The following is a 229,833-nucleotide window of genomic DNA, read 5'->3' on the forward strand; positions in this document are numbered from 1 at the left end:
TTGGTGCGCCGGGCACCCCGGACACCGGACGAGGTCCGCTGGGACCCCGGGCGCAAGTACGTCGACACGGCCGGCCTCGCCGGGTGCGACGCCGTGGTCAACCTGGCCGGGGCGGGCGTGGGTTCGCGGCGCTGGACGGATGCCTACAAGGCCACGATCCGGGACAGCCGGGTGCTGGGCACGGCGGCCCTCGCCGAGGCGGTGGCCGCTCTGGACACGCCGCCGCGGGTCTTCGTGAACGGCAGCGCGATGGGCTACTACGGCGAGACCGGCGACCGGCCCGTCGACGAGGACGCGCCGCCCGGGGAGGGCTTCCTGCCCGAACTGTGCGTGGAGTGGGAGGGCGCCGCGGCACCGGCCCAGGAGGCGGGCGTCCGCACGGTGTTCCCCCGGACGGGCCTGGTCGTGGCCAAGGAGGGCGGGGCCTGGGGGCGGCTGTTCCCGCTCTTCAAGGCGGGCCTGGGCGGGCGGATGGGTGACGGGCGGCAGTACTGGTCGTTCGTCGCGCTGCACGACGAGGTGGCCGCGATCCGGCATCTCATCGACACCGACGGCCTGTCGGGGCCGTTCAACATCACCGCCCCGCGGCCGCTGACGAACGGTGAGATCACCGCCGCGATGGGGCGTGTGCTGCACCGGCCGACGCTGTTCACGGTGCCCGCGCCGGTGCTGCGGGCGGCGCTCGGCGAGATGGCCGGGGATGTGCTGGGCAGCCAGCGGGTGTTGCCGATGCGGCTGCTGGAGTCGGGGTTCACGTTCGCGTTCCCGGAGATCGAGGAGGCGATCCGGGCGGCTCTGTGACGCCTGCGGTCGTATGCGACCGTCGTGCGACCGTGCCCTGTCGATGCGCGACTGTCCCGGACCGGTCACGGCCCTACCCTCGACCCGCACTCGGGTATTCCCGGAGCCAGTTGGAGGCAGGACGTCTCCTCCGGCCGCGCAACCTCGAGGAGGGGCACGTGCTTGAGCCCGCGAACCAGGCGGACGTCGTGATCGTGGGAGCCGGGGTCGCCGGGCTCTTCGCGGCGCATCGGCTGACCAGCGCAGGAGTGACGACCGCGGTACTGGAGGCGGCCCCGTGTGCGGGCGGCCGTATGTCGACCGAGAAGGTCGACGGCTTCCGGCTCGACCGCATCGGGCAGCTGCTGTCCACGGCGTATCCCGAGCTACGGCCGGCACCCGGGCTGGACGCCCTGGTGCTGCGGCCCTTCGCCCCGGGTGTGCTGCTGCACAGCGACGGACGCCATCACCGCGCGGGCGTCCTCACCGGTACGGGGGGCGCACGGGGCGCACTGGGCGCACGGGGGGCACTCCACGCGGTGCGCGCCCTGGCGAGCGCTCCCAGGTCTGCCGCCGCGCCGAAGGGCCGGGGAGCGCCGCGGCAGACCGGCGCGTCCGGCTCGTCCGGCGACTGGGGTGATCCGGAGCCGGCCTCCGAACCGAGGAGCCGGGCCCTTCCCTGGCCGAGCGCGGGGGCAAGGGGCGTTCCGCGGCCGGGGGCGGGGGCGGGGGCAAGGAGCGTTCTCCGACCGGGCGCCGGGGCGAAGGGCCGGAATGTTCCCGGGGCGAAGGGCCGGCGTGGCGCCTGGCCGGCCCCCGTGCCCGGGGCCGCCCGCGGCGCGCTCCGCGCGACAGCGCCGCTCGGCACCGCCGTCGACCAGGCCCGGCTCGGGGCCGCGCTGTCCCGGATCGCGCACACGCCCGTGGAACGTCTCCTGGCCCGCCTCGAACTGCCCGCCGGCCAGGCCCTCGCAGCCCGTGGTCTGCCCGCCCGGACGATCGACGGCTTCCTGCGCCCGTTGCTCGCCGCCCTGCTGTGCGACCCGGAGCTGACCACGTCCAGCCGGGCCGCGGACCTCGCGCTGCGTGCCTTCGCCCGGGGGCGGCTGTGCGTGCCGGAGGGCGGGGCCGAGGCCCTGCCGGAACTGCTCGCGCGGACGCTGCCGCCGGGGACCGTGCGCACCGGCGTGCGGGTCACCTCGGTCTCCACGACGTCGGTGACCACCGCCGAGCACGGCGAGATCCGCTGCCGGGCGGTGCTCCTCGCGACCGACGCCCGCGCCGCCGCCGAGCTGCTGCCCGGCCTGCGGGTGCCGGACTTCCACCCGGTGACGGTCGTCCACCACACCACGGACGAACCCCCCGCGACGGGCGCCTCCCTGCTGCTCGACGCGGACCGGGGCGGCCCGGTCTCCCACACGGCGGTGATCAGCCGGGTCGATCCGTCCCGCGCCCCCGCCGGCCGCACGCTCGTCTCCTCGACGGTCCTGGGCGATCCCCCGGCCGACCTCGACACCGCCGTACGCACGCACCTGGCACGCCTGTACGGCACCTCGACCCGGCGCTGGGAGACCCTCGCCGTCCACCACACCCCCGAGGCGGTACCCGCCATGCGCCCACCGCACGACCTGCGCCGCCCGGTCCGCCTGCTGGCGGGCCTGTACGTCTGCGGCGACCACCGCGACACCAGCACCGTCCAGGGCGCCCTGCACTCGGCCCGCCGGGCGTCGACGGCGATCCTGGCGGACCTGGGGATGGCGGGGTCGATGCACAGGGCGGACCCGCTCCCGACGGCACGGGCTGCCTGAAGCGCCCCAAAGGGGCGCGGGGCTGTGACACATGCGGCTCCGCCGCGTGGGCGCGACCAGCCACGACGGCGCAGGACCCCGCCACACGACGCCCGCCGCCACGGCGAGTGGGCGCCCGACTAGCTGTACTGCCCAGGCAGGTTGGTCAACCTGGTGATGGGCAGTACAACTAGCCCAGCGCGGCGACCTTGTCGCGATACCCCCGCACCGGTGCCGCGTCCTTGTACGGCTCCAGCCGGCGCTCGAAGTCGCGTACGTACTCGATCGCCCGCACCGACCGCATCTCGGCCGCCGCGCCGGCCGCCTCGGCACCCAGCGCGCAGGCCTGGTCGAGTTCACCGAGGCCCAAGCGGGCGGAGGCCAGGACGACACGGCAGAACAGGCGGCTGCGCGCGTAGGCGGGGGCGCGCAGTTGCAGGGAGCGTTCCGCGTGCTGGGCGGCCGCGCGGAACTGCTGGAGGTCGCGGTGGCAGTGCCCGAACTCGTCGGCGAGCTGCGCCTCGTCGAAGAACCGCGCCCAGTGCGGGACATCGTCGCCGGGCCGGGCCACCTCCAGCGCACGCTCGGCCCGCACGAGTGAGGCGGTGCAGGCACGTACCTCGCCCAGCACCCCGTGCCCGCGCGCCTCGACCGCGTGCAGCAGCGCCTGCACGACCGGCGGGGCGCTGGTCCCGACTCCCTGCTGGGCGACCCGGGCCAGTTGCACGGCCTCCCGGCCGTGCCCGAGGTAGACGGCCTGGCGGCTCATCGTGACCAGCACGTACGAGCCGTACGCCCGGTCCCCGGCCGCCTGCGACAGCCGCAGCGCCTGCACGAAGTACCGCTGGGCGAGACCGTGCGCGGCGATGTCGTACGACGTCCAGCCCGCGAGCCTGGTCAGGTCGGCGGCGGCGGCGAACAGGCGGCGGCCGGTCTGTTCGCCGTAGGTGCCGCGCAGCATGGGCTCGCACTCGTGCTCCAGGTAGCGCACGAGGGCCTGGCGGGCGTGGCCGCCGCCGTACTGGTCGTCGAGGGAGCGGAACAGCTCGCCGACCGAGCGGAGGGCGGCGATGTCGCCGCCGGTGACCTTCTGGCCGGGGCCGCGCTCGACGTGGCCGCGTTGCCGGGGTACCCCCGGGCGGCCCTGCGCGGGCACCCGGGCGGGCGGTTCGCCGCGGGCCACCTTGTCGTCGGGGCGGCCGATCAGCCAGTCCCGGCTCGGGACCACCAGGCCCGCCGGGGTGAACGCGATCTTGCGGAGCTCGGCGTGGCTGCCGGAGTCCTTGCGCCACAGCCCGCTGACGATGTCGACGGCCTCCTCGGGGGTGGCGGCGAATTCCAGGCCCGCGTACACCGGCGCGCAGGCGTCGAGCCCGAGGTCCTGGGCGGTGAGCCGGCGGCCGAGGCGGCGGGTGAAGACCTCGGCGATCAGGGCGGGGGTGGTGCCGCGGGGCTGCTGCCCGCGCAGCCACCGGGTCACGGATGTCTTGTCGTATCTGAGGTCCAGCCCGTGTTCGAGACCGAGCTGGTCCACTCGACGGGCCAGACCCGCGTTGGAGAACCCCGCTTCTGCGATGAGCGCGGCGAGCTGTCGGTTGGGAGTGCGCTGCGCGGGTCGTTCCGTCATCTGCGGTGCGGTCTCCTGCCTTTCGGGCCCCACTGAGGCCTGCGCGGCCGCCGAGGTGCCCGGATGCCTGTGAGCAGCCCTTATGGCCTCTGTGAACGGCGCGAATGTAGCGGAGAGTGAGCAGCTGATCGCACTCTTCGACGTTCGTTCATCCGATCGTGTGAGGATTGGCCGCAGGGCTGACGCGTGACAGCCGGACGTACAGTGGCGTGGGCACGTTTTGTGCCTTACGACCGTCGGGGCTTCATCGGGGCCAAGGGAGGCGCTTGCCGTGAGTGAGTTGCGGTTCGTCCGTATGGGATTCGGTACGGACGCCGTCGAGTACCAGGAGGCGTGGGACGAGCAGCGCCGGGTGCACGCGGCGCGGTTCGCCGACGAGATCCCCGACACCGTGCTGCTCCTGGAGCACCCGCCGGTCTACACGGCCGGCCGGCGTACGGCGGACAACGAGCGCCCCCTCGACGGCACCCCCGTGATCGACGTGGACCGCGGCGGCAAGATCACCTGGCACGGCCCGGGCCAGCTGGTGGGCTACCCGATCCAGAAGCTCCCGCGTCCGGTGGACGTCGTCGCCCATGTACGGCGCCTGGAGGAGGCCCTGATCCGCACCTGCGCGGAGTTCGGCCTGGAGACCACCCGGGTCGAGGGCCGCAGCGGGGTCTGGGTGCTCGGCGAACCCCGGCAAGCGGCGGCGGAGCGTCCGTCGCTCGGCGGCCTCTCCCTGGACTTCGACCCCCGCCTTCAGGACGAGGAGTTCGACCCGCGCCTCAACGGGCCCGAGTACGCCCCTTCCAACGCGGGGCAGCGCCGCGAGGATCGCAAGATCGCCGCGATCGGCATCCGCGTCGCCAAGGGCGTCACGATGCACGGCTTCGCGCTGAACGTGAACCCGGACAACAAGTGGTTCGACAAGATCATCCCCTGCGGCATCCGGGACGCGGGAGTGGCGTCCCTGGCCTACGAACTCGGCCGGGACGTGACGATCGACGAGGTGCTGCCCGTGGTCGAGCGGCATCTGCGGGATGTGCTGGAGAACGCGGAACCGGCGCCGCGCGTGGTGGAGCGGGCGTCCGCGTAGCGCCGCGGCCCGACTCGGTGGGCCGGGAGGGAGACGCGCCGCCACGGCGAGGGCCCGGGCGCGGGACCGGCGGACGCCCGCAGCCACGCCGGCCGCGGGGAATGCCCCGCAGTTCCGCAAGGTTGCCCACCCCGGGGAGCGAAAACGCACGGGCGTACCCTGGTGTACGCCGAAGAATCGAAGCTACAGGGAGCCGATGTGTCCGCAGTCGCACCCGACGGACGCAAGATGCTGCGCCTGGAGGTCCGCAACAGCCAGACCCCCATCGAGCGCAAGCCCGAGTGGATCAAGACCCGGGCGAAAATGGGTCCCGAGTACACGAAGATGCAGAACCTCGTCAAAAGCGAGGGGTTGCACACCGTCTGCCAGGAAGCCGGCTGTCCCAACATCTACGAGTGCTGGGAGGACCGCGAGGCGACCTTCCTCATCGGCGGCGACCAGTGCACCCGGCGCTGCGACTTCTGCCAGATCGACACCGGCAAGCCCGAGGCCCTCGACCGTGACGAGCCGCGCCGCGTGGGCGAGTCCGTGGTCACCATGGACCTGAACTACGCCACCATCACCGGCGTCGCCCGCGACGACCTGGAGGACGGCGGCGCCTGGCTGTACGCCGAGACGGTCCGGCAGATCCACGAGCAGACCGCCGGCCGTGAGGGCGGGCACACCAAGGTCGAACTCCTCGCCCCGGACTTCAACGCCGTACCGGAACTGCTGGAGGAGGTCTTCGCCTCCCGCCCCGAGGTCTTCGCGCACAACGTCGAGACGGTCCCCCGGATCTTCAAGCGCATCCGCCCGGGCTTCCGCTACGAGCGCTCCCTGAAGGTCATCACCGAGGCCCGCGACTACGGCCTGGTCACCAAGTCGAACCTGATCCTCGGCATGGGTGAGACCCGCGAGGAGGTCAGCGAGGCACTCCGGCAGCTGCACGACGCCGGCTGCGAGCTGGTCACCATCACGCAGTACCTGCGCCCGAGCGTGCGCCACCACCCGGTGGAGCGCTGGGTCAAGCCGCACGAGTTCGTGGAGCTGCAGCAGGAGGCCGAGCAGATCGGCTTCTCCGGTGTGATGTCGGGTCCGCTGGTCCGGTCCTCGTACCGCGCCGGGCGGCTGTACCGGATGGCCGTCGAGCAGCGTGAATCAGCTGCCCCGCGGCTGGCTGACGGCTTCGTGGCCTCGCAGGCCGTGTGACCTGCCCGACAAACCGTCACGGCCCTTGCCCGGCGCGCAGCGAGGCAAGCGTGTGAATTCCCGCACAAGGAGCTACTCACCGGTAGCGATCGATTCGACGCGGTCCTGACCGTCCTCGCAGCTGAGGCCACCCGTCAGGACCGCGTCGGCGTGCGGAGCCCCCGCATCAAGGCTTCATTGGTGTTTGACCGGTCGGTCATGCCCTGGTAACACCAATCAGTGACGCTGGACTTACACCACGTGCACCCGTACCCGAAGCGGTATCAAGGGGGAACCTCCATCATGCAGGCCGCGCCCGTTCGCGCCACAGCGATCCCTTCGTTCACCAACGCACTCCGTGCCGTCGAATCCCTGCTCCTGAGCAGCGGCCAGCGCACCGCTCGCCGCAACGCCTGGACCTCCGTCCTGGAGGACCGCCGCCGCGCCAAGGACCGGGTCGAGGCGCAGCGCGTCCTGGACCAGACCTACATCGTCCGCCCCTGAAACCTCTCTCGCCCCTCCTTGTGGGCACTGCCGTCGTCCGCGCTCCCGGGGCCACGTAGACTTCACCGCATGGCGAGGAAGGACACGGCAGCGGACGCTGCGAACCCCGGGCGACTCAAGCAGATCGCTCTGACCTACAAGATGACCCGCAAGGCCGACAAGAAGATCGGTCTTGTACTCGCGGCTGTCGGAATCGTCACCTTCGGTGTCTTCCTCGCGATCGGTTTCCTGATCGGTCACCCCGTTTATCTCGGCATCCTGGGCGCTTTCCTCGCCCTCATGGCGGCGGCGATCGTCTTCGGGCGCCGGGCCGAGCGGGCCGCCTTCGGGCAGATGGAGGGACAGCCGGGCGCGGCCGCGGCCGTACTGGACAACGTCGGCCGGGGCTGGACGACCACCCCCGCGGTGGCGATGAACCGCAGCCAGGACGTCGTGCACCGGGCGGTCGGCAAGGCCGGCATCGTGCTGGTCGCCGAGGGCAACCCGAACCGGGTGAAGAGCCTGCTGGCCGCCGAGAAGAAGAAGATGAACCGCATCGTGGCCGATGTGCCGGTGCACGACCTGATCGTGGGCACGGGCGAGGGCCAGGTCGAGCTGAAGAAGCTGCGCACCACGATGCTGAAGCTCCCCCGCGTGCTCACCGGTCCGCAGGTCACCGCGACCAACGACCGACTGCGGGCCCTCGGTGACCTGATGAGCAACATGCCGCTGCCGAAGGGGCCGATGCCGAAGGGCATGAAGCTTCCGAAGGGCGGACCGAAGGCGCGCTGATTCCCCTCCGCGTCAGCAGCGGCCTCCACGTCAGAGCGCGTCAAAAAAAGGGGGCGCCCGGATCACTCCGGGCGCCCCCTTCGTCGTACAACGTCGTCGTACAACGGCCTCGCCGTCCCAGCGCTAGATCCGCACTTCCACGGTGCGGGCCAGTCGGTCGTGCAGGCCGCGGCCGTCACGGTCCCAGATCAGGGCGGGAATGGCGAGGAACAGCAGGACCGTGCGGAGCAGGGCACGCAGGAGGTTGACTCTTCCGGTGTCGAGGGCGACCACCCGCAAACCAAACAAGCGTTTGCCGGGGGTGAAACCGAGTGTGCCGACCGTGAGGACGATCAGGATGAAGAGGATGATCGGCGCCCAGACCTGAGCTGCCTCGTTGTAGCTGTCCGCGATCAGGCCGTATGCGATCAAGAGGCACAGACCCCAGTCCACGGCCAGTGCCCCGAGGCGCCTTCCCGGGCGGGCGATCGACCCCGGCCCCTCCTCCGGCAGACCGAGCTGTTCTCCCCGGTATCCGAAGTCGACACCGGCGTCCTCTGCGGCCGCGCGGGGCCCCGAGAGCCACGAACCGATTGCTTCCCTCTTGTCCACGCCTACACCGTACTGCGCCCGTTTCGCGATACGGACAGGTGGGGTGGACGAGGCCGTGTCCGGTTAACTTGTGCGAAACAAATGGGTCACGCCTGAGAAACCACCCGTCCCTAGGGTCGAGGTCAGCGTGTGCCACCGCACTGGCCGCACGAACGAACTACCACCCCGGCACGGGAACGGCCGGGAGTAGGAGGAGCTGGATGTTCCAGAACGCCGACGAGGCCAAGAAGTTCATCGCGGACGAGGACGTCAAGTTCATCGACGTCCGCTTCTGCGACCTGCCGGGCGTCATGCAGCACTTCACGGTGCCCGTCGAGTCGTTCGACCCGGACGAGGAGCTGGCCTTCGACGGATCCTCGATCCGTGGTTTCCAGGCCATCCACGAGTCCGACATGGCGCTGCGCGCGGACCTGTCGACCTCCCGGGTCGACCCCTTCCGCCGCGACAAGACGCTGAACATCAACTTCTTCATCCATGACCCGATCACCGGCGAGCAGTACAGCCGTGACCCGCGCAACGTGGCGAAGAAGGCCGAGGCCTACCTCGCCTCCACGGGGATCGCGGACACCGCGTACTTCGGTCCCGAGGCCGAGTTCTACGTCTTCGACAGCGTGCGTTTCGCCACCACGTCGAACGAGTCCTTCTACCACATCGACTCCGAGGCGGGCGCCTGGAACACCGGCGCCCTCGAGGACAACCGTGGTTACAAGGTCCGTTACAAGGGCGGCTACTTCCCGGTTCCGCCGGTCGACCACTTCGCCGACCTGCGTGCCGAGATCTCCCTGGAGCTCGGCAAGGCCGGTCTCCAGGTCGAGCGCCAGCACCACGAGGTGGGCACCGCCGGCCAGGCCGAGATCAACTACAAGTTCAACACGCTGCTCTCCGCCGCCGACGACCTCCAGCTCTTCAAGTACATCGTGAAGAACGTGGCCTGGCGCAACGGCAAGACCGCGACCTTCATGCCGAAGCCGATCTTCGGCGACAACGGCTCGGGCATGCACGTCCACCAGTCGCTGTGGGCCAACGGCGACCCGCTCTTCTACGACGAGGCCGGTTACGCGGGCCTGTCGGACACCGCCCGCTTCTACATCGGCGGCATCCTCAAGCACGCCCCGTCGCTGCTGGCCTTCACCAACCCGACGGTGAACTCGTACCACCGTCTGGTCCCGGGCTTCGAGGCGCCGGTCAACCTGGTGTACTCGCAGCGCAACCGCTCCGCGGCCATGCGTATCCCGATCACCGGTTCCAACCCGAAGGCCAAGCGCGTCGAGTTCCGCGCGCCCGACTCCTCCGGCAACCCGTACCTGGCGTTCTCCGCGCTGCTGCTGGCGGGCCTGGACGGCATCAAGAACAAGATCGAGCCGGCCGAGCCGATCGACAAGGACCTGTACGAACTGGCTCCCGAGGAGCACGCGGGCGTCGCGCAGGTCCCGACCTCGCTCCCGGCCGTCCTCGACCGCCTCGAGGCCGACCACGAGTTCCTGCTCGCGGGTGACGTCTTCACGTCCGACCTGATCGAGACGTGGATCGACTACAAGCGCACCAACGAGATCGCCCCGCTGCAGCTGCGTCCGCACCCGCACGAGTTCGAGCTGTACTTCGACGTGTGATCGAACCACGCCTCCCCCCGTGAGCTCCTCGGCGCCCCCGCTCCTGGTATCTCAGGGCGGGGGCGCCGTCGTATGGTTTCTGGCACTGCTGTTCGAGACGGAGATGACGGGGGTTACGGGGATGCCCGAACAGGACGACGCGGAGCGGGAGTTCGACCTGAAGTGGGCCGACAGGGCCGAGCACAAGGAGCCCTCCGCGCGGGCCCGGATGCTGGCCGCGCGGTGGAAGGAGAACCCGCCCGAGCCGCAGCCGTTCCGCGCCGATCCCGGTCCGGCGGGGCCGCGCCGGTCGTCATGGGTGTCCACGGTCGTCGTACTCGGGTGTGTGACCGCGATCGTCCTGCTGCTGGGGTACGCGAACTTCCGGGCGCCGTACTAGCCGAGCCGGCCGTGCCAGCAGGACCAGGAGCGCGTCGGCCCCGTATATCGCGCGACCGGCGCCCGGTGTCCGGCCTACCATCGCCCGATACGACAGGCAGGAGCAGGGGCGGGCATGGGTACGGACATCAGGGTCGGCGGGGAGGCGGGGCGGCGGCTCGCTGCGGGGGCGGCGGTGTCGGACGTGCTCGACGTCGAGGACCCCCGGGCCTGGATCGCGCTGGACCAGGGGGTGCGCTCCTGGGTGGCAGTGCAGTTGTTGCCGACGCGGGCCACGATCGAGGGGACCGAAGTCGGCGGGCCGCGCTCCCGGCCCGGTTCCCCGCCCCGTCCCCGCCCGCTCACCGAACCCCGGCTCGCGCTCGCCCTGTGCCACCGCGACGGACGGACCCGTGAGGCGGCCCTCGCCCTGGCCGCCGGCCACCCCGCCCTGTGGCCGCTGGTCGTGATACGCACCGCCGACTGGGTGACTCCGGTACGCGACCGCGCCCGGGAGGTGCTGCGCGCGGTGCTCGACGTGGACAGCGCCGTCCGGCTCGCGCCGCTGATCCTGCTCGGCGCCCGGCGCGGCCGGGGTGTCTTCGCCGTCGACCTGCTCGACGAGGTGCTGCGCCCGGCGCCCCGCGACCGCCTCGTGCCGCTCTTCACCGACGCCGACCGTGGCGTACGCAGATTCGCGTACCGTCTCGCCGTCGACGAGGGGCGCTTCTCCCCCGCCGAGCTGGCCCACGGGGCCTGCCGCGACGCCGACCCGGTCGTCCAGGACATGTGCGCCGAGGCCGCCCTGGCCGTCGTGGCAGAGGGCGGCGGCCACGACGACGTGCTCGGACCGCTGCTCGCCGCGCGCGGTCCGCGGGTGCGGGCGGCCGCGGTGACCGCGCTGCGGCGGGCCGGGCGGGCGGAACGGGGCGAGGAGTTCCTGGCGGACCGGGCGGGGCTGGTGCGGGCCTGTGCGCGATATGTCGTACGGCAGGCCGGGGCCGACCCGCTGTCCTGGTACCGGCGCCGGTGTGCCGACCCGGGTGATCCCGCGCTGCCGCCGGGCGCGGTCGCCGGGCTCGCCGAGTGCGGGGAGCGGACGGACGCCGCGTTGCTGTGGCGCCTGGTCGATCATCCCTCGCCGGGGGTGCGGGCGCGGGCGGTGGCCGGACTGCGGGCCCTGGACGTGACGGACGTACGACGGCTGGCGGCGCTGCTCGACGACCCCGCGCCCGGGGTCGTACGGGAGACGACCGTAGCGCTGCTGGCCTCCGCCCGGTCCCTGGACGCCGACGCGCTGATGGAGCGGCTGGCGGACGGCCGGCCCCGGCATGTGCGGGTGGCCGCGTTCCGGCTGCTGGACGCGCGGGGCGGGCTGGTGCGGCTGCGGGCCGCGGTCGCGCTGCTCGACGATCCGGACGCCAGGCTGCGGCAGCGGGCGGGGCAGTCCGTGCAGAGCTGGCACCCGACGGCGGACGTGCCGGCCGGGGCGGCGGAGGCGGGCGAGGTGGGCGAACTGCTCGACCGGGGACGGCATCTGTTCAGCGACTACGTGTTGCGGCGGCGCAAGTGGGAGGCGGGGGTACGGGGCTGAGGCCCGGCTTCCCCAGGTCTGAGCCTTTGCTGGTCCTAGAGCTGATCGGGGCCCGTTCATGAAGGGGCCGGGTGCACACTGGGCAGTGGGACGAGTGCCTGACTGCGGGGTGATGCGAGATGCAGAGCCGCTTCAAGGGCGACAGGCGACTGACCGCGCGGATGACGGTCACCATGTTTCTGCTGGGGCTGCTGTACGTGGCCTTCGTCGTCGCGCTGATCGTGCTGCTGAAGTCGTGGGTGCTGGTCGTCGTGCTGATGGCGGCGATGTTCGTCGCCCAGTTCTGGTTCTCCGACCGGATCGCGCTGTTCGCGATGCGCGGACGGGTCGTGGAGCGGGAGGAGTATCCCGAACTCCACGCGGTCGTCGACCGGTTGTGCGCGCTCGCGGACATGCCCAAGCCGGTGGTCGCGGTGTCGGCGATGGACATGCCCAACGCGTTCGCGACCGGCCGCAATCCCGACAACGCGGTCGTCTGTGTCACGACCGGCCTGCTGCGACGGCTGGAGCCGGCGGAACTGGAGGGCGTCCTCGCGCACGAGCTGTCGCACGTGGCGCACAAGGACGTCGCCGTGATCACCATCGCGTCGTTCCTCGGGGTGATCGCCGGGCTGGTCGTGCGGTTCGCGTTCTACTCGCAGCTCTTCGGCGGCGGGCGCCGCGACCAGAACACCGCGGTCGTCTTCGCCGCCGTGATGGGGGTGTCGGCGGCCGTGTACGCGATCAGCTTCCTGCTGATCAGGGCACTGTCCCGGTACCGGGAGCTGGCGGCGGACCGGGCGGCGGCGCTGCTCACCGGCCGTCCCTCGGCGCTGGCGTCCGCGCTCACCAAGGTCACCGGCGACATCGCCCGGATCCCGAGCAAGGACCTGCGCACGGCGCAGGCCTTCAACGCCTTCTACTTCACTCCCGCGCTGGGTTCCGAGCCCGGTGTGGCGCGGCTGTTCTCGACCCACCCGAGCCTGGAGCAGCGGCTGGAGCAGCTGGGCCGGATCTCCGGCGAGCTGGGTGAGGCGGCCACCCCGGGGAAGGCCGGATGAGGATGGGTCTGCTGGACATCCTGCTCGGCCGGACGAAACCGGTCGCGCCCGATCTCGACCGGCTCTTCGCGCTGCCCTCGGCCGCGGTGACGCTGGAGGCGGCGGCCTCCTTCACCCCGACCGGGCGCGGCGCGGTCTGCTTCGCCACCGTGGAGGGCGCGGCCTTCGAGCAGACGCACCGGGAGGTGCAGGCCCTGCTGGACGCCGACGCCGACCGCGACGGGCCGCCGGTGGAGCTGCGGCGGGACGAGTACGGCTACTCGTGGCTGGTCTCGGAGCGCGCCCCCGACCAGCTTCCGCTGCTGGTCAACGACCTGCACGCGGTGAACAGCTCGATGGAGGTCAACGGCTTCGGGCCGCAGCTGCTGTGCTCACTGGCCGGCTTCCAGGACCCTCAGGGCCGCTCGCTGGCGCTGGTGTACCTCTACAAACGAGGCACGTTCTACCCGTTCGCGCCGCTGCCCGGGGAGGGACAGCGGCGCGACAACCCGCTCGAACTCCGGGTCAAGGCAGCCCTGTCGAACGACCTGCGCGTCGAGCAGGACCTGGGCCGCTGGTTCCCGGTGTGGGGCGCCCCCGGCCTGTGACCGGGTTCGACGGTCACTCGCGGTCTCACTGGCTCTTCTCGCGCTCCTGCCGACGGGACTCGAAGGGGCGCTCACGGCGGTAGCGGCGCTCCCACTTGGCCTGCTTGTCACGACGGTCGCGGTACGCGCGGTAGTTGCTGGGCGCGGCCCCCGACCCACCTGCCGGAGCAGCTCCTTCCGACGAGGAGCGCGCGGAGGTGCCTCGCCCGTACTGCACGTACAGGAACAGCACGGCGACGGCGGCGAGCCACCAGATGTGGTTTCCGAATCCCAGGACGACCAGGACGACGGTCCCGGATATGACGATGGTGCCCATGACGGGCCTCCGTGTGCGTGGGTGAGCGAGCGGTGTGGGTCGACTGTCCCGACGGGGCGCCGGGGAGGGGCGCCGGGCCGTCGGTGCGTAGCAGAGTAGCCCCGAGTCCGCAGGCTGACGCCTGTCCTGCGGCAAGCGGTGGAGTTGCGGCTCCGCAACGTCTGTCCAGCGTAGGGACGTGGTCACTGGGCGTGCATCTCCTTTTCGGCGCGAGTGAGTCCGGCACGGGGTGCATTCGGCGTGAGTGCTTTTCGGTGTGCGTGATTTTCGGCGTGCGTGACTTTCGGTGTGCGTGACTTTCGGTGTGCGGTGACTTTCGGTGTGCGGTGACTTTCGGTGTGCGTGAATTGGGGGATGGCTGAGCTGATCCCCTTCGCGTACGAGCACGACGGCGAACGTCTCCATGGGGTGTACGGCGGTGGCGGCGCGACCGGGGCGGCCACCGTCGTGGTGCTGCACGGCGCGGGCAACGGCAGCAAGGAGCGGCTGCTTCCGCTGCTCGACGAGTTCCTGGCACGCGGCTGTCACGGTCTCGCCCTCGACTTCTCCGGGCACGGCGACAGCACCGGCGAGCTGCGGGAGCTGAGCCTGAGACGGCGCTGCGAGCAGGCGGTCGCGGTGATCGACGCGTATGCGCCGGCGGACGGGCCGCTGGTCCTCGTCGGGTTCAGCATGAGCGGCCAGACGGTGGCGGACCTGGTCGCGCACTACGGGGACCGGGTGACGGCGCTCGGGCTCTGCGCGCCCGCGGTGTACGCGGCCGAGGCGTGGGACGTGCCGTTCGGGGACGGGCGGGGCCCGTTCAGCGCGATCATCCGCAGGCCGGGCAGTTGGCGTGCGGCGCCCGCGCTCGACGTGCTGCGGGCGTACGAGGGGCGGGCGGTGCTGGCGGTGCCGGGCACCGACGCGGTGATCCCGCCGGAGGTGACGGAGGCGGTGCAGGACGCGCTGTGCGCCCGGGCGCAGTTCACACGCTTCGAACTGCCCGACGCCGACCACCATGTGGGGCTGTGGCTGCGGGACCACGCCCAGGACCGGCGGGAGTTCGTGTCGGCCGTCCTCGCCCCGGGGTGGGCGGCGACCCGGTCGTGGGTGGCCAAGCAGCTGCCTCCGGGCCGGACGGTGGCCGACAGCCGTGTGCTGTCGGGCGGTTGGAGCTCCCAGATGCGGTGCCTCACCCTCGACGACGGCACCGGCCTGGTGCTGCGGGCCTTCGTGAAGCCCTTCTTCCGACGGCACGCGCCGGGGCTGCTGGCCCGCGAGGCGTCCGTCCTCGCGCTCCTCGCCGGTGAGGAGGGCATCCCGGCCGCCCGCCCGCTCGCCGTCGACGCGTCGGCCGAACTCTGCGACCACCCCTCGCTCTTGATGTCCCTGCTGCCGGGCCGGGTGCGGGTGGACGAGGAGGACACCGCCGCGCTGGAACGTCGCCTCGACCTGCTGGCCGCCCAGCTCGTGCGGATCCACCGGGTCGTCCCGGACGAGCTACCGCGTGCGTACCAGGCGTGGACGTCTCCGGAGCGGGTGCGCACGCCGCCGGGCCCGCTGTGGGAGCGGGCGGTGGACGTGATCCGCCGCGAACCACCGTCCTACGAGGGCTGTTTCCTGCACCGGGACTTCCACCCGGGGAACGTCCTGTTCGACGGGGACGGGGGCGGGGGCGGGGGCGGGGAACGCAACGGGGACGGCGACGGTCTGCGGATCAGCGGGGTCGTCGACTGGGTCGAGACCTCGTGGGGCCCTGCCGACCTGGACGTCGCCCACTGTTCAACCGCCTTGGCGCTGCTGCACGGCCCGGAGTACGGCCTCGGCTTCCGCGCCCGCTACGAAGCGCACGGCGGCCACCGCCTCGCCGACGGCCCCGACCACCTGTACTGGCGGCTCCTTGACGCCCTGGCCTACTCCCCCGACGCGGCGAAACTCGCGGGCCCTTGGCGCGAGCTGGGCCGGACCGACCTGACGCCCGAGGTGCTGGCCGGGCGGCTGGAGACGTACGTGGCCGGGCTGCTGGAGGCATACGCCTGAACCCGGGCCCCGCCACCCGCGCCTCACACCCCCGGGTCCGCGGTCACCACGCCGGCCGCGACCGCCGCGCCCAGGGTTCCGTGGTCGTGGGCGGTCTGGTCGGCGTAGGCGAGGGCGAAGTCGGCGACGGCTCGTTCGAAGGTGTCGGCGCCGCCCAGGTAGCCGGCGATGGCGATGCGGTCGCCGGAGCGGGCGTGGGCGTGGGCCAGCGCGGTGCCGCACAGGCGGACGTACGCCGTGAGGTCGGCCGGGCTCATCCCGGCCACGTCCGCGAGGCCCTTTCTCTCGCGCTGCTGCCGCCAGTAGAAGGCCCGCCCCTGCGGCCCGCTCATCCAGCCCAGGAACATGTCACCGGCGGCCTGGAGCAGCCGCTGCCCGGCGACGACCCGGTGGCCGGGATGGACGTACGGCCCACTCGGCAGATGGTCCTCGAGTACGGACTGGTGCGCCTCCTTGACCTGGAGGAACAGGGGGTCGTCGGCGTCCCGGCCGGCGAGCAGCACGATGAAGCAGCGCGTGCCGACGCTGCCCACACCGACGACCTTGCGGGCGGCGTCGACATAGCGATAGCGGTCGAGGAGCAGCCGGCGTTCCTCGGTGAGGGTGGAGCGGTAGTCGCTGAAGACCTTGCGCAGGGCGGCCGTGTCGGGGGCGCCGGCGGGTTCGAGGAGCGGCGGGTCGTGGATGAGGCGCCGGCGTCCGTCGACGACCTCGGTGAGCTTGCCGAGGGACGGGAGGCTGGTGCGGCGGCAGGCCCGGGTGAGGCTGGACTCGGCACGGCGGCGGTGGCGGGCGGAGCGGACCAGCGGCAGCAGGCCGGCGGCGTCGATGCGCTCGTACCAGACGTCGAGTTCGCCGCGCCGGGCCAGCCGCCGCATGGCGAGGCGGTACGCGGCGCTCGCCTCAACCGCCGCGCGGTGGACCTTGGCCTCGCTGTGACCGTTCTCCCGGGCGGCGACGGCGACGCTGGCGGCGAGGCGTTTGACGTCCCACTCGAAGGGGCCGGGGAAGGTCTCGTCGAAGTCGTCGAGGTCGAAGAGCAAGGTGCGCTCCGGGGAGGCGTGGAGCCCGAAGTTGAGCAGGTGGGCGTCGCCGCAGAGCTGCACGGTGAGCCCGGTGTGCGGCTGGCCGGCGAGGTCGGCGGCCATCACGGCGGCCGCGCCGCCCAGGAAGGCGAGGGGGGAGGCGGCCATCCGGCCGTACCGCACCGGCAGCAGTTCCGGCAGCCGGTCGCGGCCCTGCCGTTCCAGTACGCCGACCGGGTCGGGCCGGTCGACGGCGGGTATCCAGACGGCGTGCGCCGAGCGGGAGACCCGTTTGCGTGCGGCCTTGCCGTGCTCGGCACGGGCGGCGGGGTCGGCGCGGTGCGCGGGTTCGGCTCGCTGGACCGGGTCGGCGCGGTGCGCGGGGCCCGACCGGCGGACGGTGTCGGAGCGGTGGACGGTCCCCGACCGGCGGACGGTGTCGGGGCGGTGGAGGGGGCCCGCCCGGTGGACGGTGTCGGGTCGCGTCGTCATCGTCGGTGCCCTCGCATCACGCCTCCCGGGATCCTGGTGTCCGTCTGTCCGTCCCTGTCCGTCCATCCGTCTGCCCGTCACCTCCTGATCGAAGTCAAGGCCCCGGCCCGGGGCCTTGCACGCCGGGTCCGGCGAACGGGTGACGTGCCCCGGGCTCGGGACCGCCCGGTTGTCAGTGGGGTCGGGCAGGATTCCCCCATCGGGATGACGTGACGGGCGGGGCGGAGGCCGGCATGGGTGACGTGGAGCGGTACATCGGCGTGGCGGAGCGGCGGGCGCGGCTCGCGCTGCGGCACCGGCTGGCCGGGCCGGCGCGGGCGGCGGGCCCGGAGGAGGTCGCCGCCTCCCTGGTCGCCCTGCACGGCACGGACCCCGCGACGGTGTACCTGGCCGTGGGCGCGCGGCTCGCGGACCCGGTGAACACCGTGCCGGAGACCAGCCGGGCGCTGTACGAGGACCGCACGCTGGTCCGGATGCACGGCATGCGGCACACGGTCTTCGTGTTCCCGACGGAGCTGACCGCGGTCGTGCACGCCTCCACCGGCATCACGGTCGCGGCCCGGGAGCGGGCGGCGCTGATCAAGCACATGGCGTCGGCCGGGGCTCCGGACGCGGTCTGGCTGAAGGAGGTCGAGGACTCGGCACTGGCCGCGCTGGCCCGGCGCGGGCAGGCGACGGCGACCGAACTCGCCGAGGACGAGCCGCGCCTGCGGGAGCGGTTCGTGTACGCCGCCGGGAAGGACTACGAGGGTGTCCACACCGTCTCGACGCGGCTGCTGAAGGTGCTGGGCGTCGAGGGCAAGGTCGTCCGGGGCCGGCCGCTCGGCTCCTGGACCTCCAGCCAGTTCCGTTGGGCGGTGGCCCCCGCCCACCCCGAACTGGATCCGGCACAGGCCCAGGCGTCACTCCTCGGACGCTGGCTCGCCGCGTGCGGCCCGGCCACGGAGGCGGACCTGAAGTGGTGGACGGGGTGGCGGGTGACCGAGGTCCGCCGGGCACTGTCCGCGATCGGGGCACGACCGGTGTCCCTCGACGAGGGCGTCGGCCACGTCGTCTCCGGCGACGTCGACCCGGTGGCCGAACCCGCCGAGCCCTGGGCCGCGTTGCTGCCCGCCCTCGATCCGACGGCCATGGGGTGGCAGCAACGGGACTGGTACCTGGCACCGGAGATGCGCCCCGCCCTGTTCGACCGCAGCGGCAACGTGGGGCCCACGGTGTGGTGGAACGGCAGGGTGGTGGGCGGTTGGGCCCAGCGCCCGGACGGCGAGATCGTGTGGCGGATCCTCGACAGGGAGGGCGTGGGCCGGGAGGCGGAGGCGGCGATCGCGGCGGAGGCGGAGCGGCTGCGGGGGTGGGTGGGGACGACGAGAGTGACACCGCGCTTCCGGACGCCGGTGGAGAAGGAGTTGGGTGCGTAGGTGCTGGGCGCCAGGACTCGGCGCCGCGGAGCCGGGCGCGCGCGGAGGAGCCGGGCTCGCCCCGGTGCTGCGCCTGTTCACGGTCACGCCGGCTGATCAGGTCACGCCGGCTGATCAGGTCACGGCGGCGCCGGGCGCCCCGAAGCACAGGGCACCCGGCGCCGTCGCTCACCTCGAGTACCGCATCAACGCCCGCACCATGTGGCACGTGGTGTCCGACGGCGGATGCACACCGATCAGCTCGGCGGCACTCCGTATCGTCTCGTTGCGGGCCTGGTTGGGCAGGTAAACCCCCGAGTCGAGCAGGGCGATCGCAAGGCGCATGGCCTTGAGACGCCGGTTGTGGCTCACGTACCACTCACGCGGCCGCCCGGGCGGCAACGGCCGCTTCTCCACCGGCTCGTACGGCAGGTCGAGCAGGACGGGACGCTTCACGGTGGACTGGGTCGGCAGCGGCTTCGGCTTCAGTGCGGCAGCGGGCACAGGCATCCTCCTGTCGCGGTCAGGGTGTCCGGCCGGGGACTTCGGCGGCCCCGGCAACACCCTCGAACACTGCTTCTATTCTACTGCCCGGCACTGACAAAAGGCCCTGGCCACAAGGGCTTTCGGGGGTGGTGTGACGCAGGTGGAGGACGAGTTTTCGCGTACCGTGGATGTCATGGAGATCTGGATCAACCCGGCCTGTTCGAAGTGCCGAAGCGCGCTCACACTTCTCGACGCGGAGGGCGCCGACTACACCGTCCGTCGCTATCTGGAGGACGTGCCGAGCGAGGACGAGATCCGCGCCGTACTCGACCGGCTGCACCTCGAACCGTGGGACATCACGCGCACTCAGGAGGCCGCCGCCAAGGAGCTCGGGCTCAAGGAGTGGCCGCGGGACGAGAGCGCGCGCGACCGGTGGGTGAAGGCCCTCGCCGAGCACCCGAGGCTGATCCAGCGCCCGATCATCACGGCGGACGACGGGACAGCGGTGGTGGCCCGCACCGACGAGGCGGTGCGGGACGCCCTGTCTCGATAGGCGGCGTGAAGACCCAGCCCAACTCCCGTGTGACGTACGCCACTTAAGTGACTCCTGTCATCGCTGAGCAACGTCGTTCGGTATCTCGTACCTAGGCGCGTACGCTCCCCGACCTCCCAGGAGTCGCGCATGTCGCGTAGGAGAACGCTCGGTACGAGGAAGAAGGTCGCGCTGCTGGTGAGCGCGGCGGCGGTGGCGGGAGGCGGCGCCTTCGCCATGGCGAGCACCTCGAACGCCGCTCAGAGTCCGCAGACGGCCGCCGAGTCGACCGTCTGCCAGGGGCTCGCCACCGCGCTCGGCAACAACCAGAAGTTCATCGCCGGGCAACAGGCCGCCCCGGACGCGCAGTCCGCGGCGCGGATCACCAACCGCGAGGCCGTCATCGAGCAGATCAAGGTGCAGCAGAAGGCGTCCGGTTGCGTCGTCGGGGAGTCGGCTCAGGGCTCCCAGACGACCCGGCCCGCCGAAGCGGCCCAGCCTGCTCAGCCGGCCCAGTCGGCGCAACCGGCCCAGCCCGCGCAGTCCGCGTCGAGCGCCCCCGCCGCGCAGCCTCCCGCCGTCGGCGGGCAGCAGGTGTGCAACGGCTCCACCGTCACCCTGTCCGGCGAGGAGGGTGCCCCGGCCGCCTCCAGCAACCAGTTCCCGGCGGGCACCAGGCTCAAGGTCACCAATCTGGACAACAACAAGTCCACGACGGTGGAGGTCACCTCGGTCTCCGGCAGCTGCGCGCTGCTGAACAACGCGGCTTTCGAGCAGGTCCGTGAGCCCGGCAAGTTCCTGATCCGCCGGGCCGTGATCGAGAAGGTGGGGTGAGGCCAGGACACACCCAGCCGTACGTGTCACCGGTCCCGCCGCCCCCGGCCAGGGGTGGCGGGACCGGCGTGTCCGAGTCTCCGACACCCCGTGTCGCGCCCTTCCCCGCCCGCGTTTCCCGCGCCTTGCGTTCCCCCGTTTCCCTTCCTCAACCCCATCGCATACGAGCCACTCCCACGCCCCTCCACGGGCCTCTTTCCGGGCCACTCCCGAGCGCTCCGCGGTCCCTCACAGCGCGGGTCGTGGCACAACACCACCGGGTAACACGGGGTTCACATTCGAGCAATGATCGGGAAATCGCCTGTTGACAGGCTGCCGGGCATCGAGTGCGGCGTCCCAGTGCCGCAGCGCCGCAGCACCCGCACGTGCGTCTAGACACACCCCCGAAGGAAGTGGCCCGTGACCTTCAAGGCTGAGTACATCTGGATCGACGGCACCCAGCCGACCGCCAAGCTCCGTTCCAAGACGAAGATCATGGCGGATGACGCCAAGGGCGCGGAGCTGCCGATCTGGGGCTTCGACGGGTCCTCCACGAACCAGGCCGAGGGCCACTCCTCAGACCGTGTCCTCAAGCCGGTCTTCTCCTGCCCCGACCCGATCCGCGGCGGCGACGACATCCTCGTGCTGTGCGAGGTCCTCGACATCGACATGACGCCGCACGAGTCCAACACGCGTGCCGCGCTCACCGAGGTCGCCGAGAAGTTCGCCGCGCAGGAGCCGATCTTCGGCATCGAGCAGGAGTACACCTTCTTCCAGGACGGCTACCCGCTCGGCTTCCCCAAGGGCGGCTTCCCGGCCCCGCAGGGCGGCTACTACTGCGGTGTCGGCGCCGACGAGATCTTCGGCCGTGACATCGTCGAGGCGCACCTCGAGAACTGCCTCAAGGCGGGTCTGGCGATCTCCGGCATCAACGCCGAGGTCATGCCCGGCCAGTGGGAGTTCCAGGTCGGCCCGGTCTCCCCGCTGGAGGTCTCCGACCACCTGTGGGTGGCCCGCTGGCTGCTCTACCGCACCGCCGAGGACTTCGGCGTCGCCGCCACCCTCGACCCCAAGCCGGTCAAGGGCGACTGGAACGGCGCCGGCGCGCACACCAACTTCTCCACCAAGGCGATGCGCGAGGGATACGACGCGATCATCACCGCGTGCGAGTCGCTGGGCGAGGGCTCCAAGCCGCTCGACCACGTCAAGAACTACGGCGCCGGCATCGACGACCGCCTCACCGGCCTGCACGAGACCGCCCCGTGGAACGAGTACTCGTACGGCGTCTCCAACCGTGGCGCCTCGGTGCGTATCCCGTGGCAGGTCGAGAAGGACGGCAAGGGCTACATCGAGGACCGCCGTCCCAACGCCAACGTCGACCCGTACCTGGTGACGCGGCTGATCGTCGACACCTGCTGCACCGCCCTGGAGAAGGCCGGCCAGATCTGATCCGCCCAGCAGCTCCCGAAGGGGCGCCCGCCGGAAACAACCGGTGGGCGCCCCTTCGCGTCGCCGGGGGCACGGCTGTCCACATGGTGGACGGGTGTCGTCAACTTCATGCCAAGGTGGCGTCCACGCTGTGAGAGAAGGGTCCTCGTGGCGGCCGGTCTCTGCTTCAATGGGCCCATGGCCAGCTTCCAGAAGTACACCGCGACGGGTCGCCTCGACCTCGAGCCGTTCTGGCCTTCCCGTCAGCACCACGACTTCGACCGGGTGTGTTGCCGCGCGAGGAACGCGCCGGCCCTCTAAAGCCGTACACCCCCGGCCTTCGGCCGGCGCGAAACGACGTACGTCCCTCGACGGACCGACCCCGACCACGAACTCGGGTCCCGGAACCGTCGACCTCGTTGACGAACTCCTCGCGCGAAAGAGCTGACCTCTCATGGCGACCACTCGTTCACTCTCCACCGCCACCGGCACCGCCGCCCGCACCGCCTCCTCCCCCGTCCCGGCCCACGGCTCCGCCCGGCACCGTCTGCGTGCCGTCGACCGGGACGAGGTCGTCGAGATCACGGACTTCCTGCCGCCGGGGGCCACTTGGCTGCCCGCTCCCCCGCACACCCTGCCCACGCTGCCGGGCCGGCCCCCGATGGTCGGCTACCTGGTGCTCGTGCCGGCCGACCAGCAGCCGCCCTTCCCCCCGACGGCGGTGCCGCCGACGGGGGTGCACGACCGGACGGCCACGCCGGCGGCCCCTGCGGCGGACGAGGCGGCCGTCGGCGCGATCGACCAGCTGGTCCGGATCGACACCGTGCGGCGCACCGCCGTGGTGGACGGACGTGAACTCGACCTCACCTACCTGGAGTTCGAGCTTCTCGCCCACCTCGTCACCCACCCGCACCGGGTGCACACCCGCGACCAGCTGGTGAGCACGGTGTGGGGCTACGGGCACGTGGGCGACGGCCGTACCGTCGACGTCCACATCGCCCGGCTGCGCCGCAAGCTGGGCGCCGAGCACCGGCGGGCGATCCAGACGGTCCGCCGCGTCGGCTACAAGTACGCGCCCCCGTCCGGGCGTTGACCTTCTGCTGACAGCCAAGTCCGGTTCCGTCCCGAGGCCGGGTCGGGCACATTCGCGGCATGAGACTTCTGCTGCTGGGCGGGACCGAGTTCGCGGGACGGGCCGTCGCCGAGGCGGCCCTCGGGCGCGGCTGGGACGTGACCGTCTTCCACCGGGGGCGCCACCGGCCTCCGGCCGGGGTGCGGTCACTGCACGGCGACCGCACCGCGCCCGACGGACTCGCCGCCCTGGCCGACGGCGGCGGCCCCGGCGACGGCGGCTGGGACGCCGTGGTCGACACCTGGTCGGCGGCGCCCCGGGCGGTCCTGGACGCTGCGCGGCTGCTGCGGGGTCGCGCCGGACGGTACGTGTACGTGTCGAGCAGTTCGGTGTACGCCTGGCCCCGGGGCGCCGGGTACACCGAGGACGCGCCGCTGGTCCCGGGCGCGGCCGCCGACGCCGGGCAGACCGACTACGCCCGGGACAAACGGGGCGGCGAGCTGGCTGTCGTCGAGACGTTCGGCGCGGAGCGCTCCCTGCTGGTGCGGGCGGGGCTGATCCTGGGGCCGTACGAGAACGTCGGCCGGCTGCCGTGGTGGCTGACCCGGATCGCCCGGGGCGGCCCCGTACTCGCGCCCGGGCCGCGCGAACTGCCCCTCCAGTACATCGACGTCCGTGACCTGGCTCAGTGGATCCTCGACTCGGTGGAGCGGGAGGCGAGCGGACCGTACACCGTGATCGGTCCCCCCGGCCACGCCACCATGGGCTCGCTGCTGGACGCCTGCGCGGAGGCCACCGGCGGGCCCGCCGAGCTCCTCTGGACCGACCCCGAGGTGATCCTCGCCGCGGGTATCGAACCGTGGCTGCAGCTGCCGGTGTGGCTGCCCCCGGACAGCGAGGGCCACGCGGCCGTGCACGGCGCGGACGTCTCCCGGGTCCTCGCGGCAGGCCTGAGCTGCCGTCCGGTCACGGACACGGTCGCCGACACCTGGCGCTGGCTGCGGGACATCGGCTCAGCGGCCCCGCAACGCCCGGACCGGCCGACCGTGGGCCTGGCCCCGGAGCTGGAGGCGAAGGCGCTGGCGGCGAGGGCGCCGGCGGCGAGCGAGGGCACCACTGACGGCGGGGGGTGTACCTGACACCACCCTCTGACCGGCTGTCCAAGCCCCGTGACCTCGTCCTCCCCCTCATCCAGACTGACGGCATGAACACCAACACGAAGAGCGGCGACGGCAGTTCGAAGGCACGGGGGATGGTGCTCGCCGCCGGGAGGGGGCTCGTGCTGGTCGTGGTGTCGCTGCCGCCGGCCATTCTGGGCTTCTGCCTCTCCATCGTGTCCATGGCACTGATTCCGATCGGCGTCGGGGTCTTCACCACGCCCTACGTGGTGAAGGGGGTGCGCGCCTTCGCCGACCGGCGGCGGGCACTCACCGAACAGTGGGGCGGGGTGCGCATCCCGTCGGCGTACCGGCCGCTGCCCGAGAGCGCCAACCCGTGGACGCGCACCTACGCCCTGCTGCGGGACCCCGCGACCTGGCGGGACCTTCGGTGGCTGCAGGTGGACATGACGGCGGGTTTCGTGACCGCGCTGCTTCCGGCGGTCCTCGTCCTGTATCCGCTGGAGGGGTTCGCGCTGGCGGCCGGGCTGTGGCGGACCATGACAGCGGGCCCCTACGGTGAGTACGGGCCGTACTGGTACGGCTTCGTGCCGGTCAGTGGGCAGGCCTCCGCGCTGGCCGCAGCCGCCCTGGGAGCCGTCCTCCTCATCGTCGCCCACCGGTACGCCGTGAGCGCGTTACAGGTCCACTTCGATCTCACTCGCGCCGTCCTCTCCCCCGGTCAGGGCGAACTGGCCGAGCGGGTGCGGGTGCTGACCGAGACCAGGCGGGACGCCGTCGACACCTCCGCGGCCGAACTGCGGCGCATCGAACGGGACCTGCACGACGGGGCGCAGGCGAGGCTGGTCGCCATGGGCATGGACCTCGGCACCATCGAGGTCCTGGTGGAGAAGGACCCGGAGCAGGCCAAGCGGCTGCTCGCCCAGGCCCGTCAGTCCTCCGCCGAGGCCCTGACCGAACTGCGTGAACTGGTCCGCGGCATCCATCCCCCGGTGCTCGCCGAACGGGGACTGGGCGACGCCGTACGGGCGCTGGCGCTGCGGCTGCCCGTCGCCACCGAGGTGACCGTGGAGCTGCCGGGGCGGGCGGACGCCCCCGTGGAGTCGGCGGCGTACTTCGCCGTCAGCGAGGTGCTGACCAACGCGGTCAAGCACTCCGGCGCCGACCGGATCTGGGTCGACCTGCACCATGCCGACGAGGGCGGCGCCATGCTGCGGATCTCCGTCACCGACAACGGCAGGGGCGGCGCGGCGATCGGGGCCGGTTCGGGCCTGGCCGGAGTCGAGCGGCGACTGGGTACATTCGACGGCGTCCTGGCCGTCAGCTCGCCCGCGGGCGGCCCCACCATGGTCACCATGGAGATCCCTTGCGCGTTGTCCTAGCCGAAGACCTGTTCCTGCTGCGCGACGGACTCGTCCGGCTCCTTCAGGCCTACGGCTTCGAGATCGCCGCCGCCGTCGAGACCGGCCCGGAGCTGGCCCGGGCGCTGGCCGAACTGGAGCCGGACGTCGCCGTGGTCGACGTCCGGCTCCCGCCGACGCACACCGACGAGGGCCTGCAGTGCGCGCTCGACGCCCGCCGTGCCAGACCCGGGCTGCCGGTGCTGGTGCTGTCCCAGCACGTGGAGCAGCTGTACGCGCGGGAGTTGCTCGCCGACGGCACCGGCGGGGTCGGTTATCTGCTGAAGGACCGGGTGTTCGACGCGGAGCAGTTCGTGGACGCCGTACGACGGGTGGCGGCGGGCGGGACGGCGATGGATCCGCAGGTGATCCAGCAGCTGCTGTCCCGGCGGGCGGCCGACGACAACCGGCCGCTCGGCCGGCTGACCCCGCGCGAGCTGGAGGTGCTGGAGCTGATGGCGCAGGGCCGGTCCAACGCGGCGATCGCGCAGCAGCTCGTCGTGACGGAACGGGCGATCGCCAAGCACACCTCCAACATCTTCGCCAAACTGGGCCTGGAGGTGTCGGACGACGACAACCGCCGCGTCCTGGCGGTTCTCGCCCATCTGGACCAGGACAGCTGAAAACGCCGAACCCTCGGAAATCGCTGAAACCACTGAACCCACCGAATCCACTGAAACCGGTCCCCCGACTCGCACATGCCGTAAGGGATCAACAACTCCGGGTACCGAAGAGGGAGTTGGGACCGAATTTTCACCGGGATCTCTCATCAATTTCTGAGACGGCTGAACACCCGTGGGACGGGCCGCGTATCAAAGGGCGCCGCTTCACTCCTGTCGGGCGCCTCGATGCTGCCCCGCAAGGAAGTCAGAGGAGTTCCATGGGACGCAACACACGTAAACGCCGTTCGTCGATGGCCACGAAGGCCGTGGCAGCATCGGCGGCCCTAGCGCTCGGTGGGGGCGGGCTGATCTGGGCGAACTTCTACGCTTCGGCGCACGAGTCCAACAACTCGGCGCAGAACCAGACCAAGGCCGCCGCCGCCCAGGTGGCGACGATCGCCTGCCCCGATGTGGGCCAGAAGCTGACGAACGTGCCGAACTCGGCGCGCTCCGGCGTGGACAAGGAGCTGGCGCTCCTGGACAAGCAGATCACCGAGGCCTACGCCCGGCTCGCCTCCACGCGCCAGGCCCAGGCAGGTGACTCGGGCTTCGTCCAGAACGCGATCGTCGGTCCCCTCAAGGAAAAGCGGGCCGCGACGATCGACCGGATCCGGATCGACATCCAGCGGGTCGGGGGCCAGTTCAACAGTTCCCTGAGCCAGCTCGCCGCCTGCACCACGCAGAACGCCGCCCCGCAGACCAACGCCGGCGGCCAGAACGGTGGCCAGCAGAACGGCGGTCAGCAGAACGGCGGCCAGAACAACGGCGGCCAGCAGAACGGCGGCCAGAACAATGGCGGCCAGCAGAACGGCGGCCAGCAGAACGGCGGCCAGCAGGGCAACAACGGTCAGCAGAACGGCCAGGGCGGCAACGGCCCGGTCGCGGCGGACTTCGTGGACATCACCAAGGTCCAGCCGAACGTCAAGGCGAAGGCCGGCAAGACCGGCCAGGCGTCGACCGGTACGTTCACCACCAAGTGCGGTGTGAACGCGAACGACAACCACAACACCGACAACGTGATCGTGGCGCCCGGCGTGGCCAACGGCGCGCACCACACGCACGACTATGTGGGCAACCAGTCGAACGACGCCTTCGCGGACAACAACAAGTTCGCGGCGGCCGAGACGACCTGCCAGAACCAGGAGGACAAGTCGTCGTACTACTGGCCGGTGCTGCGTCTCCAGGACGGTACGCAGGAATTCGACCAGAACCAGGACGGCGGTGGCAAGGAGGGCAACGTCGGCAAGATCCTCCAGGCCAAGCAGGCGGAGATCAAGTACGTCGGCAGCCCGAAGAGCAAGGTCGTGGCGATGCCGGAGTTCCTGCGCATCATCACCGGTGACGCCAAGACCACCACCAACGGTCTGGCGAACGCCAACGCGCACTGGAGCTGCACGGGCTTCGAGAACAAGGTGCAGCTCACCGAGCAGTACCCGCTGTGCCCGCAGGGCAGCAGCGTGGTCCGTACGTTCGCCTTCCAGAGCTGCTGGGACGGCCAGAACGTAGACTCGGCCAACCACCGCACGCACGTCGCCTTCGCCGACGCCAACGGCAACTGCGCCAACGGCTTCAAGGCGATCCCGCAACTGACGATGCGTCTGGTCTACGACGTTCCCACCCCCGTCATCCAGAACGGCCAGGTGAAGAACGCGTTCGCGGTCGATGGTTTCCCGGAACAGCTGCACAAGGCGGCCACCGATCACGACGACTTCATCAACGTGATGCCGGCCAACCTGAACAACAAGATCGCGCAGTGCATCAACACCGGCCAGAACTGCCAGTGACACCGCGCTAGCCGGACAAGAGAACCGGCGGTGGGATCTCCCACCGCCGGTTCTCTTTCTTGTGCCTTCGATATCAGTGACTCGGGTGCGAGGCACCCGCTGAGGGCTCGTCCGACCCGTGCCCCGAGTGGTCCGTGCCCTCCTCGATGTCACCGCCGAGCCTGGTGCGCAGCGCGTTCATCGTGCTGGTCTCCCCCACGGCCACCCACTTGCGGCCGACCAGGTAGTGACCTCCGTAGTCCTTGGCCCCGTTGATCCACTCGCGCTGGCCGCGGTCGGTGGCGAAGGTGGCGAGGACGAACTTGCCGTCGGAGTTCTTGCAGATGGCCTGGCGGATCTCGTCCGCGTCCGTCTGCATGTTCGGCGCGCACTTCACCTCGGCGGCCAGGTGCTCCAGGCTGCCGGTCGCCGTCTGCGGTACGGCGGGCTTCGTGGCAGTGGCACCGGATCCGCAGCCCGCCAGCGCGAACACCAGCGCCGCGCCACTCAGCGCGAGTATCGGTCGGGTCAGCCTCATCTGTTCCTCCGGTCGCACGTATCAGACCATGCCTGAGCCGGCCCCGGCGAGGGGCCGTCCTCTTCGATACGGCCGAGGAGCCCTCCGCGCTCAAATCGGGTACCCCGACGGGTACACCTGTGCGAAAGTGGGCCGGTGGACCAAAACTGGGAAGATCGCGTGGCCGCCGCCTGGGCCACCCTCGACGACTACGCGGAGGAGGACGGGGCCGAGTTCCGGGCCGTGATCGACGCGCTCGTCGCCGAACTGCCGGACGGCAGCCCCCTCGGCCTTTTCGAGCGGGCCTGCGCCTGGGACTCGACCGGTCACTCGGACCAGGCCGTCCCGCTGTACCGGGAGGCGCTGGCCCTCGGGCTGCGCGGCTACCAGGGGCGCCGAGCCAAGATCCAGCTGTCCAGCTCACTGCGCAACACCGGGCAGCCGGAGGAGGGTGTCAAGCTGCTGACACCCGAACTGGACGCGCCGTCCGACGAGTTGGATGACGCGGTACGGGCCACGCTCGCCCTGTGCCTGTCCAGCCTCGGCCGCGACCGCGAGGGCTTGTCCCTCGTCCTCGGCGCCCTGGCCCCCCATCTGCCGCGCTACCAGCGGTCGATGGCGAACTACGCGCGGGCCCTGGTCGCCCCCGAGGGCTGACGCGCCAGGCCGGCGGTGACCAACCATCGATTCGCTCGTTCTGCTGAACGTGCAGTCACAGGATGTCGCCCCGCGCCCCGGCCCCTCCTCCACCGCCTCCTCGTCCGCCGACCCGGTCGTCGACGTCGAACAGGCCGAGGCCGCACTCGTCGAGCACTATCCGCGGCTCGTCCGGCTCGCCTATCTGGTGCTGCCGGCGCGCCTCGGCCGGAGCAGGCGCGTGCTGACCGCGCACGCCCTCACCCAGCAGGCCCTGCCCCGGGGCCGCACCTCCGTCCCCGTGATCCCGGCCCAGTCGACAGGCCGCGACGGCGACCCCGGGTACGCCCTGGTCCGCCTCCAGGTGCTGCGCGCGGCACTGCGGGCGGGCCTGCCGCTGAGGCGCACGGCATGGCCGAAGCGGGCACAGCTGCCGCCGACACTGCCCCAGGTGTGGGGCCTCAAGCTCTTCCCGCGCTCGGGCGGCGCCGAGGAACTCGCCCTGGACCAGCGCCTGTCGGCCCTGTCCGGCCCGGCCCGCGCCGCGTACGTACTGCGCGGCCTGGAGAAGCTCCCGGACGACGACGTACGCACCGTGCTGACGGCCGCGGGCGTCGACGACGTGGACGCCGCGCTGGACGAGGCGGACAACGCGGACGAGGCGGCCACGCAGTACGCGCTGCTGGAATCCCCCGAGTTCGACCCCTGTTCGCTCCAGGCCCGGCCCACCGACCTGATGCGGCGCAGGCAGCACATGAAGGCGGCGCTCGCCGCGGCCGCCGCGGTCGCGGTGTGCGGGGCGCTGCTCGGTCTGCCCGGCGACGGCAGGGGCCCGGAGGGCGCCGCGGCGCCGGCCTACGCGCAGAACCCCTCCGCCCAGGAGGCCCTGGACCCGGCGAAGCTGACCAGGGCCGCCCCCGGCACCTGGCAGTCGTCCGCGCGCACCGACTTCTCCGTGTGGCCCGCCCGCGGCGAACTCACCGGCGACCAGGGCCTGCTGCGCCGCGCCCTGGCCGTCTGGGCCCGCCCCGGCGCGACCGTCCGGGTCTCCCCGACCCCCGGCACCCCGACCGGCGGCCCGGCCGGACCGCCCCAACTGCTGTACGCGGGAACCGTCGACAGCGCGCGCGTGGTGCTCCTCTACGACGGTCTGCGCGTCGCCCGCTACGCCGAGCCGAAGGACAGCACCAAGGGTGCCGCGCTCGACTTCGCGCGGGTCGACGGCGCGAGCAGTGCCGAGGCGAGCGCGGTGGTGCTGAGCCGGGCCGACGGCAACGTCCGTTACCTGATGGCGCCTTGGGTGAAGGAGGCGGCCGAGCGGGACCTGATGAAGCCGGGCTCCGGTGTGATGAACCTGCCCCTGACCGACGGCACCACCGCGCCGCTGGCCAGCCCCGCCGTCCGGACCGGCGCGTGCACCTCGTGGAACGTGCTCCAGGTGACGGACGCCTCCGGCACCCGCCTCCTGACGGACCTGGGCGAGTTGGTCCCGGCCCGCCTCACCACCGGCCGGCCCGGGTCGGCACACGACGCGTCCGGTGCCCGGTCGCAGCGCACCTGGGCCCCGTTCGCCTGCTCCCTGTCCGCGATGCGCGCCGCGGGCGTACGGAGCGTGAACGCCTGGGAGTTCGCCACGCAGCCCCTGCCCGACGCGGGTGAAACGACATGGGGGTCCCCCCGCCCTCAGAGTGCGGGAGGTTCGGCGGCCTGGGTGTGCACCCGGGCCGAGACCTGGCGGGGCGACGGCACGCGCGTGATGGCGCAGTTCCACACGCCGGGCGGCACGTACGGGGCGGTCGCGGCGAGGGCCCAGGACGTGCCCGCCTGCGGCCCCCGCGATCCGCACGTACTGGCCGGTGTGCTGTGGAAGTCGGGCACGGGCTCCTGGTACCTGCTGGCCGCCGGCAGCCGCGGCACCTCGTCGATCAGCGCGACGGGCGGAGTGCGCGGGACGGCCAACGGCAACCTGCTGACCGTGAAGACCCGGCAGGGCGCCCAGGCCGGACTGGAGGGGACCTTGGAGAGCGGGCGGTCGATCAGCGGCCTCGGCTAGCCGACACCGGCGGGCACATGCTGCCGGTCACCGCAACAGGCTGACCGTGGACGGGCGTTGGCGGACGGGGTGGACTCGACCGCCGGCGTCCGCTGTGGGCAGGTGTCGAGCCATGGGCCGCGGGCGCGGAGTGAGAGCCTCTCCCGCTGGACAAGTGAACACCGTTGGCCGGTCCCGTCCGTTCAGGGCCGGATTCGATCGGTAAGGTGTTCGCATGACTACCGTGGTGCGCCGCAGGATGGGTGTCGAGGAGCGGCGGCAGCAGCTGATCGGCGTCGCACTCGACCTGTTCAGCCGCCGGTCGCCCGACGAGGTCTCCATCGACGAGATAGCCGTGGCCGCGGGCATCTCCCGGCCGCTCGTCTACCACTACTTCCCCGGCAAACTCAGCCTGTACGAGGCCGCGTTGAAGCGTGCCGCCGAGGATCTCGCGAGCCGGTTCACGGAACCGCACGAGGGTCCGCTGGGAGCCAGGCTGCTGCGGGTGATGGGCCGGTTCTTCGACTTCGTCGAGGAGCACGGCCCCGGTTTCTCGGCGTTGATGCGGGGCGGCCCGGCGGTCACCGTGGGCGGCGCCGCGTCGATGAGCGCGGTCTCGGCGACGAACGCGCTCATCGACTCCGTTCGGCAGGTCGCTTACGACCAGATTCTTTCGCATCTCGGCGTGACGGATCCGCCCGCGCGGCTGGAACTGGTCGTCCGCTCCTGGATCTCGCTCGCCGAGTCGACAGCGCTGATCTGGCTGGACGGCCGGGACATCCCGCGGGCCGAGCTGGAGGTGCAGCTCGTGCACGACTTCGCCGCGCTCGCGGCCGTCAGCGCGACCCACGACGCGGAGATGAGGGTGCTTCTGCGCCGCATGCTCAAGGACGAGCCGGGCGACGGGCCGTTCAGCGACCTGGTGCAGCGGATGGTCGCGCTGGCGTCCTGAGCACGAACGGCCCGAGCGGAACGGCCGGAGCACGAACGGCCCGAGCGGGAACCGCCTGGGCGCGAACAACCCGAGCGGGAACCGCCTGGGCGCGAACAACCCCAGCGGGAACCGCCTGGGCGCGAACAACCCCAGCCGCAACGGCCTGGGGCGGCCCGTGCGGAACGGTCAGCGCTCGACCTTGCGGTACGACGGGTCGAGGTCACGCACCTCGGCGGAGGCGTGCAGCACGAAACCGTCGCCCTCGATGTGCTTGGCGAGCAGCTCCACGACGGCCTGAGTCAGTCTCGCCTTGGCCTCCTCGGTACGCCCGGCGAGCAGCCCGATGGTGACATGGACGACGCCGTGTCCCTCGTCCTCGTGCCCGACCAGCGTGTACGCGGACGGACGGAACTGTGTCTTGCAGGCTTCCGGCTTCGCCGCCGCGATCTCGACCGCCGCCGTGTGCAGTGCCTCGGCGAAACCTTCCCGGTCGAAAGCGGGCGCCAGGGTGGCGGAGTAGTCGACGGTGATCTGCGGCATGAGCACTCCTGTTCTGAGGCAACAGGGCCCACCCTAGTTCTTCAGCTGCAGCGCCAGCATCGCGATGTCGTCCTCGCGTTCGTGGCCGAAGCAGGCCAGGAGGGTGTCGCAGAGGGCGTCCGGGCCGGGCAGGGAGCCGGAGGCCGCGGCACGGAGCTGTTCCATCGAGACCTCCAGGTCCGTGCCCCGGGTCTCGATCAGACCGTCGGTGACCATGAGGAGCCGGTCGGTGGGTTCGAGGAACAGCTCGGTGGGCGGCGGGTGGGGCAGGCCCAGGCCGAGCAGGGGCCCGCCGGCCTTGGCGTAGTCGGCGCTGTTGGTATCCCGGATGATCAGGGGCGGGATGTGGCCGGCGTTGGCGATGCGGGTGCGTCCGGTGTCGGGGTCGATCAGGGCCAGGCAGACGGTGGCGGTGACGTCGGGGTGGTAGTGCTGGAGCATCCGGTCGAGGCGTTCGGCGAGCACCGCCGGGTCGCTCTCGTCGACGCAGTAGGCGCGCAGCGCGTGCCGGATCTCGACCATGACGGTGGCCGCCTCCAGCGAGTGACCGACCACGTCGCCGACGGCGGCGAGGGCACCTTCGCGGGTTCGCAGCGCGGCGTAGAAGTCGCCGCCGATCTCGGTCTCCCGGGACGCGGGCACATAGCGCACCACGACGTCGAGGCCGGGCAGTTCCGGCAGCCGGTGCGGCTGGGGCAGGAAGCTGTGCTGGAGGGTGAGGGCGACATGCCGCTCGACCTGGTACATGAGCAGCGGTTCGGCGGCGAGCGCGGTGGCCTGGGCGAGCCGGGCCAGCAGGGCCTCGGCCTCGGGGCCCGCCCGGCGCAGCCCGCGGGTGGGGGCGGCCAGACACACCGGGGCCTTGCCGTCCTGGGTGACGGTCAGGGCCAGCCGGGCGTCGTGCTGCACGCCGGGCCGGAAGAACCCGGTGGGCCACAGCGGTGCGGGGACCGTGGTGATCTGCACCCCGGCCTGCCCGCGGGTGAGCCGCCGCAGCACACCCGCCACGGTCCGGTGGGCGCCCTCGTCCGGCAGCGCGACCGAGGTGCGGTCCCGGGAGAGGCCGCGGTACAGCTTGTCGTCGTGGTCGAGGACGAAGACGGCGGCGGGCGAGCCGGTGAGCCGCGCGGTGGCGTCGGCGGCGGCGTCGGCGAGTTCCTGCAGGGAACGCGCCGCCTGGATGGTGACGATCGCCTCCGACAGCAGTGTCAGCCGCCGTACCTGCGCCTGGCCGTCGGCCCGCATCCGGCCGGCGCGTACCGCGGCCCGGACCGCCGCCTCGATCGCCTCGGGCTCGGCGGGCATCGTCAGATAGGCCTCGGCGCCCTCGTCCAGCGCCTGGCAGCGGTCGCCCGGGACCGCGGCGCCGGCCGAGCAGTGCACGACGGGCAGGCCGGCCATGCGTGGCCGCTCCTTGAGCCGGCGGCACAGTTCGAAGCCGCTCATGTCCGGCAGGTTCACGTCGATCAGGGCCACGTCGGGCACGTTTCCCTTGCGCAGCCGAATGTCGAGTTCGGTCAGCGCCTCGTAGCCGGTGGCGACGGAGACGACCCGGTGACCGGCGCGGCTGAGCACGGCAGCCAGCGCGTACCGGCTGTCCGCCACGTCGTCCACGACCAGCACGGTCGTGCCGGTCTGCTTGTCGTTGACGTCCATCTGTCAGCCCCTGGGACACACAGGTGGGACAGACCGGGATTCAGGGTCTGCCCCACCACCGTAATGCCCTTGTCAGGAAACTGGCGAGAATACGGTCACGGATCGTCCCGGAACGGCGAACGTGCCCGATTCCCGCTCGTACGAGGACGACTTGACGATAGGGTCCGCTCCCGACGCCTGCACCGGATGCAGCCGGTAGCCGGTCCCGGCGAGCGCGTCGATCCGCTGCCGCCGCGCCTGCGGGGTCGCGTTGAACACCACGACCAGGTCACCGAGCCGCATGGTGATCACGCCGGGTGTCTCGTCCTTCCCGGACAACGGGAAGGAGAGCGCCGACTGCACCTGGCCGGCCGTGTCGAGGGAGAAGGCCTGCTCCGTCGTACGGATTCTCAGCAGATCCCGGTACGCGGCCGAGGCGCCCTCGATCTGCTCGCAGCCCACGCTCACCGTGCTCAACAGAGGCTTGGCGTACGGCCACTTGGAGGCATTGTCAGCCGCCCTCGGCAGTCCGCGTCCGAAGCCGTTGCCGTCCCGGCAGTTCCAGTGGACGGCGTTGAACCAGTCGCCGCTGTCGTAGGAGTTGCGGTCCAGGGACTTGGAGCGCAGCAGGTCGGTGCCGGCCTGGGAGAGGGCCGGGCCCTGGGAGAGGGTGGCCGTGGCCAGGGCGAGGACCTGCATCCGGGCGCGGTCGGCCGGGCTGGTCCCGGCGGGCAGTTTGTACGTCAGGGCATCGAAGAGTGACTCGTTGTCGTGGGCGTCGGCGTAGGCGAGGGCGTCTCCGGGGGCGTCCGCGTAGCCGGCGGGCCGGCCGTTGTAGTCGACGTCGGCGCCGGTGACCTCCTTGCCGTCTGTGTCGGTGAAGCGGTAGGCCGCGAGGTTGCCGCTCAGGCCGACCTTGATCAGGTCCTGGTAGTGCAGGAGGCGGGCCTTCTGCTCGGCCTCGGTCCCGTTCGACGTCGAGGAGTTGGGGTCGGTGTACAGGCCGGACGCGAAGCCCTGGACGCCCGGGTCCTCGTCGAAGGGGCCGCCGCCGCGTACGGCGTCACGGGCGCGGTCGGAGAAGGTCGCGATCCCCGTCCCGGCCATGTTCTGCTGCGTGGCCTGCACGAAGCGGGCGTCGTCGGCGACCTCGCCGAAGTTCCAGCCCTCGCCGTACAGGATGATCTTCTTGCCGTCGACGCCGTCCTTCGCGAGGGTCAGCGCGTCCAGGGCCTTGCGGACCGCGAGGATGTTGGCCTTCGGGTGGTGGCCCATGAGGTCGAAGCGGAACCCGTCGACCTTGTACTGCCTGGCCCAGGTGACGATCGAGTCGACGACCAGCTTGCCCGTCATGGCGTTCTCGGTGGCGGTGCCGGCACAGCAGGTGCTGTCGGCGACCGAGCCGTCGGCGAGGAGTCGCTGGTATTGACTTGCTCCTCACCCTGAAGGGCGAGGATTCTGGCCTTGTCGATCGTTGCTGTGCCGCTACGCGGCACGGGGTTCGGTCGGGATTCCGTGGCTTCCTGTTTCTTCGCGCTGTGCCGGGATTGCTCCTGGTCTTACCGGCGCTCTGCAGGCTGATACCGCCAGTCCGGCGGCCGTCTTCACGTTGATCGCGGCGTTGGTGTCCCGGTCGTGGACGGTGCCGCAGGCGGTACAGGTCCATTCCCGGACGTTCAGGGGTTTGGGTCCGTCCTTGATACCGCAGGTGGAGCAGGTCTGGGAGGTCGGTGTGAACCGGCCGGTCTTGACCAGGGTACGGTCGTACCGTTCTGCTTTGTACGCCAGCATGCTGATGAACGATGCCCATCCGGCATCGTGCACGGACTTGGCCAGCTTCGTGCGCGCCAGTCCCGCCACCGACAAATCCTCCACGGCGATCCCTTGGTTCTCGGCAATCAGTTTCGTGGAGAGCTGGTGGTGGAATTCGCGGCGTGCGTCAGCAACTTTGGTGTGGGCGCGGGCGACCTTGAGACGGGCCTTGGCCCGGTTCTTTGATCCCTTCTGCTTGCGGGACAGCTCCTGCTGGGCCTTCTTCAGTTTCTTCTCCGCGCGCCGCAAGAAGCGCGGGGAGTCGATCTTCGTGCCGTCGGAGAGGACTGCGAAGTGTGTCAGGCCGAGATCGATGCCCAGGGTGCGGTCGGTGTCGGGCATCCGGGTCGCGTCGGCGGCGGGATCGGTGTCAAGGACAAAGGAGGCGAAGAACCTGCCCGCGGCGTCCTTGATGACGGTGACGGAGGTGGGAGTGGTGGGCAGCGTGCGGGACCACTTCACCTTCACCGCGCCGATCTTCGGCAGGTTCAGACGGCCGCTGCCGGTGATGCTCCAGCGGGCGTTGGCGGTGAACCGGATCGACTGCCGGGCGTCCTTGCGGGACTTGAAGCGGGGCGGGCCCGTCCTGGGGCCTTTGCGGGTGCCCTTGAGGGAGGCGAAGAAGTTGCGGTAGGCGCTCTCGGCGTCCCGTAGGGACTGCTGGAGCACCACCGCGGAGACCTCACCCAGCCAGGACCGTTCCGCTGTCCGCTTGGCCTCGGTGATCAGACGCGTGGACAACTGACCGGCCGTCGGGAACGGCTGCTCGGCCTTACGAGCGTCTTCACGGGCGCGGACCGCGTCGTTGAACACGACGCGGGCGCATCCGAACGCCTTCGCCAACGCGGTCTGCTGGCCGGTGTCCGGGTACAGGCGGAAGCTGTACCTGAGCTGCATGACCGTCACGCTACATACTTGGGTGATGGGTGAGATGCAGGAGATCAGAACTGGTCGGCACTGTGCTTCATGATGCATGTGCACTTGGTCTTCTTGACCAGGTTCCGGCACAAGGTGTTCACCGATGCCCACTTGAGGCGGATGAAGGAGATCATGCGGTCGGTGTGTACGGACTTCGAGTGCGACCTGGTGGAATTCAACGGCGAGGAAGCTTCCAGTACGCGTTGGGGTTCGTCAGCCGCGAGTTGATGTTCGCGAGGTCGGCCGCGTCGATGTGCTTGGCCGCGTCGATGCGGAAGCCGTCGACTCCGAGACCGATCAGGTCGTTCAGGTAGCCGGCGATCGCACCGCGGACGTAGGGCTCACCGGTGTCCAGGTCGGCGAGGCCGACCAGTTCGCAGTGCTGCACGTTCCAGCGGTCCCGGTAGTCGGTGACCTGGCCGGTGCAGTCGTCGAAGTCGTACGACGAGTACAGGCCGGGATAGTCGTACTTGGTGTGGTCCGAGCCGCCGGTGCCGGTGCCGGTGCCCGCCGACATGTGGTTGATGACGCTGTCGACGACAACCTTCACGCCGGCCGCGTGGCAGGTGTTCACCATGGTCCGGAAGCCGGTGCGGTCGCCGAGCCGCCCGGCGATCTTGTAACTGACGGGCTGGTACGACGTCCACCACTGCGCGCCCTGTATGTGCTCGGCGGGCGGCGAGACCTGGACGTATCCGTAACCGGCCGGCCCGAGTGTGCTGGTGCACTCCTTCGCCACCGAGGCGAAGTTCCACTCGAAGAGGACGGCGGTGACGTCCTTGGTGCCGGGCGGGGAGGCTTGCGCGGCGGTTGGGTTCATGCCAATCGCAGCGGTGGCCGCGAGGGCGAAAACCCCTGGGAGGGTCCTGCGTGCCATGTGGGGTCCTTCACCGTTGAAGGTTCTTGCTGCAAGGTTTCAGGCAGCTTGCGGTGACGCAGATGCTAAAGGCCCGCCGCCTGAAAAGGCAGCGGGCCGTGTGAAGTTGATACGGGAACTTTCAGAGACGCGTGGTGAACCACACCGTCGCGTCCGCCGGCACCTTCATCTCGCCGTCCGCCTCGGTCACCTCACGGCTGGCGAGCAGGACGCGGCCGTACGCCGGAGTCGTCACCGACTCGCCGCCGGTGTTGGTGACACACACGAACTCCCCGCGCCGGAAGGCGAGAACGCTCTCGGGGGCCCGCAGCCACTCCACGCAGTCGCCCGCGCCCAGGTCGGGCTGCTCGCGACGGGCGGCGAGGGCGGACCGGTAGAGCTCCAGGGTGGAGCCCGCGACGCCGGTCTGGGCCTCGACGCTCAGCTCGCCCCAGCCCGCCGGCTGCGGCAGCCAGCTGCCTCGGCCGCCGAAGCCGTACGACGATCCCGTGCGCGTCCAGGGGATCGGCACCCGGCAGCCGTCGCGGAAGCCGTCCTGGCCGGCACCGCGGAAGTAGGCGGGGTCCTGGCGGACCTCGTCGGGCAGGTCGACGACGTCCGGGAGGCCGAGCTCCTCGCCCTGGTAGACGTACGCCGATCCGGGCAGCGCCAGCATCAGCAGGGTCGCCGCCCGGGCCCGGCGCAGGCCGAGTTCACGGTCGCCCGCCAGGCGGATCTGGGTGCCGAGGCCGGGCGGGTTGGCGAAGCGGGTGGCGTGGCGGGTGACGTCGTGGTTGGACAGGACCCAGGTGGCGGGGGCGCCGACCGGGCGCATGGCCTCCAGGGTGCGGTCGATGACGGCGCGCAGCTCGTCCGCGTCCCAGTCGGTGCTCAGGTACTGGAAGTTGAAGGCCTGGTGGAGCTCGTCGGGGCGGACGTAGTTGGCGGTGCGCTCGATGGTCGGGGTCCACGCCTCGGCGACGAAGATCCGCCCACCCGTCTCCCGCCCCCGCCCTTCCAAGGATGGCCCTTCGGGCCCTTTCTCATTTACCGCGTACTCGTCGAGGACTCTGCGCCACTGGCGGTAGATCGCGTGCACGCCGTCCTGGTCGAAGAACGGCATGACATCGTTGCCCAGCAGTTTGACCTGATCGTGGGTTCCCAGGTCCGGGAGCCCCTCCGCCTTCACCAGGCCGTGGGCCACGTCGATCCGGAAGCCGTCGACGCCCATGTCGAGCCAGAAGCGCAGGATGGAGCGGAACTCGTCGCCGACGGCCGGGTGGTCCCAGTTGAAGTCGGGCTGTTCGGGGGCGAAGAGGTGAAGGTACCACTCCCCCGGGGTGCCGTCCGGCTCGGTGACCCGCGTCCACGCCGGGCCGCCGAAGATCGACTCCCAGTCGTTGGGCGGGAGTTCGCCGCTCGGGCCCTTTCCCGGGCGGAAGTGGTAGCGCTCCCGCAGCGGTGAGCCGGGGCCCTCGGCGACCGCCCGCCTGAACCACTCGTGCTGGTCGGAGGAGTGGTTGGGGACCACGTCGACGATGATGCGCAGGCCGAGCCGGTGAGCGTCGCGGATCAGCGCGTCGGCGTCCAGGAGGTTGCCGAACATGGGGTCCACGGCCCGGTAGTCGGCCACGTCGTAGCCGGCGTCGGCCTGCGGGGAGGCGTAGAAGGGGCTGAGCCACACGGCGTCCACGCCGAGGTCGCGCAGGTACGGCAGTCGGGTGCGGATGCCCTCCAGGTCGCCCATGCCGTCGCCGTCGCTGTCGGCGAAGCTGCGCGGATAGACCTGGTAGATCACGGCGTCCCGCCACCAGTCGCGGCGCTTGGCGACAGTGGCGACGGCCGCTTCAGAAAAGGGGGTCGGGGCCGGGTCGGCGGAGTGCTGCTGGCTCATGGCGTCCTTGGTGCGTAACGGGGTTCGGTCGTGGAGGGTGTCGAGGTGGTCGTGGGTCTGTTTTCGAGGTTGTCGTGAGGCTGTTGTCGAGATTACGCACAGCTGTCGAGATTACGTACGGCAGCGGGTGAGAGACGGCCGCGGTGTCTGCGGGGTCGGATGGACACCGCGGCCGCCGCCCGCGCGGTGAGGCGCGGGGGTCCGGTGGCTCGCCGGTGGCGGGACTCAGCCCTTCGTGCCGCCCGAGGTGAGGCCGGTCACCAGGTTCTTCTGCACGAAGTAGAAGAACGCGGCGGCGGGTATCGCGATCAGTACCGCGGTGGCGGCCATCAGATTGCGCTGCGCGTCGTGCTCGCTGACGAAGGTCTGCAGACCGACGGCGAAGGTGTACTTCGTGTCGGACAGCATGAACGTGGCCGCGAACGCGACCTCGCCGAAGGCGGTGAGGAAACTGTAGAACGCGGCGACCGCCAGGCCCGGCTTGGCGAGCGGCAGGATCAGTCGCGCGAACGTACCGAAGGGGGTCAGCCCGTCGACGCGTCCGGCCTCGTCGATCTCGAACGGAATGGTGTCGAAATAGCCCTTCATCAGCCATGCGCAGTACGGGACGGTGGTCGTGCAGTACACGAGGACGAGCCCAAGGTAGCTGTCGATGAGCTGCAGGTCCGACAGGATCTGGTACATCGGCACCATGAGTACGGCGACCGGGAACATCTGGGTGACCAGGAGCACCCACATGAACTTCCGGTAACCCGGGAAGCGCATGCGCGAGACCGCGTAACCGGTGGTCGCCGAGATGATCACGCCGATGGCGGTGGTGCCGAGCGTGACGATCATCGTGGTCTGCAGCCAGTCGAAGAACTTCGTGTGCTCCAGGACGAACGTGTAGTTGTCGAACGTCATCTTGTCCCAGATGCCGCCCGGGTGCAGATAGTCGTCCTTGTCCGGGCCGAGGGACAGATAGACCAGCCAGGCCACGGGGAACAGCGCCACCAGACTCGCGGCGATCAGGATGCCGTGGGAGACGAGGCGGACGGCGGGCGTGCTCTCGCCGCGGCGCGTGCCCCGCTTCGGGGCGGCCGGGGTGTTCCGGCCGGCCGCGGCGGCGGCGGAGGAGGTCTCGACCGCGGTCGGACTCGTCGGATTCGTCGTGCGCGTCGCGCTCGTCGGAATCGGCGTACTCGGTGTGCTCGGCGTACTCGGCGTACTCGGCGTACTCATGGGGACTCCCGCCTCAGATCGCGAGCTGCTGGTCATTGCGGTTCAGCCAGCGGCGGTAGAAGGAGGTGAAGACGATCAGGATGGCCAGCAGCAGGATGCCGTAGGCGGCCGACTGCGCGAAGTCACGTGGCTGCTGTCCGAAGCCCAGGTAGTACGCCCAGGTGACCAGGATCTGGGCGTCCGGGGCGGTGTTGCCGAACAGCAGGAAGATGATCGCGAACTGGTTGAAGGTCCAGATGACACCGAGGAGCACGACGGTGGAGCTGACGGACCTCAGCCCAGGCAGGGTGACGTACCTGAAGCGCTGCCAGGCGTTCGCGCCGTCCATCTCCGAGGCCTCGTACAGCGAGGTGTCGATGGCCTGGAGGCCGCCGAGCAGGGACAGCATCATGAAGGGGACACCGCACCAGGTGTTGACCATGATCGCGGCGAACCGCTGCCAGAAGGTGTCCTCCAGCCACAGCGGCGCCGGCAGGTGCAGTGCGTCCAGGGCGGAGTTGATGATGCCGCCGTCCGCGAGCATGAAGCGCCAGCCGAAGACGGTGACGAAGGTCGGCACGGCCCACGGCAGGATCAGCACCAGCCGGTAGAAGGTGCGGCCGCGCAGCTTCTGGTTGAGCAGCAGGGCGAGGCCGAGGCCGATCGTGTAGTGCAGGGTGACGCAGAGCGCCGTCCACACGACGGTCCAGATGAAGTGCGACCAGAAGCGGTCGTAGGCCGTGTCGCCCCACAGGATGTCGGCGTAGTTGTCGAGGCCGATGAACTTGTAAGTGGCGTCGATGTGGTTGACGCCGATCGTGCGGGCGGTGTTCAGGCTGTTGGCGTCGGTGAGCGTGAGGTAGAGCCCGTACACCAAGGGGTAGAGCACGAGGACGCCGAGCACGATCACCACCGGGGCGATCATCGCGTACGCGTACCAGTGCTTCTGGTAGCCGTGCCGGAGACGCTGGACCGGCCCGGGGCGCGGCGCGCGGTCACCGTGGCGCTTGCCGGTCGCGCGGTCGATGGCGACTGTCATGGGTTCGACACTTTCTGGAAGATCAGGGGTGGGCCTGAGCGCAGGCCGGTGGCCGCCGGATCCCTCCCCCGGTTCACGGGGGATCCGGCGGCCACGCGGGGTCACTTGCTGAAGTCCGGGACCAGCTTGGCGATCGAGGTCTCCGCCTTGCCCAGGCCGTCGTCCAGGGACTCCTTGCCGCCGGCGATCTGCGGCAGCTCGGTGTCCAGCGGGCCCCACAGGGAGCTGTACTCGGGCAGGGCCGGGCGCGGCTGGGCGGCGGGCAGGACGGTCTGGAAGCCGGCGATGCCCGGGTCCGCCTTGACCTCGGCGGTGTAGGCGTCACCACGGGTCGGCAGCGTCGAGTTCTTCAGCGCGATGGTCGTCTGGGACTTCGCGGAGGTCATGAAGTTGACGAACGTCAGCGCGGCCTTCTGGTGGGCGGCGTCCGAACCGGCGTAGACGGACAGGTTGTGGCCGCCGGTCGGGGCGCCCGCCTTGCCGGTGGAACCGGCCGGGACGGTGGCGATGCCGAGGTTGTTCTTGTCCTTGAAGGCCGAGCCCTTGTAGAAGTTGGTGATCTCCCACGGGCCCTGGACGATCGCGGCGACCTTGCCGCTGACGAACGCCTCCTGGATGTGGGCGTAGGCGTCGGCGGTGGTGTCGGCCTTGTGCAGGCCCTTGCCGTCGAAGAGGCCCAGCCAGGTCTGGTAGCCCTTCTTGGCGGGCGCGGAGTTCACGGTGACCTTCTTGGCACCGGCGTCGACGGTGTCGGTGCCCTCGCCGTAGAGGAAGCTCTGCGCGTAGTAGGCCTGGGTGGAGCCCCAGTAGCCGTCGACGCCGGTCTTGTCCTTGATCGTGGCGGCGGCCTTCTTCAGGTCGTCCCAGGTCTTCGGTGCCTGGACGCCGGCCTTGTCGAAGAGCTCCTTGTTGTAGACCAGCGCGAGGGTGTCGGTGACCAGCGGCACGCCGTACGTCTTGTCCTCGTACTTGGCCTGCTCGATCAGGTTGGGCTGGAACTTCGCCTGGTCGGCGAGGGCCTCGGTGCCGTCCAGCGGCAGGAAGTAGCCCTTCTTGGCGAAGGCGGGGGTCCAGCCGACCTCGGAGCGCAGGATGTCCGGGGCGCCCTTGGAGCCGGCGGCGGTGTCGAACTTGTTCTGCGCCTGGTCGAAGGGGACGTTGACGTAGTTGACCTTGACGTCCTTGTGGGCGGCCTCGAACTCCTTGACGAGGGCCTGGTACGTCGGTGCCTCGTTGGTGGCGTTGGAGGTGTCCCACCAGGTGATGGTGACCGGACCGTCGGCCTTGCCGTCGCCGTCACTTCCGCCGCAGGCCGTCGCCGCGAGGGCGAGGGACGCCACCAGCGCGGTGGCCACTGTGCCACGCCGCATGAGTTCTCCTTGAGGGTGAAAAGCCCGTGTGCTCACAGAACAGCGGTCCCGTCCGCGGTCCTGTCGACTTGCCGACTGCGTCGTTGCGCCGCGCCGGGCGTCGCCGAACGTAACAGCGTTGCAATCGCCTCGAAAGACCTTGCAGCAAAAAAGTGCAAGAGATCTTCGAAGTTATCCGGACGTGACCCGTCGGCGACCGCCATGAGACGCTTGATTACGGTCGTAGAGCGGTTTGGGTGGCCTGTGCAAGACTCTGCAAGCTCTTGCCGACACTTTCATGAGGGAGCGCGATGACCCCACAGCCCGGGGCGGGCCGGTCACCGAACCGCCCGAGGCGCCGGTTCGGTGTGCAAGGGGACACCTGGCCGGTACAGTCCCACCCTGTGACCACACGGCTTGCCGACATCGCTGCTCAGGCGGGGGTGAGCGAAGCGACCGTCAGCCGCGTCCTCAACGGCAAGCCGGGCGTCGCCGCCACCACCCGCCAGTCCGTACTGGCCGCCCTCGACGTGCTCGGCTACGAGCGCCCGGTGCGGCTGCGGCAGCGCAGCGAGGGCCTGGTGGGCCTGATCACCCCGGAGCTGGAGAACCCGATATTCCCGGCCCTGGCCCAGGTCATCGGCCAGGCACTGACCAGGCAGGGGTACACCCCCGTCCTGGCCACCCAGACCCCGGGCGGCTCCACCGAGGACGAGCTCACGGAGATGCTCGTCGACCGGGGCGTGGCCGGCATCATCTACGTCTCCGGGCTGCACGCCGACACCACCGCCGACACGCAGCGCTACGAGCAGCTGCGCGCCCAGGGCGTGCCGTTCGTCCTGGTGGACGGGTTCTCGCCGAAGGTGCAGGCCCCCTTCATCTCCCCCGACGACCGGGCCGCGATGACGCTGGCGGTGACCCACCTGGTGTCGCTGGGCCACACCCGGATCGGCCTGGCACTGGGCCCGAAGCGGTTCGTGCCCGTGCAGCGCAAGATCGAGGGCTTCGTACGCACCGTGCAGGAGCTGCTGGGCCTGGCCACGGACGTGATCGAGTCGGAGCTGGTCCAGCACTCGCTGTACACCCTGGAGGGTGGTCAGGCCGCCGCCACGGCCCTGATGGACCGGTCCTGTACGGCGGTGGTGTGCGCCAGCGACATGATGGCGCTGGGCGCTGTCCGGGCGGCCCGGCAGCGCGGCCTGGACGTCCCGAAGGACATCTCGGTGGTCGGCTTCGACGACTCCCCCCTGATCGCCTTCACCGACCCTCCGCTGACCACGATCCGCAAGCCGGTCCCCGCGATGGGACAGGCGGCGGTGCGCACGCTGCTGGAGGAGATCGGCGGGACCCCCGCGCCCCACAGCGAGTTCGTGTTCATGCCGGAGCTGGTGGTACGCGGATCGACCGCTTCGGCCCCCGGGGAACGCGGGCGTTCCTAGCGCCTGCCCGGCCCCTTCTCAGTTCTCTCCCAACTCCTTCCCGGCTACTCCGGGCCGCTTCCCGACTCCTTCCCCGCCGCTTCCCGGCTCCTTCCCGGCTCCTCCTCAGGGCGGAGCCGAATGGTCTTCGCCGTGCGCTGGTAGGAGGCTCCGGACCTCTGACGGGTGTAGGACGTGCGGCTCGAACCCGACCGGGGGATGATCGGGGAGAAAGCACCTTTCTGGCAGACTTTATGCCTATGACTGAGACGACCGTGACGACACAGGATGGCCACGCACGGGCCGTTCCGTATGCGGTCGCGGCCCCACAGCAGCGGGGTTTCCTGCGTCGCCTGCGCACTCCGCGCCGGCCCCGCATCTGGTTCGAGATCCTGCTGATCGGGGTGAGTTACTGGACGTACTCACTGATCCGCAACGCGGTACCGGAGCAGCGGGGCGAGGCACTGCGCAACGCCGACTGGATCTGGAAGGCGGAGCACGGTCTCGGCATCGCCGTCGAGGAGTCGGTCAACCACGCGGTCAACTCGGTGACTTGGCTCATCGTCGGGATGAACTACTACTACGCGACGCTGCACTTCGTGGTGACACTGGGCGTCCTGGTCTGGCTCTTCCGCAGTCATCCCGGCCGCTACGGCGCCACCCGTCTCGTCCTCTTCGCGACCACGGGCGTCGCCCTCGTCGGCTACTACCTGTATCCGCTGGCCCCGCCGCGGCTGATGAACGACAGCCACTTCGTCGACACCGTCATGGTCCACCAGACCTGGGGCTCGATGGCCTCCGGCGACCTGAAGAACATGTCGAACCAGTACGCCGCGATGCCGTCGATGCACATCGGCTGGTCCCTGTGGTGCGGTCTGACGATCTTCACGCTGGCGTCCGTGCCGTGGGCGCGGGTACTGGGCCTGCTCTACCCGGCGACCACCCTGGTGGTCATCGTCGCCACCGCCAACCACTTCTGGCTCGACGCGGTGGGCGGTGTCCTCTGTCTCACCTTCGGCTTCACGGTGGCGCGGCTCTGGCACGGGGCGCTGCCGTACGCGCTGCCGCGCGTGGTGCCGGGGAAGACGAAGTCGAAGGAGACGGGGACAGGGACCGGAACGGGGACGGAGACGGAGACGGAGACGGGGGAGCCTGAGGCGGCGGACGACACCTTGCTGCCGACCGAGTCGTAGGTTCGTCACCCTTCGTCCGCCCCGTCACCCCCCGTAGAACAGTTCGTCCACGACCCCCCGGGCCCGGCGTGCCGTACGCCGGTAGTCGTCCAGCATGTCGCCGACGTGTCCCGGCTCGTACCCCAGGTAGCGGCCCACCGCTCCCAGCTCCCGGGCCTCCGACGGGAACGTGTCGCCGGCCCGGCCCCGCACCAGCATCACCGCGTTGCGCACCCGGGTCGCCAGCACCCACGCCTCGTCGAGGACCGTGGCGTCCTCGTCCGAGAGGAGGCCTGCCGCGCGGGCGGCACCGAGGGCGGCACGGGTGCGGGTGGTGCGCAGTGATGGCACCTGGGCCCCGTGCCGCATCTGCAGCAGCTGCACGGTCCACTCCACGTCGGACAGCCCGCCGGGCCCGAGCTTGGTGTGCAGCTTGGGGTCGGCGCCGCGCGGCATCCGCTCCGACTCCATCCGCGCCTTCAGCCGCCGGATCTCCCGTACGGCGTCGTCGCCGAGCCCCGTCTCCGGGTACCGCAGCGGATCGATCAGCTCGACGAACCGGCGGCCCAGCTCCTCGTCCCCGGCGACCGGCTCGGCCCGCAGCAGCGCCTGCGCCTCCCACACCAGGGACCAGCGGCGGTAGTACGCCTCGTACGACGTGAGGGTGCGCACGAGCGGTCCGGACTTGCCCTCCGGCCGCAGGTCCGCGTCGATGAGCAGCGGCGGGTCGGCGCTGGGCAGCTGGAGCAGCCGGCGCATCTCGGAGACGACCTTGTTGGCCGCCTGGGAAGCCTCGCGCTCCTCGACGCCCTCGCAGGGCTCATGCACGAACAGCACGTCGGCGTCGGAACCGTAGCCCAGTTCGTGGCCGCCGAAGCGGCCCATGCCGATGATCGCGAACCGGGTGGGCAGGGTGTCCCCCCAGGTGTCGCGCACCACCGCGCGCAGGGCACCGGCGAGGGTGGCCGCGGTCAGGTCGGACACCGCCGCGCCGACCTGGTCGACCAGCGCGCCCTGGTCGGCCTCCGCCTGCTGGGCCTCGGTGCCGTAGGAGCGGACGATGTCCGCGGCGGCCGTACGGAACAGTTCGCGGCGACGCACCCCACGGGTGGCGGTGACCGCCTGCGCGGCCCCGTTCGCCCGGCCCACGGCGGCGAGTATCTCCTGCTCCAGATGGGCCCGCCCGCGCGGTTCGAGTCCTCCCCCGGGTCCTCCCCCGTCGCCGTCGCCGAGCAGCGCGACCGCTTCGGGCGCGCGCATCAGCAGGTCGGGGGCGAGCCGGCCGGCGGACAGCACGCGGGCCAGGTTCTCCGCCGCCGCGCCCTCGTCCCGCAGCAGCCGCAGGTACCAGGGCGTCTTGCCGAGCGCGTCCGACACCTTGCGGAAGCCCAGCAGTCCGGCGTCCGGGTCGGCGGAGTCGGCGAACCAGCCGAGCAGCACCGGCAGCAGGGTGCGCTGGATGGCGGCCTTCCGGGTGACACCCGACGCCAGCGCCTCCAGGTGCCGCAGTGCCGCCGCCGGATCGGCGTAGCCGAGGGCGACCAGCCGCTCCCGGGCCGCCTCGGGGCTCAACCTGGTCTCGCCGGATGGGGGTCCCCCCGCCCGAGTGAATTCGAGGGTGGGGGAGAGTTGGGCGACGGCGTCGAGCAGCGGGCGGTAGAAGAGCTTCTCGTGCAGCCGTCGTACGACGCCGGTGTGCCGTTTCCACTCGCGGGTCAGCTCGGCGACCGGGTCGGCGCGCAGGCCCAGGGAGCGGCCCAGGCGCCGCAGGTCGGCCTCGTCCTCGGGGACGAGGTGGGTGCGGCGCAGCCGGTAGAGCTGGATGCGGTGTTCCATGGAGCGCAGGAAACGGTAGGCGTCGTCGAGCTGGACGGCGTCGGCGCGTCCGACGTACCCGCCCGTCGCGAGCGCCTGGAGCGCGTCCAGAGTCGTACCGCTCCTGAGGGAGGCGTCGGCCCGGCCGTGCACCAACTGCAGCAGCTGGACGGCGAATTCGACGTCCCTCAGACCCCCGGGCCCCAGCTTCAGCTCCCGCTCGATCTCCGCGACCGGGATGTTCTCGACCACCCGGCGGCGCATCTTCTGCACGTCGGAGACGAAGTTCTCCCGCTCGGCCACCTTCCAGACCATGGGTTCGAGGGCGGCGACGTACTGCTCGCCGAGTTCGGCGTCGCCGGCCACCGGGCGGGCCTTGAGCAGGGCCTGGAACTCCCAGGTCTTGGCCCAGCGCTGGTAGTAGGCGAGGTGGCTGGCGAGCGTGCGGACGAGAGGACCGTTTCTGCCCTCGGGGCGGAGGTTGGCGTCGACGGGCCAGATCGAGCCCTCGACGGTCGTCTCCGAACAGATCCGCATCATGTGCGAGGCGAGCTTGGTGGCGGACCGGACGGCCTTGCCCTCGTCGGCGCCCTCGACGGCCTCCCCCACGAAGATCACGTCGACGTCGGAGACGTAGTTGAGCTCATGGCCGCCGCACTTGCCCATCGCGATCACCGCGAGCCGGCACAGCGCGGCGTCGTCGGGGGCGGCCGCAGCGGCGAGGGCGAGGGCGGCGCGCAGGGTCGCGGTGGCGAGGTCGGCGAGTTCGGCGGCGGTCTCGGCGAGGTCGGTGGTGCCGCACACGTCCCGGGCGGCGATGGACAGCAGACAGCGCCGGTAGGCGACGCGCAGGGAGACCGGGTCGTCGGCCTCCGCGAGACCGCGCTCGAACTCCTCCACCCCGGGGTGCAGGTCCCGCGGCTCGTACATGACGAGGGCGTGCCAGTCGCTCGGGTGCCGGGCGAGGTGGTCGGCGAGCGCGGCGGAGGCACCGAGCACCCCGAGCAGCCGGTCGCGCAGCGGCTTGGCCGCGATCACCGTGTCCAGCAGTTCACGCCGGGCGGTGGGGCCGGACTGGGCCTCCAGCATCCGTACGAGACCGTGCAGGGCGAGGTCGGGGTCGGCGGTGGCACCGAGCGCGTCGAGGAGGACCGGGTCGCTCCTTATGGGCTCCAGCTCGGCGCTCTGCAGCAGGCGCTCGGCGGCGGAGGGATCGGTGAAACCGTGCCGCAGCAGCCGCGTGAAGGTACTGCTCCTGCGCCCCGGCGCCGCCGTCATCCCGGCCTCCCGTCCGATCAAGGTCGTACCGCCCGAGCCTAACCGGAGCGGCCGCGAGAAGCGCCGGGGCGGGTGGCGCCGAGTTGGGACGGCCCGGGACGGTCGGTACGGGTGAGGGCGGGGAAGGCCAGGAGTAGGACCTGTCAGCAGAGCCGCCGAGCACACGCGAGCACACGTCTGGAGAGCCGCTGATGAATGACAAGGAACCCAAGACCCGGCTCGACCCGCGCTACAGCGACGAGTCGGCCGCCGCGATCGCCTGGGCGGACGCCGAGGCGCTGCTGGCCGCGGCCGAGCTGTTCTGGATCTCGACGGTACGACCGGACGGGCGGCCGCACGTGACCCCGCTGCCCGCGGTGTGGGCGCACGGGGCGCTGCACTTCTGCACCGGCCCGGACGAGCGCAAGGCGAAGAACCTCGCGCACAATCCGAACGTCGTGCTGACCACCGGCACAAACATCTGGGACAAGGGCTACGACCTGGTCGTCGAGGGCGAGGCGGTACGCGTCTCGGACAACGGCCGGCTACGGGAACTGGCCGCCGCGTGGGAGACCAAGTACGGCGATTTCTGGCACTTCGAAGTACGGGAAGGCTGTTTCCACCACGGCGCTGGCCACGCAGTCGTCTACGCGGTGGCGCCGCACACCGTTTTCGGCTTCGGTAAGGGGGAGCCGTTCAGCCAGACGCGGTGGCGGTTCGTGTGACGCGATGACGCGCCACGGGTGACGTGCTGTGCGACGAACGCGACGAAGGGGTCGTTCCATGCAGATGAGTCTCGAAGTGGTCCAGCTTCCGGTGTCCGACGTGGACCGGGCCAAGGAGTTCTACCGGGACAAGGTGGGCTTCCACGTGGACCTCGACGGCGACGTGATGCCGGGCGTCCGCATCGTCCAGCTGACCCCGCCCGGCTCCGGCTGCTCCATCGTGCTGGTCGACGGCCTCCAGGTCCCGACCGGAACCCCGCAGCCGGGCACGTACCACGGCCTCCAGCTGTGCGTCACGGACGCGAAGGCGGCCTACGAGGAGCTGACCGCGCGCGGCGTCGACGTCACCGAACCCCAGCAGTTCGCCCCGCAGGACGGCGCCACCTTCATGTATTTCAAGGACCCGGACGGCAACGGCTGGGCGATCCAGGAGTACCGCCGCCGCGAGACGGAACCACTGCACAAGGTCCTGGCGGACCTGGCGGCGCGGGGCGAGTGACAGCCGCCGGCATCAGACGTCCCCGCTCTGGGCGTACCGGCATCCTTCCAATCTGCGGTACCACCAGAGGCGGGGCCGCCACTGCCGCCGGACATCGGCGAACGGGTCCGGCAGGGTACGGGCGAGATAGACCGCGTCCGATGCCGCGACCAGGCGCCCCAGCTCGGCACGGGCCCGCGGGGGCAGGTTCCGCAGTGCCGTGCCGAGCAGGTCGCGGGCGTGTCTGACGTCCCGGAGAGAGCAGCCCCGGCAGGAGCAGTCGTCCAGGTACGGGTACCGGATGCCGCGCCCCGGCGGACTCAGGAAGGCCCTGTAGCGCCGCAGCGCGTGGTCGGTCGCCCCCGGGAAGACGTAGTAGTCGGCCGAGAGCGCCTCGTACCGGTGAATCGCGAGACTGGTCCGGGCCGACAGGCCGTGGATGCGGTCCGGGGCGGGGGTGTCCCACCGCCGCGGACGGTGTCGAAGCCGCTGCGCCGCGCGCAGCGCGCCGGGCCGGTTACGCGGCATCGGCCTTTCGGTGCGAAGTCATGAGGGCATTGTGCCCGCGCCGCCGAAGAAGCGCGGGCATTTCCGGCCGCCCGGACCGCTACAGCACCGGCAGGTTCTTCCGCAGCTCGAACGCGGTGACCTCGCTGCGGTACTCCTCCCACTCCTGGCGCTTGTTGCGCAGGAAGAAGTCGAAGACGTGTTCGCCGAGGGTCTCGGCGACGAGGTCGCTGCGCTCCATGAGGGTCAGGGCCTCGCCCAGGTTCTGCGGGAGCGGCTCGATGCCCATCGCGCGGCGTTCGGCGTCGGAGAGGGCCCAGACGTCGTCCTCGGCGCCGGGCGGGAGCTCGTAGCCCTCCTCGATGCCCTTGAGGCCGGCGGCCAGCAGGAGGGCGTACGCCAGGTAGGGGTTCGCGCCCGAGTCCAGGGAGCGGACCTCCACGCGCGCGGAACCGGTCTTGCCGGGCTTGTACATCGGTACGCGAACCAGGGCGGAGCGGTTGTTGTGGCCCCAGCAGATGTACGAGGGGGCCTCGCCGCCGGCGCCCGCGGTGCGCTCCGAGCCGCCCCAGATGCGCTTGTACGAGTTCACCCACTGGTTGGTCACCGCGGAGATCTCCGCCGCGTGCTTCAGCAGTCCCGCGATGAAGGAGCGGCCGACCTTGGAGAGCTGGTACTCCGAGCCGGACTCGTAGAACGCGTTCCGGTCGCCCTCGAAGAGCGACAGGTGCGTGTGCATGCCGGAGCCGGGGTGCTCGGAGAACGGCTTGGGCATGAAGGTCGCGTGGACGCCCTGTTCCAGCGCCACCTGCTTCATGACCAGGCGGAACGTCATGATGTTGTCGGCGGTCGAGAGCGCGTCGGCGTAGCGGAGGTCGATCTCCTGCTGGCCGGGGGCGCCCTCGTGGTGGGAGAACTCGACCGAGATGCCCATCGACTCCAGCATGGTGATCGCCTGGCGGCGGAAGTCCATGCCGATGTTCTGCGGGGTGTGGTCGAAGTAGCCGGAGTTGTCGGCCGGGGTCGGCCGGGTGCCGTCGGACGGCTTGTCCTTCAGCAGGAAGAACTCGATCTCCGGGTGGGTGTAGAAGGTGAAGCCCAGGTCGGAGGTGCGGGCCAGGGCCCGCTTGAGCACGTAGCGCGGGTCCGCGAAGGACGGGGAGCCGTCCGGCATGAGGATGTCGCAGAACATCCGGGCGGTGCCGGGGGCCTCCGCGCGCCAGGGAAGGACCTGGAAGGTCGAGGGATCCGGCTTGGCGATCATGTCGGACTCGTAGACCCGGGCGAAGCCCTCGATCGCGGAGCCGTCGAAACCGATACCCTCATCGAAAGCTTGTTCGAGTTCGGCCGGGGCCACGGCGACGGACTTGAGGAAGCCCAGCACGTCCGTGAACCACAGGCGTACGAACCGGATGTCACGCTCCTCCAACGTCCGGAGCACGAACTCCTGCTGCTTGTCCATCTTGCGCTTCCCCATCCTTGCTGGTCAGGCCGCCTGTCTCCGGTCCCGCGGGAGGCGGTCGGGCACCCGAGCATCCCACCACAACAGCATTTCATGCGCGTTGCGCACCATGATCGTGCGGGAGACCTCGGTGTGAACGCCTCACGTCCGGCGGGTGTACTGCTCTGCTGCCCATCTTGCCTGCTCGCACCGACATCCGTAATGCCGGGAGTGCACCGACCGCTCTTAGGCCATTCCTGTCGCCTCTCTACGAGACTCCTTTCCCGCCCTATTACGATCAGCTCAGCCGACCGGCCTCTTTCAGAAGGACACCTCATGGGCTCCGCCAAGAACAGCAGCAACGCGTCACGCAAGGCCCGCATAGAGGAGATGCGGCGCGCCGAGCAGGCCCGGGAGCGGAGAAACCGGATCCTGACCGTCGCCGCGAGCGTGGTGGTCGTCGCGGGCCTCGTCGTGGGGGCCGTGGTCCTCGTGCAGTCGCAGTCCGACGACGACAGCGGCACGGCTGCCGACGGGAAGAGCACCGGGAAGTTCGTCACAGGCTCGGACGGTGTGAGGACCTGGAAGGGGGCGCTGGGCCGCACCCATGTCACCAAGACCGTGAAGTACCCGATGGAGCCCCCGGTCGGCGGGGACCACAACCAGGTCTGGATGAACTGCAACGGCGACGTCTACACCAAGGAACTCAACAACATGAACGCCGTGCACTCGCTGGAGCACGGCGCGGTGTGGGTGACGTACACCGCCAAGGCCAAGAAGGCGGACGTGGACGCGCTGGCGGCGAAGGTCAAGCAGACGCCGTACACGCTGATGAGCCCGGACGACAAGCAGAAGGACCCGATCATGCTGACCGCGTGGGGGGTCCAGCGCACGGTGACCGGCGCGAGCGACCCGAACGTCAACGCGTTCTTCCAGAAGTTCGTGCAGGGCAAGCAGACGCCCGAGCCGGGCGCCGCGTGCACGGGCGGCCTGGCCCAGTGAGGTACGCCGGAGTGGCCGTCGCCGTGGCCGGGGTGCTGGTCGCGGCGGGAGCCGTCAGTTACGCCGTCGCCGAGGACTCGGGCTCGGACCCGACGCCCACCGCCGACTCCGCGGACGCCGGGTTCGCCAGGGACATGTCCGTGCACCACCAGCAGGCCGTCGAGATGTCGTACATCGTGCGCGACCGCACCGACGACGAGGACGTGCGGCGCCTCGCGTACGACATCGCGCAGACGCAGGCCAACCAGCGCGGCATGCTGCTGGGCTGGCTCGACCTGTGGCAGCTGCCGAAGGTGTCCGCGGACCCGCCGATGACCTGGATGGGCATGGGGGACATGCCCGCCGGCAAGGACGGGGCGCTGATGCCCGGCATGGCGACCAACAGCGACCTTAAGAAACTGGGCACGCTGAGCGGCAAGCAGGCCGAGATCTTCTACCTCCAGTTGATGACGGACCATCACAAGGGCGGCATCCACATGGCCGAGGGCTGCGTGGACAAGTGCACGGTCGGTGTGGAGAAGCAGCTCGCGCAGGGCATGGTGAACGGACAGCAGTCCGAAATCGACCTCATGGCGGGGATGTTGAAGGAACGGGGCGCGAAACCGCGGTCGTAGCAAGGGAGGAGTCGGCGACCATAGAGGGATAACCCTCGGCCTCCATATCTTCTTCGTGCCGGGTTAACCCTCAAATGGCCGTGACATTACGTTAATTGGGCTCTTCTTGGTGTCGGCATTCCCCTGGCATGAACCGTTCGTCGCGAGAGTGGCCACGGTCGAGTGATCCACTCGCCACGAACCGCACAGGGGGTTCTATGAGATCCAAACGCGCCAAGGTGCGCGCCGGGGTGAGCATGGCGGCGACACTGCCAATGATCGCCGGTGCGCTGGCGCTCGGCATACCCGCGGCGCACGCCGCGGACAACCCGGGCCGGGACACGCTGGCCGGCACCAAGCCCGCGTGGGCGACGGCCAAGGCCGACAAGGGCGCCACGCCGGACGCCTCCCAGGTCACCGCCCGGGTCTACCTCGCCGGCCGGAACGCCTCCGGTCTGGCCGCGTACGCGAAGGCCGTGTCGGACCCGAACTCGGCCGCGTACGGCACGTACTTGAGCGCGGGGCAGGCGCAGGCCCGCTTCGGCGCGACCAAGGCGCAGGTCGCCGCGGTGAAGTCCTGGCTGACGTCCGCGGGCCTGAAGGTCACGGGTGTCACGCAGCACTACGTCTCCGTCACCGGTGACGTGGCCGCCGCCGAGAAGGCGTTCGGCACCCAGCTGCACAACTACGCCAAGGGCTCCAAGACCTACCGCGCGCCCGCGAAGGCGGCCTCCGCGCCGGACAGCCTGAACGGTGCCGTCCTGACCGTCACCGGCCTGGACAACGCGCCGCACAAGGCGACCCACGCGGACCAACTGCCGCCGCCGGACGCCGTGTTCAAGAACTCCGGGCCGTTCTCCTCGTACTACGGCTCGAACATCGCGACCACGCTGCCGGACGCGTACGGCGGGAAGATCCCGTACGCGATCCAGGGCTACACCGGCAAGCAGCTGCGGGCCGCGTACGGCGCCGGGACGTACACGGGCAAGGGGGTGCGGGTCGCCATCACCGACGCGTACGCCTCCCCGACCATCGCCTTCGACGCGGCCACCTACGCCAACAAGCACGGCGACGCCGCCTGGAGCACCGGCCAGCTGCACCAGGTGCTGCCGAAGAAGTACACCAAGACCACGGAGTGCGGGGCGGCCGGCTGGTACGGCGAGGAGACCCTCGACGTCGAGGCCGTGCACGCGGTCGCGCCGGCCGCGGACGTCACGTACGTGGGCGCCGCCTCCTGCTACGACGACGACCTGCTCGACTCGCTCAGCAAGATCGTCGACAAGCACCTGGCCGACATCGTCTCCAACTCCTGGGGCGACATCGAGGCCAACCAGACGCCGGACCTCGCGGCCGCCTACGACCAGGTGTTCCAGCTGGGCGCGGTCGAGGGCATCGGCTTCTACTTCTCCTCCGGCGACAACGGCGACGAGGTCGCCAACACCGGGACCAAGCAGGTCGACACCCCGGCCAACTCGGCGTGGGTGACGGCGGTCGGCGGCACCTCGCTGGCGGTCGGCAAGGGCGACAAGTACCTGTGGGAGACCGGCTGGGGCACCGAGAAGGCCCTGCTGTCGGCCGACGGCAAGAGCTGGACCAACTTCCCCGGCGCGTTCACCTCGGGTGCGGGCGGCGGCACCAGCAAGACGGTCGCCGAGCCCTTCTACCAGAAGGGTGTCGTCCCGAACGCGCTGGCCACGGCCAACAACGCGGCCGGCAACCGCGTCGTCCCGGACATCGCGGCGATCGCCGACCCGAACACCGGCTTCAAGGTCGGCCAGACCCAGAGCTTCCCGGACGGGTCGCAGCAGTACAGCGAGTACCGCATCGGCGGCACCTCGCTGGCCTCGCCGGTGATCGCGGCCGTGCAGGCGCTCGCCCAGCAGGCGCGCGGCGGCAAGCCGATCGGGTTCGCCAACCCGACGATCTACGCGAAGTACGGCTCGAAGGCGTACCACGACGTCACGGACAACCCGACGGGCTCCGGCCTCGCGGTGGCCCGCGTCGACTTCGCCAACAGCTTCGACGCGTCGGAGGGCCTGCTCACCTCGGTGCGGACCCTGGGCGCGGACAGCTCGCTGAAGGCCGTGAAGGGCTACGACGACGTCACCGGCGTGGGTACGCCCGCGAGCGGTTACGTGGAGTCGTACACCCGTCGCTGACGACAGCGGCAGGGCCATGGGCGCCCGCTTCCCGACGGTGTTCGTCGGGAAGCGGGCGCTCGTGCGTGCGCCCGCTCGACCGGCGGGCGCGGGCGAGCGCGAAGAGGGCGTTGCTGATGCCGCCGACGGTGAGGGTGGCGGCGACGAACAGCCAGTTGCCCATGGTTTCTCCTGCGTTGTGCGGCATGCGCGCGTCATGCGGTACGTCGCGATCGGGTCGTACGTCAGTTGTACGGCAGAAGCGGGCCGACTGTCCCGGTTTACCCGGAAGTACCCCTGGTGAGGGGGGCTGGTGATACCGGCGATACGGGGCTTACAGAGGGGCGAGGGGGCCATCAGGCCATCGTGTCGCTCTGACGATTACACTGGGGCCGTGCCTCAGTCGAACTTCTGGTCCATCTATCAGCACGGCTTCGCCCGCATCGCCGCGTGCACGGGCCACACCGTCATCGCGGACCCGCCCGCCAACGCCGAAGCGGTTCTGCGTCAGGCGCGCGAGTGCGCGCGGGACGGGGTCGCGGTCGCCGTCTTCCCCGAGCTGGGCCTGTGCGGCTACTCGATCGAGGACCTGCTGCTGCAGGACGCGCTGCTGGACGAGGTCGAGCGGGCGGTCCGAACCGTGGTCGAAGGGTCGGCGGACCTGCTGCCGGTCCTGGTCGTCGGCGCCCCGCTGCGCCACCGCAACCGGATCTACAACTGCGCGGTGCTCGTGCACCGCGGCCGGATCCTCGGCGTCGTACCCAAGTCGTACCCCCCGAACTACCGGGAGTTCTACGAGCGCCGGCAGCTCGCCGGGGGCGACGACGAGCGCGGCGGGACGATCCGGGTCGCCGGTGAGAGCGTGCCGTTCGGCGTGGACCTGCTCTTCGAGGCGGCGGACGTCCCCGGCCTTGTGGTGCACGCGGAGGTCTGCGAGGACATGTGGGTCCCGGTGCCGCCGAGCGCCGAGGCCGCCCTGGCCGGCGCGACCGTCCTCCTCAATCTCTCGGGCAGCCCGATCACGGTCGGCCGCGCCGAGGACCGCAAGCTGCTGTGCCGCTCGGCGTCCTCCCGCTGCCTCGCCGCGTACGTCTACGCGGCGGCCGGTCTCGGTGAGTCGACCACCGACCTGTCCTGGGACGGGCAGACCCTGATCTACGAGAACGGGGCCCTGCTGGCGGAGTCCGACCGCTTCCCGGTGGGCGACCAGTACGCGGTGGCCGACGTGGACCTCGACCTGCTGCGGCAGGAGCGGATGCGGATGGGCACGTTCGACGACAACCGCCGTACGCACGCCGCGCGGACCGGGGACTTCCGGACGGTGTCCTTCGAACTCGACCCGCCGGCCACGGACTTGGGCCTGCGTCGCCGCCTCGAACGGTTCCCGTTCGTGCCCGCCGACCCCGACCGGCTCGCCCTGGACTGCTACGAGGCGTACAACATCCAGGTCGCCGGACTGCAGCAGCGGCTCGCCGCGATCGGCGGCCCGAAAGTGGTCATCGGCGTCTCCGGCGGTCTCGACTCCACGCACGCGCTGATCGTCGCCGCCCGGGCGATGGACCGCGCCGGCCGCCCGCGCACCGACATCCTGGCCTTCACCCTGCCCGGCTTCGCCACCAGCGACCACACCAAGGACAACGCCCACAAGCTGATGCGCTCCCTCGGCGTCACCGCGGCCGAGCTGGACATCACGCCCACCGCGCGGCTGATGCTGAAGGAGATGGACCACCCGTTCGCCTCCGGCGAGCCGGTGTACGACGTCACCTTCGAGAACGTGCAGGCCGGACTGCGCACCGACTACCTGTTCCGGCTCGCCAACCAGCGCGGCGGCATCGTGCTCGGCACCGGCGACCTCTCGGAGCTTGCGCTCGGCTGGTCCACGTACGGCGTGGGCGACCAGATGAGCCACTACAACGTCAACTCGGGCGTGCCGAAGACGCTGATCCAGCATCTGATCCGCTGGGTCATCGGCAGCGGCCAGTTCGACGAGGACACCGGGAACACGCTCGCCGCGATCCTCGACACCGAGATCAGCCCGGAACTCGTACCGGGCGAGGAGATGCAGTCCACCGAGTCCAAGATCGGCCCGTACGCGCTGCACGACTTCACCCTCTTCCACGTGCTGCGCTACGGCTTCCGCCCGTCGAAGATCGCCTTCCTGGCCTGGCACGCCTGGCACGACCCGGAGACCGGCGCCTGGCCGCCGAACTTCCCGGAGGCCAAGCGGGTGGCGTACGACCTGCCCGAGATCCGGCAGTGGCTGGAGGTGTTCTGCCGCCGCTTCTTCGCGTTCGCGCAGTTCAAACGCTCGGCCATGCCGAACGGACCGAAGGTCTCGGCCGGCGGTTCGCTCTCGCCGCGTGGAGACTGGCGGGCCCCGTCAGACAGCAACGCGCGGGCGTGGCTGCGGGACCTGGCCCGGTTCGACGTGCCGGAGGCGTGAGGGTTACGGCTCGCTGGGCCCCTGGTTCACCTCTTCATGACCTTCCAACTCAGCCTGCTCGCGACCACCAGCCGTACCAGAACTGCGCCACCTCCTTCACGCACTCGACTTCGAAGTCCGGCTGTGCGCGACGACGGATGCGGCGACGCTCCGCGTCGCGACCCCCGGATGCGATTCCTCCCGGCATGAACGCCGGGGCCTCCTCGCAAGAAACAGGTGCTCGACCACCTCGGCGAGGTCGGTCCCGGTGACCGTCCGCGTCACCGGGACCGGCCTCGGTCACACCCGCATCGAGGTCACCGATCCGGACCCACGCGCCCTGCCCACCCTCCTGTCCGCCTCCGAAACGGCCGAGTCCGGCCGCGGCCTGACGCTGGTCGACGCACTTGCCCGGCGTTGGGGCGTGGAGCAGGGAGCGGACCGCAAGACGGTCTGGTGCGAACTGGCCGAACAGGAGCAGCAGTTGGGCCGACCTCGGGAAGACGAGAGGCGAGTCGGAACCAGCTCGGCCGCGGCGACCGAGCGGACCGAACTATGCGGCGTCGTCGCCATCGCGCAGGGAACGGATCATGCTCCGCAGGATCCGGAACGCGTCTGACTGCTCGGTCTCGGTCATGCCGGACAGCATTCTGACCTCGACGGACCGGACCGCCACGGTCGCCTTCTCGAGGCTCCGTCGGCCGAGAGGCGTGAGCCGCGTGGGAAGAACCTTCCCGACGGGCGCCTCCGCGGGCCTGGTCACGTAGCCCTCTCGTTCCAGGGCCTGGAGCAGCACGTTCATCGACTGCCGTGTCACGAACGCGCCCCGCGCGAGCTCGGAGTTCGACAGGCCCGGTCGTTGAGCCAACAGTTCGAGGCAGGAGTAGCGCGTCACGCTCATCCCGAGCGGCCGCAGCACCTCCTCCATGGCTGCGCGGAGGGCGCTCGACGCCTCCTTCAGCAGGTAGCCCAGTGACGTCTCCAGGTCGACACCGTCTTGATTCATGTCAGCATTCTGACATAGCCTGACCCGTGTCAGAATACTGACACGGAAAGAAGGAGCACCATCATGCCCGCCACCGGCCCCGACTTCATCTCGCTCCAAGCGCGCGACCTGGACGCTTCGCAGGCGTTCTACGAGCGGTACCTGGGCCTCGTCCGCTCGCAGGCCGGACCTCCGCACGCCGTCGTCTTCGAGACGAAGCCGATCGCGTTCGCACTCCGCGACGTCGTTCCCGGCACCGATCTCGCCTCCGTCGCTCAGCCCGGCATCGGTGCCGCGATCTGGCTCCACGCCACGGACGTCCAGGCCATACACGACGCTCTCGTCGCCGACGGCCACACCATCGTCTCCGCACCGATCGACGGCCCCTTCGGCCGGACCTTCACCTTCGCCGACCCCGACGGCTACCAGGTCACTCTTCACGACCGCGTCTGATCGGCCGAACACCACCGGACGATCACCGATCCCCGAAGACCGCGGTCGCGCCCCCGGCGCGCCGCGGCAGGCCCGCTCGACGCCGGACTCCGTGAACGCCCGCCAGTCGTTGCGGCTGCCCCTGATGCGAGCACGGGGCCGACGGTCCGTGACCGTCGGCCCCGTGGGCGTCTGTCTTGCGATTGTGTGGTGCACGTCGGCGGTGCGGTGCCCTGGGCCCAGGACCCAGAGTCCCGGTACTCAGGGCCCTGGAGAACGTATGGCCCTTCGGCGGGAACACGGCCCGCCTACGACCGCACCATCTCCTCCGACGCCCCCGGCACATGCGTCACGACGATCCGCTCGCGCCCGGTCGCCGGAACGCCGCTGCGACGGTCCACGAGCGTCGCTACGCCGGCCACGATCACGCCGAGCACCGCCAGCCCCGCCCCGGCGAGCGCCGGGGAGGTCGCGCCGAAACCGGCTGCCAGGGCCAGCCCGCCGATCCACGCGCCCCCGGCATTGGCCAGGTTGAAGGCGGCCTGGTTGGCGGAGGAGGCGAGGGAGGGGGCCGCGGAGGCCTTCTCCATCACCATCAGCTGGAGCGGGGAGCCGGTGATGAAGGCGGCCGAGCCGAGGAGGACGACCGCCAGGGCCGCGCTCCACTGGGTGGTCATGAGCAGCGGGAACAGCGCCAGTACGGCCACCAGCGAGATCAGTCCGCCGAACAGCGTGCCGCGCAGCGAGTGGTCGGCGAGGCGGCCGCCCAGCAGGTTGCCCGCTGTCGCGCCCACGCCGAACAGGGCGAGGAGCAGGGTCACATCGGAGTCTGCGTACCCGGCGGCGTCCGTGAGCATCGGCGTGATGTAGCTGTACGCGGAGAACAGGGCCCCGAAGCCGGCGACGGTCGTACCGAGGGCCAGCCAGACGGGGACGGACTTCAGCGCCGCGAGTTCGCCGCCCAGGCCCGTGCCGCCGGTGGCCGTCTCGCCGCGGGGGATCAGTAGGGCCAGCGACGCTATCGCCACCAGGCCGATCGCGCTGACGCCGAGGAACGTGGCCCGCCAGCCCAGGTGCTGGCCCAGGAGGGTGGCGACGGGGACGCCCGCGATGTTGGCGACCGTCAGGCCGAGGAACATCAGGGACACCGAGCGGGCCTTGCGCTCCGGGGCCACCATCGTGGTGGCGACGACGGCGCCCACGCCGAAGAAGGCGCCGTGCGGGAGGCCGCTGAGGAAGCGGGCGGCCAGCAGCAGGTGGTAGTCGGGAGCGAACGCGGAGAGCGCGTTGCCCACCACGAACAGGGCCATCAGACCGATGAGGACCGTACGACGGGACATCCGAGAGGTGACGGCGGCCAGCAGGGGCGCGCCGATAACCACGCCAAGCGCGTACGCCGAGACCAGATGCCCGGCGGTGGGGATCGAGATGTGCAGGTCGTCCGCGACGTCGGGCAGCAGGCCCATCATCACGAACTCGGTCGTACCGATGCCGAAGGCGCCCACGGCGAGGGCGAGCAGGGCCAGGGGCATGAAGAGACCATTGCCTTTCGAGGGAGTGCGAAGTTCCGTTCAGCGTATGTTCCCTTCCGGAACAAAGACCCCTCGCCCCGGTATTCCAGCCGGTCGGCTCAGGAGGACGTGGCGACGTTCACACGCGCGGCCACCGGCAGATGGTCGCTGCTGGTCTCCGGGAGCGACCAGGAGCTCTCCGGCTCGATCCCCTTGACCATGATCTGGTCGATGCGCGCCATCGGGAACGACGCCGGCCAACTGAAGCCGAAGCCGCTGCCCGCCGCGCCCTGCGTGGAGCGCATCTGGGAGGTCACGCCGTTGAGCGCGCGGTCGTTCATGGTGCCGTTCAGGTCGCCGAGCAGGACGACCCGGGTGAGCTTCTCGTGGCCGATGGCCTCGCCCAGCGCGTCCGCGCTCGTGTCCCGCTGCCGGGCCGTGAACCCGGCCTCCAGCTTCACCCGCACCGACGGGAGGTGGGCGACGTACACCGCGACCTGCCCGGCCGGCGCGGTCACGGTGGCGCGCATCGCGCGGGTCCAGCCGAGCTTGATGTCGACGGGCCTGACGCCGGTCAGGGGGTACTTGCTCCACAGCCCGACCGTGCCCTCGACCGCGTGGTACCTGTACGTCGACGCCAGCGCCTGCTCGTACACCGGGACCGCCGACGTGGTCAGCTCCTCCAGGGCCAGCACGTCCGCGCCGGACGCGGCCACGTCCCGGGCGGTGCCGGACGGGTCCGGGTTGTCGGCGTTGACGTTGTGCGTGACTACGGTGAGGTCGCCGCCGGTGCCCGCCTTGTCGCCGAGCAGTCCGCCGAAGAGGTTCAGCCAGACGATCGCCGGGAAGAGCACCGCGATCAGCGCGGTCGCCGACCTGCGCGCCAGCGCGAGCAGCACCAGGACCGGGACGCACAGGCCCAGCCAGGGCAGGAAGGTCTCGGTGAGGCTGCCGAGGTTGCCGATCACGTTCGGGATCTGCGCGTGCAGCAGCATGACCAGGGCGACCAGGACCGAGAGGGCGGCGAGGACCAGACCCCGACGCCAGATCCGCCGGTCACCGAGCCGGCCGCCGAACAGACGGTTCGCCAGCCGGCCCATCAGGCGCCGGATCCGGGTTCCCGGGCGCTCGGGCCCCGAGCCTCCGTTGTCCGTTTCCGTCATGTACGCCTGCTGCGCCATACCGTCGCCTCACTGCCCGCCGTGCACACCGTTCGTTCCCCCTGTCCTAAGACCCTAGGGGATGCCCGGCCTCCTTCCCGCCCGTGTCCGGACGGCCGTACGGGCACGATGACGTACAACTCGGTACGCCCAGTTCCGGGCGCGGGCGGGGAAAGCGCCCGCTGTGACGAAACACGCACGAACGGGCTACGGCGGGGCCGAACTGACGGACGATGAGCTGGCGGAGGGTGAACTGACGGACGATGAACGGACGGACGGTGAGCTGACGGGCCGTAGTCCTTCGAGGACGGTGTCGACGAGCAGCTCCGACAGGCCCTCCGGCAGGTCGGCGTCCGGACGCATCACCGTGCGCAGCAGCATCGGGCCGACGAACAGGTCATTCATCAGTTCGACGTCGACGTCGGCACGCAGTTCACCGGTCCGCTGACCGCGGCGCAGGATCTCCACCTGGAGCCGTCGGCGCGGCTCGACGACCGTCGCGTGGTACGCGGCCCAGATCTTCGGGCTGCTCTTCATCTGGGCGTAGACGTTGTGCAGGAGCACGGAGGAGCGGGTCATCAGGCCGCGCCGGCGCGCGTGTTCCATGACGGCCACGAGGTCGTCGCGCATCGAGGTGCCGGGGAGTTCCGGTTCGGGTGGCTCGGCTGCGCGTACGACGTCGGCGAAGAGCTCCTCCTTGCCGCTCCAGCGGCGGTAGATGGTGGCCTTGCCGACACCGGCGGTACGGGCGATGCGCTCGATGGACAGCTCGGCGAGCGGCACGCCCTCCTCCAGGAGCTTCACCACTCCCTCGACGATGGCGCGCTCCACCGCCTCGCTGCGGGGCCGCCCCTTGGCGGAGCCGCCCCGGACAGGCCGGCTTTCTGCAAGGCTCACGTTGCTCCGTCCCTTCGCCTCACGAGGCTTTCCACCTCCCGGCTCCCCTACTCCCCCGCCTTCACCAACTCCTGCTCCTCCTTGCCCGACTGCGGGCTCGCCGTCTTGCCCGGCAGGTACAGGGCGACGACGACCGCGCCGACCACCGCGACGCCCGCTCCCCACAGCGCGGTGAGGTGCATGGCGTGCAGGAACGCGTCGTTGGCCGGGCCGACGAGGGCATCGCCCCGGGGACCGAGCCGGCCGGCGACGCCGAGGGTCGCCTCGATGGACTCGCCCGCGGTGTGCCGCAGGTTCGCGGGGAGCAGGCCGAGCTTGTCCTCGATGGAGTTGCGGTAGGCCGTGGACAGGACCGATCCGAGGACGGCGATGCCGAGGGCGCCGCCGACCTGACGGAAGGTGTTGCTGAGCGCGGAGGCGGAGCCGGCCTTCTCGCGCGGCAGGGCCTGCATGATGACGACGCTGGTCGGCGTCATGATGTGCGCCATGCCGGTGCCCATCAGGAAGAAGATGACCTCGAGGATCCAGATCGGGGTGTCCGCGTCCAGGGTGGCGAACGCGGCCAGCATCGCCGCGATGAGCGCCATGCCGGCCGTGGTGGTGGCCCGGTTGCCGAAGCGTTCGACGATCAGCCGGGCGCGCGGCGAGAAGATCATCTGGGCGGCGGCCAGCGGCAGCATCAGCAGGCCGGTCTGCAGCGGGGAGTAGCCGCGCACGCTCTGGGTGTAGAAGACCGAGAAGAAGGTCACGCCCATCAGCGCGAAGAAGACCAGCGCTATGGCGGCGATCGCGGCCGAGAACACCTTGTTCTTGAAGTAGGTGACGTCGATGGACGGGTGGTCGCTGCGCTTCTCGAACAGCACGAAGCCGACGAGTACGGCGAGACCCGCGCCGATGGTCGCGAGGACCTGCGGGTCGGTGAAGTCGGCGAGCTGGCCGCCCTTGATGATGCCGTAGACCAGCAGCACGAGACCGATGACGGACAGGACCACGCCGCCGGGGTCGATCCGGCCGGGCCGGGGGTCGCGGGAGTCGGGCACCAGCCAGAGCATCAGCCCGAGCGCGAGGAGGACGATCGGCACGTTGATGAGGAAGACCGAGCCCCACCAGAAGTGGGCGAGCAGAACGCCGCCGGTGATCGGGCCGATGGCGATGGCGAGGCCGACCCCGCCGGCCCAGATGCCGATCGCCTTGGGCTGCTCCTCCCGCTCGAAGACGTTCATCAGGACCGCGAGGGTGGCGGGCATGACGAAGGCCGCGCCGAGGCCCATCACCGCGCGGAAGATGATCAGCTCGGTCGGCGAGCCGGAGAAGGCGGCGAGGGCGGAGCCGATGCCGAACACGGCGAGACCGCCGAGCAGGACCTTCTTGCGGCCCAGCCGGTCGCCGAGGAGGCCCGCGGTGAACAGCAGGCCCGCGAAGACGAGGGTGTAGGCGTTGATCGCCCACTCCAGCTCGCTCTGGGTGGCGCCCAGGCCGGTGGGGGCGGGGGTGGAGATCGTCTTGATGGCGACGTTCAGGATCGAGTTGTCGAGCACCACGATCAGCAGGCTCAGCATCAGCACACCGAGGATCGCCCAGCGGCGCCGGTGCACCGCCTCCGGAACGCGGGAATCAGGGACGGCTGTAGTCATGGGTTCGAGCCTAGGACAAATAAGATACGAGACCGTCTCGTATCGTAAATACTTTACCCAGATCATACGTTCCGCGCGCGCCGAGGGCTCGGACCGCAGGGGCCTGCGTCGCAAGGCCTCCGTCACAAGGCCTCGATCACAAGGCCTCGATCACAAGGTCTCGATCACAAGGTCTCGATCACAGGGGCCTCCCCTAGCCCTCACTGGCACGAGGTGCCACCATGGAGACGATCCGGGGACGCCGTCAGGGCGCCTCGAGATGACTGAAGGAGCCGTTGCCATGACGCAGCTCTCGGCTGCCCAGCCCCTGCGGAACAGCACCCCCGACGGCAGCAGCAGGACGCTGTACGGGGGTAAGGGCACCCGCCGTATCACCGTCCGCGACCTCGCCGCCGCCAAGGAGCGCGGCGAGAAGTGGCCCATGCTCACCGCGTACGACGCGATGACCGCGTCCGTCTTCGACGAGGCCGGGATCCCGGTCATGCTCGTCGGGGACTCCGCGGGCAACTGTCACCTGGGGTACGAGACCACCGTGCCCGTCACCCTCGACGAGATGACGATGCTGTCGGCGGCCGTCGTACGGGGCACGAACCGCGCCCTCATCGTCGGCGACCTGCCCTTCGGCTCGTACCAGGAGGGCCCGGTGCAGGCGCTGCGCTCGGCGACCCGGCTGGTGAAGGAGGCCGGGGTCGGCGCGGTCAAGCTGGAGGGCGGGGAGCGCTCGCACCGGCAGATCGAGCTGCTGGTGGAGTCCGGGATCCCGGTGATGGCGCACATCGGTCTCACCCCCCAGTCCGTGAACGCCATGGGCTACCGCGTCCAGGGGCGCGGCGAGGAGGCGGCCCAGCAGCTGCTGCGGGACGCGAAGGCCGTCCAGGACGCGGGAGCGTTCGCGGTGGTCCTCGAACTCGTTCCGGCGGAGCTGGCGGCCGAGGTGACCCGGGTGCTGCACATCCCGACGGTCGGGATCGGGGCCGGCCCCGAGACGGACGCGCAGGTGCTGGTGTGGACCGACATGCTGGGACTGACCGGCGGTCGGGTGCCGAAGTTCGTGAAGCAGTACGCGAATCTGCGTGAGGTCATGGGGAACGCGGCGAAGGCGTTCGCGGAGGACGTGGTCGGCGGCACGTTCCCGCAGGAGGAGCACTCCGTCCACTGAGCCCCGGCTGAGCCATTGCGGCACCACAGCAGCCCGCCGATCTTCCCCCGTCGGCGGGCTGCCCCGTTGTGCGGGCCGTGCGGCCGAAGGTCAGCGGCGCCAGGGCGGTCACCTCGGCTGTCGGCCGGCTGTAGGCGCCGACAAACCGCTGTCGGCGGTATGTCGGAGCTTTGTCGGCGGGGGCTGGCACTGTCATCCCCATGACGCGAATCGACAAGAACCCAGGTGGCGCCGGCAGCGCCGTGACCGTGCGGGGACTGGTCAAGCACTACGGGGAGACCAAGGCACTGGACGGGGTCGACCTGGAGGTGCGGGAGGGCACCGTGATGGGGGTCCTCGGGCCGAACGGGGCCGGGAAGACCACCCTGGTGCGGATCCTGTCCAGCCTGATCCAGCCCGACGCCGGGCAGGCGACCGTGGCCGGCTACGACGTCGTACGGCAGCCCCGGCAGTTGCGGCGAGTGATCGGGCTCACCGGCCAGTACGCCTCCGTGGACGAGAAGCTCCCCGGCTGGGAGAACCTGTACATGATCGGGCGGCTGCTCGACCTGCCCCGCAAGGCGGCCCGGGCCCGCGCCGACGAACTGCTGGAACGTTTCTCGCTCACCGACGCGGCCAAGCGCCCGGCTTCGACGTACTCCGGCGGTATGCGACGGCGGCTCGACCTGGCCGCCTCCATGATCGGCCGGCCCTCCGTGCTGTTCCTCGACGAGCCCACCACCGGCCTCGACCCGCGCACCCGCAACGAGGTGTGGGACGAGGTCAAGCGGATGGTCGGCGAGGGGGTCACCGTGCTGCTCACCACCCAGTACATGGAGGAGGCCGAGCAGCTGGCCTCCGAGCTGACCGTCGTCGACCGCGGCAAGGTGATCGCGGGCGGCGCCATCGAGGAGCTGAAGGCGAAGGTCGGGGGGCGGAGCCTGCGGGTCAGGCCGGCCGATCCGCTGCAGCTGCGGCCCCTCGCCGACGCGCTGGACGAGCTGGGCATCACCGGGCTCGCCACCACCACCCTCGACACCGAGCGCGGTGCCGTCCTGGTTCCGATCCTCAGCGACGAGCAGCTGACCGCCGTGGTCGGCGCGGTCACCGCGCGCGGCATCACGCTCTCCTCCATCGTCACCGAACTGCCCAGCCTGGACGAGGTGTTCCTGTCCCTCACCGGCCACCGCGCCAGTGCCCCGCAGGACGCCACGCCCGCCGAGTCCCCCGCCGACCGTCAGGAGGCCGTCGTATGAGTGCCACCACCGCAACCGTCCCCGACCTCACGGGAGCGGACCTCACAGGAGACGCCCGTATCCCGCTGCGCGGGCATCTGCGTCACACCGGGGCCCTGATCCGCCGCAACCTGCTGTGGATCCGGCAGGACCCGGAGTCGATGTTCGACGCGCTGCTGATGCCGGTCGTCTTCACCCTGCTGTTCGTGTTCGTTTTCGGCGGCTCGATCGGGCAGTCCCTCGGCGGCGGGCAGGACGCGTACGTGCAGTACGTGATCCCCGGCATGCTGGCGATGATGGCCATGACGATGTCCCAGGGCGTCGGCACCGGCTTCAGCCAGGACTTCAACTCCGGTGTCATGGACCGCTTCCGGTCCCTGCCGATCGGCCGCGGCTCGGTGCTGTTCGCGAAGATCGCGGTGGAGCTCGGGCGGATGCTGTTCGCCACCACCGTGCTGATGATCGTCGCCGTCCTGGTCGGTTTCGACATCACCGACTGGCCCGGCCTGTTCGCGACCGTGGGTCTGTCCGCGCTGTTCTCCTCGTCGATCATGTGGGTGTTCCTCACCCTGGGCGTGGTCATGAAGAGCGCGCAGTCCGTGCAGGCGATGGGCTTCCTGGTGCTGTTCCCGCTGCAGTTCGGCTCGTCGATCTTCGCGCCGACCCAGTCGATGCCCGGCTGGCTGCAGGCCTTCACCGACTACAACCCGCTGTCCACGCTCGCCGACGCGGCCCGCGGACTGATGGTGGGCGGCCCGGTCGCGCACGACCTGTGGGTGACGGTCGCCTGGTCGGTGGCGATCACGGCGGTGATGGCGCCGGTCGCCATCCACAAGTTCCGTACGAAGAGCTGACGCGCCGGCGTACGGCATGTCGACGCGTACGACATGCCGGTGCAGACGATGCCGATGCCGTACGACAGGCCGGTGCGTACGACATGCCAGTGCTTACCACAGGCCGGTGCGCGCACGACACGACGGTGCGTACGACACGACGGTGCGCGTCAGACCAGGGCGGTGACCTCCGCGGCGGAGAGGTCACCGCCCTCCGCGTACGCCGCCTCGTAGGCCTCGTCGCCGAGCGCGCCCCGCAGGTGCCGCTCGGCACGGCCGTACACCTCGCGCTCCAGGGATGTCACGACATGCCCGGCCGGCAGCAGCGCCCGCGCGGCGCCGACGCAGCGGGCACCGTCACGGGCCCGGCGGCCGCCGTCGATCTCGGCGAGGCTGAGCGCGGCGACACCCAGGTACAGCGGGCGCATGTGCGGGCCGATGGCCTCGGCCAGCGGGTCCTCGGCCATCCGGAGCGCCTGCCGGGCCTTGTCGAGGGACTCCTCGTAGTTGCCGTCGACCGCCTCCAGCCAGGCCTCCGAGCCGGTGACGAACGCGTCGAAGACGACGAAGTGGACGATCTTGAACTCCTCGCGCACCAGCCGCAGTTGCTCGCGCGCCTCCGGGATCCGGCCGGTCACGGCGAGGTGGCCCGCGAGGAACATCCGGGCCGCGGGCATCGCCTGGCCGGTGGAGCCGATCGGCTGCTCGATCACCTCACGCAGGACCTGTTCGCCCCGCTCGGTCTGGCCCGCCTCCATGAGCGCGCCGCCGAGCCGGGCGCCCAGCACCGCCATCTGGGCGCGGGCGCCGAGGCGCTCGGCGTGCTCGATCGCCGCCTCGTAGTCGGCGGCGGCGAGCAGGTACTCGCCGATACGTTCCCGGGCCTCGCCGCGCGCGGAGAGGGCCTCGGCGATTCCCCAGACGTCGCCGAGCCGGTGGAAGATCTCCAGCGACTCGTCGGCGTCGCGGGTCGCGTCGCCCGCCCAGTCGCTGCGGTTGGCGAGGATGTTGGCACGCAACTGGAGCATGGAGGCGAGCTCCCATTCCATGCCGGAGGTGGAGCGGCAGGTGCGGACGGCGGCGTCGAGGATCTCGGGCAGCCGGTCCACGTTGCCGCTCAGCATCACGGCGTAGAACCAGAGCATGCCGGGTGTGCGGCAGGTCTGTGGGAGGCCGGGTTCGTACACCTCGGTGATCAGGCGCAGCTTCTCCTTCGCCCGCGGTGACTCCCAGGCCTCCAACTCCGTGTCCATGCACGCCAGATGGGCGAGGTGGACACCGCGCCGGGCCTCGGTGAGGAGTTCTCCGGTGAGCGGGGGCGGCACGTCGGTGCAGCGCTCCCAGACCGGGGCGGCCTTGCGGACGGGTGCGGTGTACGGGTCGGGGCCGAGGGCCATCACCTCGGCGCACCAGTTGCGCGCCTCGATGCGCGCGTCGCGCATCTGCCAGTACCAGGCCAGCGACAGCACGAGGCAGATCGCCTCCTGTTCGTCGCGCTCGGCGACGGCGTGCCGCAGGGCGGTGCGGAGGTTCTCGTACTCGCGCTCCAGCCGTTCGACGGCGGCGAGTTGACCGGGGCCGCGCAGCAACGGGTCGGTGGTGCGAGCCAGTTCGCGGTAGTAGGCCAGGTGGGCACGCTCGGCCTCGGCACGACGGCCGGTCTCGTCGAGCCGTTCGCCCGCGTACTCGGCGACCGTTTCGAGGAGCCGGTAGCGCATCCCGCCCTCGCCCGAAGGCGCGGCCACCACAAGGGACTTGTCGACCAGCGAGCCGAGGGCGTCCAGCACGGTGGGCCCGCAGACGGCCTCCGCGGCGGCCAGGTCGCAGCCGCCCGCGAACACCGACAGCCGCCGCAGCACGTCACGTTCGTCCTCGTCCAGCAGCTCCCAGGACCAGTCGACGACGGCCCTGAGCGTCTGCTGGCGGGGCAGGACGGTACGGCTGCCGGAAGTGAGCAGACGGAACCGGTCGTCCAGTCGGTCGGCGATCTGGCGGGGCGTCAACATCCGCAACCGGGCGGCGGCGAGCTCGATCGCGAGGGGCAGTCCGTCGAGCCGCCGGCAGATCTCCGCGCAGGCTTCCGGATCGTCCTGTGTCGTGAAGCCCGGGCGGGCCGCCGCACCCCGCTCGACGAGCAGTCGCAGCGCGACCGGTTCGGGCAGCGGCTCCACGGGTCGCAGCAACTCCCCTGGTACGCCGAGGGGTTCGCGACTCGTGGCCAGCACCGTCAGTCCCGGACAGCGCTCGAGCAACTCCTCGACGAGCCGGGCCGCCGCCTCGACGACGTGCTCGCAGTTGTCCAGGATGATCAGCATCCGGCGCCTGCCGCAGTGCTCCGCGAGCCGCTCGACCGGGTCGTCGTGCCGATCCGTCCCGGCCCGCATCGCCTCGGCACCGGCGCCGTAGAGCACGGTCTCGCGGGCCCCTACGGCGGTCAGCACGGCCTCCGGTACGGCGTCCGGGTCGTCGACGGGCGCGAGTTCGGCCAGCCAGACCCCGTCCCGGGCCGCGTCCCGTACAGCCTCGGCAGCCTCCTGCGACAACCGCGTCTTCCCGGCCCCACCGGGACCGAGCAACGTCACGAGCCGGGCCGCCGCCAGGTCACCCCGGATGGCGTCGATATCGGCCTCCCGGCCGACGAAGGAGGTCAGGCGGGCACGGAGGTTGCCGGGGGGTGGGGGTGGAGGCGGGGGTGCCGGCGGAGGTGGGGGTGAGGATGCCGGTGGGGGTGGGGGTGGGGGCGGGGGTGCGGGGGTGGCGAGGGGCTCGGTGGCGGGAGTGGAGGCGGTCGGGGCGTGAGAGCCGCGGTCGGGATCCGACGGAGCATGAGAGCCGGGACCGGGAGCCGGCCACGCGTGAGCTGCGCCGTTGGGATCCGACGGGGCATGCAGCAACTCCCCGTGCAGGGCACGCAGTTCCGGACCCGGGTCCGCTCCGAGTCGCTCTGCCAGCAACTGCCGTACGTCCTCGTACGCGGCCAGGGCCTGGGCTGTGCGGCCCGTGTCGCGCAGGGCGCGCAGGCGGAGGGTCTGGAGGGACTCGTCGAGCGGGTGCGCGTCGCACAGGGCGGTCAGTTCGGGCAGGGACTGGTCGGCGTGGCCGAGGGCGAGGGCGGCGGTGTGGCGGGCGCGCAGCACATCGAGGCGCCGGGTCTCCCAGCGGGCCGCCTCGGCGGTGCGGTCGGGGAGGTCGGCGAGGGCGGGGCCGCCCCACAGGGCGAGGGCGTCGTCGAGGGTGCCGGCCGCCTTCGCGGGGTCGCCGTCGGCCAGGGCGCGGGTGCCGTCGCCGGCCAGCCGCTCGAAGCGGTGCAGGTCGATGTCGTCCGGCGCGGCGGCGAGGCGGTATCCGCCGTCAGCGGAGGCGACCGCGTCCGCGCCGAGCGTCCGGCGCAGCCGGCCCACCAGCGCCTGCAGCGCGCCCGTCGCGTCGGCGGGCGGGTCGCCGCCCCACACCTCGTCGACCAAGAGGCTTGCGGGGACGGGGCGGCCGGGCCGCAGGGCGAGCACGGTCAGCAGCGCGCGCAGCCGCGCTCCGCCGACCGGGACGGTCCTGCCGTCGGGGTGGAGTGCCTGGGTGGTGCCGAGGATGCGGTAGCGCACGGGGTCCATTGTCTCCGGTGCCGTCGGAGCCGGTCACGGGGTTTCTTCGGTGCGGCGGCCACAAGACCGCAAGGTCGGTACGTTAACCGAAGCCGGCCGGCGCCGTGGCCGAAGGCGCGGAGCCCCAGCCGAAGGCGCGGAGCCAGGGCCGGAGGCCGGAAACCAGAGCCGAGATGGCTAATTCATCGAACTCCCAGCTGCTTAGATACAAGCACGCTACCCTCCGACTCCATGGGGAGATCTCCGAGGGCACTCATCACCGTCCGGCTGACTGTCCAGACCGAATCGACGACCAGTCTTGAGAGGCAGATCGAAGAATGTGAGTCCTTCTGTGCGCTGCATGGTTGGCAAGTAGTGGGTGTCGCCAGAGATCTTTCCGTCTCTGCCACCGCAGTTCCGCCGTGGAAGCGTCCAGAACTGTCCCGGTGGCTCGACGATCGCGCCCCTGAATTCGACGTCATCGTCTTCTGGCGGCTCGATCGCTTCGTGCGCCGGGTCGGTGACTTGCACCAGATGATCGAGTGGGCCGAGAGCCACGGAGACAAGGGGCTGGTGTCCGCCACCGAACCGTTCGACCTCACGAGTCCGACGGGGAAGGCGACGGCCACCATGATCGCCACCTTCGCCCAGAGGGAAGCCCACGCCGCCGCCGAGCGGGTCACCTCATCGCGCGCCCACCTGCTCACCTCCTCACGCTGGGGCGGCAGCTCACCGCCCTTCGGCTATCGCACCTACGCGAGAGACGGCGCCCGTTACCTGGAAGTCAACCCAAAGACAGCAGAAATCGTCAGGGAGGCTGCTCGACGCGTCATCGGCGGCGAACCGGTCAACGCCATCTGCCGAGACTTTGAAGAGCGGGGCGTGCCTGCTCCCGCAGACACCTATCAGCGCAACAAATCAGGCAAGGACTTCATCTGGTATCCCCGCTCTCTGAAGGGAATCCTCACCTCCCCCACGCTGCTGGGCTGGAAGACACGCAGCGAGGTCGTTCCGGGCAAGAGGTACAAGAAGCGGGTCCTGGTTCACGATCAGAACGGCCGCCCAGTCCGTGTAGCTGAGGGTGTGCTGGACCAGGAGTCCTTCGACCGCCTTCAGGATGCCCTGGCCGATTCCGCCTCCCCTATCAGCCGACGCTCCGCAACACCCAAGACCCCGCTCCTCAATGTGATCAAGTGCGGGGGATGCGGAAAGAACCTTCAGCTGCATGCGACCCGGAAACGACGCAGCGACGGGACGTACCGGATCACCGAAAAGATTCGCTGCCTTTCACGCGTCGGCTCCCCGGCATGCCCCGGCTACGCGTTCAGGCCCGATGACGAGATCATCACCCCCGTCCTGGACATGTTGATCCATGCGGTCGGAGGTGCACCTGTCACCCGCCGCGAGTACGTCCAACGAGTCAGGACAAAGGGCGAGTCGAGGCACGTGTCATATGCTGCAAGTGAAGATCACTGGAAGTTTGTGCCACTCGGTACGACTTTCGCTGAGCGATGGCAGAGCATGGGGATCATAGAGGTCGGCGAGGATCTGATCCACGCCGGCATCACCATCCGATGTCACCCGCGAGAACGCGGCGGCCATGCGTTGGAGATTCCCGAAGACTTCCAGGAGCGCCTTGCCAAGTTCCTGGCGTAGCCGACGCCTCACGACGAGTGGGTACGCTCCCCGGCCGTACCCCTCTCTGGACACTTCAGCGCCTCGTGAGAGGTTGTCCGCACATTCACCATCAGGTGGAAGTCACTCCCGTCTGGCCGTCACGTACCAGGAGCCCTGCAGCATGACCACGACTTCACACACGCACGACCAGCGCATCAGCCCCGTCTTCCTGGGGATCACCGCCGTCGCGGCAGTCTCCGGGTGGGCGGTGTGGACGGGCTTCGCATCATCGCCAGGGCTTGCCGTCTTCCTCTTCGTGACCTTGGCCTGGGTGATCTCACTCTGTCTGCACGAGTACGCGCACGCGCGTACCGCGCTGTATGGAGGCGACATTACCGTTGGCGCGAAGGGATACTTGAGCCTCAATCCTCTCGCCTATACCCACGCCCTGCTCAGCATCGTGCTGCCCGTCATCTTCGTGATCATGGGCGGCATCGGACTGCCCGGCGGCGCCGTCTTCATCGAGCGGGGGCGGATCCGGGGACGGTGGCGGCACAGTGTCATCTCGGCGGCCGGCCCGCTGACGAACGTCCTGTTCGCGATCGTCTGCACGGCCCCGTTCTGGCTGGACGCGCTGGACGGCGTACCGACGGACTTCCGGTTCGCGCTGGCCTTCCTCGCCCTGCTCCAGGTCACGGCCGCGATCCTGAACTTCCTGCCGGTGCCGGGCCTGGACGGCTACGGGGTGATCGAGCCCTGGCTGTCGTACAAGATCAAGCGCCAGGTGGAGCCGTTCGCGCCGTTCGGTCTGCTGTTCGTGTTCGCGCTGCTGTGGCTGCCCGCGGTCAACAACACGTTCTTCGACGTGATCGACGCGATCCTGAAGAGCCTCGGGATCAGCGACCTGGACACGTACTGCGGGCAGGAGTTGTACCGCTTCTGGCAGGGGACGAACGAGTTCTGCTCGGTCAGCGGGTGACGGACTTGTGGGCCTTGCCCCGCTTCAGGTAGTACCAGCACATGTTGGACGACAGCCCCGCCAGCAGCACCCAGACGATCCCCAGCCAGCTGCCCTGCGCGAAGGAGACCACTGCCGCGGCCACGGCGAGAAGGAAGACGATCAGGGCATAGAGGCCAAGGCGGGGCATTTCAGTCGACTCCTGTCGGCGAGTTCGGGGGGCTCGGGTGAGCTCGGGGGCTCGGGTGAGCTCGGGGGGACAACGGCTGTGCCCACCAGTGTCCCCCACCCGCTCAAACGTCCGTGACCCGCAGCCCCGCGTGCGCCTTGTACCGGCGGTTCACCGAGATCAGATTGGCGACCAGCGACTCCACCTGGTGGGCGTTGCGCAAGCGCCCCGCGAAGACGCCGCGCATGCCCGGGATCCGGCCGGCCAGCGCCTGGACGATCTCCACGTCGGCGCGCACCTCGCCGAGGACCATGACGTCCGTGTCGATCTCCTCGATCTCCGGGTCCTGGAGGAGGACGGCCGACAGGTGGTGGAAGGCGGCCGTGACCCGCGAGTCCGGCAGCAACGCGGCAGCCTGCTCGGCGGCGCTGCCCTCCTCCGGCTTGAGCGCGTAGGCGCCCTTCTTGTCGAAGCCGAGCGGGTTCACACAGTCCACGACGAGCTTGCCGGCCAGTTCCTCGCGCAGGGACTCCAGGGTCTTGCCGTGCCCCTCCCAGGGCACGGCGACGATCACGATGTCACTGCGGCGGGCGGTCTCGGCGTTGTCGGCGCCCTCGACGCCGTGCCCGAGCTCCTCGGCAGCGGCCTGGGCGCGGTCGGCGGCGCGCGAGCCGATGATCACCTTCTGGCCGGCCCTGGCGAGCCGGTAGGCGAGGCCCTTGCCCTGCGGTCCGGTGCCCCCGAGCACGCCGACGACGAGCTCGGAGACGTCGGGCAGGTCCCAGGGGTCCTTGGCGGGGGCCTTCTGTGCACTCTCGGTATCGGTAGAGGTCATGGGCCCGACTTTACGTCCGTCCCGTCCGCCCCAGACGGCCAGGTGAGCCGCGTCACGGGGACCCGCCGGAAGACGATCCTCCGGCGCTCCACGCAGAGGGACGGACAGTGGGTCGGCTGTCTGCCCAAGGTGGGCGAATTCGGGTGAACCGTGGGTCACGAACGGTCGATTGCGGCAGGATGCGGACGTATGGATGCCGTTCGGGTCGCGTTGTTGCGCGAAGTGCTGGCCGGGACCGAGTGGTTGGGCGCCACGCGCCGGTTCGCGGGCACGCTGCGCGGGTCCGTGGTGTCGCACGGCGGCGGTCTGCTGCTGGTGGGCACACCGGAGTACGAGCCGTGGCATCTCGCGGCTCATCTGGTCGACGAGGCGGCGTGGTCGGGGACACCGGAGCTGACGCCGACACTCGTACGCCATGACGCGCGCCCCTCGGATCCGGCACACCTCGCCGTCGGACCGGGCAGGCTCGCCGCGGCGCGCCGGGGCGAGACGCTGCTCGTGGTGTCGCCGGACGCGCCGGGCGCCGAACTGCTGGAGGGCGTGCACGACGCGCGGCGGGCCGGGGCGACGGTTCTGACGCTCGGCGACGGCGGGAACGAGCTGACGACGATGTCCCACGAGGCGCTGCGCGTGCCGGACGGGGCGGAGCTGGACCTGGACACCGTCCAGCACCTGGTGAGCGCGGCGGCCGGGGAGAACGCGGTGCCGGCGCCACGGGGCCGCCGGAGTTTGCGCGACCGGCTGTCGAGACTGATGGACCAACTGACCGCTCCCCCACCGGCGCGCTGGTAGGCGTACGCCGAGGAAAATGCGGTTGCCCGGGCCGGCCGTACCCACGGACCATGACCCGTCGTGACCGACGACGCCCCCACAAACCCCGACGCCCCCGAACCGCCGGCCGGCCTGCGCGCCCTGCTCCCCGACCTGGCCCCTTGGCGGGCCTCCGTGGACTTCCGGAGGCTGTGGCTGTCCGGGCTGATCACGAACTTCGGGAGTTTTCTGACGTTCGTCGCGCTGCCCGTGCAGATCAAGGAACTCACCGGCTCCGCGGCGGCCGTCGGGGCGATCGGGGCCGTCGAGCTGGTCCCGCTGATCGTCTTCGGGCTGTACGGAGGTGCGCTGGCCGACGCGTGGGACAAGCGGAAGCTGATCGTGTGGACGGAAGCCGGGCAGGGACTGCTGTGCGTGGTCCTGCTGGCCAACGCCCTCGTGCCCAGCCCCGCCGTCTGGCCGTTGTACCTGGTCGCCGCCGTTTCCTCGGCTCTGGTCTCCGTGCAGCGGCCGGCGCTGGACTCGCTGATGCCGAGGATCGTGGCGCACGAGCACCTGCCGGCCGCCGCTTCCCTCAACTCCCTGCGCTGGCAGGTCGGCGGTGTGGCCGGCCCGGCGCTGGCGGGCGTGGTCGTCGCGTTCGCGGGGCTGGGCTGGGCGTACGCCGTGGATCTGGTGACCTTCGCCGTGTCGGTGCTGTTCTGCGTGCGCCTGGCCCCCTCTCCCGCCGCCCGCGAGGCACAGCAGCCGTCGCTGAGGTCCGTCCTCGAAGGCGCCCGGTACGCGTGGAGCCGCAAGGAACTCCTCGGCACGTACGCCATCGACATCGCGGCGATGTTCTTCGCGATGCCGCTCGCCGTACTGCCCTTCCTCGCGGACGAGCTGGACGCCGAGTGGTCGCTGGGCCTGATGTACGCGGCGGTCCCCGCCGGTGCCCTGCTGGTGAGCCTGACCAGCGGCTGGACCTCGCGGATGCACCGGCACGGGCGGATCGTGGTCGTCTCGGCCACGCTGTGGGGCCTCGCGATCGCCGCCGCCGGTCTGTCCGGGAACGTCTGGCTGGTTCTGCTGTTCCTCACCGTCGCCGGCGCGTGCGACATGGTCAGCGGCATCTTCCGGGGCGCCATGTGGAACCAGACGATCCCGGACGAGCTGCGTGGCCGACTCGCCGGAATCGAGCTGCTGTCCTACTCGGTGGGGCCACAGCTCGGCCAGGTCCGGGTGGGCGGCATGGCCGCCTGGCGCGGTGTGCGGACGTCGGTCTGGTCGGGCGGGGTGCTGTGCGTGGGCGCGGTGGGGCTGCTGGCGCTGTGTCTGCCCAAGCTGATGACGTACGACGTCCGGACGAACGAGCACGCGGTGCGGCTGCGCGAGCAGCGCACCGCAGCCTCCCCAGCGAACACGTGAAGTCTCGAATTCTCAGGCGTCTCAGTCGTCGTCGCGGCCGGACGCCGGGGCGTCGTGCCACTTGGGGTCGTTCTCCCACTCGACGTTGCGCTCGCGGGCCGTCGCCATCGCGTGCTCGGCCTCCTTGCGGGAGGCGTACGGCCCGAAGCGGTCCTTGGCCGGGCACTCGGGCCCTTCCTCGACCTTCTTGTGCTCCAGGCAGTAGTACCACTCGCCCGGTTTTCCCACCGTGCGCTTCTTGAACAGGGCCATGACCGGCTCCTTTCGCCACGGACATGGTGCCCCACGTCCGCTGGTTAGACTCGCTGGCATGTCTGGCCAGTCGCTGCTCGTACCAGGGGAGCTGTCTCCCACCCGTTCCGTACCCGGAAACATCCGCCGTCCCGAGTACGTCGGCAAGCCGGCGCCGACGCCGTACACCGGACCGGAGGTGCAGACGCCCGAGACGATCGAGGCTATGCGTGTCGCGGGCCGGATCGCGGCGCGGGCGATGGAGGAGGCCGCGAAGCTGATCGCGCCCGGGGTCACGACCGACGAGCTGGACAAGGTGGCGCACGAGTACATGTGCGACCACGGCGCCTACCCGTCCACACTGGGCTACCGCGGCTTCCCCAAGTCCCTGTGCACGTCGGTCAACGAGGTCATCTGCCACGGGATTCCCGACTCGACGGTGCTGCGGGACGGCGACATCGTCAACCTGGACGTCACCGCGTACATCGGCGGGGTGCACGGCGACAACAACGCGACGTACCTGGTCGGGGACGTCGACGAGGAGAGCCGGCTGCTGGTGGAGCGGACCCGGGAGTCCCTCGACCGCGCGATCAAGGCGGTCCGGCCGGGCCGGCAGATCAACATCATCGGCCGGGTCATCGAGTCGTACGCGAAGCGGTTCGGGTACGGAGTGGTGCGGGACTTCACCGGCCACGGCATCAACTCGTCGTTCCACTCCGGGCTGATCATCCCGCACTACGACAGTCCGCACGCGACGACCGTCATCCGGCCCGGGATGACGTTCACGATCGAGCCGATGCTGACGCTCGGGACCCACGAGTACGACATGTGGGACGACGGCTGGACGGTCGTGACCAAGGACCGCAAGCGGACCGCCCAGTTCGAGCACACGCTGGTGGTGACGGAGTCGGGGGCGGAGATTCTCACCCTGCCCTAGGGGCTGTCGTGGGGGCCGTTGCACGCATGGGCTGTCAGCGCTCCAGGAACACCCGTCCGCCGACCTCCACCCAGCCTCCCGGCTGCGGGGCCGTGAGGATCTGGGAGCCCGCGCCCTGGGTGATGTTGAGGGCGCGGCCCAGTCGGTCGGTGAGGAGGAGGGCCGCCGCGCCGGTCGCCTCGTCCTCCTCGATGCCGTCGTCGCGGCCGGGGAAGGCCCGGGCCCGGACGCGGCCGGCGGACTCGTCCTCCCAGGCCCAGGCGTAGATCCACTCCCCCGGCGGCGGGACGGGCAGGTCGTCGACCTCGGCGGCCGTGGCGTACTGGCGCAGCGTGCGCGGCGGCGCCCACTCCGCCCGCGCCTCGATCCAGCTGAACTCGCCGTCCAGGCGCGCGCCGACGACTCCGGCCGGGGTGATCAGTTCGGGTACGTCGAGGAGCCAGGCCGTGCCGACGCAGGGGTGGCCTGCGAAGGGCAGCCGCAGGGTGGGGGTGTAGATGTCGATGACCCCGCGTTCGGGGTCGTCCACGAACACGGTCTCGCTGAAGCCGAGTTTCCCGGCGAACGCCTGCCGCTCGGCCGGGTCGGGCATGACGGAACCCTCGCGGACGACGCCGAGTTCGTTGCCGTATCCGCCCCTCGCTCCGCAGAAGACGCGGAGTACGTCGTAGTCAGTCACGCGGGCATTGTGCCCGGTGGGAGCGCACGCCGGGACGCTTGACCTATGCTTGACCATTCCATGGGGTCCCTTTTGGGTCGCCGTGATCGGTTCGTGCTCATACACCGTTCATGAGAGCTGAATCACCGATTGGACGGGCGCGACTAAGGAAAACCTTAGGTAAGTTAGGCGAGCCTCGCCTTATGTGAGGCTCGTCACGCGTAGTTTTCGGTCACTCCTTGGAGCCTGCATGCGAGCCGTCAGATTCTCCGCTCTCACCGCCGCCGCCACCGCGGCGGCGCTCGCCGCCGTCACGGGGTGCACCGAGAAGGGCGGTTCGGCGGACGGCGACCGGGTCATCAACGTGACGGCGACGGACGACAAGTGCGAGGTGTCGAAGAAGGAGTTCCCGGCCGGCCACCTCGAACTCGCCATCGAGAACAAGGGTTCCAAGGTCACCGAGGTCTATGTCCTCTTCCCGGACGACCGGATCGTCACCGAGCGGGAGAACATCGGACCCGGCACCAAGCAGAAGGTCACCGCCGAGGTGAAGGCGGGCGACTACCGGATCGCCTGCAAGCCCGGCATGAAGGGCGACGGCATCCGCCAGGACGTCAAGGCCACCGGCGGCACCGCCCTCAAGCGTGACCCGCGCCTGGACAAGGCCGTCGCGGCCTACCGCAAGTACGTGCAGGAGCAGGCCGACGCGACGCTGCCCAAGGCCGAGGCGTTCGCCGCGGCGGTCAAGGACGGCGACATAGCGGCCGCCAAGAAGGCCTACGCGCCCTCCCGTATCGGCTGGGAGCGCACCGAGCCGGTCGCGGAGTCCTTCGGCGACATCGACCCGAAGGTCGACGTCCGCGCCGACGGCCTGGAGAGCGGACAGAAGTGGACCGGCTGGCACCGGCTGGAGAAGGCCCTCTGGCAGGACAAGAAGATCGGCGCCGAGGAGAAGACCCTCGCCGGCCAGTTGATCACCGACCTGAAGGACTGGCAGAAGCGGGTCGGCACGGCCGACATCACCCCGACCTCCATGGCCAACGGTGCCAAGGAGCTGCTCGACGAGGTCGCCACCGGCAAGGTCACGGGCGAGGAGGAGCGCTACTCGCACACCGACCTCGTCGACTTCAAGGCCAATGTCGAGGGCGCCCAGGAGTCGTACGAGCTGCTGAAGCCGGTCGCCAAGGAGAACGACCCCGCGCTGGTCACCGAGCTGGACAAGCAGTTCGCGGCGCTGAACACGCTGCTGGACACCTACCGCGCCGACAAGTCGTCGTACGACTTCGTCTCGTACGACAAGGTCGGCGAGGGCGACCAGAAGAAGCTGTCGGACGGGGTCAACGCGCTCGCGGAGCCGCTGTCCAAGCTCGCCGCCGCCGTCGCCACCGCCAAGCAGGGCTGAGGACACCGCCATGACGGACAACACCCCGGAAACCGTCGCGCCCTCCCGGCGTGCGCTGATCGGCTGGGGCGGTGCCGGGCTCGCGCTCGGTGCCGTCGCGGCCGGCGGCACGGTGGCGATGACCCGCGCCGGCGAGGATGTGGACCCGGCCGCCGCCGAGACCGGCGCCGCGGTCGCCTTCCACGGCGCCCACCAGGCCGGTATCGCCACACCGGTGCAGGACCGGCTGCACTTCGCCACGTTCGACGTGACGACGGAGGACCGCGCCGAGTTCGTGCAGATGCTCAAGGACTGGACCGATGCCGCGCGGAAGATGACCGCCGGGCAGGCGGTCGGCGAGGGGGCGTACGGCGGGCTCGCCGAGGCGCCGCCGGACGACACCGGCGAGGCGCTGGGGCTGAAGCCCTCACGGCTGACCCTCACTCTCGGCTTCGGACCGTCGCTGTTCGGGAAGTTCGACCTCGCGGACCGGCGGCCCGAGGCTCTCGTCGACCTCCCCCAGTTCGCCGGCGACAACCTCGACAGGAACCGCAGCGGCGGCGACCTGTGCGTCCAGGCCTGCGCGGACGACCCGCAGGTCGCCGTGCACGCGATCCGCAACCTGGCCCGGATCGGCATGGGCAAGGTCGTCATCCGCTGGTCGCAGCTCGGCTTCGGCAAGACCTCGTCGACCACGCCGGACGCGCAGACCCCGCGCAACCTGATGGGCTTCAAGGACGGGACCCGCAACATCGCCGGGACGGAGACGGACCGGCTGAAGAAGTTCGTGTGGGTGGACGAGAAGGACGGTCCCGCGTGGATGACCGGCGGGTCGTACCTCGTCGCCCGCCGGATCCGGATGCACATCGAGACCTGGGACCGCACCTCGCTGCAGGAGCAGGAGGACGTCTTCGGCCGCGACAAGGGCGAGGGCGCCCCGGTCGGCAAGGCCAAGGAGCGTGACGAGCCGTTCCTGAAGGCGATGAAGCCCGACGCGCACGTACGGCTCGCGCACCCGGCGTCCAACCACGGGGCGACGATCCTGCGCCGCGGCTACTCCTTCACCGACGGCACGGACGGCCTGGGCCGGCTGGACGCGGGGCTGTTCTTCCTCGCCTACCAGCGGGACGTCCGCAAGGGCTTCATCCAGATCCAGCGCAACCTGGCCACGGACGCGCTCAACGAGTACATCCAGCACGTGGGTTCGGCGGTGTTCGCGGTCCCGCCCGGCGTCCGGGACACGGACGACTGGTGGGGCAGCACGCTGTTCTCCGGGGAGGCGTGACCCGTGTTCTCCAACTATCTGATCGGTCTGCGTGAGGGGCTGGAGGCCAGCCTCGTCGTCTGCATCCTGATCGCGTATCTGGTCAAGACGGGCCGCCGGGACGCCCTCAGGCCGATCTGGATCGGCATCGGCGTCGCGGTCGCCCTGGCGCTCGGATTCGGCAGCGCCCTCGAATTCGGCTCGCAGGAGCTGACGTTCGAGGCGCAGGAGGCGCTCGGCGGTTCGCTGTCGATCCTCGCGGTGGGTCTGGTGACCTGGATGGTGTTCTGGATGCGGCGCACCGCCCGGCACCTGAAGTCCGAGCTGCACGGCAAGCTGGACGCGGCCCTGCAGATGGGCACCGCCGCCCTGGTCGCCACCGCGTTCCTCGCGGTGGGCCGAGAGGGCCTGGAGACCGCCCTGTTCGTGTGGGCGTCGGTGCACGCGGCCGGCGACGGCACCCCGCGCCCGCTGATCGGCGTCGCCCTGGGCCTGGCCACCGCGGTGTTCCTCGGCTGGCTGTTCTACCGGGGCGCGTTGCGCATCAACCTGGCCAAGTTCTTCACCTGGACCGGCGGCATGCTGGTCGTCGTGGCCGCGGGTGTGCTGGCGTACGGCTTCCACGACCTCCAGGAGGCCGACTGGCTGCCGGGCCTGAGCGACCGGGCCTTCGACATCAGCGACACCGTCCCGCCGGACAGTTGGTACGGCACCCTCCTCAAGGGCGTCTTCAACTTCCAGCCCGATCCGACGGTTCTCCAGGTCACGGTGTGGCTGCTGTACCTGGTCCCGACGCTCGCGGTTTTCCTCGCCCCGGTAGGGTTCGCCTCCGGGAAGGGGAAGGTGAAGGGACCTGATGAGCAGGGAACGCGGCCCTCGAAGGCTCCGCAGGCTTGACCGGAGCGCACTGATAGCGGCCTCGCTGACCGCTTTGTCCTTGACGGCGAGCGGGTGCGTGGTGGTCCACGGCGAGCGGGAGGTGCTGCCCGCGACCACCAAGGCGGAAGCCGCCAAGGCACTCCAGCAGTTCACAAGCGCGTACAACGCGGCCGACAAGGCGTACGACAGTTCGCTGGACGCCGGCCATGTCACCGGTGCCCTTTCCGCCATCGACGCGGCCCGGCTGAAGGCAGGCGCCACCAACCACCCGGACGGCAACCCGGCGCACAGTCCGCTGGAGCTGTCGGACGCGAAGTACACCATCCCCAAGAAGGCGGGCTGGCCGCGCTGGTTCGTCGTCGACGCGGCCGGCAACAAGGGCGGCAGCGCGCGCTGGCTGCTGGTGTTCACCCGGGGCGGCCTCGACGAGCCGTGGCAGGCGGCCTATCTGACGTTGGTGGCGCCCGGGAAGGTGCCGGAGTTCAAGAAGGACGCGGACGGCTGGGCCGAGGCGGTCGAGGCGAACTCGGCCGAACTGGCCATCAGCCCCGCGGACTTGAGCAAGGACTACACGACGTACCTGAAGAGCGGCCAGAACGCGTTCGCGGCCGGCGCGCACACCAGTCAGTGGCGTGCCCAGCGCGAGAAGGACGCCAAGCGGCCGGGTCTGGCCAGCCAGTACATCGACGAACCGCTGACCAGCGGTGACTACGCGCCGCTGGCGCTGCGGACGGCGGACGGCGGGGCGCTGGTGTTCTTCTCCACGCACCACTACGAGAAGCAGACGGCCTACCCGGGTGCCTCGATCCCCACGCCCACCGACGACGTGCTCGCCCTGACGAAGGGCGAGATCAAGCAGTCGCTCACCATGGAGTTCGTCTCCAACGAGGTGGCCCTGGACCCGGCCAAGGGGACGGGCTCGGGCGACGAGAAGGTGACGGTGCTGGGGCGGATCCAGGGGCTGACGTCGGCGCAGGGGTCGTAGGTCGAAGGAGGCCGACTACCGGGTCGGGGCTCAGTGGCGCAGGGGCCAGGCCCCGCTCGTGTCGTGGTCGGACTGCTCGCCGATGTGGCGGGCGCAGGCGTCGGTGAGGACTTCCAGGAGGGTCAGCGGGTCGGGCAGCGGGTGCTCGGGGCCGCGGATCCAGTGCACCCGCTGGTCGCCGGGGAGGCGGGCGGGCGGCACCAGGACGTAGGAGCCGCGGCAGTGCCAGCGCAAGCCCGGGTGCTCGTCCATCGTCTCGGGGTGGCAGTCCAGTTCGCAGGGCCACCACTCGTCCTCGTCCTCGGGGGTGCCGCGGGTGAGGGTGAAGAAGAGGAGGCGGCCGTCGTCGCTCTCGGCGACCGGGCCGACGTCGATGCCGGAGTCGAGCAGCCGCTCCAGCGCCTCCAGGCCGGCCTCCAGCGGTACGTCGAGGACGTCGTGCACCATGCCGGTCGCGGTGATGAAGTTGGCCTGCGGCTGATGGCGGGCCCAGCGCTCGATCTGCGCGCGGTCGGTGGTCGACTGGGTCTGCCAGGCGAACGACACCGGGTGCCGGGCGGGGGTGGGACAGCCGACGCGGTCGCAGGAACAGCGGTAGCCCGGGGCGGGGTGGGCGGCGGGGGCGAGCGGCAGGCCCGCCGCGGCGGCGGCGAGCAACAGGGCCTCACGGCCGGCGTCGTCCCCGGCGGCCTCCTTCGGGCGGCGTCCTCGCAGCCACTGGGAGAGTTTGCCCTGCCGGCCGGTACGGCCGCCGAACTCCGCGCTCATCTATCCCCTCGCCTCGCTGTCGTGCGGAACAGCATGCCCCATGGTCCCACTTTCGCGTGCTTCGGGGGGCGGGAGCCGGGAGTTCGGGGTGCGGTCAACGCGTGGCGATGCCGTGGAGGGCGTAGTCGACGAGGGTGTCCGTGTACTCGTAGGAGATCGGGCCGGTGTGCTGGAGCCAGCGCTGGGCGAGCGGGGAGACCCAGAGTTCGAGGGCGATACGGGGGTCGATGTCCCGGCGGACCTGGCCCGCCTCCTGCGCGGCGCGCACCCGGTCGACGTACAGCTGGAGCGACGGTTCGAGGAGCTTGGTCATGAAGGTCCGGCCGAGTTGCTCGTCGACCACGCCCTCGGCGGCCAGGGCACGGGACGGGGCCTCGAAACGGGGGTCCTTGAGCTGGTCGACGGTGAGCCGCAGCACGGCCTTGAGGTCGGCGGCGAGGTCACCGGTGTCCGGGATGACGTACGCGTCCTGCGCGCCCGCCTCCCGTGACGCCTGGTCGCTCAGGTCGAGGAACGCCTCCAGCAGGACGTCCGCCTTCGAGGACCACCAGCGGTAGATCGTCTGCTTGCCGACACCGGCGCGGGCGGCGATGCCCTCGATGGTGGTGCGGGGGTAGCCGACCTCCGCGACCAGGGCGAGCGCGGCGTCGTAGATGGCACGGCGGGACTTCTCGCTGCGGCGGGCGGCGTGGGGCGCGGGCTTGTCCGGGGCGTGCGGCTTGGGCATGGGGCGACGGTACCAAGGGGATGAGACGAGGCGTCTCGCCGGCGGCGGCTGGTGGGGCGGAGGCTGGGGTCAGGTCGCGAGAGGCTCGTCGGCGGGGGGAGGCCAGGCGTCCCCCCAGTCCGCGTCCCGCGCCTCCTTGTACAGGGCACCGTGGCGTTTGCTGACCGTGGTGCGGCGCAGGGACGGTTCGGTCTCGCAGAGGTCCAGGAGCACCTGGCCCTTGCGGATCTGGGGCTTGCGTACGACGCGTGCGGGGGCCGGGACGACCGGGAAGCGGGCGGCGGCGACGTAGCTGAACTTCTCGTCCTCGTAGGCGAGGGAGCCGCCCTTGACCTGCCGGTGCAGGGAGGAGCGGCTGACCCGGGCCGCGAAGTGGCACCAGTCCTCGCCGGGGACGATGGGACAGGCCGCGCTGTGCGGGCAGGGGGCGGCGACCTGGAAGCCGGCGGCGATCAGGCGGTCGCGGGCCTCGATGACGCGGGCGTAGCCGTCGGGGGTGCCGGGCTCGACGATCACCACGGCCTGGGCGGCGGCGGCCGCCGCGTCGACGAGGGCGGCGCGGTCCGGGGCGGTGAGCTCGTTGAGGACGTAGGAGACGGTGACGAGGTCGGTGGGGTCGAGGGTGAGTGCCGAGCCGATCTTCGCGCGCTGCCAACGTGCGGTGCGCAGGGCCGGGTTGGCGGTGGCGATGTCCCGGCCGAGGGTGAGCGCGGGCTCGGCCCAGTCGAGGACGGTGACGGGGCGTTCGCCGTCCCAGGTCGCCGTGACCGCCCAGGTCGCCGCGCCGGTGCCGCCGCCGACGTCGGTGTGGCCGGCGGGGGCCCAGCCGGGTACGGCGTCCGCGAACGCCTCCAGCGCGGCGTGGACGGCCTCGAAGGTCGCGGGCATGCGGTAGGCGGCGTACGCGGCCACGTCGGCGCGGTCGCGGAGGATGGGGGTGTGGGTGGGGGTGGCACCCCGGTAGTTGGCGATCAGCCGTTCGACGGCTTGCGCTGCCTGCCGGGCCGGAAGGCCGTCGAGGAGGCTGGTCAGGGCCGTACGGAGGGTATCGGCCGGGGATACGGGGGCGCTCACCCGGTGATTCTATGGGCGCGGCGCGATGGGGTGCGCTGCCGCGAGCCTCGCGGGACGGACGCGGTGCGCTGCCGCGAGCCTCGCGGGGCAGGGCGCTCTACGCCGATGCGGACCTCGCGGGACGGATGCGGTGCGCTTCGCAGAGGCGGACCGGTGCGCTGCCGCGGACCTCGCAGGACCGTGGCGCCGCAGGCCGACGCGGACCTCGCGGGGACGGGCACGGTGCGCTCACGCGGACCCCTCAAGCCCCTCGCACCGCCCTGGCCACCCGTGTTGCCGCCGCTGCCCGGGGGCGGTTGTCCGCCGGGCGTCTTCGTGGGTGGACTGTGTTGGCCAGGAGTAGCAGGAAGGTGTCCGTCGCCCGGTCGAGGACCAAGGACGTGCCCGTGAAGCCGGTGTGGCCCGCCGCTCCGGTGCCTGCCAGTTCGCCCATGAACCACGGTTGGTCGAGGGCGAAGCCGAGGCCCGGTGGGGTCAGGAGGAGGTCGACGAAGTCGGGGCCGAGGATGCGGGCGGGGCCGTGGGAGCCGCCGGTCAGGAGGGTGCGGCAGAACACCGCCAGGTCACGGCCGGTCGAGAACAGGCCCGCGTGGCCGGCCACGCCGCCCAGCGCCCAGGCGTTCTCGTCGTGGACCTCACCGCGCAGCATCCCCCGGTCCGCCTTGGCCCAGGGCCGCCGCTGGTCCTCCGTGGCCGCCGCGTCTGGGCACGGGCCGAAGCGGGTGGCCGTCATGCCGAGGGGGCGGGTGATGCCCTCGTGGACGAGGACGTCGAGGGGGCGGTCGGTGACGCGTTCCAGGACGTGCTGCAGGAGGAGCAGGTTGAGGTCGGAGTAGGTATAGGTGCCGGGGACGCCGATCGGGGGCTCCGCCCGGAGCATCGCCAGGCGTTCCTCGTCGTCGGCGCAGGCGTACAGCGGGAGGTCGGGGCGCAGCCCTGAGGTGTGGGTGAGCAGCTCCCGCACGGTGATGCCGTGCTCGGCGACCGCGCGGAAGTCCGGCAGGTACGCGCCGACCCGGGCGTCGATGCCGAGCCTGCCGCGTTCCAGCTGCTGCACGGCGGCGACCGCGGTGAACAGCTTGGTGAGCGAGGCCAGGTCGAAGGGGGTGTCGACGGTCATGGGGACGCGGGCGTCCGGGGGGAGTTCCACGCCCGTGTCCGTCTCGGGGTCGTAGGACGCGTAGCGGACGGCCCAGCCCGCCGCCTCCTCCACGGCGATCACCGGGCCGCGCCCGGCGACCACCACGGCGCCCGCCGCCCAGGGTCGATCGGCGGTGGTGAGGTCGTGGACCTCCTCGACCAGGTGTCGCAGTTCCCCCGGGTCGAGTCCGGCCCGTTCCGGTGTGTCGTGGCGCAGTCTCGGCGCGCTCAGCTCTCTTCTCCCTTCGCGGCCGCACGTCTGTTCCCGGGACGGCACATTCCCATGAAGCAGGCCAGTGCCACCACTGCGGCGGCCAGTTGGACGACGGCCATCGGGACGGCGGTGTGCTCCCCGGCGATGCCGACCAGCGGTGAGGCGATCGCGCCGATGAGGAAGGACGACGTACCGAGCAGGGCGGACGCGGAGCCCGCGGCGTGCTTGACCCGCATGAGGGCGAGCGCCTGGGTGTTGGGCAGGGTGACGCCCATCGCCGACATCAGGACGAACAGCGCGGCGGCCACGGGGGCGAGGCCGACCTCGCCGAAGACACCCAGGGACATCAGCAGCAGCGCGGTCGCGGCGGCGATGACGATCGCCAGGCCCACGGCCAGCACGCGGTCCAGGCTCACCCGCCCGACCAGCATCTTGCCGTTGATCTGGCCGACGATCACCAGGCCGACCGAGTTGAGCCCGAACAGCAGGCTGAACGTCTGCGGGGAGGCGCCGTAGATCTCCTGGATCACGAACGGGGAGGCGGAGATGTAGGCGAAGAGCGCGGCGAAGGTGAAGCCGCCCGCGAGCATGTAACCGGAGAAGCGGCCGTCGGCGAGCAGGGCCCGCATCGAGCGCAGCGCCTCGCCGACCCCGCCGGAATGGCGGTCGGCGGGTGCGAGGGTCTCGGGGAGCTTCGCCCAGACGACGCCCGCCAGCAGCACCCCGACCACCGTCAGTACGACGAACACGCCCCGCCAGTCCGTGACGCGCAGGATCTGCCCGCCGATGAGCGGCGCGACGATCGGGGCGACCCCGGAGATCAGCATGAGCGTGGAGAAGAAGCGGGCCATGGCCACGCCGTCGTAGAGGTCGCGGACGACGGCCCGCGCGATCACTATCCCGGCCGCGCCCGCGAGTCCCTGGACCAGCCGGAAGGCGACCAGGACCTCGATCGTGGGAGCCAGGGCGCACAGGACGGTGGCGATGACGTAGACGGCGAGGCCGATGAGCAGGGGCCTCCTGCGGCCCCACTTGTCGCTCATCGGGCCGACCACCAGCTGTCCGAGCGCCATGCCGGCGAGGCAGGCGGTGAGGGTCAACTGGACGGTCGCGGCGGGGGCGTGCAGGGACCTGGTGACCTCCGGGAGGGAGGGGAGGTACATGTCCATCGCCAGCGGGGGCGTGGCGGTGAGACCGCCGAGGATCAGCGTGACCAGCACGCCGGTGCGGCGCAGCGCGCGGGTGACCGCCGGTGCCGTCGCCGGTGCCGCCGGTGTGGATGACGTGGTTGACGTGGTTGACGTGGACGACTGTGCTTCCGCCGATTCCGCCGATTCCGCCGATTCCGCCGATTCCGCCGATGACGTCGTCGATGACGTCGGTGACGTCGATGCCCTCTGCTCGGGCATGTGCCCCTCCCTGTCCGAACGATCCGCCACCTATGCTCTCAGCTCGTACAGAGTGCCTAGGGTCACGTGAGCGAGGGGCAGGGCCGGGATGACGGAGCAGAGGGTGCGCTGGGGGATCCTGGCGACCGGCGGAATCGCGGCGGCGTTCACCGCGGACCTGGTCGATCTGCCGGACGCGGAGGTCGTCGCGGTGGCCTCGCGGAGCCAGGAGTCGGCGCAGGGCTTCGCGGAGCGGTTCGGGATCCCGCGGGCCTACGGCGACTGGAACTCGCTCGCGCGGGACGAGGGCGTTGATGTCGTGTACGTCGCCACCCCGCACTCGGCGCACCGGGCGGCGGCCGGCCTGTGCCTGGAGGCCGGGCGGAACGTGCTGTGCGAGAAGGCGTTCACGCTGAACGCGCGGGAGGCCGAGGAGCTGGTCGCGCTGGCGAAGGAGCGCGGGAGCTTCCTGATGGAGGCCATGTGGATGTACTGCAACCCGCTGATCCGGCGCCTGGCCGGCCTGGTGCGGGACGGTGCGATCGGCGACGTACGCAGTGTGCACGCCGACTTCGGGCTTGCCGGGCCCTTCCCGCCCTCGCACCGGCTGCGTGACCCGCTGCAGGGCGGGGGCGCGCTGCTCGACCTCGGTGTGTACCCGGTGTCGTTCGCGCATCTGCTGCTCGGGGAGCCCTCGGACATCGCGGCGCGGGCGGTGCTCTCCGAGGAGGGCGTCGACCTCCAGACGGGCGCGCTGCTGTCCTGGGAGAGCGGCGCGCTCGCCTCGGTGCACTGCTCCCTCATCGGCGGTACGGCCACCACGGCGTCCGTGACCGGTTCGCAGGGCCGTATCGACATCCCGTACGGCTTCTTCCACACCGACCGGTTCGTGCTGCACCGCGACGGCCGCGAGCCCGAGGAGTTCACGGCCGGCCCGGAGGACGGAACCCAGGCCGGCCTGAAGCACGAGGCCCTGGAGGTGATGCGGGCGCTGCGCGCGGGCGAGACCGAGTCCCCGCTGGTCCCGCTCGACGGCACCCTCGCCGTGATGCGGACGCTCGACGCGATCCGGGACCGTGTCGGCGTCCGCTACCCCGGCGAGACCGGTGAGACGGATGAGACCGATGAGACGGAACTCACGCCGGCCTGAGCCGCAGGTGCACCCGAGCGTCACGCCGGCGTGAGCCCCACGTGCACCCGAGCGTCACGCCGGCCTGAGCCCCAGGTGTACCCGAGCGTCACGCCGGCTTGAGCCCCGGGTCCCCCTCCTCCGTCACGAAGGACGCGGCCGTCGTGACCGGCGCCCCGGGCGTGAGCACGTACGGCACCGTCTTGAAGTCGGCCCGCGCCCGCTCCCGGCCCAGCGTGACCGTCACATAGCCGCGCCGTCCGTTGAAGAACTTCAGGTGCGGGTTGGCGGTCATGTAGGTGTCCCAGGTCGTGGGCTTGTCGGCGCCGTCCCGGCCGCTGGAGATCGAGGTCGCCACGATCTCCGTGCCGACGGTCGCGGAGCCCCGGTCGTCGAAGTCGTCCTTGATGTCGAAGGCGTACGCCGAGTGGACGTCCCCGCTGAGCACCATCAGGTTCTCGACGCCGGCCGCCTTCGCTCCGTCGAGGACGCGCCGGCGCGAGGCCCGGTAGCCGTCCCAGGCGTCCATCGACACCCGCGACGGCGTGGTCAGGTCGACGTTCCGCTGGGAGAACATGACCTGCTGCGGTACGACGTTCCACAGCGCCCGGGAGGCACGCCAGCCGTCGAGAAGCCACCGCTCCTGCGTCTCGCCGGTCATCGTGCGCGCCGGGTCGTCGGACTCGGGGCCGGGGACGTGCGCGCCGTCGCCGTAGGCCTGGTCGGAGCGGTACTGACGGGTGTCGAGCACGTCGAACTGGGCGAGCCTGCCCCAGTGGAGGCGCCGGTAGAGCCGCATGTCGGGGCCGGCGGGCTGCTGGGAGCGGCGCAGCGGCTGGTTCTCCCAGTAGGCGCGGTAGGCGGCGGCGCGGCGCAGCAGGAACTCCTCCGGCGGGACGCTGTTCTCCGGGATGTCGTCGGCGTAGTTGTTCTCGGTCTCGTGGTCGTCCCAGGTGACGACGAAGGGGTGCGCGGCGTGGGCGGCGCGCAGGTCGGGGTCGGACTTGAACAGGGCGTACCGCAGGCGGTAGTCCTCCAGCGTGACGGTCTCCCGGTTGAAGACGGCGGGGAGCGTGCGGTCGGTGTAGTTCCGCCGGCCGCCGACCGCGTCGACCGCGTACTCGTACAGGTAGTCGCCGAGGTGGAAGACGATGTCGACGTCGTCCTGGGCGAGATGGGCGTACGGGGTGTAGTAGCCGTCGTGGTACGCCTGGCAGGAGACGGCGGCGAGGGTGAGGGCGGACGCCCGCTCACCGGGCGCGGGCGCGGTGCGGGTGCGGCCGGTGTCGCTGACCCAGCTCCCCACCCGGAAGCGGTAGTGGAAGACCCGGCCGGGGTCGAGGTGGCTCACCTCGACGTGCACGGCGTGGTGGAACTCGGGGTGCGCGGTGACGGTGCCGCGTCTGACGATCCGGCGGAACCGGTCGTCGTGGGCCAACTCCCAGCGGACCGTGACCCGTTCGGCGGGCAGGCCGCTGTCGGGCTGGTACGGCGCGGGAGCCAGCCGGGTCCACAGGAGCACGGACGTCGGCAGCGGGTCGCCGGAGGCGACGCCGAGGGTGAAGGGGTTCTCGGTGATCCGCGCCGCGTCGAGTTCGGCGGCGGCGGCGACGCCGGCCGACGGCAGATTGGTCGCGAAGGCGAGCGCCGCGGCGGCCGAGGTGACGGTCAGGAACCGACGGCGGTTCAGATGGCATGCGGCGGCGCGGAGTTCGGGGGCGTGCTGGGACGGGCGTGCTGCGGGTGTCATCCGGTCCTCCCCTGACGAATGGTTCCAGGGGACATTCGAGTGGCCGGGGACGACCTGCGATTGGCACGTACACAACACTCGGATGGCGGACGGATGAGTTCCGTATGGCGGGCCGTCCCCTACGCTGCGAGCCCATGAATGCCATGCGAACTGCGAAGGTCTCGAGGGTCGCGGTGGTGACCGGCGCGGGTTCCGGCATCGGCCGGGCGGTCGCCGTGGAACTGCTGCGGACAGGCTGGTCGGTGACGCTGGCGGGCCGCCGGCCGGAAACGCTGGAGGGGACGGCGGCCCTGGTTCCCGAGGGCGCCGCGCTCGCCGTACGGACCGATGTCTCGCGGCCCGAGGACGTGGCCGCGCTGTTCGCCGCCACGGTGGACCGGTTCGGGCGGGTCGACCTGCTGTTCAACAACGCGGGGACGTTCGGGCCGGGCGGGGTGCCGGTCGAGGAGCTGCCCTACGACGCCTGGCGGCACGTGGTGGACACCAACCTCAACGGGGCGTTCCTGTGCGCGCAGGCCGCGTACCGGCAGATGAAGGAGCAGGACCCCCAGGGCGGCCGGATCATCAACAACGGCTCGATCTCCGCGCACACGCCCCGGCCGCACTCGGTCGCCTACACGGCCACCAAACACGCGCTGACCGGCCTGACCAAGTCACTGTCGCTGGACGGGCGGCCGTACGGCATCGCGGTCGGGCAGATCGACATCGGCAACGCGGCCACCGACATGACCGAGCGGATGCGGACCGGGGCCCTCCAGGCCAACGGGGAGGTCATACCCGAGCCGGTGATGGACGTGGCCGACGTGGCACGCACGGTGCGGCACATGGCGGAGCTGCCGCTGGAGGCGAACGTGCAGTTCGCGACGGTACTGGCGACGGCGATGCCGTACGTGGGACGCGGCTGAGCGGTGCCCGCCGGGCCGTCGCCGGGTCGCCGCCGGTCGCCGCGCGCTCGATCTGCACAAGCGGAATCACAAACTCCGCACCAAAGGGGCCGGTGAACGGCTTATGCTCATGACCTCCTCCACGAGAGCTTCACACTTGGAGGAGACGGCTTCCGCGACCACTCCCGAGGGGGGAGGCGGCAGCCCTTCCCCCGCGCCGGGTGGGGGTGACCTCGCACGGAACCGCGAGGTACTTTCCGGCGCGGGGGAACGGCTGCCGCGATGATCCGCACGTCCCGATACTCGGGGGCGCGCCCTTTCAGCGCCCCAGGATCCGGTCGACCTCGGCGAGCTGCCCGGCGGTGAGCGGACCCTTCTCCAGTGCGCCCGCGTTCTGCTCGGCCTGGGCGACCGAACGGAAGCCGGGAATCGGGACCGTGCGCGGGCTGCGCGCCCACAGCCAGGCGAGGGCGCCCTGGGCGAGCGTACGGCCGCCACTGGTGAGGACGTCCCTGAGCGCGTCGACCCGCCCGAGCCACTCCGGGTCCGCCCCCGAACCCGCCTCGAAGCCCTGCAGCCAGGCCGGCGGCCGGCTGCGGATGTCCCCGGCCTCCAGGGTCTCGCCGGACCGGCGCTTCCCGGTCAGCAGCCCCATCGCCAGCGGGCTGCGGTTGACGCTGGCGAGGTTCGACTCCTCGCACAGGGCGATCATTTCGGGCGCGTCCTGCAGCACGTTGATCGCGTGCTGTACGGCCGTACAGTGCTCCCCCTGCGCGAACACCGCGGCGCGGGCCGGGTCGTCGGTGCTCCACGCGTAGGCGCGGATCAGGCCCTCCCGGACCAACTCCTCGCAGATATCACGGAGTTCGGCCGCACGGTCGGGGTCGGCGTCGGAGAGGTGCAGCTGGTAGAGGTCGACGTGGTCCGTGCCGAGGCGCTGCAGGGACGCGGTCAGGGCGCGGCGGACGTAGGCGGGGCTGTCGTCGACGCCGGCGCGGGTACGGGTCTCCTCGTCGAAGACGTTGCCCCACTTGGTGGCGACGACCACGTCGTCCCGGCGCTTTCCGAGGGCCCGGCCGAGGACGCGTTCGCTGTGCCCGGCGCCGTAGGTGTCCGCAGTGTCGAAGAAGGTGACGCCCAGGTCGAGGGCGCGCCGGACGGCCCGTACCGACTCCTCGTCGTCGACCTTGCCCCAGCCCAGCGGCTCTCCGCCGGCCCCCTGCCACTCCCCGCCGATCGCCCAGCAGCCGAACCCGAGCGCGCTGACCTCGATGCCGGTGCGGCCCAGTATGCGTGTGGTCTCCATGCCCGGGGAGCCTAGGAGTTGGAGCGCACTTCAGGACAAGGCCTCGTACGGCCCGGGTTTTCTCTCGCATCTCCCGTACGTGGTTCAGGCCTGGCCGGTCTCGAAGCGGGCGATCCTGCCGTGCTCGTCGACCGTGAAGTTCCAGCGGGTGCGCATCTCGCCCCAACTGTCGTTGCTGTAGCGGGCGACGAGGGCTCGGCCGCCCCGGGACTCGTTCTCGACCTCCATGTGGCCGTGGGAGGAGAAGATCTCCCGGTCGGTCCACTCGTCGAGGTCCCGGTCCGAGCCGTCGTCCGCCATGGTGGCGCCGGGCGCGAGCAGCGCGAGGAAGGCCTCCCGGTCGTGGGCGTTGACGGCTCTGACGAAGGCGCGGACGGCCGGGTCGCTCAGCTTGGCGGTCTGAATCGTCATGCCAGTCAGGCTCACATCCCCGGCCGCGGTCTGCCACTCGAACGGCGCCGCGGGCGGGACCGGAGGTGTGAGAGGTGCGACGTTGGAAACGCGGAGGGGGTTGTTCCTTTTCTGCCGCCTGTCCTTGTCGGCAGTTCCTGTTGTCTGTTCCGGGAGACACCGTGACCTCTTACGACCGACGTGATCTGGGCCTGCTGCTGCTCCGGCTGGGCACCGGCGGGGTACTGGCCGCGCACGGCGCGCAGAAGCTGCTGGGGTGGTTCGGCGGGCATGGGCTGGAGGGCACCGGCCAGTACTTCGAGTCCATCGGGTACGCGCCCGGCAAGGAGAGCGCCGCGGCGGCCGGACTGGCCGAGGCCGGTGGCGGCACGCTGCTGGCGTTGGGCCTGGCGACCCCGGCGGCCGGCGCTGCGGCGGCCGGCGCGATGGCGGGCGCGGCCGCGGTGCACACGCCGAACGGCTTCTTCGCCCAGGGCGGCGGCTACGAGTACGCGGCCAGCCTGGGCCTGACGGCCGCCGGTCTCGCCGTCGCCGGACCCGGTCGGCTCTCCCTGGACCACGCGCTCGGGCACGCGGTCAACCGGAACTGGATGGTTCCGGCGGCGTTCGCGGCGACCGGGTTGGCGACCGCGCTGGTGGTGGGCGCGCGGAACCGGCGGCTGCGGAAACGGGAGCAGCAGGGCGAGCAGGAGGCGTTGTTCGAGGAGACGTTCGACGAATAGGGGTGCGGTGAGCCACGGTGTTGCCGTCGGTCCCGGGCCCCGTGACAAGCTGCCCACATGACTGATCAGGCCACCTCCCCTGGGACGCCACCCGATCCGACCGTGCGGTCTCCCGAGCCGACCACGAGTCTTCCCGACCCGGCCGCGAGCCTTCCCGTTCCGGCCGCCGACCTCTGGGGCTCGATCGACGAGCTGTGGGCCTGGCTGGAGACCAACCGCTCGATCGGCGGCGACCAAGGCCTCCTGCTGCTGCGCATGCTGAAGCTGTCGGAGGAGGTCGGTGAGGTGGCCCAGGCGGTGATCGGGGCGACCGGCCAGAACCCGCGCAAGGGCGTCACGCACACCTGGGACGACGTCCAGGGCGAGCTGTGCGATGTGGTGATCACGGCCTTGGTGGCCCTGCGCACGCTCACTCCGGACACCCGCGACGTCTTCACCCGGCACCTAGCGAAGGTGACGGAACGCTCGCTGGGGACGGCACGGTCGTCGTCCTAGCCGATCGGCAGCAGTGTCCTGGCCGGTCAGCCGGCGGTGAACCCGGCCACCTGCCCGTCGCGCAGCGTCAGGTGGGAGCCGCTGAAGCGGGCCCGCGTGCGGCGATCTCACCGCACAGGAAAGGCCCGTAGCACGGACGCCAGTTCCGGGCCGACCCTCGCCTTGAGCAGGGTGCCCTGGTCCGTGTGCTCGGCGGCGAGCACCTCGCCCTCCTCGTGGGCCCGCGAGAGCAGGCCGCCCTCGGTGTAGGGGACCATGGCCTCGATCTCCACCTCGGGGTGCGGAAGCAAGGTGTCGATCAGGTCCCGCAGTTCCTCGATGCCCTGTCCGGAGCGCGCGGAGACGGCGATCGAGTCCGGTTCCGCCTCCAGCAGGCGGGCCACGACGTCCGGGTCGGCGGCGTCCGCCTTGTTGACGACCACGATCTCCCTGACGGCGGCGGCGCCCACGTCCCGCAGCACTTCCCGGACGGCGGTCAGCTGCGCACTGGTGGACTGTCGGTATTCGAGGCTTGCAGTATTCGCCGTAGAGCGAGCGGTTCCGTACTCGGCTCGGTCACGTCAGCGGTGACAAGGTGTAAAGCTCTCGCCGCAACGGGCGCTGTCTGCGCGAAGACGCCGGATCAAGAAGAAGACCGGCCTCTTGCGGTGAACCCGCGACGGACGCCCGCGCTCCGGTGCGGGCCTTCGCCCTCTGCCACCGCGCCGTACGGCCCCCTCCCGGCAGCGGCAATCCCGCGCGGCAGAAGGCTCACCCGGCGCTACGAGGTTCACGGCGCCGGTACGGCGCCGATCTGCTGCATCACCCCGAGGAGATCGGGCTGGCCCCGTTCGCCGACGATCCGGCCGCCGGCCAGGTAGTAGAAGTTCATGGCCTGCACCGAGATCTTGTTGCCACTCGCCGGGACCCCGAAGAACTCACCGCCGTGGGTTCCCCGCATGGTGAACCGCGCGGCCACGGTGTCGCCTTCGGTGACCGTCTCCTCCAGCGTCCACTGGACGTCGGGGAAGGCGCTGCGCATCATCCCGATGACTTCCAAGTACCCATCGGGCCCCCTCAGTGGTTCCGGGTGGCTTGGCGCGTGGAACACCGCGTCCGGAGAAATGACCTCGCGGGCGAGATCCTCGTTGCTCGTGTTGATGAACTCGACGAAACGGTTCATCACTGACTCGGTGGACTGCGATGGCATCTTGCTGTGCCTCTCCGGAGACGTCTGGGCGGGTACTTGCGAGCGTAACATCGAATCGATGTTCACATCGATTCGATGTTCGCGTGCGAAGATGGACTCATGCTGGAACTCGCGATACTCGGCTTCCTCGCCGAGGGACCCCTGTCTGGACACGAGCTGCGCCGCCTCGTCTCACAGCTGACCGGCTATACGCGGCCGGTCAGTGACGGCAGCCTGTATCCGGCGATCAATCGCCTGACCAGGACGGGCTTGATCGAGCGGCGCGCCGACCCAGCCGCGGGGGCGGCCCGGTACGTGCTCAGCCTGACCGCGGCCGGACGGGCCGACATGCTTCAACGCCTGCGCAAGCCCGCCGACCACGAGATCACCGACTTCACCCGGTTCTACGTCGTCCTGGCCTTCCTCTCCCACCTGCCCGACGTGGCCGAACAGCACGCGGTGCTGCGCAGACGGCTGGAGTTCCTGGAGGAACCGGCGAGCTTCTTCTACGACAATGAGCGGCCCCTGCGTGCCGAGGAGATCGCCGACCCCTACCGGCGGGGCATGCTGCTCACCGCCCGCGCCACCAGCCGCGCCGAACGGACCTGGCTGCGCGAGGCCCTCGGGGAGAAGGCGCCCGCATTCGACGCCGCATGCACCGACAGCGATCCGCATGCGCCCGCCGCTCCTGCGAGCTGACTGCCCACGGAGGTACCCCCATGCTTGCTTACTGGTATGACGACCAGGGCCCCGCCGCCGATGTCCTGCACGTCGGTGAACTCCCTGATCCCGTCCCCGGCCCCGGCGAGGTCCGCGTCCGCGTCACCGTCTCGGGCGTCAACCCTGGCGACACCAAGAAACGGCGCGGCTGGCTCGGCTCGTCCATGCCCTTCCCGCGGGTGATCCCGCACAGCGACGGCGCCGGAGTCATCGACGCCGTGGGCGCCCAAGTCGACGCTCGCCGCGTCGGACAGCGGGTCTGGGTATACGGCGCCCAGTCCTACCGCCCCTTCGGCACAGCCGCCCAGTACACCGTCGTACCTGACCACCAAGCCGTACCTCTGCCAGATCATCTGAGTGATGAACTGGGGGCGAGCCTCGGCATCCCCGGCATCACCGCCCACCGCACCGTCTTCGCCGACGGCCCGGTCGACGGCCAACTGGTCCTGGTCCACGGAGTTCTCGGCGGCGTCGGCTCCCTGGCCGCCCAGCTCGCCCACTGGGCCGGCGCGACTGTGATCGCGACCGTCCGCCGAACCGCGGACCTCAACCGCGTCGACGCGGCCGTCGTCTCCCACGCCGTCGCCCTGGATACCGGCGACCCCGCCGCGGCCATCCGCTGGTACGCGCCGCGGGGCGTCGACCGGATCATCGAGGTCGCGCTGTCCGACAACGCCGATCTCGACAACGCCGTCGCCGCCAACAACGCCGTCATCGCCGCCTACGCCACCCGCACGGACCGCACCGAGATCCCCTTCTGGCCGCTGCTGTTCAACAACGTCACCCTGCGGCTGCTCGGCAGCGACGACTTCCCCGCCGAGGCCAAGCGCCAGGCCGCCCGCGACCTCACCTCCGCAGCCGCCGTCGGCGCCCTCACCGTCGCCGTCGGCGACCGTCACCCGCTGGACGACATCGCCAAGGCCCACGACCGCGTCGACGCCGGCGGTGGCCACGGCCGCATCCTGCTCACCATCCCCCAATAGCGCAGACTCGGGAACACTGCCCTGCTCAACTGCCTAGCCCTGCGGGTCGGCCCGTCGCGCTGCCAAGTAATCGGACCAGTTCCCGCCGGCGAGGGTGGCCCAGCGTTCGGCTGTCTTGGGGTGGATACCGAGCAGGTCGGCGATGAGCATGGGCGGCAGGTCTACCAGGGCGTCCATCATGGCGGTGTTCCGTGCAGCGCGGGCGGGCAGACCGTGGTGTCTCAAGGTGTCGGCGAGGCCGAGGGGGTTGCGCGGGCGTCCAGGGCTGTGACCGGGCAAGAGGTATCTGCACCCCGCGGTGTTGCTGTGCCGGGGGCTGTGCTGCAGCTGATCGTCGATGAGGCGGGCGAGTTTCGGCGGGAGCACAAGGGATGGTGGTTGACCATCAGGTAGGAATGCCCCTGGTCGTGGCGAATGTGGTCGTCGGTGAGTTCGACGATGCGGGTCAGGGGGAGGGCGTAGAGGCGGACGAGAGCAGCCGCGACGCGCACCTCCAGGGGCAAAGCCATGTCATTGAAGCAGCGCAGCAGCTCTTTTCTGTGCTCCTCCTCGGCCTGGAAGTGGCCCGGGAGTTGGGCGGCTGAGCGCTCGATGACCAGATCGGGCGGGCAGAGGCGTCGTGCAGTGCTCCAGCGGAGGAAGGGGATGGAACGGGAGCGCAGGGTTGGCCGCGTGTGCGGAGCGCGACCGCCCGGTCCGGCTCACCCACGTGCGGAGCGCGACCGCCCGGTCCGGCTTACCCACGTGCGGAGCGCGACCGCCCGGTCCGGCTCAGGTGTCTCGTGACCCCGAGCTCGCTCGTGACCCCGAGTTCGCTCGTGGCCCGGAGCTCTCTCGTGGCCCGGAGCTCTCCCGGAGGATGAGGGCGGGTTCGGCCGGCACCGGCGCGGGTGTCTGCTGGTCGGTGTCGAGTTGGGTGCGCAGGAGTCCGAAGGCGGCGCGTCCCAGGCCCTGGAAGTCCATCCGGACCGTGGTGAGGGACGGTGTGATGAATCCGGAGTGCGGGGCGTCGTCGAAACCGATGACGCTGACGTCCTCGGGGACTCGCCGGCCCGCGTGGTGCAGGGCCCGCAGGACACCGAGCGCGAGGTCGTCGTTGCCGCACAGGATCGCGGTGACGTCCGGTTTCCTGGCGAGCTTCTTCCCCGCCTCGTATCCGGCCTGGGCGTCCCAGCCCTTGCCGGACGGCGCGGGAGGGACGACGCCGGCCGCGTCGAGGGCCTGGCGCCAGCCCTCGGCGCGGGGTCCCGCCGAGCGCCGGGTGCCGGTCGAGGCGGGGATCGCCACGTAGTGCACGGTGTCGTGGCCGAGCGCGAGCAGGTGTTCGGTGGCGGCACGGGCCGCCTCGCGGTCGTCGGCCCACACCGCGGGACGGTCGGGTGTCCGGCCGGGCGGCGGCGCCTCCACCACCGCCGCGCACGGCACATGCGCCGGTACGCGGTCCAGGGCGGCGGCACCGACACGGTCGAAGCCGATGACCACCAGGCCGCCACCGGTGTCGGCGGCCGCGGCGATCGTACGGTCCAGGTCGTCCTCAGGTGTCACGACCCGTACGCCGAGCGCGTATCCGGCGGCGCGGGACGCCTCCTCCAGGCCCTGCAGGGTGGCTGCGTAACCGTGGAGCACGGTGTTCGCCGTGAGGACCGTGACCGACCGGGTCACGCCGCTGGCCAGCGCGAACGCGGTGGCGTTGCGCCTGAATCCCAGGGTTTCGATGGCGGCCCGGACCCGCTCGCGGGTCTCCTCCCTGACGTTCGGGTGGCCGTTGATGACCCGCGAAACGGTCTGGTAGGAGACGCCTGCCGCCTGGGCGACATCGCGGATGCTGGCGACCTTCTGCTGCCCCGGGCGGGGGTCGGCGTCGCTGCCGGAGGTTGTGTGACCGGTCACATGCATGCGAGGATTGTGAGCGGTCACATCGTGGGCGTCAAGAGACCATAACGGGGGATTCACCCTCCACACATATGGACCGAGGCGACCCGAGCCCTCCCGCAGTGTGAGGCCCAGCTCAACGCCCGTACGAGAGCCGCAGGACCGACCCATCCCAGAAGGGGAAAGTGCGTTGACGCGTGCCGTAGGAACAGTCGAGAGGTCCCGTATCTGGTCGCATCCGGCGCTCGGGCTGTACGCCGCCGTGGATGCCACCGGGTCGGTCAGGCTGGGCAGGCCCGGCCAGGACTGGGCCTGCCTGGTCCCCCTCGTCGAGGTCACCGCCACCGGCCACGGCCGCACCTGGTCGGGCGAGCGTTTCATCGACACGGCCATCGGCGACCGCCTGGTCTACCGCGACCACGAGACGGTCCGGGACGGCGACCGGGAGCGTACGACGATCCGGCTGGCGGACTCGGCGACGGGGCTGGTGGCGGAGGTGACCCTGGAGGCGGGCTCCGGTACCGATCCCCTGGGCGCGCGGCCGACCGAAGGCACCCCGGAGGCAGGGTCGGCCGCCGCATACCTGCGCGCACAGGTACGCCTGATCAACGAGGGCGGCACCCCGCTCCGGCTGGAGAGCGTGACGACCCTGACCCTGGGCGGCATCTCCGACGCCGGCGGCGGCCTCGACGGCCTGATCCTGCACTGGGCGGACAACGACTGGCTCGCCGAGTGCCGCTGGCGGCAGTCCGCGTTCCGTGACCAGGTCGTCCCGCTGAGCCGTTCCGCCCACGGTCACGAGGGACGCGGCTGCTTCGAGCGCTACTCGCAGGGCAGTTGGTCGACCGGCCGGCACCTCCCGGTCGCCGCCCTGACCGACCGGGACGGCCGGGCCTGGCTCTGGCAGATCGAGTCGAGCGCGGGCTGGCGCTTCGAGACCGGCGAACGCGAGGGCGCGGCCTATGTCGCCCTGTTCGGCCCGGACGACGCCCACCACCAGTGGCACCACACCCTGGGCCCCGGCGAGGAGTTCCGTACGGTCCCCGCCGTCCTCGTCCACACGGAGGCGGGCGGCCTGGACGCGGCCTTCGGTGAACTCACGGACTACCGCCGCGCGATCCGCCGCGCCCACCCGGACCACCGCACCCTCCCGGTGATCTACAACGACTACATGAACACCCTCATGGGCGACCCCACCACGGAACGGCTCCTGCCCCTCATCGAGGCGGCGGGGACGGCCGGCGCCGAGGTCTTCGTCATCGACGCGGGCTGGTACGACGACGACGCCCAGGGCTGGTGGGACGCCGTCGGCGCGTGGGACGCCGCCCCCAACCGTTTCCCGGGCGGCATCCAGGAGGTCCTGGACGCCGTCAGACGGCACGGCATGACGCCGGGCCTCTGGCTGGAACCGGAAGTCGTCGGCGTCCGCAGCCCGCTCGCCCGCACGCTGCCGCCCGAGGCGTTCTTCCAGCGCGGCGGTGTGCGCGTCACCGAACACGGACGGCACCACCTGGACCTGCGCCACCCGGCCGCCCGCGCCCACCTCGACGAGGTCGTGGACCGGCTGGTCGGCGAGTGGGGCGTCGGCTACCTCAAACTCGACTACAACATCAACATCGGCCCCGGCACCGAGAACGGCCCCGAGAGCGCGGGCGCCGGCCTGCTCGGGCACCACCGCGCCCACCTCGACTGGCTGAACTCCCTGCTCGACCGCCACCCCCAGCTCGTTCTGGAGAACTGCGGCTCGGGCGGCCTGCGCATGGACTACGCGCAACTGGCGGTGACCCAGCTGCAGTCCACCAGCGACCAGCAGGACCCCCTGCGCTACCCGCCCATCGCCGCCGCGGCCGCCACCGCCGCGACCCCCGAACAGGCAGCCATCTGGGCCTACCCCCAGCCGGACCAGACCCTCGACGAGATCGCCTTTACCCTCACCGGCCCCCTCCTCGGCCGTATCCACCTCTCCGGCTTCCTCAACCTGATGACCGACGAGCAGTTCGCCCTGGTCCGCTCGGCGATCTCCGTCTACAAGGACATCCGCCCGGAGATCGCCGCCGCGCACCCGTTCTGGCCCCTGGGCCTCCCCTCCTGGGAGGACCCCTGGATCGCCCATGGCCTGCGCGGCCGGAACTCCACGTTCCTCACGCTCTGGAGACGGGACGAGAGCGGCGGCCCCACCCGCACCCTCGCCATCCCCCACCTACGCGGCACCGACCTCCACCCCGCAGTGCTCCACCCCACGTCCACGGACGCCACCACGGAGTGGAACCCGGCCACCGGGAACCTCACCGTGTCCCTGCCCCGCCCGAACAGCGCGGTGCTGCTCCGGTTGAGCGCCGCTTAGGGCAGACGGGCCGACGCGAAGAGGGAACTCGGAGTCGTACAGCCCTTCGGACCACTCGACCGTAGCGCGACCTTGGGGGCCGGCCGGCGACACCCTCCGAGCCTTGGAGCGTTTAACAGCAGATGACCAGCAACCCGCATGATCCACCTCGCAACGGTCCCCCGATGTCCCGCGCGGACTTCGACGCGCTCTTCGACGAGCTGAGCACCTGGGGCCGCTGGGCCCCGGCCGACGCCGACCGCGGCGCGTGGAACGGGGTCACCCCCGAGCACGCGCGGCGCGCCGCCGCACTGGTCCGCACCGGCACCACCGTTCCCACGGCCCTGCCCTGGAACACGGTGCCCGGCCCGGACAACGGCAAGCCAGCGCTCCACTACATGTCCGACCTCGGCGACGTCGAGGCTCCCGAACCGTCCTGCCACAAGGACTTCATCGCCGTCGACTACCACGGCAAGGCCGTCAGCCACCTCGACGCGCTGTCCCACATCGCCTACCGCGGACAGCTCTACGACGGCCGCAGCGCACGCGAGGTCGTCGACGCGGGCGGCGCCCGCTTCGGCGCCGTGTCCGCGCTCGGCCCGCTGGTCACCAAGGGAGTCCTGCTCGACCTGCCCGCCGTCCTCGGCACCGACTGGCTGAAGCCCGGCCGGGCGGTGCACGCCGAGGAGGTCGCCGCCGCGGAGAACGCCCTCGGCGTCACCATCGGCGACGGCGACGCGGTACTGCTGCGCTCCGGCCACGTCCGGCGCCGCGCCGCACTCGGCGCCTGGAACCCGGACAACGCCAGCGCCGGCTTCCACGTGGACGCCATGCCCCTGTTCGCCGAGCGCCGGATCGCGCTGCTCGGCGGCGACGGCGACAGCGACGTACGGCCCTCGCCCGTCGAAGGGCTGCACTCCCCCGTGCACGCCCTCGCGATCACCGCCATGGGCGTGCCCCTGCTGGACAACCTCGACCTGGAAGCACTCTCCGCCGCCTGCGCGCAGGCCGGCCGCTACGAGTTCCTGTTCGTCGTGGCCCCGCTGAACGTCCCCGGCGGCACGGGTTCGCCCGTCAACCCGATCGCGGTGCTGTGATGAACACCCCGCGGGTGCCTTGGGCTCCGGCCTGTGGGCGGAGATCGTCGCCGCCGCGCTCTGCTGTCCCCCGGTCCTTGGGCAATGGTGTGGTACGCGTGAAAGCGAAGTCGACTGCTCAGATGGTCTCCCTCCCTTCCGATCTCCAGGAGATCCCGATGACCGAACAGCCCATGACCGAACAGCCGATGACCCCACAGCCCCCGCTGCCGACCCCGCCCGTCTCCTCCGCGACGGAGGACCGTTCCCCTGACGGCTTCCACCCGGACCTGACCGACGGTCCCAGCGGCCCGCTGCCCGAGGCGCGCAAGCGGGTGCACCACGTTCGCGCCGACGACCTGGACGGCGGCACCGCGCAGACCGACGGCATGCGCCGTTTCGCCGCGATCACCGGCGCCCGGGTCGGCTCGGAACGGATGTGGATGGGGCAGACCACGGTCGCGCCCGCGACCGCTTCGGCCGACCACCACCACGGCGACTCCGAGACCGCCATCTACGTCGTCAGCGGCCACCCCGAGTTCGTCTTCCTCGCCGATCCCGCCGAGGGCGGAGCGGAGCCCGAGGAGGTGCGGTTGCGTACCGGGCCGGGCGACTACATCTTCGTCCCGCCCTTCGTACCCCACCGCGAGGAGAACCCCGACCCGGACGACGAGGCAGTCGTCGTGATCGCCCGCAGTACGCAGGAGGCCGTGGTCGTCAACCTGCCGAGCCTGTACGTGCTCCGGGACGGACAGAACTAGCGCCCCGCCCACCCTCGGGAAGGCCGGACCGCCTTCACTCCGCGTCGGCGACGACCGACCCGACGCGTTCGGCCAGGCCCGGGTCACGTCGGACCAGGAGGGCCGCGTAGCAGACGGCTGCGAGGAGGGTGGCCAGTGCCGCGTACGGGAACCAGCTGTACGGGGCGGGCTGTCCGGGCTTCGCCAGGTAGTAGAGGGGAACCAGGACGGCGAGGGCGCCCACCGCGGGCAGCACCAGGTGCCGCACGAGCCGGAACTCCTGCGGCCGGTATCTGCGGTAGTACAGCGGCAGCGCGATGTTGGACGCGAGGTACACCAGCAGGATCAGGATGGCGCCCAGACTGGAGGACTCGGCGAAGAACACCACCGGGTTCATCTGACCGCCGTCCCCGAGCACATGCCCCAGCCCCCAGCCCCCGATGATCAGCAGCGCGGTGACGGTGAAGGTGACGATCGCGTTGGTCGGCGTACGGCGCGTCGGGTGCACGTAGCCGAAGAAGGACGGGAGCAGCCCCTCCCGTCCGGCGTTGAACACCAGCCTCGCCTGCGAGTTGATGCCCGCGATCAGCACGCCGAGCGTGGAGGTCAGGCCGCCGACGTAGGCGACGATCGCCAGCGCCCCGAGTGTGTGCTGGGCGACGTCGACGAAGGGGATACGGGAGTCGCCGAGCCGCCGCACGTCGTAGCCGAAGCCGGTCACCGTGGCGTAGGAGAAGAGGATGTAGCTCACCGTCATGATCGCGACGGAGGAGAACACGGCACGGCCGACGTTGCGCCGCGGGTTCTCCGTCTCCTCGGCCAGTGCCGCCGAGTTCTCCCAGCCGATGAACAGGTACACCGCCAGCGGGAAGCCCGCCGCGAGCCCCTTGATGCCGTGGGTGAGGTGGGAGGGCAGGAACGGGGCCGCGGAGAGGTCACCCCGGTGCTCGACGATCGCCGTGACCGAGACCACGACCAGCACGAGCATCTCCACGCCGAAGAAGTAGCCGGCCCACTTGGTGGACACCACGATCCCGCGCAGCATCAGCACCACCGACAGCCCGGTCAGCAGCAGCGTCCAGATGATCCACGGCAGGTCGACGCCGGTGTAGTGGTACAGGGTGATCTGCATGAAACCGCCCGAGATCGCGATGACGGACGCCATCGCGATGATGTAGCCCAGACCGGCGAGCAGAGCCGTGGTCACCGCGCTGACCGGCCCGAAGGTCTTGCCCACGAAGGTGGTGAAGCTGCCCGCCGAGGGGTGCGCCCGGGAGAACTCGGCCAGCGTGTTGCCGAACAGCGCGACCGCCACCCCCGCCGCCACGATGGTCAGCGGGGACGCGACGCCCGCGGTGGTGGCCAGGAAGGCGAAGCCGAAGAAGAAGCTCATGGCCGGGCCGACGTTGGCCATCGTGGCGGCGGCGATGTCCGCCATGCCGAGGACGCCGCCGCGCAGCCGCTCGGGCGTGCCGACGACGGGGCCCGACGTCGACGACGGTCCGAGAGGTCCGGGGTCAGGCATGGCGACAGCTCCTTCTGAAAGAGCGCTTCGAGAGGTGGCGGTCTTGAGAGGACGAGAAGAGAGGAAGAGAGAGGAAGGGGAACGGGAAGGAGGGGCCGGGTCAGTCCGGCGTGCCGGCGTGCCGGTGCGCCTTCACCGCTCGTACCGCCGGGTCCATCGCGCCCCGGATGAGTTCGTCGAGCAGGTCGGTGTGGCAGCGGTTGCGGGCCCGTACGACTGCCGGGTTCGGCGCGGGCCGCAGCAGACACTGCTTGCCGAGCAGGTCGGCGGCGAACTCCCGGATCCCGGCGCCGCCGAGCGCCTCGGCGAGGTCGAGGTGGAAGCGGGTCTCCAGTTCGAGCAGCCGTGCCGGGTCGTCGGCCAGGTCCATCTCCTCGACCAGCGCCCGCAGTCCGTCGAGCCGGCCGTCCGGGAGCTCACCCGCGGTGTGCGCGACCAGCCCGCACTCGAGCAGCAGATGGAAGGCGTCCAGTGAATCCGCCTCGTCGGCGTCGTGCAGCACGGCGACGACCGCGTCCCAGTCCGCCGCGACGAAGGTCCCGCCCGCCCTGCCCCGACGGCGGTCGAGCAGGCCGTCCTGGCACATGGCCTCCAGCGCGCGGCGCACGGTGATCTCACTGATCCCGAGCTCCTCGGCAAGGACACCCGCGTCCGGCAGCCGGTCCCCCGGCGACACGGACCTCAGACGCACCCGCAGGGCGATCCTGGACCGGACGAGCTCCGCTCCCGTGGGTCCCCTGCCGGCCAGGACACGCGTGTCCCAAGGCCCGCCGACCGGCGCCGGCCGCGCGGGAACCGGCTGGCTGTAGGGACCGAACTTGCCCGCTGCGTTCACCACGACGCCACCCTAACGGCCTGCGGAAAGAGAGCAGGGCCGACGGCGACGGCGTCCGCACGGAGGGGTCTCGCGACCATGCCGCGGTGTGGTGCATGGGGGCTCCCCAGGCGACTGGGACCGGAACACGGGGACGACGCGGTGGCCGGACCGCACTCGGCGTCGGTTGCGGCCACGGAACGAGCGGCTCCGCGTTGCACGAAAAATAGAGCAAGATGAACAGTTAAACAAGACTGTTCTTTCTGATCGTACTGAACTAATTTCCAGACGTCCCTGGTCCGCACTCCCCAACGGATGTCGAGATGACCACACGTCCCCCTGCCCCCGCTCCCTCCGCCACGGATCCGCAGGTCGCCCCCGCGGCCGACTCCGGCCTCCAGGCCGGACTGAAGAGCCGTCACCTGTCGATGATCGCGATCGGCGGTGTCATCGGCGCCGGCCTGTTCGTCGGCTCCGGCTCCGGCATCGCCGCCGCCGGCCCGGGCATCCTCGTCTCCTACGCGCTCGTCGGTGTCCTCGTCGTCCTCGTGATGCGGATGCTCGGCGAGATGGCCGCGGCCAACCCCACCTCCGGTTCGTTCTCCGCCTACGCGGACCGCGCGCTCGGCCGCTGGGCCGGCTTCACCATCGGCTGGCTGTACTGGTTCTTCTGGGTCGTGGTGCTCGCCGTCGAGGCGACCGCCGGGGCCAAGATCCTGGCCGGCTGGATCCCCGCGGTGCCCCAGTGGGGCTGGGCCCTGATCGTCATGATCGTCCTCACCGCCACCAACCTGGTCTCGGTCAGCTCCTACGGCGAGTTCGAGTTCTGGTTCGCCGGCATCAAGGTCGTCGCCATCGCCGCGTTCATCGTGATCGGCGGCCTCGCGCTCTTCGGGCTGCTGCCCGGCTCCGACCACCCGGCGAGCGGCTTCTCCAACCTCACCGCACACGGCGGCTTCCTCCCGAACGGGCCCGGTGCGATCCTCACCGGCGTCCTGATGGTCGTCTTCTCCTTCATGGGCAGCGAGATCGTCACCCTGGCGGCGGGCGAGACCGCCGACCCGCGGGCCGCCGTCACCAAGGCCACCAACAGCGTGATCTGGCGGATCGCGGTGTTCTACCTCGGCTCGATCCTGATCGTGGTGTCCCTGCTGCGCTGGGACGACCCGGCGATCCTCAAGGACGGCTCGTACGTCGCCGCCCTGAGCTCCATCGGCATCCCGCACGCCGCGCAGATCATGAACACCATCGTGCTGACCTCGGTACTGTCCTGCCTCAACTCCGGCCTGTACACCGCCTCACGCATGGCCTTCTCGCTCGGCCGGCGCAGCGACGCCCCGGCCGCCTTCGGCCAGACCACGGACCGCGGTGTACCGCGCGCGGCCATCCTCGCCTCGGTGGTCTTCGGCTTCGTCGCCGTCGCCTTCAACTACCTGTGGCCGGACACCGTCTTCCAGTTCCTGCTCAACGCCTCCGGCGCGATCGCCCTGTTCGTCTGGCTGGTGATCTGCTTCTCCCAACTGCGCATGCGCAAGATCATCGAACGGGAGTCGCCGGAGAAGCTGGTGGTCCGGATGTGGCTCTACCCCTACCTGACCTGGGCGACCATCGCCCTCATCACCTTCGTCCTGGGCTACATGCTGACCGACACGGCCGAGGGCGGCGGCCGCGACCAGGTGGTCCTGTCCACCCTGGCGGCCGCCGGAGTGGTGGTCTTCGCACTGGTCCGGGAGCGGCTGTCCGGAAGGGACAAGGCGGGCGAGAGGCAGGACACGGTCCCCTTGTCCTGACCGACTCCGGTTGTCGTGACCGACTCCGGTTGTCCTGACGATTCCGGTTGTCCTGACGATTCCGGGCGGGACGGTCCGGGCCGACGCCGGCTCGGACCGTCCCGTAGGAACTGCTCGGTGAGCCCGCAGGGAAATCGCAACACATCGCAGGGAAATCGCTGTCAACCACAAGGCGTGTACGGGCAACTCTTACGCAGACGGGCAAGCACGACGGAGATGAGAGGCGGCTGCGTCACGCACTGGTCACCCCGGTTGCCCGATCCGCCCGTGAAGGCCTGGCGCCTCAGCCGAGTCCCGCTCCCTCCCTCCCTTCCCCGGACTGCCTGCCATGCTGCGACGCCGAACACCCGTGGTCACAGGCCCTGAGCTTGACGACCGCCAACTGCACCGCACCCTCACCGAGTTGCGCCCTTCGCAGCAGATGCACGGCCTCGGAACCGGGCCGACCCGCCCGCTGTGGACACCCGCGGCCGAACTGCTACGTGCCACGGGCCGCGACTGGGACCGCCGGGTGCACCGGATCTCCGTACTGGCCCACACCCTGCCACCGGTCGTCACGGACCGATGGGTCAAGGACTGCCCACGGGACCCCGACGCCCTGGTCGTACGGGCTTGCGCACGGGTCGCCCAGGTGAAGGAGAAGACCAACTGGTCGGACGTATGGGATGTGTACGGCGACTGCAGGCGAGCGGCAGACGCCGTCCCGGAGGATCCCACCCCGTGGCTGGCCGTCCTTCGGCTGATGTACTCCTGCGGATCCCCGCCGCACGCGGCCGTCCCGGTGTGGACCGAGGCGGTCAACCGCGACCCGTGGAACCGGACCGCCTACCACCAGATGCTGCGCCACCTCTCCCCACGCGGCCGCGGAACGCTCATGCAAATGATCGACTTCGCGGAGCGCTGCACGAGCCAGGCCCCTCACGGATCACCCGTGGCCCTACTCTCCCTCGCAGCCAGGGTCGAACTCGTCGCCTACCGAACGGCCCACGACACCGCCGGCTCCTTCGCAGCCGACGGACACTGGTACGAACCGCAAGCAGCCGTCGAGGCGACCACCGCGCTGACCAGATGGTTCCACGCGGACACCCCACCCCACGCCGAAGCACTCGCCGACCTCAACCTGCTCGCGTTCGCCCTCACCCGAATGAAGCGCACCGCGGACGCCGCCCCTGTGTTCCGCCGCATCGGCCGCCACATGACCAGCCATCCCTGGGACCTCGTCCCCGACGCTGCCAGGACCTTTCGGTACTGGCAGGACCGGGCGCGGGACTGACCCGAAGTGCCGTCGGGAGCAGAGCGTTTCGCAGGTGTTCGGACGCCAAGCTTCTCCGCCAGTCTCGGCATGCCTTGCCGCCAGGGCAGATACAGGCTTCGTGACACAGCGATCACGCACGGCGACGGTTCAGCCGGGAACTGTCACCCAACGCGACCAAGGGGGTGATTGCGGCGAGCCCCGGCTCTTCTCTACTACATCGTCCGCTGTCCGAGAACGACTCCGCCACTGGCAGGCGGTCTTGCGTCGTCGTTTCACAGCTCTGACAGTGAAGACCAGCGGGGCGGCCCGACGACCGTGAGGGGGACGATCTCGTGGGGGCTGGGATCGAGGAAATCGACGAGCTGCGGGACCGTCTCCTGATCATGGTCAACGACCAGTTGGCGATCGACGTGCTCCCATACATCCCGGCCCGCACGGGCGGGCTGGTGCTGACCGGCGCTGCCGCACCGGTCAGGTGCAGGGAGATACGCAACGCCCTGCCGGAGACGGTCGTCGTGATGGACCACGGCAGCCACACCCAGCAGGTCGCCACCACTGACGCACCTTTCGGGCTCAAGACCAGCTACGGCTGGCGCGACCTGGACCTCGCCGGGCTCAACGAGATTCTGGACGGCCAGCGCGACAACAAGGCGTCCTATGCCGTGACGCCCACCTGCTTCATCCCGGCCGACCAGGCGGGAGACACGTCAGTGCTCAAGGCCGTGGTGCGTCAGGCCAACCTGCTGCGCCGCCGGGACACGGTCGTGCTGCTGCCGTGCAGCTGGCGGTGGCTACGTCGCTCCTCCTTACCTCACCTCATCGAAGAGATTCGGGCCTGCCGGCATCCCGTGGCGCTGATCATGCAGGCAGATGGTGATCCGCTCGAACGCGCTCAAGCCCCTGAGGGGTTGCGGCAGTTGTGCCGTTCCTGTCCTCGGCTCGTTCTGTGGCGCACCGATCTCGCGGCCTTCGACGCGATGGCGCACGGGGCGCTGGGCGCGGCGGTCGGGGCCTCGGCCGTACTCCGGCACGGGATGGCTCCGCGACCCGACAACGGGGGCGGCGGCCACAAGCCGTATCCGGTGATCCTGGTCCGGCGCCTGCTCCGCTACCACCGCGTGGCCAGACTCCAGGACTGGTTCGCCCACATCGATCCGTGGGTCTGCGACTGCGCGGTCTGCAAGGGTGCCGCTCTCACCCGCTTCACGGACAGAGAAGCCGACGTCGTCGCTGCACTGCAGCACACTGTTTGCGAACTCTACGGGCTCCATGACGAGTTGGACGCGACCCTGCCGGGGGACGAACGCATCGGCTGGTGGCGTCAGCAACTCGCGGATGCCTGGGACTACCACCGCCTATTGGCATCTCAGACGAACACGGAGGTCCCGTTCCCGAGGGTTCTTCAGTCCTGGCGCCGCCCGAGTCCACCCGCAATGCCCGCGGCTGCGGAGCGTCGCAGTCAGGACCAGTCCGGCCCGAGCTGACGCCAGGCCTGCTCGTGGAAGAGCCACTGGGCTGCGGAGTGCCGTAGGGGGCGGTAGGGGGCGGGCTCCAGGAGCCAACGCAGCCCCGCCGGCCTTTGAGTGGCGACGCCGACTCCATAGAAGCGGGCCTTGAGGAGGAGAAGGTCGAAGTCGGGGTCGCGAGGCGAGTCAGGGGCGTAGAGTGCTCGTTCCTCCGACACCGGGCAGGAAACCACGACCCCACGGGCGCAGAATGGAGCGAACTGCGACGCGTCCCGGACCGCGGAGTCCCACTCGCGGGGTGAGATGCCTTGCGGCCCATGTACGAGGGCCAGCTCGACGCGGGCGGCGGGTACCAATCGTCGTACCAAGTTGCCCTGCCCGTCCTCCTGGTCCACGACGCCGGGCCGTGCGGTGTGCAGCGTCCGCAGGGCATGGCGATCGAGCGAGGACCGCGGTACGGGGAGATCCACGGGAAGGTCGTGCAGGACGGTGAGCAGGGCCCGGCTGTCGACGGCTCCGAGCCCGACCGCGGAACGGCGCCGAGCCTCATCGGCGAACACGGTGACAACGGCCAGCACCTGCTGTCCGCGCAGCCTCAGCCCGGCGAGTGCCTGCTCGGCCAGCAGCATGTCTCGTGTCCTGGTTCTGATCGCTCGGTGCCGGTCTGTCGGACGGCGCGAGATGTAGCAAGAGGCCGTCCGCCTCTGTTGTCTATCAGCCCCCGAGCGCTGCGAGCACGTCTGCCGACGGAATGTGGCCACCCGGTGGGTGTGTCCCTTACCAAGCGCCCCGCTATGCAGCCCTTCCGGCTCCACCGCTCCACGGCTCCGCCTGACCGAACCCTCCTCCGTCCCCTCCACGTGATCGGCACGCTCACCTAGGATGGTGAGCACCATCTCAGCGGCCCGACGGGCTTCCTGGTTCCGCCTGCGCGGCGGACACCCGAGGACATGCCCCCACCCGCACGAGTCTTCTTCGTGCTGCCTGGGGGCATTTTCTTGCTGTTCCGTGAGTCTGCGGCGTCTGTGGCCACCCGCATCCTCGAAGGGTCGCTGGCACTGCATCTGACCGAGAACTTCCGTCACCAGCACGGCCGGAGGCCCGCGCCGGCGGAGATACGGTCCTGGGAACGCAGCCTGCCCGCGCTCGCCAACGCCCTCATCGAGGCCGATCTCGACGACGTCGAGGTCCTCGTCGAATACAGCCTGCCTCTGACCAGCAAGCGTGCCGACGCCGTACTCGCCGGTGTGCACCCGACCACCGGCGAACCGTCGTACGTCGTCGTGGAACTCAAGCAGTGGAGCTCGGCCTACCCGGAGGAGGACGAGCCCCTGCTGTGCCGGATCGACTCCTACGCGCAGCCCGTGCTCAACCCGATCGAACAGGTGCGGGGATACTGCGAGTACCTGCTGTCGTTCAACGGCGCGTTGGAGCGGATGCCCAAGTCGCTGGCCGGAGTCGCCTTCCTCCACAACGCGACCGAGTTCGGGGTCGCGGGGCTGCGCAGCGTCAAGGAGGACCAGCACGGCCGGATGTACACCGGCCAACAACGCGGCGCCTTCCTCGACTTCCTGCGCTCGCGGCTCGCCGCCACGCCCGGTGCACAGGCGGCGGACGTACTGCTCGACGCCAAGGTACGGCCGTCGAAGCAGCTGATGTCCCTCGCGGCGGCCGAGATCCGCGACCGCGAACAGTTCGTACTGATCGCCGAGCAGCGGATCGCCTACGAGAGGGTGATGTCCGCCGTACGGAAGGCCAAGCGGTCCAATCGCAAGCAGGTGATCGTGGTCACCGGCGGCCCCGGCTCCGGCAAGAGCGTGATCGCGATGTCGCTGCTGGGTGAGCTGTACCGACGCGGGATACCCGCGCTGCACGCGACCGGCTCGCAGTCGTTCACCAAGACGATGCGGAAGGTCGCGGGAAACCGGAAGCGCGAGGTCCAGCAGCTGTTCAAGTACTTCAACAGCTTCATGGACGCGGAGCCGAACGACCTCGACGTACTGATCTGCGACGAGGCCCACCGCCTGCGGAAGACATCCGCCAACCGCTACACGAAGGCGGAACTGCGCACCGGCCGCCCCCAGGTGGCGGAACTGATCGACGCCGCCCGGGTACCGGTGTTTCTCCTGGACCAGCACCAGGTGGTGCGCCCCGGGGAGATGGGAACCAAGGACGAAATCAAGCGGGCCGCCGCCGCAGAAGGCCTTGACTGCACGGTCGTAGAGCTTGACGGCCAATTCCGCTGCGGCGGCAGCGAGGCGTACGAGAAGTGGGTCATCGACCTGCTCGGCCTGGACGGCGGCACACCCCACCAGTGGGAGCCGGACGGCAAGTTCCAGCTCCTGACCGCCGAAAGCCCCCAGGAACTGGAGAACTTCCTCGTTGCCCGCCGCGAGGAAGGCTACGGCGCGCGCATTTCGGCCGGCTACTGCTGGAAGTGGACCACGAAGATCACCCCGGACATGGCGTCGCTCCCGACGGACGTCGTCATCGGCGAGTGGGCCCGTCCCTGGAACGTGTACGGCGACAGGTCCGTCCTCGGCGCGCCACCCGCCCCTCTCTGGGCCACCGACCCGGCCGGCTTCGGCCAGGTCGGCTGCGTCTACACGGCCCAGGGTTTCGAGTACGACTGGTCGGGCGTGATCCTCGGACCTGACCTGGTGTGGCGGACGGACCGCTGGGTCGTCGACCGGTCAGCGTCGAAGGACCCGTCCTTCACCAAGGCGACGTCGGACGATGACGTCGACCGGCTCATCCGCAACACGTACAAGGTGCTGCTGACCCGCGGCATGGTCGGCACGATCGTCTACTCGACGGACCGGGAGACCCGCGAGAAACTTCGGTCTATCATCCACCCGGCATCGGAGGTCGAGGTGCCAGCACTCGTCTAGCCCCTCCCCGCATGAAGAGTGGTCCCCTCGTTCTCCGGAGGAGGCCCGACTCGTAACGCTTCCACCAGCCGTCACCTCCTCGCCGCTCACAAGTCGGTCTGCGATCTTCGGCACTCGGCGCTGTCGACAAGATCTGTGCTGGCGTCAAACCCACCGAGGTGGCCGAGCGCGCCGACAACAGCGTTGAACTCTGCCGACCCGCTGGGCGAAGGGTCTCGATGGGCGGCAGGAGATCGTAAACCGACGTATCGAGGACCTGCTTCGCGAGTACGAGTGACAGTGCCTGACTACGTTCGAAGCCCCTGGCAGCCTGTCCAGGGGCCTCATCGTTTGCGTTGCCGTCAAGCAGACCGTGCGGCCTGGGCCTGTTCCGAGGCGAGCAGGTCCTCAAGGTTACTCGCATCGCGGCCGAGCGCAGCGAGCATCTGGAAGCGAGTGCGTTCGAAGTCGACCTCGACCTCGACGCCGAGATCGTGGCGCAAGGCGACTCGCAGCAGGTACACGCCATTGGACAGAGGGCCACTGAACCAAGTCTTCGCCCGGCGATACTCCCCGTCCAGGTCGGGGCTGCTCGGCAATTGCTTCACCACGGAGAACCCGACTCCGAGCGCCCTGTTGAGTGTCGAGGCCACTTCCAAGACATCCTTCGCCAGTACCATCTGCGCCTGAGAATATTCCTCTGCCCAGGCTTCTTTGGCGGCGTCGAGGACCGTAGGTTCGACACTTTCACCGCGCTCGGCCGCTCGAACGGCGTCTCGGGCAGCGACCCGGTAAGCGCGAGCCGAGGCGTTCAGTCGGGCGTAGAGATCACGCCTGGCCTGCTGAACTCGGTCGTCGCGCTCCTCCGCACGTTGACGATCAGCACGCTCGTTCTGCTTGCGGTTGGCGCGTTCGCTGAGAACTGCCCCACCCAGAGTTCCGCCCAGCGTTCCTCCTACGCCCAGGAGCGCAACGGCCAGCGTCGTCACATCCACGAGATTCCCCCACTCGTCCGTTCGTCTGCTTACGGCCGGCGGCTGATGACCGCGACCGCAGCCCAGTTCCACCAGCCTCATGCCCAGCCGCAGTTTGGCCGTAGTTCAAGACGACGACCTGACCGCATCCCGTCCCGCGCTGCGGACGGTCGCGGTGAGCCCATCACGCTCGGATGACCGGGAGGCATGGAGTGAGCCAAACCAGCGACTCCTTGTGCGCCAGCGTCCGGGAGTGAAGTCCACAAACGCGGCCCACTCGCGGAACTGTGAAAGAAGAGTTGGGCTCGGGCGGGCGCCTTCGCATCGGGGACGTGGACAGTGCCGGGGATACGGCGGCCTCGACACAAATTCGCCGCCCTCGGTGCCGCTGTAGCTGCTCTTGGACCAGGCGAACCACTCAGGTCCCGCAGTCCTCATCGTTCTCCCAGCATTTCTCATTCAGCCGTCGTACTGAAAGCGCGCCGACTCACCGAGCACCGAGCGGGCGCTCTCGAAGTCGGCCAAGCGGGCCGCCACCGTGGCCACGGCGAGGCGTTCCGGTAGGGCGGCGGAGAACTTCAGGCCGCGTACGGCCCGGCGGTCCACGTCGGGCAAGACGAGGTTCTCGCCAACGTTTTCACGGGCCGCACGCCAGTCGGCCGGGGTGAGGTTCTCGCGCAGGCGCAGCCAACTGTCGGTGGGCCGTTGCAGGGGGTCGGTGACCGACTGGAGGGTGGCCGCCAGCGTGGCGTTGGCGCGGTAGCCGGCCCAGGTCCACCAACGGACATCGGAGCTGACGCGCGTGATCAACGTGCCGCCCGGGTGGACGGTGTCAGGTGCGTCTATTTCGCGCTGTTCGGCCAGACAGGCCTCCGCACGCCGGGTGAGGGAGACCGGCGGGGCCATGCCCAGCAGCACCTCGCGCATCGCACGCGTCAGAGCGTACGACAGTCCGGCGATGCCGCCGTTCATCCACTTGGCGATCCCGCCGCCGTCGGCCGGCTCCACGAAGACGCGTTTGCGTAGCCAGTCGATGTACGTGACCTGCCAACTGCGTCCACCGAGTAGCAATCGCCTGGGGCCGGGGCGTTCCTCCGTGAGCACGCTCGGGTCGGTGCGGCCGATCTCCGTGCGTCCGGACAGGACGGTGAACTGCGGAGGCGCGGTAAAGGAGGCGGTGAGTTCGATGAAGTGCCTTTTGCCGAAGCGCCGTTCCGCCTCGGGGCCGACGAACAGCATCCCACCGTCGCTGTCGAGGAAGCCCTCCTCAGTGAGGAAGCGCAGGATGGGGGCAGCCGACTTGTCGAAGGGGGCGAGGCCGTTCCACTGCCGGTCCCACAACCGGTCGCCGAGCTTGTGCTGTTGCAGGGTGACGGCAAGCAGTTGCTGGGCCACCAGGTGACGCGGCTCTGGCGGGGGGAGGACCGGTTCCACCCAACCTCGCGACCAGAGCAGCAACAGGCCCGCCGCCTGCAGCAGTGTGTCCTTGCGCGTGGTGAGGAACAAGCAATTCCGCACACTCCCGGGACGTCGGCCGGTGCGGCCGATGCGCTGCAGGAACGAGGCAACGGAGGCCGGTGAGTCGATCTGGATGACGCGGTCCAGGTCACCGACGTCAATGCCGAGCTCGAGGGTTGACGTGGAGACGATGACGCAGTCGCGCGCCTCGGCGAACGCCTGCTCGGAGCGAGTGCGTTCATCGACGGAGAGCGAGGCGTGAGACAGAAAGACAGTCACCTCGCGCGCCCGGAGCGCCGCGCCCAACTCCTCGACCTGCCGGCGCGAGTCGCAGAACACGAGCCGCTTCTCTCCCCTGTGCAGCGCCGCGATGAGTTTGGCCGCGTTGTCGAGGGAGCCGACGTAGTCGAGTTCCACTTCGCCCGCGGGCCTGGTGGACGGCTCGGGACTCGGTTTGTCGCCGTGTCCGCTGCCGCCCGTGGCCGGCAGGTGCACTCCAGGGGCGACCACCTGACCGGTGCGGCTGCCGACGCCCGCGCCTTGCAGCCAGTGCAGCAACTCGACCGGATTACCGACGGTCGCCGAGAGCCCGACGCGCTGGATGGGCCGTCCGGTGACCCGCTCCAACCGTTCGAGCACAGCGAGCAAGTGCCATCCCCGATCATCCCCTGCGAACGCGTGCACTTCGTCGATGACGACGGCCCGCACGCTCCCCAACAGACGGTCGTGGTCGGTCTTGACGCCGATCATCATCGCTTCGAGCGACTCGGGCGTGGTCAGCAGGATGTCCGGCGCCTCGCTCCGGATGCGCCGCCGTTGCGATTCCTTGGTGTCGCCGTGCCAGAGCGCGGCGCGCCGCCCCAACCACTGGGCGTACGCGTCGACACGACCGACCAGGTTGTTGAGGAGTGCCTTGAGCGGGCACAGGTACAGCACGGATGTGCCGGTCCACTTCTGCTCGGCCATGGCCGACAGCAGGGGGAAGCAGGCCGCCTCGGTCTTGCCGCCCGCCGTCGGAGCCAGCAGTACGGCGTCCTGGCCCTCCATAAGCGGGGTGATCGCCGACCGTTGCAGGGGGCGCAGGTCGGGCCAGCCGAGTGTGTTGACGATGTGGTGCAGGACGACGGGGTCAAGTCGGTCCAGTACGTCGACATCCTCGTCACCCGGGTCTCTCCCGGCCGGGAGTCTCGCGTCCGCCATCACAGCTCCAGGTCGATGTCATCGGCCGACGCGGAGTTCCCGGAGACCGTGGCGGCCAGGTTCCGCTCGACATCGGTGAGTTCGCTGCCGGCGACGGTGAGCCGGTAGTGCTGCCGGGGGTCGAAGTCGTCGAACTGGTCCACGCGGTCGAGTACGTCCCCGACGAGTTTCTTCAGGAACAGCCGGGGGGCCACCCCGACTTTGCCGCCCAGCGCTCCGCCGACGGCCACCGCGAGGTCCGCGACATATGCGTCATCGACGATCTTCCGCACCCGCTCTGGCTTTTCTGCGGCATCGGCGTACAGGTCACGAATGGTTATGCCGAGTCCGACCAGCGACTGCTGGTTGAAGCCGGGGAGCCTGATCTGTACGGCGCGAGGGTTGTCGAAGCGCGGGTCGGTGGTGAAGTCGGTGGCCAGCCGCTGAGCCAACGGGGCCAGGCGCTGCACGCCCTGCTGTCCGTCGTAGAAGGCCGGGGTGCCTGTGATGACGAGGTAGAGGCCGGGGAAGCGGCCGGAGTGCACTTCGTCGATGAGCTGCCGGAGCGCGTTGAGTGCCTTGTCGCGGGCGTCCGACCGGACCCGCTGCAACGTCTCCACCTCGTCGAGGACGACGAACAGCCCGGTGTGCCCGGAGTCGCGCAGCACGGTGAGGAGCCCCTGCAGGAATCCGAGGGCGCCGAAGTGGTCGAGGTCTCCGCGCACCCCGGCGGCCCGGCGGGCGGAGGCCGCGACGTGGGGCTGGCCGCCGAGCCACGCCAGGACGGCCGCGGCGGTGGCCTCGTCGCCGTCCGCGAGCGCGGCCCGGTAGCCGCGCAGGGCGGTGGCGAAGGACGGTGCGTGCCGGGAGACCTCGGCGAGCCGCGCGACGAGCAGTTTCTCCACCTCACTCGGAAGCTCGTCCTCGGTCGCACCGGCCGCTAGGGCGTCCTCCTCCAGGGCGTAGAACCAGGCGTCGACCACCGGCCGCAGCGCGCTGGCTGGGAAACTTGAGGTGGTGAGCCGTTCGGTGAGCCGCCGGTAGACCGTTTCCAGCCGGTGCAGTGGGGTCTCGTTCTCCGAGATCTGGATCTCGGCCACGGCGAAGTTGCGGCGCTTGGCCCGCTCCCCCAGCCAGCGGGTGAAGAACGTCTTGCCGGACCCGTACTCGCCCCGCACGGCCTTGAACACGGAGCCGCCGGAGGCCACGGCGTCCAGTTCCGCGTCCAGGGCTGCTTCGAACCGGTCGAGTCCGGTGGCCAGCAGGTCGAGTCCGCTGTCGGGCACGGCACCGCGCCGCAGTGCGTCGATGACGGTGCGGCGGCGGGCGGCGCTCACCCGTGCGGGGCGCTGGGATCCGGTGGTGCTCACAAGAACCAGTCTTCCATTTCTACGGGCACCGCCGTACGGGGACCGGAAGCCGACTGCTGGCCGACTGGCGGTTCACGGGGCCCTGTGGCGAGCCGCCTACCTCGTTGAATCAGTTGACGATTACCCGAGGACACTGCTGGAATCACTCTCCGTACATAGGCCAGGGTGGGGAGTGGGACGAACGTGGCGGCACTGGACAATGTGAAGCTGAGGGACGTACTCGCGGACGTGGCATCGGGCTCCTTACAGTTGCCCGACTTCCAGCGGAACTGGAAGTGGGACGACGACCGGATCCGCGCGATCATCGCGACAGTGACGCTCGATTACCCGCTCGGCGTGGTGATGACGCTGCAGACCGGCGGCGCCACCCGGTTCCGCTCTCGGACACTCACCGGGGCGCACCCGGACGGGGATCCCAGCGCGGACCTTCTCCTGCTGGACGGGCAGCAGCGCCTCACCTCCCTCTTCCAGGCACTGTGGCTGGACGCGCCCGTGGAGACCGCGGACGCCCGGGGCAAGCCCATCGAGCGGTGGTACTACGTCGACATCGCGAAGACCGTCGGCCCGTCCGCGGACCGCGACGAGGCCATCCTGTCCGTCCCGGCGGACAAGGTGCTCCGCACCGACTTCAACCGCACGGTCGTGCTGGACCTGAGCACCAGGGACGCCGAGTGCGCGGCCGGCCTCTTCCCTCTGCACCTCGCCTTCGACGCGCAGCGTGTGAACCAGTGGATGATGTCGTACATCAAGGCGGACGAGGACCGGAACTGGGACCTGTGGGGCCAGTTCGACGAGGCGGTCCTCCAGCAGGTCCGTGCGTTCCAGGTCCCGATGATCCGGCTGGCGGCCTCCACCTCCATGGACGCTGTCTGCGCGGTGTTCGAGCGTGTCAACACGGGCGGTGTGCCCCTCAACGTATTCGAACTGCTTACCGCGACCTATGCCGGGGACCGCGACTACGTGGAAGAGACCGGGGACTACTACCAACTCCCCGAAGTGTGGCGGGAGATCAAGCAGGGGCTGGTCGCCAAGTACCCGGTCTTCGGCCGTCTTGACAGCGGTATCGAAAACGGGCTGAGCAGCATCGACTTCATGCAGGCCATCGCCCTGGTACGCACTTGGGAACGGAAACAGGCGGGCACCGGGGCGACGGTGTCCTGCAAGCGCCGGGATCTGCTGGACCTCCCGCTGGTCGACTTCGTCCGCCTGGCGCCGAAACTCGCCGACGCCTTCGCCTGGGTGGGCGACTTCCTGGAACGGCAGTGCATCGTCCGTCCGAGCGACCTGCCGTACAAGACCCAACTGGTACCGCTCGCAGCCGTCCGCGCCATCCTCGACACGGCGCTGGACAGCCTGGGAGCGGAGGAGAAGACCGAGCAGTGGTACTGGTGCGGAGTCCTCGGCGAGATGTACGGCGGCTCCACTGAGACCCGCTTCACCCGTGACGTCGAGCAGCTCGTCCCCTGGATCGCGCACGACGACCGGGCGCCCGACACCGTCACGGACGCGTTCTTCTTCGCCGACCGCCTCGACAGCCTCACCACCCGCAACAGTGCCGCCTACAAGGGCATCTACGCCCTGCTGGTCAAGCAGGGCGCGGTGGACTGGCACTACACGGACAGCCCGCTCAGCCCAGGCCGACTCGACGAGTACAGCGTGGACGTCCGGCAGATCTTCCCCAAGACCTGGTTCCGCAGGGGCAACAGCCAGGACCTGCCCACGAACTCCATCGTGAACAAGACCCCTCTGTCCTACCGCGCGGCGATGGACATGACCGGGGCGCCGGCGTCTTATCTGTCCACCATGGTCGCGGCCTCCGACATGCGCCCCGAATGGTTCGACGACGTACTCGCCACCCACCTCATCGATCCGGATGCGCTCCGCGACAACGACTACGAACGGTTCTACAACGACCGTTCCAAGCAGTTGCAGGACCTCGTGCACGCCGCGATGGGCAAGAAGACGATGCTCCGTGACCTCACGGAGGGCGACGCCCGATGACGACCTCACCGAGCGGGCAGAACCTGGCCGCGCTCAAGGGCAGGAACGTCCCCGTTCAGGACATCCTCGACCTGTTCCAGGTCAGAGTCCGCGACCACAGGACGGTGCACCGCATCTCGCAGGCACTCACGGACGCCGGGCTGACGACGCTGCCGGACTTCGCCGTCTGCGGCCTGCGCAGCAACGTCGACGTGGTGCCGCTCGCGTCCGTCCCCGCGCAGGCCGCCCCCGCCGACGCGGAGGAGGACGAGACGGAGGAGGCACTGCCCTCGGCCGCCCTTCCGCAGCGTCTTCTGCTCGGGGACATTCCGTCGGCGCGGCGCGGCCTCGTGTCCGTGGGTCCAGGTACACCCCTGGCGCAGACGACGTTCTTAATGCGTACGAAGGGCGTCGCGCAGGTCCCGGTGACCACCGGCATGGCGCAGATCCATGGAGTGGTCACCTGGGGGTCCGTCGCCAAGATGTACGAGGCGGGCAAGCAGCCGACGCTGGACAACGCGATGGAGAAGGACTCCCTTCCGGTCGCCGACACCCGGCAGGAGTTCTTCTCCGCCCTGCCCGTCATCCGCGAACACGGCTACCTCTTGGTCCGCGGCGACGACGGCTGTCTCTCGGGACTGGTCACCGCCGCGGACGTCACGGACCGCTTCGAGGGAGCGGCACGGCCCTTCTTCATCGTCGGGGAGATCGAGTCCCTGCTGCGCCGCTGCCTGGGCGCGGCCCTGGATCAGGAGAGCATCAAGACCGTCCAGACGAACAAGAAGCCCGAGCACCGCACCGGCCAGGTCTCCGACCTCATGTTCGGCGACTACCTGAGACTCCTGGACGGGGACCAGACGAAGACGTCGCTGGCCGAAGCCGCCGACGCCAACTGGGAAGCGCTGAAGTGGCCGAACATGCCCAGGGAGCAGTTCATCGGCCGCCTGAAGCGAGTGAAGGACATCCGCAACCGGATCGCCCACTTCGACGAGAAGCCGCTTCCACAGGAGATGATCGACGAGCTGACGACCTTCGCGAAACTGTTGCGGGCGTTCGTGGCCTGAGGCGACGAAGCAACAAGTCCGTGCCGGCCTTCTCTCAGGCGCAGTAGGCCACGTTCGCCGCCTGCACGCGCGAGACCTCCGTCAGACGAGCAGCTAACACACCGTCGGGGTGCCGCCAGGCAACGCCAGAGGCACCCCAAACGCTGTCAGCCCGTCCGGAGGGCGAACTGCTCGCGCAGCAAAGCCTCATGGAGCCGCAGTGTGCGCCCGTCCGGCAGGGTCTCCAGCACCTGTACGCCGTCGTAGTTGAGGAGCTGCCTCAGGACCGCGGCGAAGCCGTCGCCCCGGGTGGTGGGCATGCCCGCACGCTGCGCGAGCGCGGTCACCGGCAGGGTGCCGCCCGCGTCGAGCAGGGCGGCGAGGGCCTTGTGGACCGGTTCCTGCTGCGGTTTGCGGGCCAGACCGTCGAGCTGTGCCTGGTATGTCTCCGAGTCGAGCAGCGCCGTCACGAGTGCCTCGGTCCTCGATACGGCGGTCAGGGTGAGCAGGGCATCGTCTCCTCCCGCGGTCAGCGCTACGTCGAAGAGCGCGTCGGGCAGCGTCCCGGGTTCGGGTTGCTTCTTCCGGGGTTTCGCGGTGCCCTTCTTCGGAGCCGCTCCGGCCGTCTGGGCCGCACGCCCGCCCGATACCGGTCTCCCCGCCTCCTCCGGAGCCCACCAGACCGGCCGCTGGTCCCCCAGCTCCCGCCATCCCTTGGGGGGTTCCGCTCCGAACCGCAGGAAGGCGAGCACCGGAATGGTGAACTCGGCGAGGGAGGCCCCACCGTGGTAGCCGGCTTTGACGGCGGTGTAACGGGAGTCGGCGTCCCACAGGGCGACGATGGACGCACCGGGCTCGGGCGACACCACGCGCGGCCCGGAGAGCGCGACCTCCTGTTCGGCGAGCGGGCCGTCGCCGGGCAGGCGGTGTCGGGCGGACGCAGGCTCGGCGACTGCGTCGACCTTGGTGCCGTGTCGGTCGACGACATGGCCGTGATCACTGGTGACGATGACGGCCATTCCCTGCGCCGCCGCCATCCCCAGCAGGTCGCGAAGGCCAGGGACGTCGTCCACCCGCCAGGCTCCGTCGCCGAGCTTCTGTTCCTTCGCGAGGCGATCGTCGATGGCGTTGAGGACGACGGCGACATGGGTCTTGCCGTCGGCGAGCGCTTCCGTGAGCGCCGGGCCGAAGGTGTCGCCCGCTTCCTCGGTGCGCAGGTCGTCCTTGTGGAACACCGCTGCCGGGGCCCCGCTCCACAGCTTCAGTGCGGGGAAGAGCCGCTTCTCGTCGGCTTGGGTGCCCTTCATCAGCGTGCCCGAGAAGAGCGAGGTGCGGGACACGGCCGTCACGGTGGGCAGTGCCGCCGCCATCGCCCGACGATGCGGGTCGCCCTCGGACAGCGGGTCGAACTCCGCCCAGGACCGGCGCAGTTCCTCGCCGAGTTCGTTCGCTATGGCCGCGCTCATGCCGTCGAGAACGAGCAGCAGCACCCGCCGTTCCTCCCCGCGTCGGACCATCGGGCCGACCACGCGGTCGAGGAAGGTCTCGACGGTGAGCATGCTTCCGGGCTGGGTGCCGGCCTCCGTCCAGGCGGCCAGTGTGCGTGCGAAAGCCGCGTCTATCTGCCGCCGCCGGTCTCTGACGCGCGTACCGAGGGTGTCGTAGGCGGCCTTCAGCACGGGGTCCGAGTCGCCACCGGCCTCGATGTGCTCCAGGGCGAGGTCCGCCCAGCCGGTCTCGGCAATGTGCCGCCGTATGGCGTCGGCGACTGTGGGCACTTCGGCGGGCGGGTCGGTGGCCAGCCAGCGGGCGAGGCGCTGCCCCATACGGGCGCGTTCGATGCGGGCGGACTCCTCCGGGTCCGTGGCGAGCCGGTGGTCCGCCAGGCGCCGTACGGCCTCAGACACCGCCGCCGTGTCACCCGCCACCAGGGCATGGCCGACAGCGGTGAACCGGGCCTCGAGTCCGCCGCGCAGAACGGGGCTCGCCGCGACGGCTGCCTCCGCGCCGAACTGGCGGGCCAGCACGGCCGCCTGGTCGAGCACGATGCCGGTGGTGCGGCGTGCCTCGCGGGCTTGGTCGGCGTCAGCGCCGCCGTTGCGGTGTCCGGCCGCCAGCAGCGTGGTCACGTACTCCTCGGCGAACCGGCCGAAGACGGCCACCAAAGTGTCGAGTTGTTCGCCCACCGCTGGGGGTTGGTCGCCGAAGTAGCGTTCGGCACGGCCCCGGGCCTGGTAGGTCTCCGGGGCGGGCTCAGCATGCTGCCACAGGGCCGCGCACACGAGACCGAAGGCGGCGGCGTCCGCTCCGCGTTCGGCGTCGACGAGGGCGAGCAGGGCGCGTCCGGCGGGGCCGGCCTGGTCCTCCTCACCGAGGAATGCGGTCAGTCCGGCGCGCTCGGGGCCGCGCAGCCCCAGCAGCCGTTCGGGGGCGCCGGGCCGGGTCGACCAGTGCAGCAGGGTCTGCGCGTCGAGCCGGTCGCCGCCCATGCGCCACGGGCCGCCCTCGGTGTCGTAGCGGCCAAGGCGCAGGCGGCGCTGGGCGAGCGCGGTGAGGGCGTACTGCCTCGACAGCCAGCCGCCGGGCACGGATGGCCAGCCGCCGGGCGGGGTGGCGTCGAGCAGGGCCTCGGCGGCCCAGTTGACGCCCTTGAGACGCGGGTCGATCTGCCGGGCGCCGAACGCCTCACGGACGACGTCCCAGCTGTCGACCGTGTCGATGCGCAGTTTGTGGACGCGGGCGAGGATCGCCGGGTCGAGTTCGTTCTGCTCCCGGTCGGTGAGGACGACCAGGACGGCGGGGCCGGGGCGCCGGCCCGCCAGGTGCTCGAGGACGAGTTCATGGACGGCGAGCGGCGAGGGCGCCACCGCGACACCGGCCGTCCGGCCCTCGCCCCAGGCCGGTTCGGCGGGGCCGTCCCACTGGGGTGCGGACCGCAGCAGAACGACGCGGCGCCTGCCCGCTCCGTCTCCCGTCAGGGAGGCGGCGAGAGAGGACTGCGATGACAGGTACTGGGTGACAGTCGCGGTGTTCAGCCGTACGGCGCCCGGGGCGACGGCGACGGTGTCCGTCATTCGACGACCTGCCAGGTGATCTCGATGGTCGCGTCGGGGTGGCGCGCGGCCAGTTCGGACAATTCCGCCTGGAGGTCGACGGCGGCGCGTGCCACGGTCGTACGGCGGCCACCGGACGTCCGCGCGGAGCCGCTGCCAAAGGAGGCCGGTGTGGGTGTCTCCGGCGGGGCGTAGGGGATGCGCGGGTCGCTGGTCGGCGTGTTCAGGGACAGGTCGTCGGCCGTGGGCTGAGGCAGCACGACGGGTGCGGACGGCTGGGCGGCGGCCTGGCTGCGCTTGACCAGCGCGACAACCTCGCGCTGGGTTCGGGTTAGAGCGTCGCGCAGGTCCGCGGTGCGCTGGTCGTCGCGGGCCACGTTGCGCAGCGAGTCGAGCAGGGCCTCGCCCTCGGGGCCGAGTCCGGCGGCGAGTTCGAGGGTGCTCCAGGGCGCGGAGGCGACGGCCTCCGCGACGCTGCGGGCCTGCTTGATGGAGGTCCCGTACCGGTCGGCGCTGGTCTCACCCAGGTCGAAGGAGGCGAGGCCCTCCACGGTCTTCTTCGCCCCGGCCGCGCCCTTGCCCGCCTCCGCCGTGAGCGCGTCGAGCAGTTGCAGGGAGCGGCGGGCGAGGGCGAGCCGCCCGGTTTCGGCGGTCTGGTCGAGGCCGAGGAAGGAGGCGTGGGCCTCCAACTGGTGCACGAGGTCCGCCGCGTGGTCCCGGTGGGCGCGGGCTGCCTCGATGATCTGGCGGGCGAACTGGTTGACCATCCGGCCGCGCCGAAGGGCGGGAGCCTTCTGCCCGAAGATCGTCTCGAACCGCTCCCGTGCCGTGTCCCAGTCGGACTCGGCGGGCAGCGGCTGGCTGCGGAGCGCGTCATGGTCCTTGATCGCGGACAGCTCGGGCGCGGGGTCGAGTACGGTGCCGCCGCGCACCCACACCCGGTCGTCCATCTCGGCGAAGGCGGCGACGACGAGCCGGGCGAGGAAGTCGGGCAGGCCGCGCGGGTCGGGCTTGTCCGTCCAGTCGGTCAGGGTGATCAGGGACAGGTCCCCGGTGACGCCCTGGGCGCTGGCGAGCTGGCGGAAGTGGTCGGCCCAGTAGCGGGACAGCTCGAAGTACGCCTCCTTCTGCTGTCCGAGGCGCAGGGGCCCGGCGATCCGCTGCATGAGCTTGCGGTCGACGGCCGGCACCTCCACCCGCCCGTCACGCGCCTCGGCGGCGGCCCGCACATGGGTGAACACCTTGCGGGTGTCGGCGGATTTGACCGCAGTGCCGGTGCCGTCGGGGTCGAGGTCGGGGTGCGCCGGGTATTGGTGGGCGAGCAGCTTGCCCGCGACGTGCCGGATGCCGTCGTGCAGACTCTGCCCGAAGGACAAGGTGAGGCCGTCCACGTCGGGCAGCGGGACAAGGTGGTCGTCGAAATCGGGCACGACGTCGGCGACCTGCTTCTGGGCGAGCCCGTACGCCTGCTTGAAGGCACCCTTGACCTGCTTGAGCAGAGCCTCGCGCTGGGTTTCGAGGAGGCCCTTGGCACGGCTGCGGTTGTCGGCGTTGAGGTGGCCCGCGTACTGGGTGTCGAAGCGGTGCTCGTCAGCGAGGGCCTTGTCGATGACGACGAGACGCCGGAAGTCGGCGAAGCGCTGCGCGGACAGATGGGCGGGCAGCCAGGCGACGATACGGGACCGCTCACCCTGCTGGCGCTCGCGGAGCCTCCGGATGCGCTCGACATCCTCTGCCCAGCCCCAATTGCCCTCGTCGAAGGGGAGATCTATGGCGATACGCCAGTGGCCCTCCTCCTGCGGCATCAGGTCGTGGTCGGGCAGCTCGTCCTCGTCGGCAAGGTTGCCGAACACGATCTCGGCGGTGCGGGAGGTACCACGCCACACGAAGCCGAGCTGGTCGCTCAACTGCCCGTGCTCGACACCCAGTTCCTCGGACAGCAGACGCCGGGCGAGGGCGACCCGGTTGCCGGGGTTGTCGTTGACCTGGGCGTTGGCGATGACGGAGTCGACGTCGACACCGGAGAGCTCCAGCCGTACTCCGGGGTTGGCGTCGGTGCCGGTCTCCTTGATCTCGGGGAACCTGGCCGCCCACTCGGCGACCTTGTTCTTGATGATGCCGACCTCGGCGCCCGGGATGGGCGCGAGCACCGACCCGTGATTGAGCGCGCCGAGCCGCCGGATGGTCAGCTCTGCCAGGGACGGCACGCTGGGCGCGAGCGCCGACAGCAGCAGAGTGCACACGAGCCGGTTGTCACCGACGAACATGCGGCAACGGTTGAGGCGCTGCGGGTCGGTGATGGCCTCGGGCCTGTTGACGTACTGCTCGACATCGTCCTCGGTGATGTCGTACGAACTGAGGAGATAGGGCCGCAGCTTGGTCTTGTAGAGCTTGTCGGCGGCCTCGAAGACGACCTTCAGGCTGTCGGTGAACGGCTTGTCGCCACCGGCCGCGATCACCGGGTAGAGGTCACCGACCGGGATGAGCTGCCCGAGCCTGATCTCGTTGCGGTGGTCGGCGAGCAGCTGGCCCATCAGCTTCAGACCGGTACGGGAACGCTGCAGCGCGGACGAGATGTGGACGAGGGTGTCCATGAACGCCGGCGAGAACGGGTACGTCAGCCGGAACGACTCCGCGTCCGCCCCGGTGGTGCCCTTCTCCGAGCCGAGGAGGGTGTCCCAGACCTGGGTGCCGACCCGCTTGGTCTGCTCGAAGGCCGCGTCGACGAGCCGTTCCGCCTCGGCGTCCTTCGGCTTGAGGATGCGCGCGTGAGCGATCTGCGGGAGGTTGCGGTCCTCCAGGGTGATCTTGTCGAAACGGCCGGAGGCCAGGTTCAGGGTGTCCTGGATGGAGGCTTCCGCCGCGCCGGACACCTCTTCTCCGACGAGTTCCCGCAGGTCGCGCTGGCGGGCGATGAACGACACGACGGGAATGGCGCGACGGGCGTCGCCGCCCTCCACGAAGTTCGTGATCTTGCTGGCCTCGCGGGCCACGAACTTCTGCTCGTGGATGAGAGTCGCGAGCCAGAGGATCAGCTCGTCCAGGAACAGGATCAGGCCGTCGTAGCCGAGCGACTTGGCGTGCTCGGCGATGACGGACAGACCGGCGTCCAGGGAGATGAAGCCGTGCTCGTTCTCGACGGCGTTCTTCGCGAAGCCGGGGAACAGGTTCGTGCTGGCGTCGTTGACCAGCTTGGCGCGCAGCTCGGCCGGGGTCGAGGGGTTACGGAGGTTGAGCGGGGTGCCCCCCTCGTGGTTCTCCTCGGCGGCGAGGGCGGTGTCGAGGAGCTGGGGCGTCCAGGCGAAGCCCTCACCCCACTCGTCCGTTTCGCCGTCGCCCGCGTCGCTCCCGCCCAGGCCCCGGATGACCGCCTCGTCACCGTAGGTGGCACGGTTGGCCCGGATATCGGCGAAGAGGGAGTCGGTCCGGTACACCTGCGGGGTCGGGGCGTCCGGGTGCAGCTTCTTGACGTGCGTGACGTACCCGCCGAGCACCCGCTGTTCGAGGGCCTTCGCACCGAGCATGTGGTACGGCACCAGCAGGAACTTCTTGCCGTCCGTGGTCAGCCACTCGTGCTTGGTCAGCACCGGGTCGAACTCGGTACGGGCGCGAGCGGCCGGGTCGCCGCTGAGCAGCGCGTAGAGCACGGCCATGAAGTGGGACTTACCGGAACCGAACGAGCCGTGCAGGTAGGCCGCCTTGGAGCGGTGCCCGTCGAGGGAGGACTTGATGAGCGCCAGCGCCTCGTCGAAGTTCTCCAGCAGCCGCTCGGTGACGACGTAGTCCTTGAGCGCGTTCTGGGCGCCCTCGGGTGTCGTCGCCTCGGCAAGGGACAACACGAAGTCCGAGGTGGAGATGTTCTCTTTGATGTCGATGACATCGCGGAGGAAGGGCGGCTGCTGGGCCATTACCGGTCACGCTCTCCATCTGGTGGTCTCCGCCACCGCTCGTCCTCGATCGTGCGGGATGTCCGCTGTCTGTCCGACCGACGACAGCGAAGCCGACCGACCACAGCGAAGGCGGGCCGCTGCCCACCCGCGCCGGAGCGTCCGGCCGCGGGCAGGCGCTTACTCCCCCTTGCGCTGTATACCCGCCTTCATACCGCTCGATCAACCGGCGACCTGCGCACCCCTGCCCACCGGCATCAGATCGGGACTGCCGAAGACCTCTCGCTCCGCGACTCGTACGACAATGTCGTACCATTGCCGTACCATTTCCCAGTACCACCAGGAGAAGGGTGCCGCAGATGACCATAAGCGCCAGCGAGGCCCGCAAGGATCTCTTCCCGCTCATCAAGCGCGTCAACGACGACCACACCCCCGTGCGTATCAGCTCCAAGAACGGCGACGCTGTGCTGATGTCCGCCGAGGACTACGACTCCTGGCAGGAGACCGTCTACCTGTTGCGCTCTCCCGCCAACGCGCGCAGCCTCATGGAAGCCATCGCACGGGACCGGTCCGGCGAGGCCGTGATCACCAGGACCATGGCCGAGCTGGAAGAGCTGGCGGGTGACGGGTGAGGAGCGTCCACTTCGACCCGGCCGGATGGGAGTACTTCCTGTTCTGGCTCAGCTCGGACCGCGCCATGGCCCGCAGGATCACCCGGCTGATCGCCGAGATCCAGCGCACCCCTCGGCATCGGCAAGCCGGAGCCCCTGAAGGGTGACCTGTCCGGCTACTGGTCACGCCGGATCGACGACGAGCACCGGCTCGTGTACCGGGTGGACGAGAAGGAAGTCAAGATCCTCAAGGCCCGCTACCACTACTGAGGCCACCGGTCCCCGCGTTGACACACGCCGTCACGTCATCGTCCCGACCGGTATGTGTCCAGGAGCCGCCGGCCCGCCACCGTGAAAGGGTGCTCGGGGCCCAAGCCGCGTTCGCGCCGTGCGACGACGTCGGTCATCAGCTGGATCGCCTCATCCACATGACCGAGCGCGGCCCGGGTCCGGGAGAACAGCTGCCGGGCTGCGAGCACGATCGGGTACTCCGGCCCGAAGCGCCGCACATACGCTTCGGTGACCAGCCGGATCTCGCTGTCGGCCTCGTCGAACCGGCCCAGGAGGTACAGCGCCCACGCGTGGTTGTGTCCGGCGCCCAGTGTCACCGTGTGATCGGGGCCGAGGAGCCGGTCGCATTCCGAAGGCAACGAGAGCAGTGCACCGTCTTCCTCGGTGTCCACCTCGGTTGCGGGCAGCATCTCCAGCAGGCTGGCACGGGCGCGCAGGGTCAGCGGATGGGCGGGGCCCAGCGCCGAGCACCGACCGGCGACGGTGTCGCGGAGCAACGCGACCGACTCTTCACGTCTCCCGAGGTTCGCCAGCACGAGCTGGAGGCCGTAAGAAGTGTCCAGGGTGTCGGTGTCGTCGGCCCCGAACAGGCTCTCCTGAGTTGTACGGACACCGCGGAGCAACGACTCGGCCTCCGCGAACCTGCCCAGCCGGAACAGCGCCCGCCCGGCCCTGGAACGGGCGGCCAGGACCATGCGGTCGTCCGCGCCGAGCAGTCGCTGCGCGAGGTCCGCGGCGGTTCGGGAGGTTTCCCAGGCCGAGAGGTAGTCACCGGTCCGGTGCAGAGCGACGGACAGCCGCGTCGCCACGGCCAGGGCGTCGGCAGCGGCCGACGGCTCGGCGACGCGCCGCAGCAGGGCCAGCGCATGAGGTACCAGCAGGCGCAGTCGCGGCTCGTGCGGCCCGGCGTCTGGTACGCCGGGTACGGCAGCGTCGAGCAGTCGGAGAGCCACCGTGTCGAGACCGGGCACCAGTTCGGCGGGGGTCGCCGCGCAGACGCTGTCGAGCAGGACGCCGTGACTCTGCACGCACCGCATGCCGACGACGTCGACCAGCTCGGACAGCGACTGGTCGAGCAGGGCCCTCAGAGCCGTCTCGGTACGGGCCCGGGGAAGGACACCGCCGATGTCCTCGTGGTTGAGCAGGGCAAGCGGCAGGGGTTCGGCGGCGAACCGGGACAGCAGTCTGAGCAGGGCCGCCGCTTCGGGCAGCCCGCGCGCCTCGAACGTGTCGAGGGTCAGCTGCCAGGTCAGGCCGACCAGATGCCGCGGGTCCGCTTCGGACAGCGCGTCGGCTCCGCGGTCGATCAATTGAACCCGTTCGTCTCCGTCGAGATGATGTCCGTAGGCATCCATCGTCCAGGGATCGAGCACCTGGTGGGAGAGGAAGCCTCCGGCCAGGGTGAGAGCGAGCGGCAGCCGCCCGAGCCGGTCCGCGATCCGCGCCGCCTGCTCCGTCGTACCGCTGTGCGGGGCGAGGTCGCGCAGCACGAGTGCGGCGTCCTCCCGGGGCAGTACGCCGATGTGCTGGAGTTCGGCCCCCGGCCACCAGCGGGCCGCCGCTCGGCGTGTGGTCACCACGACGATGCCGCGTGGGCTGGTGCGCAGCCAGCTGCCGTCCCGCAGGATCTCCGGCTCGTCGGCGTTGTCGAGGACCAGCAGCCAGGGCTCGGCGGAGTGGTCGAGATACCGCCAGACGAGATCGGCCGCGGGACGGAGGCCATTGCGGGCCGCCAGTAGTTCGCCGTCGCCCGCCCCCCGGTCGGCGGCCACAGCCAGCATGCCGCCGCGCAGGCTCGCACGGTCGGCGGCGTTGACCCACAGAGCTGCCCGGCCCTGATCGCCGGCGACCTCCTGGAAGAGGGTGCACGCGACCGCCGTCTTGCCCGAGCCGCCCATGCCGTACAGCACGTAGACCTCGCCGCCGCGCCCCGCCGCGACGCTCGCCCGTAGGCGTTCCATCACCTCGCTGCGGTCACGCAGTACGACGGGAGGCCGTCCCACTGCCGGGCGGCGCACCGAGTCCGGGCCGCTGGGCTCGGGGCCGTCACCGCCGTAGTGGTGGTGCTCGTTGATGTGCTGGTCGCCGGATGCCTGGAAGACCCGTCCGCGGTCCTCGGCGTGACCGTCCATCCCACCCGTCATCGCTCTGCGATGTGCTGGTCTCGTCCCGCTTGGTAGACCCGGCCCTGGCCGGAAGCGGTGGCGTGCTGGGTGACCTGCCGGGCCTCCGAGCCGTCGGGATCGAGTTCGTCCAGCAGCCTGCGCAGTTCTTCGGCGGCGGCGGGCCGGGCGACGATCAGACGCCGTACGAACCCTTGCCACTGCAGGCGCAGTTCGTCCAGAGTCTCCTGGTCTCGCGCCGCTGCGGCAGCCAGCACATCCTCGCGGCCCGCCTCTAACTCAGCGGCCACGGTCTCGGCCCGTTCGGGTTGCATCCGACGCCAGAGCTGCGTGAACCCGTCACGCGTGCGCTGCCAGGCGTCTGCTGCCATCAACGTGACCAAGGTGGTTCCCGCGCTCTGTGCGAGCGACGTCACTTCTGGGTCCACAGCCACCCCTCCGTTCATCCGATTTTCCGACAGAACGGGAGAAAAAACGTGCCTGCCGGGCGTTGGCATGATTTTCTTTCCGATCAATATCATTCCGCCCCGAGCGGCATGAGACAAGGAGGAATCAATCCTCGCCATTACCCCCGTGGGCTGGGTCTAACACATGGTCAGGCGGGCCCGTTGCAGGCTACAGTGAAGCCTCCCGACCGATCGAGGGGGCGACGAAAATGGTCAGGCCTTGGGAAGCAGACCCGGACACGACTTTCAAACGGCGTCTGGGAAAGACCCCGCAGGAACTCGGAAATACAACCGGAACTCCTGACTGCCCCGACATCTGGGAACTCGCCAATGGGGACATCGCGGTCATCGGCCGCGACCTCACCCGGTCACTCGCCAAGAACCTCCCTGACGGGGTCTCGATCGGGTCGGACGAACGCCTCGTGGTCATCCCCAGGAACATGCTCATCGCGGCGAAGCCGGACATCCCCAGTGTTTGACTCCTTCCCCGGCGGCGTCTCCGAACGCCTGGACCGTCCCACGTACCACGCGGACCTTGGCCGCATCTACACCAGCGGCATCGGCTTCCTGAACAAGCTCGAGCGCGGACAGCACTTCGCGGAGCGCGGCTTCGCCAGCTGGGAGGCCTTCGCCGCGGGCGACTGGAACAGGGCCTTGTCCTTGGCCGACGAGGGCCGCGAGGACTACGCACAGGAACTTCGTCGGGCGAGGCGCCTTGGAGTCCCGCACCGCCGTCTCCGCGTGGTGGAATTCCCGATCACCCCATACGTGCAATGGGAGTTGTTCGTCCTGCGTGTACGCGTGGACCTGGGCGACGACATCAAGATTCTCGATGCCCGAGAAATTTCGAACATCGAGCAGAGGCGCCCGGTTCCGGAAGTGGTGATCCTCGGCGACGTGGTGATGTATGAGGTCGTTTACGACGACGACGGAAACGCGGATGGAGCCAACCGCTACACCGACCGGTCATTGATCCGGGAGACCAACCTGGGGTTCAACGCGCTCTATGGGCGCGGTGAGGGTTTCCACGAATTCTTCGAGCGGGAGATCGAGCCACTTCCTCCGCCCAGGGCCGCCAGGAGCGGGGCGGAGTCTTCCGACCTCCGCTGACCAAGTCGGCCGGGCCTCCAACGCTCACGCGCCCAAGGCGGGGCGGGCGCTGTCCAATGGGTCGCCAGACTCATCGTCATAGGCGGTCATGCTGCTCAGCGTGTTCTGTGGCAGCAGACTCGTGAATGCCTTCGCCTTCCACATTCACACCTCGGTGCGTCGGCTTCGTCAGCTCCAGGCTGGAGAGATGCTTCTTCAGCCTCTTGGCCATGGGGCGGTAGGTCGCAAAAGTAAGCCCGCCAGAAACGGCGGCCCCGACGACAGGGATGGCCTTCGACACGCTCTTCGCGAAGGTCTGCTTTGTCATCTCAGCACCGATGTAGCCAGCGACTTTTTTGACTATGGGATAGATGACCCCCTGGGTGAGTGCCTTCTGGGGCAGCTTCTTGGCGACCTGCTCCGCCATCATCCCGGCGACCTTGCCCACAGCGGCGTTCGCCGACTGGGCGCCGAACATCACACCGAAGAACAGCGTGAGCACTCCCATGGTCGCGTCGTCGACGTCATCGCCGCCGTCGGAGAACAGATCGGGCCAGCTGTAGAGGTAGGCGAGCTTCTGCGAGATACGCAGCATGTGGCCGAAGTATTGGGCCATATCAGCGGGCACGGTGGCAGGGAGGGCGATGAAGCCAGGTATCCCGGCAGCGGCGGAGAGAGCGCTGGCCTTGGCGGTTTCGTAGCGGATGGAGTCGTTGGCCGCTCGGTCCAGAACGTCGACAGAGATGCCCGCCGCTGCGGGAGTTTCTTCGATCGCTCTGCGGATCTCGTCCTCGGAGCAGTAGCGTGCCAGCGTCCTCCGGAGGTACGCCTCCCTGTGGATACGCACGCCCGGAAGCTTGGCTGCACCCACCAGCACTGCGGAGAAGCGCGACTCGGGGTTCTCGCTCACTTTGCCCTCATTCATAGCAGGAACTTACAGTAGCTCCGCCTTCCAGTGACCAAGCTGTGTCCGGTCAGTTGGGGCCGCCGCATGTGAGTGGCGGTTGGCAGGCGGGCCGGACGCAACGCAGGTCCTGTGCGGCTGAGTTGGGCGCTCGACGTTGCCCTGCCGCTCTTGCCCTCCGGTGTACGCCGGCTGGTTCCGACGGGGTGCTGATCGTCACCCGAAAAGGCGACCGTCACCGCGAACCGAGTCCCTCCGTGCGGACGTTGAGAGCTTTGGACGACCCGCGCCGGGACGACTCTCATGGGCAAGGCACCGGAGCCACTGAAGGATCTACGCCAGACGCACACAGACAGGGTCCTCGGCACGCACTCGCCCGCCGAGGACTCTGCCCTGTCAGACTGCAGCGAACTCGACGAACGCAGTCCACGCCGTGGAGTCCACGGCGAGTGCGGCGCGGGACGTGTCCTTCGAGTCACGGACGTGGACCCGGCCGGGGTGGGTGGCGACCTCGACGCATTCGCCGCCCGAGCCCGTGCTGTAACTGCTCTTGAACCAGGCCGACTCAGGTACCGGCTTTATGAGCTGTTGGACGTTCATCTCTCTCCAAGCAACTTCTCGATGAGGGCCAGCGACTCGCGCGGAGTGAGCGCCTGGGCCCGAAGGATGCCGTACTGCTCCTCGATCTCCCGTACCTGCCTCCGCTCGGTGTAGAGACGGCTGTCCTTGTACGCCTCCACGTAAGCGATCCTCTGCCCTTCGTGTGTCTCGATCAAGGTGAAGGGACCTTCCAACCCAGCATGCTCGTCCCGCTCGATCGGCATCACCTGGATTTCCACGTTGCGCCGATGCCCGTGCAGCAGAATCTGCTCCAACTGGCCCCGCATCACGGCCCGTCCACCGAGCGGGCGCCGCAGAACGAACTCCTCGATGACAAAGCTGATGGTGGGCAAAAGGGGCCGGGAAAAGATCTCCTGGCGTGCCAGGCGAGCCGCAACTCGCTGATTGATGGTCTCCTCGTCCAGCAGCGGACGCCACATGGAGAACACCGCTCGCGCGTACTCTTCCGTCTGCAAGAGTCCCGGTACGGCCTTGGTCGCATACACGTGCAGGGCAGCCGCCTTGGCCTCCAACCGTGCCGCATCCCGGAAGAACGCCGGATACTGAGCCCGAGCCACCTCCTCCTTGCTCGCGCTCAACACCCCGCCGGACTCCAGCACTTCATCGGCTCGGTCGATGAACTTCGGCGGCGGAATACGTCTTGCCTGCTCGAACGACGCGATCGTCGAGGCCGAGTACCCGGTCAGCGACCCGAGCCTCGCGCGGTCCATCCCCGCCCGCTCCCGGAACAGCTTCAACTGCCGCCCGAACACGCACAGAATGCCCGTCCCGAACTCGTACTCCGGCTGCTGAACCTCGTCGTCCACGCCGCGACTCCTCCCGTACGACCACCACAGCCACCGGACTCCGCCCGCACAACGCACGGCCCGAAAACCGGTCACGCCCGACACCACGTACAAGCGCACCGCCGACGTGTACAGCTCGCACCCGTCAGCGCATCGCTCCTGTTCAACGCTACGCAGAGTCCGCAACTGTTGACCCCATGAAGTCAGCAACTCCCCCAAACGGGCATATGCCACAACATCCCGCGCCCGAACGCGAGTTCACCATGCGCTTCACCTCAACCCCACGCGGTGCCCGCCTCGCCCGCCGACTCGTCTCGCACCGCCTGAACGACTGGGGCCACCCCTACACGACCCCGGTCAACGAAACGCTCACCCTCATCACAGCCGAACTCGCCGCCAACGCCGTACGTCACGGGCACGTCCCCGGCCGGGACTTCCATCTCCGACTCACGCTGGCCGAGGGCACCTTCCGCATTGAGGTGACAGACACCCGGGTCGAGCGACAGCCCCCATCCACTCCCCCGACCCCCGACTCCGCATCCGAGTCCGGCCGCGGCCTGCACCTCGTCGCCGCCCTCGCGGACGACTGGGGCGTTACGCCTCGCCCGACCGCCCCCGGCAAAACGGTATGGGCGGAGCTGCGCGTACCGACCGGAGGCCACCCGCGCATGCACCAGGTGGCCCCTCATCCGGCAGACTCGGCATCGGCGTACGGGCGCAACACCGAGTCGTTTCCGGCTACTTCTTCACAGCGGCGCGACGACCTCGGGTCGCGGCCGGAGGCTGCCAGTTACGGAGATCGTCGTCCGTGAGTCCGTGCTCGCCCTGCTTCTGCTGGCGGTAACCGGCGAAGAAGTCCGCTGGGGAACCGCTGTAGAACATGTCGAACTCGTTGTGCCAGTGGTACAGCCACGGCTGGAGTTCCAGCAGGCCGGCGAGGAACGGCGTGATCTCCTCAGTGGACAGCGCGGTATTGGTGAAGTACGTGGCGAGGGCCTGCGCCTGCTCCCGGTGGTCCCAGCCGGCCCACCCGTACAGCTCGGGGGTAGCGGCGTTGGTCTGCCCGTAGGAGATGAACCGCTCCTTGGGCACGTCGAGCTTGCCCCGCGCCCTCCAGTAGGACGGGCGGAGGAAGTCGGCCGAGGTGTACTTCGGTGGCACGGGGATGGAGTCCCGGATCTTCCGCTTGGCCTGCTCGTCGAGGGCTGCGTCCTCCTTGCGCTGGAGGTCCCACGCCTCTTCCCAATCGGCGCGCTTCTTAAGGCCGGACGGCTTGTAGCGCAGGGCGGCAAGGAACGGCACGTGCTCGTCGGTGATCAGCTCGGAGACGACCTTGGGGAGTTCCTTGCGGGGCTCGTAGAGCTTGGCAACGGAAACGAAGTCCTCGTCACGGGAGAGGGCGTCGGTGAGGCGAGCCAGAGTGAGGAAGGTGGGCTGACCGTCCTCGTCGAACCAGAGGTCGCGGTTCTCCATATGGTCGAGCAGCCAGGAGCGGAGCGCCTTCTCCTGAAGTGCGTCCCAGCCTTCGGTGGCCCAGCGGCGCTTGTACTCGGGGCGTTCGACCATGCCGATGGCACGGTTCGACTCAATGGCGTCGATCCGCTTCTGGACGATCTCACGATAGTGGGCCGGCCAGTGGGCGGGGATTTCAGTGATGGGCTCAAACTTGTGGTTGTGATGTCCAAACCACGAGGTACTGACCTCACCTCGTTCCCTCTTTCGGGCCAGCACGATAGCGAAGGCTCGTTCGGCAGGAGAAATCAGAGGAATGTCTTCAGCGGACGCAATGATCTCCTGCTCAAGAAGACCGTATAGAGCGTAGACCTGCCAATCCAGTTCTTCTTGAGCGGAAATCATTCGGCCGCGGATAGCCTCCCACTTCTCGCGGCCCTCACGTAGCGCAGCCGCTGTAGGCGCACTTCTGGAGGCGATAGAGGAGGGACTAGTCATAGCTAGCTCCTGCGCAAGGCTGTCCAGTGCAGTTCCGAGTTTCAATGGAAACGTGGAAGGAATCGGGAATTCCTCCATCTTGGTTCCCGTGAACTCGAAGCGATGCTCCCACGGTTCATCGGCTCCTGCTACATCCGCACCAGGCCGCCCTTTATCATGACTGACCTGCCGGAGCCAAAACCCAGCCGTAGAGCTGTTGAGCAGCCCAAGCAACCGCAGGTGCTCCTCCTCACTCGCCCCTTCCCGCAATTTGATAACCGGCGCATGCTTATTAAACACATGACCACCCCTGTCCAAGACAAAGTGATTATGCGTCGCCACAAAAGCAAACGTAATTGAGAGCGGCGTCCTATATGCAGAAGAAGTGTACTGCATATAGTCCCACCAGTGGAGGCCGGCTGCAGCCATATCCCCTTGGAAAGTGGTGCGCAATTCCAGAAGTCGCCGCATGGGCCAAAGCTCTTGGGTCAGACTGGCCACATCAAAGGCCGGGACATACGGAAACCAGATTCCTTCAGCGGGAGAAGCAACCCAATCCCTAACGACGTGCCCGGTCATGAACGGGAGCAATCCATTCCGATCAGCGCGCGCCACATAATTTGGACGCAGCGGGCGCAGATATGCATCATCGGCACCAACCCTGACCGCACGACCAATAGGGGGCTCAATAACCGCCTTCATTGTGCGCACGCTAGCTTGTTCCAGTAGGGCAGTCACTTCGAGACCACCATCGGCCAGAACCCAGGGATACCTGCCGAAATACTGCTGCCGATCCAGGTCATCCACCGACACCCAAGAAGTAATTGATCCCGGATTGTCGATCTGGCCCACAATAGCGTTCCACACCAAGCCATCTTCGCCATTCTGAGGGGCAGCAGGCTCGCCTTGAACGCTTCGCACTGTACGAATCTTCGCTGAACGCCCACTTCCCCCACGGGACCTACCCACAAGGATGACGGTCGGCGTCCCGTGCCCGGGAATGTAAGCACCGGACGTGTCAATCACTTCCGTCAGTTCGACTCGATCATGGAAATAACTCTCGATCAGCTTTGCGCCAAACTCCCGCTTCATAAAGGAATTCGCTGTGATCTGGCCAACCATTCCATAGCCGCGACCCTCAGCGTCACCGCGCTTGGCTAGCTCAAAGAATCGCTGAGCAAAAGGAACCGAGAGCGCATACGTACCAGCGCATGCGTCGTACAAGCCCCGATACAGCTCGTTGAGTTTCTTGTCCTTAACTGTGATATACGGCGGATTTCCCACCACCAAGTGATAGCGACCCTGCTGAAGAATCGCCGGATGTTCATGCACGTCCTCGGTAACGTAGGCAAAGGAAGCCAGCGGATCGTCGAGGTCATCATCGCCCCCACCCAGAGTCAGCTCCAACTGTCGAGCTTTGATGAGCGAGTCTCCCACCGCCAAGTGGATCGGCCACTCGTACTTCGCAGCTTCTGCCATTGCCCGCACACCGCTCGCCGCCATGGCTGCAACCAGCAACCGGAACCGAGCAATAGCTACCGCGAACGGATTGATGTCCACCCCGTGCACCGAGTCCAGCGCAGCCCGCACCCGCTCATGCACATCCCGCCCCGGCTGCCCCTCCCCCCACAGCCGCACCAACCGTCGAAACGCCCCCAACACAAAGTGCCCCGACCCACACGTAGGGTCGATCATCTTCAGTTCCTCGTACCCGAACTCCCGCACCGCCGGATTCATGGTCCGGTCGAGGATGAACTCCTCCACAAACTCCGGCGTCTGGAGCAGCGCATACGTCTTCCGTGCAAGCTCGCTCAGGTCCTGGTACAGGTCGCCCAGGAACCGCGTGTCCCACCCCTCTGTACCGTCCTCGTTCAGCGGGTCGGTGAAGTCATGGACGAGGACACCACCCTCATCCCTTCCCCGCCAGAACTCGACCAGCTCCCGCGCACCGTCATGCGAAAGCGGAACCTGATACAGCGGATTGTGCCGCTTGTCGAAAAGCAGCCGTCCCGCCTGCCCCTGCCCCAGCTCCTCGAACGCCTTCTCCAGCCACCCGCGATACGTCGGGTTCTCATCCGACTCCACATACGCGTCGTACCGCGACTCCGCCAGCTCCCGCCGGTCCCCGTCCGGCCCCGTCAGGTACGGCTCCGGAATCAGCCGGTTGTCCTCGCAGAACCGCACGAAGACAGTCCCCAGCACCCACGCCACCGCGACCTGCGTGACCCGCTCGTCCAGCCACGAGGTCCACGTCGCCGCCGTACGCCCGAGCTTGCGCGCCTGGTCGTACTCGGCCCTCAGGCGCGCACCGACATCATCCAGCGCCTTCACCTGGCGCCCAAGGTCGGCCTCGACCGCCTTGACCTGCTGCTTCAGGTCGTTCAACAGAGCCTTGCGGTCGATCACTTCGCGTCTCCCTCGACACCACTGGCACTAGCCACAATCTCGCCGGACCCGCGATGGGCGTTGCCCACCCACGTGTCCGGAAGCTGAATCCACTCCCCCAGGCCGGCCTGGTACGGCACGGCCACCTGCCCGAGCCGGGGCTCGCGCGAGGGGTCGCTCTGCGGGACCAGGAGCCACAGCCCCCGCCCGCCCCGCCGGGCCGCCGACGCCAGCCGGTCCAGGACGCCCATCGCGTCGTAGCGCGCGAACACCCCGGCCTCCGTCAGCAGAACAGGACCGACAGGGCCAACAGGGCCAACAGGGCTGGCCCCGCCGCCACCACCGTTGCCCAGAAGCTCCGCGATCCGGGGCTCCACCACGCCCCACGCCGTCCGCACGTACTCCGCGAACCGCACGGCCCCCTTCGAACCCGGCTCGGCGGCGTCCGCCTTGAGCAGGGTCTCCCAGGTGGGCTTTGTGCCCGGGGTGACCTGCGCGTGCAGGGCCTCCAGGAACAGCTCCGTCACCGACACCGCATCCGTGCCCAGCCGCCCGGCCCCCAGCTCCCGAACCGCGTCCCGCACCAACTGCTGCCGTACGGTCAGCACCCGGTACCCGTCCCGGCGGGCCGACGCGAGCAGCCGTTCCTCCGCGCGCACCGCGCCCGCTAGCTGCGGGTCGTCGGCGTACCGCGTCACCGCTCCCGTACGCGTCGACTGCCGCCACGCGCCCGTCGTCAGGTAGCTCGACGCGTCGTCCACCCGCGTCGGCAGGTAGCGCAGCACGCCCTCGCGTTCGTGCATGCTGAGCGACAGTTCGAAGCCGGCGTCGCGCAACGCCTTGGTGAGCGGGCCGCCCGTCGGCAGTTCATGGGTCGTGCCGCCACGCCCGTCAGGAACGACCATCTCCGGGAAGCGAGCCCGGACCCGCTCGTGCACGGCCTCGCCGGTCAGGCCCGGCTGCTGCCCCTCCGGCATCCCCGGGATCCAGCGGACGAGCCCGGCCTGCGTGAGGCGCAACGCCCTGACGAGCGGCAGGTCGCGCGGGTAGATCTCCAGGCGTGGCGTGGCTGCGGCGTTCACGGATGCCGCAGCCGCCAGCTCCACCATGCGCCGCTCGTCCCAGTCCACCGTGCCCGGCGGCACCGTCAGCGCGCCCAGCTCGGCCAGGACGGTCGCCGCCGTCGGCAGGGTGTCCAGCCTGGCGAGCCGGTCGGCCGTCTTGCCGAGACGGGTCGCGTACTCCAGCAGGCCGGGGGCGGTCGGGGTGTCGGGGCCGTCGTTCTCCCGTACGTCGAGGGCGAGCAGGCCGGCGCCCAGGGACTCGTCCGTCGCCTTGCGGTTCGGCTGGTGCAGGAACTCGGCTTCCTGCGGAAGCAGTTGCTCGACCTCGACCACGGCCCGTACGGCCGCCAGCGCCATCGCCCGCCGCTGTTCACGCCCCGCTAGATGCGTGCCGCGCCGGACCGCCAGGGCGTCCGCTATCTCCACCGCCGAAGCGACCCGGCCCATGCTCACCAGCAGGTCGATGATCTCCTCGCGCAGTGCCTGGACGGCGGGCTCCGCCTTCCAGCGCTTACGCTCGTCCTTGAGCATCTGCGGGATGCGGCCGTGGCTCAGGGCGAGCGCGTCGGCGACGTCCTTCTGCTTCGGCCAGACCCCGATGTCGGGCAGCACGCCGTGCTCGTCGGGCAGGCGCAGCAACAGCCGTACCATCTCCGCCTTGTTGCGGTTGGAGCCGTTGTTGTTGACGGCGGGCACGAAGACGGTGGCCAGGGTGTCGAGGCTGACGGAGCGCAGGGTGCGGGGGGACAGCACGCCCGCCGAGTCGCCTGTCGCGAGCTGGCCGACAACGGCCGACTCGGCGGCCGTCAGCTGCTCCAGCTCCTCCTTCGCCTCCGCGCGGCCCTTCGGGGTGAGTGGCGAGACGGGGATCTCGCGCAGCCGCTCGCCCCATTCGCGCTGCCGCTGCTGGACCTCGTTGCGGGTCTTGGCGCCAAGGCCGGGGGCGTTGACGAGCTTGCGGCGGCTGTAGTCGAGCAGTTCGCCGACCGTCGTGATGCCGAGGCCGTAGAGGAAGGACTGGGCGGCGGGCGTGAGGCCGGAGACGGTGAGCGGGGTGTCGCGGGTGACCTCGGCGGCGAGGCGGTCGCGCTGCTGCTCGGCGGTTTCCGGCTCTGCGTCCGCGATCGCCGCCGCGGCGGCGCCCTCGGCGGGTGTCAGCTCCCCCGTGGTTGCGGCGGCCGGGTGGCGGGAACGGTGGCTGGACGGGACGGTCTGCGAGGCGTCGAGGAAGACCTTGCGCCATGCGTCCCGCATCGGCTTGAGCTCGGGGAACCGCTGGCCGGCGTCGCGATGCAGTGCCTTCTGGAAGAAGGCGACGAGACCGTCCCGTACGGCCGGGTCGAAGGCCTCGGCCGCGATGGTCGGGTACGGCCACTCCTTCGCGTCGGTCATGCGGGGCAGGACACTGCCGTCGCCCCACTTGGGCAGCTCGCCGGAGGCCATCTGGTGCAGGGTGACAGCGACGGCGTACCGCTCTGCGTGCGAGTCGTACGAGCCGCGGGTGATGACGTCGACGAAGGGATCGAGGTAGCCGTCGGTGCCCGCGTTGGTGCTCTTGGCCGGGTAACCGGCGAGGGAGAAGTCGATGAGGACGAGTTCGCGGGTGCGGTTGGGGCGGATGCGGACGGCGATGTTGTCGGGCTTGATGTCGCGGTGCCAGACGCCCTCGCCCTCCAGGAAGTCGACGGCTCCGAAGAGGTAGTCGCCGTACGCCTCCAGCTGGTCGACCTGGAGGCGGCCGTTCTCGCGGAGCTGGCGGGCGACGGTCTCCTCACGGCGGCGCGGGCGTACGCCGCCCTCGGTGCCCTGCCCGTTGTCGTCGCGCTCGTCGCCGACGTACTCCAGAGCCAGGACGGTACGGCCGCCGATGTGCAGCGGCTCGGGTTCGACGAGGCGGATGATGCCGGAGTGAGGGCGCAGGCGTCCCATGGCCTCGGCCTCACGGGCGAGGATCTCGCTGCGGCTGTCGGAGAGGGCGACCTTCAGCACGGCCAGCGGGCGGGTCCTGCGGGCTTCGGCCTGAAGGTCGCGGACGAGGAAGGCGCGGCTGGTGGAGCCGGTGCCGAGGCGTCGGCGGATCTCCCATCGGCCGGCGAACACGTCGCCGGCGACGGCCTCCAGCGGGTCCTTGTCGGCGACGGTCCCGTCGTCCTCGTCGCCCGGCCCCTCCGTACCGGTGGCCGCCTGGGCCGGGGCGGTCAGGGAGTCCTCGACGATCTCCAGCAGCTCCAGGAACTCGTCCACGCTGGAGAGCCGTTGGCCCGGACGGTAGGCGGTGGCGGCCTGCACCAGGTCGTCCACGTCCTCCGACAGGCCGTCCACCAGGGAGCTGGGGCGCAGGCCCTCCCCCGCCTCCAGGCGGGCCAGCAGCTCGGCCTGGCTGGCGGCCGGTGCCTTGCCGGTGACCAGCAGGTAGGTGAGGACGCCGAGCCCGTACACGTCGAGGTGGACCGGGTCCGGGTTGAGGGCGGTGAGTTCGGGAGCGAGGTAGGCGTCGGCGTCGTCGGCCAGGTGCATCGCGGACAGGGCGGTCGGCGCGAAGCGGGTCATGCCCTGACCCTGGGAGGAGTCGCCGCTGCGCTGGGTGGCGATCTGCCAGTCGGAGATCTGGAGGTGCGGGGTGAGCCACGCGGCCTCCTCCCCCACCGCCCGGCCCTTCCCGCCGCGCGGCCGGGGGACGACGAGCACGGAGCGGGCGGCGAGTGCCCGGTGGTGGATGCGGCTGGAGTGCGCGGAGCGCATGGTCTCGGCAAGCTGGCGGACCAGCGCCATCCGGCCGAGGATGTCCAGCTTCTCGCCGTACTGGACCAGGTACTCGTCCAGCTTCAGGGTGTCCGGATGGTAGTCGAAGATCAGCGCGGGGCCGGCGGCGTGCCCGGAGGGGAAGTACTGCTTGAGTTCGACCACGCCCGGGTGCTTGAAACGGCCCAGCACCGCGGCCTCGCGCCGGGCGGCGTTCTCGACGGACTGGCGCAGGGAGGCGTCGGAGCCGCGCTCGCTGAGGTAGATGCGGACACGGGCGGCCTCGGGGAGGTCGCTGTGGCGGGCGAGGTAGTCCGCCCAGGTGGGCCCGGAGTCGAAGGACTTCCGCTCCAGCTCGTACGGGCCGACTTTGTACTGCGCATCGCTCTTGCGGATACCGATGTTCTTGAGTGCCGCCGCGATCTCGCGGGAACCGATCGCGGTGATACGGCGGCGCTCGTCACGCGGGGGCTGCTCCAGCATCTCGACCAGCTGGTGGACGGTGTAGACGCCGTTCTGGTCGTGGGCGGGCAGACGTACACGAAGGCTGTTGTCCGTGAAGCAGACAGCCTCGGCGACCCAGACCCGCTTGCCCCCGGGCAGCGCGAGCAGGCCGGCCAGTTCCTTGGCCTTGCGGTTGACCAGGTGCAGCGGATTGCCGTGCGTACGGCGGCGGCCACCAGGGGTGGTCTGCACCCAGGTGCCGTTCTCGGACGTGACCGAGCCGTGCCAGTCCTTCAGCTCGATCATGCAGGCGCCGCCGGGGGCAACGACCAGCAGGTCCACCTCGCGGACGTGGCCGGTGTTCGCGGTGAAGGTGAAGTTCGACCAGGCACGCCAGGGTTCGGAGTCCGGGAGCTTCTCCCGGATCGCCTCCAGGCCGCGGCGTTCGTGATCGAACTCGGACTCGGTGACCGTGACCCACCGGCCTTCCCGCATGCTTGTTCCCCGCTCCTCGCGCCTTTCAGCGGCCGCCGTTCCCCGTGGTCAGCCCCTCGATGCTGATCCTAGTGGCCGCCTGTGGCTTGAGAAGGGGTGGTGAAGAAACGGGATTACGGGACATACGACCCGCGGGAAGGGTCGGCCCGTTCCGCGTTACACATACAGAGACTGCAGGACCCTTTCACTCCATGACAGATAAGAACAAAACGCCCGTCAGGTGGCGCCGTAAGCCAATCCGGACAAGGCGAGCGCATGCTTCAGGGTGCTTTCGTCATGAACCTGGAGGTTCACCCTGTATTGGCACTTTCCCTTGGTGAGCGGATAGCGTCCGGTGCCAGCTCGGCGATCTCCTCGCTGTACTGCAAACGGAAGTTGGCGCTGTTGGAGAGCTCCGGCGTGATCGGCCGTCATGAGGGCCACTTCAGACGCGTGCCTACGCGCCATGTCCCCACGATCAACCGCGTCCAGCGTGACCGTTCCACATTCGCACCAACCATCGAACGTGCCCTTCAACAAACTCAGCGTACGGGCCGGGTCGATCCGTACGCATACGGTGTCGGCGGCGTCGATAGTGTCTGCTCGTGACATACATAGTGACCCTCACCCCGGATCAAATGGCCGAGAACGAAGACGATTGGCTCATCTCGGAGCGCTTCACGAAAGCATTACCCACAGGGCTCGACACGTCCGACACCGGTACCCGGTTAGTGTTCCTGGTCTGCGACAACCGGGCGCGTTCCGCGAACGGCCGCGCGGAGTTCGCCGAACACGGCCGCTTCATCAGCTGGATGGGGTCGGTCCAACGCTTCAACACCGTTGGGCCGGTCGACAGAAGCATCACCATCGAGCCCATGCGTAGATGCCCGAAGCCGGTGCCCCTGGACGGTCCCGACGGGATCCTCGCCTCCCTGCCCTCAGCGCACAGAGCTCACGTCGAGCGGGCACTCTCCGCAAGCGCAGGCCATTGCGGCACGACGACCTGGCAGGCTCTGCGGGAAGCACTCCTGCGACGTCACCCCGAGTTGGCCCGGTACATCGATTGGTTTCTCGCCCATCTCGACCCGGTCGTCTTCGACGTCGAGGACGCGGCGGACCGTGCGTGGCAGGAGCAGCGGGACGCGGCTCAGTCCCTTACCCGGGTGACCGACTTCCCGCACTCCGCTCTGTCGGCCTGGGGGCGCCCTGCCTCGAGGGATGAGCCATACCTCGCGGGGCTCATTCCGGACCCGGTGGAGAACAGCCTGATCGACCATGACGTACGGGTGGGGCTGGACGGCGAGACTCCCCTTTTCGACGACTGGCGACGGCGCGGTGACGTGCGATGCGACATCCACGTGCTGGAGGACTCCGCAGGACGCCGTCTCGAGGTCGTCAACGTCAATGCCACCCGGGTCGAGAGCCGACTGGGCACGGACATGATCTACTACCACCACCCCACACACAGCTTCGTCCTCGTCCAGTACAAGCGCTTGGAATCCCGGAACAAGGAATACCGGGTGAACAAGCAGCTCCTGGACCAGATGGACCGCCTGGAGCAGGTTTCACAGCTCAGTTCACAACCCGCGCGCTCCCACGAGTGGCGCCTCTCCCAGGACGCGTGCTTCCTGAAGTTCGCACACTGGCGGAACGGGACGGGTTCCAGCACCGAACTGGCCCGCGGCATGTACATCCCACTCTCCTACGCCCGCGTTCTCCTAGAGGACGACTGCACGCTCGGGCCGAGGGGCGGGCGCATCTTCAGCTACGAGCGGGCGAACCGCTACCTCGTCGGCTCCGAGTTCGCGGATCTGGTGAAGCTCGGACTGGTCGGGACCGTAGGCACCAACGTCGAGCAACTGAGGGACTTCGGGCTGCAGCGAGCGCACGAGGGGTACAGCGTCATGCTGGGCTTCGAAACGAGCGACGAGACGCCCCGCGACCGGGCCGTACGCGTACGCACCCGCAGCGCGAAGAAGAGGCCGAAGGTGAACTCCTACTCCCCGCCTACCCCGCAGCAGCCGGGTTCCGACGCTCGGGGCTCCTGATCCGCGACGGTCACAGCGGCCGCCCAGGTTCCTGTCTCGCCCGGGCGACCGCACGGGGCACCCGAACGCCTGGACGTACGCGGCACAAGAATCGAAGGCGCGCAGCGTGGCCAGCACGGCGCCGTACCACCCACGGAACCCACCCATACGGTGACGCCGCCTAGGGTGTGTTGCGAAAGTGGATCTTGGTCCTGGATGATCACGCCCTATGGGACGTCGTGATCTGACGAATGGCCAGTGGGCCCGGCTGGAGCCGCTATTGCCGCAGGGCATCAAGCCTGGCCGTCCGCCGGTATGGACACGGCGGCAGCTCATAGACGGCATACGGTGGCGGACCCGGACCGGAGCTCCCTGGCGGGATGTGCCAGATCGATACGGCCCCTGGGACCGGGTCTATGACCTCTTCCGCCGCTGGCAGCGCGATGGCACCTGGGCCCGGATCGTCACCCAACTCCAGGCCGAGGCCGACGCGAAGGGTCTGATCACCTGGGAGGTGAGCGTCGACTCCACCGTCTGCCGGGCCCACCAGCATGCCGCCGGGGCGGCGAAAAGGGGGACCTGCAGAAGGAGCCGCCCGGCGGCATCGCCGTCGAGCCGACCGACCATGGCCTTGGCCGCTCCCGGGGCAGGCTGACCACCAAGATCCATCTTGCCGTCGAGCAGGGGCAGAAGCCGCTGTCCATTGTGATCACAGCCGGTCAGCGGGGTGACTCGCCACAGTTCGAACCGGTCCTGGAAGCGATCCGGGTGCCCCGGCTCGGTCGGGGCCGGCCCCGCAGGCGCCCGGACCGGGTGCGGGCCGACAAAGCGTACGACTCCCGCAATAACCGGGTCTACCTGCGAAGACAACGGTATCAAGGCAACCATCCCGGTCCCCGCGGACCGCGTCCGCAACCGCCAGAAACTCGGATCCCGAGGCGGCCGGCCACCGACGTTCGACAAGACCGACTACAAACAGCGGCACGCGGTCGAATGCGGGATCAACCGGCTCAAGCGCCACCGGGCCGTGGCCACGAGATACGACAAGCTCGCCGTCCGCTACGAGGCGACCGTGCTGGTCGCAGTCCTCAACGAGTGGCTGTGACCAGCACCTTCACAACCGCAGCCCCTAGACGACGGCCGGCAGGACGGTCAGCGTTCCCGTGGCTGTGTCGATCGTCGCCTGGGTACCAAGGGGGATCGTCGGGGGGTTGTTGCCGTGCCCGGCGGGGAGCCCGCCCAGGACTGGAACGCCGAGTGCGGCCAGTCGGTCACGCAGGACGTCGCGGATGCCCCATCCGCCCAGCGTGGGATCGTCGGCATCGCGTTCGAAGCCGAGGAACTGGCCGAGGGCGACGCCACGCACACCGTCGAGTGCCCGGGAGCGGGTGAGCTGGGTCAGCGCGCGGTCGACCTCGCCCAGCCCGGTTCCTCTCTGGTGTTCGAGGAAGAGGATCGCCCCCCGCAGGCTGGGCAGGCCAGCTCCGATCTCCGTGCGGATCGCGCTGAGGTTGCCGCCCATCAGGAAGCCCGTCGCTGTGCCCTCCACGGTGACGTCCGCAGTGGCCTCGGACGGGCCGCGGTGGAGGGTGACGGGGTCGGTGGTCATCAGCGCGCGGCGCAGGGACTCGGCAGAGGCGGGCCCGGTGTATGTGTCGTTGCGCTTGGCGAAGGGGCCGTGGAGTGTGGCCAGGCGGCATCGTGACCACAGGGCGAGGTGAATGTGGGTGATGTCGCTGAAGCCGACGACCGGTTTTGGGTCACGTATGAGGGCGTCAGTGTCGAGGTCTTCGACGATGCGGTAGGTGCCTTTGCCACCCAGGGCGGCGATCACGGCGCGGACGCCCGGATCGCGGAACGCCGCGTTCAAGTCGAAGACGCGGTCCTCGTCGCGGCCGGCCATGTAACCCCACCGGTCGAAGACGTGTTCGCCCAGCTCGACCTGAAGGCCCCAGGAGGTGAGCAGTTCGACGCCCCGGGCGACTTCTTCCCGACTCGGCGGACAGGCAGGAGAGACGATCCGCACCCGATCCCCGGGCCGCAAGCGCGGCGCCCTCAACGACAGCGGATCCTCGTAGTCATCCATCCGACGATTCTGTACGCGATCGCCCACGGCCGAGATCCACTTTCGCAACAGACCCTAGGCGGCGGGCTCCTGGAACTCGCCCCGCGCCCATCACCGTGCCCCATGGACACAGCAGCGCTCAGCTTCCCGACGGTACGAACGTTCACCCAGCAGTTGTCGTCCGTGCGACTGTGCGCCCGCCTCGCCCGGCTCCTCACCTACGAGCAGCTCCGCACCGTCGTTACCAGGCGTCACCGACCATGCGCAACAGATCGCCGCGGAGCTCGCCACCAACGCGGTAGTGAGGAGGCTGTTCTCCCTGCCGAGCAGCACTGACCGGAAACACGTTCGCCCCACCTCGGCGTACATAAGCTCGCTGTTCCGCATGTGCCTCGGTCCGGCACATGTCATGACGGTGAGCCGATCACCTCGGGGGTGGAGATGGCGCAGGAGTCGACCCGTCCGTATCCGGTGGATGAGTTGCTGGCAGCGGTCCGGCTGGAGGTCGCCGCCGAGCTGCGCAGCGACGGCAAGGACGAGCAGAAGGTGCCCCTGTCGAAGGGTCGCCGTACCTCGCACCTCGAGGCGCGGCACGAGTACCTGTTCCAGTGCCGCAAGTGGCAGGACGGCCTTGACGGCAAGCCCGTGCTGGTCCGGCCGTCCCGCTCCACCGGTGACTGGGCGCCGGCCGAGGCCAAGCGACTTCCGGACGGCGGTGTGCGCCTGACCACCGCCATGGACCTGGGCGACTCGCCCGCGAACGTACAGATCCGCGAGGACGACGCAGCCGGATGGCGCACGCTCGCCGAACGCCTGGAAGCGGTGGGACAGCCGGGACACCCTGTGCGTGTGGAGAGCGCCGGATGGATGGTCGGCCGGGGCAACCCGCGGCTCGGCAGCGACCGCTCGACGGCACGGTGGGTGGCCGACTGGGCGTCCTTGCAGCTCAATTCCGGACAACGTCAGGCGGTCTCCCAGGCGCTCGCCAGCGAGGTCACATTCCTTTGGGGGCCGCCCGGCACCGGCAAGACCGATGTCGTCGGACACATCATCGAGGGAAACTACCGGCAGGACCTCACGGTTCTCTTCCTGGCGCCCACCAAGGTCGCCGTCGACCAGGCCCTGGAACGCGTCTGTGACCTTCTCTCCGTGGAGACCAGCTTCCCCGACGGGCTCGTGCAGCGCGCCGGAGACATCACGGTCCCGTCGCTGCGGGACAGGTACGGCGAGCAGGTGGATCCCGACCGGATCGCCGCGCGGCTCTCCGCGACGCTGGACGCCGCACTCACCGAACGCGTCGCCGACCTGCGCACCGCGCAGACGGGCATCGCCGCGCACGACAGGCTGGGCGTCGTCCGTGCCGATCTCGCGACGGCCCAGCAGGGGTACACACAGTCCACGCAGAGCCGCGAGGCGGCGAACTCGGCCCAGGCCGGCGCCCGCAGGGAGATCGCCGAACAGACCGCCCTGATCGAGAAGATCGGCGCTCCACGCGGCATGTTCGCCGACCGGAAGCAGAAGCAGCTGGACGACGCACGGGTGGCCGTCACCGGAGCCCGTACCCGCCTGGAGTCGATCGCGTCGAACCTCGCCGCTGCCGAACGTGCCGGGCGGCATGCCATGGCGGAAGTGACCCGACTGCGGTCCGTCCTGTCGGCCGAGGAGGCAAAGGTGTCCGGGCTGCCGAGCCGTGCATCACTGGTGTCGCAGGCCGCCAGACTGCAACAGGAGATCAATACTCTGGAAGAGCAGCGGCGGGCGATCAAGGACACGGTCCGTTCGAAGTGTCGGGTCCTCGGTGCGACCGTCGCCAAGGCTGTCCAGTCGCACAAGCTGCTCGACCGGGTCGACGTGGTCGTCATCGACGAGGCGGGGATGGTCGATCTTCCCTCCGCCTGGTACGCGGCAGGTCTCGCCGGGAAGCGGGTCGTCGTGGCAGGCGACTTCCGCCAGCTTCCGGCAGTGACCAAGGGCAGCGGCGACCGCAAGGCGACGCCGGAGGAACGCGACCACGCCCTGAAGTGGAGCGCGCGGGACGTCTTCCACGCGGCGGGCCTGGTCAGGGAGTCCGGATCCGTCCGGCCGGACAATCGGCTCGTGGCGCTGAACACCCAGTACCGGATGCGCGGTCCGATCTGCGATGTGGTCAACACCGTCGCCTATCCGGACGCACCCTTGTCCACAGGGCGGGCAGACGGCTCTCGCATTCCGTTCAACCCGCTGGTCGACGCGCCAGTGATCCTCATCGACACTTCGAAACAGCGGATCGCGGGGCGCGACCACCTCACCAATACGGTGCACGAGGCGGCCGTCCACGAACTCGTGCGCGGCCTGCAGTACGAGGGCGTCCTGCCCGGCCGCAAAGCGGAGGACGTACCCGCCGGGGAGCAGGCCACGGACCGGCTGGCGGTGATCGCTCCGTACCGCGCGCAGGTACAGGCCCTCAAGAACAGCCTGGCGTACCGTTTCGGGGCGTCGTACGAGGGTCTCGTGGACACCGTCCACCGGTTCCAGGGGAGCCAGCGGCCGATCGTCATCCTCGACACCACTGCCGGATCCGGCAGGTCGCCAGGATACTTCTTCAACGGCAGCGGCCTGTCCTCGCACACCTGCCGGCTCCTCAACGTCGCACTGAGCCGAGCGCAGGACCACCTCGTCGTCCTTGCGGACGTCGAGCATCTGCGTGAGCATCTGCCCGTCGGCAGCGAGGCGCTGCGCATGCTCGATCACCTGGAGGCGAACGCGCAGTGCATGTCCGTGGACCAGCTCATCCCGGTCCGTGACGCCGCCCAGTTGTCGGCCCTGTCCGACGAGGAGCTCGCCCGGCCCGCGTTCTTCCCCGCGGACGAGGTGCCCGCGGCCGTTCAGTGGGACATCGCGAGGGCCACCCGTACGATCGAGTTGTACTCGCCGTTCCTCGACCGCCAGCCGGTCCGCACATGGTCGGCCCATATTGCGAAGCGGGTGGTGGACGGCGTTCAGGTGACGGTCAGGACCCGGGACCCGCAGGAGCAGACAACCGATGCGGCGGCTGCACGTGTCCAGGAACTGGTCGACGAACTGCGTTCCGTGGGCTGCCGGGTCGAGTTCCGCGAGCGGATGCACGAGAAGGTGCTGATCCTGGACGAACGTGTGCTGTGGCACGGCTCACTCAATCTGCTGGCCAACAAGGGGCCCACCGACCTGATGATGCGACTCACGGACCCGGTGGCGTGCGATCGGGTGGGGCGGGTCATCGAGCGTGCCCGCAAGGAGAAGGCCGCGTGGAACCCCCGGACGACAGGCGCGGGCAAGACGGGCGGAGCGGGCCGTGCCGACGGAGAGCGCCTCTATCTGGAAGTCCCCTACGCGGACAAGAACGAGGCGAAGAAGCGGCTCGGCGCACGGTGGGATCCCGACCGCCGGAAGTGGTACGTGGACGCCGCCAAGGTGAGCCGGGAGGAGGCGGCGCGCTGGCTGCCGCCGTCATCATGATGTCCGGCCAGCGGTCGGAGGGGGCCGCCCGGGGCGATCGGCACACGGCGCTCACCGACGACGGAGAGGCCGCTCGCTCCGACAGGCCGGAAACGGCGCTTCGCTCGCACCCGGCACGATGTCGTCGGGCTCTACCACAACCCTCCCGAGCACGCGGTCCCGCTGTGCGTGCACGAGAAGTTCCAGATCCAGGAGCTCGATCGCGACCGGCCGGTGCTGCCGATGATGCCCGGCCTGCCTGACGCCGCACCCACGACTACGTGCGGCACGGCATCACCAGCCTGTTCGCCGCCTTCGACATCGCCGGTGGCACAGTGATCGGCGAACTCCACCACCAGCACCGGGCGGTGGAGTTCAATAAGTACACCGATGTCCGGCGAGGGCGGCGGGAGTTGCACGCAGCGATGACCTCGTCGTGCGCCGCCGCCACCAGGTCCTGGTCCGCCCTCCGGAAGCAGCCCACCGCAACGAATCAAGAACCCTCGGCGGGCATCAGGCCGCCCTCCGAATCGATCAAGTCCCCCACGGCGGTCAACGCGTCGATGTCGCCAGTCAGCGCGTCCCGGATATCGGCTCCGAGCCGTGCCCACCCGAAGAAGCGAGCGGCCTCCCGCAGCAGGTCCTCACGATGCACGCCCGGTCCTTCTTCGACCACGTTCCTGAGCACGAGCTGCCGCTCCGACTCGGGAACCTCCGCCACTCGTCGGGCGCACCGCTCCGTCGGTGTGCGGGCGAACTCCGTGTCGTGGCCGGGCCTGTCGTAGGCCGTACCGACGTGGACGATCTTGCCCTGCTTGAGCAGACGGCGAAGAGCTCGGTCGATGCGGTCGCGAACCACCTGGCCGGCTCGTCCGAGGCCCCACGCGAGACGGACCCGGGTGTAGAGCACCTCCTTCTCGACAGGCCCTTCCACCTCAACCACACACAGCGCCACGTCCGCCACCACGTCGAGGGCATCGGGGTCCTGCAGCTCCACGCCCCACATGCCCCGCTGGCTGCTCGACCTGTCACGTACCTCTGCCAACAGCTCAGGGCCTACGTCCTGGTAGGGACGGCTCCAGGGCGCAGGGCCGGAGTCGACCGTCACGAACTCCACTCGCGGGAGTGCCGGACCACCTGCCGCCCCTGCTCCGGACTCTCCGCGCCCCGCACTCATGGTGCCCTCTACGACCTTCGCCGTACCGTCATCGTTGCCAAGGTCGCCGCCGCTGCTGTCCACCCCCACGGGTGACGCCACTCGTACCGCATGCGGGTCCTCCGCACACGCCTGTTCCACCGCGGCCCGAAGCCGCGCCATCGCATCCCGCCGGTTGCGATACCAGTCCGTACCCCAGATGCGGTGCAGCCTCCAACCCAGGTCGCGCAGGACCGCTTCTCTGAGCCGGTCGCGGTCCCGAGCCGCCCGCGAGGAGTGATACATGGCGCCGTCGCACTCGATGCCCAGCGCGTACGTGCCGGGCGCGCCCGGGTGCCGTACCGCCATGTCGACGCGGAAACCGGCGACCCCCACCTGCGGCTGGACCTCATACCCCCAGCCGCGCAGGACGTCGATGACCTCCTCTTCGAAGGGGCTTTCCGGAGCCGCGTCCGGATCGGGGGCCGCCGTCTGGAGGATCGCAGGGCCGTGCTGGGCGTACTGCAGGTACCGCTTGAGGTGCTGCACGCTCTTGTTGGCGCTGTCCGGCAGATCGCCACCGTGGAAGGAGGCGATGACCTCCATGCGGCGCCGGGCTCGGGTCACGGCCACGTTGAGGCGTCGCCAGCCGCCCTCCCTGTTGATGGGCCCGAATGTCGACAGCAGCTTGCCCCGGTGGTCGGGACCGTAGCCGATGGAGAGGATGATGACGTCGCGCTCGTCACCCTGGACGGTTTCGAGGTTCTTGATGAAGAAACCGTCGAGCCGGCCCTCCGTGAAGTGGTGGTCGAGGTCCGGGCGGGCCGTCCTCGCCTTCTGCACCGCCTCCTCGATCGCCTCCGCCTGCGACTTCGACAGTGCGACCACGCCGAGCGTGTGCTCGGGGCGGGTGTCGAAGTGGTGGATGACGCGCTGGGCCACCTTTGTGGCCTCAAGGGGGTTGTCGCTGCTCCCGCCGCGGTCGTAGACGCCGTCTGCCTTGATGAACTCCACGCCGATGTCCGGTCCCTGTTCCAGCGCGCCCGGGAACGTGACCATGGAGTTGTCGTAGAAGTCGTGGTTGCTGAAGGCGATCAGGTTCTCGTGCCGGCTGCGGTAGTGCCAGCGCAGGGGCAGCCCGCGCAGGACTCCGCTGGCCTTGCACATGTCGAGGATGGACTCGAAGCCGTCGGTGGCGTCCTCGTCCCACTCGTCACCGTCGTCGCTGTCGCCGGCCGCAGTGAAGAACGAGGTCGGCGGCAGCTGCTTCTGGTCGCCCGCCACGATGAGGGCCTTGCCCCGGTAGACGGAGTTCACCGCGTCCTGGGGCAGCACCTGGGACGCCTCGTCGAAGACGACGACATCGAATTCGAAGTCTGGCGGCAGGAACTGGCTGACCGTCAGCGGGCTCATCATGAAGCAGGGCTTGACCAGCCGTACGACGTCGCGGGTCTGCTGCAGCAGGTGTCGTACGGGCATGTGACGACGCTGTTTCTCGGACTCACGGCGTATCACGGCAGCTTGGCCCACTGATGTCCGGCGAGGGCGGCGGGAGTTGCACGCGGCGATGACCTCGGCGTGCGCCGCCGCCACCAGGTCCTGGTCCGCCCTCTGGAAGCGCTCCACCAACTGGTCGCGTTCCACGGCCCGCATCGGCTTCAGCCTCTGGTCGGTGGCGAGCTGGTGCTCGACCCACGCGGTGAGCACCGCACGTTCCATCGCGGCGGGGAAGTCCTCGGCAGAAACCTCGCGGCGTGCGAGCTGGTCGGGCAGCCCGTCGAGGTGGTAGCGGCGCAGCAGGGTCAGTGCGTCGGCGCAGCTGGTCCAGGCTTCCGGGCCGAAGGGGTCGCGGTCGAGGCGGGACAGGACGGACTGGGCCGCGGTGAGGGATTCAGCGAGTTCGCGTCGCAGCTCCTCAGCCCGCTCAGGCTCGAAGTACCCGGCGAGTGCCTCGCGTTGACCGCTCCAGTCGCTGGCGCGGGCCGCGACGGACGTGTCGGCTGACGCGGCCAGCATCAACCGGGCCGCCGCCTCGGGCAGGGGCGCGGAGTGGCCGCCGTGTGCGGCACGACGGACCTTCTGGGCCCAGTCCAGGGCGTCCAGGATCGCATCACGGTCTGTCTCGGTGCCCTGGTACAGGGAACCGAGAAGGCTTCGGTACGTGGCGTCGTTCTCCGCGAAAGAGGACTCGGCGGCGCGGGCGGAAACGACGGCCGCGACCGCTTGCCTGGCCCGCGACAGAGTGAGGCCCTTCTCCTCGCCCATGACCCGGGCCGTTGAGCGGATGAGGTCGGCCGCGTCCTCGAAGGGCTCCACATGCGCGCGGAGCCAGCTCGCCGCCCGTTCGAGGGGGCGGGCGGCAAGCGCTGTGCCGACCGTCGCGAGGTGGGGCTGCCCGGTGTACCCCTGCCAGAGGTCCAGGTCACGGCGGATCTGGTACGTCTGCGCCAGGAGTTCGCGCGGTTCGGGCCGACCGTCGGCCAGTACCCCGACGAGGCTGGCCCTGCGCGCTGGGTCCGCGAGCGTGTCGGGTGCGAGACGGGCGATCAGCCGGGCGGAGTCCAGTGCGGCCCGCAAGGCCTCAGTGTGGGGGTGCCCTCCGGGGACGTACCGGCCCAGCAACTTGCGCTGTTGCTCCGTGGTGTACGGGCCCGGTTGCTGTCGCGTCAGGTCAAGGCCGCGGCCCAGGAGCTGCCCCATGGGCTCGTAGCCCGTCACACCGTTGGGCGCGGCGTCGTGCAAGTCGTCCGCCTGCGTGTCGAGGCCGCGATACCAGGGACCGAGAAGGCTGCGGTCGGCTACGGCCTGAGCGGCGAACGCGGCGGTCTCCTTCTGTGCCGCGTGCGCGGCCGTGACCGCCGTGCGTGCAGAGGCGAGCGATTGCTCGGAGCCGGGGCCACTGTCCCGGCGACCGATCGAGGCCACGGTGTCCAGCAGCGCGACGGCCTGTCGCAATGGGGCGAGGTGGGCGCGCAGCCAGCGGGCGGCGTCGCCGAGCGGCTGCTTGGCGAGGTCGGCCGCATGCGGTGTCAGCGACGGGCTGTCCAAATCCCTTCGCCACGTGGCGAGATCGCCGCGCAGTGCCGCGCCGTGCTCGACGAGTGCGGGTTGCGGCTCTCGGCCGTCGGCCAGGTGAGTGGCGAGCAGACTCCGGCGGTAGGGGTAGGCGACAGTTTCCGGCGCGAGTGCGTGGACCGCTTCGGCGTGCACGAGTGCCTTGCGCAGTGCCGGGACATCGGGCAACACCGTGCCCCGATAGCGGCCGATCAGCTCGGCGTGGGTCGTGGCCAGCGACCGCAGCTTCCGGTGTGCGGCGCACCAGGCGTCGGCGAGTGACAGCTTGTCGTACAGCTCGCCGCGCCACGAGCCTCCGTGCGTCAGCCGGGCCACGAGCTTCCGGTCGGCCCGGACGCCGCTGGACAGCATGCCGGCAAGTCCCTGGCGGCCCTCCATGAGCCGGTGGACTGCTTCGGGCAACTCGGGCGTGGAGACGACTTCGGGCAGGAAGGTGTCACGCGCCGCCTCCTCCGCGGCAGCCAGGTCGTCGGCGGCCGAGGAGATCTCCGCGACGGCTGCCCGGACACCGGGTAGTGCCCCGGGGTCGAGCCATGCTTCGGGCGTACGGTCCGAGGCTGTGGCCAGCTCCACGAGCGTGGCAAGGTCCTCCGCCTCGGACGTCGACTTCGGCCGGTCACACCCGAGGCGCTCGGCCACCGAGTCGGCATGCTCGGCGGCCATCTCAAGGGCGTCGGCGAGCGTGTCGAACCGCTCGGCCAGCTCCGCGGCCTCGCGGCCGGTCAGCGACGCGATGTCGGCGCCAGGCGGTTCCAGTGCAGCGAGGGCCTGCTCGTTGGCCGGTCGCTCGGCGCTCACTTCCCGATGCAGTTCGGCCCACCCCGGGCCCGCGTGGTCCGTCGCGAGGGCCTGCGCGGAGAGTACCTGGTCCTGTCGTAGGAAGAAGTCGCTCAGTGCGTCGGCGGCGGCCCCGACCGCCGCCGCCTCCGCCCGCGCAGGGCCCTCAGGGACCAGCCACTGCTCAAGAGGGCGATGTTCGGTGCCCGCCACGGCGATCACGTCACACAGATGACGTGCTTCCTCGAGGCTGCCAAAACTCGTGAGCCCGGTGAGGTGGCTGACACCGGTGAGGCTCTGGAGGGTCCGCACCAACACACCAGCGGTCGCGTCGAACTCCTCGGCGAGCTGTCGCGCTTGCTCCTCCGTGAGTCCGGCAAGGCCGAGGCCGCGCGGCGCCATGGCCGAGAGCGTCGTCTCGGCTTCCCCCGGCTCAGCCGTCAGCCTGGTGGACAGCTCCTGCCAGCGCTCGCCGACCGCCGCGCGGACGGCAGTGCTCGTACGCTGCACCTTGCGCAGTTCAGTCAGGAAGGCGTCGGCCCGGTCGTCCACCTCGTCGGCGAAGGCATCCGTGGTCAGCCATACTTCCGGCACCGGACTCCGCACGTCGAGCAGCCGCAGGAGCGCGATCAGACGGTCGATTCCGCCCTGGTCCGTAACGGGCACTCCCCCGGGCGCGAGATCTCGGTACCGGTCGACCGCCGTCGTGAGCGCGTCCCGCGCCGCCTGCGCCTGCTCCAGCACAGGACGTGGATGCGGCAAGCCGGCCCGCAGGTCGCGCCAGGGGAACAACGGGTCGGCGACCGCCTCCCAAGCGTCGGAGATGGCTTTGGTCGCCTCGACGATCAGACGCAGGTCCTCGTCACTGAGCGTCTCAGCGCGAAACGTCGCCTCTGCCCCCGTGGGGGTGTCGTCACCATGGCTCAGATAGGCCACCGGCGCCTCGGAAAGCCGGCCGACCCGACCGAGTACGTCGTGCAGGGTCCGTCCCAGCGGGACGCGGACCTCGTTCATCGCTTCCGCGTAGGCGCTGAGTGCGAGGCGCAGTTCCCTGGCCTGCGCCAGGGTCTGCTGTGACAGCTGCGGTGCGCGCGGCTCCTCCGCGAGCGCCCGGCCCAGCTCCTGGGCCACCGCCTTGCGGCTGGTGTTGTGGCTGTGGAGGGCCATGGCGTACGAGTCGAGTCCGACCGACTTCAGCCGGTCAAGGACGACGTCGAGGGCCGCCGCCTTCTCACTGACGAACAACACGCTCCGGCCCGCGTGCATCAGACCGGCGATCATGTTCGTGATCGTCTGGCTCTTGCCGGTGCCGGGCGGGCCGTCCAGAACGAACGACTGCCCGGCCACGGCCGCGGCGACGGCCTGCCGCTGCGAGGCGTCGGCGTCGAGCACCAGCGGGCTGTCCTCGGGCGGGCTCAGTTCGTCGATCCGGTGGAGCTCGATCTCCTCGAAGTCGAAACGGTCGGAGGCGAGTCCGGAATTCGGGCCGAGCGCCATCGCCCGTACGAGGTCACTGCCGAGGACGCGGGCCTCGTTGTCCAGCAGGTCCTGGTACATCGACTCCTTGTGGGAGGCGAAGAGCGCGAGCACCACACGGTCGGAGATCTGCCATCCGGCCTTGCCCGCCACCGCGCGAGCCGCGGTGGAGAGCACCGCCTGCAGGTCCGAAGGGTCCTGTTCACCAACCGGCGTCCAGTCGATATGGACTTGGTCCAGCTTCACCCTCAGTGCCGGATTGAGGCGCGGTTCCTCGTCGTCGCTCGCCCTCAGGCGGATCCGGCCGTTGCGCGCGCGCTCAATGACCACCGGCATCAGGATCAGGGGGGCGTCGCTCCCCGTCTCAGCTCCGTCCTCACGCCAGCGAACCATGCCGACGCCAAGGTTGAGGGTCCACAGGCCATAGTCGTTGAAGACCTGCGTCGCTTTGGCGCGCAGGCTGTTCAACGCGCGCAGAAGGGAAGGAGCGGTGGTCTTCTGGGTAACGATTCCGTCGGTGCGGTCGCCCTTCTTCGCGAGGACCACATCGCCGGATCGCATGCCCTCGCCGGCCTCCGGTTCCTCGTCCGGGAGCGGCGCGAAGTCCCAGCCGCGCGCCAGGCCTTCGACGAGCTTCTGTGCGGATGGGGTCGAGATCTCCAGTGTCGCCGACTTGGTGTGGCGAAAATTGAGCAGCCGGTTGCGGCCGCTCAGGTCCACCAAAGAGGTGCGCCAGCTCTCAAGCATCGCCTTGAGGCGGTCGAGTTCCTGGCTGCCCCCGAAGTCACCCGAGTTCGTCACGCTGGTCCCTGATGTTGTCGCTTCTGGGCCAACGGAGCACCGGCGTCGACGGCAGTCTCCTCTGCCGCCAACGCAAAGCGCGGCCACAGACGTCCGTACTGTCCTGGTGGCCGCACAAGTCCCGCTGATCCCCCCTGGATGCGAATCCTACGGTCAGCGCACCAATGCGTGAAGCGATAGTTACGGAACGATTTTCTCGCTGTTCAGGAGCCTCGGTGTGCCCAGCCCGTGGAAGAAACAGCGAAGGGAGCACAACCGACTCCGTCGCCCGGTCCACGGCCTCGGCAGTCCGCCCGCCCAGCGCGGGCGTCTGCTTCAGGTACTGGCGCGGCGTTCCATCAGCCGGCCTGCACGGTGACCGCGTACGGCAGTCGACGCGTCCCGAGGAAGTAGCGGAAGCTCCGTCACTGCCGTAGACCTCTTCCGCGGCGACCCAGAAGCGGCCCTCGGGCAGGTCGGGCAGTGCCCGTCCCCACCGCCAGCAGCTCCGGCACCATGCTTTGACGGCTGCCGCGAACGGCCAGCTTCGAGGCCTTGCCCGCTCATCTGCACCAGGGACTTTTCAGGGCAGTCAGTGCCGCCCGCGGGACTTTCGCCGCCGAACGCGGCAAACCTCCGAAAGATCGGAAGAGCCTCCGTCACAGATCAGAGACCTTTTCAAGGCAAAGCTGCAAGTAGCGGCAGACGAGTCGGGCTGTACGCCGGGAACGGCGCAGCCCGGCGTAGACCCGGTGCAGACTCGGCGTCACCCGCTCGCTGTCACGCTGCTCGGCGAACTCCCCCGGATCAGCCTTTCATGCGGCTTGGTCATGCCCTCGGCCGGGCGGGGCGGGCCTCGCAAGTCCGGTCAACCAGCTCGGACGCGTCCGGCCGCTCCGGCCCCCGGACCGGCCGGGTCCCGGCACGCCAGTCGCCGCGTGAACTCCCGCAAGCCGCTCGCGAGGCTACCGGCAACGACTGCGTTGTCGCCGCGAATCCCTCGCGTCGGTACCCACGTCTCCTGCCTGGTCCGCCGTCGGGCCACGGACCGCCCCCGCCGCTCGGGGAGGTCTTGATGGACCCGCGTGCGGACCCCTCTTCCCGAAATCGTCCCGCTCCGTGCGACGGACGCGCCGCCCTGCCCCGTAGAGCAGAAGCAGGCGACATCAACCCACGGGGAGGGAGTGCGACGTGGCAGGGCACAGAGTCAGAGGTGCCAGGGGTGCGGCGATCGCGGCGGTGGCCATGGCGGCGCTGACCGCGTCACAGGCGCCGGGGGCGGTCCCGGCACGGGCCTCCGTACCCGAGCGGGAGGCACCCGTCGAGCACGGGCCGAGCGTGTCGGGCGACACCCTGTACCGCACCGCACTCCCGCCGCTGCGGACGCGGGAGCGCGAGCGTGGGGCGTCGGTGCGTGGGGCGGCGGGGGCGGGCGCCGCGCTCCCGGCGAGCGTGTTCGCCGCCTACCGGCGCGCCGAGGCGGAGCTGGCGCGCACCGCTCCCGGCTGCCGGCTGCGCTGGCAGTTGCTGGCCGCGATCGGCGAGGTGGAGTCCGGGCAGGCGCGGGGCGGTCGGGTGACGGCGGACGGTACGACCGTGACGCCGATCCTCGGGCCGCGGCTGGACGGCGGCGCCTTCGCTGTCGTACGGGACACCGACGGCGGCGCTTACGACGGGGACCCGGCCTACGACCGGGCGGTCGGGCCGATGCAGTTCATCCCGTCGACCTGGGCCCGCTGGGGCACGGACGGCAACGGCGACGGGCGGGCCGACCCGGGCAACGTCTTCGACGCGGCACTCGCCGCCGGGCGCTATCTGTGCGCGGGCGGGCGGGACCTCTCCGACCCGGCCGCGTTGGACCGGGCGGTCCTCGGCTACAACCACTCGGAGGCGTATCTCCGCACGGTCATGGCCTGGTACGCGTACTTCCTGGAAGGGCACCGGGTGGTGCCGGACAGCTCCGCGAAGGGTTCGGGACGCCCCGAGCCATCGCGGCCGAAACCCACGCCGGAACACACGCGGGAACCCACGCCGAAGCCGACCCCGTTCCCCCGTCCCAGCGGCTCCCCGTCCCGGGCTCCCTCCGCACCTGCCTCGCCGACCGCCGGCACGTCCCGTCCATCAGCCGGGGGCACGGAGACGGAGGAACCCCAACTCCCCGCCCCCGGCACGGACATCGAGTTGCCCGCCGACGACCTGCTGCCCAGCGGCGCCCCGCTGGGCGGCAACAGTGCGGACTCGATGGCCTCCACCCCCTCCACAACCGCGGATACTGGGCGGTAATGTCGCCACTCGCCGGACGGCACGAGACCGGCGGATGAGCGCGAAGGGGTCCTCATGGCGGTGGACATGCCTGACATGCCTGACATGCCTGCGGAGATACAGGCGGCCCACGACCGTTGGCAGCACATGTGGAGCCACCGCGAGCACCTGCTCAAGGTGGCCCGGCGCAGGTCGATGAGTCCGGAGGACGCCGAGGACGCGGTGCACGAGGCCATGCTGCGCGCCGCGGAGCGCCCCGACCTGGACGACGAGCGTCTCGGCGCGTGGTTGACGACCGTGACCATGCGGCTCTGCGTCGACCGGTACCGCCAGGTCAACCGTGAGGCCGAGGTACGCAGCAGCCCCACGCTCGTCGCGCCGGGCCCGGTGCCCGTCGAGGAGGCGGTGTGCGACCGGGCCGAGGCCAAGTGGCTGGCCGTGCGCAGCGGGGAACTGCCCGAGCGCCAGGCCGAAGCGCTCCGGCTGAAGTCCGAGGACCTCGACGTCGGCCAGGTCGCCGTGCGCATGGGGCTGAGCTATCGGACCGTCGAGTCGCTGCTCGCCCGGGCCCGGCGCACGCTGCGTACCTCGCTGGCCGGGACGCTGGGCCTCGCCCTGTTCCTGTGGGGGCGCGGGAAGCTGCGCGCGGGCGGACACGCGCAGGCTGTGGTGGTGACCTCGACGGCCGCGACACTGGTGGTGGCGGGGTTCGTGTTGCCGTACGTCCACGACGGGGACGGGGGCGGGGGCGGGCAAGGCACTCCCCGTCCCTCGGTGTCCCGTATGTCTCAGGCGACCACGCGGACCGTCAGGCCCGACGACCTCGGCCGGGCAGCCACCCCGGACGCCCGCGACCTGTCGGCCGTCTCGACGTCTCACGGAGCGACGCCGACCGTGCCGCCCGGCGATCACGACCGGTCGCTGCTGCCGCTGTCGGTGCCACCGCTGCCGGACGTCTCGCTGTCACCGGTGCCGCCCGTCCCCGGTGCGCCTGGCGTCCCGGGCGTGTCCGGCGTCCCCGGCGTGTCCGGAGTGTCCGACCTGCCGAACGCGTCCGACCTCCCCGACCTCCCCAATCTGCCGGCCGCGTCCGCGATCCCGACGACGCCACCGGCCCTCCCTGAGGCTCCCGCCACATCCTCCGCCACGTCCTCCGCCACGTCCTCCGCCCCGGTCGGCGTACCGACGCCGACCCCGCTGCCGTAGAACCGCGCCAAGAGCGCCGCCGTAGAACCAGTAGCACCACCGCGAAAGTCGCCGCCGTAGAACCAGTAGCACCGCCGCGAAAGTCGCCGCCGTAGAACCAGCAGCACCACCGGAAAAGGCGCCGCCGTCGACCTGGCGGAAACCGCGCCGCAAGACGCCGGAAAAAAATCCGCGTCCGTCGCGACGGACACCCCGCCCCTCCCCGTAGAGCAGATGTCAGAGCTGCTCCATGGCTGAAGGGTGGACCGGATGGGTGTCGAGATCTGTGTGGAAGGGCTGACGAAGTCCTTCGGCCACCAGGTCATCTGGCAGGACGTCTCGCTGACGCTGCCCGCCGGGGAGGTCTCGGTCATGCTCGGCCCCTCGGGCACGGGCAAGTCGGTGTTCCTCAAGACGCTCGTCGGACTGCTCAAGCCGGAGCGCGGTTCCGTGAAAGTCGCGGGCCGGGACGTGACCAGGCTGCGCGAGCGCGAGCTCTACGAAGTGCGGAAGCTCTTCGGCGTGCTGTTCCAGGACGGCGCGCTGTTCGGCTCGATGAGCCTGTACGACAACATCGCCTTCCCGCTGCGCGAGCACACCCGCAAGTCCGAGAGCCAGATCCGGCGCATCGTGCTCGAGAAGATGGACATGGTCGGGCTGCTCGGGTCCGAAGGGAAGCTGCCCGGCGAGATCTCCGGCGGAATGCGCAAGCGGGCCGGGCTGGCGCGGGCGCTGGTGCTCGACCCGGAGATCATTCTGTTCGACGAGCCGGACTCGGGCCTCGACCCGGTGCGCGTCGCGTACCTCAACCAGCTCATCGTCGACCTCAACGCGCAGATCAACGCGACGTTCCTGATCGTCACGCACGACATCGCCTCCGCCCGGCAGGTGCCGGACAACATCGGGCTGTTGTTCCGCCGCGAGCTGGTCATGTTCGGGCCCCGCGAGAAGCTGCTGACCAGCGACGAGCCGGTCGTACGGCAGTTTCTGAACGGCCGGATGCAGGGCCCGATCGGCATGGCGGAGGAGAAGGACGCCGCTCAGGTCGAGCAGGAGCTGGCCCAGCTCGGCGACGGAGCGCACCCGAAGACTCCCGGCAGTCAGGCTCTGACGCCCCGACTGTTGCCGGGGCCGGGCATCACCCGCCCGCCCCGATGGGAGGCGATCGCGAGACGCGAGGCCGAGCTGCACCGGAAAGAGGTGGCGGACGCATGAGCCTGTCACCGACCGGGGCGCTCAGACAGTCGGGGAACCTCTTCGCGATGGCCCTGGACGTCGTCCGGACCGTGCCCCGACGACCGTTCCAGGCAAGGGAGTTCATCCAGCAGGCCTGGTTCGTCGCGAGCGTCACCATCCTGCCGACGGCCCTCGTGTCCATCCCCTTCGGCGCGGTCATCGCGCTGCAGATCGGCAGTCTGACCCGGCAGCTCGGCGCCCAGTCGTTCTCCGGGGCCGCCTCGGTCCTCGCGGTGCTGCGGGAGGCATCGCCGATCGTCACCGCGCTGCTGATCGCGGGCGCCGGCGGCACGGCCATCTGCGCGGACCTCGGGGCGCGGAAGATCCGCGAGGAGATCGACGCGATGCAGGTGCTGGGCATCGACCCCATTCACCGGCTGGTCGTCCCGCGCGTGCTGGCGTCGATGGTCGTGGCGGTGCTGCTCAACGGCCTGGTGTCCGTCGTCGGTGTCGCAGGCGGCTACTTCTTCAACGTCGTGCTGCAGAACGGCACACCGGGCGCCTATCTCGCCTCCTTCACCACGCTGGCCCAGCTGTCCGACCTGTGGGCGGCCGAGATCAAGGCGCTGGTGTTCGGTGCGATCGCGGCGATCGTCGCCTCGTACAAGGGACTTACGGCGAAGGGCGGGCCGAAGGGCGTGGGCGACGCCGTGAACCAGTCGGTGGTGATCACCTTCATGTTGCTGTTCGTGACGAACTTCGTGATGACCGCCGTGTACTTCCAAGTCGCCCCGCAGAGGGGTTAGCCGATGCGACCGACGCGATCCATGCGACCGACTCGACCGACTCGACCGATGCGACCGACGCGCCCCATACGGCCCATACGGCCCATACGGCCCATACGGCCCATACGGCTTCAAAGGCTCCTCGCCCGCCCGCTGCGCTCACTCGAAGCCCTGGGCTCCCAGCTCTCCTTCTACGGCCGCTCGTTGGCGTGGACCGGCCGCACCGTGCGCCGCTACAAGAAGGAGATCCTGCGGCTGCTCGCCGAGGTGAGCTTCGGCCGTGGCGCGCTCGCCGTCGTGGGGGGCACGGTCGGCGTCATCGCCTTCCTGTCGTTCTTCACCGGCACGGAGGTGGGCCTGCAGGGGTACGCCGCGCTCAACCAGCTCGGCACGTCCAATTTCGTGGCGTTCCTCTCGGCGTACTTCAACACCAGGGAGATCGCCCCGCTGGTGGCCGGGCTCGCCCTGTCCGCCACGGTCGGCGCCGGGTTCACAGCGCAGCTCGGCGCGATGCGGATCAGCGAGGAGACCGACGCGCTCGAAGTCATGGGCGTCCCCTCGCTGCCGTTCCTGGTGACCACCCGGATGATCGCCGGCTTCGTCGCGGTGATCCCGCTGTACGTGGTCGGGCTGCTGTCCTCGTACTTCGCCGCCCGCACCATCACCACCGGCTACTACGGGCAGTCCGCGGGCACCTACGACCACTACTTCCAGCAGTACCTGCCGCCGGTCGACGTGCTGTGGTCCTTCGGCAAGGTGCTCGTCTTCGCCGTTCTGATCATCCTGGTGCACTGCTTCTACGGCTACTACGCGAGCGGCGGCCCGGCGGGCGTCGGCGTCGCCGTGGGCCGCGCCGTGCGCACCTCGATCGTCGCGATCAACGTCCTGGACTTCTTCCTGTCGCTCGCGATCTGGGGCGCCAACACGACCGTACGGATCGCGGGGTGAGCGGTATGAGAGTACTGAGACTGCGGTTGTACGGCTTGGTGTTCCTCGCCGTGCTCGGCCTGCTGCTGTCCCTGTCCGTCGCCGTGTACCAGCAGGTGTTCACCTCGGCCGTACGGATCACGCTGGAGGCCGACAGCCTCGGCAACCAACTCGATCCGCGGGCCGACGTCAAGCTGCGCGGGCTGCTGGTCGGCGAGGTGCGCGCGGTGCACACCGACGGGACGAAGGCGACGCTCGACATCGCGCTGAAGCCGGAGTACGTCGCGTACATCCCGTCCGACGTGCACGCACGCCTGCTGCCCAAGACGCTGTTCGGCGAGAAGTACGTAGATCTGGTCGCGTCCGCGCACTCCGCACACTCGTCGGATCGCCCCATCCGCGCCGGGGACGTCATCACCCAGGACCGCACCCGTGTCGGCATCGAACTCCAGCAGCTGATGAACGACCTGCTGCCGCTGCTGCGGACCGTGCAGCCCGGCAAGCTCGACGCCACGCTCTCCGCGTTCGCCACCGCCCTCGAAGGGCGCGGCGACCGGATCGGCGACAACCTCACGCGCGTGGAGGACTATCTGCACCGCCTCAATCCCCACCTGCCGTCGCTCACCGAGGACTTCGCACGCCTGGCCGACGTCGCCGAGGTGTACGGCGACGCGGCTCCCGACCTGATGGAGATCCTGCGCAACACCGTCACCACCAGCCGCACCATCGTCGAGCAGCGGGACCGGCTCGCGTCCGCGCTCACCACGACGGCCACCGCCGCGGGCACCGCGGACGACTTCCTCGACGCGAACGGCGACCGGCTGATCACCCTGGGCCGGGTCTCCCGCCCCACGCTCGACCTCTTCGCCCGCTACTCGCCCGAGTACCCCTGTCTCCTCGCCGGCCTGGTCCGTGAGGAGCAGGCCTCCGAGCCGGCGTTCCGCGGCGGCAAGATGCACATCACGCTCGAAGTCGTCCGCCAGCAGGGGGCGTACGAACCCGGTGAGTATCCCCGCTACGGCGAACGGTCGGGGCCCAACTGCCGCGACCTGCCCCATCCGCCGGTGCCCGCACCCGGGTTCCACCTCGACGACGGGTCGAAGAAGGGGAGTTCGTCCGGCCCGTCCGGCGTGTCCGCCACCCGGGCCGAGCAGCGCGCCGTCGGCTCACTGGTGGCACCCGTCATGGGCGTGCCCGCCGACCAGGTGCCGCCGGTCGCGACCCTGCTGTTCGGGCCGATGGCGCGCGGGACGGCGGTGAGCGTCGCATGAGGAACACAGGAGCCCGACAGGCCGCCGCGCCGCTGATCAAGTTCAGCCTCTTCGCCCTGGTGACGATCCTGGCGACGGCCCTGCTCGCCGCCACCATCGTGAACATCTCCTTCACTCCCGAGCGGACGTACCACGCCGTCTTCAGTGACGTCACCGGCCTGGAGAACGGCGACGACATCCGCGTGGCGGGGGTGCGGGTCGGAGAGGTCGAGGGCATCAGCATCAAGGACCGGACGCTGGCGCAGGTCACCTTCTCGGTCAGCGCGGACCGTCCGCTGCTGAACAGCACCGGCGCGGTCGTCCGCTACCGGAACCTCGTCGGACAGCGCTATGTCGCCCTGACCGAGGGCGCGGGAGACGGCACCCGGCTGAAGCCCGGCGCCACGATCCCGCTGTCGCGCACGCAGCCCGCGCTGGACCTCAACGCGCTGCTGAACGGCTTCAAGCCGCTGTTCGCCGCGCTCAGCCCGCAGGACGTCAACCAGCTCGCCACCGAGATCATCCGCACATTGCAGGGCGAGGGAGGCACCGTCAACAGCCTGCTCGCGCACACGGCCTCGCTCACCACGACGCTGGCCGGCCGCGACAAGCTCATCGGCTCGGTGATCGACAACCTCAACACGGTGCTGGAGACGCTGGACAAGCGCGGCTCCCGCTTCTCGGGGCTGCTGGTGCAGTTGCGCCGGCTGGTCTCGGGCCTGTCCGCCGACCGCAAGCCCATCGGGCAGTCGCTGGTGAGCATCGGCGACCTCACGGACGCCACCGCGGGGCTGCTCGAGGACGCGCGTCCGCCACTGAAGGACGACATCGCCCAGCTGAGCGATCTCACCGGAACGCTGAACAAGAACGAGGAGACTGTGGAGGGCGTCCTGAAGCGGCTGCCGAACAAGCTCAACGCGCTGACGGGGACGGCGTCCTACGGCTCGTGGTTCAACTTCTACCTCTGCGACTTCGACGGCCGGATCGTGCTGCCGAAGACGAAGCAGACGCTCACTCCAGACCTGCATGTGGCGAGGGCGAGGTGCGGCGCATGATGAAGCGCTCCCGCAAGCGCCGCCCGGAGCCGTTGGTCAAGGTCCGCGTCGACCCGCCCAAGCTCCCGAACATACGGCTGCTGCCGCGCCGGGCACCCCGCCCCCGCCGTCCGGAACCCCTGGTGAGAGTCCGCATCGACCCACCCAGGCTGCCCCGCATACGGATACGCCGCCCGCGCCTGACCCCGTTCCGCGAGCACAACCCGGTGGTGATCGGAGCGGTCGGCCTCACCGTCCTCGGGCTGCTGGCCGTGGCCGCGTTCAACGCCGACAGCCTGCCGCTGATCGGCGACGGCGAGACGTACAGCGCGGCCTTCTCGGAGGCGGGCGGCCTCAAGCCCGGCGACGAGGTGCGGATCGCCGGGGTCAAGGTGGGCAAGGTCGAGGACGTCGATCTGGACGGTGACCACGTCAAGATCACCTTCAAGATCAAGGGCGACCCGGAATTCGGCACCGAGACCGGCGCGTCGATCCGGGTCAAGACCATCCTCGGCGCGAAGTACCTCGCGCTGCACCCCAAGGGGCCGGGGCAGCTGACGGCCGGGAGCGAGATACCGCTGAAGCGGACGGTCCCGGCGTACGACGTCGTACAGGCGTTCAGCGATCTCACCACGACGACGGAGGACGTCGACACCGACCGGCTCGCGAAGGCCCTGGACACCATTTCCACCACCTTCCAGGACTCACCCGCCGAGGTGAGGGCGTCCATCGAGGGTCTGTCGAAGATCTCCCGGACCGTGGCCTCGCGTGACAAGGCGCTGAGCGAACTCCTGGACCACGCGAACGGCGTCACGGGCGTACTCGCGGACCGCTCCAAGGACTTCTCCGCGCTGGTAGAGGACGGCGACAAGCTGTTCAAGGAGATCAGCAGGCGGCGCGAGGCGATCCACGAGCTGCTGAAGAGCTCCGCCACGCTCGGCATCGAGCTCTCCGGCCTCGTCCACGACAACGACAAGGAGATCGGGCCCGCGCTCAGGGGCCTGGACCGCGTGGTGCGGATGCTCGAACGCAATGAGTCCAGCCTCGACCGGAGCGTCGAGCTGCTCGCGCCCTACGTACGGGTCTTCACCAACGCCCTCGGCAACGGCCGCTGGTTCGACTCCTACGTCCAGAACCTCGTCGCCGCTCCGGTCGAACCGCGGACGGGAGGCTCGCAGTGAACATCCGCCGCAAGTCCGTGAAACGGGTGGCTCTGGTCTGCGCGCTCGTCCTCGTCGCCGCGTTCACGTACGTACTGTGGCCGCGGCCCGGGAATGTCCAGGTCACGGCGTACTTCCCGCGCACCGTCGGTATCTACCCCGGCTCGGACGTGCGCGTCCTCGGTGTCCGGATCGGCGAGGTCAAGAAGATCACCCCGCAGGGCGACCGGGTGCGTGTGGAACTGGCGTACGACGCGGGCCGCAAGGTCCCGGCCGACGCCAAGGCCGCGATCATCAACTCCTCGGTGGTCAGCGACCGTTACGTACAGCTGCTGCCGGTCTACCGCAGCGGTCCGGCGATGCGCGACGGCGCTGTCATCCCCGAGCAGCGCACAGCCGTGCCGGTCGAACTGGACCGCGTCTTCGACAGTCTGCACACGACGGCCGAGGCGCTCGGCCCCAAGGGCGCCAACAAGAACGGCTCGCTGTCGCGGCTGCTCGGGGTGAGCGCGGACAACCTCGACGGCCAGGGCGAGAACCTCAACCAGACGGTCAAGGACCTGTCCGAGGCGGTCACCACGCTGTCCGACGGCCGCAAGGACCTGTTCGGCACGGTGCGGAACCTCCAGGTGTTCACTGCGGCGCTGGCCGCCGACGACAAGAGCGTGCGGTCGTTCAACACCAGCCTCGCCGAGGTCGCGGACCAGCTTGCGGGCGAGCGCGATGATCTCGCGGCCGCGCTCAAGAACCTGGGGACGGCACTCGGAGACGTCGCCGGCTTCGTGAAGAAGAACAAGAACTCGCTGACCTCGAACGTGAAGGGCCTCAGCAAGGTGACCAAGGTGCTCGTCACCCAACGGGCCGCGCTGGAGGAGCTGTTGAAGGTCGCTCCCACGGGTCTGTCGAACCTGAACAACGCCTACAACCCGTCCGCGGGCACCCTCGACACCCGCAACAACGCCCAGCAGGCGCAGGATCCGGCCTCCCTGCTGTGCTCCGTACTGAGAACGACAGGCGACGAAGGCGGCAAGAATCCCGACTGCAAGGAGCTCAAGGAGCTCTTCGACTCCCTGCCGAAGGTGCCTCAGGGCTCCGCGGTGACCGGCACGGTCGACCGCACCCTCGGCGGAATTCTGGGGGCCGACGCATGAGCGCGCTACGCAGGAGCGCACTGGGCAAGGGCGGGGCGGTCGCCTGGGCGGCCGTCGGCTCGCTGCTGCTGACCGGCTGCGAGTTCAACGGCTGGTACGACGTCCCGCTGCCCGGCGGTGCCGCCGCGGACGGCCACGCCTACCACGTCACCGTCGAGTTCCGGGACGTACTCGACCTGGTACCGCAGTCGGCGGTGAAGGTCGACAACGTCACCGTGGGCGCGGTCGAGAAGGTGCGGCTGAACGGCTGGCACGCGCGCGTACGGCTGCGGGTCGCCGACTCGGTGAAGCTGCCCGCCAACGCGGTCGCCGAGCTGCGCCAGACCAGCGTGCTCGGCGAGAAGTACGTGGCGCTCTCCGCCTCGCCCGACACCGCGCCCGTGGGCCGACTCGGCGACGGCGACCGCATCCCGCTGTCCCGCAGCGGCCGCAACCCGGAGATCGAGGAGGTGCTGTCCGCGCTGTCCGCACTGCTCAACGGCGGCGGAGTGGCCCAGCTCAAGACGATCACCGTGGAGCTGAACAAGGCCCTGAACGGCCGGGAGAACCGGGTCAGGTCTCTGCTCGAGGAGCTGAACACGTTCGTCGGCGGCCTGGACGACCAGCGTGCGGACATCGTCCGTGCCCTCAAGGCTGTAGACGCGCTCGCCGAGCGGCTCGGGAAGGAGAAGAAGACGATCGCCCAGGCCGTCGACACGATGCCGCCCGCCCTGAAGGTCCTCGCCGACCAGCGGCGCGACCTGACGAAGATGCTCACCGCCCTGGCGAAGCTGGGCAGGACGGGCACCAGGGTGGTCACGGCCTCGCACGACGACACGGTCGCGAACCTCAAACAACTGCGGCCGATCCTGCAGCAATTGAACAAGGCGGGCGACGATCTGCCCAACTCTCTTGAACTGCTGACTACTTACCCGTTCCCGCGCAACGCGGTGGACGCCGTCAAGGGCGACTACGTCAACCTCGACATTACCGCCGACCTCGATCTGTCGGACCTCTACGGGAACCTGGCGGGCGGGTCCGACAAGTCCGGCAACGGCAACTCCCAGGGACCCGGAACCCCTGACGTACCCGGTCTTCCGGATCTGCCGGCCGTCCCGACGCCCACGGCGCTGCCCAGCACCCCGAGTGTGCCGCCCCCCTCGGTCCCGTCGGCCCCGTCGGTCCCGTCGGCCCCGTCGGCCCCGTCGGGCGGCGGCGGTCCGCTGTGCCCGCCGGTGTGCACCAGCGGCTACACCACCCGAGGAGAGCTTCCCGCGGGGATCGACCTCGCGCTCGCGGAGCTGATGCTGAAGGGGGTTCAGCCGTGATCACACGTACGGTCAAAGTCCAGTTGCTCGCCTTCGCCGTCGTCACCGCCGTCGGGGTGTCGTACGTCGGCGCCGAGTACACGGGCCTGGTGGACGACGTCCTGGGCCACGGTTACACCGTGCGGGCGGACTTCGCCGACTCCGGAGGCATCTTCCCCGGCGCCGAGGTCACCTACCGCGGGGTGCCGGTGGGCCGCGTCGGCGCGCTGCGGCTGACCGGCTCCGACGGGGTCTCTGTCTCCCTCGACATCAAGGACGGCGCACCGCGCGTTCCGGCGGACACGCTCGCCGTGGTGGCGAACCGTTCGGCGGTGGGCGAGCAGTACGTCGATCTGCAGCCGCGTACCTCCCACGGCCCGTATCTGCTCGACGGCAGCTCCATCCCACGCGGCAGCACCCGCGTGCCGCTGCCCACGACGGACCTGGTCCTCAGCCTGGACCGGCTGGTGAACTCGGTCGGCAAGGACGATCTGCGGGTCACGGTCGACGAGTTGGGCAAGGCGTTCTCCGGCACCGGACCGAACCTGAGCCGGCTGGTGGAGTCGGGCAACGCGCTCGTCGAGTCCGCGTCCGACTCACTGCCCCAGACGATCTCACTCATCGAGGACTCGCGGAAGGTTCTCAAGACGCAGGCCGACCAGGGCTCGTCCATCAAGTCGTTCGCGCACGATCTGGCGGCGCTCTCCGCACAGCTGAAGTCGAGCGACGGGGACCTGCGCAAGCTGATCGGCAACGCGACGCCGGCCGCGCAACAGGTGAACTCGCTGCTGAAGTCCACCGGACCACGGCTGTCGGTCCTGCTGGCCAACCTGATCAGCGGCGGCCAGGTCACCTTGGCGCAGCTGCCCGGCGTGGAGCAGGCCCTGGTCACCTTCCCGGCAGTGGTCGCGGGCAGCTACACGGTCGTTCCGGGCGACGGCACCACCCACTTCGGCCTGGTGGTGAACGCCGACGACCCGCCGCCGTGCACCCAGGGATACGGGACGACACGGCGCGACCCCGCGGACACCAGCACGCGCGGGGCGAACACCGACGCGCGCTGCACGGCCCCGCGCGGAAGCAAGACGTCGGTGCGGGGCGCGCAGAACGCCCCCGGCGCGTCCGCCGCTTCCGGCGGCACGAACCGGACGGCGTACGTCACGCCGTACGACCCGGAGACCGGCACGGCCACCGGCCCGGACGGAAGGCCCGTCGAGATCGGCTCGACGGGCGGCCAACAGGCCGTGTTCGGAAAGGATTCGTGGCAATGGCTGCTGGTTGGACCGACGGCATGAGCAGGGCCCTGACGGGCAGGGCGTGGTCGGTGGGGCTTGTGGTGGCGACCGTCCTCACCATCGCGCTGACGATCTGGCTGGGCCTCGGGCTCTACGACCAACGTGAGGCGGAGCAGCGGCGCCAGGACATCCTGGCCGCGAGCCGCCAGTCTGCGCTGAACTTCACCTCGCTCGACTACCGGCACTACGACCGGGACAGCGCGAATGTCCTCGAGGACGCCACCGGCGACTTCAAGAAGCAGTTCGCCGCGCAGACCGGGCAGTTGACCAGGCTCGTCGCCGAGAACAAGTCCGTGTCCGAGGGCCAGGTCCTCGAAGCGGGCATCGTCCGGTCCGACGAGCACTCGGCCCGCGTCCTGGTGGTCGCCGACAGCAAGGTGACCAACACCGCCGCGCCCGAGGGCGAGGCCCGTACCTATCGGCTGCAGCTCGACCTGGTGCACCGGGGCGGCCGCTGGCTGACCTCCGACGTCGAGTTCGTCGGCTGACCGCACCCTCCCCGCCGTACCACCATGAGGAGCAAGACCGTGGCGAAGACGACCACCCGAGGCAGCGGCTCGGGTCCCGGCACCCGGCACACCATGACCGCGGCTGCCCGGGCGGCGGCCAAGCGTGCGGAGCGCGGCCGCCGCGAGCCGGGCCCGGCGGCCACCGACGAGGAGGCCCGGGGGCGGACCGAGGCACCGGCCGCCGGACGCACCGTGATCGTCGAGGCGGAGGAGGAGGTCGGCTGGGACGACCCGCCTGAGCCCTCGCAGGAACCCTTGGGGAGGGACCCGCGGCGGGAGGAGGACGAGCCCGGCCCCGGTACGGCGACGCGGCGCGGTCCGCGCCGGCGACTCAACGCGGTCCTGTGCGTCCTGCTCGCGGCGGGCCTGGTCGTGGTCGGCGTGCTCGGGTGGCGCCACCGGGAGGACGTGCGGGCCGAACAGGCCCGGGTACAGGCACTCACGGCCGCGCGGCTGGCGGCGCCCGTCGTGCTGTCGTACGACTACCGGCATCTGGACCGCGACTTCGCCGCGGCGCGCGCCCGGCTCACCGGGCACTTCAGCGACGCGTACCGGAAGACCACCACGAAGGTGGTGGGGCCGACAGCCAGGAAGTACCACGGGGTGGTGAAAGCGACGGTGGCGCAGCCCACCGGCGGCTCCCCCGCAGCCTCCGTGGTCTCGTCTTCGGCGGACCGGGCCGTGATCCTCCTCTTCGTCAACCAGGTGACGACGAGCACCCAGGTCTCAGGCTCCCGGGTGGACCTGAACCGGGTGCGGATGACGCTGACCCGTACCGCCGACGGCTGGAAGGTGAGCGCCGTCGACGCGCTCTGACCTGCGTTCGAGTACGAAGTCCGGGTCGGTCGGTACGCGCATCAGCCGGGCGGCGAGACTCATCGGGCACCCCTCTTGATCTGGCGGAGGATGGTGTCGTCGGTGATCTTGGTGTCGGCGGCGAGCAGGAATGCCTTGCTGAGGATGAGGGAGAGCCGTGCGTCCTCGAACGGCAGGAACACCTTGCCGTTGCCCTTGCCGCGGGACGGGACGACGCACAGGTAGGCGCCGTCGGGCTCCATCAGGATGTTGGCCGAGCCCAGATGGATCCTGTACGTCGTCAGGTCCCCGCGGACCACCAGGAAGCGGCCGTCGAGCGAGCACCGGCCGGCGATCTTCAGGCGCGGCAGGATCCGTTCCAGCGCCGCGCGGCGGACCTCGGCGCTCGCCGTCAGCGCACCGAACGTGGCCGTGCGCCAGTACTCGGCATGGCGGTCCTCGCCCCGGTCGGTCCAGTCGGGGTCGGCGGCGATCGAGGTCACGCCCACGAACAGGTCGACGTCGCGCATCGCCTCGCTGAACACCAGCGGGGGCACCTCCGCCAGCGGCACCTCCCGCCGGCGTCTGCCGTCGCGCCGCTCGAAGCGGACCTGGTCCGTCGCGGCGTGCTCGGGCGCGTAGCCGCCGCCGTCGTCGTCCGCGGCGGGCTCGTGGTGGAAGCAGGCCCGCCACTCGCCGTCGCCGAACTCGGCCCGCGCCTTCCCGTCGTAGCCGCCGTCGTGCCGGCCGAGGAAGTTGGCCTGCCAGCCGCGTTCCTTGAACAGCGCGTAGAGCTGCGGGTAGTGGACGATGTGGGCGGCGAACCGGTTGGAGTAGACGCCGGTCTCCTCCTCCGCCGGGGTGAGAAGGTAGATCTCCCGGAATGCCTGCTTGAACGGCTGTCGCAGCCGCTCGGCGACGAGCCGCTCCCGCCACGTCCTGATGTCGTCCGTCGACGCCCGGATGGGATGCCACAGCCGGACGCGCTCGGGCTCGCCGGGCGGCTCTGCCATCGGCGCCACCGCACGCCACTCGCCGTCGTCGGCGTACAGGAACTCCCAGATCAGGCCGCGGACGAGAACCCCGGTGACCGGATGGTCGCGGTAGTAGCGGCACCACTCGTCGTACGGCCACTCACGGCCGGCCGACATCAGCGCCTCGACGCGGGCCCGCTCGGCCGACAGCGTGCCCCGCACTTCCTTGGCCAGGGCCTTCAACTCCCGCAGTTCGTCCGGGAAGCCGTCCTTCACTGCCGCCGGGGCCGTGCGGGACGTCCCCCCGTCGGGGCGGGTGAAGGTGAGCCGCACGGTCGTCGCGTCCTCGATCGCCACCCGTACCCGGTGTCCGCCCAACTCCCGTTCCAGCGAGCCGTCCGGCGCCAGGCCGTGGTCCGGCACGCTGCGCTCGATGAGCTGCCCTGCCGTGATGCCCTGCTTGCCGGCTGCCGTCACCAGCGCGGTGTCGAGCTGCTTGCGCAGAGCCCGGTGCTTGATCCGGGAGCGCAACCGCCACAGGGTCTCCAGCGAGGTCGGATCGCCGGTCTCGGCCAGCGCGTTGATCGCCGCGCCCGCGAGCTTGAGGTCCTCGATCACGCCGTTCCCATGGCCGCCGGTCCGCAGAGCGAGCGCGCCGAGGTGCCGCACCGCGGCCGGGCCGCCGGTCAGCGCGGCCGCCCAGACGACGCCGCGCGCCAGGTCCCCGTCGTTCTGGTGGACGACGTAGTGGTAGTGGTGATCGCCGTGGATCCAGCCGGTGTGCGCACCGCTTCCCGTGCTGCACAGCACCTCGTCCCCGGCCAGTGACCGCAGGACATCGGCCACGACGTCCCGCGCCGACGCCGCGTCCGCGAGTTCGAGGCACGTCCCCCGCCACCTCTGCGTGGGACGCGGCCCCGACAGGCTCACCAAGTGCCGTACGAAGCCCGCCAGTTCCGCCGTCGGCGAGGTCTTCGCACGGTCGCGCAGCGGGGCCGCCCAGGGAGCGTCGGCGGGGATGAGTCCGTCGGGGATGTGTGCGTCGTCCACGCTCGCGAGCAACGCACGGAGGCGCTGGACGAGCGACGTGCGCAGGCGCGCCTCGACCGTGGCGGCCATGAGCTGCGTGTGGGCGTGCCGCAGCCAGGGCATGACCGCACGGCGGCCGTCGGCGTCGAGCTGGTCGACGGCGTTCAGCACGAGCCCCAGCGCATGGGCGAACCGGTAGCCCATGGCGTACTCGGTGGCGCGGAGCAGCATCACGGCGACCTCGTCGGGTGTCCAGCCCCGCACCCGCGAGATCAGGGGCTCGATCTCGGTGTCGTACTGCCAATAGCTCGTCTTGTCGAAGCGGGCGGCCAGCATGAGGCACAGCACCGCGGCCCTGCCCTCCTCGTCCGCGCAGGCCGCGAGCCGCCCGTCGATCTCGGCCTGGGTCGCCGCGCCCGCCGCCCTGGATCGCCGGTGCTCGTGCCCCATGAACCGACGGAACCCGGTCCGCCGGCCTTCCAGGAGGTCGACGAGCCACCGGACGCGGTCGAGCGCGGCGGACCTTACGTCGTCGAGCGAGTCGTCCCTACGGGATTCGGCCACCAAGGCGTCGTACAACATGGCGGGATGATGACAGAGGGGACTGACAACACGATCAGCGCGAAGGAACCCCTTGGGGCGGCCATCGGATGAAGGCGTGGAAGTACGGCGTCAAGTTCAGCCACAGGGCGACCGCTCGGGGCACAGACTTCATCTGGAAGCACATGAGGATCTTCGGCCTGCACAGCCACAGAATCAGTGGGATGTCCCGGTGGAAGTTCCTGCATTACCACCGGCGCGGGCCGGGTGGAATCGGAAACCATCGCCCATGGCAAGGGCGGAGCACAGGATCAGACGAAGGCCGCCCCCACGTCCGGCAAACCCTCAGGTGAGCGACTCAGTACGAGCCACCGTTCGAGGCCGGAAGAAAAAGAACAAGCTCAGTATCAGTACGTGAAGTCGCCAGGGTGGCATTCGGGGCGCGCGCGTCCGCCCGTCGCTGCAGCGGTACGGTATGCGGCAGTCGATCGTGCGTTCTACGGTCGCTGACCAACAAGGGGGTTTCATGAATCACCGCCGCCCGCGCCACCCGCGGAGAGTGATCGCCAGAGCGGTCGGTTCGGCGGGTGCGCTGGCCGTCGCGCTGGGGCTGGGGATGACGCCGGCGATGGCTGCCGGGAAGACGTCGGCCACGCCTACGGCCACCGGGTTCTCGCCCGACGAACCCGACCCGGACACGGACTGGGCACCCGAGAACGACGAGGGGCCGCTGGCCCAGAAGTCAGTGCACCCTGAGGCGTTCGCAGCCGGCCGTACGGCCGCGTCCGCTCTGCAGCTCAAGATGCCCGCGCCGACCGGGCCGCACAGCGTGGGCATGGTCGGCCTGCACCTCGTCGACTCGTCCCGTACGGATCCGTATGTGGGCGGCAAGCGCGAGGTGATGGTGTCGCTCTGGTATCCGGCCACCGCCACGTCCGGGCACTATCAGGCGCCGTGGATGCCGTCGATCTCCGGCGGCCACTACCTCACCACGCACGGGATGTCGCCGCAGCAGGTGACCCTGCCGAAGACCGCGGGCCATGTCCTCGCCCCGGTGAAGACCTCGCTCGGCAAGCTGCCCGTCCTGCTGTACTCGACCGGGCTGCACTCGGACCGCGCGCAGGGCACCGCGCTCGCCCAGGACCTCGCCAGCCGCGGCTACCTCGTCGTCACCGTCGACCACACCCACGACGCCAACGAGGTGCAGTTCCCCGGCAACCGGCTCGAGCTCAACAGGATGCCGCCGGGCACCCACTCCTCCGACACGCTCAAGATCCGCGCGGCCGACATCAAGTTCGTCATCAACGCGCTCGGCAAGATCAGCAGTGGCGGCAACCCGGACGCCGGCCACGCGACGCTGCCCGCCGGGCTGGCGCAGTCGGTGGACACGTCCCGTATCGGGATGTTCGGCTGGTCGCTGGGCGGCGCGGCGGTCGACACCGCCATGCAACTCGACAAGCGGATCGATGCCGGTGCCAACCTGGACGGCCAGTTCTTCGGGACGGCGCCGAGCAAGGACCTGGACCGCCCCTTCATGCTCTTCAGCTCCGGCAGCCACAATCGCAACAACGACGGTTCATGGCGCACGCTGTGGTCGCATCTGAAGGGGTACAAGGTCGACATCAAGCTCCATGGCGCGGCGCACCTGTCGTTCTGCGACCAGGAGTGGATGGTGCCGCAGGAGGCGGGCCTGCTCGGGCTCTCCCAGGCTCAGATCCAGCAGCAGTACGGCACGATCGATCCGAACCGGGCGGTCCAGGTGCAGCGCGTCTATCTCGCCGCCTTCTTCGACCAAGAACTGCGTCACAAGCACAGCACCCTGCTCGACGGGCCCACCGACAAGTACCCGGAGATTTCTTTCGTCCGCTGACGGACAGTCGACCGGACACCGAAGGGCCGGGCCTGTCCGCGGGTCCGCCCTTCGGTCTCTCCCAGGGGCGGTAACGCATGCGTCGCCGCCGTCCAGGTCCCCGTCAACTCGAGCGACGCATGTGGCGAACTTGTGACGGCTCTGTGGCAGGAGGGAGCTAAAGTGTTCGTGTTACCGAACGTTTGGGCGCCCGGCGCCAGTTGAGATAGGACCCGCTGCTCTGCCCTCCGCACCCCGGACGCCGCGCCGACACCGCATCCGCCGCCGCGCCGATATGCCGATGCTTGGCGGCGTGCGCCCGCCAATAGCCTTACTTGTCGTACTCCTGCTGGCGGTTGCCGCCTTGACCGTGATCGGCCTCGACGGCGTCCACACCGCGGGCTTTCCGCAGGCCGTGCTGGACGGGGAGCAGCGGATCGCCGCGGACACCGCGCTGTCGACACGCACCGCGATCGACACCGAGGCGAGCACGGTGCGCCGTACGGCCGACGCCTACCAGGGGACGAGCACGTCGGCCCCCGCGAACGCACTCACGGCGCTGGCCTCTGTCAGGAAGGCGGTCCTCGGCAGCGCGCTGCTCGATCGGCGCACCGGCAAACTGCTGGCAGCCGGCGGCAAGACGGTGCCGCTGGCCGGAGTGGACGTCGCCAGGACGGCGTCCGGGCACGGGGCGATCCCACCCCGGCTGGTGACGTCGGGCGGCACACGGCAACTGCTGTACTTCGCCAAGGTCACGCTGCCCGCGCAGGACGACCCCGACCAGGACCAGGCCCCGAGCCGGCCCGCGCGGCAGTGGCTGCTGGTGCTCTGCGAGGCGCTCCCCGCCCCCACGGCGTACGGCGACGGACGCACCGCCGAAGTGCTGGACGCGAGAGGCACAGCGCTCGCCACCACAATCCACGGCACTGCGTCACCGGCCGCCGCCGACAGGAGCCTGCCCGCCGCGGCGGCCCGCGCGGCGCACGGGGCGGGGAGTGACACCGACGCCTCGGGAGGCCTGCTGGGCGCCGCCACCGGAAGCCGGCGCACCGTGGCCGGCTGGGCCCAGGTCGCCTCGGCGACCGGCCCGGGCGATACCGACGACCTCGGTCTGGTGGTGCTCACCTCCCGCGCGGTGCCCGCCACGACCACCGCCAGCGACTACTCGCGCTTTGCGCTCGATGCCGCCGGGGCGCTGGCCGGGGTCGGGCTGCTGCTCGGGCTCGCCCTGTACCTCTCCGTGCAGCGGCCACTGCTGCGGCTGTATCTGTCCGCCGGCCGCCTCGCGCGGGGCGTGACCGGGGGTGCTCCGACCGCGTGGGCGGAGCTGTCCCGGCCGGTTCCTGTGCACAGCTTCGGTGAACTGGCACGGATCGGGCGGGCGCTGGACTCACTGCGCCGGCAACTGCTCGGCGAGAGCGGCCCGCAGGAGTTCCCGGCCCGGCGCGGACCGGGCTACCGGGCACTGGCCGTGGCCGGCGTGGTGATGGTGGCCTGCTGGTCGGTGCCGATGATCTTCCTGCTGAACCGGGCGGACACCGCGACCGCGGTTCCGGCTCCGGTCCTTGCCGACCAGCAGACACGCACCGAGATCGCGACGAACCGGATCCGGCAGTCCCTCGACCAGTCGTACACCGATCTGAGCGACGCGGCCGCGAGTCTGGCGGGCAGGAGCCGGGCCGCTCAGAGCGAGGTTCTGCGGAAGTCCCTCGCCGACCACAAGCAGTACCGCTCGCTGTATCTCCTGGATCGCTCCGGGGACATCACGCTGAGGGTGGGCGACGCACCGCTGCGCACCCTCGTCCATGTGCCCCGCGGTGGCGGGATCACCACCGTCAACACCTCGGGCCGGATCCCGGCGATCGCCGCCTACGCCCAGGTCCGGGCCGGCAAGGGCAAGGCCCCGGCGGCCGGGACGGTCCTGTTCGGCGAGATCGACGTGAAGGTGCTCAACTCCATCCTGTCGAGGCCGAAGCTGGGCAGCGTCTGGGTGACGGACCGTGACGAGAAGGTGCTGGCGGCGAGCGTCGGTTACCGCGCCTTCCAGTCGCTGCCCGACTCCGACCTGACTCGTCTCGCCCGCACCACTCAGGGCGCCCCGGGGACCGCGGGGACCGCGACCTCGGCGGTGCAGCTCACGTCCTCCGGCCCCTCGGTCGACGCCGCCGCGCCGCTGGCGCAGAGCGGCCCGACGGCCGGTCTCGGCTGGCACGTGGTGACCGCGGAGCCCGCGGCAGCCCTCCGGATCCCCGCGCTGCAGGCCGAGCAGCGCACCATGCTCGCCGGCATCCTGGCCCTCGCCGTGAGCGCCGCATGCCTGGGCTGGCTGCATGTCGTGGTGATCCGGCCGCTGCGCGCGGTCGCCGTGCTCGTCGAGCGGCTCGCCGGAGGAGACCGCCGTACCGTGCTGCACCCCGTCAACCACGACGAGATCGGCTCGGTCACCCGCAGCCTGGAGCTGGTGCGCCAGACCCTGGCCGAACGTGACCGGACGGCCAGATCCGGCCATGTCGCCGGGCCCTCGCGGTCCCTGCGTGTGAACACCCTCCAGCGGTAGAAGGACGGAATCGGCGTGCTTTTCCTCTATGTCATCGTCCTGTTGTGCTGCGCCGCGCTGTGGATCGCCGGAATCCTGGAGCAGCGGCGGCACTTCGACTCCCTGGAGCAGATACCCACGCGGGTGCTGGTCAACGGTATCCGCGGCAAGAGTTCGATCACCCGGCTGTGCGCGGGCGCGCTGCGCGGCGGCGGCCTGGTCACGGTGGCCAAGACCACCGGCACCGCGGCCCGGTTCATCCATCCGGATGCCACCGAGGAGCCGGTGTACCGCAAGTTCGGTATCGCCAACGTCGTTGAGCAGATCGGCATCGTCCGGCGGGCGGCGACCTACCGGCCGGACGCGCTGGTGATCGAGTGCATGGCGGTGATGCCCGCGCTGCAGGAGATCAATCAGGAGAAGCTGATCCGTTCCACGATCGGCGTGCTGTGCAATGTCCGCGAGGACCATCTGGAGGAGATGGGGCCGACGCTGGACGACGTCGCCCGCTCGCTCTCCCGCTCGATGCCGGTCGGCGGGGTGTGCGTGACGGCTGAGAAGGACCGGCTGCACATCCTCCAGGAGGAGGCCGACAAGCGGAACTGCCGGCTGATCGCGGTCGATCCCGAGGCGGTGACCGACGCGGAACTGCGGGGCTTCAGCTGGTTCACCTTCAAGGAGAACGTGGCGATCGCGCTCGCCGTCGCCGAGCTGCTCGGCGTGGAGCGGCAGACCGCGATGCAGGGCATGTGGGACGCGCCGCCCGACCCGGGCGTGCTGTCCGTGGAGCGCTACGTCACCCCCGAGGGCAAGCGACTGCGGTTCGCCAACGTCTTCGCGGCCAACGATCCCGAGTCGACGCTGATGAACGTCAAGCAGCTGGAGGATCTCGGCGCGATCAGGCAGCCGCTCGGCGTGGTCATCAACTGCCGCCCGGACCGGGTGGAGCGCAACGGCCAGATGGGCACGATCGTCTCCGACCTCGCCGCCGAGACGGTGTTCCTGATCGGCCACCCGACCAAGAGCGCCCGCGACGCGATTCCGGACGGCTTCACCGGGCGGGTGGTGGATCTCGGCGGCGACCGCAGGGACCCCGAAGAAGTGACCGCGGCGATCCTCGCGGAACTCGGCCCGGCTTCCTCGCTGGTGGCGATCGGCAACATCCACGGCCAGGGCGAGCTGTTCCTGGAATGCCTCGCCGAGTTGCCGCTGGACGATTCCGAGGACTTGTTCGACGCCATTCCCGACGGCGACGGCCTCGACCAGGAGACCATGCAGATCGCCCTGCCCCGGCCGCGGGTCTCGGTGGCCCGGCCGCCCGACCCGGAGCCGTACAGCTGGGTGGCACCGCTGGAGACACCGACGTACGCCTTCCGCATCCCGGAACAGCGCGACCTCGCCCGCCGGGCCGCCGCCCGCCAGGGTCGGAGCGATGACCAGAGCACCGCGGACGACCCGCACGACCCCCACGATCCGTCCCAGCTCACGAGGAACCCGTGATCCCCGCCAATCTCAACGCACAGACCGCCGCGCTCGGGATCGCCCTCGGGCTGGTCTTCTCGCTCGTCTGCTATCTGACCACCAACCTCTCCCCCGGGGGGATGATCACCCCGGGCTGGATCGCCCTCACACTCGTCACCGACGTGCGGATGGCCGGGCTGATGGTCGCTGTAGCGACGGGAACGTACTTCCTGACGAAGCTGGTGCAGCGCACGGTGATTCTCTACGGCAAGCGGCTGTTCGCCGCCGTGGTGCTGTGCGCGGTGCTGATGCAGAGCACCGTGATGCTCGCCCTCAGCCACGAGTTCCCGCTGCTGTACACCTCACAGACCCTTGGCTTCATCGTCCCCGGGCTGGTCTCCTACCAGCTGGCCCGTCAGCCGATGGCGGCCACGGTCATCTCGACCACGGCGGTGACCCTGGCCACGTACGTGGTGCTGGTCTCCGGTCTGTTGATCGGTGTCCTGCCCACCGGCTGACCCGCTCACCACCCTCTCACCTCACAGTTCCAGGAGGATCGGCCATGCACTCCCAACCCGTCAGCAGACGCAGCCACCCGACTCGCCGCGCCGTGTTCCGGACGATCGCGGGCGTGGCGGCCGCCGGGGTGGCGGGCGGGTACGCCTGGGACCGCCTCGGGCACGGCGGCGACGACGGTGGTGGTACGGCCGCCGACGGCACGGGCGCCGGCACGGGCGCCCGGGCCACCGGGCCCCACACCTTCGAGCGGCTGTCCGCCCCCGCCCGCACCGTGGTCCGTGCCGCCGACGGCGGCACGCTCGCCACTTTCACCGACGGCGCCCGTACGGCCGTACTCATCGGGCCCACCCGCACCTTCAGCGAGCCGCGGACCACCGAGGCCAAGGTGACCACGGACGCCTGGGTGCGGGTGCTGCCGCACCCGTGGCAGCGGGGCATGGAGAAGTCCGCCTGGTTCAAGAGCTGGTTCCGCAAGGCGCTCGGCGACAGCAGCCCGGACGTGTTCGCGGTGGCGTTCCAGTACAGCAGCGCCGGGGCGCCCGACAAGCACAACGCGGCCGGCGTGCGCTACGCGGGCACCGCACACTTCGGCCCGCGCAATGGCGCGGTCAAAAACCCGCTGGACTTCGCTTACTACGACGAGAAGTCAGATTTCTACGATTATCTGGGCATTGACTGGACCTTCCCGGACGGCACGCGCGCGCAGCCGGAGAAGGCCCGCTACGGCGATGTCGACTGCTCCGGCTTCCAGCGTCTGGTGTGGGGCTACCGCATGGGCATCCCCATGCACAACACCAACACCCGGGGCACCGGTCTGCCGCGCCGCGCCTTCGCCATCGCCGCCCACGGTCCCGGCCGCCTGGTGATCCCCCACACCGGCAAGCAGCAGGCCACCGACCTGGACGTCCTGCAACCCGGCGATCTGGTCTTCTTCGCCATCATCAAGGACCGGCCGGACTTCATCGACCATGTGGGCATGTACATGGGCCTCGACGACCAGGGTCGGCACCGCTTCTACTCCAGCCGCTCCGCCGCCAACGGCCCGACCCTGGGCGACCTGTCGGGCCACGCGCTGCTGGACGGCACCGACTTCTACGCCCGCGGCTTCCGGGCGGCCCGCCGTCTGTGACTGAAGCCGTGTGTGCGCCGCCGCTTCACCTGACCTGCTGATCCGAGGACCACTGCCATGACCGCCATCCCCGCCGTCCAGCCCGCCGTAGAGCAGCGAGGCCGCCGGGCGGCGAACCGCCGCGGCGACCGGCCGGAAGACGTCCCGCGCTGGGAACGCCCGGCGCTCGCCGCGGTGCTGGCCGTGGCCACGGCGCTGTACTCCTGGGGCATCGGGCACGCCGCGCTCCACCCCTTCTACGGTGCGGCGATACGGTCGATGGCCGACAGTTGGCGTGCGTTCGTCTTCGGCGGGCTCGACGCCGCTGGTTCGATCAGCATCGACAAGCTGCCCGGCGCCTTCTGGCCCGACGCCATCTCCGTCTGGCTCTTCGGCCCGCACACCTGGGCAGCCGCGCTCCCGCAGGTCGTCGAGGGCGTGCTCACCGTATGGCTGTTGCACCGGATCGTACGGGCCTGGGCCGGCCCGTTCGCCGCGCTGATCGCCGCGCTGGCGCTCACCCTCACCCCGGTCGCCGTGGCGCTCAACCGTGCCACCATCCCGGACACCGCGCTCACCCTGCTCCTGGTGGCGGCCGCCGGAGCGCTGCAGAAGGCGGTGCGCACCGAGCGGCTGCTGCCGCTGATCACCTGCGGGGTCTGGGTCGGGCTCGCCTTCCAGGCGAAGATGCTGCAGGCGTGGCTGGTGTTGCCGGTCTTCGCCGCCGTGTACCAACTCGTCGCACCCGGCAGGCCGTTGCAGCGCGCTCTGCGCGTCCTGGCGGGCGGGGCGGTCACGCTGGCGGTCTCCTGCTCCTGGATGCTGATGGCCTGGGCGACACCGGCCGCCGACCGCCCGTACCTGGACGGAACGTCCGACAACAATCCGTTCGCTCTGGTCTTCGGCTACAACGGCCTGAGCCGTTTCAGCAGCGATCCGACCGCGTTCGGCGCCGTTGCGGGCACCGCCGCCAGCCGCACCACCGGCAACACCGGCTGGGACATGCTTGTCAACGACACGGTGGGCCCGCAGGTCGCCTGGTTGCTGCCGCTCGCCGTGCTCGCCGCGGTCCTGGGCGTCGTCTGGCGCGCCGGGCTGCCGCGAACCGACCTGCCGCGCGCGGGATTTGTGATGTGGGGTGGCTGGCTTGCCGTGCACGCCCTGGTGTTCAGCGCCTCCAACGGAAACCACGCCTACTACACGGCCGTCATCGCCCCGGCGCTCGCCGCGCTGACCGGCGGCGGCCTCGACCTCTTCCGCTCGGAGTATGAGGCGAAGTACAAGTCGGAGCCGGAGGCGGAGCACGAGGCAGCCGGCCGACGGCACATGGCGCTGCCGGCGGCGATCACGCTGACGTCGGCGTGGGCGCTGGTGCTCGACTGGCCGACCCGGTTCGTCTCCTGGCTGCTGCCCGTCGCCGTGATGCTCGCGCTGTGCGGCGTGGTGGGCCTGTCAAGCCGCGGGCCGCGCACCTCCCCGCGGATGATCCGTGCCGCCCTCGCCGCCGGGATCGCGGCCACCCTGGTGGTGCCGGCCGGCTGGGCAGTCTCCAGCCTCGACCCGCTCTACGCGGGCGCCGCCACCTCACCGATGACCGGTCCGGTCGGCAAGTCGTACAACGAGCATCCCCATCACGCTCCGCGAAGGAGAGGGCTTGACCGGCCCAGCTCCCGCGACACCGCCCTGCTCACCTACCTCACCACGCACCGCCACGGCGAGAAGTACCTGCTCGCCACCCAGGCCGCCTACACCGCCGAGCCTCTCCTGCGCGCGAAGTCCGAGCCCATACTCGTCATGGGAGGCTTCACCGGCAGCACCCCCTTCCCTACCGCCCAGCAACTCGGGACACTCATCACCGCCCACCAGCTTCGCTACGCGCTGCTCACCACCCAGCGCCCCACCACTCCCGCCACCACCTGGGTGAAGTCCCACTGCACCCGCGTCCGGCCCGCCGCCTACGGCCGCCGGAACGATGGCAGCTTCGCCCTCTACGACTGCACCCCCCAGAGGTGAGGCGCCGCCTGCGCCAGCGATCGCGGTCTGCGGCGGCCAGTAGATACGGCTCTTCCCAGACTTTCGCCGGCCGATCATGCAGCCGTCCTGGATCTGGAAGTTGTCGTCAAAGACGGAGTCGCGGCGGTGCGCCTGGCCCCGTCAACGACATTGCTGCGTCAACACCCGTCAGCCAACTGCGGCTCTTCATGGAGTCAGGGGCGCACGGGAGCTGCGCCCCGGCGCCCGGTGCCCTCCTCCTGCCGCCCACCGCGTGATGACCGAGTGGATGGCGGCCGCCGCGTCCGAGAGGCGCCGGTCGTCGGTGCGGACGGAGTGGGCGAACTCGATGTGCAGGAACGGCACGTGCTCGGCGGCGGCCTCTCGGCCCTGGACGTTCTCGTGCCCCTCCAGTGCGGCACAGGAGCGGGCCCAGGCCCGGCAGACCTCGAAGTTCCGCATCCGCAGCGCGTCGGCGAGACGGCGTCCGTCGGTGCGGCCGGACTGCCCCGTGCCGGTGGAGGCGATGACGTCGTAGCCGGGGGCCGAGTCGTCCGCGAAGCCATGGAGCTGGATGCCGGGAAGGCCCCGCGCTGCCAGCTCGTCGCAGACGGCGTCGAAGACGGAGTCGCGGCGGTGCGCCATGTCCGCGGTGTCGCCCACGCCGGCCCTGCGGTGCGCGCCCGCGAGCACGAGCACCCCGCCGGGTGAGCCCAGCAGCACCCGCGCGCCGAGCCGTTCGGTGTCGGTGTCGGCCACCGGATGCGGCACCTGCACCGACCAGCGGACCGGGCTGGACAGGTCGACGTAGACGCGGCCCCAGCCGCGCGGGGTGGGGTTCTGCTCCGTGCGGTCGGACAGCTCCGCGTACCGGCGTCCCGTCGTGGAGTCGGTGATCGTACGCAATTGGAAGTCGATGCCGGAGAGCGCCGAGGCGGCCCGGTCGGGATGCCCGTCGAGAACCAGGCCCACGGCGTCGGCGACGGCGAGCCGTTCCGAGCGGCGCGGCATTCGGTAGCCGGTGTGCTCGTCGAACCCCGCGGTGAAGTCCGTGATCCGCCGTTCGAGGTGTACGCCCGCGGGGGCGCCGGCGCGGGTCGGGTCCGCGCTCCGGCCTGCCGCGGAACGCTGGTTCGCCCGGCCGACACCGTAGGCGGCGAGCCCGGCGACGAGAACGCCGAGGGCCACGATCGCCGCGGCGGCACTGATCGACTTCGCTCGGTTCGTCTTCATCGCGGCACCCAAGATAGCCATACGCCGACCGGGGGGACACCACAGAAGGCGGTCGCTCCCTATACCCGCGGATGGCAGAACGCAGTCGTGTTTTCTCACTTTCCTTTCAATCTGTGCAACCCTTTGTGTCCTTGATGTATCTGATGAGATCGGGTCGCACTCTCGTGCGTTCCGGGGCGCTGCATGCCTTCTGGGGCATTTGCGCCTCAGCCATCGCAGGAGAGGGGTACCCCGTTGGCCGCTTCGCGTCCGAAGCGGCGGCACAAGGTCCGCCGAAGGGCCGACATGTCGCTACTGGGTGGAATACGTCCACCTATAGCGGTCTTGTCGGTTCTACTCCTTACCCTAGCTGGAATTACCGCCCTAACTTTGGGCAAACCGGACAATGCTCTTGTGCCGAAGGCTGTTCTGACCTCGCAGCAGTACGTCGCCGAGGACGGGGCCATCGCGCTGCGCGCTTCGCTCGACGAGTCGGTCGGTGACCTGACCGGCACGGCCACGCTGTTCAGCGATGGACAGCCCGTGTCCGCCGACACCGTGCTGGACAAGGTCGGCGACGTCTACGAGAAGTGGCGGGGCACCGCCGTCATCGAGATCAAGTCGGGCAACCTGCTCGCCGCCCGCGGCGAGAACGTCCCGCTCACCGCGATCGACCGCAGCAAGCTCTCGGCCAAGGACGGCCTGGCCCCTCGCATGGTGCGCCTGGAGAACGGCCAGACCCGTCTGGTCATCCTCGCCCTGCTGTCCTGGAAGGGCCAGCCGCAGCAACTCCTGGTCGCCTCCAGCAGCCTGACCTTCCCCGGGGTGAGCCTGGCCGGGGGACGCGCCATCGGCGTCGTCGACTCCGCGGGGCATGTGCTCAGCAGCCACGGCGCCCTCGACGGCAAGCGGGCCCGGGCACAGCTCGCGTCCTTCGCCGGTGTCGCCGCCAAGAAGGCGAAGCAGAACCCCCTCACCGCCAAGAAGCCCGGCGAGGGCGGCTACACCGGCGTCAGCGGCCATCTGACCGGCGACGCCACCAAGAACGTACGCACCATCGGGGGATACGCCTCGCTCGCCGCACCCGCGGCGGGCGAGTCCACCGTGGCCAGCGGTCTCGGCCTCACCGTCGTCACCCAGGTCGACGTCACCGAACACGCCTCCCAGCTCACCCGCCCCGCCTTCGGACTCGCCGCCGCCGGCGCCCTGTTGCTGATCGGCGCGCTCACGGTCATGGTCCTGCTCGGCACCGTGCAGCGCCCGCTGATCCGGCTGTTCCTGGAAAGCCGCCGCCTCACCCGCGGCGATCTGGCCCGCCCGGTGACCGTGCCCAGGGCCGGTGAGGCCGCCCGGGTCGGGGCCGCCCTGGAGCGGCTGCGCCTGCAACTGCGGGGCGCCCCAGCCGACACGGAGGGCCCGGCGGTCCGCAGGGGCCTCGGCGGCCGCGCGCTGCTCGCGATCTGCGCCGTCCTGCTCCTCGTCTGGTCGGTGCCGCTGATGCTCGTGCTGAACCGTGCCGACAGCTCCGTACGCGTACCCAACCAGATCGTCAAGGACCAGAAGGCGCGCACCGCCACCCTCAGCGACCGCGTGCGCCGGGCCCTCAACGAAGGCCACGCGGACCTGTCCGCGGTCGCCGCCCTGATCGGTGACCGCACCTCGGCCGACGACATGAGGACGGTCCTGGCGCGCACCCTGGAGGACCATCCGCGGTACCAGTCGCTCTACGTCCTCGGTGCCGACGGCGAGATTCTCGCCCAAGCCGGCGCCACACCCCACCACACGGCAGGCAAGGGCCCGTCCGACAAATCCCTGGAGGTGCGGGACGGCGGCAAGAAGCCTGTCGTCACCGCGACCGCCGAGGCGCCGGGGCGCGACGGAGCCGCCGTGGTCGGCGAGTTCCACATCGAGTATCTGAACGCGCTCCTCGGCCGCCAGGGCATGGGCGAGGTCCGGGTCCTCGACGGCAACGGCCGGGTCATCGGCGGCGACTCTGGATACCTCGCCTTCCAGAAGGCGCCCTCCTACGTCACCCCGCTGCTGGCCAAGAAGCAGGCCTACGCCACCGTCCAGCGCGGAAGCACGGTACGGGTCGCCGCCGTGGCGCCCTTCGCGGGCGGCGGCGAGGCCAAGTCCCTGCACTGGACGGTCGTCAGCTGGCAGCCCGTGTCCGGGCTCGCCATCCCTGAGTACAGCCTGCAGAACCGCACGGTCCTCGCCGGCCTGCTCGGCCTGACCGCGGCCGCCGCCTGCCTGGGCTGGCTGCACATCGTCGTCGTACGCCCGCTGCGTGAGCTGGCCCGCCAGGCCGAGAGACTCGCGGACGGCGACCGCAAGACAGTCCTCTACCCGCGCCATCACGACGAGGTCGGCGCCGTCGCCCGCAGCCTGGAACTCATCCGGCAGCACCTCCAGGACCAGCGCAGACGCGACGGCGGGACACGTACCCCGGCCGGAGTCGGAAGGAACTAGGACCAACGTGCTCTTCCTCTACACCGTGCTCGTGGTGTGCGGAGCCATCCTGCTGATCGCCGGAATCGTCGAACAGCGGCGGCACTTCGTGAACCTCGAGCACATACCCACCCGCGTCCTCGTCAACGGCATCCGCGGCAAGTCGTCCATCACGCGCCTGTGCGCGGGCGCCCTGCGCGGCGGCAACCTCACAACGGTCGCCAAGACGACCGGCACGGCGGCCCGGTTCATCCACCCCGACGCCACCGAGGAGCCGGTCTACCGCAAGTTCGGCATCGCCAACGTGGTCGAGCAGATCGGCATCGTGCGGCGCGCCGCCGCCTACCACCCGGACGCCCTCGTCATCGAGTGCATGGCGGTGATGCCGGCCCTCCAGGAGATCAACCAGTCCAAGTTGATCCGATCCACGATCGGCGTCCTGTGCAACGTCCGGGAGGACCACCTCGCCGAGATGGGCCCGACCCTGGACGACGTGGCCCGCTCGCTGTGCCGGTCCATGCCGGAGGGCGGCATCTGCGTCACCGCCGAGAAGGACCGCTTCGACATCCTCCAGGAGGAGGCGGACGCCCGGGACTGCAAGCTGATCTATGCCGACCCGGAGACGGTCAGCGACGAGGAGCTGCGCGGCTTCAGCTGGTTCACCTTCAAGGAGAACGTGGCGATCGCGCTCAAGGTCGCCGAACTCCTGGGCGTGGAGCGGGAGACGGCGTTGCAGGGCATGTACGACGCCCCGCCGGACCCCGGGGTCCTCTCCGTGGAGCGCTACCTCACCCACGACGACAAGAAGCTGCGCTTCGCCAACGTCTTCGCCGCGAACGACCCCGAGTCGACGCTGATGAACATCAACCAGCTGCTCGACCTCGGCGCCATCCACCGCCCGCTGAACGTCGTCATCAACTGCCGCCCCGACCGCGTCGAGCGCAACGGTCAGATGGGTGAGATCATCCCCGAGCTCGACCCCGAGCAGGTCTTCGTGATCGGCCACCCGGCCAAGTCCGCCATCGACGCGATCCCGGCCGCCTACCGCGACCGTGCCGTCGATCTCGGCGGCGACCGGCGCGACCCCGAGGAGTTCATGGAGCTGCTCCTCGGCCGCCTGGGCCCCGACACCTCACTCGTCGCCATCGGCAACATCCACGGTCAGGGCGAACTGCTCCTTGAGCACCTCGCCGAACTCCCCGCGGACGAGAGCCCCGACGACGTGGCGGAGCAACCTGCCGCGCGGGCGCCCGCCGAGCACGTGGAGACGATGCAGCTCTACGCCCCACACCTCGACCCGTACCAGCGCTATCCGGAGGCGTACGAAACGCGGTACGCGCCGCACACAGGCACCCCCGTCCACGCGCCGACGCAGCACAACGCCGGGCAGCCTCACCCCCAGGAGCCGTACGCCGAGCACCGGCCGCAGCAGTCCGAGGGCGCCCGCGAGCCCTGGCCCACAGCCGTTCAGACGCCCGTCGCCGCGCCGCACGAGTACCGCGAACAGCCACACCACCCCGGACAGCAACACCACAACGAACAGCCGCACCACCCGGAACAGCCGCAGCCCCGCGGCCTGTTCGAGCCCCGTCTTCCGCCGGCGTTCCCCGCCGACGACTCTCAGTGGCAGAACCCAGGAGAGCAGCACCGTTGATCCCCTCCGTCCTCACCCCAGAGATCGCCGCGATCGGCATCGCCATCGGGCTGCTCTTCTCCCTGGTCTGCTATCTGACGACCAATCTGTCGCCCGGCGGTATGATCACCCCGGGCTGGCTGGCGCTGACCCTCGTGGAGGATCTGCAGCGTGCGGCCATGGTGGTCGGCGTGACCGTTCTGACGTATGTCGGCACCCTGCTGATGCAGAAGTTCGTGATCCTGTACGGCAAGCGGCTGTTCGCCGCGGTCGTGCTGCTCGGTGTGACACTCCAGGCCACGGTCATGATCGTGCTGTCTCTCGAGTTCCCGCTCATGTACGCGAACCAGACCCTCGGCTTCATCGTGCCCGGTCTGATCGCCTACCAGCTGGTCCGCCAGCCCAAGGGCCCGACCCTGCTCGCCGTCGGATCGGTGACCCTCATGGCCTATGTCGTCCTCACCGCCGGAATCCTCCTCGGCGTCATGCCGTCCGCCTGAACCCACAAACGGAGCATTGACATGCCCCCCAAGAAGAAGCGCCCCGTACTGCACGCCGTGACCGTGGTCGCGCTGCTCGGCGCGAGCAGCTACCTCACTGTGGAGCTGAGGAAGGACGAGCAAGCCAAGTCGCCGTCGGTGGCATCCGTCATCGACGAGCCGAGCCTGGAGTCCAGCAACGGCCAGCAGGGCGGCAAACAGACCTGGGAGCGTCTGAAGAACCCCGAGCGCACCGTGCTGCGCGGCGCGAAGGGCCAGGTCCTCGCGACCTTCACCGACGGCGCCCGCACCGCGACCCTGCGCGGCCCGTCCCGCACCTTCAGCGAGCCCAGCGAAACCACCATGAAGGTGGTGACCGAGGACTGGGTGCGGCTGATGCCCGAACCATGGACCAAGGGCGCCGAGAAGGAACAGTGGTTCAAGGACTGGTTCAAGAAGTACTACGGGAGCCAGGAGGACGACATTTTCGCCTTCGCGACCCAGTATCTGCCGGGCGCGCCGGTGAAGAAAGACTCCGAGGGCGTCCAGTACACGGGACGCGCGTACTACGGGCCGCTCAAGCCGGACGGCGCGGACCGCTACGAACAGACAGACTTCTACGACTACCTCAACATCCCGTACACCTTCCGGGACGGCACCACGAAGTACCCGCAGCAGGACCGGCTGCGGTCCGTGGACTGCTCCGGCTACCTACGCTTGGTCTACGGCTACCGCGCCCGCTATCCGCTGATGGCCACGAACACCTCCGGTGACGGTCTGCCGCGCACCGCCGACGCCATGGCCCGCTCCAAGGCCGGCGTCGACGTCATCAAGCTCCAGGGCCCCAGTCCCTGGTACACCCGCCCGAAGAACATCGACGTCCTCCAGCCCGGTGATCTGCTGTTCTTCAAGATGGACCACCGCACCGGCAACCACATGGACCACTCCGCCATCTACCTGGGCCTGGACACCGAGGGCCACCGGGTCTTCATCTCCAGCCGCAAAGAGCAGAACGGACCCACGATCGGCGACAAGGGAGGCGTCTCCCGCCTCGACGGCAACGGCTTCTACGCGCAGCTGTTCCGCAGCGCCAAGCGGCTCTGACCCGGCAGGGGCAATCGACGCCGAGGTACGCGCCCCTTGGGGAGTGTTGCCCCGCTTTGCGCTTCGACCGCCGCCGAGGCACTCCGGCGGCTGTTCGAGCACTGCCCGGACCCGCACCGAATCCATGACCTGACGCGTCGGTTCGCCGCCATGCTCGACGCCCGCGACGGAAATATGAAGCGGCAGACGAGTCGGGCTGTACGCCGGGTTCTGTTCCCGGGGCTCCTCGCGGATTCCCCGGGCGACGGCCATCCATCTAGGACCGGCGTTGCCGCCGGCCTCGTGCGGTCTACCCGCGGACTCGGGCGGGCAGCCCTCGAACGTCCGCGCAGAGCCGCACTTCTTTCGAAGCGGCGGCTCCTTTTGACCTTGCTCCGGGTGGGGTTTACCTAGCTGCCCAGGTCACCCTGGGCACTGGTGGTCTCTTACACCACCGTTTCACCCTTACCGAGGACCGAGGTCCCCGGCGGTCTGTTTTCTGTGGCACTGTCCCGCGGGTCACCCCGGGTGGCCGTTAGCCATCACCCTGCCCTGTGGAGCCCGGACGTTCCTCGGGAAGCCCCCGGTCAAGGAGACTCCACGCGGCCGTCCGCCCGGCTCGTCTGCCGTGTCGACCATGGTACCGGGCGGGTGGGGCGGTCAGGTTCCGTGGGCGATGTGGGGAAGGTGGGTGACGTGGGCGGCGTGGGTGACGTTGCCAGCGTCGCAAGGACCGAGCCCGCAAGGATCAGGGTGAAGGCCATGACCACGGTCGCCGTCAGGGGCTCGTCCAGGAAGATCGCCCCCGCCGCCACCGCTACCGCGGGGTTGACGTACGTGAAGACCGTCGCGCGGGTCGGGCCCACCTCCCTGATCAGCTCCAGGAAGGCCACGAAGGCGAGGGCCGTGCACACCACGCCCAGGACAGCCAGCGCTGCCAGGACTTCGGTGGACGGGAGGGTGGAGGGGCGGGTCGCCATCGCCGCGGGGGCGTAGACCAGCGCCGCCAGGGCCAGGCAGGTCGTGGTGAGGTGCAGGGACGGGACCTCCCTCAGGTATCGCGTCGCGATCAAGGGGGCGGTCGCGTAGCCCAGAACCGTTGCCAGTACTTCCGCCAGGGAGCGGGCGTCGCCGCCGGTCAGGTGGGGGATCGTGAGGACCGCTACGCCGGCCAGGCCCAGGGCCAGGCCCGTCGCGCGCCTCGCCCCCAGTCGCTCCGTGTCTCCGAAGAGGCGGGCCAGGAGGACGCCGACTATCGGTACGCCCGCGATCAGCAGGCCCGCCGTGGAGCTGGACAGGTGGCGTTCCGCGTCCGTGAGGGTGAACCAGGGGCCGATGATCTCGATGCAGGCGAAGGCCAGCATCGGGCGCCAATGGGACCGAACGGCGGCGGGCAGGCCGCCCTGCCGGATCGCGAAGGGCAGGAGCAGCGCGGCGCCCAGCGCGCAGCGCGTGAACACCACCACGGACGGGGACAGCGGGGCGTCCACCGCCATCTTGATCATGAGGTAGGGGATGCCCCAGACGACTCCCATCAGGGAGAACAGAAACCAGCCGCGTGCAGTCATGCGGCCCATGCTCGCCAGCTCAGCGGCGCCCGTCTTGAACGCTGTTGCGAACGCTGTTGCGAACGCTGTTGCGGTACGCCGCCGGCGTCACCCCCAGTACCCGGCGGAACCAGCGGGTCAGGTGGGCCTGGTCGGCGAAGCCCACCAGGGCGGCGACCTCGGCCGGTTTCAGGCCCGACTCCAGGAGGCCGCGGGCCCGGTTCACCCGGTGTTGGGCCAGCCAGGCGTACGGGGGTATCCCCATCGTCGTACGGAAGGCGCGCAGGAGTTGGTAGCGGGACAGGCCCAGGTCGGCGGCGAGGACGGCGAGGGAGGGTGGTGTCAGGAGGTCGTCGGCGAGGCGGTCGCGTACGGCGTGGGCGATGTGGGCGGTACCCGGCACGGTGTCGTTCGCCGCGCGGGACGTGGAGTGGCGGCGGGCCAGAGCCGTGAGCAGCCAGGGGAGGCGGGACTCCGCCTCCAAGGGGTCCGGGCACGCGCTGAGTTCGGCGTGGGCGCGGCTGAGGGCCGTGGCCAGTTCGGGGTCGTCGACGAGGGGTTCGCGGAAGTGCGGGATGTCGCCGCCGAGGGTGCCGTCCGCGAGGAGGGAGGGTGCGGGGTACAGGGCTCGGTAGGCGTAGCCGTCGGACGCGGCGGGGCCGCCGGTGTGCATCTCGCCGGGGTCGAGTACGACGATGGAGCCGGGGCTGGGGCGGAGGTGGCCGCCCCGGTAGGCGATGACCTCGGAGCCGTCGACGCACACGCCGATGCTGAACTCCTCGTGCGCGTGGGAGGCGTAGACGTGCCGGTCGAAGCGGGCGGTGAGGAGGTCGAGAGGCGGTCCGCAGTGGCCGAGGCGGGCCCTGGTCCATCGGGCCTGTTCCTGTGTGGTCACTTTCACTGCTTGAACCCCCGTACCGCACCCCGTGTCGCCACCGCCCAGGGGATCAGAGGAAGTCCGTCGTGTCCAGGTCGAAGGCGAAAGGCTCGGGGAGAGCGAGCTGCTTGCCGAAGGGGAGGGTGCAGAGCTGACGGTAGTCGTCGTTCTCCGGGTCGCTGAACAGGGTGGTCGACGAGGCCTCGCGGTCGACGAGCAGGTAGAGCGGGATGCCGCCGCGGGCGTAGCAGCGGCGTTTGGCCTCGCGGTCGGCTTTGGGCCTGGTGGACGTCACTTCGAGAACCATGGCAACGCCGTCGCAGGGCATCCAGGAATCGGCGCCTCGGTAGAGCCGCAACGCTCTGGGGGCGAAGGTGCCGTCCGGGATCACGTGATCCTTCGGGCAGCCGCCACCGCTCTTCAGTTTCAGTCCCTTGTTCCCGGAGAACTGCATGTCGGTTCGGGATCGCCTGTACACCTGGTTCACGATCAGCTCGATGTAGTCCTCGTGATCCCCGTCCGGCGGCGGCGTCACAACGATCTCCCCCTCGATCAGCTCCGCCCGGAATCCCTCCGGGGTGTCCAGGGCGAGGAAGCCCTCCAGCAGGACTTCCGCCTGTGTGAGCGGCTCATGGGCCATGGCAGTCATGTCACGCCCCTCCTTCGGTCGCTCGCCGGACTGGGACATCGGAAGATCACCTGTCCAAGGGATCGGGAACCGTTCCCTCGATCGTGGCACAGCGGGACAGCCGTCGTCAGGGAGGCAAGCCGCTCGCTTGACCCTGCCGTCACGCGGGTTCGGCGGCGGGGCATACGGCGAGCGCGGCACCGGGGCGGCCCGGAGGCACGCCGTACGCTGTCCCGGAGCTCAACCGAAGGAGATCGATCCCGTGCTTGTCCTGCTGCCGCCCTCCGAAGGCAAGGCCTCCTCCGGCCGCGGCGCCCCGTTGAAGCTGGAGTCGCTGTCGCTGCCGGGGCTGACCGAGGCCCGCGCGGCCGTGCTCGACGAACTGGTCGAACTGTGCGCCGCCGACGAGGACAAGGCGCGCGAGGCGCTCGGGCTGAGCGAGGGACTGCGGGGCGAGGTCGCGAAGAACGCGGAGTTGCGGACGGCCGGCGCGCGGCCCGCCGGGGAGATCTACACGGGTGTGCTCTACGACGCCCTCGACCTGGCGTCCCTGGAGACCGCCGCGAAGCGGCGTGCCGCCCGGTCCCTGCTGGTCTTCTCGGGGCTGTGGGGCGCGGTCCGGGTCACGGACCGGATTCCCTCCTACCGCTGCTCGATGGGTGTGCGGTTGCCCGGGCTCGGCGCGCTGGGCGCGCACTGGCGTACGCCGCTCGCGTCGGCGTTGCCCGAGGCGGCGGGGAGCGGGCTGGTGCTGGACCTGCGGTCCTCGGCGTACGCGGCGGCGTGGAAGCCGAAGGGGGAGGTCGCCGGGCGGACGGCGACCGTGCGGGTGCTGCACGCGCCGACCCGGAAGGTCGTCAGCCACTTCAACAAGGCGACGAAGGGGAGGATCGTCCGCAGTCTGCTGTCCGCCGGGGCCGTTCCTAAGGGGCCGGCGGAACTGGTGGAGGCGTTGCGGGATCTCGGGTACGTCGTCGAGGTGGAGCCGCCGGTGAAGGTGGGGGCGGCCGGCAACGGGGGCACGGCGTGGACGCTGGACGTTCTGGTGAGTGAGATCCACTGAGGCTCGTTGCAAGTAACGCAACGGCCTTTGCGCACATTGCTGCTGCCGGGCACGATGAGGCCATGTCCGCCTCCGTGCCCTCCTCGCCATCGCCCGTACCCGGGCCCCGGCCCGTGCCTGCGCCCGTGTCCGTGCTGGACCTCGCGCCCGTCGTCCCCGTCGTGGTCGTACGGGACGCCGCCGACGCCGTACCGCTCGCCCGCGCGCTGGTCGCCGGCGGGCTGCCCGCGATCGAGGTGACGTTGCGGACGCCCGCCGCGCTCGACGCGGTCCGGGCGATCGTCGCCGAGGTGCCGGACGCCGTGGTCGGCGTGGGCACGGTGATCACGCCGGAGCAGGTGACCGAGGCGGTGGACGCCGGGGCGCGTTTTCTCGTCAGCCCGGGCTGGACGGACGTACTGCTCACCGCCATGCGGGAGTCGGGGGTGCCGTTCCTGCCGGGGGTGTCGACGACGTCCGAGGTGGTGGCGCTGCTGGAGCGCGGGGTGCGGGAGATGAAGTTCTTCCCGGCCGAGGCGGCGGGCGGTACGGCGTATCTGAAGTCGCTGGCCGGGCCGTTGCCGCAGGCGCGGTTCTGTCCGACGGGCGGGGTCGGGCCGGGGAACGCGCGGGAGTATCTGGCGTTGCCCAACGTCGGGTGTGTGGGCGGGACATGGATGCTTCCCGAGAGCGCGATCGAGGCGCGGGACTGGGGACGGGTCGAGGCGCTGGCGCGGGAGGCGGCGGGGCTGCGGGACGGGGCCTGATCAGGGGCCTGATCAGGGGCCCGATCAGGCCGGGTCCCGATCAGGGACAGGGTCGGGTCAGAGGCAGTCTCAGGTCAGTGGCGCAGGTGTGACGTGTCGTTCAGGAGCCGGACGCTCGCGTTGCCGTCGGCGTAGTACGCCACCACGGACAGCGAGGCCGCCGACAGTTCCATGCGGAACAGGGACTCGGGCGGGGCGCCCAGGGCGAGCCGGACGAACGTCTTGATCGGCGTGACGTGGGTGACCAGCAGCACCGTACGGCCGGCGTGGGCCGCGACCAGTTTGTCCCGGGCGGCGGCGATCCGGGTGGCGGTCGCCACGAAGCTCTCACCGCCGCCGGTCGGTTCGGCGTTCGGGTCGGCCAGCCAGGTGGTGAGGTCGTCGGGGTAGCGCTCGCGCACCTCTGCGAAGGTCAGCCCTTCCCAGGCGCCGAAGTCGGTCTCGCGCAGCCCGTCGTCGATCGTGACGTCGAGTCCGAGCCGGGCGGCGACGATCCCGGCGGTCTCCCGGGTACGGGCGAGGGGCGAGGCGACGATGCCCTGTATGGTCCCCCGCCGGGCCAACGCCTCACCGGCCCGCTCGGCCTGTTCCCGCCCGACATCTGAGAGCGACGGATCGCTGCCCCCGCTCCCGGAGAACCGCTTCTGCGGCGTGAGCGGCGTCTCCCCGTGCCGCAGCAGCACGAAGGTCGCGGGCGGTCCCATGTCGGCGGGGGCCCAGCCGGGCGACGCCACGACCTTGGCGGCACGGACGTCGGCGTCGTCCTTGGCGGCACGGACGTCGGCTTCGGCGCCGGCCTGCGCGGCTCCCCCGCCGGACGCCGCCACGGCTCCGCCGGCCACGGGCTCCGCCGCATCCCGGGGAGACGAAGGTGCCGTAGGAGAAGGGGACACGGACGCCGGCGCCGCGTGCGCGTCCAGCTCAGCCGCAGACGCGGACGCAGACCACCGCTCCCCCCGCTTCCCCGCATCCATCGCCTCGTTGGCGAGCCGGTCCGCGTGCTTGTTCTGCTCCCGTGGGATCCACTCGTACGTCACCTGGGACGGCGGGAAGACGCGGGACGCCTCCATCGCCAGGGGTTTCATGTCCGGGTGTTTGATCTTCCAGCGGCCCGACATCTGCTCGATGACGAGCTTGGAGTCCATGCGGACATGGATACGGGCCGTCGGGTCGAGGGCGTGGGCGGCGCGCAGGCCGGCCAGGAGGCCGCGGTACTCGGCGACGTTGTTGGTGGCCGTGCCGATGTACTCGGCCGCCTCCGTCAGCGTCCGGCCGGTCGCCGCGTCCAGGACCACGGATCCGTAGCCCGCGGGTCCCGGGTTGCCCCGTGACCCGCCGTCGGCCTCGACGATGAACTCCCGCACCGAAAAGCTCCTGACGGCCTAGAGGCCGGACTCGGACGTGCGCACCAGGATCCGGCCGCAGTTCTCGCAGCGCACCACCGTGTCGCGCGCCGCCGCGCGGATCTCGTTGATGTCGGTGATCGCCAGCTCCTGGCGGCAGCCCTGGCAGGTGCGCTGGTACAGCTTGGCCGCGCCGACGCCGCCCTGCTGCTGGCGCAGCTTGTCGTAGAGCTTGAGCAGGTCCGCGGGGATCGAGCCGGCGATGACCTCGCGCTCCTTGGTCACCGTTGCCTCCTCGCCGTCCAGGGACTCGACGGCGGCGTCCCGGCGGGCGGTCGCGTCGTCGATCTTGGACTGGACGGAGGAGACCCGACCGGTCAGCTCGGCGACCCGTTCCTGCGCGGACTCGCGGCGCTCCATGACCTCCAGGACGACGTCCTCCAGGTCACCCTGCCGCTTGGCGAGGGAGGTGATCTCGCGCTGGAGGTTCTCCAGGTCCTTGGGGGAGGTGACCGCGCCGGAGTCCAGGCGCTGCTGGTCGCGGACGGCACGCTGACGCACCTGGTCGACGTCCTGCTCCGCCTTGGTCTGCTCGCGGGCGGTGTCGCTCTCCTCGGTCTGCGCGGCCACGAGCAGGTCGCGCAGCTGGGTGAGGTCCTTGGTCAGCGACTCGATCTCGGCGTGCTCGGGCAGCGACCGGCGCTTGTGCGCGAGCTGCTGGAGTCGGACGTCGAGGTCCTGGACGTCGAGAAGGCGGATCTGGTCGGCGGGCTCGGCGTTCAGTTGGGGGCTCCCAGTGGGTCAAAGGTGGTGGCGGACGCCGCGTGGGCGGTCCAGGGGTCGGTGACCGTCTTCGAGACGTGGACCCTGAGGTCCCATCCCTCCCGGTCGGAGATCTCGTCGAGCTGGGCGGCGGCCAGCTCGCACCAGGGCCACTCGGTGGCCCAGTGGGCGGCGTCGATCAGCGCGAGGGAACTGTGCGCCACGGCCGCCATGAACTCCGCGGCGGGGTGGTGGCGCAGGTCCGCCGTGAGGAAGGCGTCGACGCCGGCCGCGCGGACCTGGTCGAAGAGGCTGTCGCCGGAGCCGCCGCTGACGGCGACCGTGCGGACGGTGGCCTCCGGGTCGCCGGCCACGCGGATGCCCTGCGCGGTCGCGGGCAGCCGTTCGGCGGCGCGGGCGGCGAAGTCCCGCAGCGGCAGCGGGTGGTCCAGCTCGCAGACCCGGCCCAGGCCCCGGCGGCCGGCCGGATCGGTCGGGTCCGGCACCAGGGGGCGTACGACACGCAGGTCGAGCGCGCCCGCGAGGGCGTCGGAGACTCCCGGGTCGGCGGTGTCCGCGTTGGTGTGGGCGACGTGCAGCGCGATGTCGTTCTTGATCAGGGTGTGCACCACGCGGCCCTTGGATGTGGAGGCCGCGACCGTCGTCGTACCGCGCAGATAGAGGGGGTGGTGGGTGACCAGCAGGTCGGCGCCCAGCTTGACCGCCTCGTCCACGGTCTCCCGGACCGGGTCGACGGCGAACAGGACCCGCGTGACCTCCTGGTCCGGGTCGCCCACGACGGTGCCGACCGCGTCCCAGGACTCGGCCCGCTCGGCGGGCCACAGGTTCTCCAGCGCGGTGATGACTTCAGACAGACGGGGCACGTGGCTAGGCTACCTGGCCGTTCTCCCCCGCTGCACCGGTGTCGCGCCGGTCGTATCGCCTCGCTCTGTCTCTTACCGCATCGTTCCGTCGCGTTCCCCCTCGTTACATATCGTTACGTCTCGTTCCGTCTTCTTCCGTCTGGTTCCGCCCAGCACACTCGCCCCGGAATCCTCAGGCGAATCGTTCCTGGGCCATCCCTTTGTGTGAAGTGCCAGTCAGTCGGGCCCCCGCCCGTGCGTGCGATAACTACCTTCGTCGCCGGAGGTGACCGAACGATGACGGCCTGTGCGATCGAGTCCACCGCGGCGGGCGACGACGGACGGACCCCGCGGCCAGGGTGCGCGATCACCGTCGACGGCTCCTACGCCGCCCGCCTCGCCCGCCGCGGCGACTGCCTTTTCCCGGAGCGCTGGACCCTGGACGGCCCCGAGCCGTACGCGGTGCCGCTGCCCGGCAACCAGCCGGAGGAGCCCGGCACCGAGGTCCAGCCGATGGGCGACGGTCGGGTGCTCATCCGGCGGCCGGCGGCCGGACGGCACATCTTCTCGCTCCTCTACCCGACCGGCCCGGACACCGGTGAGCTGCCGCTGGGCGCGGTCGAGTGCCCGGACGAGGGCACCCGGCTGCGGCTGCTGCCGCCCGCGCCGGGCGGCGAGAAGGCGTACGCCCTCGCCGTCGGCCGGCGTTCCAGCGCGGTGTGGCAGGTGGCGGGCGGCGCCTTCGGGCCGGAGCACCTCGCGGAGATCCCGGGCCGCTGCTCGGGCGGGGTGTGGCTGGACGCCACGGGGCGGATGCTGGCGCTGGACCGGGAGGCCGGGGGCCGGACGAAGACGGTCGTGGTGGATCTGGGGCGCGCCGGTGAGGTCTCGCCGCTGCTGCAGATCGCGGCGGACAGCGACGACCGGCTGCTGCTCGCCGACCCGGACAGCGGACTGCTGCTGATCCGCTCGGACGCGCCCTCCCCGGGGCGGGACCGGCTCGGCTGGGGCGTGCTCGGCAGCACGCTGCCGGTGCGCTTCCCGGACTGCCTGCGGGTGGACGGCTGCACGGTCACACCGTTCGCGATCCAGCCGGGGCAGATCCTGACGCCGGAGCACTGCGCGGTGGCCCTGCGGATCGACGGTGCGCTGGGCGGCTGGGTCGGGGTGTGGCGGCCCGTGGCCCGGCAGATCCATCATCTTCCGGCGCCCGAGGGGTGGTTGGCGGGGGCCGGCCGCTGGACCGTGGACGGGGTGCTCCACCTGCCGTACGCCACGGCGGAGGCGCCGTGCGCGGTGGCCCGGGTGCCGGCACCTTCGGAGGGGACGGAGGAGACCGGGGAGACGGAGGAGACGGGGAGAACAGAGCGAACAGGGGGCGTGGGGAGCGCGGGCGCGGGGGGCCGTGGCCCGGAGGATCCGGTCGAAGCCGAAGGGGACGGTACGGCCGTACCGGGGGCGCCGGGGAGTTGCTCCCCGGAGTCGGGCGAACCGTCACCACAGGACCCTCCGGACGCGGCGGCGCCCCGCCCTGTGCCCTTGCAGCAGGCGCCGCTGGGACGTCTTGTAACGAACTAGTGCCGGTTGGCGTGGCCGCCTGGATTCGGCCCGTGGGGTGCCGGTTAAACTCGCCCGGCTGTAAGAAAGATCATGTTGACGGGGTGAATTATTCCGATGAGCGACGCCAGCACGAACCAGCCGACTGCCGACGTCCAGGAGTCCACGGGACACGGCAAGCACCGGGGTCCGGTCTCGGACCACGACGGCGAGAGGGCGGCCCGCGGCCGTCACCGCAAGCCGGTCGAGCAGGCCGAGTCGGGGGCCTGAACGACATGCGGCCCCGCCCCTCGACCGAGGGGCGGGGCCGCCTTGCGTCCGCACCCGTTCCTGCGTCTACTCCCGTTTCAGGCCCAGCACCTCGGCCGCCGCGAAGGTCTCGCCGTCCGGGCGTTCCGCGTAGTGCGGGGTGAGCAGCGCGTCCAGTTCGTCGTACGTGAAGGTGTCCTGCTTGCTGTCGAACTTCGCTGACACGCGCGGCCGTTCGACGAGTGCGACCATGCCGCCGTGGACGACGAGCAGCTGTCCGTTGACGCGGGCGGCGGCGGGTGAGGCCAAGTAGCCGACGAGCGGGGCGACATGCTCGGGGGCGAGCGGGTCGAGTCCCTTCTCGGGGCGTTCGAAGCCGGCGAAGACGTCCTCGGTCATCCGGGTGCGGGCGCGTGGGCAGATGGCGTTGGCCGTGACGCCGTACTTTGCGAGCGCGAGGGCGGTGGAGGTGGTGAGGCCGACGATGCCGCCCTTCGCCGCCGCATAGTTGGGCTGTCCTGCCGATCCGGCGAGGAACGCCTCCGAGGAGGTGTTCACGATCCGGCCGTACACCGGACCGCCGCTCGCCTTGGACCGCTCCCGCCAGTGCGCGGCGGCGAAGTGGGTGGTGTTGAAGTGGCCCTTGAGGTGGACCCGGATCACCGCGTCCCACTCCTGCTCGGTCATGGAGAAGACCATGCGGTCACGCAGGATGCCCGCGTTGTTGACCAGGATGTCCAGCTTGCCGAACTCCGCGACCGCCAACCCGGCCAGTTCTGCGGCCTGTTGGAAGTCGGCGACGTCACCGGTGTGGGCGAGGGCCGTGCCGCCCGCGGCGCGGATCTCGGCGGCGACCTGTTCGGCGGGCGCGGCGGAGGCCTCGCCCGAGCCGTCCCGGCCGGGCTGCCCGTAGTCGTTGACGACGACGGCGGCGCCGAGCCGGGCCAGTTCCAGCGCCTCGGCCCGGCCGAGCCCGCGTCCGGCGCCGGTGACGATCGCGGAGAGTCCCGCCAGGGGCAGCGACGGCGGCATATCGGACTTCCGGTCCGACATACCGGGCTTCAGATCCGACATGCCGGGCCTCAGATCTCGATGCACGTACGCAGGGACGCCCCCGTACGCATGTGGTCGAGGGCCTCGTTGACCTCGGCCAGCGGGACCCGGTGGGTGATCAGGCCGGCCAGGTCGACGCGACCCGCCCTCCACAGGGCGATGGTCCGCTCGTAGGAGCGCAGCACGTCGCCGCCGCCGTACATGGACGGCAGGATCCGCTTCTCGTCGAAGAACAGCTCGAACATGTTGAGCTGGAGGAAGTCGTCCATGGCGCCCGCGCCGACCACGACGAGGGTGCCGCCGCGCCGGGTGTTGTCGTACGCCGTGCGGGCGGTGGCCGACTTGCCGACGACCTCGAAGACGTAGTCGAAGCCCTCGCCGGCGGTGACCTGCTGCTTGGCGTCGGGCAGTTCGTCCGGGGAGACGGCCCTGGTGGCGCCGAACGTGAGGGCGGCCTCGCGGCGTGCGGCGACCGGGTCGACGGCGACGATCTCGGCGGCGCCCTTGAGCCGTGCCCCCTGGATGGCGGAGATGCCGACCCCGCCGCAGCCGATCACGGCGACCGACGAACCGGCTTGAACGTCCGCGGTGTTGAGCGCGGCGCCCAGCCCGGTCGTCACCCCGCAGCCGATGAGGGCGGCGATGTCGAAGGGCACGTCGTCGGGGATCGGCACCGCGCATCCGGCGTCGACGACGACCTCCTCGGTGAAGGTGCCGGTGCCCGCGAAGCCGAAGAGGTCGCCTCCGGGGCGCTTGAAGTTGGGGGTGCCCGCGTTCATGAAGCCGGCCAGGCACAGTTCGGTCTGGCCGCGCTTGCAGGCGGGACACGCTCCGCAGGCGGGCAGCCAGCACACGACCACCCGGTCGCCGGCCTTCAAGTGGCCGACGCCCTCGCCGACTTCGAGGATCTCCCCGGCGCCCTCGTGGCCGGGCACGAAGGGGGCCGGCTGGGGCAGGACGCCGTTCATCGCGGACAGGTCCGAGTGGCACAGTCCGGTGGCCCGTACCCGGATCCGTACCTTGCCGGGGCCGAAGCCCACCGCCTCGACGTCGTCGAGGACCTCCAGCTTGTCCTGGCCGATCTCGTGCAGTACGGCTGCGCGCATGGTGCGGCTCCCCTCGACGGTGGGCAGACAGAAGGACGTTCTCAGGAGTGTTCGACGACGGTGTCGGCGAGGACGGGCGCGTCGTCCCGCTCGACGGCGCTGACGGCGCACCTGACGGACTCCGGTGTGCGCCACATCCGGATCCGCAGGGTCTCGCCCGGGTACACGACCCCGGCGAACCGGGTGGCGTACGACCGCACCCGGTTCACGTCTCCCCCGAGCAGCGTGTCCACGACCGCCTTGAGCGTCATGCCGTAGGTGCACAGCCCGTGCAGGATGGGCCGCTCGAAACCGGCGAGCTTGGCGAACTCGGGGTCGGCGTGCAGCGGGTTCCAGTCGCCGGAGAGGCGGTAGAGCAGGGCCTGGTCCTCGCGGATCGGCCGTTCGACGGTCCGGTCGGGCTCGCCGGCGGGGGGTTCGAGGCGGACGGAGGGGCCGCGGTCGCCGCCCCAGCCGCCTTCTCCCCGTACGAAGATCTGGGCGTCGTTGGTCCACAGCGGACCGTCCGCGTCGGTGACCTCGGTGCGCATCACGAGGACGGCGGCCTTGCCCTTGTCGTACACGGCGGCGATGCGGGCGGTGGCGGTCGCCCGGCCCTCGACCGGGATCGGGCGGTGCACGGTGAGCGCCTGGCCGCCGTGCAGGACCTTGGCGAGGTCGACGTCGACGCCCGGCATGGACAGGCCGCCGATCACGCCCGGTGACCCGGCACCGGCGACGGTGGCGAAGCTCGGCAGGACGTGCAGGCGGGACTCCAGGGTGTAGCGCAGTTCGTCGGGGCCGGTGGCGGGGATGCCGGCGCCGATGCCGAGGTGGTAGAGCTGCACGTCCTTGTGGTCCCAGGCGATCTCGCCGGTCCGGGGGTCGGCCGCGAGGGCCAGCGCTGCGTCGATGGGCATGGGGCTCCTGACAGTGGCGGCGAAAGACCCCGGTGCGGCCGTCCGCACCGTCGGCCGCACCGAGGTCGTCACGGGCCGATCTAGAACGCGTTCCAGTCCGGCGCCCTCTGTATAGCCGAGCGGTCGCCACTTGTGAAGGCTCCTGACGGAGTGTCAGGTCGCCGGATGTCCGGGGCGCCGGCCGGTGGCGGGCGGCGCGGACGCGGTGGCGGCCGGCGCGTGCTGGGCGGCGAGACGGTGGTCGACCCGGCGCTGGCCGCGGCCGCCCTGAGCGCCGGCCCGAACCCACTGACCGCCCGCGAGTGCGACGTCCTCAAGGCCTCGGTGGACGGCGCGACGGTCGCCGACATCGCCGCCGAGCTGCACCTGTCCGAGTCCACCGTCCGCAACTACCTCTCCTCGGCCATCGGCAAGACGGGCACCCGCAACCGCATGGAGGCAATGCGGGAGGCCCGCCACCAGGGCTGGCTGCAGGTACGAACCGAGGACACCTCCCCGTACCCGGCCCCGCCGCGGGGGCGAGGTCCATGACCATGGCTGCCACCGTCCGCGTTCGGGTCGAACCGAGCTCGGCCCGTACCGTCGGGGTGCCGGGTCAGGCGAGGGGCTCGTGGTTGACCCAGATCGCCTTGTACGGACGGCGGGCCTGCCAGCTGCCGATGAACTCGCCGATACCGGGGAGGGCGAAGGCGGTGTTGAGGGCGTCCAGGTCGGTCAGGCCGAACTGGACGACGGCGGAAGCGACGGCCACCGGGGCGTGGTCGTCACCGGGGACGCGCAGGTGATGGCGGGCGGCGAAGGACTGGAAGGCGCCGGTGCCCATGGTCAGCTCCTCAAGTCCCTTCAGGTACTCGTCGAGCTCGTCCGAGGGAATCGGTTCGTCGAAAGCAACGATCATCGTGTGGTGAATCATGCCTCGATTGAACTGGTGGTTCTTCGTGAAGTCCAAGACCGGTTGATTCTGAATCCATTCCTTCAAGGAATGGCCGGGGCCAGTATTCTGGCGTCATGGCCGAGCTGGAGACCCGCGAGCTGGAGTACTTCGCCGCACTGGCCGAGGAACTGCATTTCGGCCGGGCGGCGCAGCGGCTGGGGATCGCGCAACCCGCCTTGTCCAAGGCGGTGCGGCGGCTGGAGGACCGGCTCGGGGTGGCGCTGGTGGAGCGCTCCAGTCGGCACGTCGCCCTCACCTCCGCCGGGGAGGCGCTGAAGTACCACGGTCGGCATGCGTTGCTCGCCGTCGGGGCGGCGGTCGAGAAGGCCCGTCGGGCGGGTGAGCGGGAGACCCGGCTGCGCTTGGTGATCAAGCCCGGCGGGGATGCGGACCTGCTGTCCGGCATCCTCGCCGCCTACTCTCGCCGGCCCGACGCCCGACAGGTGGACATCGTGTTCGGCGGGTCCACCGACCGCGCCGACCATGTGCGCGACGGCCGGGCGGACGTGGCGCTGTTGTACGTGCCGTTCGACGACCTGACCGGGCTGGATCACGAGACCCTGATGGTCGAGGGCCGGGTGGCGATCCTGCCGCCGGACCACCGGCTCGCCGGCCGCGGCAAGGTGACCCTCGCCGACCTGGCCCACGAGCCGCTGCCGCGCTGGAAGGGTGTCCGCGGCAACGGGGTGCCCGGTATCGAGCCCGCCGGGTTCGGTCCCGAGGTGGCCGACGGTGCCGAGCTGACGCACATGATCCTGTTGGGACGAGCGATCGCTGTGCTGCCGCGTTCGCTGGCCCGGCCACAGCATCCGGGGCTCGTTCACGTTCCGGTGGCCGACGCGCCGCGTAGTGCGCTGGTCCTCGCCTGGGGGCAGGAGGACCGGCGGCGACTGGTCGCGGACTTCGTCGCCTCCGCGGTGGAGGCGGCGCCGGGCTGAGCGCGCAACCGCCACTGCTCCGGCACTTCCTCCCCGTTCGACGGGACGCCGCCGACCGTCCAGCGGGCCCCTTTCCACTCTTGGCCGAGTCGGGCGTGCTCCCGGACCTTTCGGCGGGCGACGACGTGATCGGTTCAATGGCGGAGAGGTGCTTGACGCGGGCCATGGGCGGCCGTGCACGGACGCCGCGCAAGGCCCCCCGGCGCCTCACCCCGCCCCCACGCCCGCACACCGGCTGCGCCCTGGACAAGCGCCCCCAAGCGCCCTCCCCGGCAGCACCGACCGCGCTTTTCTGCGTGACCCGCCCCCTCAGCCCCTCGAAGCCCTCCGCGGCAGCGCGAGGAGCATCAGTACCAGCCCGCCCAGCAGCACCCCGGTGCCCACCCGGAACACCAGCGCGTAGCCGTCCGTGAGGGCTGCCGGGGTGTCGCTGTCCGCCGAACGTACCGCCGCGATGGTCGACATGACGGCGAGGCCCAGTGAACCGCCCATCGTCCGGGAGGTGTTGACGAGGCCGGAGACGAGGCCCGCCTCTCCCGGTGCCGCTCCGGACGTGGCGAGGGCGGCCAGCGGGGTGGTGGCGAGGCCCGCGCCGAGCATCATCAGGATGCCGGGGATCATGATCGCGGTGAGATAGGCCCCGTCGACCCGCAGCGTCGACTGCCAGGCGAAGCCGACGGCCGCCACCGCCGTCCCCAGGACCGCCACGGCACGCGCTCCGAGCGTCCTCATGAACCGGGGTGCGAGCTTCGACCCGAGGACCACGGCCAGCGAGCTCGGTACCAGGGCGAGTCCGGCGTCCAGCGGGGAGTAGCCGAGGACGTTCTGGGCGTACAGCGTCATGAAGAACCACATGCAGAACATGGCGGAGCCGCTGAGGAACATCGCCGCGTTCGCCGACCACACCGCCCGCACCCGCAGCAGCGGGAGCGGCATCAGGGGAGCCGCCGTACGGGACTCGACGGCGAGGAAGAGGACGATCAGCGCGAGGCCCGCCAGCAGCGGCACCACGGTCGCCACGGCCGCCCAGCCGGCCGCCTCGGTCTGCGAGATGCCGTACGCCAGGGTCGCGAGGCCGGCGGTCGCCAGCACCGCGCCGGGCAGGTCGAGGCGCCGGCCGTCCCCGGCGCGGCTCTCGGGCAGCCGGAGCATCGAGCCGACGAGGACGATCACGCCGATCGGCACGTTGATCAGCAGCACCCAGCGCCAGGACAGCACGTCCACCAGCGCTCCGCCGACCAGCCCGCCGGCCGCGCCGCCGCCCCCGCCGACGGCCGTCCAGGTCGCAATCGCGCGGGCGCGGGCCGGGCCCTCCGGTACGGCGGACGTGACGATCGTCAGCGTGGCGGGCGCGAGGACCGCCGCGCCCAGCCCCTGCACGGCCCGCGCCACCAGCAGCTGCCAGCTCTCCTGGGCGAGGCCGCCGCCCAGCGAGGCCAGCGTGAACAGGCCGAGGCCGACGAGGAACATCCGCTTGCGGCCGTAGAGGTCGCCGGCCCGTCCGCCGAGCAGCATGAACCCGGCGAACGCGATGGAGTACGCGTTCACCACCCACTGCAGGCCCTGCTCGCTCAGCCCCAGGTCGGCGCGCAGCGACGGCAGCGCCACATTGACGACGGACACGTCGAGCACGACCAGGAACTGCCCGGCACACGCGAGCACCACCAGCAGCCAGGCAGGGGGCGCCGTACGGGGGCGGGACGTACGGGTCACGTCAGCGGATTCGAGCATGACCGCCATGCTCTCAACGGACCCGCGCCCGCCGCATCGGCATTTCGGCCGTGCGGACCTCGGCCCCGAGGCCTACGCCTACGCCTACGCCTACGCCTCCTGCTCTGCCTGCTCCGAGGGGGGCGAACCGCGGCGAACCCCAAGAGAAGATAAAGAAATCGTTAGTACGCCAAAGCATCGGAATAGTTGCCCAGGGGCACAGGGTTCTCCCTGCACGTATCCGTTCGTATCCGTCCCACGTATTCCTTGCACTCCTCGTTCCAAGGCCTGGAGGCCTCACTTCATGACGCACACGTCGACCGACCAGCCCGCACGCGGAGCGAGCGGGGCCGTCGTCCCGGTGCTCGCGTTCGCGGGCATCGTGGTCGCGGTGATGCAGACCCTGCTCGTCCCGGTCATCAAGGACCTGCCGCAGCTGCTGGGCACCGCGCCCAGCAACGCCACCTGGGTCCTGACGTCCACCCTTCTGTCGGGTGCCGTGGCCACGCCGATCATGGGCCGCCTCGGCGACCTGTTCGGCAAGCGGCGCATGCTGATCCTCAGCCTGTCGGTGATGGTGGTCGGCGCCCTGCTCAGCGCCCTCACCAGCGACCTGCTCACGATGATCGCGGGCCGTACCCTCCAGGGCTTCGCGATGGGCGCGATACCGCTCGGCATCGGCCTGATGCGCGACATGCTGCCCCGCGAGAAGCTCGGCTCGGCGATGGCCCTGATGAGCTCCTCGATCGGCGTCGGCGGCGGTCTCGCGCTGCCCGCCGCGGCCCTGGTCGCCCAGCACGCCGACTGGCACGCACTCTTCTACGGCGCCGCCGGCATCGGCGCCCTCGCCATCGCCCTCACCCTCCTCGTCGTCCCCGAGTCCCCGGCGCGCGCCGAGGGCACCTTCGACGTCCTGGGCGCGATCGGCCTGTCCGCCGGCCTCGTCCTCTTCCTGCTGCCGATCACCAAGGGCAGCGACTGGGGCTGGACCTCCGGCACCACGCTCGGCCTGTTCGGCGCCGCGGCCGTCGTCCTGCTGCTGTGGGGCGTGATGGAGCTGCGCGTCAAGGCCCCACTGGTGGACCTGCGCACCACGGCCCGCCCGGCGGTGCTCTTCACCAACCTCGCCTCGATCATGGTCGGCGTCTCGTTCTACGTCGTCTCGCTGGTCCTCCCGCAGCTGCTCCAGCTGCCGAAGGCCACCGGCTACGGTCTCGGCCAGTCGATGGTCGTCGCGGGCCTGCTGGTCGCGCCGCTCGGCCTGACCATGATGCTGACGGCTCCGGTCTACGCCCGGCTGTCCGCGAAGTTCGGCCCCAAGTTCACCCTCATCCTCGGCATGCTGATCATCGCCATCGGCTACGGCGCCGGCCTCGGCCTGATGAGCGCCCCCTGGCAGAGCCTCGTCATCGCGGTGATCCTGGGTGCGGGCATCGGCCTCGCCTACTCCTCGCTGCCCGCGCTGATCGTGGGCGCGGTCCCGGCCTCGGAGACGGGTGCGGCCAACGGCCTCAACACCCTGATGCGGTCCATCGGTACGTCGGTGTCGAGCGCCGTGATCGGCATGGTCCTCGCCAATACGGCGAACAACGTCAACGGCGTGGCGATCCCGACCATGCACGGCTTCCGGGTCTCCTTCATGATCGCGACCGGCGCCGTCGCCCTCGGCCTGGTCCTGGCCCTCTTCCTGCCCCGCACCCGCCCGGCCGCCGGGCCGCAGCTGCGGGCCAGCAGCGAGGAGGACGCCAACCTCGAGCGCGCCGAGGAGGCCCTGCGCGGCTTCCGCGGCCGGGTCCTCGACGCCGCCGGCACCCCGGTCGCCCGCGCCAAGGTCACCCTGATCGACCGCCGCGGCCGGCAGGCCGGCGCGACCCTCTCCGACGAGGACGGCAGCTACGCCCTCATCGTCCCGACCCAGGGCGCGTACGTCCTGGCCGCCCGCGCCACCGGCCACGGCCCGCTCGCCTCGTCCGCGACCCACACGGGCGACGACCGGCCGGTCGACCTGGACCTGTCCCTGCCCGGAGAGACCGTCTCCGCCTGACGCCGCCCTCCGGCCCCGACGCCGGCCGGCTTCTCCGCACCCCCTGTCGCATCCGCAGCAGGGGGTGCGGCAGCATGGGCGCCCATACGCTCGTACACCCGCCGGGTCATGCCTACGACCCGTGTTCGTACGTCCGACCGAAAGGACCCCCATGCCCGCGGCCCCCAAGCCCGAGATCCTGGCCGCCTTCGAGGCCGCGAAGGGGTTCATGCCCACGGGTGAGGGACTCGCCCTGTACGCGGCGGCCGTCGAGGCCGGGCGGCTCGGGCTGCCGCTGCTGGAGGTCGGCACGTACTGCGGACGCTCCACGCTCCTGCTCGCCGACGCGGCCCGTCAGGCCGGGGTCGTCGCGCTCACCGTGGACCACCACCGCGGCAGCGAGGAGCAGCAGCCGGGCTGGGAGTACCACGACCCGGAGACGGTCGACCCCGAGCTCGGCCTGATGGACACGCTGCCCACGTTCCGCCGCACGCTGCACCGGGCGGGACTGGAGGAGCACGTCGTCGCGCTGGTCGGCCGTTCGCCCCAGGTCGCGAAGGTCTGGGGCACTCCCCTCGGGTTCGTCTTCATCGACGGCGGCCACACCGACGAGCACGCGAACGCCGACTACGAGGGCTGGGCGCCCCATGTCGCCGAGGGCGGGCTGCTCCTCATCCACGACGTGTTCCCGGACCCGGTGGACGAGTTCACCGGCCAGGCCCCCTACCGGGTCCACCTCCGAGCCCTGGCGTCCGGCGCGTTCACGGAGGTATCGGCGACGGACTCGCTGCGCGTACTGCGGCGAACGGGGACGGGGATCTGAGGGCCCGGTTAGAGTCGCAGACGTGTCATACGCAGGCCCCGACTTCGAACCGTCCGAGCCCCGCCGTCCCCGGCGCGGCCCGTCGACCGTCGCTCTCGCCGCGCTCGTGCCGGGCGCCCTGCTGGGGTGGCTGGTGTACGAGGCGGTGGGCGGCGGCGGGGACTCGGGCGGCTCCGCCGGCGCGGTGGGGACCGCCGCCTCCGCGAGCGCGCCCGCCTCCCCCACGACGCCCAGGTCCGCGCGTGACGACGGCAAACCGGGCGGCTCTCCGAAGCCGACCCCGGCCGCCACGCCGTCGACGTCCGGCCACGCCACCACATCCGGCTCCGGGTCCGGGTCGCTCAAAGGCAAGGTCGTCGTCATCGATCCGGGGCACAACGCGGGCAACTTCCGGCACAGCGCCGAGATCAACCGCAAGGTGGACATCGGGACGGGCTCGAAGGAGTGCGACACCACGGGGACGTCCACCAACTCCGGTTACGCCGAGGCCGAGTTCACGCTGGACGTGGCCCACCGGATGCGCACGCTGCTCCAGGAGCAGGGTGCCGAGGTGGAGCTGACGCAGGACGGTGACCGGCCGTACGGTCCGTGCGTGGACGAGCGCGCCCTGATCGGCAACCGGGCGCACGCGGACGCCGTGGTGTCGATCCACGCGGACGGCTCGGCCGCCGGCAACCGCGGATTCCACGTGATCCTGCCGGGGCCGGTGCACGCGGGCGCCGCCGACACCCGCGCCGTCGTGGCCCCTTCGCGTGCGCTCGGCGAGCGCGTCGCGGGCGCCTTCGTACGCGTCACGGGCAGCGCGCCGTCCAACTACATCGGTGGCGGTACCGGCCTGGTCACCCGCACCGACCTGGGCGGACTCAATCTGTCCACCGTTCCCAAGGTGTTCATCGAGTGCGGCAACATGCGCGACAGCAAGGACGCGGCACTGCTGACCAGTGGGGCGTGGCGGCAGAAAGCGGCGCAGGGGATCTCTGAGGGAATGGTGAGTTTCCTGCGCGAGTAGTAATCAACGCACCGATCCGGGCGGACACCCTGTTCGGGCGGACGATAGTGTCGTCCCGACGAGACGACTGAACCGAAGGACCTTGAAGTGAATATCCGCTCCCTCACTAGAGGCGACGGCGTGGTGATCGGAGCAGCGGTATTGCTGTTGATCGCGTCGTTCCTCGACATCTACTCGGCCGACGGAGCCCCGGACAGCTACGACTTCCCCAACGCGTGGGCGAGCGGTCCGATCCTGCTGGGTGTCGTGCTGGCGGGCATCTTCGGCGCCGCGCTCGTCGTCCTGTCCCGGGGCCTGGCCCAGATGCCGAAGCCGCTCGGCCTCGATCTCGGCCAGTTCGGGGTCGCGTTGACGGTCTTCGCCGCGTGGAGCGCGCTCGGGAACATCTTCGACCCGGCCAGCGGCTTCAACAACATGCCGGGCGTCGACAACGACACCCTGAACGCGGGCGTCGGTCTGATCCTGATGCTGATCGCCACCCTGGTCATGGCGGCCGCGGCCGTCGCCGGTCCTCTCGTCCCGGCCCTGAAGGGTGCCCTCGTCCCCGCCCCCAAGCCCGCCGCCCCGCAGCCCTACGGCGCCCAGCCCTCCGGTGGTTACGGCTACCCGGGCGCCCCGCAGCCGGGTCAGCCGTACGGCGGTCAGCCCCAGCCGGGGCAGCCCTACGGTGCCCAGCCGCAGCAGGCGCAGGCCCCTCAGCCGCCGGCGCAGGAGTTCTCGCCGTTCTGGTTCGCCGTACCGGTGCCGCGTCCGCTGTTCGCGGAGGACGGCTCGTCGGCGCCGATCGCCGAACTCGCCCCCGGTACCTGGTACCTCGCGGTCGAGCAGCGCGGTCAGGCGCTGGTCGCGCAGACGCAGGACGGCCGTCGTGGCGTGCTGCAGGACACCAGCGGGATCCAGCGCGGCTGAGGTCCGCGATCGCGCGGGTCGGTCGACGCGTGCAAGGCCTCTCGGCCCCTTGCCCTTCCGGGCAGGGGGCCGTTGTCGTACAGTCGCACCCCGAACCGGTGACTGACACTCCGTCAGGCCCGCCAGTCAGGACCCGCCGTCGGACCTCTGGAGGCACCATGCGGCTCGGGCTCGCACTCGGCTACTGGGGCCGCGGTCCCGGCGCGGACCATGTGACGCTGGCGCGGGAGGCGGAGCGGCTCGGCTACGACTCCGTGTGGACCGCCGAGTCCTGGGGCTCGGACGCGTTCACCCCGCTCACCTGGATCGCCGCGCAGACCTCAAGGATCGGACTGGGCACGGCGGTTGCCCAGATGGCGGCCCGGTCCCCGACCACCACCGCCATGCACGCCCTCACCCTGGACCACCTCTCCGGCGGCCGGATGACGCTGGGGCTCGGCCTGTCCGGGCCGCAGGTGGTCGAGGGCTGGTACGGGCGGCCGTTCCCGAAGTCGCCGCTGACCGCGACCCGGGAGTACGTCGACGTCGTACGGCAGGTGCTGCGGCGCGAGGCGCCGGTGGAACTCGACGGACGCTTCCACCCCCTCCCCTACCGCGGCCCGGACGCCACCGGTCTCGGCAAACCCCTCAAGTCCATCACCCACCCCCTGCGCCCCACGCTTCCCGTCCTGCTCGGCGCGGAGGGTCCGAAGAACGTGGCCCAGACGACCCGGATCGCGGACGGCTGGCTGCCGCTGTACTGGTCACCGACCCGCCCCGAGGCGTACGGGGACGCGGTGGGCGATCTGCCGGACGGCTTCCTGGTCGCCCCGATGGCCCAGGTCCGGGTCTGCGACGACGTCGTGGAAGGGCTGCTGCCCGTCAAGGCGATGCTCGGCTTCTACATCGGCGGGATGGGCCACGCGGCCCGCAACTTCCACGCCGATCTCATGGCCCGCATGGGCTATGAGGAGCAGGCCCGGCGGATCCAGGAGCTGTTCCTGTCCGGCCGCCGCGAGGAGGCCGTGCTCGCCGTACCGGACGCGTTCGCCGACGAGATCTCCCTGGTGGGGCCGCGCGAACGCATCGCCGAGCGGCTGGAGTTGTGGCGCAAGGGCCCGGTGACGGACCTGCTGGCGGTGGCACCGGACCCGCAGACCTTGCGAGTGCTGGCGGAGCTCAACTCCTAGAGGAACGGACGGCCCTGACCCTGGCCCTGGTTTCAAACAGGGATTCGGGGCCATCCGAAAGACATGTCTCGATATCGCAGCGGCTCCAACTCCGCGGGGACGGTCATCGCGGTCGTCGCGGACATCATGGCCGTCATCCTCGGACTGTGGATCCTGATGTACCTACTGGACGCCAACCGGGCCAACGACCTGGTCCAGTTCGTCCACCACGCGGCCAACTGGCTCGCCGGCTGGTCCCGCGACCTCTTCACCTTCAACGACGCCTGGGCGCGGGTCGTCGCGGGCTACGGCCTGGCAGCGGTCGTCTACCTCTTCATCGGCCACGCCATCGCCAACCGCGTACACCGGCACTGACCGCCCGAATGGTCAGTCCGACCGGTCAGGTCCGACCGGTCAGGTCGGACTCTTCGGGTCCGACCTGTCAGTCGCAGCAGTCCGGGTCCAGGCCCCTGGGCAGTCGGTCGCCGCCGAAGACCTGGCACGTCGCCTCGTCGCCGCCCAGTGCGGCGACGGCGAGGATGAGGGAGCCGGCCGTCCAGGTGGTCAGTTCGCGGGGCCAGACGGCCTTGTCGTCGAAGACGTAGCCCGTCCAGTACAGGCCGGACTTCGCGTCGCGCAGGTGCTGGATGGACTGGAGGATCTCCAGGGCCCGGTCGGACTCGCCCGTCGCCCAGAGCGCGAGGGCGAGTTCGGCGGACTCGCCGCCGGTGACCCACGGGTTGGGGACGACGCAGCGCACCCCGAGATCCGGGACCACGAAGCGGTCCCAGCCTCCCTCGATACGGGACTTGGCCTCGGCGTCGGTCAGGGCGCCGCCCAGGACCGGGTAGTACCAGTCCATCGAGTAGCGGTCCTTGTCGAGGAACCGCTCCGGGTGCCTGCGGATCGCGTGCCGGAGCGACCCCACCGCCAACTCCCAGTCGGGCTGCGGCTCTTCACGCTGTTCGGCGATGGCGAGCGCGCAGCGCAGGGCGTGGTGGATCGAGGAGGAGCCGGTCAGCAGCGCGTCCGTGACGGGCGTGCCGTCGTCCTCGCGCTTCCAGCCGATCTGCCCGCCGGGCTGCTGGAGGCGCAGTACGCACTCGATCGCCGCGTGGACGGTCGGCCACAGGCGGTCGAGGAAGGTGTCGTCGCCCGTCGAGAGGTAGTGGTGCCAGGCGCCGACAGCTATGTACGCGACGAAGTTCGTCTCGCGGCCCCGGTCTGTGACGTCCGCGAAGTCGCCGTCGGCGTAGGCCGCGTACCAGGAGCCGTCCTCGTTCTGGTGTCGTGCCAGCCAGTTGTACGCCCGCTCGGCGGCCTCGTGCTCGCCGGCCGCGTCCAGCGCCATCGCCGCCTCCGTGTGGTCCCACGGGTCGAGGTGGTGCCCGCGGAACCACGGGATCGCCCCGTCCTCCCGCTGCACGGCGAGGATGCCGGCGACGGTGGCGGCAGCCTGCTCGGCGGTGAGGACCCCGGGCAGGACGAGGTGTTCTGTCCGGGGGGTGGTCACCGCGCGTCCACCGCCGGGAGGTGCGGCTTGGTCGCGTACGCCACGAAACTCTTGCCGATCAGCGGGTTCAGCGCCTGTTCGGCGACCCGGGTGGCCAGCGGTTTCTTCATGATGTCCCAGACCAGGAGCTTGTGGTACGCCCGCACGGGCAGCGCCTTGTCGTTGTCGACGCCGAACGCGCACTTGAGCCACCAGTACGGGGAGTGCAGCGCGTGCGCGTGGTGCGTGCCGTACGGCTTGAGGCCGGCCTCGCGGATCCTCGCCAGCAACTCGTCCGCCTTGTAGATGCGGATGTGGCCGCCCTCGACCTCGTGATAGGCGTCGGACAGTGTCCAGCAGACCTTCTCGGGTCCGTAGCGCGGGACGGTGATCGCGATCCGGCCGCCGGGCTTCAACACCCGTACCATCTCGGCGAGTACGCCCTTGTCGTCCGGTATGTGCTCCATCACCTCGGAGATGATGACGACGTCGAAGGACTCGTCGGGGAAGGGCAGCGCGAGGGCGTCGCCCTCCATCGCCGTGGCGGTGGCGCCCTCGGGGGCCTCCCCCGCCTCCTTCATCGCCGCGAACCACTTCGCGACCTCGCGGATCTCCTCGCCGTTCTGGTCGAGGGCCACGACCCGGGCACCCCGTCGATAGCACTCGAAGGCGTGCCGTCCGGCACCGCAGCCGAGGTCCAGGACACGGTCGCCCGGGGCGAGCGGGAACCGGGAGAAGTCGACGGTCAGCACGTAGCCCTGCTTTCGCGATCGGATTCGACGTCAGCGCCTTCAACGGCCGCGGAAGGGCCGGGAGGCGGAGGCTGGGGCGCGGAGCGGCGGGCTGGGGACGCGCCGGGCGCGGAGCGGGCCATCGCCTCGCGGTACCGGGCCACCGTGCCCTCGGCGGCCTTCGCCCAGGTGAAGCGGGCCAGCACCCGCTCCCGTCCGGCCGCACCGAGTCGCGCGCGCAGCTCCGGGTCGCCCAGGAGCCGGCTCAGGCCGGCGGCCAGCGCGCCCGCGTCGCCCGGGGGTACCGCGACGCATGTCTCACCGTCCGGGCCGGCGACCTCGGGGATCGCGCCGCCGGTCGTGGCCAGCAGCGGGGTGCCCGTCGCCATGGCCTCCGCGGCCGGCAGGGAGAAGCCCTCGTACAGCGACGGCACGCACGCGACGTCCGCCGAACGGACCAGGTCGACGAGTTCGGCGTCGGAGATGCCCTTGACGAAGTCGACGGCGTCTTCGAGGCCGTACCGCTCGACCGCGCGGGCGACCGGCCCCTCGGTGGGCCGCTTGCCGACGACGACGAGGTGGGCGTCGGGCCGCTCGGTGCGCACCTTGGCGAGTGCCTCGACGAGGAAGACCAGGCCCTTGAGCGGTACGTCCGCGCTGGACGTCGTCACGATCCGGCCCGGCACGACGGGCACCGAGGGGTCGGGCGAGAAGAGGTCGGTGTCGGCGCCGATGTGGACGACGTGGATACGGTCCTGACGCACACCCAGGTGGTCGATGATCTCCTGGCGGGAGGTGCCGGAGACGGTGAGCACGGACGGCAGGCGGCGGGCGACGCGCTTCTGCATGCGGGTGAAGGCGTACCAGCGGCGTATGGAGAACCGGCGCCGCGGCCCCTGCGCCGCGTCCAGCTCCAACTGCCGGTCCACGGTGATGGGGTGGTGGACGGTGGTGACGAGCGGGGCGCCGACGTCGCCCAACAGGCCGTAGCCGAGCGTCTGGTTGTCGTGGACGACGTCGAACTCGCCGCGCCGGGCGCGCAGATGGCGGCGGGCGCGCAGGGAGAAGGTCAGCGGTTCGGGGAACCCGCCGGTCCACATCGTGGCGACTTCCAGCGCGTCGATCCAGTCGCGGTACTCGTCGCGTCCCGGGGTGCGAAAGGGGTCCGGCTGGCGGTAGAGGTCCAGGCTCGGCAGCTCGGTGAGGGTGAGGCGGTCGTCGTGGCCCTCGTCGAGGACGGGGTACGGCTGGGAGCCGATGACCTCGACGCGGTGGCCGAGGCGGGCCAACTCGCGCGAGAGGTGCCGTACATAGACGCCCTGACCCCCGCAGAACGGGTTCCCCTTGTAGGTGAGGAGTGCGATGTTGAGCGGTCGCTCGCCGTCCGCTGCGAGGTCGTGTCGGGACCCCGCCTGACTGGCCTCAGCGGTCACTCCGGGCCCCCTTCTGCCTGCACTGTCCCGCGAGACTACGACGGGACGCTAATCTAGAACAAGTTTCAGACTTGATCGTCCGGGAGGCTCTGAATCTACCGGCTGGTAGGGGTGCTGTGAGCAGTGGATCAGGTGATTCACGCCACGACGGACCGCGCCTGCCATGCTGGGCGATCACCGACTCTCACATGCTGTCACGGAACGGGACCCATGCCTGCGGAAGCCAAGGCGAACAAGGCGCTGTCCTCGCCCCTCACCGAGCGGCAGGAGGCACGCCGCCGCCGCATCCTGCACGCCAGCGCGCAGTTGGCGAGCCGGGGCGGCTTCGACGCGGTGCAGATGCGCGAGGTCGCGGAGTCCTCGCAGGTGGCGCTCGGCACGCTGTACCGCTATTTCCCGTCGAAGGTGCATCTGCTGGTGGCCACGATGCAGGACCAGTTGGAGCACATGCACGGCACGCTGCGGAAGAAGCCGCCGGCGGGTGACACGGCGGCCCAGCGGGTGGCGGAGACGTTGATGCGGGCGTTCCGGGCGTTGCAGCGCGAGCCGCACCTGGCCGACGCGATGGTCCGCGCGCTCACGTTCGCCGACCGCAGCGTCAGCGCCGAGGTGGACCAGGTCTCCCGTCAGACGACGGCGATCATCCTGGACGCGATGGGCCTGGAGAACCCGACCCAGGACCAGCTCTCGGCGGTCCGCGTCATCGAGCACACCTGGCACTCGGCACTGGTCACCTGGCTGTCGGGCCGCGCATCCATCGCACAGGTGAAGATCGACATCGAGACGGTGTGCCGACTGATCGACCTGACGGACCCGGACCGGACCTGAGCGCGCGAAGAACCCCTGACGGACCCGGATCCGAGCACGCGAAGGACCTACGAGACGGGTTCCCTTCGCCGGTATTACCCGGGTCAGGTCAAGGGGTCGCCTTCCGGCCCTACTACTGCCTTCCGGCCTCTCAGCCCGACCGTCGACGTCGGCAACGGCGGATGCCTGAGCGTCTCGCCAAAGTCGGCTACTCCGGTCGGACTCCCTCACTCGTCCCGTAGGCCACTTCCCATACTAGAACCTTTTTGCGGGTACAAAAGCCCCTGAACCATGATTTTTCCGCGTCCGGGAATATTGCCCAGGAGTATCCCTACTCCTCCGGCGGGAACACCGGCTCCCCACTCCCCAGCAGCCTGATCATGATCGCCTCCACCGGGCAGCCCTCCGCCGCCGCGAGCACCTTCTCGTTGGCGTCGGCCTCCGGCTCGACGGGATGGGACTGGCGTCCCGTGTCGAGGCGGAAGCCGTCGGGGGCGTGGTGGACGCAGCTCGCGGAGCCGATGCACAGGGAGCGGTCGACCTCGACCTGCCAGCGGTCACCCATCCCCTCAGCCCTCCCAGCCCGCCGGGAGGTGGATCATCTTGTGCTCCAGGTACTCGCCGTACCCCTCCGGCCCGAACTCCCGCCCCAGACCGGAGTTCTTGTAGCCGCCGAACGGGCCGAGCATGTCGAGGCTGAAGGTGTTCACCGAGTACGTTCCGGTCCGCACCTGCCTCGCCACGTCGATGCCCCGCTCGACGTCCGCGGTCCACACGCTGCCGCTGAGGCCGTAGTCGGAGTCGTTGGCGATCTTCACGGCCTCGGACTCGTCGCCGTAGGGCAGCAGGCAGATCACCGGTCCGAAGATCTCCTCGCGGGCGATCCGCATCGAGTTGTCGACGTCGCCGAAGAGCGTCGGCTCGACGTACCAGCCCGTGCCCTGGCCCGGCGGGCGCCCGCCGCCGGTGAGGATCTTCGCGCCCTCCTCCTGGCCGATGCGGATGTAGTCCAGGTTGCGCCGCTGCTGGCGCTCGGCCACCAGCGGGCCCACCTGGGTCGCCGGGTCCAGCGGATCGCCGACCACCAGCGCGCCGGCCGCCGCCGCGAGGGCCTCGGCGAACTCGTCGTAACGGGAGCGCGGCAGCAGGATGCGGGTCTGGGCGACGCACGCCTGTCCGTTGTTCATCCAGGCCGACGGGACGATCCCGGCGACCGCCGTCTCCACGTCCGCGTCCGGCAGCACCACCGCCGCCGACTTGCCGCCCAGCTCCAGGGTGACCCGGGTCAGATTGCGGGAGGCGACCTCCATCACGCGCCTGCCGGCCGCCACCGAGCCCGTGAAGGAGACCTTGTCCACGCCCGGGTGCCCGACCAGGTACTCGCTGACCTCACGGTCGGCCGGGAGGATGGAGAGCACGCCCTCCGGCAGTCCGGCCTCGCGGGTGATGTCGGCCAGGATGTACGCGTCCAGCGGCGACTCCGGCGACGGCTTGAGCACCACCGTGCAGCCGGTGAGCAGGGCGGGCGCGAGCTTGGCGGCGGCCACGAACTGCGGCACGTTCCAGGGGACGACGGCCGCGACGACCCCGACCGGTTCACGCCGCACGAGGATGCGGCCGAGGACGCCGTCGCGCGTCTGTTCGTACGTGAAGTTCCGGGCGACCGTGATCGCCGAGTCCCACACCATCATCGCGCCGAGCGCCTGGGCGAGGACGCTCCAGGAGTACGGCGACCCGTTCTCGGAGGAGATCACGCGGGCGATCTCCTCGTGCCGTACGGCGATCGCGTCCTTGATCCGGGTGACGACCTCGATCCGCTCGTCGAGCGACATCCGCGGCCAGGGCCCCTCGTCGAAGGCGGTGCGCGCGACGGCGACAGCCCGGTCGACGTCGGCCGTCGAGGCGTGCGGTACGCGCCCGATGACCTCTTCCGTGTGCGGCGAGACCACCTCGATGACCTCCGCGCCCAGAGGGTCGGTCAACTCCCCGCCGATGAACAGCTGTCCGTGTTCCACGAGCTCGGTCATGGCGACTGCCTCCCCGGAGCGACTATCTCTGACGGTTCATCAGATAGGGAACTGATACCAGTTCCACCCGGAGGAGTCCACGGGCGGGACACCGCACGGAAAGGTCGCCCCGGACTCCCATCGAAACGCGTTCTAGTTATACTCGGCTCGCGTGGCCGGAACGCGGCGATTGGGGAGCCCATGACGCAGGTGTACGACCACGGCGGCGGCGTCCGCTCCCTCCAGGTCCCCATCCCGGACAACCCCCTCGGTCACACCCTGGTGTACGTCGTCGACACCGACCGCGGGCCGGTCCTCGTCGACACCGGCTGGGACGACCCGGCCTCCTGGGACGCCCTCGCGGGCGGCCTGGCCGCCTGCGGCACCTCCCCGTCGGAGATCCACGGCGTGGTGATCACCCACCACCACCCCGACCACCACGGCCTGTCGGGCCAGGTCCGGGAGGCGTCCGGTGCCTGGATCGCGATGCACGCGGCGGACGGCGCGATCGTACGGCGGGCCCGCTCGACCCGTCCCGGACGCTGGCTCACCTACATGACCGCCAAGCTGGAAGCGGCCGGCGCCCCCGAGGAACACGTGGCGCCGATGCGCACCGCACGCCCGCGCTCCGTCCCGGGCCTGGCCCCCGCGCTGCCGGACCGCGAGATCGTCCCGGGCGACCTCCTCGACCTCCCCGGCCGCCGGCTGCGCGCGATCTGGACGCCGGGCCACACCCCCGGCCACGTCTGCCTGCACCTGGAGGAGGAGCACCCGGCCCGGCTCCCGGGCCACGGCCGCCTGTTCTCCGGCGACCACCTGCTCCCCGAGATCACCCCGCACATCGGCCTGTACGAGGATCCGGACGACGCCACCGTCACCGATCCCCTGGGCGACTACCTCGACTCCCTCGAACGCGTCGGCCGCCTCACCCCCGCCGAGGTCCTCCCGGCCCACCAGCACGCGTTCACCGACGCGGCCTCGCGGGTGAGAGAGTTGCTCACCCACCACGAGGACCGCCTCACCGGGCTCCTCTCCCTCCTCGCCGAGCCCCTCACACCGTGGCAGCTCGCCGAGCGCATGGAGTGGAACCGGCCCTGGGAGCAGATCCCGTACGGCTCGAAGAACATCGCCGTCTCGGAGGCCGAGGCGCATCTGCGGCGGCTGGTGAAGCTGGGGCGGGCGGAGGCGGTGCCGGGGAGCGGGCCGGTGACGTACGTGGCCGTGTAAACCGGTGGCCGGGCCGTACCGGGACCGTCTATCACTTGACCATGGAACACCTTCTGGCCGAACGCGCCTGTGAACGCCTGATCATCGACTTCGTCCGTCGGCTCGACCTCGGCGAACCGGGCTCGGTGGACGAGCTGTTCACCGAGGACGGCAGCTGGGCGTGGCCCGCCGGAGACCGTCTGATCGAGGGACGGGAAGCACTACGGGCGTACTTCGCTTCCCGGCCCGCCGATCGCCTGTCCCGCCGCCTGATGTCCAACATCCTGGTCACGGTGACCGGACCCGACACGGCGACGGCGACCTCGTACTTCACGACGTACCGCGTCGACGGTCACGACGGCGGCACGGATCCGGTCCCGCCCGGTCCACCGGTCCAGGTCGGCCACTACGAAGACGCGTTCCGCCGGCGGTCCGACGGCACCTGGCTGCTCGCCACCCGCGTCCTGCACCTCCCCTTCGGCGGACCCACCCCGCACATGGGTTCGATAAGCTGAACCGATCATGAACAGGGGGGACTTGTGGGGAAGAAACTCACCGCGGTGACGGCCGTGCTGGCCTGCGTGGTGACCGGTGGCGGCGTGGCCGGCTGCTCGGCGGGCTCCAGCGGGGACGAGCCGTCCGCCGAGCAGCTGCTCGGCGACGCGAACGACACGATGAAGGCGCTCAAGTCGGTGACCGTGGACGCGAAGACCACCACCGTGGCCACCGGCAAGGGTTTCTCCAGCCGTCTGACGACCGACCTCAAGGGCACGTGCCGGTCCACTCGAACCTGGACCAACGGTGCCCGCCTCGAACAGATCCGGATCGGCGACGCGGACTACGTCCGGCCGAACCGTGCCTACCTGGAGATGGCGGGCAAGGATGCAGCCGACGCGGGAGAGCAGAAGCGGTGGGTCAAGAGCCCCGCCTCCGAGTCGGCGCAAGCGGCCGGACTCTCCGACTGCACCTGGCCGTTCTCCTCCTTCGGCACGGCGACGAAGGGCGAGCCGACCGAGGTCCAGGGCAGGCCGGCGATTCCGCTGGTGACGACCGACAAGGCGGACAAGGGCGGCACCTACACGTTCTACGTCACCACCGAGGACAAGCCGTACCTCCTTAAGGTCGTCTACAAGGGCGCCGACTATCACAGCACCACCTCGTTCAGCGCCTTCGACGAGCCCTTGGACGTGCGCCCTCCGGCCGAGAGCGGTGTGCTGGACGCCGGCCGCCTCTCCGACGACTACGACACGACCGAACGGATCAAGTCCTCGGCCTCGCCCAGGAGTTCGACCTCCCGTGGGCTCATCGTCGGGTTGGCCGCGCGGCGGCGGCGGGCCTGCGCCAGGCCCTCCTCGGTGAGCCCCGACGGGTCGGCGAGCAGGGCGGTCAGCATCGTGCGGGCGGGGGCGGCGAGGGGTTCGCCGGCGACGGCGACCTGGGCGAGGATCATCGCGGAGACACCCCAGTCCAGGCCCGGGTCGCCCTCCTCCGCGTCGGTCCAGTCGATGACCCGGGGGCCGTCGGCGGTCAGGATGACGTTGTCCGGGTGGAGGTCCAGGTGCAGGACGCGGGCGGCGGGCGAATGCCGGGCGGGGATGGTGTGCAACTGCCGTAGCAGCCGGGCGAGTACGTGCCCCGCCTCACTCGCGTCGACCTGACCCGCGCGGAACGCCTCCAGCATCGTCGGCCCGTGCAGGCGTTCCATCACGAGGTCGGTGCGCGTGGAGTCGGCCGGGCGGATCCGGGGCACCGGACAGCCATGGCCGCGCACGAACTCCATCACCGCGCCCTCGGCGACCGCGTCCCCGCGCCCCTCCCGGTCGCGGCGCAGCACCCACGCATCGTCGATCTCGTACACGTCGGCGAAACGGCCGGAGCCGAGCAGTCTCCCCGTGGTCGGTGGCATGGCCCGAACCTATCGCCCGCCCACAGGCGGCCCTCAGGGCGTTCCCTACGGGCCGGTAGCATGGCCGGGTCGCGATCACACCCGTACGGGGACAAGCCGGTGCGCCTGCGGTGCTGACCCTTCCTCATGTGTCGGCTTGGCTCGACCGGGGACCCCCTGTCCGTGAGCCGTCCCTCCCGGGCGGCGCGCCGGATCGCCCCGCACGGGACGTGACCGGCTCACGCGCACCGGCAACCGGCCGGTGTACGGCACCGTCGAGGTATACGGAGCCGAGCCGCCGGGATCCTCCCGTGCTGCCCGGCTCCCCGCAGGGAGAGGCACCCGCCGATCATGAACGTCCGCCGCAGCGCCCCGGTCCTGGCCGCCGCCACCGCCGTGATCTGCGCGGCGACCGCGCCCGCTGTCGCCGCCGGCCCTTCCCCGTCCGCCTCGCCCTCGCTCCCCGCCGGGCTCTACGGCAGCTCGGACCCGACGTACGACGGTGTCTGGCGCCAGTCCCTCGCCCTGCTCGCCCAGCACACCGTGGGCGTGCGGCCCGCCGCGAGGGCCGTGGACTGGCTGACCGGGCAGCAGTGCGCCAACGGGGCGTTCGCGCCCTACCGCGCCGACCCCTCCACGGCGTGCGACGCCAAGCTGATGGTCGACACCAACAACACGGCCGCCGCCGTCCAGGCCCTCGCCGCGCTCGGCGGCCACGACGCCGCCACCGGCAAGGCCGTCGCCTGGCTGAAGTCCGTGCAGAACACGGACGGCGGCTGGGGGTACACGCCCGGCGGCGCCAGCGACACCAACTCGACGTCCGTCGTGGTCGGCGCGCTGGCCGCGGTCGGGAGCAGGCCGCAGGACGTACGCAAGGGGGGCAAGTCGCCGTACGACGCCCTGGTCAAGCTCGCCCTGCCGTGCGGCGGAGACGGAGCCGGGGCCTTCGCCTTCCAGCCGGACAAGAAGAACAGCCTGGCCGCCAACGCGGACGCCACCGCGGCGGGAGTGCTCGGGGCACTCGGGAAGGGGCTGGTGGTCGAGGCCGGCGAGGAGGGGACCACCACCTGCGCCTCCGACACGACGAACCCCCGGCAGGCCGCCGCCAACGGCGCCGCCTACCTCGCCGAGGCGCTCGCCGAGAACGGTCACCTGAAGTCCGCCCTCCCCGGCGCCACCGACCAGCCCGACTACGGCAACACCGCCGACGCGGTCGTCGCGCTCGCCGCGCAGGGCGGGGCCGCGCGGGCCGCGAAGCCCCTGAAGTGGCTGCGGCAGAACGCGGCCGACTGGGCCGAGCAGAGCGGGCCCGCCGCCTACGCCCAGCTGATCCTCGCCGCGCACGCCACGGGTACCGACCCGCGGGACTTCGGCGGCACGGACCTGGTGACGCGGCTGAACGCGACGGGACCGGCCCCTCGGACGGTGGCCGCCAAGTCCTCCGACGAGGACGCGGACGACGGCTCCGGTTCCGGCTCCGGCTCCGGCTCCGGCTCCGGCTCCGGCTCCGGCAGCGTCTGGTGGATGGTCGGCGCGGGTCTCGCCGCGGGGGCCGGTATCGGCTTCCTGCTCAGCGGCCGCAACAAGAGGCGGCGGCCGTGACCCGACGCCGTGCCGCCACGCTGCTCGTGACCGTCCTGGTCCTGTCGGCGGGAGCCATGGGCCAGGCACAGGCCGCCGGTTACCGCTACTGGTCCTTCTGGGAGCGCGACGGCAGCCAGTGGTCGTACGCCACCCAGGCCCCCTCCACCGCCCGCCCCGCCGACGGCGACGTCCAGGGCTTCCGTTTCGCGGTCAGCGAGGACTCCGGCGACGCGACCCGGCCGCGCGGCACGGCGGACTTCACGACGATCTGCGCGGACACTCCCGTGAAGGCGGGCAAGAAGCGGGTGGCCCTGGTCATCGACTTCGGCACGGCCTCGGACGCCCCGCCCGGCGAGACACCCCCGGCGCCCCGTACGGCCTGCGCCCAGGTCTCCCCCGACGCGACGGCGGCCGACGCCCTCGCCTCGGTCGCCCAACCCCTGCGCTACGACACCAACGCCCTGTTGTGCGCGATCGCGGGCTACCCGGAGCAGGGGTGCGGGGAGCCGGTGACGTCGGGAGAGACCGCGAAGACGCCGGGTTCGCCGAGTTCACCGGGTTCACAGAGTTCGTCGGGTTCGTCGAGTTCGCAGAGTTCGTCGAGTTCGCAGACCAAGAAGGACACGAAGGACGGGGGTCCGTCGGTGGGGCTGTGGGCGGGGATGGCGGCCGTGGCGGCGCTGGGCGCGGCGGCGGTGTGGCAGGCGAGGCGGCGCAGGGATGCGTCGTAGCGAGCAGACGGCGGACGCGTCACGTCCACGCCCAGCGGGCAGTCGCGACCGCTCACGCCGGCGCCGGACCGCACTCCATCCCGGCGCCTGGTGGCTCTGGTCCCTGGCCCTCGGTACCGCGGCCACCCGCACCACCAACCCCCTCCTGCTCACCCTCCTCATAGCCACCTCCGCCTATGTCGTGGCCGCCCGTCGCCCCCACACGCCCACCGCCCGCTCCTACTCCGCCTTCGCCAAGCTCGCGCTGGCCGTCCTCCTCATCCGCCTCCTCTTCGCCGTCGTCCTCGGCTCCCCGATCCCCGGCTCCCATGTGATCGTCACCCTCCCCGAACTCCCGCTCCCGCACTGGGCCCAGGGCATCCGCCTCGGCGGCCGGGTCACCGCCGAGGGTCTCCTCTTCGCGCTCTACGACGGGCTCAAGCTCGCCACGCTCCTCATCTGCGTCGGTGCCGCGAACTCCCTCGCGAACCCGGCCCGCCTCCTCAAGTCCCTGCCCGGCGCCCTGTACGAGATGGGCGTGGCCGTGGTCGTCGCGCTCACCTTCGCGCCGAACCTCATCGCCGACGTCCAGCGACTGCGGGCCGCCCGCCGCCTGCGGGGCCGGCCCGACACCGGCGTACGCGGCCTCCTGCACGTGGGACTCCCGGTCCTGGAAGGCGCCTTGGAGCGCTCGGTCTCCCTGGCCGCGGCGATGGACGCCCGCGGTTACGGCCGTACCGCCTTCGTCCCCGCCCCCGTCCGCCGTACGACCGCCGCGCTCACCCTCGGCGGCCTGCTCGGCGTCTGCGCGGGAACGTACGGACTGCTCACCGCCGAGGGCGGCACCTACGGCCTTCCCGTCCTGCTCGCCTCAGTCGCCGCGGCCCTCGCGGGTCTGCGTCTCGGCGGCCGTCGCTCCCCGCGTACCCGGTACCGCCCCGACCGCTGGGACCTGCGCGCCTGGCTGGTCGCCGGTTCGGGAGCCGCCGTGGCCGCACTGCTCACCCTCGCCTCCTCCCACGACCCCGAGGCCCTGCACCCCGGTGTGGTCCCCCTCGTCGCCCCCGCCCTTCCCCTGTGGCCGGCGGCGGCCGTCCTCCTCGGCCTGCTCCCCGCCTTCCTCGCCCCCAAGGAGACGCCGTGATCCGCTTCGAGGACGTCTCGGTGACGTACGACGGCGCCGTCCGACCCACCGTCCAAGGCGTGGACTTCGAAGTCCCGGAGGGTGAACTCGTGCTTCTCGTCGGCCCGTCCGGCGTGGGCAAGTCCACCGTCCTCGGCTCGGTCAGCGGGCTCGTGCCGCACTTCACCGGCGGCACCCTGCGCGGCCGGGTCACCGTCGCCGGCCGGGACACCCGTACGCACAAGCCGCGTGAACTCGCCGACGTGGTCGGGACCGTCGGCCAGGACCCGCTCTCCCACTTCGTCACCGACACCGTCGAGGACGAACTCGCCTACGGAATGGAGTCGTTGGGCCTCGCCCCGGACGTGATGCGCCGCCGTGTCGAGGAGACCCTCGACCTGCTCGGCCTCGCCGCCCTGCGCGAGAGGCCCATCGCCACGCTCTCCGGCGGCCAGCAGCAACGGGTCGCGATCGGGTCGGTCCTCACCCCGCACCCACGGGTCCTGGTCCTCGACGAACCGACGTCCGCGCTCGACCCGGCGGCCGCGGAAGAGGTCCTCGCGGTCCTCCAGCGGCTGGTCCACGACCTCGGTACGACGGTTCTGATGGCCGAGCACCGGCTGGAACGCGTCATCCAGTACGCCGACCAGGTCGCCCTCCTCCCGGCGCCCGGAGCCGCGCCGGTGCTCGGCACCCCGGCCGAGATCATGGCCGTATCTCCGGTGTACCCGCCGGTGGTGGACCTCGGGCGCCTCGCGGACTGGTCCCCGCTGCCCCTGACCGTGCGCGACGCGCGCCGCCGGGCGGCACCGCTGCAGGAGCGGCTGGCGCGGATGGAGCCGAACGCCAACGAACCGCACACCGACGAACCGCACGCCGACGAGCCGAGCACTC

187 protein-coding genes, 1 other RNA gene, 8 pseudogenes and 1 riboswitch (2 of these 197 only partly in view) are annotated in these 229,833 nt (G+C 70.5%); of the genes and pseudogenes, 117 read left to right on the forward strand and 79 right to left on the reverse strand.

Going from position 1 to position 229,833, the window contains the following annotated elements; genetic code table 11:
- Both ACIBK3_RS02555 and ACIBK3_RS02560 read left to right on the forward strand, forming a co-directional pair.
- Window positions 1–801 carry the 3' portion of a TIGR01777 family oxidoreductase gene (locus ACIBK3_RS02555; RefSeq protein ID WP_399361067.1) on the forward strand. The gene continues 96 nt to the left of window position 1, outside the view, so only the last 801 of its 897 coding nucleotides appear in the window; its start codon lies beyond the left edge, outside the window; the stop codon is at window positions 799–801.
- A gap of 158 nt (window positions 802–959) precedes the next feature.
- A complete protein-coding gene (locus ACIBK3_RS02560) occupies window positions 960–2,588 on the forward strand; it encodes an NAD(P)/FAD-dependent oxidoreductase (RefSeq protein WP_399361069.1) in 1,629 nt (542 codons plus the stop codon).
- Between the two features lie 169 nt (window positions 2,589–2,757).
- Here the strand turns inward: ACIBK3_RS02560 and ACIBK3_RS02565 are convergent, their stop codons facing one another.
- On the reverse strand, window positions 2,758–4,194 hold the full coding sequence (locus ACIBK3_RS02565) for a regulator (protein ID WP_399361071.1): 1,437 nt from the start codon (window positions 4,192–4,194) through the stop codon (window positions 2,758–2,760).
- A 271-nt stretch (window positions 4,195–4,465) separates the two neighbouring features.
- Between ACIBK3_RS02565 and lipB the strand changes: the two genes are divergently transcribed.
- The 4 genes from lipB (at window position 4,466) to ACIBK3_RS02585 (ending at window position 7,714) form a co-directional block, all read left to right on the forward strand.
- Window positions 4,466–5,272 carry a lipoyl(octanoyl) transferase LipB gene (gene lipB / locus ACIBK3_RS02570; protein ID WP_399361073.1) on the forward strand — a complete coding sequence of 269 codons (807 nt, stop codon included), beginning with the start codon at window positions 4,466–4,468 and terminating at the stop codon, window positions 5,270–5,272.
- Between the two features lie 198 nt (window positions 5,273–5,470).
- Window positions 5,471–6,460 (forward strand): lipoyl synthase, encoded by a 990-nt coding sequence (gene lipA, locus ACIBK3_RS02575; protein WP_399361075.1) that lies wholly within the window; start codon window positions 5,471–5,473, stop codon window positions 6,458–6,460.
- Between the two features lie 282 nt (window positions 6,461–6,742).
- Window positions 6,743–6,943 carry a hypothetical protein gene (locus ACIBK3_RS02580; protein ID WP_030671137.1) on the forward strand — a complete coding sequence of 67 codons (201 nt, stop codon included), beginning with the start codon at window positions 6,743–6,745 and terminating at the stop codon, window positions 6,941–6,943.
- Window positions 6,944–7,012: 69 nt separating this feature from the next.
- Complete coding sequence (locus tag ACIBK3_RS02585; protein WP_030671134.1) at window positions 7,013–7,714, forward strand: DUF4191 domain-containing protein; 702 nt, start codon at window positions 7,013–7,015, stop codon at window positions 7,712–7,714.
- Between the two features lie 123 nt (window positions 7,715–7,837).
- On the opposite strand, the gene ACIBK3_RS02590 is transcribed toward ACIBK3_RS02585, so the two are convergent.
- On the reverse strand, window positions 7,838–8,305 hold the full coding sequence (locus tag ACIBK3_RS02590; RefSeq protein ID WP_399361078.1) for an RDD family protein: 468 nt from the start codon (window positions 8,303–8,305) through the stop codon (window positions 7,838–7,840).
- A 200-nt stretch (window positions 8,306–8,505) separates the two neighbouring features.
- Between ACIBK3_RS02590 and glnA the strand changes: the two genes are divergently transcribed.
- The 5 genes from glnA to ACIBK3_RS02615 all read left to right on the forward strand — a co-directional run bounded on the left by glnA (window position 8,506) and on the right by ACIBK3_RS02615 (window position 13,493).
- A complete protein-coding gene (gene glnA / locus ACIBK3_RS02595; protein ID WP_399361080.1) occupies window positions 8,506–9,915 on the forward strand; it encodes a type I glutamate--ammonia ligase in 1,410 nt (469 codons plus the stop codon).
- A gap of 121 nt (window positions 9,916–10,036) precedes the next feature.
- On the forward strand, window positions 10,037–10,294 hold the full coding sequence (locus ACIBK3_RS02600) for a hypothetical protein (protein WP_399361082.1): 258 nt from the start codon (window positions 10,037–10,039) through the stop codon (window positions 10,292–10,294).
- A 114-nt stretch (window positions 10,295–10,408) separates the two neighbouring features.
- Window positions 10,409–11,866 carry a HEAT repeat domain-containing protein gene (locus ACIBK3_RS02605; RefSeq protein WP_399361084.1) on the forward strand — a complete coding sequence of 486 codons (1,458 nt, stop codon included), beginning with the start codon at window positions 10,409–10,411 and terminating at the stop codon, window positions 11,864–11,866.
- Window positions 11,867–11,985: 119 nt separating this feature from the next.
- The gene (gene htpX, locus ACIBK3_RS02610) at window positions 11,986–12,906 is read left to right on the forward strand and encodes a zinc metalloprotease HtpX (RefSeq protein ID WP_399361086.1); all 921 of its coding nucleotides are present in this window, start codon (window positions 11,986–11,988) and stop codon (window positions 12,904–12,906) included.
- Window positions 12,907–12,908: 2 nt separating this feature from the next.
- Window positions 12,909–13,493 carry a hypothetical protein gene (locus ACIBK3_RS02615; RefSeq protein ID WP_399362081.1) on the forward strand — a complete coding sequence of 195 codons (585 nt, stop codon included), beginning with the start codon at window positions 12,909–12,911 and terminating at the stop codon, window positions 13,491–13,493.
- A 25-nt stretch (window positions 13,494–13,518) separates the two neighbouring features.
- Here ACIBK3_RS02615 and ACIBK3_RS02620 read toward each other — a convergent pair whose 3' ends face one another.
- Window positions 13,519–13,809: a hypothetical protein gene (locus ACIBK3_RS02620; protein WP_399361088.1), complete on the reverse strand. Its 291-nt coding sequence runs from the start codon at window positions 13,807–13,809 to the stop codon at window positions 13,519–13,521.
- A gap of 354 nt (window positions 13,810–14,163) precedes the next feature.
- On the opposite strand from ACIBK3_RS02620, the gene ACIBK3_RS02625 reads away from it, so the two are divergent.
- Window positions 14,164–15,831 carry an alpha/beta fold hydrolase gene (locus ACIBK3_RS02625; protein ID WP_399361090.1) on the forward strand — a complete coding sequence of 556 codons (1,668 nt, stop codon included), beginning with the start codon at window positions 14,164–14,166 and terminating at the stop codon, window positions 15,829–15,831.
- Between the two features lie 23 nt (window positions 15,832–15,854).
- On the opposite strand, the gene ACIBK3_RS02630 is transcribed toward ACIBK3_RS02625, so the two are convergent.
- The gene (locus ACIBK3_RS02630; RefSeq protein WP_399361092.1) at window positions 15,855–17,348 is read right to left on the reverse strand and encodes a DUF2252 family protein; all 1,494 of its coding nucleotides are present in this window, start codon (window positions 17,346–17,348) and stop codon (window positions 15,855–15,857) included.
- Between the two features lie 233 nt (window positions 17,349–17,581).
- On the opposite strand from ACIBK3_RS02630, the gene ACIBK3_RS02635 reads away from it, so the two are divergent.
- A complete protein-coding gene (locus tag ACIBK3_RS02635; protein WP_399361094.1) occupies window positions 17,582–18,766 on the forward strand; it encodes a winged helix DNA-binding domain-containing protein in 1,185 nt (394 codons plus the stop codon).
- Window positions 18,767–18,934: 168 nt separating this feature from the next.
- Here the strand turns inward: ACIBK3_RS02635 and ACIBK3_RS02640 are convergent, their stop codons facing one another.
- Window positions 18,935–19,249, reverse strand: coding sequence for a hypothetical protein (locus tag ACIBK3_RS02640; protein ID WP_399361096.1), 315 nt, complete (start codon window positions 19,247–19,249; stop codon window positions 18,935–18,937).
- 175 nt (window positions 19,250–19,424) lie between these two features.
- Here ACIBK3_RS02640 and ACIBK3_RS02645 point away from each other — a divergent pair, with 175 nt between their 5' ends.
- From ACIBK3_RS02645 to ACIBK3_RS02685, 9 genes are all read left to right on the forward strand, one after another.
- Window positions 19,425–19,784 carry an arsenate reductase family protein gene (locus tag ACIBK3_RS02645; protein ID WP_399361098.1) on the forward strand — a complete coding sequence of 120 codons (360 nt, stop codon included), beginning with the start codon at window positions 19,425–19,427 and terminating at the stop codon, window positions 19,782–19,784.
- A gap of 129 nt (window positions 19,785–19,913) precedes the next feature.
- The gene (locus ACIBK3_RS02650; protein WP_399361100.1) at window positions 19,914–20,597 is read left to right on the forward strand and encodes a hypothetical protein; all 684 of its coding nucleotides are present in this window, start codon (window positions 19,914–19,916) and stop codon (window positions 20,595–20,597) included.
- A gap of 399 nt (window positions 20,598–20,996) precedes the next feature.
- The gene (gene glnII / locus ACIBK3_RS02655) at window positions 20,997–22,025 is read left to right on the forward strand and encodes a glutamine synthetase (RefSeq protein WP_399361102.1); all 1,029 of its coding nucleotides are present in this window, start codon (window positions 20,997–20,999) and stop codon (window positions 22,023–22,025) included.
- Window positions 22,026–22,133: 108 nt separating this feature from the next.
- Complete coding sequence (locus tag ACIBK3_RS02660) at window positions 22,134–22,325, forward strand: hypothetical protein (protein WP_399361104.1); 192 nt, start codon at window positions 22,134–22,136, stop codon at window positions 22,323–22,325.
- Between the two features lie 133 nt (window positions 22,326–22,458).
- On the forward strand, window positions 22,459–23,097 hold the full coding sequence (locus tag ACIBK3_RS02665) for a winged helix-turn-helix domain-containing protein (protein WP_399361106.1): 639 nt from the start codon (window positions 22,459–22,461) through the stop codon (window positions 23,095–23,097).
- A 59-nt stretch (window positions 23,098–23,156) separates the two neighbouring features.
- On the forward strand, window positions 23,157–24,215 hold the full coding sequence (locus ACIBK3_RS02670; protein WP_399361108.1) for an NAD-dependent epimerase/dehydratase family protein: 1,059 nt from the start codon (window positions 23,157–23,159) through the stop codon (window positions 24,213–24,215).
- 65 nt (window positions 24,216–24,280) lie between these two features.
- Window positions 24,281–25,576, forward strand: coding sequence for a sensor histidine kinase (locus ACIBK3_RS02675; RefSeq protein ID WP_399361110.1), 1,296 nt, complete (start codon window positions 24,281–24,283; stop codon window positions 25,574–25,576).
- Window positions 25,561–26,217 carry a LuxR C-terminal-related transcriptional regulator gene (locus tag ACIBK3_RS02680; protein WP_399361113.1) on the forward strand — a complete coding sequence of 219 codons (657 nt, stop codon included), beginning with the start codon at window positions 25,561–25,563 and terminating at the stop codon, window positions 26,215–26,217. Before ACIBK3_RS02675 ends, ACIBK3_RS02680 begins: the two co-directional genes overlap by 16 nt.
- A gap of 257 nt (window positions 26,218–26,474) precedes the next feature.
- Entirely contained in the window at window positions 26,475–28,040 is a 1,566-nt protein-coding gene (locus ACIBK3_RS02685) for a DUF1996 domain-containing protein (protein ID WP_399361115.1), read from the forward strand.
- A 73-nt stretch (window positions 28,041–28,113) separates the two neighbouring features.
- Here the strand turns inward: ACIBK3_RS02685 and ACIBK3_RS02690 are convergent, their stop codons facing one another.
- Window positions 28,114–28,557: a hypothetical protein gene (locus ACIBK3_RS02690; protein WP_399361117.1), complete on the reverse strand. Its 444-nt coding sequence runs from the start codon at window positions 28,555–28,557 to the stop codon at window positions 28,114–28,116.
- Between the two features lie 117 nt (window positions 28,558–28,674).
- On the opposite strand from ACIBK3_RS02690, the gene ACIBK3_RS02695 reads away from it, so the two are divergent.
- The 3 genes from ACIBK3_RS02695 (at window position 28,675) to ACIBK3_RS02705 (ending at window position 32,156) form a co-directional block, all read left to right on the forward strand.
- Window positions 28,675–29,193 carry a tetratricopeptide repeat protein gene (locus ACIBK3_RS02695; protein WP_399362083.1) on the forward strand — a complete coding sequence of 173 codons (519 nt, stop codon included), beginning with the start codon at window positions 28,675–28,677 and terminating at the stop codon, window positions 29,191–29,193.
- Window positions 29,194–29,242: 49 nt separating this feature from the next.
- The gene (locus ACIBK3_RS02700) at window positions 29,243–31,225 is read left to right on the forward strand and encodes a hypothetical protein (RefSeq protein ID WP_399361119.1); all 1,983 of its coding nucleotides are present in this window, start codon (window positions 29,243–29,245) and stop codon (window positions 31,223–31,225) included.
- A gap of 214 nt (window positions 31,226–31,439) precedes the next feature.
- The gene (locus ACIBK3_RS02705) at window positions 31,440–32,156 is read left to right on the forward strand and encodes a TetR/AcrR family transcriptional regulator (protein WP_399361121.1); all 717 of its coding nucleotides are present in this window, start codon (window positions 31,440–31,442) and stop codon (window positions 32,154–32,156) included.
- 168 nt (window positions 32,157–32,324) lie between these two features.
- On the opposite strand, the gene ACIBK3_RS02710 is transcribed toward ACIBK3_RS02705, so the two are convergent.
- The 4 genes and pseudogenes from ACIBK3_RS02710 to ACIBK3_RS02725 all read right to left on the reverse strand — a co-directional run bounded on the left by ACIBK3_RS02710 (window position 32,325) and on the right by ACIBK3_RS02725 (window position 37,022).
- Window positions 32,325–32,678, reverse strand: coding sequence for a 5-carboxymethyl-2-hydroxymuconate Delta-isomerase (locus ACIBK3_RS02710; RefSeq protein ID WP_399361123.1), 354 nt, complete (start codon window positions 32,676–32,678; stop codon window positions 32,325–32,327).
- 33 nt (window positions 32,679–32,711) lie between these two features.
- Window positions 32,712–34,334, reverse strand: a complete 1,623-nt coding sequence (locus tag ACIBK3_RS02715; protein ID WP_399361125.1) for a SpoIIE family protein phosphatase — start codon at window positions 34,332–34,334, stop codon at window positions 32,712–32,714.
- Between the two features lie 72 nt (window positions 34,335–34,406).
- A pseudogene (locus ACIBK3_RS02720) lies at window positions 34,407–35,738 on the reverse strand (alpha-1,6-glucosidase domain-containing protein); the annotation flags it as partial.
- A 60-nt stretch (window positions 35,739–35,798) separates the two neighbouring features.
- Window positions 35,799–37,022, reverse strand: coding sequence for an RNA-guided endonuclease InsQ/TnpB family protein (locus ACIBK3_RS02725; RefSeq protein WP_399361127.1), 1,224 nt, complete (start codon window positions 37,020–37,022; stop codon window positions 35,799–35,801).
- 114 nt (window positions 37,023–37,136) lie between these two features.
- Here ACIBK3_RS02725 and ACIBK3_RS02730 point away from each other — a divergent pair, with 114 nt between their 5' ends.
- Window positions 37,137–37,271 (forward strand): hypothetical protein, encoded by a 135-nt coding sequence (locus tag ACIBK3_RS02730; RefSeq protein ID WP_399362084.1) that lies wholly within the window; start codon window positions 37,137–37,139, stop codon window positions 37,269–37,271.
- Here ACIBK3_RS02730 and ACIBK3_RS02735 read toward each other — a convergent pair.
- The 5 genes and pseudogenes from ACIBK3_RS02735 to ACIBK3_RS02755 form a co-directional block, all read right to left on the reverse strand.
- A pseudogene (locus tag ACIBK3_RS02735) lies at window positions 37,234–37,920 on the reverse strand (alpha-amylase family glycosyl hydrolase); the annotation flags it as partial. The gene ACIBK3_RS02730 and the pseudogene ACIBK3_RS02735 sit on opposite strands and share 38 nt — an antisense overlap.
- Window positions 37,921–38,041: 121 nt before the next feature.
- Window positions 38,042–39,793, reverse strand: coding sequence for a glycoside hydrolase family 13 protein (locus ACIBK3_RS02740; protein ID WP_399361129.1), 1,752 nt, complete (start codon window positions 39,791–39,793; stop codon window positions 38,042–38,044).
- A 225-nt stretch (window positions 39,794–40,018) separates the two neighbouring features.
- Window positions 40,019–41,014: a sugar ABC transporter permease gene (locus ACIBK3_RS02745; protein WP_399361131.1), complete on the reverse strand. Its 996-nt coding sequence runs from the start codon at window positions 41,012–41,014 to the stop codon at window positions 40,019–40,021.
- A gap of 13 nt (window positions 41,015–41,027) precedes the next feature.
- On the reverse strand, window positions 41,028–42,032 hold the full coding sequence (locus tag ACIBK3_RS02750) for a carbohydrate ABC transporter permease (protein WP_399361133.1): 1,005 nt from the start codon (window positions 42,030–42,032) through the stop codon (window positions 41,028–41,030).
- A 101-nt stretch (window positions 42,033–42,133) separates the two neighbouring features.
- Window positions 42,134–43,402, reverse strand: a complete 1,269-nt coding sequence (locus tag ACIBK3_RS02755) for an extracellular solute-binding protein (protein ID WP_399361135.1) — start codon at window positions 43,400–43,402, stop codon at window positions 42,134–42,136.
- A gap of 383 nt (window positions 43,403–43,785) precedes the next feature.
- On the opposite strand from ACIBK3_RS02755, the gene ACIBK3_RS02760 reads away from it, so the two are divergent.
- Together ACIBK3_RS02760 and ACIBK3_RS02765 are read left to right on the forward strand one after the other, a co-directional pair.
- Window positions 43,786–44,820, forward strand: coding sequence for a LacI family DNA-binding transcriptional regulator (locus tag ACIBK3_RS02760; protein ID WP_399361136.1), 1,035 nt, complete (start codon window positions 43,786–43,788; stop codon window positions 44,818–44,820).
- A gap of 239 nt (window positions 44,821–45,059) precedes the next feature.
- A complete protein-coding gene (locus tag ACIBK3_RS02765; RefSeq protein WP_399361138.1) occupies window positions 45,060–45,992 on the forward strand; it encodes a phosphatase PAP2 family protein in 933 nt (310 codons plus the stop codon).
- A 24-nt stretch (window positions 45,993–46,016) separates the two neighbouring features.
- On the opposite strand, the gene ACIBK3_RS02770 is transcribed toward ACIBK3_RS02765, so the two are convergent.
- Window positions 46,017–49,064, reverse strand: a complete 3,048-nt coding sequence (locus ACIBK3_RS02770) for a bifunctional [glutamine synthetase] adenylyltransferase/[glutamine synthetase]-adenylyl-L-tyrosine phosphorylase (RefSeq protein ID WP_399361140.1) — start codon at window positions 49,062–49,064, stop codon at window positions 46,017–46,019.
- A 191-nt stretch (window positions 49,065–49,255) separates the two neighbouring features.
- Between ACIBK3_RS02770 and ACIBK3_RS02775 the strand changes: the two genes are divergently transcribed.
- A complete protein-coding gene (locus tag ACIBK3_RS02775; RefSeq protein ID WP_399361142.1) occupies window positions 49,256–49,768 on the forward strand; it encodes a pyridoxamine 5'-phosphate oxidase family protein in 513 nt (170 codons plus the stop codon).
- A 58-nt stretch (window positions 49,769–49,826) separates the two neighbouring features.
- Window positions 49,827–50,267, forward strand: a complete 441-nt coding sequence (locus ACIBK3_RS02780) for a VOC family protein (protein ID WP_399361144.1) — start codon at window positions 49,827–49,829, stop codon at window positions 50,265–50,267.
- 12 nt (window positions 50,268–50,279) lie between these two features.
- Here ACIBK3_RS02780 and ACIBK3_RS02785 read toward each other — a convergent pair whose 3' ends face one another.
- Window positions 50,280–50,774 carry a hypothetical protein gene (locus ACIBK3_RS02785; RefSeq protein WP_399361146.1) on the reverse strand — a complete coding sequence of 165 codons (495 nt, stop codon included), beginning with the start codon at window positions 50,772–50,774 and terminating at the stop codon, window positions 50,280–50,282.
- 79 nt (window positions 50,775–50,853) lie between these two features.
- Window positions 50,854–52,215: a glutamine synthetase family protein gene (locus ACIBK3_RS02790; protein WP_399361148.1), complete on the reverse strand. Its 1,362-nt coding sequence runs from the start codon at window positions 52,213–52,215 to the stop codon at window positions 50,854–50,856.
- Window positions 52,216–52,530: 315 nt separating this feature from the next.
- On the opposite strand from ACIBK3_RS02790, the gene ACIBK3_RS02795 reads away from it, so the two are divergent.
- The 5 genes from ACIBK3_RS02795 to ACIBK3_RS02815 all read left to right on the forward strand — a co-directional run bounded on the left by ACIBK3_RS02795 (window position 52,531) and on the right by ACIBK3_RS02815 (window position 58,968).
- Complete coding sequence (locus ACIBK3_RS02795; protein ID WP_399361150.1) at window positions 52,531–53,196, forward strand: DUF3105 domain-containing protein; 666 nt, start codon at window positions 52,531–52,533, stop codon at window positions 53,194–53,196.
- Between the two features lie 11 nt (window positions 53,197–53,207).
- Window positions 53,208–53,810: a DUF305 domain-containing protein gene (locus tag ACIBK3_RS02800; protein WP_399361152.1), complete on the forward strand. Its 603-nt coding sequence runs from the start codon at window positions 53,208–53,210 to the stop codon at window positions 53,808–53,810.
- 197 nt (window positions 53,811–54,007) lie between these two features.
- Entirely contained in the window at window positions 54,008–55,948 is a 1,941-nt protein-coding gene (locus ACIBK3_RS02805; protein WP_399361154.1) for a protease pro-enzyme activation domain-containing protein, read from the forward strand.
- A gap of 373 nt (window positions 55,949–56,321) precedes the next feature.
- Complete coding sequence (locus tag ACIBK3_RS02810) at window positions 56,322–58,370, forward strand: NAD(+) synthase (RefSeq protein ID WP_399361156.1); 2,049 nt, start codon at window positions 56,322–56,324, stop codon at window positions 58,368–58,370.
- A gap of 247 nt (window positions 58,371–58,617) precedes the next feature.
- Window positions 58,618–58,968 carry an ATP-binding protein gene (locus ACIBK3_RS02815; RefSeq protein WP_399361158.1) on the forward strand — a complete coding sequence of 117 codons (351 nt, stop codon included), beginning with the start codon at window positions 58,618–58,620 and terminating at the stop codon, window positions 58,966–58,968.
- On the opposite strand, the gene ACIBK3_RS02820 is transcribed toward ACIBK3_RS02815, so the two are convergent.
- Window positions 58,903–59,355, reverse strand: a complete 453-nt coding sequence (locus ACIBK3_RS02820; RefSeq protein ID WP_399361160.1) for a MarR family winged helix-turn-helix transcriptional regulator — start codon at window positions 59,353–59,355, stop codon at window positions 58,903–58,905. The two genes, ACIBK3_RS02815 and ACIBK3_RS02820, sit on opposite strands and share 66 nt — an antisense overlap.
- A gap of 63 nt (window positions 59,356–59,418) precedes the next feature.
- On the opposite strand from ACIBK3_RS02820, the gene ACIBK3_RS02825 reads away from it, so the two are divergent.
- Window positions 59,419–59,787 (forward strand): VOC family protein, encoded by a 369-nt coding sequence (locus ACIBK3_RS02825; protein WP_399361162.1) that lies wholly within the window; start codon window positions 59,419–59,421, stop codon window positions 59,785–59,787.
- 287 nt (window positions 59,788–60,074) lie between these two features.
- On the opposite strand, the gene ACIBK3_RS02830 is transcribed toward ACIBK3_RS02825, so the two are convergent.
- From ACIBK3_RS02830 to ACIBK3_RS02845, 4 genes are all read right to left on the reverse strand, one after another.
- Window positions 60,075–61,298: an MFS transporter gene (locus ACIBK3_RS02830; RefSeq protein ID WP_399361164.1), complete on the reverse strand. Its 1,224-nt coding sequence runs from the start codon at window positions 61,296–61,298 to the stop codon at window positions 60,075–60,077.
- Window positions 61,299–61,396: 98 nt separating this feature from the next.
- Window positions 61,397–62,377: an endonuclease/exonuclease/phosphatase family protein gene (locus tag ACIBK3_RS02835; RefSeq protein WP_399362086.1), complete on the reverse strand. Its 981-nt coding sequence runs from the start codon at window positions 62,375–62,377 to the stop codon at window positions 61,397–61,399.
- Window positions 62,378–62,644: 267 nt separating this feature from the next.
- On the reverse strand, window positions 62,645–63,334 hold the full coding sequence (locus tag ACIBK3_RS02840; RefSeq protein WP_399361166.1) for a TetR/AcrR family transcriptional regulator: 690 nt from the start codon (window positions 63,332–63,334) through the stop codon (window positions 62,645–62,647).
- Window positions 63,335–63,381: 47 nt separating this feature from the next.
- Window positions 63,382–64,968: an MFS transporter gene (locus ACIBK3_RS02845; protein WP_399361168.1), complete on the reverse strand. Its 1,587-nt coding sequence runs from the start codon at window positions 64,966–64,968 to the stop codon at window positions 63,382–63,384.
- Window positions 64,969–65,248: 280 nt separating this feature from the next.
- On the opposite strand from ACIBK3_RS02845, the gene panB reads away from it, so the two are divergent.
- The 3 genes from panB to ACIBK3_RS02860 all read left to right on the forward strand — a co-directional run bounded on the left by panB (window position 65,249) and on the right by ACIBK3_RS02860 (window position 68,195).
- Window positions 65,249–66,127, forward strand: coding sequence for a 3-methyl-2-oxobutanoate hydroxymethyltransferase (gene panB / locus ACIBK3_RS02850; protein WP_399361170.1), 879 nt, complete (start codon window positions 65,249–65,251; stop codon window positions 66,125–66,127).
- A 200-nt stretch (window positions 66,128–66,327) separates the two neighbouring features.
- A complete protein-coding gene (locus tag ACIBK3_RS02855; RefSeq protein WP_399361172.1) occupies window positions 66,328–67,362 on the forward strand; it encodes an ATP-binding cassette domain-containing protein in 1,035 nt (344 codons plus the stop codon).
- Window positions 67,359–68,195 (forward strand): ABC transporter permease, encoded by an 837-nt coding sequence (locus ACIBK3_RS02860; RefSeq protein WP_399361174.1) that lies wholly within the window; start codon window positions 67,359–67,361, stop codon window positions 68,193–68,195. The genes ACIBK3_RS02855 and ACIBK3_RS02860 overlap by 4 nt, the downstream gene beginning before the upstream one ends.
- Window positions 68,196–68,344: 149 nt before the next feature.
- On the opposite strand, the gene ACIBK3_RS02865 is transcribed toward ACIBK3_RS02860, so the two are convergent.
- Window positions 68,345–71,782: an AfsR/SARP family transcriptional regulator gene (locus tag ACIBK3_RS02865; protein ID WP_399361176.1), complete on the reverse strand. Its 3,438-nt coding sequence runs from the start codon at window positions 71,780–71,782 to the stop codon at window positions 68,345–68,347.
- 222 nt (window positions 71,783–72,004) lie between these two features.
- Between ACIBK3_RS02865 and ACIBK3_RS02870 the strand changes: the two genes are divergently transcribed.
- Complete coding sequence (locus ACIBK3_RS02870) at window positions 72,005–73,408, forward strand: recombinase family protein (RefSeq protein WP_399361179.1); 1,404 nt, start codon at window positions 72,005–72,007, stop codon at window positions 73,406–73,408.
- 142 nt (window positions 73,409–73,550) lie between these two features.
- Complete coding sequence (locus ACIBK3_RS02875) at window positions 73,551–74,348, forward strand: site-2 protease family protein (protein WP_399361182.1); 798 nt, start codon at window positions 73,551–73,553, stop codon at window positions 74,346–74,348.
- Here ACIBK3_RS02875 and ACIBK3_RS02880 read toward each other — a convergent pair.
- Together ACIBK3_RS02880 and npdG are read right to left on the reverse strand one after the other, a co-directional pair.
- A complete protein-coding gene (locus tag ACIBK3_RS02880; RefSeq protein WP_399361184.1) occupies window positions 74,338–74,517 on the reverse strand; it encodes a hypothetical protein in 180 nt (59 codons plus the stop codon). The two genes, ACIBK3_RS02875 and ACIBK3_RS02880, sit on opposite strands and share 11 nt — an antisense overlap.
- A gap of 103 nt (window positions 74,518–74,620) precedes the next feature.
- The gene (npdG, locus tag ACIBK3_RS02885; RefSeq protein ID WP_399361186.1) at window positions 74,621–75,331 is read right to left on the reverse strand and encodes an NADPH-dependent F420 reductase; all 711 of its coding nucleotides are present in this window, start codon (window positions 75,329–75,331) and stop codon (window positions 74,621–74,623) included.
- 189 nt (window positions 75,332–75,520) lie between these two features.
- On the opposite strand from npdG, the gene ACIBK3_RS02890 reads away from it, so the two are divergent.
- The gene (locus tag ACIBK3_RS02890; RefSeq protein ID WP_399361189.1) at window positions 75,521–76,123 is read left to right on the forward strand and encodes a hypothetical protein; all 603 of its coding nucleotides are present in this window, start codon (window positions 75,521–75,523) and stop codon (window positions 76,121–76,123) included.
- A gap of 60 nt (window positions 76,124–76,183) precedes the next feature.
- Window positions 76,184–77,509: an MFS transporter gene (locus tag ACIBK3_RS02895; RefSeq protein WP_399361191.1), complete on the forward strand. Its 1,326-nt coding sequence runs from the start codon at window positions 76,184–76,186 to the stop codon at window positions 77,507–77,509.
- A 21-nt stretch (window positions 77,510–77,530) separates the two neighbouring features.
- On the opposite strand, the gene ACIBK3_RS02900 is transcribed toward ACIBK3_RS02895, so the two are convergent.
- Window positions 77,531–77,761 carry a hypothetical protein gene (locus ACIBK3_RS02900; protein ID WP_399361193.1) on the reverse strand — a complete coding sequence of 77 codons (231 nt, stop codon included), beginning with the start codon at window positions 77,759–77,761 and terminating at the stop codon, window positions 77,531–77,533.
- 58 nt (window positions 77,762–77,819) lie between these two features.
- On the opposite strand from ACIBK3_RS02900, the gene map reads away from it, so the two are divergent.
- Window positions 77,820–78,677, forward strand: a complete 858-nt coding sequence (map, locus tag ACIBK3_RS02905) for a type I methionyl aminopeptidase (protein ID WP_399361195.1) — start codon at window positions 77,820–77,822, stop codon at window positions 78,675–78,677.
- 34 nt (window positions 78,678–78,711) lie between these two features.
- On the opposite strand, the gene ACIBK3_RS02910 is transcribed toward map, so the two are convergent.
- Window positions 78,712–79,356: a PhzF family phenazine biosynthesis protein gene (locus tag ACIBK3_RS02910; RefSeq protein ID WP_399361197.1), complete on the reverse strand. Its 645-nt coding sequence runs from the start codon at window positions 79,354–79,356 to the stop codon at window positions 78,712–78,714.
- A gap of 229 nt (window positions 79,357–79,585) precedes the next feature.
- Here ACIBK3_RS02910 and efeO point away from each other — a divergent pair, with 229 nt between their 5' ends.
- From efeO to ACIBK3_RS02930, 4 genes are read left to right on the forward strand one after another with little or no spacing between them, the layout of a single operon-like run.
- Window positions 79,586–80,737, forward strand: coding sequence for an iron uptake system protein EfeO (gene efeO, locus ACIBK3_RS02915; RefSeq protein WP_399361199.1), 1,152 nt, complete (start codon window positions 79,586–79,588; stop codon window positions 80,735–80,737).
- A gap of 10 nt (window positions 80,738–80,747) precedes the next feature.
- Window positions 80,748–82,001, forward strand: coding sequence for an iron uptake transporter deferrochelatase/peroxidase subunit (gene efeB, locus ACIBK3_RS02920; protein WP_399361202.1), 1,254 nt, complete (start codon window positions 80,748–80,750; stop codon window positions 81,999–82,001).
- A 3-nt stretch (window positions 82,002–82,004) separates the two neighbouring features.
- Window positions 82,005–82,877, forward strand: coding sequence for an iron uptake transporter permease EfeU (gene efeU, locus ACIBK3_RS02925; RefSeq protein WP_399361205.1), 873 nt, complete (start codon window positions 82,005–82,007; stop codon window positions 82,875–82,877).
- Window positions 82,837–83,844 carry a hypothetical protein gene (locus ACIBK3_RS02930; protein WP_399361207.1) on the forward strand — a complete coding sequence of 336 codons (1,008 nt, stop codon included), beginning with the start codon at window positions 82,837–82,839 and terminating at the stop codon, window positions 83,842–83,844. Before efeU ends, ACIBK3_RS02930 begins: the two co-directional genes overlap by 41 nt.
- A gap of 30 nt (window positions 83,845–83,874) precedes the next feature.
- On the opposite strand, the gene ACIBK3_RS02935 is transcribed toward ACIBK3_RS02930, so the two are convergent.
- The 5 genes from ACIBK3_RS02935 to ACIBK3_RS02955 form a co-directional block, all read right to left on the reverse strand.
- Complete coding sequence (locus ACIBK3_RS02935) at window positions 83,875–84,612, reverse strand: bifunctional DNA primase/polymerase (RefSeq protein WP_399361209.1); 738 nt, start codon at window positions 84,610–84,612, stop codon at window positions 83,875–83,877.
- Window positions 84,613–84,706: 94 nt separating this feature from the next.
- Window positions 84,707–85,339 (reverse strand): TetR/AcrR family transcriptional regulator, encoded by a 633-nt coding sequence (locus tag ACIBK3_RS02940; RefSeq protein WP_399361211.1) that lies wholly within the window; start codon window positions 85,337–85,339, stop codon window positions 84,707–84,709.
- Between the two features lie 69 nt (window positions 85,340–85,408).
- Entirely contained in the window at window positions 85,409–86,413 is a 1,005-nt protein-coding gene (locus tag ACIBK3_RS02945; protein ID WP_399361213.1) for a small ribosomal subunit Rsm22 family protein, read from the reverse strand.
- 241 nt (window positions 86,414–86,654) lie between these two features.
- Entirely contained in the window at window positions 86,655–87,830 is a 1,176-nt protein-coding gene (locus tag ACIBK3_RS02950) for a serine hydrolase domain-containing protein (RefSeq protein ID WP_399361215.1), read from the reverse strand.
- Entirely contained in the window at window positions 87,782–89,002 is a 1,221-nt protein-coding gene (locus ACIBK3_RS02955) for a multidrug effflux MFS transporter (protein WP_399362089.1), read from the reverse strand. Before ACIBK3_RS02955 ends, ACIBK3_RS02950 begins: the two co-directional genes overlap by 49 nt.
- Between ACIBK3_RS02955 and ACIBK3_RS02960 the strand changes: the two genes are divergently transcribed.
- Both ACIBK3_RS02960 and ACIBK3_RS02965 read left to right on the forward strand, forming a co-directional pair.
- Window positions 88,977–89,246 (forward strand): hypothetical protein, encoded by a 270-nt coding sequence (locus tag ACIBK3_RS02960; RefSeq protein ID WP_399362131.1) that lies wholly within the window; start codon window positions 88,977–88,979, stop codon window positions 89,244–89,246. The two genes, ACIBK3_RS02955 and ACIBK3_RS02960, sit on opposite strands and share 26 nt — an antisense overlap.
- A gap of 18 nt (window positions 89,247–89,264) precedes the next feature.
- Window positions 89,265–90,305: a Gfo/Idh/MocA family protein gene (locus ACIBK3_RS02965; RefSeq protein ID WP_399361218.1), complete on the forward strand. Its 1,041-nt coding sequence runs from the start codon at window positions 89,265–89,267 to the stop codon at window positions 90,303–90,305.
- Between the two features lie 88 nt (window positions 90,306–90,393).
- On the opposite strand, the gene ACIBK3_RS02970 is transcribed toward ACIBK3_RS02965, so the two are convergent.
- Window positions 90,394–92,034: an alkaline phosphatase D family protein gene (locus tag ACIBK3_RS02970; RefSeq protein WP_399361220.1), complete on the reverse strand. Its 1,641-nt coding sequence runs from the start codon at window positions 92,032–92,034 to the stop codon at window positions 90,394–90,396.
- 134 nt (window positions 92,035–92,168) lie between these two features.
- Here ACIBK3_RS02970 and ACIBK3_RS02975 point away from each other — a divergent pair, with 134 nt between their 5' ends.
- The gene (locus ACIBK3_RS02975) at window positions 92,169–92,939 is read left to right on the forward strand and encodes an SDR family oxidoreductase (RefSeq protein WP_399361223.1); all 771 of its coding nucleotides are present in this window, start codon (window positions 92,169–92,171) and stop codon (window positions 92,937–92,939) included.
- A 298-nt stretch (window positions 92,940–93,237) separates the two neighbouring features.
- On the opposite strand, the gene ACIBK3_RS02980 is transcribed toward ACIBK3_RS02975, so the two are convergent.
- Both ACIBK3_RS02980 and ACIBK3_RS02985 read right to left on the reverse strand, forming a co-directional pair.
- Window positions 93,238–94,224: an aldo/keto reductase gene (locus ACIBK3_RS02980; RefSeq protein WP_399361226.1), complete on the reverse strand. Its 987-nt coding sequence runs from the start codon at window positions 94,222–94,224 to the stop codon at window positions 93,238–93,240.
- A gap of 84 nt (window positions 94,225–94,308) precedes the next feature.
- Window positions 94,309–94,635, reverse strand: a complete 327-nt coding sequence (locus ACIBK3_RS02985) for a nuclear transport factor 2 family protein (RefSeq protein WP_399361228.1) — start codon at window positions 94,633–94,635, stop codon at window positions 94,309–94,311.
- A 161-nt stretch (window positions 94,636–94,796) separates the two neighbouring features.
- Here ACIBK3_RS02985 and ACIBK3_RS02990 point away from each other — a divergent pair, with 161 nt between their 5' ends.
- Window positions 94,797–95,357, forward strand: coding sequence for a DoxX family protein (locus ACIBK3_RS02990; protein WP_399361231.1), 561 nt, complete (start codon window positions 94,797–94,799; stop codon window positions 95,355–95,357).
- Window positions 95,358–95,414: 57 nt separating this feature from the next.
- Window positions 95,415–95,852 carry a MazG-like family protein gene (locus tag ACIBK3_RS02995; RefSeq protein WP_399361233.1) on the forward strand — a complete coding sequence of 146 codons (438 nt, stop codon included), beginning with the start codon at window positions 95,415–95,417 and terminating at the stop codon, window positions 95,850–95,852.
- A gap of 107 nt (window positions 95,853–95,959) precedes the next feature.
- Here ACIBK3_RS02995 and ACIBK3_RS03000 read toward each other — a convergent pair.
- Window positions 95,960–96,334 (reverse strand): annotated as a pseudogene (locus tag ACIBK3_RS03000) (GTPase HflX); the annotation flags it as partial.
- 287 nt (window positions 96,335–96,621) lie between these two features.
- A complete protein-coding gene (locus ACIBK3_RS03005) occupies window positions 96,622–97,107 on the reverse strand; it encodes an ester cyclase (protein ID WP_399361236.1) in 486 nt (161 codons plus the stop codon).
- Window positions 97,108–97,140: 33 nt separating this feature from the next.
- Here ACIBK3_RS03005 and ACIBK3_RS03010 point away from each other — a divergent pair, with 33 nt between their 5' ends.
- On the forward strand, window positions 97,141–97,719 hold the full coding sequence (locus tag ACIBK3_RS03010) for a PadR family transcriptional regulator (RefSeq protein WP_399361239.1): 579 nt from the start codon (window positions 97,141–97,143) through the stop codon (window positions 97,717–97,719).
- Between the two features lie 20 nt (window positions 97,720–97,739).
- Window positions 97,740–98,723 (forward strand): NADPH:quinone reductase, encoded by a 984-nt coding sequence (locus ACIBK3_RS03015; protein ID WP_399361241.1) that lies wholly within the window; start codon window positions 97,740–97,742, stop codon window positions 98,721–98,723.
- 33 nt (window positions 98,724–98,756) lie between these two features.
- Here ACIBK3_RS03015 and ACIBK3_RS03020 read toward each other — a convergent pair whose 3' ends face one another.
- Window positions 98,757–98,903 (reverse strand): hypothetical protein, encoded by a 147-nt coding sequence (locus ACIBK3_RS03020; RefSeq protein WP_399361243.1) that lies wholly within the window; start codon window positions 98,901–98,903, stop codon window positions 98,757–98,759.
- A 191-nt stretch (window positions 98,904–99,094) separates the two neighbouring features.
- On the opposite strand from ACIBK3_RS03020, the gene ACIBK3_RS03025 reads away from it, so the two are divergent.
- Window positions 99,095–99,307 carry a hypothetical protein gene (locus tag ACIBK3_RS03025; protein ID WP_399361245.1) on the forward strand — a complete coding sequence of 71 codons (213 nt, stop codon included), beginning with the start codon at window positions 99,095–99,097 and terminating at the stop codon, window positions 99,305–99,307.
- A gap of 187 nt (window positions 99,308–99,494) precedes the next feature.
- Here ACIBK3_RS03025 and ACIBK3_RS03030 read toward each other — a convergent pair whose 3' ends face one another.
- On the reverse strand, window positions 99,495–100,619 hold the full coding sequence (locus ACIBK3_RS03030) for a LacI family DNA-binding transcriptional regulator (RefSeq protein WP_399361247.1): 1,125 nt from the start codon (window positions 100,617–100,619) through the stop codon (window positions 99,495–99,497).
- Between the two features lie 166 nt (window positions 100,620–100,785).
- Here ACIBK3_RS03030 and ACIBK3_RS03035 point away from each other — a divergent pair, with 166 nt between their 5' ends.
- The 3 genes from ACIBK3_RS03035 to ACIBK3_RS03045 all read left to right on the forward strand — a co-directional run bounded on the left by ACIBK3_RS03035 (window position 100,786) and on the right by ACIBK3_RS03045 (window position 104,755).
- On the forward strand, window positions 100,786–102,939 hold the full coding sequence (locus ACIBK3_RS03035; RefSeq protein ID WP_399361250.1) for a glycoside hydrolase family 36 protein: 2,154 nt from the start codon (window positions 100,786–100,788) through the stop codon (window positions 102,937–102,939).
- 122 nt (window positions 102,940–103,061) lie between these two features.
- Entirely contained in the window at window positions 103,062–104,015 is a 954-nt protein-coding gene (locus tag ACIBK3_RS03040; protein WP_399361252.1) for a cyclase family protein, read from the forward strand.
- 158 nt (window positions 104,016–104,173) lie between these two features.
- A complete protein-coding gene (locus tag ACIBK3_RS03045) occupies window positions 104,174–104,755 on the forward strand; it encodes a cupin domain-containing protein (RefSeq protein WP_399361254.1) in 582 nt (193 codons plus the stop codon).
- Between the two features lie 34 nt (window positions 104,756–104,789).
- Here ACIBK3_RS03045 and ACIBK3_RS03050 read toward each other — a convergent pair whose 3' ends face one another.
- A complete protein-coding gene (locus ACIBK3_RS03050; RefSeq protein WP_399361256.1) occupies window positions 104,790–106,259 on the reverse strand; it encodes an APC family permease in 1,470 nt (489 codons plus the stop codon).
- Window positions 106,260–106,359: 100 nt separating this feature from the next.
- The gene (locus ACIBK3_RS03055; protein ID WP_399361259.1) at window positions 106,360–107,097 is read right to left on the reverse strand and encodes a FadR/GntR family transcriptional regulator; all 738 of its coding nucleotides are present in this window, start codon (window positions 107,095–107,097) and stop codon (window positions 106,360–106,362) included.
- A gap of 299 nt (window positions 107,098–107,396) precedes the next feature.
- On the opposite strand from ACIBK3_RS03055, the gene ACIBK3_RS03060 reads away from it, so the two are divergent.
- From ACIBK3_RS03060 to ACIBK3_RS03070, 3 genes are all read left to right on the forward strand, one after another.
- Window positions 107,397–108,863, forward strand: coding sequence for an amino acid permease (locus ACIBK3_RS03060; protein ID WP_399361261.1), 1,467 nt, complete (start codon window positions 107,397–107,399; stop codon window positions 108,861–108,863).
- 328 nt (window positions 108,864–109,191) lie between these two features.
- Window positions 109,192–110,136, forward strand: coding sequence for a hypothetical protein (locus tag ACIBK3_RS03065; protein WP_399361263.1), 945 nt, complete (start codon window positions 109,192–109,194; stop codon window positions 110,134–110,136).
- A gap of 314 nt (window positions 110,137–110,450) precedes the next feature.
- Window positions 110,451–111,602 (forward strand): hypothetical protein, encoded by a 1,152-nt coding sequence (locus tag ACIBK3_RS03070; protein ID WP_399361266.1) that lies wholly within the window; start codon window positions 110,451–110,453, stop codon window positions 111,600–111,602.
- Here ACIBK3_RS03070 and ACIBK3_RS03075 read toward each other — a convergent pair.
- On the reverse strand, window positions 111,578–112,213 hold the full coding sequence (locus tag ACIBK3_RS03075; RefSeq protein WP_399361268.1) for a hypothetical protein: 636 nt from the start codon (window positions 112,211–112,213) through the stop codon (window positions 111,578–111,580). The genes ACIBK3_RS03070 and ACIBK3_RS03075 overlap by 25 nt on opposite strands.
- 321 nt (window positions 112,214–112,534) lie before the next feature.
- Here ACIBK3_RS03075 and ACIBK3_RS03080 point away from each other — a divergent pair, with 321 nt between their 5' ends.
- A complete protein-coding gene (locus ACIBK3_RS03080) occupies window positions 112,535–114,475 on the forward strand; it encodes a DNA/RNA helicase domain-containing protein (RefSeq protein WP_399361270.1) in 1,941 nt (646 codons plus the stop codon).
- A 341-nt stretch (window positions 114,476–114,816) separates the two neighbouring features.
- On the opposite strand, the gene ACIBK3_RS03085 is transcribed toward ACIBK3_RS03080, so the two are convergent.
- The 3 genes from ACIBK3_RS03085 to brxD form a co-directional block, all read right to left on the reverse strand.
- A complete protein-coding gene (locus ACIBK3_RS03085) occupies window positions 114,817–115,443 on the reverse strand; it encodes a hypothetical protein (RefSeq protein WP_399361273.1) in 627 nt (208 codons plus the stop codon).
- Between the two features lie 444 nt (window positions 115,444–115,887).
- Complete coding sequence (locus ACIBK3_RS03090; RefSeq protein WP_399361275.1) at window positions 115,888–118,086, reverse strand: DEAD/DEAH box helicase; 2,199 nt, start codon at window positions 118,084–118,086, stop codon at window positions 115,888–115,890.
- On the reverse strand, window positions 118,086–119,435 hold the full coding sequence (gene brxD, locus ACIBK3_RS03095) for a BREX system ATP-binding protein BrxD (RefSeq protein WP_399361276.1): 1,350 nt from the start codon (window positions 119,433–119,435) through the stop codon (window positions 118,086–118,088). Before brxD ends, ACIBK3_RS03090 begins: the two co-directional genes overlap by 1 nt.
- Before the next feature lie 183 nt (window positions 119,436–119,618).
- Here brxD and ACIBK3_RS03100 point away from each other — a divergent pair, with 183 nt between their 5' ends.
- Together ACIBK3_RS03100 and ACIBK3_RS03105 are read left to right on the forward strand one after the other, a co-directional pair.
- Window positions 119,619–121,436 carry a DUF262 domain-containing protein gene (locus ACIBK3_RS03100; RefSeq protein WP_399361278.1) on the forward strand — a complete coding sequence of 606 codons (1,818 nt, stop codon included), beginning with the start codon at window positions 119,619–119,621 and terminating at the stop codon, window positions 121,434–121,436.
- Window positions 121,433–122,479, forward strand: coding sequence for a CBS domain-containing protein (locus ACIBK3_RS03105; protein WP_399361280.1), 1,047 nt, complete (start codon window positions 121,433–121,435; stop codon window positions 122,477–122,479). The genes ACIBK3_RS03100 and ACIBK3_RS03105 overlap by 4 nt, the downstream gene beginning before the upstream one ends.
- A 146-nt stretch (window positions 122,480–122,625) precedes the next feature.
- Here ACIBK3_RS03105 and pglZ read toward each other — a convergent pair whose 3' ends face one another.
- Window positions 122,626–125,532: a BREX-2 system phosphatase PglZ gene (gene pglZ / locus ACIBK3_RS03110; RefSeq protein WP_399361282.1), complete on the reverse strand. Its 2,907-nt coding sequence runs from the start codon at window positions 125,530–125,532 to the stop codon at window positions 122,626–122,628.
- Entirely contained in the window at window positions 125,529–129,419 is a 3,891-nt protein-coding gene (locus ACIBK3_RS03115; protein ID WP_399361284.1) for a phage resistance protein, read from the reverse strand. The genes pglZ and ACIBK3_RS03115 overlap by 4 nt, the downstream gene beginning before the upstream one ends.
- Window positions 129,420–129,757: 338 nt before the next feature.
- Between ACIBK3_RS03115 and ACIBK3_RS03120 the strand changes: the two genes are divergently transcribed.
- Together ACIBK3_RS03120 and ACIBK3_RS03125 are read left to right on the forward strand one after the other, a co-directional pair.
- A complete protein-coding gene (locus ACIBK3_RS03120; RefSeq protein WP_062647777.1) occupies window positions 129,758–130,030 on the forward strand; it encodes a type II toxin-antitoxin system Phd/YefM family antitoxin in 273 nt (90 codons plus the stop codon).
- Window positions 130,027–130,279, forward strand: a pseudogene (locus ACIBK3_RS03125) (Txe/YoeB family addiction module toxin). Before ACIBK3_RS03120 ends, ACIBK3_RS03125 begins: the two are co-directional and overlap by 4 nt.
- A gap of 35 nt (window positions 130,280–130,314) precedes the next feature.
- Here the strand turns inward: ACIBK3_RS03125 and ACIBK3_RS03130 are convergent.
- Both ACIBK3_RS03130 and ACIBK3_RS03135 read right to left on the reverse strand, forming a co-directional pair.
- The gene (locus tag ACIBK3_RS03130) at window positions 130,315–132,444 is read right to left on the reverse strand and encodes a tetratricopeptide repeat protein (protein ID WP_399361287.1); all 2,130 of its coding nucleotides are present in this window, start codon (window positions 132,442–132,444) and stop codon (window positions 130,315–130,317) included.
- Entirely contained in the window at window positions 132,441–132,851 is a 411-nt protein-coding gene (locus ACIBK3_RS03135; protein ID WP_399361289.1) for a hypothetical protein, read from the reverse strand. The genes ACIBK3_RS03130 and ACIBK3_RS03135 overlap by 4 nt, the downstream gene beginning before the upstream one ends.
- 227 nt (window positions 132,852–133,078) lie before the next feature.
- Here ACIBK3_RS03135 and ACIBK3_RS03140 point away from each other — a divergent pair, with 227 nt between their 5' ends.
- On the forward strand, window positions 133,079–133,348 hold the full coding sequence (locus tag ACIBK3_RS03140) for a hypothetical protein (RefSeq protein WP_399361291.1): 270 nt from the start codon (window positions 133,079–133,081) through the stop codon (window positions 133,346–133,348).
- Window positions 133,341–133,979 (forward strand): DUF6879 family protein, encoded by a 639-nt coding sequence (locus tag ACIBK3_RS03145; RefSeq protein WP_399361293.1) that lies wholly within the window; start codon window positions 133,341–133,343, stop codon window positions 133,977–133,979. The genes ACIBK3_RS03140 and ACIBK3_RS03145 overlap by 8 nt, the downstream gene beginning before the upstream one ends.
- A 76-nt stretch (window positions 133,980–134,055) precedes the next feature.
- On the opposite strand, the gene ACIBK3_RS03150 is transcribed toward ACIBK3_RS03145, so the two are convergent.
- The 3 genes from ACIBK3_RS03150 to ACIBK3_RS03160 all read right to left on the reverse strand — a co-directional run bounded on the left by ACIBK3_RS03150 (window position 134,056) and on the right by ACIBK3_RS03160 (window position 136,289).
- Window positions 134,056–134,883, reverse strand: coding sequence for a hypothetical protein (locus tag ACIBK3_RS03150; protein ID WP_399361295.1), 828 nt, complete (start codon window positions 134,881–134,883; stop codon window positions 134,056–134,058).
- 375 nt (window positions 134,884–135,258) lie between these two features.
- The gene (locus ACIBK3_RS03155) at window positions 135,259–135,462 is read right to left on the reverse strand and encodes a DUF397 domain-containing protein (RefSeq protein ID WP_399361297.1); all 204 of its coding nucleotides are present in this window, start codon (window positions 135,460–135,462) and stop codon (window positions 135,259–135,261) included.
- Complete coding sequence (locus ACIBK3_RS03160; RefSeq protein ID WP_399361299.1) at window positions 135,459–136,289, reverse strand: helix-turn-helix domain-containing protein; 831 nt, start codon at window positions 136,287–136,289, stop codon at window positions 135,459–135,461. Before ACIBK3_RS03160 ends, ACIBK3_RS03155 begins: the two co-directional genes overlap by 4 nt.
- 206 nt (window positions 136,290–136,495) lie before the next feature.
- On the opposite strand from ACIBK3_RS03160, the gene ACIBK3_RS03165 reads away from it, so the two are divergent.
- Window positions 136,496–137,080, forward strand: coding sequence for an ATP-binding protein (locus ACIBK3_RS03165; RefSeq protein WP_399361301.1), 585 nt, complete (start codon window positions 136,496–136,498; stop codon window positions 137,078–137,080).
- Here the strand turns inward: ACIBK3_RS03165 and pglX are convergent.
- Window positions 137,007–140,603 (reverse strand): BREX-2 system adenine-specific DNA-methyltransferase PglX, encoded by a 3,597-nt coding sequence (pglX, locus tag ACIBK3_RS03170; protein ID WP_399361304.1) that lies wholly within the window; start codon window positions 140,601–140,603, stop codon window positions 137,007–137,009. The genes ACIBK3_RS03165 and pglX overlap by 74 nt on opposite strands.
- Entirely contained in the window at window positions 140,600–145,327 is a 4,728-nt protein-coding gene (gene pglW, locus ACIBK3_RS03175) for a BREX system serine/threonine kinase PglW (protein WP_399361306.1), read from the reverse strand. Before pglW ends, pglX begins: the two co-directional genes overlap by 4 nt.
- Before the next feature lie 276 nt (window positions 145,328–145,603).
- On the opposite strand from pglW, the gene ACIBK3_RS03180 reads away from it, so the two are divergent.
- From ACIBK3_RS03180 to ACIBK3_RS03190, 3 genes and pseudogenes are all read left to right on the forward strand, one after another.
- Window positions 145,604–145,915 (forward strand): hypothetical protein, encoded by a 312-nt coding sequence (locus tag ACIBK3_RS03180; protein ID WP_399361308.1) that lies wholly within the window; start codon window positions 145,604–145,606, stop codon window positions 145,913–145,915.
- Window positions 145,916–145,944: 29 nt separating this feature from the next.
- Window positions 145,945–147,354, forward strand: a complete 1,410-nt coding sequence (locus ACIBK3_RS03185; RefSeq protein WP_399361310.1) for a hypothetical protein — start codon at window positions 145,945–145,947, stop codon at window positions 147,352–147,354.
- A gap of 208 nt (window positions 147,355–147,562) precedes the next feature.
- Window positions 147,563–148,438 (forward strand): annotated as a pseudogene (locus ACIBK3_RS03190) (IS5 family transposase).
- Between the two features lie 24 nt (window positions 148,439–148,462).
- Here ACIBK3_RS03190 and ACIBK3_RS03195 read toward each other — a convergent pair.
- Window positions 148,463–149,419, reverse strand: coding sequence for an LD-carboxypeptidase (locus ACIBK3_RS03195; RefSeq protein WP_399361312.1), 957 nt, complete (start codon window positions 149,417–149,419; stop codon window positions 148,463–148,465).
- A gap of 420 nt (window positions 149,420–149,839) precedes the next feature.
- Here ACIBK3_RS03195 and ACIBK3_RS03200 point away from each other — a divergent pair, with 420 nt between their 5' ends.
- Both ACIBK3_RS03200 and ACIBK3_RS03205 read left to right on the forward strand, forming a co-directional pair.
- Window positions 149,840–152,872, forward strand: coding sequence for an AAA domain-containing protein (locus tag ACIBK3_RS03200; protein ID WP_399361314.1), 3,033 nt, complete (start codon window positions 149,840–149,842; stop codon window positions 152,870–152,872).
- Between the two features lie 117 nt (window positions 152,873–152,989).
- A pseudogene (locus ACIBK3_RS03205) lies at window positions 152,990–153,228 on the forward strand (IS630 family transposase); the annotation flags it as partial.
- 116 nt (window positions 153,229–153,344) lie between these two features.
- Here the strand turns inward: ACIBK3_RS03205 and ACIBK3_RS03210 are convergent.
- Window positions 153,345–160,115, reverse strand: a complete 6,771-nt coding sequence (locus tag ACIBK3_RS03210; protein WP_399361316.1) for a DUF3320 domain-containing protein — start codon at window positions 160,113–160,115, stop codon at window positions 153,345–153,347.
- Window positions 160,116–161,285: 1,170 nt separating this feature from the next.
- Between ACIBK3_RS03210 and ACIBK3_RS03215 the strand changes: the two genes are divergently transcribed.
- The 13 genes from ACIBK3_RS03215 to ACIBK3_RS03275 all read left to right on the forward strand — a co-directional run bounded on the left by ACIBK3_RS03215 (window position 161,286) and on the right by ACIBK3_RS03275 (window position 174,930).
- Window positions 161,286–162,377 (forward strand): lytic murein transglycosylase, encoded by a 1,092-nt coding sequence (locus ACIBK3_RS03215; RefSeq protein WP_399361318.1) that lies wholly within the window; start codon window positions 161,286–161,288, stop codon window positions 162,375–162,377.
- A gap of 84 nt (window positions 162,378–162,461) precedes the next feature.
- Window positions 162,462–163,562, forward strand: a complete 1,101-nt coding sequence (locus tag ACIBK3_RS03220; protein ID WP_399361320.1) for an RNA polymerase sigma factor — start codon at window positions 162,462–162,464, stop codon at window positions 163,560–163,562.
- Between the two features lie 249 nt (window positions 163,563–163,811).
- Entirely contained in the window at window positions 163,812–164,756 is a 945-nt protein-coding gene (locus ACIBK3_RS03225) for an ABC transporter ATP-binding protein (RefSeq protein ID WP_399361322.1), read from the forward strand.
- Entirely contained in the window at window positions 164,753–165,523 is a 771-nt protein-coding gene (locus ACIBK3_RS03230; protein ID WP_030679597.1) for an ABC transporter permease, read from the forward strand. The genes ACIBK3_RS03225 and ACIBK3_RS03230 overlap by 4 nt, the downstream gene beginning before the upstream one ends.
- A gap of 48 nt (window positions 165,524–165,571) precedes the next feature.
- A complete protein-coding gene (locus ACIBK3_RS03235; protein ID WP_399361324.1) occupies window positions 165,572–166,450 on the forward strand; it encodes an MlaE family ABC transporter permease in 879 nt (292 codons plus the stop codon).
- Window positions 166,451–166,455: 5 nt separating this feature from the next.
- Window positions 166,456–167,700 carry an MCE family protein gene (locus ACIBK3_RS03240; RefSeq protein ID WP_399361326.1) on the forward strand — a complete coding sequence of 415 codons (1,245 nt, stop codon included), beginning with the start codon at window positions 166,456–166,458 and terminating at the stop codon, window positions 167,698–167,700.
- Window positions 167,697–168,734, forward strand: a complete 1,038-nt coding sequence (locus ACIBK3_RS03245) for an MCE family protein (RefSeq protein ID WP_399361328.1) — start codon at window positions 167,697–167,699, stop codon at window positions 168,732–168,734. The genes ACIBK3_RS03240 and ACIBK3_RS03245 overlap by 4 nt, the downstream gene beginning before the upstream one ends.
- Window positions 168,735–168,913: 179 nt before the next feature.
- Window positions 168,914–169,894, forward strand: a complete 981-nt coding sequence (locus ACIBK3_RS03250; protein WP_399362091.1) for an MCE family protein — start codon at window positions 168,914–168,916, stop codon at window positions 169,892–169,894.
- 26 nt (window positions 169,895–169,920) lie between these two features.
- The gene (locus tag ACIBK3_RS03255) at window positions 169,921–171,024 is read left to right on the forward strand and encodes an MCE family protein (protein WP_399362093.1); all 1,104 of its coding nucleotides are present in this window, start codon (window positions 169,921–169,923) and stop codon (window positions 171,022–171,024) included.
- Window positions 171,021–172,331 carry an MCE family protein gene (locus ACIBK3_RS03260; RefSeq protein ID WP_399361330.1) on the forward strand — a complete coding sequence of 437 codons (1,311 nt, stop codon included), beginning with the start codon at window positions 171,021–171,023 and terminating at the stop codon, window positions 172,329–172,331. Before ACIBK3_RS03255 ends, ACIBK3_RS03260 begins: the two co-directional genes overlap by 4 nt.
- Window positions 172,328–173,605 (forward strand): MCE family protein, encoded by a 1,278-nt coding sequence (locus ACIBK3_RS03265; protein ID WP_399361332.1) that lies wholly within the window; start codon window positions 172,328–172,330, stop codon window positions 173,603–173,605. Before ACIBK3_RS03260 ends, ACIBK3_RS03265 begins: the two co-directional genes overlap by 4 nt.
- Complete coding sequence (locus tag ACIBK3_RS03270; RefSeq protein WP_399361334.1) at window positions 173,578–174,093, forward strand: hypothetical protein; 516 nt, start codon at window positions 173,578–173,580, stop codon at window positions 174,091–174,093. Before ACIBK3_RS03265 ends, ACIBK3_RS03270 begins: the two co-directional genes overlap by 28 nt.
- 39 nt (window positions 174,094–174,132) lie before the next feature.
- Complete coding sequence (locus tag ACIBK3_RS03275; RefSeq protein ID WP_399361336.1) at window positions 174,133–174,930, forward strand: hypothetical protein; 798 nt, start codon at window positions 174,133–174,135, stop codon at window positions 174,928–174,930.
- Window positions 174,931–174,989: 59 nt separating this feature from the next.
- Here ACIBK3_RS03275 and ACIBK3_RS03280 read toward each other — a convergent pair whose 3' ends face one another.
- Complete coding sequence (locus ACIBK3_RS03280) at window positions 174,990–177,494, reverse strand: DUF4132 domain-containing protein (RefSeq protein WP_399361338.1); 2,505 nt, start codon at window positions 177,492–177,494, stop codon at window positions 174,990–174,992.
- A gap of 484 nt (window positions 177,495–177,978) precedes the next feature.
- On the opposite strand from ACIBK3_RS03280, the gene ACIBK3_RS03285 reads away from it, so the two are divergent.
- From ACIBK3_RS03285 to ACIBK3_RS03310, 6 genes are all read left to right on the forward strand, one after another.
- A complete protein-coding gene (locus ACIBK3_RS03285) occupies window positions 177,979–179,322 on the forward strand; it encodes an alpha/beta hydrolase family protein (protein WP_399361340.1) in 1,344 nt (447 codons plus the stop codon).
- Window positions 179,323–179,671: 349 nt separating this feature from the next.
- Window positions 179,672–181,858: a HAMP domain-containing protein gene (locus ACIBK3_RS03290; RefSeq protein ID WP_399362095.1), complete on the forward strand. Its 2,187-nt coding sequence runs from the start codon at window positions 179,672–179,674 to the stop codon at window positions 181,856–181,858.
- A gap of 15 nt (window positions 181,859–181,873) precedes the next feature.
- Window positions 181,874–183,337, forward strand: coding sequence for a poly-gamma-glutamate synthase PgsB (pgsB, locus tag ACIBK3_RS03295; protein WP_399361342.1), 1,464 nt, complete (start codon window positions 181,874–181,876; stop codon window positions 183,335–183,337).
- Complete coding sequence (locus ACIBK3_RS03300; RefSeq protein WP_399361344.1) at window positions 183,334–183,816, forward strand: poly-gamma-glutamate biosynthesis protein PgsC/CapC; 483 nt, start codon at window positions 183,334–183,336, stop codon at window positions 183,814–183,816. Before pgsB (ACIBK3_RS03295) ends, ACIBK3_RS03300 begins: the two co-directional genes overlap by 4 nt.
- Before the next feature lie 44 nt (window positions 183,817–183,860).
- Window positions 183,861–184,946: an NlpC/P60 family protein gene (locus ACIBK3_RS03305; protein ID WP_399361346.1), complete on the forward strand. Its 1,086-nt coding sequence runs from the start codon at window positions 183,861–183,863 to the stop codon at window positions 184,944–184,946.
- Between the two features lie 57 nt (window positions 184,947–185,003).
- The gene (locus tag ACIBK3_RS03310) at window positions 185,004–186,938 is read left to right on the forward strand and encodes an ArnT family glycosyltransferase (protein ID WP_399361348.1); all 1,935 of its coding nucleotides are present in this window, start codon (window positions 185,004–185,006) and stop codon (window positions 186,936–186,938) included.
- A 186-nt stretch (window positions 186,939–187,124) separates the two neighbouring features.
- Here ACIBK3_RS03310 and ACIBK3_RS03315 read toward each other — a convergent pair whose 3' ends face one another.
- A complete protein-coding gene (locus tag ACIBK3_RS03315) occupies window positions 187,125–188,150 on the reverse strand; it encodes a hypothetical protein (RefSeq protein ID WP_399361350.1) in 1,026 nt (341 codons plus the stop codon).
- Window positions 188,151–188,435: 285 nt separating this feature from the next.
- Between ACIBK3_RS03315 and ACIBK3_RS03320 the strand changes: the two genes are divergently transcribed.
- From ACIBK3_RS03320 to ACIBK3_RS03335, 4 genes are read left to right on the forward strand one after another with little or no spacing between them, the layout of a single operon-like run.
- Window positions 188,436–190,601: a HAMP domain-containing protein gene (locus tag ACIBK3_RS03320; protein WP_399361352.1), complete on the forward strand. Its 2,166-nt coding sequence runs from the start codon at window positions 188,436–188,438 to the stop codon at window positions 190,599–190,601.
- 7 nt (window positions 190,602–190,608) lie between these two features.
- The gene (pgsB, locus tag ACIBK3_RS03325; protein WP_399361354.1) at window positions 190,609–192,234 is read left to right on the forward strand and encodes a poly-gamma-glutamate synthase PgsB; all 1,626 of its coding nucleotides are present in this window, start codon (window positions 190,609–190,611) and stop codon (window positions 192,232–192,234) included.
- A complete protein-coding gene (locus ACIBK3_RS03330; RefSeq protein ID WP_398657609.1) occupies window positions 192,231–192,713 on the forward strand; it encodes a poly-gamma-glutamate biosynthesis protein PgsC/CapC in 483 nt (160 codons plus the stop codon). The genes pgsB (ACIBK3_RS03325) and ACIBK3_RS03330 overlap by 4 nt, the downstream gene beginning before the upstream one ends.
- Before the next feature lie 21 nt (window positions 192,714–192,734).
- Window positions 192,735–193,796 (forward strand): NlpC/P60 family protein, encoded by a 1,062-nt coding sequence (locus ACIBK3_RS03335; RefSeq protein WP_399361356.1) that lies wholly within the window; start codon window positions 192,735–192,737, stop codon window positions 193,794–193,796.
- A gap of 183 nt (window positions 193,797–193,979) precedes the next feature.
- Here the strand turns inward: ACIBK3_RS03335 and rnpB are convergent.
- The 4 genes and pseudogenes from rnpB to ACIBK3_RS03355 form a co-directional block, all read right to left on the reverse strand.
- Window positions 193,980–194,397, reverse strand: an RNA gene (gene rnpB / locus ACIBK3_RS03340) — RNase P RNA component class A.
- A 160-nt stretch (window positions 194,398–194,557) separates the two neighbouring features.
- Window positions 194,558–195,352, reverse strand: a pseudogene (locus ACIBK3_RS03345) (DMT family transporter); the annotation flags it as partial.
- Between the two features lie 10 nt (window positions 195,353–195,362).
- Complete coding sequence (locus tag ACIBK3_RS03350) at window positions 195,363–196,217, reverse strand: AraC family ligand binding domain-containing protein (RefSeq protein WP_399361358.1); 855 nt, start codon at window positions 196,215–196,217, stop codon at window positions 195,363–195,365.
- Between the two features lie 52 nt (window positions 196,218–196,269).
- The gene (locus ACIBK3_RS03355; RefSeq protein WP_399361360.1) at window positions 196,270–196,848 is read right to left on the reverse strand and encodes a Uma2 family endonuclease; all 579 of its coding nucleotides are present in this window, start codon (window positions 196,846–196,848) and stop codon (window positions 196,270–196,272) included.
- A gap of 241 nt (window positions 196,849–197,089) precedes the next feature.
- Between ACIBK3_RS03355 and yaaA the strand changes: the two genes are divergently transcribed.
- Together yaaA and eda are read left to right on the forward strand one after the other, a co-directional pair.
- The gene (gene yaaA, locus ACIBK3_RS03360) at window positions 197,090–197,890 is read left to right on the forward strand and encodes a peroxide stress protein YaaA (protein ID WP_399361362.1); all 801 of its coding nucleotides are present in this window, start codon (window positions 197,090–197,092) and stop codon (window positions 197,888–197,890) included.
- A 62-nt stretch (window positions 197,891–197,952) separates the two neighbouring features.
- On the forward strand, window positions 197,953–198,636 hold the full coding sequence (eda, locus tag ACIBK3_RS03365) for a bifunctional 4-hydroxy-2-oxoglutarate aldolase/2-dehydro-3-deoxy-phosphogluconate aldolase (protein ID WP_399361364.1): 684 nt from the start codon (window positions 197,953–197,955) through the stop codon (window positions 198,634–198,636).
- Window positions 198,637–198,710: 74 nt separating this feature from the next.
- On the opposite strand, the gene ACIBK3_RS03370 is transcribed toward eda, so the two are convergent.
- Genes ACIBK3_RS03370 through ACIBK3_RS03380 form a run of 3 tightly spaced genes read right to left on the reverse strand, consistent with a single transcriptional unit; the run spans window position 198,711 to window position 201,625 of the window.
- Complete coding sequence (locus tag ACIBK3_RS03370) at window positions 198,711–200,000, reverse strand: bifunctional RNase H/acid phosphatase (protein ID WP_399361366.1); 1,290 nt, start codon at window positions 199,998–200,000, stop codon at window positions 198,711–198,713.
- Window positions 200,001–200,018: 18 nt separating this feature from the next.
- A complete protein-coding gene (locus ACIBK3_RS03375; RefSeq protein WP_399362097.1) occupies window positions 200,019–200,762 on the reverse strand; it encodes a zinc ribbon domain-containing protein in 744 nt (247 codons plus the stop codon).
- Window positions 200,759–201,625, reverse strand: coding sequence for a Nif3-like dinuclear metal center hexameric protein (locus ACIBK3_RS03380; RefSeq protein ID WP_399361368.1), 867 nt, complete (start codon window positions 201,623–201,625; stop codon window positions 200,759–200,761). The genes ACIBK3_RS03375 and ACIBK3_RS03380 overlap by 4 nt, the downstream gene beginning before the upstream one ends.
- 276 nt (window positions 201,626–201,901) lie before the next feature.
- On the opposite strand from ACIBK3_RS03380, the gene ACIBK3_RS03385 reads away from it, so the two are divergent.
- Together ACIBK3_RS03385 and ACIBK3_RS03390 are read left to right on the forward strand one after the other, a co-directional pair.
- A complete protein-coding gene (locus ACIBK3_RS03385; RefSeq protein ID WP_399361370.1) occupies window positions 201,902–203,182 on the forward strand; it encodes a hypothetical protein in 1,281 nt (426 codons plus the stop codon).
- A 96-nt stretch (window positions 203,183–203,278) separates the two neighbouring features.
- Window positions 203,279–203,431 carry a hypothetical protein gene (locus ACIBK3_RS03390; protein WP_399361372.1) on the forward strand — a complete coding sequence of 51 codons (153 nt, stop codon included), beginning with the start codon at window positions 203,279–203,281 and terminating at the stop codon, window positions 203,429–203,431.
- 66 nt (window positions 203,432–203,497) lie between these two features.
- On the opposite strand, the gene ACIBK3_RS03395 is transcribed toward ACIBK3_RS03390, so the two are convergent.
- From ACIBK3_RS03395 to ACIBK3_RS03405, 3 genes are read right to left on the reverse strand one after another with little or no spacing between them, the layout of a single operon-like run.
- Window positions 203,498–204,484, reverse strand: coding sequence for a 3-oxoacyl-ACP reductase (locus ACIBK3_RS03395; RefSeq protein WP_399361373.1), 987 nt, complete (start codon window positions 204,482–204,484; stop codon window positions 203,498–203,500).
- 8 nt (window positions 204,485–204,492) lie between these two features.
- Window positions 204,493–205,569 carry a Zn-dependent alcohol dehydrogenase gene (locus ACIBK3_RS03400; RefSeq protein WP_399361375.1) on the reverse strand — a complete coding sequence of 359 codons (1,077 nt, stop codon included), beginning with the start codon at window positions 205,567–205,569 and terminating at the stop codon, window positions 204,493–204,495.
- 41 nt (window positions 205,570–205,610) lie between these two features.
- Entirely contained in the window at window positions 205,611–206,468 is an 858-nt protein-coding gene (locus ACIBK3_RS03405; RefSeq protein WP_399361377.1) for a MaoC/PaaZ C-terminal domain-containing protein, read from the reverse strand.
- A 213-nt stretch (window positions 206,469–206,681) separates the two neighbouring features.
- On the opposite strand from ACIBK3_RS03405, the pseudogene ACIBK3_RS03410 reads away from it, so the two are divergent.
- Window positions 206,682–206,939, forward strand: a pseudogene (locus ACIBK3_RS03410) (response regulator transcription factor); the annotation flags it as partial.
- A gap of 124 nt (window positions 206,940–207,063) precedes the next feature.
- Here ACIBK3_RS03410 and ACIBK3_RS03415 read toward each other — a convergent pair.
- Complete coding sequence (locus ACIBK3_RS03415) at window positions 207,064–207,381, reverse strand: hypothetical protein (RefSeq protein WP_399361379.1); 318 nt, start codon at window positions 207,379–207,381, stop codon at window positions 207,064–207,066.
- Window positions 207,382–207,476: 95 nt separating this feature from the next.
- On the opposite strand from ACIBK3_RS03415, the gene ACIBK3_RS03420 reads away from it, so the two are divergent.
- Entirely contained in the window at window positions 207,477–208,340 is an 864-nt protein-coding gene (locus tag ACIBK3_RS03420; RefSeq protein WP_399361381.1) for a LysR family transcriptional regulator, read from the forward strand.
- Window positions 208,341–208,649: 309 nt separating this feature from the next.
- On the opposite strand, the gene ACIBK3_RS03425 is transcribed toward ACIBK3_RS03420, so the two are convergent.
- Window positions 208,650–210,080, reverse strand: coding sequence for an MFS transporter (locus tag ACIBK3_RS03425; RefSeq protein WP_399361383.1), 1,431 nt, complete (start codon window positions 210,078–210,080; stop codon window positions 208,650–208,652).
- Window positions 210,081–210,354: 274 nt separating this feature from the next.
- Between ACIBK3_RS03425 and ACIBK3_RS03430 the strand changes: the two genes are divergently transcribed.
- The 6 genes from ACIBK3_RS03430 to ACIBK3_RS03455 all read left to right on the forward strand — a co-directional run bounded on the left by ACIBK3_RS03430 (window position 210,355) and on the right by ACIBK3_RS03455 (window position 216,337).
- Window positions 210,355–212,094, forward strand: a complete 1,740-nt coding sequence (locus ACIBK3_RS03430; RefSeq protein ID WP_399361385.1) for an MFS transporter — start codon at window positions 210,355–210,357, stop codon at window positions 212,092–212,094.
- Window positions 212,095–212,245: 151 nt separating this feature from the next.
- A complete protein-coding gene (locus tag ACIBK3_RS03435) occupies window positions 212,246–212,896 on the forward strand; it encodes a class I SAM-dependent methyltransferase (RefSeq protein WP_399361386.1) in 651 nt (216 codons plus the stop codon).
- A 22-nt stretch (window positions 212,897–212,918) separates the two neighbouring features.
- Window positions 212,919–213,905: an N-acetylmuramoyl-L-alanine amidase gene (locus tag ACIBK3_RS03440; RefSeq protein WP_399361388.1), complete on the forward strand. Its 987-nt coding sequence runs from the start codon at window positions 212,919–212,921 to the stop codon at window positions 213,903–213,905.
- 87 nt (window positions 213,906–213,992) lie between these two features.
- Window positions 213,993–214,814: a hypothetical protein gene (locus ACIBK3_RS03445; RefSeq protein ID WP_399361390.1), complete on the forward strand. Its 822-nt coding sequence runs from the start codon at window positions 213,993–213,995 to the stop codon at window positions 214,812–214,814.
- Between the two features lie 158 nt (window positions 214,815–214,972).
- Window positions 214,973–215,983 carry an LLM class F420-dependent oxidoreductase gene (locus ACIBK3_RS03450; protein ID WP_399361392.1) on the forward strand — a complete coding sequence of 337 codons (1,011 nt, stop codon included), beginning with the start codon at window positions 214,973–214,975 and terminating at the stop codon, window positions 215,981–215,983.
- A 63-nt stretch (window positions 215,984–216,046) separates the two neighbouring features.
- Window positions 216,047–216,337, forward strand: a complete 291-nt coding sequence (locus tag ACIBK3_RS03455) for a hypothetical protein (RefSeq protein ID WP_399361394.1) — start codon at window positions 216,047–216,049, stop codon at window positions 216,335–216,337.
- A gap of 67 nt (window positions 216,338–216,404) precedes the next feature.
- Here ACIBK3_RS03455 and ACIBK3_RS03460 read toward each other — a convergent pair whose 3' ends face one another.
- From ACIBK3_RS03460 to ACIBK3_RS03470, 3 genes are read right to left on the reverse strand one after another with little or no spacing between them, the layout of a single operon-like run.
- Window positions 216,405–217,475 carry a prenyltransferase/squalene oxidase repeat-containing protein gene (locus ACIBK3_RS03460; RefSeq protein WP_399361396.1) on the reverse strand — a complete coding sequence of 357 codons (1,071 nt, stop codon included), beginning with the start codon at window positions 217,473–217,475 and terminating at the stop codon, window positions 216,405–216,407.
- Window positions 217,472–218,206: a class I SAM-dependent methyltransferase gene (locus tag ACIBK3_RS03465; RefSeq protein WP_399361398.1), complete on the reverse strand. Its 735-nt coding sequence runs from the start codon at window positions 218,204–218,206 to the stop codon at window positions 217,472–217,474. Before ACIBK3_RS03465 ends, ACIBK3_RS03460 begins: the two co-directional genes overlap by 4 nt.
- Complete coding sequence (locus ACIBK3_RS03470; protein WP_399361400.1) at window positions 218,200–219,618, reverse strand: glycosyltransferase family 4 protein; 1,419 nt, start codon at window positions 219,616–219,618, stop codon at window positions 218,200–218,202. The genes ACIBK3_RS03465 and ACIBK3_RS03470 overlap by 7 nt, the downstream gene beginning before the upstream one ends.
- Before the next feature lie 210 nt (window positions 219,619–219,828).
- Between ACIBK3_RS03470 and ACIBK3_RS03475 the strand changes: the two genes are divergently transcribed.
- Window positions 219,829–220,446, forward strand: coding sequence for a TetR family transcriptional regulator (locus ACIBK3_RS03475; RefSeq protein ID WP_399361402.1), 618 nt, complete (start codon window positions 219,829–219,831; stop codon window positions 220,444–220,446).
- Between the two features lie 43 nt (window positions 220,447–220,489).
- A riboswitch (TPP riboswitch) is annotated at window positions 220,490–220,664 on the reverse strand.
- A 92-nt stretch (window positions 220,665–220,756) separates the two neighbouring features.
- Here the strand turns inward: ACIBK3_RS03475 and ACIBK3_RS03480 are convergent.
- Together ACIBK3_RS03480 and ACIBK3_RS03485 are read right to left on the reverse strand one after the other, a co-directional pair.
- Window positions 220,757–220,990, reverse strand: a complete 234-nt coding sequence (locus ACIBK3_RS03480) for a ferredoxin (RefSeq protein WP_399361404.1) — start codon at window positions 220,988–220,990, stop codon at window positions 220,757–220,759.
- A 4-nt stretch (window positions 220,991–220,994) separates the two neighbouring features.
- Window positions 220,995–222,452 (reverse strand): aldehyde dehydrogenase, encoded by a 1,458-nt coding sequence (locus tag ACIBK3_RS03485; protein WP_399361406.1) that lies wholly within the window; start codon window positions 222,450–222,452, stop codon window positions 220,995–220,997.
- A 180-nt stretch (window positions 222,453–222,632) separates the two neighbouring features.
- On the opposite strand from ACIBK3_RS03485, the gene ACIBK3_RS03490 reads away from it, so the two are divergent.
- On the forward strand, window positions 222,633–223,658 hold the full coding sequence (locus tag ACIBK3_RS03490; RefSeq protein WP_399361408.1) for an MBL fold metallo-hydrolase: 1,026 nt from the start codon (window positions 222,633–222,635) through the stop codon (window positions 223,656–223,658).
- A 41-nt stretch (window positions 223,659–223,699) separates the two neighbouring features.
- Window positions 223,700–224,152, forward strand: coding sequence for a nuclear transport factor 2 family protein (locus tag ACIBK3_RS03495; RefSeq protein WP_399361410.1), 453 nt, complete (start codon window positions 223,700–223,702; stop codon window positions 224,150–224,152).
- 5 nt (window positions 224,153–224,157) lie between these two features.
- Here the strand turns inward: ACIBK3_RS03495 and ACIBK3_RS03500 are convergent, their stop codons facing one another.
- The 3 genes from ACIBK3_RS03500 to ACIBK3_RS03510 form a co-directional block, all read right to left on the reverse strand.
- Entirely contained in the window at window positions 224,158–224,370 is a 213-nt protein-coding gene (locus ACIBK3_RS03500) for a hypothetical protein (RefSeq protein ID WP_399361412.1), read from the reverse strand.
- Between the two features lie 126 nt (window positions 224,371–224,496).
- Window positions 224,497–224,703 carry a hypothetical protein gene (locus tag ACIBK3_RS03505; RefSeq protein ID WP_399361414.1) on the reverse strand — a complete coding sequence of 69 codons (207 nt, stop codon included), beginning with the start codon at window positions 224,701–224,703 and terminating at the stop codon, window positions 224,497–224,499.
- A 174-nt stretch (window positions 224,704–224,877) separates the two neighbouring features.
- Window positions 224,878–225,543 (reverse strand): phosphotransferase, encoded by a 666-nt coding sequence (locus ACIBK3_RS03510; RefSeq protein ID WP_399361417.1) that lies wholly within the window; start codon window positions 225,541–225,543, stop codon window positions 224,878–224,880.
- A gap of 330 nt (window positions 225,544–225,873) precedes the next feature.
- Here ACIBK3_RS03510 and ACIBK3_RS03515 point away from each other — a divergent pair, with 330 nt between their 5' ends.
- The 4 genes in view from ACIBK3_RS03515 to ACIBK3_RS03530 are tightly spaced (each overlapping or abutting the next) and all read left to right on the forward strand, a layout consistent with a single transcriptional unit that may run on beyond the window.
- Complete coding sequence (locus ACIBK3_RS03515) at window positions 225,874–227,124, forward strand: prenyltransferase/squalene oxidase repeat-containing protein (RefSeq protein WP_399361419.1); 1,251 nt, start codon at window positions 225,874–225,876, stop codon at window positions 227,122–227,124.
- The gene (locus ACIBK3_RS03520) at window positions 227,121–227,837 is read left to right on the forward strand and encodes an SCO2322 family protein (RefSeq protein ID WP_399361422.1); all 717 of its coding nucleotides are present in this window, start codon (window positions 227,121–227,123) and stop codon (window positions 227,835–227,837) included. Before ACIBK3_RS03515 ends, ACIBK3_RS03520 begins: the two co-directional genes overlap by 4 nt.
- Complete coding sequence (locus ACIBK3_RS03525) at window positions 227,827–228,960, forward strand: energy-coupling factor transporter transmembrane component T (RefSeq protein WP_399361424.1); 1,134 nt, start codon at window positions 227,827–227,829, stop codon at window positions 228,958–228,960. The genes ACIBK3_RS03520 and ACIBK3_RS03525 overlap by 11 nt, the downstream gene beginning before the upstream one ends.
- Window positions 228,957–229,833, forward strand: partial view of an ABC transporter ATP-binding protein gene (locus ACIBK3_RS03530; RefSeq protein WP_399361426.1) — the 5' portion only. It continues 851 nt past the right edge of the window; only the first 877 of its 1,728 coding nucleotides appear in the window; it begins with the start codon at window positions 228,957–228,959; the stop codon falls past the right edge of the window. Before ACIBK3_RS03525 ends, ACIBK3_RS03530 begins: the two co-directional genes overlap by 4 nt.

The organism is Streptomyces sp. NPDC050287 (assembly GCF_044459385.1).
Taxonomy (GTDB): Bacteria; Actinomycetota; Actinomycetes; order Streptomycetales; family Streptomycetaceae; genus Streptomyces.

Excerpts from the sequence above, each read along its gene's own strand:
- ACIBK3_RS03165 (WP_399361301.1), top strand. The coding sequence starts at position 136,496 with ATGCCACAACATCCCGCGCCCGAACGCGAGTTCACCATGCGCTTCACC.
- ACIBK3_RS02980 (WP_399361226.1), bottom strand. The coding sequence starts at position 94,224 with ATGGAGACCACACGCATACTGGGCCGCACCGGCATCGAGGTCAGCGCG.
- ACIBK3_RS02780 (WP_399361144.1), top strand. The coding sequence starts at position 49,827 with ATGCAGATGAGTCTCGAAGTGGTCCAGCTTCCGGTGTCCGACGTGGAC.
- ACIBK3_RS03195 (WP_399361312.1), bottom strand. The coding sequence starts at position 149,419 with ATGGATGACTACGAGGATCCGCTGTCGTTGAGGGCGCCGCGCTTGCGG.
- ACIBK3_RS03180 (WP_399361308.1), top strand. The coding sequence starts at position 145,604 with ATGAACCTGGAGGTTCACCCTGTATTGGCACTTTCCCTTGGTGAGCGG.
- ACIBK3_RS02970 (WP_399361220.1), bottom strand. The coding sequence starts at position 92,034 with ATGACACCCGCAGCACGCCCGTCCCAGCACGCCCCCGAACTCCGCGCC.
- ACIBK3_RS02890 (WP_399361189.1), top strand. The coding sequence starts at position 75,521 with ATGGATGCCGTTCGGGTCGCGTTGTTGCGCGAAGTGCTGGCCGGGACC.
- ACIBK3_RS02930 (WP_399361207.1), top strand. The coding sequence starts at position 82,837 with ATGAGCAGGGAACGCGGCCCTCGAAGGCTCCGCAGGCTTGACCGGAGC.
- ACIBK3_RS03310 (WP_399361348.1), top strand. The coding sequence starts at position 185,004 with ATGACCGCCATCCCCGCCGTCCAGCCCGCCGTAGAGCAGCGAGGCCGC.
- ACIBK3_RS03305 (WP_399361346.1), top strand. The coding sequence starts at position 183,861 with ATGCACTCCCAACCCGTCAGCAGACGCAGCCACCCGACTCGCCGCGCC.
- ACIBK3_RS03230 (WP_030679597.1), top strand. The coding sequence starts at position 164,753 with ATGAGCCTGTCACCGACCGGGGCGCTCAGACAGTCGGGGAACCTCTTC.
- ACIBK3_RS02860 (WP_399361174.1), top strand. The coding sequence starts at position 67,359 with ATGAGTGCCACCACCGCAACCGTCCCCGACCTCACGGGAGCGGACCTC.
- ACIBK3_RS03260 (WP_399361330.1), top strand. The coding sequence starts at position 171,021 with ATGAGCGCGCTACGCAGGAGCGCACTGGGCAAGGGCGGGGCGGTCGCC.
- ACIBK3_RS03435 (WP_399361386.1), top strand. The coding sequence starts at position 212,246 with ATGCCCGCGGCCCCCAAGCCCGAGATCCTGGCCGCCTTCGAGGCCGCG.
- ACIBK3_RS03010 (WP_399361239.1), top strand. The coding sequence starts at position 97,141 with ATGCTGGAACTCGCGATACTCGGCTTCCTCGCCGAGGGACCCCTGTCT.
- ACIBK3_RS03495 (WP_399361410.1), top strand. The coding sequence starts at position 223,700 with ATGGAACACCTTCTGGCCGAACGCGCCTGTGAACGCCTGATCATCGAC.
- ACIBK3_RS02600 (WP_399361082.1), top strand. The coding sequence starts at position 10,037 with ATGCCCGAACAGGACGACGCGGAGCGGGAGTTCGACCTGAAGTGGGCC.
- ACIBK3_RS03320 (WP_399361352.1), top strand. The coding sequence starts at position 188,436 with ATGTCGCTACTGGGTGGAATACGTCCACCTATAGCGGTCTTGTCGGTT.
- ACIBK3_RS03245 (WP_399361328.1), top strand. The coding sequence starts at position 167,697 with ATGAGGAACACAGGAGCCCGACAGGCCGCCGCGCCGCTGATCAAGTTC.
- ACIBK3_RS03065 (WP_399361263.1), top strand. The coding sequence starts at position 109,192 with ATGCTGCGACGCCGAACACCCGTGGTCACAGGCCCTGAGCTTGACGAC.
- ACIBK3_RS03075 (WP_399361268.1), bottom strand. The coding sequence starts at position 112,213 with ATGCTGCTGGCCGAGCAGGCACTCGCCGGGCTGAGGCTGCGCGGACAG.
- pglZ (WP_399361282.1), bottom strand. The coding sequence starts at position 125,532 with ATGACGGACACCGTCGCCGTCGCCCCGGGCGCCGTACGGCTGAACACC.
- ACIBK3_RS02630 (WP_399361092.1), bottom strand. The coding sequence starts at position 17,348 with ATGACGACGCGACCCGACACCGTCCACCGGGCGGGCCCCCTCCACCGC.
- ACIBK3_RS03130 (WP_399361287.1), bottom strand. The coding sequence starts at position 132,444 with ATGACGGGTGGGATGGACGGTCACGCCGAGGACCGCGGACGGGTCTTC.
- ACIBK3_RS03185 (WP_399361310.1), top strand. The coding sequence starts at position 145,945 with ATGGCCGAGAACGAAGACGATTGGCTCATCTCGGAGCGCTTCACGAAA.
- ACIBK3_RS02870 (WP_399361179.1), top strand. The coding sequence starts at position 72,005 with ATGGGGAGATCTCCGAGGGCACTCATCACCGTCCGGCTGACTGTCCAG.
- ACIBK3_RS03235 (WP_399361324.1), top strand. The coding sequence starts at position 165,572 with ATGCGACCGACGCGCCCCATACGGCCCATACGGCCCATACGGCCCATA.
- ACIBK3_RS02620 (WP_399361088.1), bottom strand. The coding sequence starts at position 13,809 with ATGGGCACCATCGTCATATCCGGGACCGTCGTCCTGGTCGTCCTGGGA.
- ACIBK3_RS03405 (WP_399361377.1), bottom strand. The coding sequence starts at position 206,468 with ATGCCCATCGACGCAGCGCTGGCCCTCGCGGCCGACCCCCGGACCGGC.
- ACIBK3_RS03045 (WP_399361254.1), top strand. The coding sequence starts at position 104,174 with ATGACCGAACAGCCCATGACCGAACAGCCGATGACCCCACAGCCCCCG.
- ACIBK3_RS03150 (WP_399361295.1), bottom strand. The coding sequence starts at position 134,883 with ATGAATGAGGGCAAAGTGAGCGAGAACCCCGAGTCGCGCTTCTCCGCA.
- ACIBK3_RS02755 (WP_399361135.1), bottom strand. The coding sequence starts at position 43,402 with ATGCGGCGTGGCACAGTGGCCACCGCGCTGGTGGCGTCCCTCGCCCTC.
- npdG (WP_399361186.1), bottom strand. The coding sequence starts at position 75,331 with ATGACCTCTACCGATACCGAGAGTGCACAGAAGGCCCCCGCCAAGGAC.
- ACIBK3_RS02740 (WP_399361129.1), bottom strand. The coding sequence starts at position 39,793 with ATGAGCCAGCAGCACTCCGCCGACCCGGCCCCGACCCCCTTTTCTGAA.
- ACIBK3_RS02985 (WP_399361228.1), bottom strand. The coding sequence starts at position 94,635 with ATGACGATTCAGACCGCCAAGCTGAGCGACCCGGCCGTCCGCGCCTTC.
- ACIBK3_RS03430 (WP_399361385.1), top strand. The coding sequence starts at position 210,355 with ATGACGCACACGTCGACCGACCAGCCCGCACGCGGAGCGAGCGGGGCC.
- ACIBK3_RS02705 (WP_399361121.1), top strand. The coding sequence starts at position 31,440 with ATGACTACCGTGGTGCGCCGCAGGATGGGTGTCGAGGAGCGGCGGCAG.
- ACIBK3_RS03420 (WP_399361381.1), top strand. The coding sequence starts at position 207,477 with ATGGCCGAGCTGGAGACCCGCGAGCTGGAGTACTTCGCCGCACTGGCC.
- ACIBK3_RS03025 (WP_399361245.1), top strand. The coding sequence starts at position 99,095 with ATGGTGGTTGACCATCAGGTAGGAATGCCCCTGGTCGTGGCGAATGTG.
- ACIBK3_RS02825 (WP_399361162.1), top strand. The coding sequence starts at position 59,419 with ATGCCCGCCACCGGCCCCGACTTCATCTCGCTCCAAGCGCGCGACCTG.
- ACIBK3_RS02750 (WP_399361133.1), bottom strand. The coding sequence starts at position 42,032 with ATGACAGTCGCCATCGACCGCGCGACCGGCAAGCGCCACGGTGACCGC.
- ACIBK3_RS02635 (WP_399361094.1), top strand. The coding sequence starts at position 17,582 with ATGGGTGACGTGGAGCGGTACATCGGCGTGGCGGAGCGGCGGGCGCGG.
- ACIBK3_RS03355 (WP_399361360.1), bottom strand. The coding sequence starts at position 196,848 with ATGACTGCCATGGCCCATGAGCCGCTCACACAGGCGGAAGTCCTGCTG.
- ACIBK3_RS02770 (WP_399361140.1), bottom strand. The coding sequence starts at position 49,064 with ATGACGGCGGCGCCGGGGCGCAGGAGCAGTACCTTCACGCGGCTGCTG.
- eda (WP_399361364.1), top strand. The coding sequence starts at position 197,953 with ATGTCCGCCTCCGTGCCCTCCTCGCCATCGCCCGTACCCGGGCCCCGG.
- htpX (WP_399361086.1), top strand. The coding sequence starts at position 11,986 with ATGCAGAGCCGCTTCAAGGGCGACAGGCGACTGACCGCGCGGATGACG.
- ACIBK3_RS03140 (WP_399361291.1), top strand. The coding sequence starts at position 133,079 with ATGGTCAGGCCTTGGGAAGCAGACCCGGACACGACTTTCAAACGGCGT.
- ACIBK3_RS03335 (WP_399361356.1), top strand. The coding sequence starts at position 192,735 with ATGCCCCCCAAGAAGAAGCGCCCCGTACTGCACGCCGTGACCGTGGTC.
- ACIBK3_RS02675 (WP_399361110.1), top strand. The coding sequence starts at position 24,281 with ATGAACACCAACACGAAGAGCGGCGACGGCAGTTCGAAGGCACGGGGG.
- ACIBK3_RS02665 (WP_399361106.1), top strand. The coding sequence starts at position 22,459 with ATGGCGACCACTCGTTCACTCTCCACCGCCACCGGCACCGCCGCCCGC.
- ACIBK3_RS03225 (WP_399361322.1), top strand. The coding sequence starts at position 163,812 with ATGGGTGTCGAGATCTGTGTGGAAGGGCTGACGAAGTCCTTCGGCCAC.
- ACIBK3_RS03240 (WP_399361326.1), top strand. The coding sequence starts at position 166,456 with ATGAGAGTACTGAGACTGCGGTTGTACGGCTTGGTGTTCCTCGCCGTG.
- ACIBK3_RS02585 (WP_030671134.1), top strand. The coding sequence starts at position 7,013 with ATGGCGAGGAAGGACACGGCAGCGGACGCTGCGAACCCCGGGCGACTC.
- ACIBK3_RS03515 (WP_399361419.1), top strand. The coding sequence starts at position 225,874 with ATGAACGTCCGCCGCAGCGCCCCGGTCCTGGCCGCCGCCACCGCCGTG.
- ACIBK3_RS03155 (WP_399361297.1), bottom strand. The coding sequence starts at position 135,462 with ATGAACGTCCAACAGCTCATAAAGCCGGTACCTGAGTCGGCCTGGTTC.
- ACIBK3_RS02605 (WP_399361084.1), top strand. The coding sequence starts at position 10,409 with ATGGGTACGGACATCAGGGTCGGCGGGGAGGCGGGGCGGCGGCTCGCT.
- ACIBK3_RS02875 (WP_399361182.1), top strand. The coding sequence starts at position 73,551 with ATGACCACGACTTCACACACGCACGACCAGCGCATCAGCCCCGTCTTC.
- ACIBK3_RS02745 (WP_399361131.1), bottom strand. The coding sequence starts at position 41,014 with ATGAGTACGCCGAGTACGCCGAGTACGCCGAGCACACCGAGTACGCCG.
- ACIBK3_RS02670 (WP_399361108.1), top strand. The coding sequence starts at position 23,157 with ATGAGACTTCTGCTGCTGGGCGGGACCGAGTTCGCGGGACGGGCCGTC.
- ACIBK3_RS03220 (WP_399361320.1), top strand. The coding sequence starts at position 162,462 with ATGCCTGCGGAGATACAGGCGGCCCACGACCGTTGGCAGCACATGTGG.
- ACIBK3_RS02900 (WP_399361193.1), bottom strand. The coding sequence starts at position 77,761 with ATGGCCCTGTTCAAGAAGCGCACGGTGGGAAAACCGGGCGAGTGGTAC.
- ACIBK3_RS02645 (WP_399361098.1), top strand. The coding sequence starts at position 19,425 with ATGGAGATCTGGATCAACCCGGCCTGTTCGAAGTGCCGAAGCGCGCTC.
- ACIBK3_RS03105 (WP_399361280.1), top strand. The coding sequence starts at position 121,433 with ATGACGACCTCACCGAGCGGGCAGAACCTGGCCGCGCTCAAGGGCAGG.
- ACIBK3_RS02710 (WP_399361123.1), bottom strand. The coding sequence starts at position 32,678 with ATGCCGCAGATCACCGTCGACTACTCCGCCACCCTGGCGCCCGCTTTC.
- ACIBK3_RS03395 (WP_399361373.1), bottom strand. The coding sequence starts at position 204,484 with ATGTCGGATCTGAAGCCCGGTATGTCGGACCGGAAGTCCGATATGCCG.
- ACIBK3_RS02690 (WP_399361117.1), bottom strand. The coding sequence starts at position 28,557 with ATGAGGCTGACCCGACCGATACTCGCGCTGAGTGGCGCGGCGCTGGTG.
- panB (WP_399361170.1), top strand. The coding sequence starts at position 65,249 with ATGACGCAGCTCTCGGCTGCCCAGCCCCTGCGGAACAGCACCCCCGAC.
- ACIBK3_RS03060 (WP_399361261.1), top strand. The coding sequence starts at position 107,397 with ATGACCACACGTCCCCCTGCCCCCGCTCCCTCCGCCACGGATCCGCAG.
- ACIBK3_RS03455 (WP_399361394.1), top strand. The coding sequence starts at position 216,047 with ATGTCTCGATATCGCAGCGGCTCCAACTCCGCGGGGACGGTCATCGCG.
- ACIBK3_RS02785 (WP_399361146.1), bottom strand. The coding sequence starts at position 50,774 with ATGCCGCGTAACCGGCCCGGCGCGCTGCGCGCGGCGCAGCGGCTTCGA.
- ACIBK3_RS03120 (WP_062647777.1), top strand. The coding sequence starts at position 129,758 with ATGACCATAAGCGCCAGCGAGGCCCGCAAGGATCTCTTCCCGCTCATC.
- ACIBK3_RS02565 (WP_399361071.1), bottom strand. The coding sequence starts at position 4,194 with ATGACGGAACGACCCGCGCAGCGCACTCCCAACCGACAGCTCGCCGCG.
- ACIBK3_RS03090 (WP_399361275.1), bottom strand. The coding sequence starts at position 118,086 with ATGGCGGACGCGAGACTCCCGGCCGGGAGAGACCCGGGTGACGAGGAT.
- ACIBK3_RS03485 (WP_399361406.1), bottom strand. The coding sequence starts at position 222,452 with ATGACCGAGCTCGTGGAACACGGACAGCTGTTCATCGGCGGGGAGTTG.
- ACIBK3_RS02940 (WP_399361211.1), bottom strand. The coding sequence starts at position 85,339 with ATGCCCAAGCCGCACGCCCCGGACAAGCCCGCGCCCCACGCCGCCCGC.
- ACIBK3_RS02685 (WP_399361115.1), top strand. The coding sequence starts at position 26,475 with ATGGGACGCAACACACGTAAACGCCGTTCGTCGATGGCCACGAAGGCC.
- ACIBK3_RS03525 (WP_399361424.1), top strand. The coding sequence starts at position 227,827 with ATGCGTCGTAGCGAGCAGACGGCGGACGCGTCACGTCCACGCCCAGCG.
- ACIBK3_RS03115 (WP_399361284.1), bottom strand. The coding sequence starts at position 129,419 with ATGGCCCAGCAGCCGCCCTTCCTCCGCGATGTCATCGACATCAAAGAG.
- ACIBK3_RS02820 (WP_399361160.1), bottom strand. The coding sequence starts at position 59,355 with ATGAATCAAGACGGTGTCGACCTGGAGACGTCACTGGGCTACCTGCTG.
- ACIBK3_RS02855 (WP_399361172.1), top strand. The coding sequence starts at position 66,328 with ATGACGCGAATCGACAAGAACCCAGGTGGCGCCGGCAGCGCCGTGACC.
- ACIBK3_RS02880 (WP_399361184.1), bottom strand. The coding sequence starts at position 74,517 with ATGCCCCGCCTTGGCCTCTATGCCCTGATCGTCTTCCTTCTCGCCGTG.
- map (WP_399361195.1), top strand. The coding sequence starts at position 77,820 with ATGTCTGGCCAGTCGCTGCTCGTACCAGGGGAGCTGTCTCCCACCCGT.
- ACIBK3_RS03030 (WP_399361247.1), bottom strand. The coding sequence starts at position 100,619 with ATGCATGTGACCGGTCACACAACCTCCGGCAGCGACGCCGACCCCCGC.
- ACIBK3_RS03020 (WP_399361243.1), bottom strand. The coding sequence starts at position 98,903 with ATGATGGACGCCCTGGTAGACCTGCCGCCCATGCTCATCGCCGACCTG.
- ACIBK3_RS02715 (WP_399361125.1), bottom strand. The coding sequence starts at position 34,334 with ATGGACGTCAACGACAAGCAGACCGGCACGACCGTGCTGGTCGTGGAC.
- ACIBK3_RS02775 (WP_399361142.1), top strand. The coding sequence starts at position 49,256 with ATGAATGACAAGGAACCCAAGACCCGGCTCGACCCGCGCTACAGCGAC.
- ACIBK3_RS03385 (WP_399361370.1), top strand. The coding sequence starts at position 201,902 with ATGACGGCCTGTGCGATCGAGTCCACCGCGGCGGGCGACGACGGACGG.
- ACIBK3_RS03475 (WP_399361402.1), top strand. The coding sequence starts at position 219,829 with ATGCCTGCGGAAGCCAAGGCGAACAAGGCGCTGTCCTCGCCCCTCACC.
- ACIBK3_RS03270 (WP_399361334.1), top strand. The coding sequence starts at position 173,578 with ATGGCTGCTGGTTGGACCGACGGCATGAGCAGGGCCCTGACGGGCAGG.
- ACIBK3_RS02790 (WP_399361148.1), bottom strand. The coding sequence starts at position 52,215 with ATGGACAAGCAGCAGGAGTTCGTGCTCCGGACGTTGGAGGAGCGTGAC.
- ACIBK3_RS03315 (WP_399361350.1), bottom strand. The coding sequence starts at position 188,150 with ATGAAGACGAACCGAGCGAAGTCGATCAGTGCCGCCGCGGCGATCGTG.
- ACIBK3_RS03015 (WP_399361241.1), top strand. The coding sequence starts at position 97,740 with ATGCTTGCTTACTGGTATGACGACCAGGGCCCCGCCGCCGATGTCCTG.
- efeO (WP_399361199.1), top strand. The coding sequence starts at position 79,586 with ATGCGAGCCGTCAGATTCTCCGCTCTCACCGCCGCCGCCACCGCGGCG.
- ACIBK3_RS03200 (WP_399361314.1), top strand. The coding sequence starts at position 149,840 with ATGGCGCAGGAGTCGACCCGTCCGTATCCGGTGGATGAGTTGCTGGCA.
- ACIBK3_RS02865 (WP_399361176.1), bottom strand. The coding sequence starts at position 71,782 with ATGGACCCCGTGCGCTACCGCATCCTCGGCACCACCCAGGCACTCCAC.
- glnA (WP_399361080.1), top strand. The coding sequence starts at position 8,506 with ATGTTCCAGAACGCCGACGAGGCCAAGAAGTTCATCGCGGACGAGGAC.
- ACIBK3_RS02765 (WP_399361138.1), top strand. The coding sequence starts at position 45,060 with ATGACTGAGACGACCGTGACGACACAGGATGGCCACGCACGGGCCGTT.
- ACIBK3_RS03400 (WP_399361375.1), bottom strand. The coding sequence starts at position 205,569 with ATGCGCGCAGCCGTACTGCACGAGATCGGCCAGGACAAGCTGGAGGTC.
- ACIBK3_RS03480 (WP_399361404.1), bottom strand. The coding sequence starts at position 220,990 with ATGGGTGACCGCTGGCAGGTCGAGGTCGACCGCTCCCTGTGCATCGGC.
- ACIBK3_RS02935 (WP_399361209.1), bottom strand. The coding sequence starts at position 84,612 with ATGAGCGCGGAGTTCGGCGGCCGTACCGGCCGGCAGGGCAAACTCTCC.
- ACIBK3_RS03425 (WP_399361383.1), bottom strand. The coding sequence starts at position 210,080 with ATGGCGGTCATGCTCGAATCCGCTGACGTGACCCGTACGTCCCGCCCC.
- efeB (WP_399361202.1), top strand. The coding sequence starts at position 80,748 with ATGACGGACAACACCCCGGAAACCGTCGCGCCCTCCCGGCGTGCGCTG.
- ACIBK3_RS03285 (WP_399361340.1), top strand. The coding sequence starts at position 177,979 with ATGAATCACCGCCGCCCGCGCCACCCGCGGAGAGTGATCGCCAGAGCG.
- ACIBK3_RS02995 (WP_399361233.1), top strand. The coding sequence starts at position 95,415 with ATGACTGATCAGGCCACCTCCCCTGGGACGCCACCCGATCCGACCGTG.
- ACIBK3_RS02660 (WP_399361104.1), top strand. The coding sequence starts at position 22,134 with ATGCCAAGGTGGCGTCCACGCTGTGAGAGAAGGGTCCTCGTGGCGGCC.
- ACIBK3_RS02580 (WP_030671137.1), top strand. The coding sequence starts at position 6,743 with ATGCAGGCCGCGCCCGTTCGCGCCACAGCGATCCCTTCGTTCACCAAC.
- ACIBK3_RS03510 (WP_399361417.1), bottom strand. The coding sequence starts at position 225,543 with ATGCCACCGACCACGGGGAGACTGCTCGGCTCCGGCCGTTTCGCCGAC.
- ACIBK3_RS03390 (WP_399361372.1), top strand. The coding sequence starts at position 203,279 with ATGAGCGACGCCAGCACGAACCAGCCGACTGCCGACGTCCAGGAGTCC.
- ACIBK3_RS02795 (WP_399361150.1), top strand. The coding sequence starts at position 52,531 with ATGGGCTCCGCCAAGAACAGCAGCAACGCGTCACGCAAGGCCCGCATA.
- ACIBK3_RS02805 (WP_399361154.1), top strand. The coding sequence starts at position 54,008 with ATGAGATCCAAACGCGCCAAGGTGCGCGCCGGGGTGAGCATGGCGGCG.
- ACIBK3_RS02965 (WP_399361218.1), top strand. The coding sequence starts at position 89,265 with ATGACGGAGCAGAGGGTGCGCTGGGGGATCCTGGCGACCGGCGGAATC.
- ACIBK3_RS03040 (WP_399361252.1), top strand. The coding sequence starts at position 103,062 with ATGACCAGCAACCCGCATGATCCACCTCGCAACGGTCCCCCGATGTCC.
- pglW (WP_399361306.1), bottom strand. The coding sequence starts at position 145,327 with ATGCGGGAAGGCCGGTGGGTCACGGTCACCGAGTCCGAGTTCGATCAC.
- ACIBK3_RS03080 (WP_399361270.1), top strand. The coding sequence starts at position 112,535 with ATGCCCCCACCCGCACGAGTCTTCTTCGTGCTGCCTGGGGGCATTTTC.
- ACIBK3_RS02615 (WP_399362081.1), top strand. The coding sequence starts at position 12,909 with ATGGGTCTGCTGGACATCCTGCTCGGCCGGACGAAACCGGTCGCGCCC.
- ACIBK3_RS02835 (WP_399362086.1), bottom strand. The coding sequence starts at position 62,377 with ATGGGCCGGCTGGCGAACCGTCTGTTCGGCGGCCGGCTCGGTGACCGG.
- ACIBK3_RS02625 (WP_399361090.1), top strand. The coding sequence starts at position 14,164 with ATGGCTGAGCTGATCCCCTTCGCGTACGAGCACGACGGCGAACGTCTC.
- ACIBK3_RS03050 (WP_399361256.1), bottom strand. The coding sequence starts at position 106,259 with ATGCCTGACCCCGGACCTCTCGGACCGTCGTCGACGTCGGGCCCCGTC.
- ACIBK3_RS03450 (WP_399361392.1), top strand. The coding sequence starts at position 214,973 with ATGCGGCTCGGGCTCGCACTCGGCTACTGGGGCCGCGGTCCCGGCGCG.
- ACIBK3_RS02830 (WP_399361164.1), bottom strand. The coding sequence starts at position 61,298 with ATGCCCCTGGCCCTGCTCGCCCTCGCCGTGGGCGCCTTCGGCATCGGT.
- ACIBK3_RS03415 (WP_399361379.1), bottom strand. The coding sequence starts at position 207,381 with ATGATTCACCACACGATGATCGTTGCTTTCGACGAACCGATTCCCTCG.
- ACIBK3_RS03280 (WP_399361338.1), bottom strand. The coding sequence starts at position 177,494 with ATGTTGTACGACGCCTTGGTGGCCGAATCCCGTAGGGACGACTCGCTC.
- ACIBK3_RS02650 (WP_399361100.1), top strand. The coding sequence starts at position 19,914 with ATGTCGCGTAGGAGAACGCTCGGTACGAGGAAGAAGGTCGCGCTGCTG.
- ACIBK3_RS02725 (WP_399361127.1), bottom strand. The coding sequence starts at position 37,022 with ATGCAGCTCAGGTACAGCTTCCGCCTGTACCCGGACACCGGCCAGCAG.
- ACIBK3_RS03490 (WP_399361408.1), top strand. The coding sequence starts at position 222,633 with ATGACGCAGGTGTACGACCACGGCGGCGGCGTCCGCTCCCTCCAGGTC.
- ACIBK3_RS02845 (WP_399361168.1), bottom strand. The coding sequence starts at position 64,968 with ATGACTACAGCCGTCCCTGATTCCCGCGTTCCGGAGGCGGTGCACCGG.
- ACIBK3_RS02975 (WP_399361223.1), top strand. The coding sequence starts at position 92,169 with ATGAATGCCATGCGAACTGCGAAGGTCTCGAGGGTCGCGGTGGTGACC.